General features: G+C 43.7%; 202 protein-coding genes and 2 tRNA genes (2 of these 204 running past the window's edge). 103 read left to right on the top strand and 101 right to left on the bottom strand.

Annotated features, from left to right (window positions below; all coding sequences use genetic code 11):
• The 5 genes from rodA to DK188_RS11235 all read right to left on the bottom strand — a co-directional run.
• On the bottom strand, window positions 1-1116 hold the 5' portion of the coding sequence (rodA, locus tag DK188_RS11255; RefSeq protein ID WP_111670910.1) for a rod shape-determining protein RodA. Its footprint begins 159 nt before the window's first position; 1116 of the gene's 1275 nt are visible here — the first part of the coding sequence; the start codon lies at window positions 1114-1116; the stop codon falls past the left edge of the window.
• Entirely contained in the window at window positions 1116-2918 is a 1803-nt protein-coding gene (gene mrdA, locus DK188_RS11250; RefSeq protein WP_111670909.1) for a penicillin-binding protein 2, read from the bottom strand. Before mrdA ends, rodA begins: the two co-directional genes overlap by 1 nt.
• A 229-nt stretch (window positions 2919-3147) precedes the next feature.
• Window positions 3148-3669, bottom strand: a complete 522-nt coding sequence (locus tag DK188_RS11245; protein ID WP_111670908.1) for a rod shape-determining protein MreD — start codon at window positions 3667-3669, stop codon at window positions 3148-3150.
• A complete protein-coding gene (gene mreC / locus DK188_RS11240) occupies window positions 3659-4498 on the bottom strand; it encodes a rod shape-determining protein MreC (RefSeq protein WP_111670907.1) in 840 nt (279 codons plus the stop codon). The genes DK188_RS11245 and mreC overlap by 11 nt, the downstream gene beginning before the upstream one ends.
• A gap of 7 nt (window positions 4499-4505) precedes the next feature.
• Entirely contained in the window at window positions 4506-5534 is a 1029-nt protein-coding gene (locus DK188_RS11235) for a rod shape-determining protein (RefSeq protein WP_092731786.1), read from the bottom strand.
• A 320-nt stretch (window positions 5535-5854) separates the two neighbouring features.
• On the opposite strand from DK188_RS11235, the gene DK188_RS11230 reads away from it, so the two are divergent.
• The 8 genes from DK188_RS11230 to DK188_RS11190 all read left to right on the top strand — a co-directional run bounded on the left by DK188_RS11230 (window position 5855) and on the right by DK188_RS11190 (window position 16515).
• Window positions 5855-6328 carry a ribosome maturation factor RimP gene (locus DK188_RS11230; protein WP_111670972.1) on the top strand — a complete coding sequence of 158 codons (474 nt, stop codon included), beginning with the start codon at window positions 5855-5857 and terminating at the stop codon, window positions 6326-6328.
• Window positions 6329-6333: 5 nt separating this feature from the next.
• A complete protein-coding gene (gene nusA, locus DK188_RS11225) occupies window positions 6334-7578 on the top strand; it encodes a transcription termination factor NusA (RefSeq protein WP_111670906.1) in 1245 nt (414 codons plus the stop codon).
• A gap of 60 nt (window positions 7579-7638) precedes the next feature.
• A complete protein-coding gene (infB, locus tag DK188_RS11220; RefSeq protein ID WP_111670905.1) occupies window positions 7639-10545 on the top strand; it encodes a translation initiation factor IF-2 in 2907 nt (968 codons plus the stop codon).
• A gap of 382 nt (window positions 10546-10927) precedes the next feature.
• A complete protein-coding gene (locus DK188_RS11210) occupies window positions 10928-11473 on the top strand; it encodes a hypothetical protein (protein WP_198673004.1) in 546 nt (181 codons plus the stop codon).
• Between the two features lie 141 nt (window positions 11474-11614).
• Complete coding sequence (locus DK188_RS11205; RefSeq protein ID WP_111670904.1) at window positions 11615-12550, top strand: transporter; 936 nt, start codon at window positions 11615-11617, stop codon at window positions 12548-12550.
• A gap of 13 nt (window positions 12551-12563) precedes the next feature.
• Window positions 12564-14102: a phosphatase PAP2 family protein gene (locus DK188_RS11200; RefSeq protein WP_111670903.1), complete on the top strand. Its 1539-nt coding sequence runs from the start codon at window positions 12564-12566 to the stop codon at window positions 14100-14102.
• Between the two features lie 23 nt (window positions 14103-14125).
• The gene (locus DK188_RS11195) at window positions 14126-15235 is read left to right on the top strand and encodes a transporter (RefSeq protein ID WP_111670902.1); all 1110 of its coding nucleotides are present in this window, start codon (window positions 14126-14128) and stop codon (window positions 15233-15235) included.
• Between the two features lie 134 nt (window positions 15236-15369).
• Window positions 15370-16515, top strand: a complete 1146-nt coding sequence (locus DK188_RS11190) for a DUF3179 domain-containing (seleno)protein (RefSeq protein ID WP_111670901.1) — start codon at window positions 15370-15372, stop codon at window positions 16513-16515.
• 13 nt (window positions 16516-16528) lie between these two features.
• On the opposite strand, the gene DK188_RS11185 is transcribed toward DK188_RS11190, so the two are convergent.
• Complete coding sequence (locus DK188_RS11185) at window positions 16529-18160, bottom strand: carbon starvation CstA family protein (RefSeq protein WP_111670900.1); 1632 nt, start codon at window positions 18158-18160, stop codon at window positions 16529-16531.
• Between the two features lie 163 nt (window positions 18161-18323).
• Between DK188_RS11185 and DK188_RS11180 the strand changes: the two genes are divergently transcribed.
• The 8 genes from DK188_RS11180 to DK188_RS21805 all read left to right on the top strand — a co-directional run bounded on the left by DK188_RS11180 (window position 18324) and on the right by DK188_RS21805 (window position 26457).
• A complete protein-coding gene (locus tag DK188_RS11180; RefSeq protein WP_111670899.1) occupies window positions 18324-18881 on the top strand; it encodes a protein N-terminal glutamine amidohydrolase in 558 nt (185 codons plus the stop codon).
• A gap of 199 nt (window positions 18882-19080) precedes the next feature.
• Window positions 19081-19923 carry an acetyl-CoA carboxylase, carboxyltransferase subunit beta gene (gene accD, locus DK188_RS11175; RefSeq protein WP_111670898.1) on the top strand — a complete coding sequence of 281 codons (843 nt, stop codon included), beginning with the start codon at window positions 19081-19083 and terminating at the stop codon, window positions 19921-19923.
• A 134-nt stretch (window positions 19924-20057) separates the two neighbouring features.
• Entirely contained in the window at window positions 20058-21359 is a 1302-nt protein-coding gene (nqrF, locus tag DK188_RS11170) for an NADH:ubiquinone reductase (Na(+)-transporting) subunit F (RefSeq protein WP_111670897.1), read from the top strand.
• Between the two features lie 192 nt (window positions 21360-21551).
• On the top strand, window positions 21552-22703 hold the full coding sequence (locus DK188_RS11165) for a formimidoylglutamase (RefSeq protein WP_111670896.1): 1152 nt from the start codon (window positions 21552-21554) through the stop codon (window positions 22701-22703).
• On the top strand, window positions 22703-22930 hold the full coding sequence (locus tag DK188_RS11160; protein WP_111670895.1) for a cytochrome b5 domain-containing protein: 228 nt from the start codon (window positions 22703-22705) through the stop codon (window positions 22928-22930). Before DK188_RS11165 ends, DK188_RS11160 begins: the two co-directional genes overlap by 1 nt.
• A 1-nt stretch (window position 22931) precedes the next feature.
• Window positions 22932-23774, top strand: a complete 843-nt coding sequence (locus DK188_RS21470; protein WP_157963221.1) for an N-acetylglucosamine kinase — start codon at window positions 22932-22934, stop codon at window positions 23772-23774.
• Between the two features lie 103 nt (window positions 23775-23877).
• Entirely contained in the window at window positions 23878-24696 is an 819-nt protein-coding gene (murQ, locus tag DK188_RS11150) for an N-acetylmuramic acid 6-phosphate etherase (protein ID WP_111670894.1), read from the top strand.
• A gap of 120 nt (window positions 24697-24816) precedes the next feature.
• Window positions 24817-26457 (top strand): pseudouridine synthase, encoded by a 1641-nt coding sequence (locus tag DK188_RS21805; protein ID WP_111670893.1) that lies wholly within the window; start codon window positions 24817-24819, stop codon window positions 26455-26457.
• A gap of 33 nt (window positions 26458-26490) precedes the next feature.
• Here DK188_RS21805 and trxA read toward each other — a convergent pair whose 3' ends face one another.
• From trxA to DK188_RS11095, 10 genes are all read right to left on the bottom strand, one after another.
• Window positions 26491-26796, bottom strand: a complete 306-nt coding sequence (gene trxA / locus DK188_RS11140; RefSeq protein WP_111670892.1) for a thioredoxin — start codon at window positions 26794-26796, stop codon at window positions 26491-26493.
• Window positions 26797-26932: 136 nt separating this feature from the next.
• The gene (locus DK188_RS11135) at window positions 26933-27490 is read right to left on the bottom strand and encodes an OmpH family outer membrane protein (protein WP_111670891.1); all 558 of its coding nucleotides are present in this window, start codon (window positions 27488-27490) and stop codon (window positions 26933-26935) included.
• A gap of 194 nt (window positions 27491-27684) precedes the next feature.
• Window positions 27685-28215 (bottom strand): OmpH family outer membrane protein, encoded by a 531-nt coding sequence (locus tag DK188_RS11130; protein ID WP_111670890.1) that lies wholly within the window; start codon window positions 28213-28215, stop codon window positions 27685-27687.
• Between the two features lie 90 nt (window positions 28216-28305).
• Window positions 28306-31002 (bottom strand): BamA/OMP85 family outer membrane protein, encoded by a 2697-nt coding sequence (locus DK188_RS11125; protein ID WP_111670889.1) that lies wholly within the window; start codon window positions 31000-31002, stop codon window positions 28306-28308.
• 117 nt (window positions 31003-31119) lie between these two features.
• Entirely contained in the window at window positions 31120-31857 is a 738-nt protein-coding gene (locus tag DK188_RS11120) for an isoprenyl transferase (protein WP_111670888.1), read from the bottom strand.
• An 81-nt stretch (window positions 31858-31938) separates the two neighbouring features.
• On the bottom strand, window positions 31939-32700 hold the full coding sequence (gene porG / locus DK188_RS11115) for a type IX secretion system protein PorG (protein ID WP_111670887.1): 762 nt from the start codon (window positions 32698-32700) through the stop codon (window positions 31939-31941).
• 90 nt (window positions 32701-32790) lie between these two features.
• Window positions 32791-33666: an NAD kinase gene (locus DK188_RS11110; RefSeq protein ID WP_111670886.1), complete on the bottom strand. Its 876-nt coding sequence runs from the start codon at window positions 33664-33666 to the stop codon at window positions 32791-32793.
• A 136-nt stretch (window positions 33667-33802) separates the two neighbouring features.
• Window positions 33803-34468 carry a CBS domain-containing protein gene (locus DK188_RS11105; protein WP_111670885.1) on the bottom strand — a complete coding sequence of 222 codons (666 nt, stop codon included), beginning with the start codon at window positions 34466-34468 and terminating at the stop codon, window positions 33803-33805.
• 81 nt (window positions 34469-34549) lie between these two features.
• Window positions 34550-35749: a chromate efflux transporter gene (gene chrA, locus DK188_RS11100; protein ID WP_111670884.1), complete on the bottom strand. Its 1200-nt coding sequence runs from the start codon at window positions 35747-35749 to the stop codon at window positions 34550-34552.
• A 1-nt stretch (window position 35750) separates the two neighbouring features.
• Window positions 35751-36728, bottom strand: coding sequence for an isopenicillin N synthase family dioxygenase (locus DK188_RS11095; RefSeq protein ID WP_111670883.1), 978 nt, complete (start codon window positions 36726-36728; stop codon window positions 35751-35753).
• 76 nt (window positions 36729-36804) lie between these two features.
• Here DK188_RS11095 and DK188_RS11090 point away from each other — a divergent pair, with 76 nt between their 5' ends.
• The 3 genes from DK188_RS11090 to DK188_RS11080 are packed head-to-tail and all read left to right on the top strand — an operon-like array spanning window position 36805 to window position 39352.
• On the top strand, window positions 36805-37572 hold the full coding sequence (locus DK188_RS11090) for a hypothetical protein (protein WP_111670882.1): 768 nt from the start codon (window positions 36805-36807) through the stop codon (window positions 37570-37572).
• Between the two features lie 36 nt (window positions 37573-37608).
• Window positions 37609-38880: a serine--tRNA ligase gene (gene serS / locus DK188_RS11085; protein ID WP_111670881.1), complete on the top strand. Its 1272-nt coding sequence runs from the start codon at window positions 37609-37611 to the stop codon at window positions 38878-38880.
• Window positions 38881-38935: 55 nt separating this feature from the next.
• On the top strand, window positions 38936-39352 hold the full coding sequence (locus DK188_RS11080) for a nuclear transport factor 2 family protein (RefSeq protein ID WP_111670880.1): 417 nt from the start codon (window positions 38936-38938) through the stop codon (window positions 39350-39352).
• An 8-nt stretch (window positions 39353-39360) separates the two neighbouring features.
• Here DK188_RS11080 and DK188_RS11075 read toward each other — a convergent pair whose 3' ends face one another.
• The 8 genes from DK188_RS11075 to DK188_RS11040 form a co-directional block, all read right to left on the bottom strand.
• The gene (locus tag DK188_RS11075; RefSeq protein ID WP_111670879.1) at window positions 39361-40245 is read right to left on the bottom strand and encodes a bestrophin family protein; all 885 of its coding nucleotides are present in this window, start codon (window positions 40243-40245) and stop codon (window positions 39361-39363) included.
• Window positions 40246-40329: 84 nt separating this feature from the next.
• Window positions 40330-40938 (bottom strand): dephospho-CoA kinase, encoded by a 609-nt coding sequence (gene coaE / locus DK188_RS11070; RefSeq protein ID WP_111670878.1) that lies wholly within the window; start codon window positions 40936-40938, stop codon window positions 40330-40332.
• The gene (locus tag DK188_RS11065; RefSeq protein ID WP_111670877.1) at window positions 40931-41896 is read right to left on the bottom strand and encodes a YbbR-like domain-containing protein; all 966 of its coding nucleotides are present in this window, start codon (window positions 41894-41896) and stop codon (window positions 40931-40933) included. Before DK188_RS11065 ends, coaE begins: the two co-directional genes overlap by 8 nt.
• 8 nt (window positions 41897-41904) lie before the next feature.
• On the bottom strand, window positions 41905-42222 hold the full coding sequence (yajC, locus tag DK188_RS11060; RefSeq protein WP_111670876.1) for a preprotein translocase subunit YajC: 318 nt from the start codon (window positions 42220-42222) through the stop codon (window positions 41905-41907).
• Window positions 42223-42225: 3 nt separating this feature from the next.
• Window positions 42226-42762, bottom strand: a complete 537-nt coding sequence (locus DK188_RS11055; protein WP_111670875.1) for a DUF1573 domain-containing protein — start codon at window positions 42760-42762, stop codon at window positions 42226-42228.
• Window positions 42763-42767: 5 nt separating this feature from the next.
• Complete coding sequence (locus DK188_RS11050; protein ID WP_111670874.1) at window positions 42768-43070, bottom strand: YtxH domain-containing protein; 303 nt, start codon at window positions 43068-43070, stop codon at window positions 42768-42770.
• A 7-nt stretch (window positions 43071-43077) separates the two neighbouring features.
• Window positions 43078-44262 carry a transcription antitermination factor NusB gene (gene nusB / locus DK188_RS11045; protein ID WP_111670873.1) on the bottom strand — a complete coding sequence of 395 codons (1185 nt, stop codon included), beginning with the start codon at window positions 44260-44262 and terminating at the stop codon, window positions 43078-43080.
• A gap of 119 nt (window positions 44263-44381) precedes the next feature.
• Window positions 44382-45482, bottom strand: coding sequence for a Glu/Leu/Phe/Val dehydrogenase dimerization domain-containing protein (locus DK188_RS11040; protein ID WP_111670872.1), 1101 nt, complete (start codon window positions 45480-45482; stop codon window positions 44382-44384).
• 147 nt (window positions 45483-45629) lie between these two features.
• Between DK188_RS11040 and DK188_RS11035 the strand changes: the two genes are divergently transcribed.
• Entirely contained in the window at window positions 45630-47420 is a 1791-nt protein-coding gene (locus tag DK188_RS11035; protein ID WP_111670871.1) for an ABC transporter ATP-binding protein, read from the top strand.
• Window positions 47421-47489: 69 nt separating this feature from the next.
• On the top strand, window positions 47490-47807 hold the full coding sequence (locus DK188_RS11030) for a hypothetical protein (protein ID WP_111670870.1): 318 nt from the start codon (window positions 47490-47492) through the stop codon (window positions 47805-47807).
• A gap of 68 nt (window positions 47808-47875) precedes the next feature.
• Here the strand turns inward: DK188_RS11030 and DK188_RS11025 are convergent, their stop codons facing one another.
• From DK188_RS11025 to hemW, 7 genes are all read right to left on the bottom strand, one after another.
• Complete coding sequence (locus DK188_RS11025; protein WP_111670869.1) at window positions 47876-49240, bottom strand: peptidylprolyl isomerase; 1365 nt, start codon at window positions 49238-49240, stop codon at window positions 47876-47878.
• A 43-nt stretch (window positions 49241-49283) separates the two neighbouring features.
• Window positions 49284-51278 (bottom strand): peptidylprolyl isomerase, encoded by a 1995-nt coding sequence (locus tag DK188_RS11020; RefSeq protein WP_111670868.1) that lies wholly within the window; start codon window positions 51276-51278, stop codon window positions 49284-49286.
• A 90-nt stretch (window positions 51279-51368) separates the two neighbouring features.
• Window positions 51369-51782 (bottom strand): ATP-binding protein, encoded by a 414-nt coding sequence (locus tag DK188_RS11015; RefSeq protein WP_111670867.1) that lies wholly within the window; start codon window positions 51780-51782, stop codon window positions 51369-51371.
• A gap of 4 nt (window positions 51783-51786) precedes the next feature.
• Window positions 51787-52119: an STAS domain-containing protein gene (locus DK188_RS11010; RefSeq protein WP_111670866.1), complete on the bottom strand. Its 333-nt coding sequence runs from the start codon at window positions 52117-52119 to the stop codon at window positions 51787-51789.
• Window positions 52120-52158: 39 nt separating this feature from the next.
• A complete protein-coding gene (locus DK188_RS11005; protein ID WP_111670865.1) occupies window positions 52159-54219 on the bottom strand; it encodes a GAF domain-containing SpoIIE family protein phosphatase in 2061 nt (686 codons plus the stop codon).
• Window positions 54220-54315: 96 nt separating this feature from the next.
• A complete protein-coding gene (locus DK188_RS11000; protein WP_111670864.1) occupies window positions 54316-54627 on the bottom strand; it encodes a DUF721 domain-containing protein in 312 nt (103 codons plus the stop codon).
• Window positions 54628-54702: 75 nt separating this feature from the next.
• A complete protein-coding gene (gene hemW, locus DK188_RS10995; protein WP_232825716.1) occupies window positions 54703-55803 on the bottom strand; it encodes a radical SAM family heme chaperone HemW in 1101 nt (366 codons plus the stop codon).
• Window positions 55804-56025: 222 nt separating this feature from the next.
• Between hemW and DK188_RS10990 the strand changes: the two genes are divergently transcribed.
• The 8 genes from DK188_RS10990 to porN all read left to right on the top strand — a co-directional run bounded on the left by DK188_RS10990 (window position 56026) and on the right by porN (window position 65129).
• Window positions 56026-57570, top strand: a complete 1545-nt coding sequence (locus DK188_RS10990) for a POTRA domain-containing protein (RefSeq protein WP_157963220.1) — start codon at window positions 56026-56028, stop codon at window positions 57568-57570.
• Between the two features lie 13 nt (window positions 57571-57583).
• Complete coding sequence (locus tag DK188_RS10985; RefSeq protein WP_111670861.1) at window positions 57584-58696, top strand: DUF4271 domain-containing protein; 1113 nt, start codon at window positions 57584-57586, stop codon at window positions 58694-58696.
• A 33-nt stretch (window positions 58697-58729) separates the two neighbouring features.
• Window positions 58730-59503, top strand: coding sequence for a uroporphyrinogen-III synthase (locus DK188_RS10980; protein WP_111670860.1), 774 nt, complete (start codon window positions 58730-58732; stop codon window positions 59501-59503).
• 74 nt (window positions 59504-59577) lie between these two features.
• On the top strand, window positions 59578-60558 hold the full coding sequence (locus DK188_RS10975) for a PorP/SprF family type IX secretion system membrane protein (protein ID WP_111670859.1): 981 nt from the start codon (window positions 59578-59580) through the stop codon (window positions 60556-60558).
• A 166-nt stretch (window positions 60559-60724) separates the two neighbouring features.
• The gene (gene porK / locus DK188_RS10970) at window positions 60725-61819 is read left to right on the top strand and encodes a T9SS ring complex lipoprotein PorK/GldK (protein WP_111670858.1); all 1095 of its coding nucleotides are present in this window, start codon (window positions 60725-60727) and stop codon (window positions 61817-61819) included.
• A gap of 45 nt (window positions 61820-61864) precedes the next feature.
• On the top strand, window positions 61865-62647 hold the full coding sequence (gene porL, locus DK188_RS10965; protein WP_111670857.1) for a type IX secretion system motor protein PorL/GldL: 783 nt from the start codon (window positions 61865-61867) through the stop codon (window positions 62645-62647).
• A 40-nt stretch (window positions 62648-62687) separates the two neighbouring features.
• Complete coding sequence (gene porM, locus DK188_RS10960) at window positions 62688-64286, top strand: type IX secretion system motor protein PorM/GldM (protein ID WP_111670856.1); 1599 nt, start codon at window positions 62688-62690, stop codon at window positions 64284-64286.
• A gap of 27 nt (window positions 64287-64313) precedes the next feature.
• The gene (porN, locus tag DK188_RS10955; RefSeq protein WP_111670855.1) at window positions 64314-65129 is read left to right on the top strand and encodes a type IX secretion system ring subunit PorN/GldN; all 816 of its coding nucleotides are present in this window, start codon (window positions 64314-64316) and stop codon (window positions 65127-65129) included.
• Between the two features lie 14 nt (window positions 65130-65143).
• Here the strand turns inward: porN and uvrC are convergent, their stop codons facing one another.
• The 3 genes from uvrC to porW form a co-directional block, all read right to left on the bottom strand.
• Complete coding sequence (gene uvrC / locus DK188_RS10950) at window positions 65144-66949, bottom strand: excinuclease ABC subunit UvrC (RefSeq protein ID WP_111670854.1); 1806 nt, start codon at window positions 66947-66949, stop codon at window positions 65144-65146.
• Window positions 66950-67026: 77 nt separating this feature from the next.
• Window positions 67027-69330 (bottom strand): penicillin-binding protein 1A, encoded by a 2304-nt coding sequence (locus tag DK188_RS10945; RefSeq protein WP_111670853.1) that lies wholly within the window; start codon window positions 69328-69330, stop codon window positions 67027-67029.
• Window positions 69331-69337: 7 nt separating this feature from the next.
• Window positions 69338-71959: a type IX secretion system periplasmic lipoprotein PorW/SprE gene (porW, locus tag DK188_RS10940; protein WP_111670852.1), complete on the bottom strand. Its 2622-nt coding sequence runs from the start codon at window positions 71957-71959 to the stop codon at window positions 69338-69340.
• A 243-nt stretch (window positions 71960-72202) separates the two neighbouring features.
• Between porW and DK188_RS10935 the strand changes: the two genes are divergently transcribed.
• From DK188_RS10935 to DK188_RS10895, 8 genes are all read left to right on the top strand, one after another.
• Window positions 72203-72436, top strand: coding sequence for an AtpZ/AtpI family protein (locus DK188_RS10935; RefSeq protein WP_111670851.1), 234 nt, complete (start codon window positions 72203-72205; stop codon window positions 72434-72436).
• 456 nt (window positions 72437-72892) lie between these two features.
• Window positions 72893-73936 (top strand): F0F1 ATP synthase subunit A, encoded by a 1044-nt coding sequence (gene atpB / locus DK188_RS10925; RefSeq protein ID WP_111670849.1) that lies wholly within the window; start codon window positions 72893-72895, stop codon window positions 73934-73936.
• A 54-nt stretch (window positions 73937-73990) separates the two neighbouring features.
• Window positions 73991-74251: an ATP synthase F0 subunit C gene (atpE, locus tag DK188_RS10920; protein ID WP_111670848.1), complete on the top strand. Its 261-nt coding sequence runs from the start codon at window positions 73991-73993 to the stop codon at window positions 74249-74251.
• Between the two features lie 74 nt (window positions 74252-74325).
• Complete coding sequence (atpF, locus tag DK188_RS10915) at window positions 74326-74820, top strand: F0F1 ATP synthase subunit B (RefSeq protein ID WP_111670847.1); 495 nt, start codon at window positions 74326-74328, stop codon at window positions 74818-74820.
• A 6-nt stretch (window positions 74821-74826) separates the two neighbouring features.
• Window positions 74827-75390, top strand: a complete 564-nt coding sequence (gene atpH / locus DK188_RS10910) for an ATP synthase F1 subunit delta (RefSeq protein WP_111670846.1) — start codon at window positions 74827-74829, stop codon at window positions 75388-75390.
• Window positions 75391-75413: 23 nt separating this feature from the next.
• Window positions 75414-76991, top strand: coding sequence for a F0F1 ATP synthase subunit alpha (gene atpA, locus DK188_RS10905; protein WP_111670845.1), 1578 nt, complete (start codon window positions 75414-75416; stop codon window positions 76989-76991).
• A 56-nt stretch (window positions 76992-77047) separates the two neighbouring features.
• Window positions 77048-77917, top strand: a complete 870-nt coding sequence (gene atpG, locus DK188_RS10900; RefSeq protein WP_111670844.1) for an ATP synthase F1 subunit gamma — start codon at window positions 77048-77050, stop codon at window positions 77915-77917.
• Window positions 77918-78586: 669 nt separating this feature from the next.
• Window positions 78587-79750, top strand: coding sequence for a baeRF3 domain-containing protein (locus DK188_RS10895; protein ID WP_157963219.1), 1164 nt, complete (start codon window positions 78587-78589; stop codon window positions 79748-79750).
• Between the two features lie 193 nt (window positions 79751-79943).
• On the opposite strand, the gene DK188_RS10890 is transcribed toward DK188_RS10895, so the two are convergent.
• The gene (locus DK188_RS10890; RefSeq protein ID WP_111670967.1) at window positions 79944-80579 is read right to left on the bottom strand and encodes a GDSL-type esterase/lipase family protein; all 636 of its coding nucleotides are present in this window, start codon (window positions 80577-80579) and stop codon (window positions 79944-79946) included.
• Window positions 80580-80728: 149 nt separating this feature from the next.
• Between DK188_RS10890 and DK188_RS10885 the strand changes: the two genes are divergently transcribed.
• Entirely contained in the window at window positions 80729-81565 is an 837-nt protein-coding gene (locus tag DK188_RS10885) for a hypothetical protein (protein WP_111670843.1), read from the top strand.
• 205 nt (window positions 81566-81770) lie between these two features.
• On the opposite strand, the gene DK188_RS10880 is transcribed toward DK188_RS10885, so the two are convergent.
• Window positions 81771-83129, bottom strand: coding sequence for an acyl-CoA dehydrogenase family protein (locus DK188_RS10880; RefSeq protein WP_111670842.1), 1359 nt, complete (start codon window positions 83127-83129; stop codon window positions 81771-81773).
• A 174-nt stretch (window positions 83130-83303) separates the two neighbouring features.
• On the opposite strand from DK188_RS10880, the gene DK188_RS10875 reads away from it, so the two are divergent.
• Window positions 83304-83897: a class I SAM-dependent methyltransferase gene (locus DK188_RS10875; protein ID WP_111670841.1), complete on the top strand. Its 594-nt coding sequence runs from the start codon at window positions 83304-83306 to the stop codon at window positions 83895-83897.
• A 55-nt stretch (window positions 83898-83952) separates the two neighbouring features.
• Here DK188_RS10875 and DK188_RS10870 read toward each other — a convergent pair whose 3' ends face one another.
• The 3 genes from DK188_RS10870 to DK188_RS10860 all read right to left on the bottom strand — a co-directional run bounded on the left by DK188_RS10870 (window position 83953) and on the right by DK188_RS10860 (window position 87146).
• Entirely contained in the window at window positions 83953-84219 is a 267-nt protein-coding gene (locus DK188_RS10870) for a DUF983 domain-containing protein (RefSeq protein WP_232825715.1), read from the bottom strand.
• Window positions 84220-84421: 202 nt separating this feature from the next.
• On the bottom strand, window positions 84422-85750 hold the full coding sequence (locus DK188_RS10865) for a neutral/alkaline non-lysosomal ceramidase N-terminal domain-containing protein (RefSeq protein ID WP_111670839.1): 1329 nt from the start codon (window positions 85748-85750) through the stop codon (window positions 84422-84424).
• 232 nt (window positions 85751-85982) lie between these two features.
• The gene (locus DK188_RS10860; RefSeq protein ID WP_111670838.1) at window positions 85983-87146 is read right to left on the bottom strand and encodes an AIR synthase related protein; all 1164 of its coding nucleotides are present in this window, start codon (window positions 87144-87146) and stop codon (window positions 85983-85985) included.
• A gap of 186 nt (window positions 87147-87332) precedes the next feature.
• Between DK188_RS10860 and DK188_RS10855 the strand changes: the two genes are divergently transcribed.
• Window positions 87333-87536, top strand: a complete 204-nt coding sequence (locus tag DK188_RS10855) for a type II toxin-antitoxin system VapB family antitoxin (protein WP_111670966.1) — start codon at window positions 87333-87335, stop codon at window positions 87534-87536.
• Window positions 87523-87915, top strand: a complete 393-nt coding sequence (gene vapC, locus DK188_RS10850) for a type II toxin-antitoxin system VapC family toxin (protein ID WP_111670837.1) — start codon at window positions 87523-87525, stop codon at window positions 87913-87915. The genes DK188_RS10855 and vapC overlap by 14 nt, the downstream gene beginning before the upstream one ends.
• Before the next feature lie 155 nt (window positions 87916-88070).
• Here vapC and DK188_RS10845 read toward each other — a convergent pair whose 3' ends face one another.
• On the bottom strand, window positions 88071-89405 hold the full coding sequence (locus DK188_RS10845; RefSeq protein WP_111670836.1) for a M24 family metallopeptidase: 1335 nt from the start codon (window positions 89403-89405) through the stop codon (window positions 88071-88073).
• A 260-nt stretch (window positions 89406-89665) separates the two neighbouring features.
• Here DK188_RS10845 and bshA point away from each other — a divergent pair, with 260 nt between their 5' ends.
• The 10 genes from bshA to DK188_RS10795 all read left to right on the top strand — a co-directional run bounded on the left by bshA (window position 89666) and on the right by DK188_RS10795 (window position 99972).
• Entirely contained in the window at window positions 89666-90802 is a 1137-nt protein-coding gene (gene bshA, locus DK188_RS10840) for an N-acetyl-alpha-D-glucosaminyl L-malate synthase BshA (RefSeq protein WP_111670835.1), read from the top strand.
• A 119-nt stretch (window positions 90803-90921) separates the two neighbouring features.
• On the top strand, window positions 90922-91548 hold the full coding sequence (locus DK188_RS10835; RefSeq protein WP_111670834.1) for a sterol desaturase family protein: 627 nt from the start codon (window positions 90922-90924) through the stop codon (window positions 91546-91548).
• A gap of 270 nt (window positions 91549-91818) precedes the next feature.
• Window positions 91819-92640, top strand: coding sequence for a Rossmann-fold NAD(P)-binding domain-containing protein (locus DK188_RS10830; RefSeq protein ID WP_111670833.1), 822 nt, complete (start codon window positions 91819-91821; stop codon window positions 92638-92640).
• 262 nt (window positions 92641-92902) lie between these two features.
• Window positions 92903-94789, top strand: a complete 1887-nt coding sequence (gene htpG, locus DK188_RS10825) for a molecular chaperone HtpG (protein ID WP_111670832.1) — start codon at window positions 92903-92905, stop codon at window positions 94787-94789.
• Between the two features lie 438 nt (window positions 94790-95227).
• A complete protein-coding gene (locus DK188_RS10820; RefSeq protein ID WP_157963218.1) occupies window positions 95228-95446 on the top strand; it encodes a hypothetical protein in 219 nt (72 codons plus the stop codon).
• A 64-nt stretch (window positions 95447-95510) separates the two neighbouring features.
• A complete protein-coding gene (locus DK188_RS10815) occupies window positions 95511-96596 on the top strand; it encodes a hypothetical protein (protein ID WP_111670830.1) in 1086 nt (361 codons plus the stop codon).
• Complete coding sequence (locus tag DK188_RS10810) at window positions 96593-97357, top strand: hypothetical protein (RefSeq protein WP_111670829.1); 765 nt, start codon at window positions 96593-96595, stop codon at window positions 97355-97357. The genes DK188_RS10815 and DK188_RS10810 overlap by 4 nt, the downstream gene beginning before the upstream one ends.
• Before the next feature lie 93 nt (window positions 97358-97450).
• Entirely contained in the window at window positions 97451-98506 is a 1056-nt protein-coding gene (locus DK188_RS10805; protein WP_111670828.1) for a BF3164 family lipoprotein, read from the top strand.
• A 181-nt stretch (window positions 98507-98687) separates the two neighbouring features.
• Entirely contained in the window at window positions 98688-99128 is a 441-nt protein-coding gene (locus tag DK188_RS10800; RefSeq protein WP_111670827.1) for a hypothetical protein, read from the top strand.
• Between the two features lie 19 nt (window positions 99129-99147).
• On the top strand, window positions 99148-99972 hold the full coding sequence (locus DK188_RS10795; RefSeq protein ID WP_111670826.1) for a Cof-type HAD-IIB family hydrolase: 825 nt from the start codon (window positions 99148-99150) through the stop codon (window positions 99970-99972).
• Window positions 99973-100011: 39 nt separating this feature from the next.
• Here DK188_RS10795 and DK188_RS10790 read toward each other — a convergent pair whose 3' ends face one another.
• Both DK188_RS10790 and DK188_RS10785 read right to left on the bottom strand, forming a co-directional pair.
• Window positions 100012-100689, bottom strand: coding sequence for a DUF2461 domain-containing protein (locus DK188_RS10790; RefSeq protein WP_111670825.1), 678 nt, complete (start codon window positions 100687-100689; stop codon window positions 100012-100014).
• Between the two features lie 63 nt (window positions 100690-100752).
• Window positions 100753-102048, bottom strand: a complete 1296-nt coding sequence (locus DK188_RS10785) for a UDP-N-acetylmuramoyl-tripeptide--D-alanyl-D-alanine ligase (protein WP_111670824.1) — start codon at window positions 102046-102048, stop codon at window positions 100753-100755.
• 93 nt (window positions 102049-102141) lie between these two features.
• Between DK188_RS10785 and DK188_RS10780 the strand changes: the two genes are divergently transcribed.
• Window positions 102142-104226, top strand: a complete 2085-nt coding sequence (locus DK188_RS10780; RefSeq protein ID WP_111670823.1) for a T9SS type A sorting domain-containing protein — start codon at window positions 102142-102144, stop codon at window positions 104224-104226.
• Between the two features lie 195 nt (window positions 104227-104421).
• Window positions 104422-106137, top strand: coding sequence for an amidohydrolase (locus tag DK188_RS10775; RefSeq protein WP_111670822.1), 1716 nt, complete (start codon window positions 104422-104424; stop codon window positions 106135-106137).
• A gap of 199 nt (window positions 106138-106336) precedes the next feature.
• Here the strand turns inward: DK188_RS10775 and DK188_RS10770 are convergent, their stop codons facing one another.
• Complete coding sequence (locus DK188_RS10770) at window positions 106337-107395, bottom strand: TolB-like translocation protein (protein ID WP_111670821.1); 1059 nt, start codon at window positions 107393-107395, stop codon at window positions 106337-106339.
• Between the two features lie 142 nt (window positions 107396-107537).
• Here DK188_RS10770 and DK188_RS10765 point away from each other — a divergent pair, with 142 nt between their 5' ends.
• On the top strand, window positions 107538-110459 hold the full coding sequence (locus tag DK188_RS10765) for a S9 family peptidase (protein WP_111670820.1): 2922 nt from the start codon (window positions 107538-107540) through the stop codon (window positions 110457-110459).
• 70 nt (window positions 110460-110529) lie between these two features.
• On the opposite strand, the gene DK188_RS10760 is transcribed toward DK188_RS10765, so the two are convergent.
• Complete coding sequence (locus DK188_RS10760) at window positions 110530-110868, bottom strand: hypothetical protein (RefSeq protein ID WP_111670819.1); 339 nt, start codon at window positions 110866-110868, stop codon at window positions 110530-110532.
• Window positions 110869-111827: 959 nt separating this feature from the next.
• On the opposite strand from DK188_RS10760, the gene DK188_RS10755 reads away from it, so the two are divergent.
• The 4 genes from DK188_RS10755 (at window position 111828) to DK188_RS10740 (ending at window position 116747) form a co-directional block, all read left to right on the top strand.
• Window positions 111828-112394: an NfeD family protein gene (locus tag DK188_RS10755; protein WP_111670818.1), complete on the top strand. Its 567-nt coding sequence runs from the start codon at window positions 111828-111830 to the stop codon at window positions 112392-112394.
• A gap of 13 nt (window positions 112395-112407) precedes the next feature.
• On the top strand, window positions 112408-113916 hold the full coding sequence (locus DK188_RS10750; protein ID WP_111670817.1) for a flotillin family protein: 1509 nt from the start codon (window positions 112408-112410) through the stop codon (window positions 113914-113916).
• Between the two features lie 306 nt (window positions 113917-114222).
• A complete protein-coding gene (locus DK188_RS10745) occupies window positions 114223-115737 on the top strand; it encodes a Gfo/Idh/MocA family protein (protein WP_111670816.1) in 1515 nt (504 codons plus the stop codon).
• 68 nt (window positions 115738-115805) lie between these two features.
• Entirely contained in the window at window positions 115806-116747 is a 942-nt protein-coding gene (locus DK188_RS10740) for a sugar phosphate isomerase/epimerase family protein (protein ID WP_111670815.1), read from the top strand.
• A gap of 92 nt (window positions 116748-116839) precedes the next feature.
• Here DK188_RS10740 and metK read toward each other — a convergent pair whose 3' ends face one another.
• Window positions 116840-118093, bottom strand: coding sequence for a methionine adenosyltransferase (metK, locus tag DK188_RS10735; RefSeq protein WP_111670814.1), 1254 nt, complete (start codon window positions 118091-118093; stop codon window positions 116840-116842).
• A 231-nt stretch (window positions 118094-118324) separates the two neighbouring features.
• On the opposite strand from metK, the gene DK188_RS10730 reads away from it, so the two are divergent.
• On the top strand, window positions 118325-118963 hold the full coding sequence (locus tag DK188_RS10730) for a hypothetical protein (RefSeq protein ID WP_111670813.1): 639 nt from the start codon (window positions 118325-118327) through the stop codon (window positions 118961-118963).
• Between the two features lie 105 nt (window positions 118964-119068).
• Here DK188_RS10730 and DK188_RS10725 read toward each other — a convergent pair whose 3' ends face one another.
• From DK188_RS10725 to DK188_RS10675, 11 genes are all read right to left on the bottom strand, one after another.
• On the bottom strand, window positions 119069-119650 hold the full coding sequence (locus DK188_RS10725) for a precorrin-2 dehydrogenase/sirohydrochlorin ferrochelatase family protein (protein WP_111670812.1): 582 nt from the start codon (window positions 119648-119650) through the stop codon (window positions 119069-119071).
• A 186-nt stretch (window positions 119651-119836) separates the two neighbouring features.
• Window positions 119837-120610, bottom strand: a complete 774-nt coding sequence (gene cobA, locus DK188_RS10720; protein ID WP_111670811.1) for a uroporphyrinogen-III C-methyltransferase — start codon at window positions 120608-120610, stop codon at window positions 119837-119839.
• Window positions 120607-122706, bottom strand: a complete 2100-nt coding sequence (locus DK188_RS10715) for a HEPN domain-containing protein (RefSeq protein ID WP_111670810.1) — start codon at window positions 122704-122706, stop codon at window positions 120607-120609. The genes cobA and DK188_RS10715 overlap by 4 nt, the downstream gene beginning before the upstream one ends.
• Window positions 122707-122932: 226 nt before the next feature.
• Complete coding sequence (locus tag DK188_RS10710; RefSeq protein WP_111670809.1) at window positions 122933-124192, bottom strand: sulfate adenylyltransferase subunit 1; 1260 nt, start codon at window positions 124190-124192, stop codon at window positions 122933-122935.
• Window positions 124193-124372: 180 nt separating this feature from the next.
• Window positions 124373-125272, bottom strand: coding sequence for a sulfate adenylyltransferase subunit CysD (gene cysD, locus DK188_RS10705; RefSeq protein WP_111670808.1), 900 nt, complete (start codon window positions 125270-125272; stop codon window positions 124373-124375).
• A gap of 183 nt (window positions 125273-125455) precedes the next feature.
• Window positions 125456-126160 (bottom strand): phosphoadenylyl-sulfate reductase, encoded by a 705-nt coding sequence (locus tag DK188_RS10700; protein ID WP_111670807.1) that lies wholly within the window; start codon window positions 126158-126160, stop codon window positions 125456-125458.
• The gene (locus DK188_RS10695; protein ID WP_111670806.1) at window positions 126129-126407 is read right to left on the bottom strand and encodes a DUF2061 domain-containing protein; all 279 of its coding nucleotides are present in this window, start codon (window positions 126405-126407) and stop codon (window positions 126129-126131) included. The genes DK188_RS10700 and DK188_RS10695 overlap by 32 nt, the downstream gene beginning before the upstream one ends.
• Window positions 126408-126482: 75 nt before the next feature.
• Window positions 126483-126899, bottom strand: a complete 417-nt coding sequence (locus tag DK188_RS10690) for an RrF2 family transcriptional regulator (protein WP_111670805.1) — start codon at window positions 126897-126899, stop codon at window positions 126483-126485.
• Between the two features lie 87 nt (window positions 126900-126986).
• Window positions 126987-127060: transfer RNA gene (locus DK188_RS10685), tRNA-Ala, on the bottom strand.
• Between the two features lie 49 nt (window positions 127061-127109).
• Window positions 127110-127718 (bottom strand): recombination mediator RecR, encoded by a 609-nt coding sequence (recR, locus tag DK188_RS10680; protein WP_111670804.1) that lies wholly within the window; start codon window positions 127716-127718, stop codon window positions 127110-127112.
• Window positions 127719-127728: 10 nt separating this feature from the next.
• Complete coding sequence (locus tag DK188_RS10675) at window positions 127729-128022, bottom strand: ATP-dependent Clp protease adaptor ClpS (RefSeq protein ID WP_111670803.1); 294 nt, start codon at window positions 128020-128022, stop codon at window positions 127729-127731.
• A gap of 52 nt (window positions 128023-128074) precedes the next feature.
• Here DK188_RS10675 and DK188_RS10670 point away from each other — a divergent pair, with 52 nt between their 5' ends.
• Window positions 128075-129520: a sodium:solute symporter gene (locus tag DK188_RS10670; protein WP_111670802.1), complete on the top strand. Its 1446-nt coding sequence runs from the start codon at window positions 128075-128077 to the stop codon at window positions 129518-129520.
• Here the strand turns inward: DK188_RS10670 and DK188_RS10665 are convergent.
• Together DK188_RS10665 and DK188_RS10660 are read right to left on the bottom strand one after the other, a co-directional pair.
• Complete coding sequence (locus DK188_RS10665; RefSeq protein WP_111670801.1) at window positions 129517-129855, bottom strand: MGMT family protein; 339 nt, start codon at window positions 129853-129855, stop codon at window positions 129517-129519. The two genes, DK188_RS10670 and DK188_RS10665, sit on opposite strands and share 4 nt — an antisense overlap.
• Window positions 129836-130729, bottom strand: a complete 894-nt coding sequence (locus DK188_RS10660) for a mechanosensitive ion channel family protein (protein WP_111670800.1) — start codon at window positions 130727-130729, stop codon at window positions 129836-129838. The genes DK188_RS10665 and DK188_RS10660 overlap by 20 nt, the downstream gene beginning before the upstream one ends.
• 59 nt (window positions 130730-130788) lie before the next feature.
• Here DK188_RS10660 and DK188_RS10655 point away from each other — a divergent pair, with 59 nt between their 5' ends.
• From DK188_RS10655 to DK188_RS10645, 3 genes are read left to right on the top strand one after another with little or no spacing between them, the layout of a single operon-like run.
• Complete coding sequence (locus DK188_RS10655; protein ID WP_111670799.1) at window positions 130789-131466, top strand: SDR family NAD(P)-dependent oxidoreductase; 678 nt, start codon at window positions 130789-130791, stop codon at window positions 131464-131466.
• Between the two features lie 11 nt (window positions 131467-131477).
• Window positions 131478-131939 carry a nuclear transport factor 2 family protein gene (locus DK188_RS10650; protein ID WP_111670798.1) on the top strand — a complete coding sequence of 154 codons (462 nt, stop codon included), beginning with the start codon at window positions 131478-131480 and terminating at the stop codon, window positions 131937-131939.
• Between the two features lie 5 nt (window positions 131940-131944).
• The gene (locus tag DK188_RS10645; RefSeq protein ID WP_111670797.1) at window positions 131945-132400 is read left to right on the top strand and encodes a GreA/GreB family elongation factor; all 456 of its coding nucleotides are present in this window, start codon (window positions 131945-131947) and stop codon (window positions 132398-132400) included.
• Between the two features lie 7 nt (window positions 132401-132407).
• On the opposite strand, the gene DK188_RS10640 is transcribed toward DK188_RS10645, so the two are convergent.
• Window positions 132408-132830: an META domain-containing protein gene (locus tag DK188_RS10640; RefSeq protein ID WP_111670796.1), complete on the bottom strand. Its 423-nt coding sequence runs from the start codon at window positions 132828-132830 to the stop codon at window positions 132408-132410.
• 664 nt (window positions 132831-133494) lie between these two features.
• Between DK188_RS10640 and thrA the strand changes: the two genes are divergently transcribed.
• From thrA to thrC, 3 genes are read left to right on the top strand one after another with little or no spacing between them, the layout of a single operon-like run.
• Window positions 133495-135945 (top strand): bifunctional aspartate kinase/homoserine dehydrogenase I, encoded by a 2451-nt coding sequence (gene thrA / locus DK188_RS10635; RefSeq protein WP_111670795.1) that lies wholly within the window; start codon window positions 133495-133497, stop codon window positions 135943-135945.
• Window positions 135945-136880 (top strand): homoserine kinase, encoded by a 936-nt coding sequence (locus DK188_RS10630; RefSeq protein ID WP_111670794.1) that lies wholly within the window; start codon window positions 135945-135947, stop codon window positions 136878-136880. The genes thrA and DK188_RS10630 overlap by 1 nt, the downstream gene beginning before the upstream one ends.
• Window positions 136881-136884: 4 nt before the next feature.
• Complete coding sequence (gene thrC / locus DK188_RS10625; RefSeq protein WP_111670793.1) at window positions 136885-138183, top strand: threonine synthase; 1299 nt, start codon at window positions 136885-136887, stop codon at window positions 138181-138183.
• Here the strand turns inward: thrC and DK188_RS10620 are convergent.
• A complete protein-coding gene (locus DK188_RS10620; RefSeq protein ID WP_111670792.1) occupies window positions 138155-139129 on the bottom strand; it encodes a Fic family protein in 975 nt (324 codons plus the stop codon). The two genes, thrC and DK188_RS10620, sit on opposite strands and share 29 nt — an antisense overlap.
• Window positions 139130-139253: 124 nt before the next feature.
• On the opposite strand from DK188_RS10620, the gene DK188_RS10615 reads away from it, so the two are divergent.
• Window positions 139254-140330: a glycoside hydrolase family 43 protein gene (locus tag DK188_RS10615; protein WP_111670791.1), complete on the top strand. Its 1077-nt coding sequence runs from the start codon at window positions 139254-139256 to the stop codon at window positions 140328-140330.
• 21 nt (window positions 140331-140351) lie between these two features.
• On the opposite strand, the gene DK188_RS10610 is transcribed toward DK188_RS10615, so the two are convergent.
• Window positions 140352-141326, bottom strand: coding sequence for a polyprenyl synthetase family protein (locus tag DK188_RS10610; protein ID WP_111670790.1), 975 nt, complete (start codon window positions 141324-141326; stop codon window positions 140352-140354).
• A gap of 159 nt (window positions 141327-141485) precedes the next feature.
• Between DK188_RS10610 and DK188_RS10605 the strand changes: the two genes are divergently transcribed.
• The 3 genes from DK188_RS10605 to DK188_RS10595 all read left to right on the top strand — a co-directional run bounded on the left by DK188_RS10605 (window position 141486) and on the right by DK188_RS10595 (window position 144779).
• A complete protein-coding gene (locus tag DK188_RS10605; protein ID WP_111670789.1) occupies window positions 141486-141965 on the top strand; it encodes a DUF4199 domain-containing protein in 480 nt (159 codons plus the stop codon).
• A gap of 80 nt (window positions 141966-142045) precedes the next feature.
• On the top strand, window positions 142046-143743 hold the full coding sequence (locus DK188_RS10600) for a 1-acyl-sn-glycerol-3-phosphate acyltransferase (protein ID WP_111670788.1): 1698 nt from the start codon (window positions 142046-142048) through the stop codon (window positions 143741-143743).
• The gene (locus DK188_RS10595) at window positions 143721-144779 is read left to right on the top strand and encodes an NAD(P)H-dependent glycerol-3-phosphate dehydrogenase (RefSeq protein WP_111670787.1); all 1059 of its coding nucleotides are present in this window, start codon (window positions 143721-143723) and stop codon (window positions 144777-144779) included. The genes DK188_RS10600 and DK188_RS10595 overlap by 23 nt, the downstream gene beginning before the upstream one ends.
• 239 nt (window positions 144780-145018) lie before the next feature.
• Here the strand turns inward: DK188_RS10595 and DK188_RS10590 are convergent, their stop codons facing one another.
• The 3 genes from DK188_RS10590 to fbp form a co-directional block, all read right to left on the bottom strand.
• Complete coding sequence (locus DK188_RS10590; RefSeq protein ID WP_111670786.1) at window positions 145019-146185, bottom strand: PQQ-dependent sugar dehydrogenase; 1167 nt, start codon at window positions 146183-146185, stop codon at window positions 145019-145021.
• Window positions 146186-146359: 174 nt separating this feature from the next.
• The gene (locus DK188_RS10585; RefSeq protein WP_111670965.1) at window positions 146360-147520 is read right to left on the bottom strand and encodes a PQQ-dependent sugar dehydrogenase; all 1161 of its coding nucleotides are present in this window, start codon (window positions 147518-147520) and stop codon (window positions 146360-146362) included.
• Between the two features lie 62 nt (window positions 147521-147582).
• Window positions 147583-148629 (bottom strand): class 1 fructose-bisphosphatase, encoded by a 1047-nt coding sequence (fbp, locus tag DK188_RS10580; protein ID WP_111670785.1) that lies wholly within the window; start codon window positions 148627-148629, stop codon window positions 147583-147585.
• A gap of 68 nt (window positions 148630-148697) precedes the next feature.
• On the opposite strand from fbp, the gene DK188_RS10575 reads away from it, so the two are divergent.
• On the top strand, window positions 148698-149954 hold the full coding sequence (locus tag DK188_RS10575; RefSeq protein ID WP_317046869.1) for an aspartate kinase: 1257 nt from the start codon (window positions 148698-148700) through the stop codon (window positions 149952-149954).
• A gap of 89 nt (window positions 149955-150043) precedes the next feature.
• Complete coding sequence (locus DK188_RS10570) at window positions 150044-151147, top strand: Gfo/Idh/MocA family protein (protein ID WP_111670783.1); 1104 nt, start codon at window positions 150044-150046, stop codon at window positions 151145-151147.
• A 55-nt stretch (window positions 151148-151202) separates the two neighbouring features.
• On the opposite strand, the gene DK188_RS10565 is transcribed toward DK188_RS10570, so the two are convergent.
• Genes DK188_RS10565 through DK188_RS10555 form a run of 3 tightly spaced genes read right to left on the bottom strand, consistent with a single transcriptional unit; the run spans window position 151203 to window position 153059 of the window.
• Window positions 151203-151709, bottom strand: a complete 507-nt coding sequence (locus DK188_RS10565) for a GNAT family N-acetyltransferase (RefSeq protein WP_198673003.1) — start codon at window positions 151707-151709, stop codon at window positions 151203-151205.
• A complete protein-coding gene (locus tag DK188_RS10560) occupies window positions 151709-152581 on the bottom strand; it encodes a fructosamine kinase family protein (RefSeq protein WP_111670782.1) in 873 nt (290 codons plus the stop codon). Before DK188_RS10560 ends, DK188_RS10565 begins: the two co-directional genes overlap by 1 nt.
• Window positions 152574-153059 (bottom strand): low molecular weight protein-tyrosine-phosphatase, encoded by a 486-nt coding sequence (locus DK188_RS10555; RefSeq protein WP_111670963.1) that lies wholly within the window; start codon window positions 153057-153059, stop codon window positions 152574-152576. Before DK188_RS10555 ends, DK188_RS10560 begins: the two co-directional genes overlap by 8 nt.
• Window positions 153060-153244: 185 nt before the next feature.
• Between DK188_RS10555 and DK188_RS10550 the strand changes: the two genes are divergently transcribed.
• The 4 genes from DK188_RS10550 (at window position 153245) to panB (ending at window position 156870) form a co-directional block, all read left to right on the top strand.
• The gene (locus DK188_RS10550; RefSeq protein ID WP_111670781.1) at window positions 153245-154492 is read left to right on the top strand and encodes a 3-deoxy-D-manno-octulosonic acid transferase; all 1248 of its coding nucleotides are present in this window, start codon (window positions 153245-153247) and stop codon (window positions 154490-154492) included.
• A gap of 84 nt (window positions 154493-154576) precedes the next feature.
• Window positions 154577-155500 carry a ribosome small subunit-dependent GTPase A gene (gene rsgA, locus DK188_RS10545; RefSeq protein WP_111670780.1) on the top strand — a complete coding sequence of 308 codons (924 nt, stop codon included), beginning with the start codon at window positions 154577-154579 and terminating at the stop codon, window positions 155498-155500.
• Between the two features lie 54 nt (window positions 155501-155554).
• Window positions 155555-156046, top strand: a complete 492-nt coding sequence (locus DK188_RS10540; RefSeq protein WP_111670779.1) for a phosphoribosyltransferase family protein — start codon at window positions 155555-155557, stop codon at window positions 156044-156046.
• Between the two features lie 2 nt (window positions 156047-156048).
• Window positions 156049-156870, top strand: coding sequence for a 3-methyl-2-oxobutanoate hydroxymethyltransferase (panB, locus tag DK188_RS10535; RefSeq protein ID WP_111670778.1), 822 nt, complete (start codon window positions 156049-156051; stop codon window positions 156868-156870).
• A gap of 63 nt (window positions 156871-156933) precedes the next feature.
• Here the strand turns inward: panB and DK188_RS10530 are convergent, their stop codons facing one another.
• A complete protein-coding gene (locus tag DK188_RS10530) occupies window positions 156934-157380 on the bottom strand; it encodes a DUF6252 family protein (protein ID WP_111670777.1) in 447 nt (148 codons plus the stop codon).
• 183 nt (window positions 157381-157563) lie between these two features.
• Between DK188_RS10530 and DK188_RS10525 the strand changes: the two genes are divergently transcribed.
• Complete coding sequence (locus tag DK188_RS10525) at window positions 157564-159573, top strand: tetratricopeptide repeat-containing sensor histidine kinase (RefSeq protein ID WP_111670776.1); 2010 nt, start codon at window positions 157564-157566, stop codon at window positions 159571-159573.
• Between the two features lie 21 nt (window positions 159574-159594).
• A complete protein-coding gene (locus tag DK188_RS10520; protein WP_111670775.1) occupies window positions 159595-160227 on the top strand; it encodes a response regulator in 633 nt (210 codons plus the stop codon).
• A gap of 44 nt (window positions 160228-160271) precedes the next feature.
• Here the strand turns inward: DK188_RS10520 and DK188_RS10515 are convergent, their stop codons facing one another.
• On the bottom strand, window positions 160272-161357 hold the full coding sequence (locus tag DK188_RS10515) for a hypothetical protein (protein ID WP_111670774.1): 1086 nt from the start codon (window positions 161355-161357) through the stop codon (window positions 160272-160274).
• A gap of 191 nt (window positions 161358-161548) precedes the next feature.
• Here DK188_RS10515 and DK188_RS10510 point away from each other — a divergent pair, with 191 nt between their 5' ends.
• On the top strand, window positions 161549-163444 hold the full coding sequence (locus DK188_RS10510) for an outer membrane protein assembly factor BamB family protein (protein WP_111670773.1): 1896 nt from the start codon (window positions 161549-161551) through the stop codon (window positions 163442-163444).
• Between the two features lie 70 nt (window positions 163445-163514).
• On the opposite strand, the gene DK188_RS10505 is transcribed toward DK188_RS10510, so the two are convergent.
• The 5 genes from DK188_RS10505 to DK188_RS10485 form a co-directional block, all read right to left on the bottom strand.
• Window positions 163515-164720, bottom strand: a complete 1206-nt coding sequence (locus DK188_RS10505) for a glycoside hydrolase family 57 protein (protein ID WP_111670772.1) — start codon at window positions 164718-164720, stop codon at window positions 163515-163517.
• Window positions 164717-166006: a glycosyltransferase family 4 protein gene (locus DK188_RS10500; protein ID WP_111670771.1), complete on the bottom strand. Its 1290-nt coding sequence runs from the start codon at window positions 166004-166006 to the stop codon at window positions 164717-164719. The genes DK188_RS10505 and DK188_RS10500 overlap by 4 nt, the downstream gene beginning before the upstream one ends.
• A 12-nt stretch (window positions 166007-166018) precedes the next feature.
• Window positions 166019-167935 (bottom strand): amylo-alpha-1,6-glucosidase, encoded by a 1917-nt coding sequence (locus tag DK188_RS10495; RefSeq protein ID WP_111670770.1) that lies wholly within the window; start codon window positions 167933-167935, stop codon window positions 166019-166021.
• 344 nt (window positions 167936-168279) lie between these two features.
• Window positions 168280-168355 (bottom strand) — tRNA-His (locus tag DK188_RS10490).
• Window positions 168356-168433: 78 nt separating this feature from the next.
• Window positions 168434-169777 (bottom strand): dihydroorotase, encoded by a 1344-nt coding sequence (locus tag DK188_RS10485; RefSeq protein ID WP_111670769.1) that lies wholly within the window; start codon window positions 169775-169777, stop codon window positions 168434-168436.
• A 134-nt stretch (window positions 169778-169911) separates the two neighbouring features.
• Here DK188_RS10485 and DK188_RS10480 point away from each other — a divergent pair, with 134 nt between their 5' ends.
• Complete coding sequence (locus tag DK188_RS10480; protein ID WP_111670768.1) at window positions 169912-171273, top strand: DEAD/DEAH box helicase; 1362 nt, start codon at window positions 169912-169914, stop codon at window positions 171271-171273.
• A 23-nt stretch (window positions 171274-171296) separates the two neighbouring features.
• Window positions 171297-172445 (top strand): alpha/beta fold hydrolase, encoded by a 1149-nt coding sequence (locus DK188_RS10475; protein ID WP_111670767.1) that lies wholly within the window; start codon window positions 171297-171299, stop codon window positions 172443-172445.
• Window positions 172446-172483: 38 nt separating this feature from the next.
• Here the strand turns inward: DK188_RS10475 and DK188_RS10470 are convergent, their stop codons facing one another.
• Window positions 172484-173980, bottom strand: a complete 1497-nt coding sequence (locus DK188_RS10470) for a M28 family peptidase (protein ID WP_111670766.1) — start codon at window positions 173978-173980, stop codon at window positions 172484-172486.
• A gap of 190 nt (window positions 173981-174170) precedes the next feature.
• Between DK188_RS10470 and gcvP the strand changes: the two genes are divergently transcribed.
• Window positions 174171-177065 carry an aminomethyl-transferring glycine dehydrogenase gene (gene gcvP / locus DK188_RS10465; RefSeq protein WP_111670765.1) on the top strand — a complete coding sequence of 965 codons (2895 nt, stop codon included), beginning with the start codon at window positions 174171-174173 and terminating at the stop codon, window positions 177063-177065.
• Window positions 177066-177115: 50 nt separating this feature from the next.
• Here gcvP and DK188_RS10460 read toward each other — a convergent pair whose 3' ends face one another.
• The 3 genes from DK188_RS10460 to DK188_RS10450 form a co-directional block, all read right to left on the bottom strand.
• Complete coding sequence (locus DK188_RS10460) at window positions 177116-177427, bottom strand: DUF3566 domain-containing protein (protein ID WP_111670764.1); 312 nt, start codon at window positions 177425-177427, stop codon at window positions 177116-177118.
• A gap of 85 nt (window positions 177428-177512) precedes the next feature.
• On the bottom strand, window positions 177513-178391 hold the full coding sequence (gene lipA, locus DK188_RS10455; protein WP_111670763.1) for a lipoyl synthase: 879 nt from the start codon (window positions 178389-178391) through the stop codon (window positions 177513-177515).
• 55 nt (window positions 178392-178446) lie between these two features.
• The gene (locus DK188_RS10450) at window positions 178447-179175 is read right to left on the bottom strand and encodes a hypothetical protein (protein WP_111670762.1); all 729 of its coding nucleotides are present in this window, start codon (window positions 179173-179175) and stop codon (window positions 178447-178449) included.
• A 272-nt stretch (window positions 179176-179447) separates the two neighbouring features.
• On the opposite strand from DK188_RS10450, the gene sdaAA reads away from it, so the two are divergent.
• A complete protein-coding gene (gene sdaAA / locus DK188_RS10445; protein ID WP_111670761.1) occupies window positions 179448-180356 on the top strand; it encodes an L-serine ammonia-lyase, iron-sulfur-dependent, subunit alpha in 909 nt (302 codons plus the stop codon).
• Here sdaAA and DK188_RS10440 read toward each other — a convergent pair.
• From DK188_RS10440 to DK188_RS10425, 4 genes are all read right to left on the bottom strand, one after another.
• The gene (locus DK188_RS10440) at window positions 180345-180803 is read right to left on the bottom strand and encodes a hypothetical protein (protein WP_111670760.1); all 459 of its coding nucleotides are present in this window, start codon (window positions 180801-180803) and stop codon (window positions 180345-180347) included. The two genes, sdaAA and DK188_RS10440, sit on opposite strands and share 12 nt — an antisense overlap.
• A gap of 165 nt (window positions 180804-180968) precedes the next feature.
• Window positions 180969-181610 carry a uracil phosphoribosyltransferase gene (gene upp / locus DK188_RS10435; RefSeq protein ID WP_111670759.1) on the bottom strand — a complete coding sequence of 214 codons (642 nt, stop codon included), beginning with the start codon at window positions 181608-181610 and terminating at the stop codon, window positions 180969-180971.
• Window positions 181611-181658: 48 nt separating this feature from the next.
• The gene (locus DK188_RS10430) at window positions 181659-182954 is read right to left on the bottom strand and encodes an OmpA family protein (RefSeq protein WP_111670758.1); all 1296 of its coding nucleotides are present in this window, start codon (window positions 182952-182954) and stop codon (window positions 181659-181661) included.
• 108 nt (window positions 182955-183062) lie between these two features.
• Entirely contained in the window at window positions 183063-184352 is a 1290-nt protein-coding gene (locus tag DK188_RS10425; RefSeq protein WP_111670757.1) for an OmpA family protein, read from the bottom strand.
• Between the two features lie 177 nt (window positions 184353-184529).
• Here DK188_RS10425 and DK188_RS10420 point away from each other — a divergent pair, with 177 nt between their 5' ends.
• The 9 genes from DK188_RS10420 (at window position 184530) to DK188_RS10380 (ending at window position 192559) form a co-directional block, all read left to right on the top strand.
• Window positions 184530-185438: a zinc-binding metallopeptidase family protein gene (locus tag DK188_RS10420; protein ID WP_111670962.1), complete on the top strand. Its 909-nt coding sequence runs from the start codon at window positions 184530-184532 to the stop codon at window positions 185436-185438.
• Between the two features lie 6 nt (window positions 185439-185444).
• Window positions 185445-185984: a hypoxanthine phosphoribosyltransferase gene (gene hpt, locus DK188_RS10415; RefSeq protein ID WP_111670756.1), complete on the top strand. Its 540-nt coding sequence runs from the start codon at window positions 185445-185447 to the stop codon at window positions 185982-185984.
• A gap of 15 nt (window positions 185985-185999) precedes the next feature.
• Window positions 186000-186572, top strand: a complete 573-nt coding sequence (locus tag DK188_RS10410) for an adenylate kinase (RefSeq protein ID WP_111670755.1) — start codon at window positions 186000-186002, stop codon at window positions 186570-186572.
• A 76-nt stretch (window positions 186573-186648) separates the two neighbouring features.
• Window positions 186649-187641 carry a GTPase ObgE gene (obgE, locus tag DK188_RS10405; protein WP_111670754.1) on the top strand — a complete coding sequence of 331 codons (993 nt, stop codon included), beginning with the start codon at window positions 186649-186651 and terminating at the stop codon, window positions 187639-187641.
• Between the two features lie 77 nt (window positions 187642-187718).
• A complete protein-coding gene (locus tag DK188_RS10400) occupies window positions 187719-188276 on the top strand; it encodes a nucleotide exchange factor GrpE (protein ID WP_111670753.1) in 558 nt (185 codons plus the stop codon).
• 6 nt (window positions 188277-188282) lie between these two features.
• Window positions 188283-189389 carry a molecular chaperone DnaJ gene (gene dnaJ / locus DK188_RS10395; protein WP_111670752.1) on the top strand — a complete coding sequence of 369 codons (1107 nt, stop codon included), beginning with the start codon at window positions 188283-188285 and terminating at the stop codon, window positions 189387-189389.
• Between the two features lie 79 nt (window positions 189390-189468).
• Window positions 189469-190353 (top strand): hypothetical protein, encoded by an 885-nt coding sequence (locus tag DK188_RS10390; RefSeq protein WP_232825712.1) that lies wholly within the window; start codon window positions 189469-189471, stop codon window positions 190351-190353.
• A gap of 9 nt (window positions 190354-190362) precedes the next feature.
• Entirely contained in the window at window positions 190363-191256 is an 894-nt protein-coding gene (locus DK188_RS10385) for an ABC transporter ATP-binding protein (RefSeq protein WP_111670751.1), read from the top strand.
• Window positions 191249-192559, top strand: a complete 1311-nt coding sequence (locus DK188_RS10380; RefSeq protein ID WP_111670750.1) for an ABC transporter permease — start codon at window positions 191249-191251, stop codon at window positions 192557-192559. The genes DK188_RS10385 and DK188_RS10380 overlap by 8 nt, the downstream gene beginning before the upstream one ends.
• 61 nt (window positions 192560-192620) lie before the next feature.
• Here the strand turns inward: DK188_RS10380 and DK188_RS10375 are convergent, their stop codons facing one another.
• Window positions 192621-193091 (bottom strand): Dps family protein, encoded by a 471-nt coding sequence (locus tag DK188_RS10375; protein ID WP_111670749.1) that lies wholly within the window; start codon window positions 193089-193091, stop codon window positions 192621-192623.
• Between the two features lie 306 nt (window positions 193092-193397).
• Between DK188_RS10375 and DK188_RS10370 the strand changes: the two genes are divergently transcribed.
• From DK188_RS10370 to DK188_RS10360, 3 genes are all read left to right on the top strand, one after another.
• Window positions 193398-194633: a sensor histidine kinase gene (locus DK188_RS10370; RefSeq protein ID WP_111670748.1), complete on the top strand. Its 1236-nt coding sequence runs from the start codon at window positions 193398-193400 to the stop codon at window positions 194631-194633.
• Window positions 194634-194806: 173 nt separating this feature from the next.
• Complete coding sequence (locus DK188_RS10365) at window positions 194807-196387, top strand: peptide chain release factor 3 (RefSeq protein ID WP_111670747.1); 1581 nt, start codon at window positions 194807-194809, stop codon at window positions 196385-196387.
• Between the two features lie 147 nt (window positions 196388-196534).
• Window positions 196535-197695: an ATP-binding protein gene (locus DK188_RS10360; RefSeq protein ID WP_232825711.1), complete on the top strand. Its 1161-nt coding sequence runs from the start codon at window positions 196535-196537 to the stop codon at window positions 197693-197695.
• Window positions 197696-197995: 300 nt separating this feature from the next.
• Here the strand turns inward: DK188_RS10360 and DK188_RS10355 are convergent, their stop codons facing one another.
• Entirely contained in the window at window positions 197996-200458 is a 2463-nt protein-coding gene (locus DK188_RS10355; RefSeq protein ID WP_111670746.1) for a TonB-dependent receptor plug domain-containing protein, read from the bottom strand.
• A gap of 285 nt (window positions 200459-200743) precedes the next feature.
• Between DK188_RS10355 and DK188_RS10350 the strand changes: the two genes are divergently transcribed.
• From DK188_RS10350 to DK188_RS10335, 4 genes are all read left to right on the top strand, one after another.
• Window positions 200744-202450, top strand: a complete 1707-nt coding sequence (locus DK188_RS10350) for a GMC oxidoreductase (protein ID WP_111670745.1) — start codon at window positions 200744-200746, stop codon at window positions 202448-202450.
• A gap of 3 nt (window positions 202451-202453) precedes the next feature.
• Window positions 202454-203047, top strand: coding sequence for a gluconate 2-dehydrogenase subunit 3 family protein (locus DK188_RS10345; protein ID WP_111670744.1), 594 nt, complete (start codon window positions 202454-202456; stop codon window positions 203045-203047).
• A 272-nt stretch (window positions 203048-203319) separates the two neighbouring features.
• Window positions 203320-203514: a CsbD family protein gene (locus DK188_RS10340; protein ID WP_111670743.1), complete on the top strand. Its 195-nt coding sequence runs from the start codon at window positions 203320-203322 to the stop codon at window positions 203512-203514.
• A gap of 41 nt (window positions 203515-203555) precedes the next feature.
• On the top strand, window positions 203556-203990 hold the full coding sequence (locus DK188_RS10335; RefSeq protein ID WP_111670742.1) for a sll1863 family stress response protein: 435 nt from the start codon (window positions 203556-203558) through the stop codon (window positions 203988-203990).
• Window positions 203991-204051: 61 nt separating this feature from the next.
• Here DK188_RS10335 and DK188_RS10330 read toward each other — a convergent pair whose 3' ends face one another.
• The 11 genes from DK188_RS10330 to DK188_RS10280 form a co-directional block, all read right to left on the bottom strand.
• Window positions 204052-204951 (bottom strand): Nif3-like dinuclear metal center hexameric protein, encoded by a 900-nt coding sequence (locus tag DK188_RS10330; RefSeq protein WP_232825710.1) that lies wholly within the window; start codon window positions 204949-204951, stop codon window positions 204052-204054.
• A gap of 128 nt (window positions 204952-205079) precedes the next feature.
• Window positions 205080-205739: a hypothetical protein gene (locus tag DK188_RS10325; protein WP_111670741.1), complete on the bottom strand. Its 660-nt coding sequence runs from the start codon at window positions 205737-205739 to the stop codon at window positions 205080-205082.
• A gap of 21 nt (window positions 205740-205760) precedes the next feature.
• The gene (locus DK188_RS10320; RefSeq protein WP_111670740.1) at window positions 205761-206564 is read right to left on the bottom strand and encodes an SDR family NAD(P)-dependent oxidoreductase; all 804 of its coding nucleotides are present in this window, start codon (window positions 206562-206564) and stop codon (window positions 205761-205763) included.
• A complete protein-coding gene (locus tag DK188_RS10315; RefSeq protein WP_111670739.1) occupies window positions 206545-207225 on the bottom strand; it encodes an acetoacetate decarboxylase family protein in 681 nt (226 codons plus the stop codon). Before DK188_RS10315 ends, DK188_RS10320 begins: the two co-directional genes overlap by 20 nt.
• The gene (locus DK188_RS10310) at window positions 207218-207979 is read right to left on the bottom strand and encodes an SDR family NAD(P)-dependent oxidoreductase (RefSeq protein ID WP_111670738.1); all 762 of its coding nucleotides are present in this window, start codon (window positions 207977-207979) and stop codon (window positions 207218-207220) included. Before DK188_RS10310 ends, DK188_RS10315 begins: the two co-directional genes overlap by 8 nt.
• A gap of 60 nt (window positions 207980-208039) precedes the next feature.
• Window positions 208040-209758 carry an IlvD/Edd family dehydratase gene (locus DK188_RS10305; protein WP_111670737.1) on the bottom strand — a complete coding sequence of 573 codons (1719 nt, stop codon included), beginning with the start codon at window positions 209756-209758 and terminating at the stop codon, window positions 208040-208042.
• A gap of 126 nt (window positions 209759-209884) precedes the next feature.
• Window positions 209885-210859 (bottom strand): glycosyltransferase family 61 protein, encoded by a 975-nt coding sequence (locus DK188_RS10300; protein WP_111670736.1) that lies wholly within the window; start codon window positions 210857-210859, stop codon window positions 209885-209887.
• A gap of 52 nt (window positions 210860-210911) precedes the next feature.
• Window positions 210912-212219, bottom strand: coding sequence for a UDP-N-acetylglucosamine 1-carboxyvinyltransferase (gene murA / locus DK188_RS10295; RefSeq protein WP_111670735.1), 1308 nt, complete (start codon window positions 212217-212219; stop codon window positions 210912-210914).
• Entirely contained in the window at window positions 212219-212881 is a 663-nt protein-coding gene (locus DK188_RS10290; protein WP_111670958.1) for a DUF4290 domain-containing protein, read from the bottom strand. Before DK188_RS10290 ends, murA begins: the two co-directional genes overlap by 1 nt.
• A 65-nt stretch (window positions 212882-212946) precedes the next feature.
• A complete protein-coding gene (locus DK188_RS10285) occupies window positions 212947-215205 on the bottom strand; it encodes an ATP-dependent helicase (RefSeq protein WP_111670734.1) in 2259 nt (752 codons plus the stop codon).
• 181 nt (window positions 215206-215386) lie between these two features.
• Complete coding sequence (locus DK188_RS10280) at window positions 215387-216226, bottom strand: lysophospholipid acyltransferase family protein (protein ID WP_111670733.1); 840 nt, start codon at window positions 216224-216226, stop codon at window positions 215387-215389.
• A 129-nt stretch (window positions 216227-216355) separates the two neighbouring features.
• Here DK188_RS10280 and DK188_RS10275 point away from each other — a divergent pair, with 129 nt between their 5' ends.
• The 4 genes from DK188_RS10275 to nadD are packed head-to-tail and all read left to right on the top strand — an operon-like array spanning window position 216356 to window position 218382.
• A complete protein-coding gene (locus DK188_RS10275) occupies window positions 216356-216955 on the top strand; it encodes a sigma-70 family RNA polymerase sigma factor (protein WP_111670732.1) in 600 nt (199 codons plus the stop codon).
• Window positions 216956-216965: 10 nt separating this feature from the next.
• Window positions 216966-217238, top strand: coding sequence for a mycothiol system anti-sigma-R factor (locus DK188_RS10270; RefSeq protein ID WP_111670731.1), 273 nt, complete (start codon window positions 216966-216968; stop codon window positions 217236-217238).
• Window positions 217235-217813 (top strand): guanylate kinase, encoded by a 579-nt coding sequence (gene gmk, locus DK188_RS10265; RefSeq protein ID WP_111670730.1) that lies wholly within the window; start codon window positions 217235-217237, stop codon window positions 217811-217813. Before DK188_RS10270 ends, gmk begins: the two co-directional genes overlap by 4 nt.
• 2 nt (window positions 217814-217815) lie before the next feature.
• Complete coding sequence (gene nadD / locus DK188_RS10260; RefSeq protein WP_111670729.1) at window positions 217816-218382, top strand: nicotinate (nicotinamide) nucleotide adenylyltransferase; 567 nt, start codon at window positions 217816-217818, stop codon at window positions 218380-218382.
• Between the two features lie 302 nt (window positions 218383-218684).
• On the opposite strand, the gene DK188_RS10255 is transcribed toward nadD, so the two are convergent.
• The 6 genes from DK188_RS10255 to DK188_RS10230 all read right to left on the bottom strand — a co-directional run.
• Window positions 218685-220040: a vanadium-dependent haloperoxidase gene (locus tag DK188_RS10255; RefSeq protein WP_111670728.1), complete on the bottom strand. Its 1356-nt coding sequence runs from the start codon at window positions 220038-220040 to the stop codon at window positions 218685-218687.
• Between the two features lie 127 nt (window positions 220041-220167).
• Window positions 220168-223434 (bottom strand): VCBS repeat-containing protein, encoded by a 3267-nt coding sequence (locus DK188_RS10250; RefSeq protein ID WP_111670727.1) that lies wholly within the window; start codon window positions 223432-223434, stop codon window positions 220168-220170.
• Window positions 223434-226733, bottom strand: a complete 3300-nt coding sequence (locus tag DK188_RS10245) for a VCBS repeat-containing protein (RefSeq protein WP_111670726.1) — start codon at window positions 226731-226733, stop codon at window positions 223434-223436. Before DK188_RS10245 ends, DK188_RS10250 begins: the two co-directional genes overlap by 1 nt.
• Window positions 226730-227314: a hypothetical protein gene (locus DK188_RS10240; protein ID WP_111670725.1), complete on the bottom strand. Its 585-nt coding sequence runs from the start codon at window positions 227312-227314 to the stop codon at window positions 226730-226732. Before DK188_RS10240 ends, DK188_RS10245 begins: the two co-directional genes overlap by 4 nt.
• Window positions 227280-230570 carry a VCBS repeat-containing protein gene (locus DK188_RS10235; protein ID WP_111670724.1) on the bottom strand — a complete coding sequence of 1097 codons (3291 nt, stop codon included), beginning with the start codon at window positions 230568-230570 and terminating at the stop codon, window positions 227280-227282. The genes DK188_RS10240 and DK188_RS10235 overlap by 35 nt, the downstream gene beginning before the upstream one ends.
• A 64-nt stretch (window positions 230571-230634) precedes the next feature.
• On the bottom strand, window positions 230635-230686 hold the end of the coding sequence (locus tag DK188_RS10230; protein WP_111670723.1) for a RagB/SusD family nutrient uptake outer membrane protein. It continues 1439 nt past the right edge of the window; only the last 52 of its 1491 coding nucleotides appear in the window; its start codon lies beyond the right edge, outside the window; the stop codon is at window positions 230635-230637.

The raw sequence follows: 230686 nt of genomic DNA, 5'->3' as shown, positions 1-230686 counted from the left end.
CATGAAGTGGAATAACAAAATAGATACTACACAATACCCGTAGATCCTGGTAAATCGCGTTTTCTGCCGCTCTGCCATTATGACCAGTCGGTACAAAAGACCGGTAAAAAGACTGATCACGACCAAACTTCCAATCCAGCCAAATTCCTCACCCAAAGTACAGAAGATAAAATCGGTATGCTGCTCCGGCACAAAGTCAAACTTGGTCTGGGTACCTTCCAGATAGCCCTTACCGAGCAATCCTCCTGATCCGATGGCAATCTTGGACTGTGTGACATTCCACCCTACCCCGAGCGGATCCAAGTTGGGATTAAAGAGGACCATGATCCGGTTTTGCTGGTGGGGCGGGAGCTTGGCCACGACAAAGTCAAGTGAGTATATAAATGCAATCACACCCAGTCCAATTAGAGAAAAGGCAAGGATTCGCTGCCATGTTCTTTTCCCCAAGAAAATAAGAATCAATACTACTACCACGACGGCTCCAGCTAAATAGAGGTTGTTTTCTACACCCAAGGCCAAAAGCGTGATGGCAATAAATCCAAAACCAAAAATAAAATAATAGGAGGGAAGCCCTTCCCGATAAAACATCAGCAGCATCGCAAAATACACCATAGCGGTACCCGTATCCGGCTGGAGGATGATCAATGCTACAGGTAGCAATAGCACTCCAAAGGCAATCAGCTGATATTTCTTTTTGGAAAGGTCAAAAGTCGGACGCTCCATTACCTTGGCCAATGCAAGTGCCGTGGCAAATTTGGCAAACTCCCCTGGCTGTATTCGAAAACTTCCAAAACCGATTGATAGGGTCTGGCCATTTACTTCTTTGCCGACAAAGGGAGTCAAAACCAATAAGACCAGAAAAACAATGTAAATGACCAGAGATAGGTTCTCAAAAAACCGCGAATCCGCAACCATGATCACCGTAATCAGTACGATGGCTGTGCCGATCCACAGGAGTTGTATTCCAGAATTGATGGATAAATCAAAGATGCTTTTCTCCACTTGGCTGTCATACACTGCAGCATAGATATTGAACCAGCCAATGATGACCAGTGCAAAATATATCGATACGGTGATCCAGTCTACCCGATTGATCTGTATGTCTGCTTCCCGCATCAGTAAATAAAGTTTCCGGCTAAAACATAATCCTGGAGGGCTGGACGAGAGATGTCTCCTCTGAGGTATTTCTCAATCATCAAGGAAGCTGTACTCGCAGCAGCTCTTCCACCCCAACCCGCATTTTCTACATAGACTGCAATGGCAATTTTAGGATTGTCTTTTGGAGCAAAAGCAATGAATACCGAATGATCCTCGCCATGTGGGTTTTGGGCTGTTCCAGTTTTCCCAGCGATGACCAGATCCTTCATCACGGCACGGTTTGCTGTACCATAAAGAGCCTCCGCCATTGCATCCTGGATCAGATCAAAATGCTTGGCATCGATGCCCACATCATTTTTGATCTGGTACTTGCCGGGAATCAAAGTCGGATCTCCATCCACTTCTTTGATCAGGTGAGGCGTATAGTAATACCCCTTATTTGCAAAAATAGCGGCGAGATTTGCCATTTGTAGCGGTGTGACTAGCATTTCACCCTGTCCGATGGATAGGGAATAGATCGTTGAATATTTCCAGCGTCCTTCCCCATATACTCGGTCATAATACCTGCTTGAAGGAATATCACCACCTTTTTCACCAATCATATCCAATCCAAGCGAACCCCCAAGTCCAAATTTCAATACTTTTTCTCTCCAGGAATTTAATCCGATTTCGGTGTCTTTAAAGGTATTACTTGATACCTCCTGATTAATGATCTGTCGGAATGCCTGATGGTAATACGGGTTGCAAGAGTTACGAATTGCTCCAAATAGATTGACAGGATTCGGGTGATTGTGACAGGCGACCAGGGATTTATTGCAGGCAAAAGTCGTCTCCGGAAACAGGATCCCTTCCTGCAGGGCGATCAGACTCTGAACGATCTTGAAGATCGATCCAGGAGGATATGTTGCCATGATCGGTCTGTTAAAGAGCGGCTTGCTCGGGTCATTATTTAATACCCGGTAGTTTTTCGAAAAGTCAGCACCGGTCAATACGTTCGGATCATAAAATGGGGCAGAGATCATTGCCAGTATTTCTCCGCTTCCGGGTTCAATAGCCACTACTGAGCCCGTTTTTCCCGCCATCAGCATTTCACCATACATTTGCAAATCCATGTCGATGGTGGAGGTTATGTTTTTTCCTGCTATTGAGGCGGTATCGTACTCTCCGTCCTTAAATGGTCCCTTGTCGATACCCCGTACGTTGACCATTTTGTATTTGACGCCTTTTCTACCCCGTAGCTCATTTTCATAATAGCGTTCCATTCCGCTAAGGCCTACGTAATCACCCTGGGAATAATATTTTAAGGTATCCCGTTCCAATTGGCCTGCGTTGATCTCACCGATATATCCCAGCGCATGGCCTGCGGTGGAGTTGGGGTAGGATCGCACAGATCGTGTCATGATGAAGAGACCGGGATAGTCCACTAGGAAGTCCTGAATCCGTGCAAAATCCTTGGTGGAGATTTGCTTGATCAAGGTAGAAGGTTTCACTGAGGAATAGTTTCGCGCAGCGGTGTAAGATTCGATCAGTTGCTCTTTGGAAATTTTGAACAGCTCACAAAAGCGGGTCGTATCACCGACTTTGAATTCTTTCGGGACGACCATCACATCAAAAATCGGATTGTTGAAAACCAAAAGTTTACCATTGCGGTCGTACACTAATCCCCGATACGGGTGATCCACGATCCGCTGAATGGCGTTGCTCTCTGCCCGCTTCATAAAGCTATCGTCCACCACCTGAATCATGAAAAGCCGAATGAGCAGAACTATGCTCACCAAGAAAATGAAGATGAGAATGACGATCGGTCTTTGGTCTTTCATTGTTGTTTAATGTTCCTCCTTGGCCATGAAGCCTGTCCTTTCCAACTCGGTAATTTTTGGAGCATGAATAGAACGATGTTTATTCCTGAATCAGATGAGCCCGAAATACTCGGTTTCGTCTCCTTAATTTGTTTTCTTTAGTATTCAGCTGGATTTTCCTGAATTTAGCTCCGGAAAATTTTCTCTTTAATCATCCAATTCTATTCGGATAATTTTCGGGAGCATTTCATTAGATTCCGCGCCTCCGCTTGAAGAATAGCAGCTGTACAAGTATAGCCAAAAGGCAAGTCAAAATCGAGGAAAAAAAGCTTTTGTTTAGTACACCCAAGAAGCCGCTTGTTCCCCATTGATCAGCTGAAAAAAAGACCAGACAATAAATGAAAATCAAGGGAAAGGAATAGGTGATAAACCAAACCAAACCCATTTCATTTAGCGAAGGTTCCTCTGCATCCACATAGCCACCTGTAGGGCTGATGGCTCTAAGCCATAGCGACCGGACAAAGGCGAGTAAAGTAGCAGCAGCTGTGTGCATTCCAATTGTTTCGTAGAAAATGTCAACCATAAAACCCAGACCAAATGCAATGAAAAGCAAGGGTGTGGTTTTCATGGAGATGGGCAGAATCAAAATTCCCAACAGGTAGATAAACACAAAGGCAATACCAAAAAGTGCCAGATTTTTCAAAAACAAAATCTGAACTACTCCCAAAAATAGGATCAACAGGACGTAAGAAAACAATTTTCTAATATTCATTGCTTATCTCAGATTGGCGATAGAGCGAGTCCAGTTCGTTGAAGCGTGTGTTTTCCACGAGATAGACATAATTGACCTTATTGAAATCAGTACTTAGCTTCACAGTGAGATCGAGATAGTTTGGATCCTTTTCATCGGGAGAGATCTTCGAAATGACACCGATCAATATGCCCTCTGGAAAAACTGAATTGGATCCGGAGGTGATGACTGTATCTCCTTCTTGAACCTTGACGTGACGTGGGACAAAAAGCAATTTTGCTTCGGTACTATTCTGTCCATCCCACTGCACTGTGGCAAAGTCATTGGTCGATTTGATTTTTGATGAGGTCAGTTGCCCGGTATTTAACAGTGAGAATGCCACGGCATAGTTTTCAGAAACTGCTTTTACTCTTCCTACCACGCCCTCGGGATTGAATATTCCCATTCCGGGTTTGATGCCGTCTTTAGATCCTTTGTTAATTGTAAGGTAGTTTTGGGAAAATCTCAGCGAACTACCGATCACCCGTGCACCTCTGAATTGGTAGGTGCTTGCAAATGTCGAATCCAACTGAAAGGTGATGCTGTCTGGCTTGGCCTGAAGGAAACTCAACTGCTGGAGAATCGCAGCATTTTCGGCAGTGAGTGCTTCATTTGCCTCAGCCAATGAGAAAAACTGAACTATATCTGCCTGTTGCTTGAGCACCGATCCCACCAGCGCGTTGGAACTATTGAAAAAAGCCCCACCCTGTGGAGAATTGTTGGAGACAATCATCCAGACTGCCATCACTTCAAGAAAAACGAATAAAATAAATGCCCTTATTCGGTAAAGGAACTGTAGGATGCGTAGCATTCAGCGTTTAAGTCATCAGGACGGTTCGGAAGTTTTGAATGTTTTTCAGGGCAGTGCCTGTACCTCTTACCACTGCTCTCAGCGGATCTTCGGCGATATGAATCGGAAGTTTGGTTTTTTGGTGAAGTCTCTTGTCAAGCCCTTTCAATAGCGCACCACCACCTGTGAGGTGGATTCCATTGTCATAGATATCGGCAGACAGTTCCGGTGGAGCAATCTCCAAGGCCTTAAGTACTGCTTCTTCAATTTTCGAAACTGATTTATCCAAAGCAAATGCAATCTCAGAATAGGACACTTTAATCACCTTTGGAATACCAGTCATCAGGTCTCTTCCTCTGATTTCGTAATCGTCTGGCGCGTCGTCTAGCTCAGTCAGAGCTGATCCGATAGCTATTTTTACTTTTTCTGCAGACCGCTCTCCGATCAGCAAGTTGTGCTGTCGGCGCATGTAGTCCAAAATGTCCTTGGTAAAGGTATCCCCTGCCACGCGGATAGACTGATCGGCCACGATACCGGATAGAGCTATCAATGCAATCTCAGTCGTACCTCCTCCGATATCGACAATCATAGATCCCATTGGTTTCTCGATGTCGATACCGATACCTATCGCTGCGGCTATCGGTTCATAGATCATGTAAACTTCCTTGGCACCGGCATGCTCAGCGGAGTCACGGACGGCTCGCTTCTCCACCTCGGTAATACCCGATGGAATACAGATTACCATGCGGTGGGATTGGGGAAACAAGCCTTTTTTCTGACCGGGGATCATTTTGATCAACCCTCGGATCATCTGCTCAGCTGCATAGAAGTCTGCAATCACTCCGTCTTTCAGTGGACGGATGGTTTTGATGTTCTCATGTGTTTTTTCATGCATGTTCATCGCCTCACGGCCGACGGCTAGCACACGGTTATTGGTCTTGTCGATGGCGATGATAGAGGGCTCATCGACGACAATTTTATCCTTATGAATGATCAGGGTATTTGCAGTACCCAAATCAATGGCTATATCACTAGAGAAAAAATCAAATAATCCCATTTTAATACTGATTGATTGGCTTCGAGTTGGAGTTTGGAGTTTAAGGTAGTGCCTAGGCACCGATTTTAAACGTGGGTCGGCAAAATTATTATCTTAAATCGACAAAACTCAGATAAAGCCCATTTTTTTGTTTGGTTAGCTTAAATGAATTATTTCATATCAGGTTCTGTAGTTTTTTAAGTTTTCCTCCTAGAAAATATTCTTTGTAATCTGGATTAGAGGCTCCTGCTTTGCAATTCGAAATTCTTTATATTACTTTTGCACCGTATTCGAAAGTTTCTGGAGGGGACAACAAGTCCCCTCTTTCATTATTCAATCACATGGCCGAACTTAGAAAAGTGATCACAGAGCTTGTAGCGAAGCATCTTCCGGATGAATCGCACTTTGTGGTGGACATCAAACTGGAGGAAATAGCAGGAAAAACCAAGGTTTTGATCCTTCTTGATGCAGATCAAGGGGTCACGATCGATGCCTGTGCCAGGCTAAGCCGGAAAGTTTCTGGAGAATTGGAAGAAAATGAAATGATCGAAGAAGCCTATGTGCTGGAAGTTTCTTCTCCCGGGGTGGATTTTCCACTCAGTAGTCTGAGACAGTATCAAAAAAACATCGGCCGGGAGCTCAAATTGACGCTCACGTCTGGAACAGATTTGATTGGAAAACTACTTGAACTCGATGAGGAGAAAGCAAAGCTGTTGGTAAAGAAAAAGGAAAAAGGTAAAAAAGCAACCGAAGAAGAGGTGCTTGTTCCTTTTGCGGAAATTAAGAAATCTATCGTACAAGTATCATTTAAATAACTCAAATGGATGCCAAAATCTTAATAGAATCTTTCGCAGAGTTTGCGAGATCTAAAAATGTGGATCGACCTACCATGATCCGTATTCTGGAAGATGTGTTCAGAGCCATGATCCGTAAAAAGTTTGAAACTGACGAAAACTTTGACGTCACGATCAATGCTGACAAAGGAGATCTTGAGATTTTCCGTATTCGGGAAATCGTAGACGACAACTCCGAAGATATTTGGGATTTTGACAAGATTAGTTTCACTGAAGCCCGGAAGATCGAGCCTGATTTTGAAATCGGAGAAGAAGTGTACGAAAAGATCGAATTGGAAGAGTTTGGCAGGAGAGCAGTCCAAATGGCCCGTCAGACATTGATCCAGCGAATCAAAGACTTAGAGAAAGATATTCTGTACAACAAGTACGAAGAGCAAGTCGGTGAGATAGTATCTGCCGAGGTATATCAAATCTTGGGACGTGAGATTTTGTTGATCGATGGAGATGGCAATGAATTGATCCTACCGAAAGGGGAACAAATCCCGAAAGACCGATTCAGAAAAGGAGATACCGTCAAAGCAATCGTACATCGGGTAGACATGAACAATGGCAATCCAAAGATTATCCTTTCAAGAACCTCTCCGGTATTCTTGGAGCGATTGTTTGAAAATGAAGTTCCGGAAGTATACGATGGCTTGATCACCATTGTAAAAATCGTCCGAGAGCCTGGAGAAAGAGCCAAAGTCGCTGTGGAATCTTACGACGACCGAATCGATCCTGTAGGCGCTTGTGTAGGAATGAAAGGATCCCGAATTCACGCAGTTGTGCGGGAATTGCAAAATGAGAACATTGATGTAATCAATTACACTGAAAATCTTGATCTCTACGTCACCCGAGCACTCAGCCCTGCCAAGGTATCCTCCATCACAGTGGATCAGGACAGGAAGCGAATTTCAGTGTTTCTTAAACCAGATCAAGTATCCCTTGCCATAGGAAAAGGCGGTTTCAATATCAAATTGGCAAGCCGATTGGTAGGATATGAGATCGATGTATTCCGTGAACTCAACGAATACGACGACGAAGACGTGGATTTGAGCGAATTCGTTGATGAGATCGACGGTTGGATTATAGATGAGTTGAAAAAGACCGGACTGGATACAGCAAAGAGCGTTTTGGCTTTGACCAAAGAGGATTTGACCAGACGGACAGAATTGGAGGAAGAGACAATCGATGAGATTTTCAGAATCCTCAGACAAGAATTTGAACAATAACACGGGGATTTCCCCAGATTACCTAATATTATATAGAATTTCGAAAAGCGGTTTTTGCTTATGTCAGAAGAGAAAATGATGCGTTTAGGCCAAATAGCTAGAAAACTCAACGTGGGTACGGCAACCATCGTGGAGTCAATGGCTAAAAAGGGCTTTGAGGTGGAGAACAATCCCAATTCCAAAATATCCATGGAACAAGTGGCTATGTTGGAGAAGGAGTTCAAATCCTCTGCCCTTGATAAAGAGGAAGCTTCCCACTTATCAATAGGAAAGCGTCACGAGCCTATTTCGCTCGAACCTGAAACACCAAAGCAGGAAAAAGCCCCCGAGCCAAGCCCTGCACCGGTTCATAAGGAAGAACCAAAACCTGCCGAAAGTACCCCTGTTCCTCCTGTTGCAGCAGCTCCAGCTCCACAGCCTGAGCCTGAAAAAGTAGCTCCTGAAGCTCCCAAGCTGGAAGGAATTAAAATTTTGGGAAAAATTGACCTGGACAAAAAACCAGCGTCTACACCTCAGCCAGCACCTGCACCCCGAGGTGAAAGACCCCAGGAGCAGCGCAAACCTAATCCGTATCAGCAGCAAAACCAGCCGCAGAATCGGCCAGACCAGCGTCCGGGACAACACCCTAAAGGCAATCAGCAGCAAAACAGACCTAATCCGCAAGGACCAAAACCTGTACAGCAAGCACCAAAGCCTGTCGCTCCTGCACCTCCTGTAGAAGCACCCAAAGCTCCTGTTGTTCAGCCTAAGGAAGAAGAAGCACCGGAACAATTGATCTCCGCAAAAGCCGATTCGCTCAAGGGATTGACAGTACTTGGCAAAATCGAATTGCCAGTAGACCGACCTAAGAAAAAAGGTGGACCTGTGGCATCTTCGGATGAAAGAAACCGGGATAAGAAACGACCTAGGAAACGAATCGATAAACCAGGAGCTCCTGGACAAGGAGGAGGTCAGGCCGGTGGGCCTAGACCTGCTCAAGACCAGCGTGGAGCGCCAAGACCTGCTAACCAAAGACCTGGCGGTGGCAACGCCCAACGCGGTGGATCTCCTCAACAACGGGTTCAAAAAGCAGAACCTACTCCTAAGGAAATTCAGGATCAGATCAAGCAGACGCTTGCCAGACTTCAGGGTACAAAACCTGGTTCCGGTAAATCAAAATCCAGAAGAGACAAGCGGGCCGATAGAGACCGAGAAGTCGAAGTAGAAGGAGAAGAAGCAAAAATCCTCAAAGTAACCGAGTTTATCTCAGCAAACGATTTGGCTTCGCTATTGGATGTGTCTGTCAATCAGATCATTTCCACCTGTATGTCATTGGGGATGTTTGTTTCGATCAATCAACGACTGGATGCAGAAGCGATTACGATTATCGCGGATGAGTTTGGCTATGATGTAGAATTCACCAAGTCTATCGAAGACGAAATGGTGGAAGAAACTCCGGACGAGGCAGAAGATTTGATAGAACGTGCACCGATTGTCACTATTATGGGTCACGTCGATCACGGTAAAACCTCCCTCTTGGATTATATCCGAATGGCCAAAGTCACTTCAGAAGAGGCCGGTGGGATTACCCAACATATCGGAGCGTATGATGTAATGACTCAGACAGGTCATAAAATTGCATTCCTTGATACTCCGGGTCACGAGGCCTTCACGGCGATGCGTGCCCGAGGTGCCAAAATCACTGACTTGGCCATCATTGTGATTGCAGCGGATGACAGCATCATGCCGCAGACCAAAGAAGCAATCAATCACGCCCAAATGGGAGGCGTTCCTATGATTTTTGCCATCAATAAAGTGGATAAGCCTAATGCAAATCCTGCAAAAATCAAAGAAGAACTTGCCAATCTAAACTTGCTAGTAGAAGAATGGGGAGGAAAATACCAATCTCAGGACATCTCTGCCAAAACGGGCTTCGGGATTGATGAGCTGTTGGAAAAAGTCCTGCTTGAGGCGGAAATCCTTGAGCTTAAAGCCAACCCAAATAAAAACGCTGTAGGTACGGTGGTAGAAGCTTCCTTGGATAAAGGACGTGGCTATGTCGCTACCATCATGGTACAGGCAGGTACATTGAGAATCGGAGATATCATGCTTGCCGGCCAACACTATGGCCGTGTGAAAGCGATGTTTGACCATAAAGGCAAAAAGCTTAAAGAGGCTGGACCTTCTACTCCAGTTCAGGTATTAGGCCTTAGTGGTGCACCTCAAGCAGGTGATACAATCAAAGTGTACGACACTGAGCGTGAAGCCAGAGAAATCGCCAACTCCAGAGAGCAGATTCAACGGGAGCAAAGCTTACGAACCAAGAAGCATATCACACTTGATGAAATCGGTCGTCGATTGGCAATCGGTAGCTTCAAGGAGCTCAACATCATCATCAAAGGTGACGTGGATGGATCGGTGGAAGCACTATCTGATTCCTTGCTGAAACTGTCTAAGGATGAAGTGAAAGTATCCATCATCCACAAGGGTGTGGGTCAAATATCCGAATCAGACGTATTGCTCGCCTCAGCTTCTGATGCAATCATCATCGGATTCCAGGTAAGACCTTCTTCCAATGCTAAGAAACTTGCCGAGCAGGAAGAAATCGAAATCCGACACTACTCCATCATCTACGATGCGATCAATCAGATCAAGGATGCAATCGAAGGAATGCTTGAGCCGGAATTCGAAGAAGTCATCACCGGTAATATCATCGTCCGGGAAGTCTTCAAAATTACGAAAGTCGGAACTGTCGCAGGTTCGTATGTGACTGACGGTTTTATCACCAGAAAGAACAAGATCCGCGTCATCAGAGGCGGTATTGTAATCCACGAAGGTGAGATCGATCAACTGAAGCGATTCAAAGATGATGTAGCTGAAGTGAAAGCAGGTTACGAATGTGGTATCTCTATCAAAAACTTCAACAACATCGAAATCGATGATACAATTGAAGGCTATGAAATGAAAGAGATCAAGCGCAAAAAGTAATTCTTAAGAATTTATAAGTAAAAAAGGAACGACATCAGTCGTTCCTTTTTATTTTTAAGCCATGCTGGCTGCTATTCAAGTTTTATTGCTGGGGGTTGCGCTTCTCTCATTTCTGAGTTTGGTCTTAGGATTGATCCGACCTGTATGGGTTTTGTGGTTTTTGGATCGGTTTAACAGGATAAAAGTGCTTCGGATTTATGGATTATTATTTTTTATTAGCTTTTTGGCGTGGTTTTTACTGAAGAATTTCATGCGTCTTTGAAATAAAATTTTATTGATTATAAAAAAGACAACCTTTTGTTTTGGCTTTGATAATTTTATGGAAGAAACTTCCTTTTTTCAGATTTTTAAATCAACTTTCAGGTCATTAGCAATAAACCACTTGAGAAAAGCCGTAGCCATAGCACTTTTGATTTGCTTTGCCATGTACCATTTTGGCTACTATGCGTTCTATTATTCCTACCAGTATACATTGGAAAGCAGCTGGAAAGATAAGATCTATGGAGACCAGCTTGGCAGCCTTGAAGAGCGGCTTTTGGAAATTCCACTCGCTGCGCCCTACATGTCCAATCAGGAGGAATTTCAGGCTACCAATACCCGATTTGAAAAGGATGGAAAGTATTTCCGTGCCATTAAACAACGGTATCAGAACGATACACTTCAAGTAGTATATGTTCCGGATACTGCACGTAAGGTGCTGGAATCTACAGTGAAAAGCTGGATATCTTTCCTGACGGAGGATGAACTGCCAGGAGATCAGAACGGTAAGATCCAGCTGAAGCTTTTTGCAAAAGATTACCTCGAGCCAGAAATATATCAGATTGAATTATTCGCTAATACCAGCGTAGACGATAAGATTGGGTTTATTTTTTCAGCTTACATGAGTCCGTATTTCACGCTAGACTCACCGCCTCCTCAGGTATCCTAATTTCTTTTTTTGCTGAGATATACGTACCCGGGACAATAGTTTCGATAGGGGTATGTGTACTCACTGCTCAGACCATTAATCCATTTGAATGGGATTTATGAATTTGAGCTATTCCCTTAATTCACTATCAATTTTATTCTTATGAACTTAAATACAAAGTTCCGGATCGGGCTATTTATGCTCTTTTTGGGACTTCCAATTCGCTCGTGGGCTCAATCTCCAATGGATGAACTCATGATGCCCACAAAGGAAATTTGTTTCCTGGGCAATTTTGAATACGGTCAATTTGATGAGTACTGGGAAGGGACTAACCTCCGAACCAATGCTACTATTGAAACGGTTCAGCGTAGAACTGCCATGCTGATGGCAGCCTATGGGATAACAAAAAAGCTAAATGTCTACTTGGGCTTACCCTACGTTTCCTCCAATTCCACCCGGCCAAACGGGGGGAAATTTGCCGGGACCTCAGGGATCCAGGATCTTTCCATTGGATTGAAATATGAACTTATCAAAAGACAATCCGATACGGGCGAATTTTCCGCCTTTGCTTCCCTAAATTTTTCAACCCCTGCTTCCAATTACCTTTCAGACTACCAGCCCTATTCTTTAGGCCTTGGCGCTCCTCAATTGGCATGGCGAGGAATCCTCAACTACAAATGGAAAAATGGAATTTATGTCAGAGGGGTTGGTGCATACATCTGGAAAGGATACACAGAAGCAGAGCGGGAATACTACTACAATGATGGAAGCTATTTTACACCGTGGATGGATGTGCCCAGTTCATGGAATCTCGATCTGATTCTTGGAAAATGGTTTTTTGAAAATAAACTCAGGGTAGAACTTGGCTACGGCTCACAATATTCCACCTCAGGGGATGATATCCGATTGTACAATGCTCCCCAACCCACCAATCAGGTAAATATGGGAAGAGCTAGCGCCTTTGCCCATTACTATTTTCAGAATATCAAAGGATTGGGGGTTTTGGCTTCATTCAATCAGATTGTTTCTGGTAAAAATGCTCCAAAGATGACCAGTTTCGGTCTGGGTGTAACCTATCAATTCAAGCTTTTCAACTGAAAAATACTTTCCGATGAATAAACGATTACTATATATAGCATCAGCCTTCCTTTTAAGTTTGGCTTCTTGCAACAAAGACCTTCAAACAGAACTGGCCTTCGACAATTATGAATTTGCCTCTTTAGATGAGAATGGTGGAAATTGGCAACCGATCTTGATTCCTGCGGGAGCCGCAATAGAGATTCCTGTTCCTACAGAAACAAGTTCTGCTGAATATCAAGCTGAACTGGCAGAAGTAAAAACTGCCATTCAAAATATGACCTCCTCCCAGCGGAAAAATCTGGAGAAATGGACCAATAATCCGGTGGTAAGGTGGAATGAAATCGCCCTAGAATTAATTGCGAAGTACAATTTGATTCCTGGTCCAAATCCGGACGGAAGCTACACACTCCCAAATCCGGCTAATCCTGAGGGACCTCCTGCTTTTCCCTTTGCACATCCCCCCTATGCTAGTAGGGCTTTAGCCTATTTGTCAGTGGCACAGTTTGACGGATTGGTTGCAGCTTGGCATCACAAATTTCAACATAACCGACCTGCTGCTTTTTTGGTGGACGCTAGTATTCCAAATGCCTATCCGATTCAAGACCTTCCCGCGTACCCATCGGATGGAGCAGTGATTGCCAGCAGTTCCAGAAGGATTCTCACCGCAATGTTTCCGCTGGAAGCAGATTATTTGGAGCAAAAAGAAAAAGAGCATTTGGAGAGCTTGTTCCTTTCCGGTGAATTTGTAAAAAGTGACTTGGATGCAGGGGCACAAATCGGTGTCGAAATCGCTACGCTAGCCCTGTCGAGAGCTGCAAATGACGGGATGAAAAATGCACAAACTTCCAAGGCAGTGTCTGATTCGATTGCCAATGCTGCATTTGAACGATTTGGCTGGAAATGGGTAAATCTGGAGTCCCCACAACGACCTGTCGGATTGACCCCCTTGTTTGGGAAAGTGAAACTATGGAATGTCCCTAATGTAGAAGCTACTCGTCCGATAGCACCTCCAACTCCTGGCTCGGCGGAATATGATGCAGATGTCAAACTATTGCAAGACTATGCGAAAAACAGAACCGTAGAGCGAAGACGGATTGCCAATTTCTGGCAGGACGGACTGGGCACCTACACTCCTCCGGGACATTGGAATGACTTTGCCAATCGCTTTATAATCAAATACAAATTAAATACCCTGAGATCCGCCAGAACTCTAGCCTACATGAATATGGCCATCATGGACGGAGGAATCAGTTGCTGGGATGCCAAATACTATTACCATTATCCTAGACCCATTCAATTGATAGAGGGTTTTGAGACTATCGCGGGTACCCCAAATTTTCCCGCCTATACCTCGGGCCATTCGGTGTTTTCTGCAGCTGGAGCTGAGGTGTTGGCTTATGTATTTCCTCAGGAGGCTGAATTGGTAAGGGAATGGGCAGAAGAAGCGGCGATCTCCAGAGTTTATGGGGGAATCCATTGGAGTTTTGATGCCATTATTGGCACCCAACAGGGCAGAAATGTAGCCCAATACACAATCAATCGCGCTAAAGCGGATGGTTCTGACAATTAATAAATTATCAAGAACGCGAAATCATGAAAAAATTCATATCCCTACTTACCCTTTTATTAGTGACAGCAAGTCTGGATAATGACTCGCTTGCACAAGGTTGTGTGGCAATTAGGCAATTTTCTGGAATCGGAAATTCAGTCGGACAAGGCAATCTTCTACAAAAAGGAGAATGGAATATCAGCGCCAATTACCGACAGTTCAAGTCCTTTAGACATTTTCGGGGCTCACATGAAGAGCCTGAACGATTAGAAAATGAAACTGAGGTAATCAACTGGTCCTATGGATTGGATTTAAACATTTCCTATTCCTTCTCGGATCGTTTGTATGGATTAATCTCCTTGCCGTTTGCCTACAATGAGCGCTCATCACTGTACGAACATGGCAGGACAGAAAGACACATCACCTATTCGGGTGGTTTTTCGGATATGAGAATCGGTGCCGGATATTGGCTATTATCTGGAGAGAAGGCACAAAAAGGCAATTTGGCTTTTGGCCTGGGAGTAAAATTACCGACCGGTGACTATGCTGCTACCAGCACTTTCTATAATGTCGGGCCAAACGGGGAGCCCGAAGTTCGACCTGTGGATCAGTCTATCCAGTTGGGAGATGGCGGGGTAGGACTGGTGCTCGATGCCCAAGGCATCCGAAGTGTCGGAAAGAGTACCTTTCTGTATTACAGTGGGTTCTATATGTTTAATCCTAAGAATACCAACGGGACTGAAACCAACCGAAGTCGTGAAAATGAAGCCATCATGAGTGTAGCGGACCAGTTTGGTTTTAGAGCCGGGGTGTTTCAAAATATCCCGAAAATTCACGGGCTTGGCGTTTTGTTAGGAGGGAGAGCAGAGGGAGTGCCTGTCCGGGATATTATTGGGAATAGTGAAGGATTTCGTAGGCCTGGGTATGTCATTTCAATAGAGCCGGGAGTCAGTTACATGATTGGTTCAATGACTGCCACAGTTAATGTGCCGGTGCCTTTATATCGAAACAGAACCCAAAGTCTGACAGATATTGAAAATACAACCCCAGACAGGGAAGTTCATGGCGACGCTGCTTTTGCAGATTACTTGATCAATGTTTCATTGGCTTGGAGAATTCCCAAAAAAGCTCCAGCAGTCTTTAATTCTCTTTGATCCCAACAAGCCCAATGGCAATGCTGCCACTGGGCTTGTTTTTTTATCTACAAGGTGTCGTCAGACTAGTCTTTCAAAACACTGATTTACCAGAAGATATATCCAGTATTTACTCTAAATGAGATAATTCGACCATGAAAGTCCTCTTCTACTTGGGTTTGGTTCTTTTAGTCCTCTTCGAATTTCTGAAGGTTTATTTCATTATGCCTATGCCGGGAAGCCAGCAATGGAATTCCATCGACTTCGCCTACTTCCTGCACGAATTCCGATGGGTTTTTCGGATTGTTTCATTACTGATGATTGTTGTTAGTTTGGCGCCAGCATTTTCTACTTCAAATAAATGGCTTCCAGCTTTAGGTATGATTACAGCAGTGGCCATAGCAGGAGTCTTTAATTTCAAACTGGCTGCTGATGCAATGTTTCAGGAACCTAAAGCGCTCAGTTTTCTTTCCAGGGACACCTTTGAGGAGAGTGACAGTACTTTGGTAGTCGCCATCGAAAATGGGGGAGAAGCCAAGGCCTACCCAATTCGCTATATTGTCTATCACCATCAAGTACGGGATTCCTTGGGTGGAGATCCAGTGATGGTGACCTATTGCTCAGTTTGCAGGACTGGCCGGGTATTCTCTCCGGTTGTGGATGGGAAAGTCAATGCATTCAGACTGGTGGGTATGGATCATTTTAATGCCATGTTTGAGGATTCAGAAACTGGCAGTTGGTGGCAACAGGCTACCGGAGAAGCAATTACCGGAGATGTAAAGGGTAAAAAACTAGCAGAAATTGAGTCCATCCAATTGACTGCTGGAGCTTTTTTTAAAGCCTATCCCGAGGGAAAAATCATGGCTCCGGATCCCCATTTTCTTTCGAAATATGATTCATTGGGGAAATTTGAAAAAGGAAAAAGCGAAAGCCAGCTTACTGGGACAGATCCCTTCTCGTGGAAGAATAAGTCGTGGGTAGTAGGAGTGGACTTGGCTGGCGGAGCGAAAGCCTACGATTGGAACAAGCTAAAAGAACAAGGGTCCATTCGAGATCAAGTTGCAGATCAGGAGATTGTAATTCTATTAAATCAGGATACCCAAAGCTTTGTGGTGTTTGAAATCCCGTCGGACACCAAGTCGTATCGTTGGACAGGAGACACCCTCTATCTGGATGCATCCCCCTATACTTTCACCGGAAAATCACTGGACCCATCCCAGACCGATCTTAAGCGTCTCAAAGCCTATCAGGAATTCTGGCACAGTTGGAGAACATTCCGGCCAGAAACCGACAGCCTTTAATAGACCAATCAACTTAGGCTTTTACAGGCGCATTGGCCTCATTTTTCAGACTTTGAAAGGCTAAGAAAATCAACGAAATCGCCAACACAAAAAGCAGGGCTGCAATGACTGCGAGCACATAACCTTTTTCATGAAAATTCTTCCAAGCAAACAGGCCCAACGATGCCAGTGTCACTGTAAACATGAAAAACATCGGAATCATCACGAAAGTGGCGGGTATTTTCTTACGAATCAGCCATACAGCAATCGTCAACAAGGCTAATGCTGCCAGAAGCTGATTGGCTGATCCGAAGATCGGCCAAAGTGTACTGAATTCACCGGAAGCCAAAAGCAGAATCGAAAGGACAACCACTACGCCTGTAGATAAGTATCGATTCGTGGCAAGGACTTTGGCCGCAGGCTGTGGCATATCCTCAAAATATTCCTGCAAAGTAAATCTGGCAAGTCGGGTACATGTATCCAAAGTAGTCAAAGCAAATGCGGAAACGGTTAAGGCCACAAAGCCGATAGCAAATGATTCAGAAATGCCAAGTGTGGAAATCATTCCTCCAATACCATTAGAAAAAAGTGCCACGGGTCCTTCGGTTCCCAGCCTTCCAGCGTATTCCTCCCGAGTAAGCACAGCTACTGCACCTACGGAGATAATGGCCAAAAATGATTCGATCAGCATACCCCCAAACCCCACCACTTTGGCATCACTGACTTTATCCAGTTGCTTCGAGGTAGTGCCTGATGCCACAAGCGAATGAAATCCGGAAATGGCGCCGCAGGCGATAGTGACAAACAAAACAGGAAACATATAGCCCAGATTTTCACTAGAGGTCTGGATCTGAGAACTCATCTCTATTTGGGGATTGGCAATGAAAACCCCCACCACTGCCGCGATCATCATTCCATAGAGCAGGTAGCTATTCAGGTAATCACGGGGCTGAAGCAGCAAGCTGACAGGTGTGACAGAGGCCAGAAATGCATAACCCAATAACGCCAGGATCCAAAAATTGTAATCCATGACAAATGGAAGCTGAGTACCTAAATAGACGAAATAGTACATCAAAACTACACCTACGATTGTGAGCAGGACAAAGGCAAGTTTGCTCGAACCTACCAATCTGTTGACAAAGCCAAATGCCACCGCTAATAGGATAAATAGAATGGAGGCAGATGCTACACCTGGATTAGCAATGAAGGTTTTAGCGATGATATCTGAAAATACCCCGATGACGAGAATCAATGTGGAAAAGCTGAAAATCACAAAAAGTTGCTTTCCTTTTGGTCCAATTTGATTTCGGATGATGACTCCGATTGATTTTCCATCAGTTCTCAAAGAGGCAGCCATACTGCCCAAATCATGCACTGCACCAAAAAAGATTCCCCCGACTAAAATCCAGATCACCGCTGGGATCCACCCGAAAGTCACCGCAATGATTGGCCCCACAATGGGACCAGCACCAGCAATGGAAGCAAAGTGATGTCCAAGTACTACTATTGGTTTGCTGGGTTCATAGTCGACACCATCACGCAGTAAATGGGAAGGGGCTTTTTTGGAGTCGTCCAGACCAAATTTTTTATATACAAAGTTTCCGTAAAATCGGTAGGCAGCAAAAAGTACAAGAGCGGATATCAGGAGCAGAAGAGCAAGACTCATAGGTTACAGGGCAAATGGTGGGCTGAAAGTAATCAGAAATTGAAATTCGGAATCTTTTCAATAAAAAGTACAGCAGTTCACGGATTTTTAAGCTAAGCAGAAAAACTAAATAAATGGAATTCAATCTATTTGATAGCGAAGCGTGCTACTTTTGCAGGGACCAATGGAAATAAAAGAATTCAAATATTCCGCCAATTTTTGCGAAGAAAATATCTGGCACTTGTGCAAAAATCCGGCTTTGGCTGATTTTTCTAAAAAAGTGCTTATTGTATCGAATAGCCGGAGTTATTGCCCTTTTAGATTTCAGAAATCGATCAATAATTACGAGACTGTCTGGTGGAATTACCATGTGATTTTATTGGCCTCAAAATCCGGATCAACTTTGGTTTATGATTTTGATTCTACCTTGCCTGTCCCCGTCTCGGGCTTGGAATACATGCGTCTGACCTTTGGTGAAACTTTAAATTTTTCTGAGGATCTATTGCCTTGCTTCAAGGCTTTGGATGCCAGCGATTACTTGAATTCCTTCGTTTCAGACAGAAGTCACATGAGAGATAAGGATGGAAATTGGCTTTCTCCTCCCCCTCACTGGCCAAGCATCGGTCAAAATGGAGATCTTCCATTACCGGCATTAATGGATTTTTCTCAATCCAGCAGAGAGCGAATTTACAGCCTCGAGGAAATGATTGCCTTGGTAACCTTGCTCAGTACTCGAGATTGATTTTATAGCTGAAAATCAACTAATTGGCTTTAATTAGAGTCTAACTTTTCCTGCTTTGACACCCTAGTTTGGGGATCAAATTGTACGTATGTTTTAAAAAGTAATAATTGAACAGAGACCGGGTAAGGTTTTATTTAATGGATAATCGGCCTAAATTTGCGTCCTTTGACTTGTCAAAAACTTGATTTAACAATTCTCTATGGCTTGGTTTAAAAGAACTGACAAAGGCATCAAAACCTCTACTGCAGAAAAGAAAGATGCTCCCGATGGACTTTGGTTTAAAACACCAAATGGAAATATCATTCACACTAGGGAGCTGAAAAACAATGCTTTCGTCTGTCCTGATGATGATTTTCATGTGAAAATCGGATCCAAGGAATATTTTGAGATCCTTTTTGACGGGAATAAATTCACTGAACTGGATGCTAAAATGACCTCCGGAGATCCTTTGAATTTTACCGATACCAAACCTTACTCTTCCAGAATAGACGCTACAATCAAAAAAACCGAACTCAATGACGCAGTTCGTACCGCCCATGGCAAAATGAATGGCCTAGAGATCGTCGTCGCTTGTATGGATTTCAATTTCATAGGTGGATCTATGGGTTCGGTGGTCGGAGAGAAGATAGCCAGAGCAATCGATCACTCGCTGAAACACAAAGTACCTTTTCTGATGATTTCCAAATCAGGAGGTGCCAGAATGATGGAAGCCGGATTTTCCCTGATGCAGATGGCAAAAACATCTGCCAAACTCGCGCTCTTGGATCAGGCCGCCATTCCTTATATTTCCCTTATGACCGATCCTACTACAGGAGGTGTGACTGCTTCCTATGCCATGTTGGGTGATTTTAATATCGCCGAACCTGAGGCTTTGATCGGATTCGCTGGGCCAAGAGTGATTAGAGAGACTATCGGTAAGGATCTTCCCAAAGGTTTCCAAAGCTCAGAGTTTGTGTTGGAACACGGATTTCTTGATTTCATCATCGATAGACGGCAGTTGAAAACACGATTGACCACTTTGCTAAACCTCCTGAACAATTAATCAGTTATCACAACAAAATACCTCTGGAATCAAGCCAAATTTGAATGCCTAGTTGGCCTGTTTTCTGGATTAATAAATATATTTGTGCACCCAATAGGGGTTCAATCCATACGAATAAGTAAAACCAAGATTTCATGGGTTCTGTAATTATTACTTCCATTGTAGCATTTACGATAATTATTTTGCTACTGGTATTTATCCTCCTGTTTGCTCAGTCTAAGCTGGTGAATTCTGGAGATGTGAAGATTGTCATCAATGGAGATGAGAGTAATCCAATTGTAGCCTCAGCGGGCACAAGTTTACTTTCGACATTAGGCGGTCAGAAGATTTTTCTTCCTTCAGCCTGCGGTGGCGGAGGTACATGCGCCATGTGTAAGTGTGTGGTAGAAGATGGTGGAGGTGATGTTTTGCCTACAGAGGTTGGACACTTAAGCCGTGCCGAACAGCAAGGTAACGTCAGACTTGCATGCCAAGTGAAGGTGAAGCAGGACATGAAAATCCGAGTTCCTGAAGAAATTTTTGGAATTAAAAAGTGGGATTGCGAGGTAGTTTCCAACTACAACGTTTCTACTTTTATCAAAGAATTCAAGGTGAAATTGCCAGAAGGTGAAACACTTCATTTCGAATCCGGAGGATACATTCAGGTAGACGTTCCTGCAATCACAGTCAACTTCAAGGATATGGACATCACTCCGCATCCTGAGCTGGGTCACCCTGCAGACGTTTATAAAAGCGATTGGGACAAGTTTGGACTTTGGAGCTTGGTCATGAAAAATGACGAGCCGCTATTCAGAGCATATTCCATGGCTAACCACCCTGCAGAAGGAAACATCGTCATGTTGACTATCCGTATAGCTACTCCACCTTGGGATCGTGCAAATAACCGCTGGATGGATGTAAATCCTGGAGTCTGCTCCTCATACGTGTTTGGAAGAAAGCCAGGTGATGTCGTAACGATTTCTGGGCCTTATGGTGAATTCCACATTAATCCTACCGAGAGAGAGATGATCTACATCGGTGGTGGTGCAGGCATGGCTCCCTTGAGATCCCATATTTTCCACTTGTTCCACACGGAGAAGACACATCGCAAAGTTTCCTATTGGTATGGTGGTCGTTCTAAGAAAGAGTTGTTCTACGTACCTCACTTCAGAGATATTGAAAAGGACTTCCCTAACTTTAAGTTTTACATCGGTTTATCTGAACCTCTTCCAGAAGATAATTGGAATGTGAAGAAGTCTTTGGATGACGAAGGTGATGGTTACGTTGGATTTATCCATCAGGTATTGTTTGATAATTATCTGAAGAATCACCCTGAGCCAGATGAAATTGAATACTACCTCTGCGGACCTCCATTGATGAATGCTGCAGTACTGAAGCTTCTTGATGATTTGGGTATACCAAAAGAAAATATCCGATTTGATGATTTCGGAGGTTAATAGTTAAAAAAGATCCCGCTTCGGCGGGATTTTTTAGTTTAGTGCCTTTTTTGATTATTTTTAAGTTCAATTCCGGCCCCATGAATTGGATCTATACTCAAGCATCACAAACGGGGATGACTAGAGGCCTAGCGAGAGTCTACCTGTTTGGCGACGGGGAAATGAGGTCCACCAAATGCAAAATAAAAATCCATGAATATTCATTCCCTTTTTGAACCTGTAGCAGACTTTCTACTAGAAAAAAAATATCCTGATAACTCATTTTTCCATCAAATACATGTCCATGGTGAGAATTTCCCAGACCTAAAAGGAATTCAGATTGCACTCGTAGGAATCAAGGAAACTCGTGGCGCCAAGCAATCCGAAAGTATCGAAAGAGGAAGTTCAGAGATCCGGGAAAAGCTATATTCATTGAAGAAGAGTCTTGTGCCCTATCGGATTGCTGACTTGGGAGACTTGATATCCGGTGCGACATTGAATGATACGTACCAGCATATCCGGCAGGTAGGCGATGCGCTGATGAAGCAGCAGATTTTGCCGGTGTTCTTTGGTGGATCCCACGATCTGGACTACGGTCAGTATTTGTCTTATCAAAAAATGAAAAAACTGGTCAGTTTGGTCACTATTGATGCCAAGGTGGACATGGAGGAATCAGGGCCAGAGGATGACCGACATACCCAAGAGATTGTTCTCCACCAGCCGAATTTCCTTTTCTCGTATACTCATCTCGCCTATCAGAGTTTTTTGGTGGATCCTACATTGATCAATGTCATGGAGAAACTTTACTTTGACCATGTAAGACTGGGACAGGTTCGCGATAATTTTAAGGAAATAGAGCCGCTGATCCGTGACGCGGACTTGTTGAGTTTTGATCTTTGTGCCATACAGTCTGCGGATGCACCCGGTGCTGTGGATGCCCAGCCTTTTGGCTTGACGGCAGAGGAGGCTTGTCAGATTTTTTGGTTTGCCGGCATGAATGAGAAGCTGAGTTCGATCGGACTTTATGGCTATGATCCGTATTATGATGATGCCAATAACAAATCTGCAAAAGTAGCCGCAGTGATGATCTGGTATTTCATCGAAGGATTTTACTCTAGAAAGGACAGCCTTTCCTTCAAGAGCGCGGATTACATTAAATACACTGTATCTCTGGACACCAAGCCAAATACACTTGTTTTCTACAAGAGTAAAAGAAGTGGCAAGTGGTGGATGGAAATCCCCCAAAATGAGACAGAACGATTTGACCGGGTGAGCACGGTTCCATGCAGCTATTCCGATTATCAGCTCGCGCAAAAAGGCGAGATTCCCGAACGTTGGATCAATGCCCAGATCAAATTGTATTGATGAAGACTTATACCAGGCAACAACTTGCTTTGAGAAATGGGCAGGACAAGCCTGAAATTTGGGTGGCGTATAAAGGGTTGATTTACGATGTGAGCAGTTCAAGACTTTGGAAAAAAGGGATGCACTATGAGCATTGGGCAGGGCAGGATTTGACCAATGAACTGGCCGATGCTCCTCACACCGAAAAAGTATTTGAAAAGTTTCAGGCCATTGGCCAACTTACCTAATATGATATTAATTGCAGATAGTGGTTCCAGTAAGACGGACTGGAGAGTAATTCACAAAGATGGGAAGATCAGTCAGCATCGCGGCGTAGGTTTCAATCCCTATTACATGACTTCTGAAGAGATGGCGATTCAGATGCGCCATGATTTTCTAATCAATTTGGAATCCGAGATAGAGGAAATTTACTTTTATGGTGCGGGCTGTTCTGCGCCGGATCGTAAGGCGGAGGTATCATCCGCCTTAGGTACAATTTTTCATCAGGCTTCGATTCACGTCGATCATGATCTAGCTGCAGCTGCTCATGCTACCTGTGGCCATCATGCAGGTATCGCTTGTATTCTTGGTACTGGGTCCAACAGTTGCGATTACGATGGCAAAGACATCATAGCCACCCGGCCTGCTGCAGGCTACATCTTAGGGGATGAGGGAGGTGGATGCTACGTGGGTAGGCAATTTCTGGTAGATTTTATCCATGACGAAATGCCAGAACACATCCGCAAAGCGGCCATTGATCGCTTCCACATCACTCAGAACATCATCCAGGATCATGTTTATAGGCAACCCTTTCCCAGTCGATATATGGCGAGCTTTTGTCGATTTATCACTGAAAACAAGGCGGATCCCTATTGCTATGGGCTTTACTACAAATCCTTCATGGATTTTTTTAAGAAGCATATTTTCAAATATTCCGACTATCAAAACAAGCCAGCAAATTTTGTTGGGTCTATCGCCTACTACAACAGTGATATCCTAAGAAAAGCTGCTGCGGACGTTGGAATTCAGGTCAATATTATCATCGAGAGTCCGATTGCAGGGTTGACATTGTACCATCAAGAATTACTTTAAACCTTAAATTGAGCTGGAAAAAGGTCTGAAACTAACCCGAATACCAGCCAAGCCTGATTTTGTAAGCCAATAAACAGGAGGCTTTTTAAAAAAAAAGATACCTATGAAAACCACCGAAAGCAGTTCCAATTATGAAAATCTGGATCAAATGGACAGCATCGAGCTTCTTCAGCATATCAATGCCGAAGACCACAAAGTAGCTCCTGCTGTCAAAGCAAAAATTGAAGTGATTGCTGCATTGGTTGACCAGATAGTCCCTCGAATGAGAGAGGGAGGGCGATTGTTTTACATTGGTGCTGGGACAAGCGGAAGGCTGGGGATTCTGGATGCATCCGAATGTCCACCTACCTACGGAGTGCCTCATGATTGGGTGATCGGTTTGATAGCCGGTGGCGATGCTGCCATCCGAAAGGCCGTAGAAAATGCGGAGGATGATCCGGAGATGGCCTGGAAAGACATTCAGGAATATGGGTTCTCGGCGCTAGATACAGTGATCGGAATCGCAGCCTCTGGCTCCACCCCCTATGTCATCGGAGGTGTAAAGACTGCCCGGCAAAAAGGATTACTTACCGCCTGCATCACCTGCAATGCTGATTCGCTTTTGGCGAGGGAGGTGGAATATCCTATTGAGGTGATCGTTGGACCTGAGTTTGTCACTGGAAGTACACGCATGAAATCAGGCACTGCTCAGAAGTTGGTGCTCAATATGATCTCTACCGCTGTGATGATCCGGCTGGGCAGAGTGAAAGGAAATAAAATGGTCGATATGCAGCTGTCCAATGCCAAACTCGTAGATCGGGGAACAAAGATGATAATGGAAGCAACAGGCTTGGACTATCAGTCTGCGAATGATTTATTGATTTCTGAGGGTTCTGTCCGAAATGCAACAGAATTTTATTACAAAAACAAGGGTCAATTGTAGTGAATAGTTGGAAAGGATGCTGATTATAAATGCTTTTAGCGTATCTTTGCAGCCCAAATAAGCGTTTGAAATCCAGCTGCTTATTCTTCACCACAAACTACAGCAGTGATGCTGCATACTATGAAAAAAAACAATTCAAGAAAGCCGTTTTTTAACGACGACCGCAACGATTCTTCCAAATCATCCGGAAAATCTGATTTTTCAGCAGGCGGATCCCGCTTTGACAAAGGAGAAGGAAAATTCTCTTCCAAAGGCAAATCTTTTGGAAAAAAGGATGATTCCTTTGGCAAATCTTCCTTTGGTAAAAAAGACGATTCATTTAGCAAACCCTCGTATAGTAAGCGTGATGACTCTAAGTCTACCTACGGTAAAAAGGACGATTCCTACGGAAAGAAATCTTTTGGCAGTAAGCCAGATTACAGGTCAGATTCAAAGCCATCGTATGGCGACAAGCCAAAGGGAAGGTTCTTTAATTCTGATGAAAAGGGCAATGAGAAATCAGGGTTTGGAAAATCCAGCTCTGGAGATTTTGACCGAAAGCCATATTCAGAGAAGCGATTTGACAAAGGCGAGGGCTTCAAAAAGAAATTTGACAAAAGAGAAGGATCAGATTTCCCCAAGAAGTCTTTTGGAGACAAGCCGGACAATTTCAAAAAACCAGGATTTGGACCAAAGAAGTTTGAAAAGCGCGAAGGTTCGGACATACCAAAGAAAACATACGGAGACAAGCTAGACCGCTATCCAAAGCGGGATTCTGAAGAGCGAAAATTTGGGAATGAATCAGCTCCACGAGTGGAGAAGCCCTTCTTCAAAAAAGATTTTTCCGAGGACCAGACTCCAAAGGAACACACTGAGCGTCTAGTCTACAAGGGTAGAGGACGGGATCAAAAACCTGTGTTTGCTCCCGAGCAACCTAAGTTTAACGAAGAGAAGCCAGCTGAAAAGCGGGGTTTTGGAAAAAATAGACCCAATCGTCAGCCTCTGGATATCGAGCGACCTGATTATAACTTTGATGCACTTCCTGCGCGAAAGGTAAAAGGTAAAGAAGATTCCGACTCGCTCAGGCTTAACAAATACATTTCAAATTCGGGTATCTGTGGAAGAAGAGAAGCGGATGATTTGATAGCTAGAGGACTGATCACTGTAAATGGGCAAGTGATTACCGAGATGGGATATAAAGTCAAAAAATCTGACCGCGTGATCTATCAGGGTAAGAAAATCAATCCTGAGAAGCCTGTCTATGTCCTTTTGAATAAGCCTAAAGATTTCATCACAACCACCGATGATCCCATGGAGCGTAAGACGGTGATGAATCTGGTAGGTAATGCCTGTGAGGAGCGAATCTTCCCAGTAGGTAGACTGGATCGGAATACGACTGGACTCCTACTTTTTACCAATGATGGTGAATTGACCGCTAAGCTATCTCACCCATCCAATGAGGTCAAAAAGATCTATCAAGTGACTATCGATAAGCCATTGACTCATAACCATGAGATCGAAATCCGTGAAGGATTGACTTTGGAAGATGGTGATGTGAAAGTTGATGATATGCAAGTATTATCGCTAGACAGAACGATAATCGGTCTGGAAATCCACGTCGGTAGAAATCGGATCGTAAGAAGACTATTTGCACACTTAGGATATGAAGTCACTGCGCTGGATCGTGTGATGTATGCTGGATTGGATAAAAAAGACCTAAAGCGAGGACACTATCGGTTTCTTACTGAGCAGGAAGTGATTCGACTCAAGTACTTTACCTAATAAACTTAAAAAGGCTCCAAATTGGAGCCTTTTTTATGTGAATGCTTTCAACTGTTGCAATAATTCTCTTTTGGTAATCATCCCGCCTTTTCTCCAGAGAATTTTTCCTCGCTTGAATAAAATGTAATGCGGAATAGATCGGACGGCAAACTGCTGGGAAAGCTGGGGATGCTTGTCCACATTGAGCTTGAGCAGTTTGATCTTTCCATCCAGTTCAGCCAAAACCTCCTCCAAAACCGGATTCATGGTTTGGCAAGGTCCGCACCAGTCTGCGTAGAAATCAACCAAAACCGCATCCTGACTTTTGGAAATGATATCTTTTGGGTTCTTCTTGGGCATGGTTAAAATGATAATGGTGAAAAGTTAAAGGATAAGAAAGAAAATAAAGAACTAACCATGAATTCAATACCCTTCTACGAAGAAAAGGCTGCCCTTGTAGAAAGGCAGCCTTTAAAATTCGATAAAATTTCTGGAATTAGTTTCCGCTAGGAGCAGCTCCTGCAGGTCGAGTTGGCATGGTTAAGCCAAGCTTAGCGACTACCAATTCAGTGAATTTGTCTTCTTCTTTGGTGTAAAGCAAAACTGGGGATTGTCCAGCTGTCTCTGCGAAGATGTGCGTGTAGTTATTTTCAGCAGCTACGGCATTGATCGCATTGATCACTTTGGTCTGAACTGGCTCAAGCAATTCACCCAATTTACGCTGATAGGAAACCTGTGCATCCTGCTCATATTTCTGAAGATCATTTTGAAGTTTTGTCAATTCTGCTTCTTTGGCAGCTCTAGCTTCTTCAGTCATAGTCGGAGCAGCTTGCTGGTAGGCCTGTACCTGTCTCTGGAAGTCTGCAGCCTTGGTTTGGATGTTGGTTTGCAGTTGAGTCTGGTAATCTTGAATATCAGCTCCGATTTGCTCCATTTCTGGCATCAGATCCATGATAAACTCGACGCTCGTGTAGCCGATTTTCACTTCTTGGGCTTGAGCTGTAAATCCTAGGAATAGCAATGCCACTGCGGATAGGATAACTTTTACTTTCATATTCATAAAATTTGTTTTTGAATGGTACTTTGGAATCTTGCAGTATCTAGATATTTCGAAGAGTGATATTCGGAGACCTGCTCGATTTCATCTGTTTATTAGTTGTTTTTTTGTGGTCAGATGAAATGCCCTAACTATTCATGCCCTTTTTGAGAAGGCTTTATCATGAGCATTTCATCATTTGTTGTTTGTATTTAATTGTTGTCTTCAATTCCCAATTCTTCCAGGACAAACTCAGAGTAGTCATGTCTTGGATCTGTATAGATGATGGCTGATGGACCAGCTGCCTTGTCAAATAAGAAACCTAGATTATTTCTTCTTGACACCCGCTCAATAGCTTCGTAGATCTTGGACTGTAAGGGTTGGAGCAGTTCTGCCTGCTTTTGATAATACATTCCGTCGATACCAAAGATGCGGCTGTTGAATTCCTGCGAAGCTTTTTGCTTTGCCTTGATTTCATTCAGCCGTTGCTGGTACATCTCTTCTGTCAATAAAACCTCCTCGGCCTTTAGCTGAGTAGTAAGTTCTTTAATTTCTTGATCCAATCTTTGTGCCTCTTTCTTCCAATCATTTCCCAATTGGTCCAGCTGCTCTTGGATTACTTTATAGTCCGGATGCTTGTTCAGTATGTATTCTGAATCAATATATCCGATCTTTTGAGCTGTTAATGAGCCACCTTGGATCAGAAAGAGCAGCAAAAGTACAATTTTCAGCGATTTATTCATGTCTCGGTTCAGATTTCACTTGGCTTAATTCGGGAAAAACTAGGCATTAATTTTTGCATAAATTAACTAAACGAACATCTGAATTCAAGATTATCTGAATTGCTGACCAATTGTAAAGTGGAATTGTGGTCCGCTTCGCTGCAATGACCCTGGGATCGGATCAAATCCATATCCCCAATCCACTCCCAATAGACCAAAGGCAGGCATGAAGATACGAGCTCCGAATCCAGCCGACTTCTTGAGGTCATAGGGATTGAAATCCTTGTACGAGCCCCAATTGTTTCCTGCCTCGGCAAATGCCAAAAGGAAGATTGTAGCAGAAGGATTAGGGGAAACCAAGAATCGCACTTCCGTAACAAATTTATTGTACACGACTCCTCCGTAAGGATCAGGATTGTCAGAACCTCTTGTCTCTCTACCTGGTGTGATCGATTGATTTTCGTACCCTCTTAGGCCTATGATTTCTTGCCCAAGGGCAAAGTTATTGAAGGTCATCCCATCACCACCCATTACGAAACGCTCAAGTGGAATAATCCCGATCTTATTTCCATAGGAACCTAAAAAGCCCATGTGCGCTCGAGCACTTGCTACCCATTTGCTAGACCCGAGAATTGGGGTATAGAAAGAAGCATCGAACATCCACTTGTGGTATTCCAGCCACTGGTATTTATCCTGGTCATCAGATTCTGAAGAAATGTCTTTGTTCAATGATGCATAAGGTGGAGTGAATTCTGCGGATAGCATGATATTCGATCCCAGTCTTGGATAGATGGTATTGTCTACGTTGTTTCTGGCGACGGTAGTATTCCAGGTGATACTTTTTGAGTTCCCAGTTGGATAACTCAGACCGAATGAAGTACCGAATTCATCGAATTCATAGTTTTGGAACTGCAGGGAATTACTGATGCTGAAGTAATCATCAGGCCAAGTCACTCGCTTGGCCAAGCCAAGTGTGACACCCGTGATTTTGAAGAAGCCCAATTCATTTCCCAGATTATTCTGATTGAAGAAGTCTACCTGACGCTGTACGGAATGGTTGAAAGAGAAACTCAATGCATTTGGCTTTCTTCCCCCAAACCAAGGCTCAGTTAGTGAGATTGAATAATTCTGGAAAGTTCTTCCGTTAGCCTGAACCCGCAGGGATAGCTTCTGACCATCACCTACAGGGAGTGGATCCCATTTACTAAAGTCACCAATATTTTTGACTGAGAAATTATTGAATACCAGACCGACAGTACCTACGAAACCGTAGAAACCTCCCCAACCTCCGGATAGCTCAATTTGGTCATTTGGCCGCTCTTCGAGTTCGAAGGTAATGTCTACTGTAGCAGCTTCAAAGTTGGGTCTGAGATCCGGGTTGATCTTCTCTGGATCAAAATAGCCCAAAGTGGAAAGTTCTCGAATGGTACGTACCAAGGCACTTCTGTTGAACTTTTGACCCGGGAGAATTCGGATTTCCCGCATCACCACATGGTCAGAGGTCCTTTCGTTGCCTTTGATATTGACACTGTTTACCGTGACTTGAGGGCCTTCGAATATCCGCATCTCCAGATCGATAGAATCCCCAACCACGTTTACTTCTACAGGATCGATGGAGAAAAACAAATAGCCATTATCCTGGTAAAGAGAACTGACATCATCTCCTTTTTGTGGATCGTAGTTGAGTCTCTTGTCCAGTTTTTCTTTGTCATAGACGTCACCTTTTTGAATCCCGAGCTTAGCCATTAGCACTGTGCTTGGATGGATGTAATTGCCTGTAAAGGTGATGTTTCTGTAGAAATATTTTCTACCCTCTTCTACTTCGATGTCGATATTGATTTTGTCGTCAGAGAAATTGTAGACCGAATCATTCTGAATTTTCGCATCACGAAAGCCTCGACTGTTGTAGAAGTTGATCACATTGTCTTTGTCGTTTCTGTATTCTTTGGGGATATACTTCGATCCGTTGAAAAAATTGAGTTTGAAATTTTTGTTGATGTAGCTCTTCGCATCCTCCTGAGAAGCAGAGTCCGTGTGGAGCAGTGAATTTTTTATGCTAGCCGCATCTGCCTCGGTGATTCGAGTATAGACATCCCTGAAAATGGCCACCCGAGCGTGCTCCTTGGTTTTTTTCATTTTCCCTTTCAATGCGCCATCAGAGATTTCATCGTTGCCGTAAAATTTGATTTCATTGATCTGGACTTTGGAATTGATGTTGATATCAAATCTCAGCTTGACACTGTTAGGAAGCGTGGTGTCCCGGTCTTGGTAGATTTTGACGTCGGTATTGAGATAGCCTTTGTCCAAGTAATATTTTTCAATATTTCTTTTGGCAGTGTTGAGTACATCGTCACGAACTACCCGGCCGCGGATGTTGACTTTGTCTCGGAGTTCGCTTTCTTGAGTTTTGTTGATTCCATTGAACTCTACATTTGAGAACCTCGGACGCTCGGTCAGGTCAAGTAAGAGATAGATATCTTCGCCTTCAATCTTGGTGACAAGGATTTTCACGTCTCCGATGATTCCCTGTCTCCATAGTTTTTTCAATGCATTGGAAATGGATTCACCTGGGACCTCTATGCGGTCATCTACTTTCAGTCCGGATAGGGAAATTATCGCAATTTCATCGAGCGTGGTCAATCCCATTGCTTTGATTTCAGCAATTCTGTATTTCTGGGGCTTGGCGTAATTCAACTCCAGAATATCAATAGGTTTGGTGGATGCATACCGGCTTTGGCCCAGACGGATCTGGGAAAATGCCGAACCCGACACTATCAATAACAGCAGAATCAATAAACTTCTTTTCATAGTATTAAAATTTGACCTATTAGGCCATACCTGCTCGCCGGCAGGCAGGTGGAATCTCACATGGCTTCTATCGATCCTTTTAGGGTCATATCAGTCCTGCTCGATTTCATTTATTACTTAAGATTTAACTTGCTCACCGGTTTTCCCGAATCTTCTTTCTCGCTTCTGATAATCTTCCACAGCGGCATAGAGGTGCTCCATTCTGAAATCAGGCCACAGTACCGGCGTAAAGTAAAGCTCAGTATAGGCGAGTTGCCAGAGAAGAAAATTACTGATCCGATACTCCCCACTGGTACGAATCATGAGTTCCGGGTCGGGGATGCCGGCCGTTTCCAAATGATCTGCAACAGTTTGTTGGGTAATTTCCTCGGGGTTTAATTCTCCTTTGGAGACTTTTTGAACAATGCGTTTGGTAGCTTGAGTCAATTCCCATTGGCCGCTGTAGCTGAGTGCTAAAATCACCGTGAGTCCGGTGTTGTTTTCTGTCAGTTTTTTGGCCTCCTGCAACTTTTCAAAAGCAGACTTAGGAAGACTCGACACATCTCCGATAGTGATCAGCCGGATGTTATTTTTCATCATCAGCGAGATTTCGTCGATGATCGTTTTGACCAATAATTCCATCAGCGCACGGACTTCGTCTTGAGGGCGAGACCAGTTTTCAGTAGAAAATGAAAATAGGGTAAGGTATTTCACCCCCAGATTATCAGCTCCTTCTATTGCATCCTTCACTGCCTGAATGGCATGTCGATGTCCAAAGATTCTCATGGCGCCTTTTTTCTTGGCCCAACGGCCATTGCCGTCCATGATTATTGCGAGATGTTTAGGGATATTGGTTAGGTCTAGTTTTTCCTTCATTCCAATGGATCGGGTACCTACATTTTTGGAGGTACAAAAATGCTATTTCTTTTCCAATAATCAGCCCTAGCCTTCAATTAATTAATAGGCATAGCACTTGACATCGGCAATTGTATAGCTTATTGTCAATCCTAGGAAATAGTACCAATCCTTCGTATTCGGATTACCAAAGTTGATCCCATAAGGAGGAATTTGTCCTGTATTAGGATCGGCCGGCGGCTGGTACCTTGGAATGGCCGGTTGATTACTGTCGATTTTATCCAGTAGGTCAGTCAAGGTAGGTCTGAATCCCAATTCTGCGGCCAGGGTCCAACGATCATTTAATCGATACTTTGCTCCTCCACCAAATGGAATGATGACTGAACTCAAGTTGTACCTTTCGGATGGCAAATACTTGTAGGTATTTCCCTTCATGATAAAATGGGAATAGCCCAGGCCAAAGAATGCGTAGGGCGACCACCTGAACTCTGAATCATTTCTCAAAAAATCCAAGAAATTGAATTCCATTACGGCACTGCCTTCGATGACTCCTCCACGAAATCTGCCATCTCTTACCCGAGCTACAGGATCCAAAGGATTCAAGCTATCTTCTGCCTGCAGTACAGAGGAGCTAATCGCAACTCTCAAACTCCACACATTGTCAAAATTTCTCTTGCCAAACAACGTGCCTTGAAGTCCAATTTGACGGGGATCAATTTTACGGATTATGTCCCCAGTGTAGGTTGCTACTCCGAGTCCACCACCTATTTCGTATTTCTGGGCCTTGGCCGGCGTAAAATTAGCTGCCAAGACTAGTGAAAATACTAGTAAGTAATTGATAATCTGAAAATTGATCTTTTTCAAGACGGTGCAAGTTATGAAGTACCAAACGTTTAAAAAACGCCCTTTCGTATTTAACGGGTTAATTAATGTTAAGCTCAAAGTAAAGCTTTTTCAGTTTCTCATATCAAAGCCCCAGTTCAGTTTTTGTCTGAGTGTATCAAAGAAATGATAGTGTGGCAATTTGACCAATTTTGCTGAAAACAACTCTTTTTTTACACTGAGTTTTACTTCTGAGGAAATGGAAGTAGATCTGGAATCTAGTGAAATCAGGAATTTTTCGGAACGACCCTCAATCTCAAAGCTCACCTCACAGTCATCTGAAATGATGATCGGCCTGACGTTTAGATTATGGGGGCTGACCGGAGTAATAACAAAACTTTTTGCGCCGGGTGTGATCAACGGGCCTCCACAGCTGAGGGAATATCCTGTAGAGCCTGTGGGAGTGGATACTATCAATCCGTCTGCCCAGTAAGAATTCAGATATTTTCCATCGATATAGGTATGTACCGTGATCATCGAAGAAGTGTCACGCTTGTGAATTGTAAATTCATTCAGCGCAAAATTAAATCCGTTGAAAAGCTTACGGCTCGATTCCAATGAAATCATGGATCTGGACTCGATCTGGAAATTACCATTGACAAGATGCCGAATGGCTTCGGCGATTCGGTCCGTAGCCACAGTGGCGAGAAAACCCAACCTTCCGGTGTTGAGTCCTAAAATGGGAATCTCCAAACTTCCCACCAGACAAACCGCGTCAAGCAATGTACCATCACCGCCGATGGAAATCAAAAAATCAACAGCTTCCAGCTCTTCCTGATTTTCAATTAGCCAATAGCTGAGTTTTTTGTTACCTGACATTTTTAAGGCTCGATCCAGCGGTTCGGTCACCAGGATTTCGATCTGATGACGGCCGAGCTCGAGGAAGAGTTCTTCGATGTCAGGAAGGGATTCGGCTTTCAATGAAAGGCCGTGCAAGGCGATTTTCATTTGGTTTTAGGTTGATTTTCAATGGTTCGATAGCCTATCCAAAACCTTTCTGACCGGAAACCTGGTTTATTCAGTTGGAATGGCCCACCCAATGATTCCAAAATGCGGTTTGCTGCTCTCATGGGCAATTTATGCCTCAAATATCCAAAAATCTAAGCAAGTTACCGATTCGGTCTTCTTCCCCACTGATTCCTGTTTCTTCCTGATAATGGTCGATGACACGATACCCGAATCGCTCGAGGGTAGCTTTTACATGTCGCAATTCGGTTTTGTCCAGTTTGAGGGTAAGCTTGATTTTGCTGTCATCCAAAGGATCATTGGTGATGAAGGAACTCAAGATTTTTGTGTTTTCTGACTCTACGAGTCTAGAGATTTCCGAGAGGTGGTAATCTGTCATAAACAGGGAAAGGATCAACACACTTCCCTGAGACTTGATCGAAAGACTGTCTGCAAAAGCCGAAATGGCATCCTCCATGGTCACTACTCCGAGATAGGTATTTTCCCTGTCCAGTACCGCTACCAAGTTGGATTGGTGCTCAGAGGCCACCCGTAGCACATCATAAATGTGCTTGTTGGAATAGACCCAGCAAGCTCCTGCTTCCAGTTCTATAGAGCCAATCAATTGATCGGCATCATTCCGATCAAAAATCACTTCGTCACTGATGAATCCCAGGAATTTTCCCTGATCGGAGACAGGCAAGGAATCGATACGAATCTCCTCCATCCAAGCCAACGCCATCCCAGCCCGATCGCTTAGTTTGAGCGGTGGAATAAGGTTATTGATAAATTCGTAGGCTTGCATAGGAGAAAGTTAGGAAATGAATTCACAACACAAAACGCTTTCCAGGCTATTCTTGTTCGTTTTGCTTCTTTTCTCAGAAAATCAGACTATAAAATGATTGGCCAGAATACCCAAGACAATACCACCAAGTATGATCAAAGGAGAGGAAACTTTGGTAAACTGGAGAAGTCCATACGTCCCTAGAATGAAAATGATGTGCAGGATATTAGCCTCCAGCGGTTCAAAAAGAAGATAAGCCGCTGCGATCAGCATTCCGCAGGAGACAGCATTGATTCCTTCCAATGCGGCTCGGACCGGACGGTAGAGTTTCAATTGATCCCAAAATCGAATCACAAAGAAAATCAGAAAAATACCCGGCAGGAATATACCCGCGGCCGCTATCAATCCTCCCATCAGGAATCCCATCAAGCCAAATTCCCGCATAGAAAGTGCCCCCACGTAGGAGGAGATAGAAAAGGTGGGACCGGGAATACCCTGCGAAATGGCATATCCAGTAAGGAACTCTTCCGAACTTAAGAAATGCTTGAAATCCACAAACTCAGTGTAGAGGTACGGCACCAAAACCTGTCCACCGCCAAAAATCAGACTCCCGTTACGATAGAAATTCTCAAAAAGTAGAATGGGTTGATACTTGGTAATAGCGCCAGCTACCGCTGCCAAAATCAAAACGCCTCCCCAAAGGTAAAAATTGGACCATTTGATGGTCAGGGATTTGTCCTCCTCTACTTTGGGTTGTTTTTTATATTTAATCGATGTGCTCAATCCTCCCAATACAAGCATAATTGGGAAGATATAAGGTGAACTGTAAAAGAAAGAGACAAAAGCAGAGATAAGCATCAGGATCATCGCATCTGTGCTTTTGATCATCTTACTGATGGTCTTTTGCGCAGCAAAAATGATAAATCCAATCGCCATGGGTTGGATAAAGCGGGCAAATCCCAGTGCTCCGGGAGTATTTTCCTGAAGGAAACTGATCAAAACTGCCGTGGCTGTCATAAGGATAGTGGCTGGGAGTATCCAAACCAACAGTGCCAAATAAGCCAGATTGGGGCCGCCCACCCTAAATCCAATCGCGGAAATCAATTGGGTGGAGGAGGGGCCCGGAAGAATATTGCAGAGTGCATTCAACTCCCAGAGCTCCTCCTCTGAAATATAGGCTCGGTTCTTCACCATCCGCTCCAGAAGCATCGCAAGGAAGGCTTGAGGACCACCAAATGCTGTCACAGAAAGCGCAAAGATGTCTTTGAGGAATACGTAGTATCGGACTTGGCGGACCGACATCTTACTTTTTCAGTCCTAATTCCCGAAGTCTTTCATCCAAAAATTCTCCTGCCGTAGCGTCAGTAAACTGCTTAGGATTATTTTCATCGATGCAGCTTTCTAGGCAGGTGAGATCCATTTCAGACCGCGGGTGCATAAAGAAAGGAATAGAAAATCGGCTTGTGTTCATCAACTCACGGGGAGGGTTGACCACTCGGTGGATGGTGGATTTAAGCTTTTTATTAGTCAATCGCTCCAACATGTCACCCACATTTACGACCAATTGATCAGGTAATGCAGTAATGGGAATCCATTTTCCATCCTTGCGCAAGACTTGTAGTCCGTCTGCACTAGCGCCCATCAGCAGGGTAATCAAATTGATGTCGCCATGCTCAGCCGCTCGTACGGCGTCTGCTGGCACTGCGTCCGGATCTTCGATTGGGAAGTAATGGATTTGTCTGAGAATCGAGTTTCCATATGCTACCTTATCTTCGAAATAGTCCTCGGGTAGTTCTAAATTCAATGCGATGGCTTTAAGCATAGCTTTTCCGGCATTTTCCAGCGTTTGAAATGCCTCTACGGCATCTTTCTGAAATCCAGCTATTTCTTCTGGCCATAAGTTTTCCGGATATTCACTTTTCACCGGATCGCTGTCAGGGATATGACTCAATTCCTGACCTACGTGATAAAATTCCTTTAAATCGCCGGTATTTCGACCTTTCGCATGCTCTTTTCCTTTGCCGGTATAGCCACGCTGGTATCCGATTTCGGGTTTTTCATATTTTTTCTTTACCTCATCAGGTAAAGCAAAAAAAGATTTGATCGAGCCGTAGAGTCTGTCCTGGAGATCCTTGGAGAGTCCATGGTTTTTGATCGCTACAAAACCTATATTTTGATATGCCTCACCCAGTTTTTTAACAAAGGCTGATTTTTGTTCCGCAGAACCGGAAGTAAAATCCGCAAGGTCTAAACTTGGAATTTCATCGAATAGGATGTCCATTTGTTTTATTGATTAGTTGGTGTGCCAATATAATTCTTCAAAATTAAATATCTTTAGACTCAATCCGGATTGCTGTATGAAGAAAATCCTATCCTTAAGCCTTTTAATCTGTATCCTATCTTGGTCCTGCTCGGAAAGCAAACGAAAGATTAATGAGACCGTGGTGGATTCGACCCAAGATTCACTTGCTGCATCCCCCATGCCCAAGGTCACATTTTATCAATATGAGGATTCTTCGGCTTTTCCTGATGCTATATTGGAATTGTATACTCCATTAGGTAACCAGGTTTTTCGACCTGGAAAAGTTCCTTTTGAGTTTAACATCAAAAACTTTCCCTTCATGGAGGAGGTGAGCCAAAACCCAAGGTTGTTTTTAATTCTCAATGGTGGGGATCCTGTAGGCTTCTTTTCTCCTATTTTTCAGCGTGAATTAACCGAGGGCACCTATCGGGTGGTGGCCTACTTAGTCGATGATGAAGGTTATGCGCTCAAAAGTTTTGGGAATTATGTCGACCGGGATTTTATGGTTGGGGAGTCTAGGGCATTTCCCTATTCAGCGGAGCCGTATTTGGCACTTCATCTACCGCGAAATGAGGAAACTGTCCCTGTTGGAGAGGAATTGATTATTGATTTTTTGGTTTTGGGAGGAGACATGAAGCTGGATGGTCTCAAAGTTCAGATCAAGGTGAATGATTTTGCTTATGAAATCGATCACATGGCTCCTATTCGTGTTGCGAATCTGCCGGTGGGAGATTACCGAGTAAGCGTGAAACTCTCTCGTGCGGATGGAAAAGAACTGGAAGGACCTTTCTCTGCTGTATCCAAGACAGTCTATGTCCGATAAGTCCTTATCTTTGGGCATCAATTCACTGAATTATTCATGCTTTTAGTTAATCAAATCCGGGAAGACTATGCCGGAGTGCTAGCCGGTCTGCAAAAACGAAATTTTCACAATGCACCGTCCATTTTGGACCAAGTCATCGCACTGGATGATTTGAGAAAATCCACCCAATCGCAGCGGGATCAGATTCAGGCCGAAGCCAATACCATTTCCAAGCAGATTGGAGTTCTGATGAAAGAGGGGAGAGCTGAGGAAGCAGTGGCTATCCGTGAGCGCACCTCACAGATCAAGGAGCAGATCAAAGATCTGGAATCCCAATACAGTCAGGCAGAAGAAGACTTGAAGGCCTTGTTGTATACGATTCCAAATGTCCCACACAGCTCTGTTCCCAAAGGCAAGTCAGCAGAGGATAATGAGGTGGTTTTGGAAAATGGCGCTATTCCCGAGCTTTTCGAAGGGAAGCTTCCTCACTGGGAGTTGATCAAGAAATATGATATCATCGACTTTGACCTAGGGGTAAAAATCGCTGGGGCTGGATTTCCAGTGTACAAAGGAAAAGGAGCTAGACTTCAGCGTGCGCTGATCAACTTTTTTCTCGACGAAGCTTTGGCTGCAGGCTACACCGAAATCCAGCCACCGATATTAGTCAACGAGGACTCAGGATACGGTACGGGTCAGCTTCCAGATAAGGAGGGGCAAATGTACTTTGCGACAGCAGACCAACTGTACCTGATCCCCACCGCGGAGGTGCCGATTACCAACCTCTATCGGGATGTAATTCTTTCTGAGGAGGATCTTCCGATTCGAAATGTGGGCTATACCCCATGTTTTAGAAGAGAGGCAGGGAGTTGGGGAGCGCATGTGAGAGGGTTGAATCGCCTACACCAGTTTGACAAAGTGGAAGTGGTGCAGATCACCCATCCCGAGAAATCCTACGAAACCCTAGAGAGCATGAGCAGCTATGTGCAGGGACTGCTACAAAAGCTGGAGTTGCCTTATCGTGTCCTCAGATTGTGTGGGGGTGATATGGGATTCACCTCAGCGCTGACTTACGATATGGAAGTCTACTCTGCAGCTCAGGAACGCTGGCTGGAAGTGAGTTCGGTATCAAACTTTGAAACGTATCAAGCCAATCGTCTTAAACTCCGATTCAAAGGGGAAGATAAAAAAACGCAACTTGCCCATTCGTTGAATGGCAGTGCACTTGCGCTTCCGAGAATCGTGGCTGCGATTTTAGAAAATAATCAAACTCCGGATGGAATCCGCATGCCGAAAGTGCTGCATTCCTACTTGGGCTTTGATTCCATATGATGGTGCAAAATTAACCGTTGGCGATTGCCAGCGGTTTTTTTATTTCTGAGGAAGGATGAAAGTAGGATTTATAGTAGTTTTTATTTTGGTCTCTAGTGTCAGTTTTGCGCAGCAGATTGAAATAGATGCGATCACCAAAACGGTCCATTTATACTTTGATGGGATGATCCAGCGTGATCGAAGGATGCTGGAGGAGGCCTTTCATCCGGAAGCCCGATTGATTGGATATCGGGGCGAAAACTTTACAATAACTCCGTTTGAAGCTTGGGCAAATGGTACTGCCTCTGGAGCTCCCCGTAATCCTGCCGACTATCAAAATTCGATCAAATCAATCCGGGTAGAAGGGTATACTGCCCTAGTAGAGACTGAGCTGTTTTGGCCTGGAATTTATTATTATGACTTTTTGACTTTGATAAAGGTGGAGGAGAAGTGGAAAATCGTCCACAAAACCTGGTACGAGAAACTCAGGTGATGAGTGGATCAGTCTAAGATTTCCCCAACATGCCGGTCGATATTTTCGGCAATTTTTTCCATCGGAAGATCATTGGCATCATCCCCAAACGGCTCCTCGATTTCCTCCGCTATAAGTTCCAAACTGGCCAAGACATAAAAGATAAAGGCAACCAGCGGAGCTGCAAAATATCCAACAGTAAAAGCGTAGCCCAAAGGAAGAGTCAGGGTATACACCAAAATGAATTTCTTGATAAAAGAGCTATAACTATACGGGATTGGGGTGTTTTTGATCCGTTCGCAGGCCCCACAGATGTTGGTGAAAGAGGATACTTCACCGTTGAGTATGATCAATTGATCCCCAGTAATTTCGCCTGATTTATAAAGTTGATTGATCCGTGCAAACATGAATCTGGCGATCTGATTTGGGACATGCTTTTCAATATCCACTTCGGTAAAGAGTTCACGCTCGTCATCATCCTGAAGGCTATATTCGGTCACCTTGGACTGAAGGTGGGCTTTGAGGGAATAGGCGTAAATGGGGATGGTTTTTCTGAAAAATCTCCGGGTAGCTTCATCGTCTGCATCCACCATGCCAGCGATCTTCAAAGCCAGATTCCTGCTGTTATTTACCAGTTCTCCCCAAAGCTTTCTTCCTTCCCACCAGCGATCATAGGCTGTGTTGGTTCTGAAGACCAAAAGCAATGAAATCACAAAACTGAGTAGGCCATGCATTTGAGGCAAATTTCTGATCCAGCTGTCTTCATCGATTTTGAAGATATGGAGCTCAAGGTAAATCACACCCAAAGAAAATAACAGGACAAAGCCAATGATCGGCGCTAGTTTGAACAGAGTGTCAGATTTTGAAACTGAAAAAATTACCTTTGCCCAGTCCTTGGTATTGTAAACCTTCATTGATAGGAAATCTTGCTGTCAATCATTTGTTGAAACTACCGCTAGGAAGTGAAAAAGACAATTGGTCTACCCTTTAAAATACGATCAGATTGATCCAAGGCTTAGCCTTTTATGGATTTCCAAAATTTGAGGGATCAGGAGCTTGTTTTCAGAGTTTTTAATGACAAAATCTGCCATTTCATTTTTCTTTTCATCAGGAAGTTGCTGGTCGATGATGTGATTCAGCTGCTGTATGTCCCGATGCGGATCACGCATTAGGACCCTTGCCATTCTGATTTTTAGCGGGGAGCTGACAGTGATGATTTTGTCCAACTCCTGATTGGCACCGGTTTCGAAAAGTAAAGCTGCCTCCTTAAGGATATATGGAGCAGTCTGACTATCAGCCCAGGATTGGAAATCCTTTCCGACCGCCGGATGAACCATGGCATTGATTTTTTTGACCTTTTCAGGGTCAGCAAATACTTCTCGAGCCAGAAAAGCGCGATTCAATTTCCCATCTGACTGGAAGGTTTCCGGACCAAAAGTTGCCGAAAGATCAGCTCGCAGGCTCGGATCATGAGCCATCAGCCACTTTGCCCGGTCATCAGCTGAATATACCGGGACGCCCAAAATTTCAAATAGTTGGCACACGGTAGATTTTCCTGATCCAATACCGCCAGTGATTCCCACCTTGAGGGGGCGAGTATTACTCATATTTCAACTTGACAAAAAGTGGGTCGACCTTGATTTCTTTGATATAGCTTGGGTTGGGCCTTACTTCGATCGTGATGGTACTGTCTTCGCGGTTTCTTTTCCGATAATCCAAGATAGCATCAAACTCGATATCCTTCAATTCGGTCACTTTGCTTCCATCAACAAGGTAGGTGATCATTGGCGTGATCTCTTCATTTTCGAGAGTAACGTCCCGGGGAAAGTTGTTTTTTTTTACTTTCAATCGCTTATTTCCTTCTAAAAATTGAATGATGGAAAAGTTGACCTCTACAGATTCTTCTTCTAGGGTTACAAACTCCGAAAGCGCTTTGTCAATACTTATTGGGACTGATTTTTGAAAATTTTGGGAGATTCTGTTCTCGTTGATCGAGACCGGGAATTTACCCTGAAAAATGTCCAAGACAGAGGTGGGGCCCTTTACCGTCACCTGCTCAGGTGAAAATCTGATCGGTCCCTCGATCTCAATATTTTTTGCCAAACTAAAGCTTGTACTGTCTATGACCAGATTCAGTTTTCGTTGTTCGATTTTATCGATATGGAATATAATTGAATCCTCCAGTGTCCCGATGAGGTTGGTAGGGGTAATAAAGTCCCCTAGTGGCCTTTTGAGATCTGCGGTGAGGAGGTAATTTCGGGTGGAGGGCTCTTCGAGATTGATGATGTAGGGCGGTTCGTTGAGCTGAAAATATTTTCTCAGCAAGTCCCATCCATTCCCGGAGATTTGGATCGGAACAGTTTCCGGCAAGGGCTGAACGGCCATGTAATTATCCTGATCATAATCCCATGCGATAGGATAATCCACAATAGTGGTGTAATTGTCCTTATTGAGGGCATTTAAAATCCAAAAAGTGGTAGCCGCTGCTATACAGAGGACTACCACTTTGAGATTTGAGAGTTTTTTGGAAGAAATCCTTCCTGAGGATTTTTTGATTCCTGGCAAAGCTCAGATTATTTTGTTGGGGCTGACTTTTTAGAAAAGTCAAGTGAAATGGCTGATTTTTCTACTTTAACCTTGAGTCCTCGGTCTAGTTCGAGCTGAACGGTATCTCCGTCCACACTGTACACTTTCCCATGAAGGCCACCAATTGTTACGACATCGTCGCCTTTTTTGATTTCTTCAATGAATTTCTTGGTGTCTTTTTGCTTTTTCTGCTGCGGTCTGATCATGAAGAAGTACATGATCAAGATGATAGAGCCGAAAAGAAAAACTTGGCCAAGAATACCTCCACCGCCAGCAGCGGCTTGAGCTAATACAGTAAGGATCATAAATTATCGCTTCAAAGGACCAGCTGGAGCTGATGCACCTGCCAATTTAGGAGTAACTGAACCCTTCAGTCTTAGACGAGTCACAGTTGGGTTAGTATTCGCTTGGATAGTAACGGTTGGAGCCTGAGCACCGGATTTTGCGGCAGAGTTGAATACGACTTTCACAAATCCTTCTTCTCCTGGATTCACCGGAGTTTTAGTCCAGTCAGGGCTAGTACAACCGCACGAAGCAGTGATGTTAGAAATGACCAGAGGAGCTTGACCATTGTTGGTGAAGTTGAAGACATGCTCCACTACCTGACCTTCATTGATGTTTCCAAAGTCATACTCCATTTCGGCAAATTGAAACTGACCTAATGTGCTAGGATCAGCAGATGTGGTGGTTTGCGCATTTACTGGAGTTACTGCTGTGTTTTTGTTTTCCAATTGGGCGATTTTGTCTTCCAATGCTTGGATTTTTGCAGCTTGGTCGTCCTTTTGCTCGCAGGAGCTGGCCAAAACCAACACCAAAGCGAAAACGCTTAATAGTTTGATTTTCATAATTGTTAGTTATTACCTTGGTTAATTTGATCGATTAATTTATTGACGTCATTGAGCAGGTTTTCTGCTTTGTTTTTTGCTTCTGAGATCACTCGTTTACCTTCCGTCTTGGCTTCATTGAGGTGAAGTTCTTTGCCTTCCACCAGATCTCCAATGAGTTCTTCCAATTCTTTCTTGTACTTGGAAAGTTTGAAAGAAAGTTTGTCACGGGTATTGGCCCCTGTATCTGGAGCGAATAGAATGCCCAAAGCAGCGCCTACTCCGGCGCCGATTGCAAATGCGAATAATGTACTGCTGCTCTTGCTCATGTTTTCCTTATTTATTGTCTAAAAGTCCCCGTCCACTCTTACGGATTTGGCCGCTGTCGGTTAGTTCTTTTGCCAAAACATCCAATAACCCGTTTACAAACTGCTTACTTTTCGGCGTGCTGTAAGTTTTGGAGATGTCAATGTACTCATTGATACTTACTTTCACCGGGATGCTTGGGAAATTTTTCATCTCCGCAATGGCCATCGATATGATGATTTTGTCCGTGAATGCCAATCGCTCAATGTCCCAATTTTTGGTTTTTTGAGCTATCAGTGCTTTGCTGGAATCAATGTTTTCGATCGTGAAGTTAAATATATTTTGAAAAAACTCCTTATCCTCATCCCAGTTGATCGCGATCTCAGGGAGTTGTTCGGCCTCCAACGCATCTGCGCTTGAAGCGTTTTTCAGCACCTTTGAAGCCAAGCTTCGAACCACAGATTTGTTTTCAGTCCAGTTCAGATCCTTTTCAGAAAACAGATTGAGGATCACTTCATTTTTGAAAATCACCTTTTTAAGTAAATCATCAGCGGCTTCGTAATCCTGGTCCAAAGTCGGATTTGCAAGCTGAAGGTAGGCTTGGTAAGTTTCCGAAGGTTTGATATAATCCCTAAACCACTCCTTTAGCTCCAATTCCAAGTCCTCAAGATTGACATTGTTCCGGGCAATTGCTGCCCGGTAAGTTGGTGATTCACGGATGATTTTCAGTACCTGATTATTCGCTAGATTGAGTTCGTTAGAGAATGCAATGGGATTTTCGCCAGCGAGTTTTTTCTTTTTCTCTACCTCTTTTTCTACGTGCTTTGCAAAAGCCTGCAAAAGTTCAATGGCCAGGAGGTACAGTTGGGGGATCCGTTCCGCCGATGTGACCATGTTTTTAAGCATAAACTGCCGGTCTTTTTCGTTGGCTGCATGGAATTGTTTGATCGCTTCCAACACCACCTGTTTGATTTTAGGTTTGGCGTCAGAGGCTTTGAGTAGGCTGGTGCTTTCTAGATTCTGGTCAAAAAGTTTGACAGCTTCTTCCGCATCTTTGGTCAATGCAGGTTTATCCTGCACTTCCATACTGTTGAGATCAGGCAAAAAAGACTCCCGGATGAAGTCTCTGGCAATATTGAGGTTAGATCCTTTGCATTGTTCGAAGGCATATAGGTTCTGAAATGCCTTGACTCTGAGGATTCTTCTGTTTAGCATAAGGGTTGTAAAAGAGTGGCAAATATAGGGAATTTGGGCCGGGTATCCCCATCAGAAATCGGACAAAAAAAACCACCGAAAGGTAGTTTTCGGTGGTTTTGGGGAATCTTCTGGTTTGGTTAGAATGGAAGTTTTACCCTTCCGATTGACTCAATTCGCGCTTTAGCTACTTCAATAGCGGCTTGCTGTGCTGGAATTTGCTCTTTTTCAGATTTATTCAAGATGCCTAAGCAGGTATCGTAGATTTTTTCTGTTTGGGCAAATACTGTCTCTTTTCTGTAGTCTTTGTAGTATTCAGCACCCACGTTGATGACGCCTCCGGCATTGATCAGGAAGTCCGGAGCGTAGATAATACCCTTTTCCATGAGAATCTTCCCGTGTTTCTCCTCATCCTGTAGTTGATTGTTTGCTCCTCCTGCGATCACGGCACATTTTAGTCGATCGATGGTTTGATCATTGATGGTAGCGCCAAGTGCGCATGGGGCATAGATGTCCATCGGCAGATCGTAGATTACATTCGGGTCGACGATTGTAGCGCCAGATGATTTTGCGATTTCTTTTAATTTATCTTCGAAAATGTCGGTAATCATGATCTCAGCACCTTCTTTCACGAGGTATTCGATCAGGTATTTCCCTACTTGACCGACTCCTTGTACGGCTATTCTCTTTCCTTTTAGAGAATCGGATCCGAATGCTTTTTTTGCAGCTGCCTTCATTCCCATGTAAACTCCAAAACCTGTGACAGGAGATGGATCACCTGCTCCACCTTTGATCTGGGGAAGACCAGTGACATGTCGTGTTTCCATGGCGATGTACTCCATATCGGAGGTTTTCATATTTACATCTTCAGCGGTCACATAACGACCGCCCAAGCTTTCGACGAATCGTCCGAATCTTCTAAGAAATGCTTCGTTTTTTAGTTTTGGATCTCCGATCAAAACTGCTTTTCCCCCTCCCAGATTGAGTCCTGCCAGTGCATTTTTGAAGGTCATGCCTCGGGACAGTCTCAACACATCAGTGATCGCTTCAGCCTCGGAAGCATATGGCCACATTCGAGTTCCGCCCAGAGCTGGACCCAAAACAGTATTGTGGATACCAATGAGAGCTTTAAGACCAGTGGCCTGGTCATGGCAGACCACGAGCTGCTCGTGATCCATTGTGCTGATCTGTCCAAAAATAGATCCCTCTTGCACAGTTTCGGTAGCATTAATCTCCAACATCTGAACTTAGCTTTTTAGATTATGTTATATTTGGGTTGTTGCCTTTAGAAAAAAGGCTGGTACAAAATTAAATACTTTTATCAGCCTGCAAAGGAAATGCTTCCGAAGTTTCTATAAGTTTATCCTCGATTTAAAAGTTTTTATTTGGTGAAGTCGCTCTGGAGAATCAATAAGTATTTATATAAGTACAAGGGTTTGTTGCTATTGGGAATAGTATTTACTGTGATATCCAATGTCTTCGTAATCATTCCCGCCCAACTAGTCAGGATAGCCATAGATTATGTGGTGGAGAGTTTTTCACTTTATCGCCCTCTAATGAAAGGGGATATGGGTGAAATTGCCAGGGAAAATTTCCTCGACGTCGTGCTGATTTTTGGAATTCTGATCCTGGTGATGGCGCTATTGAGAGGTTTTTTCCTTTTTCTGGTTCGGCAGACCATTATCATTATGTCTAGGCGGATAGAGTACGATATGAAAAATGAAATCTTTGATCACTACCAAAATCTTCCGCTAAGCTTTTATAGAAAAAACAGTACGGGAGATCTGATGGCCAGAATCACAGAGGACGTCAGTAGAGTCAGAATGTATCTGGGCCCGGCAATTATGTATGGGGTAAGTTTGCTGACGCTATTCCCGATGGTAATTTTCTACATGATCTCCGTCAATGCCGAGTTGACGCTTTATTCACTGCTTCCCCTTCCGATCTTATCTATCAGCATCTATTTTGTCAACAATCTGATCAATGAGCGGTCTGAGAAAATTCAAAGAAGCTTATCTGAGTTGAGTACGTATGTTCAGGAGGCTTTTTCGGGAATCCGGGTATTGAAGGCCTTCGTGCGTGAAGAAGATTCGGCACGGGAATTTGCCATCAAAAGCGAGGAATACAAAACCAAGTCGATCAATCTCACGCGAGTCAATGCCTTGTTTTTTCCTTTAATCATGGCATTAGTTGGGATTTCGACCATCATTACGGTCTATGTGGGAGGTATCCAAGTGATCAATGGAGAAATAGGATATGGTGTGATTGCTGAGTTTATTCTATATGTAAACATTCTGACTTGGCCTGTTACTTCATTAGGCTGGGTGACGAGTATTGTACAGCGTGCTGCTGCGTCCCAGACGCGGATCAACGAATTTTTGGATGTGAAAAATGATATCGTAAGCCTTAAGAACCTAGAGACTGAAATAGAAGGAATAATCAAAGTCGAAAACCTGTCATTCCACTATCCGGAATCCGGGATCCGGGCTTTGGATCATATTTCTTTTGAAATAAAAGCAGGTCAGACTCTCGGAATCATTGGTACCACCGGATCAGGCAAGTCGACAATAGCCAACTTGCTGATGCGGATGTATGATCCTACGACAGGTAAAATATCCGTAGATGGGCAGGATATCAGGGACTACAATATTTCCTCTTTGCGCCGACAAATTGGATTTGTACCACAGGACGTGTTTTTGTTTTCAGATACCATAGCGAATAATATTGCCTTTGGGATAGACCATTTGGATCAAGCGATCATCGAAAAGGCAGCAAAAGATGCCGATGTCTATCAAAACATTGTTGACTTTCCCAAAGGTTTTGAGACCATGCTCGGTGAGCGTGGGATTACTTTATCCGGAGGTCAAAAGCAGCGTGTTTCTATAGCACGGGCTATAGCCAAGGAGCCAAAAATCCTCATTTTGGACGATTGTCTTTCGGCGGTGGATACCAAAACTGAAAACTCCATCTTGACAGCACTACGCAAAATCATGGAAAATCGTACCTCTGTGATTATTTCCCATCGTGTTTCTTCGGCCAAGCTGGCCGACCACATCATCGTGCTCGATGAGGGTAAGATCATAGAGCGAGGGGATCACGATTCACTGATGAATCAAAAGGGCGTCTATGCCGAGCTCTACGAAAAACAGACCCAATCCGGAGAGCCTGTAGAAGATTGATTTTCATAGAATCCTGCTGATTTTCAATATTTAAGACTACCTTATGCGTCTTAAAAATCACTTTTGGCTATGGAAAAGAAAAAATCGACTACTGAGGAAATAGAGGAGGTACTCCAGGAGATTGGAAACAAAATAGAAGATCTCATCCAGAAAGGGGCTGAAGCTGGCGCCGATGTCAAGGATGAAATCGAGCAAAAAATTAAAGACCTAAAAGACAACAAAACCTCTCTGGAAGAAGAGCTTCGCAAAGGTAAGGAAATGCTCGAGCGAGAATTTAAGGAAAGAAAAGAGGATCTGGAGCCAAAAATCCAAGAATCAAAAGGTCTTCTCAAGGATGGATTCAAGCAAATTTTTTTAGGTATAAAGGCCCTTTTTGGCAAGAAGTAACAAAAAAATGCCCCCAAAAAGTTAGACACTTATTGGGGGCATTATTTTTTCCAATTTAAAGCATTCTGCTAATTTCCTGATAAGGCGTTGCAGCGATCATAGGCTGGGTCGATGTCGATGAACACATCCTCTTTGGCAGTGACAAACCATTTCTCAAGGATTTCATCTTCCTTGCGCCGAAGAGTCGCAGCTTTCATTTTTTCATAATCGTCATTCAGGTTGGCCCGGTGAGCGGGATATTTAGCCTGATAGTACAGGATTCTCACTTTTATCCCCTCTCTTGGATCTTCAAACCGGATAGGTTTCGTGATATTTCCCACCTCCATGGTATCAATCGTGAAGTATAATACCGGATCTTCCAGTGTTCTCAGCGAAAGCCTTTTGGATCCTGATGAAGGGTCGGTGAAGAAACCACCATTGTCAGATGTGGCCCTGTCATCTGAATATTCTTTTGCAGCCTTTGCAAAATCAATTCTTCCTGCTTCGATTTCTTTTTTAAGGCTATCAAGGTAACGTTCCGTTTTTGCGATGTCTTCTTCACTCGGCGTAGGTATACGCAAGATATGTCGTGTATTGTAGCTAGTGCCTTTAATTTCCAATAATTGAATCATGTGGAATCCGAATTGTGTCTCGACAGGATCACTGATTTCCCCAGGTCGAAGACCCAATGCTGTAGCCTCATATTCTGGGGCAAGTTCCCCTCTTCGGAAGAACCCCAAATCTCCGCCCTGGGATCCCGATCCAGGATCTTCAGAATACCGCTTGGCCAAATCGGCAAAATCTGCCTTACCATCCAGAATATCTTGTTTGAATTGAGACAACTGGGCGATCAATTGTGCCCGTACCTCCGGGCTTACTTCAGGTTTTTTCACAATTTGACCTACCGAAGCTTCAGAAGTAAAGAGCGGCAGCGAATCTTTGGGAATACTATTGAAAAAGCTCCGAACATCAGCCGGAGATACCGTGAGGCCTTCTGTGATCTTAGATCGCATTTTTGACACAATCAACTGTTCACGGATCACATCCTCGATTTCGCCTTTGAGTTGCTCGGCAGTTTTTCCATAGACTTGCACCAATACGCTTTCATCCCCGCCAAACTGCTGCATTACAGCATTGAATCGGTTATCTACCTGGAGCATCACCTCGGGTTCGGTCACCAGCACTGAGTCAATTTCAGCTTTTGCCACCATTAGCTTATTGATCATCAGGCTTTCAAAAACTTCACAGCGGGTAGGAGCAGTGATTCCCTGTTGTGCCTGTGCAAGCGCTTCAATGTAAGTCTGCTGTACCTCTGATTCCAGAATGATGTTGTTGTCTACTTTGGCAACAATTTTATCCAATACCTGTCCTGTCGGAGGGGCTTCCTGGGCGAAAGATTGGCTGATCGCCAGTACTCCGAAAAGTGATAAGATAAGTTGGTTCCGAAATTTCATAAGTGTAAGTGAGCTTTAATTTCCCAAACTGGAAATTTTTTAATTATTGATTCAACGCCAAGAAAGCTTCCTCTTTTACTTGAGGGTCGACCTTGATGGGATATTTGCTTTTTAATGACTGCGTGAGTGTAGTGTCCAAATGTTCCTGATAATCGCGGATTACCAGTCCTCTTGATTCTTCGAATTTGCGGGATTCTGCAGGAAATTTTTGCCCAAGAAGGACTAAATACGTGCTATTGTCTACTCTGACTTCCTGGTAGGTTTGGTCCAGATTTACTTGCGAGAGGACCTGATGATCAGCATATTCGAAAGTCCCTGCCTCAGTCTGATAGGCCAGTGGTGCATTTGCTTGATAGTTGGAATTGAATTCGCTGATCAAGGCTTGATTGTAGCCATTTCCACTGAGAGCTTTGCGGGCATTATCAAGTTGAGATTGATCCAAGACTTTGACTATAAAAGCTTCCACGCGCTTTTTCCATTGATATCTTTCAATGTTTTTTCTGTAGAATTCTACCTGACCAAGGGAATCCGTGATTCCTTTTTGCCAAACTTCCTGATTCATCAGGGAGAAAAGAAGGATGCCATCCCGATACTCTTTGAGAAGCATCTGATATTCCCTGTTGTTAGACTCCAGATCGTTTTCTTCTGTTATTGCCAATGTTTTGGCCACAAAACGATCATACCATTTATCAAAAGTTCCCCCTTTGGCCTTTGGACTAATTTCTTCCTCTTTCATAAAAGAATTTAGATCTGAAGCGGTGTAGGTCTTTCCCTGAAGAGTAAATAGCGGGGCATTTTGAAGAGAAGCAGTGACCAAAACGGATTCAAATGTGGATTTAGTCGTCGCATTAAGCTCCGATGCAAGGCGGCTTACCGATGCGTCATTCTCAACAAAGCCATATCGGGCTTTTTGAATGGCAACCACCTGAGATTGAATCATTTGGGAGCGAGAATCTCTTAAAATTCTGGAACGAATTTCTTCCTCCATTTCTTCAAAAGATGCTACAGGTTTTTTTTCCTCAAGTCTTAAAATATGGTAACCATATTGCGTTTTGAGTGGGGGAGACACCTCACCGATTTCCGTGAGTGTAAATGCTGCCAATTCAAATTCGGGTATCATATTTCCCACCCCAAACCAAGGCAACAACCCACCTCTCTGGCTGGTCGCTGGATCTTCGGAGTAGGTTTTTACGATATCTTCCCAAATGGTACTCTCTTTTTGTATTTCGGCGTAGATGTCGGAGATTTTCCTTCTGGCGTTTTCTTCCTGAGTGGCGTCTTCTGGGTCAAATCGCACCAAGATATGTGACACCCGTACCTGCCCCGGATTGGGCTGGCGGTCTTTGACCTGAATGATATGGTATCCAAAGTTGGAGAGTACCGGATCGGATAGCTGTCCTACCTGAAGTGAATATGCGGCGTCCTCAAATGGCTGAACCATCTGTAGTCCTGTGAAGTAGCCTAGGTCACCTTTGTTTATTTTGGCAGATGGATCATCTGAGTACTGTGCGGCCAATTCGTTGATATTTCCGCCATTTTCGATTTCTCCACGCACTTTCAGCGCCATTTTCAAGACGATCATGCTGTCTTCGGTACTTGCATTTGGGGGAAATTGAAATAGAATATGACTGGCTCTCACCACTTCCTGCATTCGGGAATAAGCTTTGCGAAGCTCACCTTCCTCGAGGGAATTTTTGATCAAATAAGGATGAATCAGTGTTTCTTTGAATGATTGAAATTCATTTTTGAATTCCTCAGAATTATCCAATCCCAATTTTTCAGCTTCTCTAACTTTGAGTTTGTAATTGATAAACAAGTCTAGGTTCTCTTCAAATTCCTCCCGACTTACTCCTGAAGATTGATTATTTGAAGTATTGCCTTTGGATAAAAGGTAGACCAGTTCGTCTTTTTCCACGGGTTTGCCGTCGATTGTCAAAAGAATCTGACTCGAATTCTGTGCTTTGGCGACCGGAGTGAGGCAAACCAAAGAAACTAAAAGGAGGGAAAGTATATTTGCCGAAATGGTTCGGTGATTCATGGAAAGGAGGATGTCCGAATTAATATGCAATGTTACAAATTTATCAGGAATTCAGCTTGAAAGCCTTAATGAGTTGGCATTTAACCAAAATTAGGAACGAAACCACTTGATCAGTCGGCAAGTGTTGGTGCCGTTTTCGGATTCAAATTCGATTTCGTCCATTATTTTCTTTACCAAAATGATGCCTAAGCCTCCTTTTCGTTTTTCGACCATGACTTTTTTCAAATCAGGGGCTTCATAGTTTAAAATATTAAAGGCTTCTCCTTGGTCAGAAATTTCAAAAATCAATTTTTGAGCGGAATCTTTGATTTCGAGCCGAATATAATCTTGTGGATTGCAGTCATGGGAATGAATAATTAAGTTGGCGCAGACTTCTTCCACGGCAAGTGTCACTTGGTGTTTTTCGATTTCGCTTAGACTCACCCCTACCATCGATCGCTGAAGGAAGGTTCTCAGTTCAGAAAGTGCCGAAGTTTGGCAAGCTATGTTTAGCCGGTGTTTCATTTTTTTACTTTGCTGCAGCAGACGCTCTGTCCTGGTAGATTGGAATCAGCTGGTCCAAACCCAAGATTTTAAACACTTCGTATACTTTTGGCGACAGTCCACAAATTTTCATGGTAATTCCTTTGTCGTTAAAATCTTCCAAATAGGACATAAATACACCCAAACCTGCAGAGGAGATATAATCCAACTGTGTACCATCCACGATGATGGATTGGGCGCCTCCTTCGACGAGATCTTGGATGGCCTCATCCAGGATCACAGAATTGCTTGCGTCGACTTCTCCAAACAGGCTGAGGATTTCACTTTGATTTTCAGTAGATTTTTCCAGACGAAGCATGGCTTACGGTTTCTTTATAGGGTATGTTACTATTTTTTTTTAGTTGAATTTCACTACCATCATGGAGTAGTCATCATCTATCATACGATCACCACCCACAAAAAGGTGGAGGGAATCAATAAGTTGGTTTTGAATTTCAGCTGGGCTTTTGTCATGGTGAATTTCGACCAAGCTCCTGATGCGTTCAAAGCCAAATTGCTGACCCTTTTGGTTTTTGGCTTCCACGATTCCATCAGTGATTAAGACCAGAAGGTCTCCAGTCTCAAAGCTGAATGTTTTCTCCTGAACGTGATTTTCATACTGCTTGTTTCTTAAAATGCCCAAACCCAGTCCGTCAAAAAGCATAAACTCGGATTTTGATGTTCCAGCTTGGTAGAAAAGGGTCGGGATATGTCCCGCACGTGAATGGCAGATTTTCTTTTCGGCGATATTGATCAGGAAAATGGAAGCGGTGATGAAATGATTTTTGCCTAGGCATTTGCTCAGCGCAGAATTAGCCTTGATCATGAATTGAGCGGGGCTGAGGTTGAGCTGAATCAGGCTTTGAAATATCCCCTTCATCTGGGACATATGAAAGGCAGCGGAGGTTCCTTTGCCCGAGACATCCCCGATGATGAGAACATAGCGGTTTTCATCCAGCTGATAGGTGTCATAGTAGTCCCCACCGACCTCGTCGGCAGCTTTGGAGAAGGCACAGATGCTGAATGAATCCGGATGGTCCAGTTTAGTAGGCAACAGTGCCTTCTGGACACGCTGGGCAATTTTTAGCTCTTCCTGATAGCGTTCGTTTTGGATGGCTTGATTGAGTAGCCGGTGGTTTTCTACGGCTATGCATGCTTGCCTGACGAATGTAGTCACGATATTCACCATCTCTTTATTGAACCCATCCCTTACTTCCTTACACAAGACCATCCTTCCGATCGCAGTTTTGTTAATCACCAAAGGAACCAGCATGATTGATTCAAACCGGGCATGGCTCAGTCTGAGTGTGAGCGATTGCAGCGTCTCCGGTTGGTCTGAGGAGGCCCAGTCTGTAGCAGCCTTTTGATTTTTGATCAATTCTGAGAGCTCTTCCTTTGCGGCTTCATCCAGAAATCGGAGTTGATTTGTACCGATTTTTTGTTCTTCGGAATTGATTTCAATCCAAGCAGCATCAGAATAAGAGGCACTCATGCAGCTGTCCAGCAAAATGTCCAAAACCTGCTCTTCATTTTCTCCTGGCTGGATGGACTGACTTAGCCGCTGGAAATTGATCGCCTCCGTTAGCTTTTGCTCAAAAACTGATGAGGTGGGGAGGTTGAATAGCGTAACCAAAAAACTGAAAATGGCATAAATAAAAATAAAGCCGAATAGAGCCATCAGGAAAAGGTTATCCGTCAGATTTACCTGATAGGTCTCCGCCTCCGAATAGGCCATAAACCTGCGGAATAAATACCCCAGGCAAATCAGGATTAGAAACAGAAAGAGTAGGGATTTCCATTTTTCCTTGAAGGTCAGGTAGGGGATCCATTTCAAATTGCCCGAAAGCACGGCAGAAATCACCAGCAGGATCACCATCCCGAAGAAAAAGCTGTAATCGAAATTGTTTTTGTTGAAAAAAACAAAAAACATCGCCACCAACATGGCAAACTCAAAGGCTTGCCATTGTTTTACCACTTGTTTGCTTTTCTGATAAAGGATCAGATGCTTCCATAGCAGCGCAGAAGAAATCAGGAAAATCGTGGTAAGCGCAAAATTGACATGGTAGAAAAAATTCTTGAGAAAAGGCTCCGAACCAAGCTTGCTGTCTCCTAAGGAAAAGTAGAACAACTCGATCAGGATAGCGACACCCGTAGCAAAAATTCCCGTAGACGCTCCTCGCCAGAGGAGATTCAAAAAGTCACTCTGGATGTTTTTGCCGATCGAATAGCTGTAAAATCCATACAGGGTAAAGAAAAACAGAATCTCAAGAATCCAGGTAATTTCATCAGAGATTCCCGAATCGATTTCATTGACCATTCCAAAGAGTCGGACCAAATCCACAAACAGCAAAGCCAACCATACCAAGATGGCGAGTAACAGGCTGAGTTTGCCGATATGAATGGAAGGTAGTTTGACCATCGGAATGCTATCGCAATAATACTGAAACTGATGTAATCCTCTTGGGATTGGGATAATTCGGTGGCAGATGCCTAGTTAAAAATTGTCAAAATGAAATCAAATACAAATCAATTCCGTCACCACGCCACTGCCTACTTTTTCCTCGATTAATGCCAAAACTTTGGTTCGATGAAGCATCAGTTCTTTTTTGACAGGTCCGGAAGAAAGTTTCACAAAAAGCTTTTTTTCGCGGATAAATACCGAGGTAGTCCGATCCGAAATCGTCTTCCCCACTATTTCGCCCCAAGAGCTGATCAATTGCTTTTCTTTGAATTTATCCTCCAGACGATATGCTTTGAGTAATTCGTTAAAGGCAGCCTCCAGTGGGGCAGCTTCTTTTTTTCTTCCGGAATTGAATTCGTATTTCATTTGTGATTTAGCTGTTTTCCAAGGTTCCGCCTATAACCTGATGCAGGATCCATGAATGAGTTTGATTCAAAAGAGTCAAATGAACAATTCGGCAGCGATACTATCAGCGAGTAGCATTCCCGATTTGCTCAAAGATAGGGTTTTGCCATCCCATATCAGCCAACCCCGGCCGGCTAATTTCTCCACTTCGTTTTCCTTGCTTTGCAAAAGATCAACCCCAAAGTCTACGCGGATCTCCTCAGGTGATATTCCCCAAATCGTCCGCAGTCCAGTCAAAATTCGGTCATTGATCTGATCGCTTAGTGATAAAAATTCAGCTTCAAAAGGAATCTGGTCTGCCCCAATTGCCCTAAGAAAGCGGGAATTGGACGCTGGGTTCTGGCCACGGTTTTTTCCATCATAGGAATGGGCGCTGGGACCAAGACCCAGATAAGGGACTCCCTTCCAGTAGTTGGTGTTATGAAGGGCAAATTGCCCGGGTTTGCCAAAATTCGATATCTCGTATTGGACATATCCGGCTTTTTCAGACCTGGCTTGCAGCCATTCAAATTGCTCTGCCACAAATTCATCCTCCGCGGGAAAGAATTTTCCCTTTTCGGTCCATTTACCCAAGGCAGTTTTTGGCTCCACAGTCAGTGAATAGGCAGAAATATGTCCAGGTTCCTGCCGAATCGCCTCTTCCAGATCATTTTTCCAAATCGTATGGTCCTGATGTGGAAAACCGTAGATCAGGTCAATTGAAAACTTTTCGAATCCCGCAGCCCTTCCTCTTGAAATCGCCTCCAATGCCTCAGCAGATGTGTGAGCTCTGTTATAGAACTTAAGGACACTTTCCTGAAAACTCTGGATCCCCAAGCTCAATCGGTCAATTCCTAAAGACTTCCAATTTTCTAAGCTTTCGGCAGAAAGGTCGTCCGGATTGGCCTCAAGCGTAACTTCTTTCCAGTCTGATCCAAAATTTTCCCTAATTTTTCTCAAGAGAAAATCCAGCTGTTTACTTGTCAGCAAGGAGGGTGTGCCACCACCAAAATAGATAGTTTCGACTGGCTGATTTTCCAGAAATTTGCTTCGTAGCTCCAGCTCCCTGCCGATGGATTGGACCATTTCATCTACGTGGGACAAATTTGTGGTAAAATGGAAGTCACAGTAATGGCATGCCTGCCTGCAAAAGGGGATGTGAATGTAGATGCCTGCCAAGTGAATTCAATTAACTTGCGAATATAATCAATCCTGTATAGCACGTTGAAGTCGCTTTTGTTGACGCTGGTTTGTTGGCTCCTATTTGGGCAAGTTCTTTGTCTGGGACAGGCCGTATATCGCGTGCAATGGAGACTTTCTCCTAATTCTGAAAAAGGAATAATTCAACACTATTCAGACACTACGAGGGTTACACAACTGTTGGATTCACTTTCCGCAATTTTTCATTCACAAGGGTATTTGGAGGGATTTTTTCAAGAACGTGAATTAGTCGATACCACTGTTTTTTTGTGGGAGTTTGGAAGGCTATTCGCTTGGGAGGAGGTAAATTCAGATAGCCTTCCTGAGGAATTAATTAAAGCTTTGGGAAAGCCTGGTCTCGGGTATTCGGAACCCTACCTGTGGATGAATAAAGCCTTGACTTATGCCGAAAACCGTGGGTTCCCTTTTGCAAGCCTGAACCTGGACAGTCTTTCATTTAACGATAGCTTGATTTCCGGTGTAATTGTTTTCGATAGCGGACCAAGGATCACCTGGGACAGCATAGGAATCGTTGGTAACAGCAAAACTAAAGTCCAATACCTTCAGCAACTTTCAGGGTTGGTCCCCGGAGAATTTTTCTCCCAGCTTGACTTGGAAAAAGCCGCTCAATCCCTCCGCAGATCTCCTTATTTCACGTTGGCGGGAAGTCCCGAATTGCTGTTTCAAACTCGGCAGGCCAAACCAGTTTTTGCACTTCAAGATCGACGGGTCAATGTTTTTGATGGAGTCATTGGACTATTGCCTAATGAAAATGAACCTGGCAGAGTGTTGGTCACCGGAGAGGTCGATTTACGCCTTTTTCATCTGGGGGGTAAGGGTAGAGATTTTTCTTTGAACTGGCAGCGTCTTAATATTCAGTCCCAATCGCTTGACATCAGAGCCAAGGAATCATTTGTTTTCCGTTCACCTCTGGATATATCCATTGGGTTTTCTTTATTGAAGCAGGACTCAAGTTTTGTAAATCGCACGGTAGAACTTGACTTTGGCTACAGGGTCTCCGACCCGGGATATCTGAATTTTTTTACCAAAAGACAGGCGGGTGATCTGATCTCAACCGATGGACTTTCTCCTTCGGGTGAGTTGCCGGCATCTATCGATTACCGGTGGAATCAATACGGATTGGGGATCGATTGGGATAGGCTGGATTCTCCGATAAACCCAAGAAGAGGGGTGAGGCTTCAGGGGACTTTTTCGCTGGGCAACAAGCGAATTCTTCAGAATACTGGACTTCCTGAAGCCTTGTACGCAGATTTAGAAGAATCAACTCCGCAATACCAGGGATGGTTTTCGGGAGAAAAGCATTTTTTAATTCGTCCCGGATGGGGAATGTGGATTCGTGGAGTCGGTGGATTTATTGAAAATCAGAACCTGTTTTTTAATGAACTATACCGATTTGGGGGACTAAAGAGTATCCGAGGATTCAATGAGAAAAATTTCTTTGCAAAGAGTTTTGGGTATATGAATTTTGAACAACGCTTGTATTTTGATCAAAACTCATATTTGCTCCTTTTTGGGGATGCTGGTATTCTGGAAAATCCCTATTCCAATCGAGAAATTGACTATCCATTTTCATTTGGCACTGGGATCAATTTGGACACTGACGGAGGATTATTCAGTTTTGTATTTGCGTTGGGCAAATCCTCCACGCAGCCTTTGTCATTTTCTTATTCCAGAATTCATTTTGGATATCTGGCCAGATTTTAGTGTAAAAAAATTCATGTCTAAACTACCTTTTCTTTTCCTATTTGTGTGGATTCTGGCGACACCTAAGCTGGAAGCTCAGGTATTGGAAAATTACGAAGGGAAGTGGCAGTCTGCGAGGGAGGAATCTTGGTTTGGGACAAATAATCAGGTAGAACTCGAACTTGACTTGATTTCCTTCCCCCGGGCCTTGGTCCAAATCCACTTACCTTCCCAATCCACCGTATTTATTGATGAAAAACTCTGGCAATTGACGCTGACGGATACCTTGATCTATCAGAGTGTGGCTGAATTAAGATCTGAATTTGGAAAGGACAGTGTGACCTTCACCGTCGTCAATCCCAATCTGGGATCGGGCTATCCTGTGGTCAAAAAAGTACTAGGAAGAAATGAACCAAATGATGCTATCCCACCTGCTGGGGAATTGGCTACGAATGAGCGATTTGTTTCTCAACCTGTGAAGGATTTTTATGTGACTGCATTTCTTTTGACTTTGTTTTTTCTTTCTTTGTACAAACTGGCCTACCCATACTTGCTGGCGGTAATGGTACAGCCCCTGGCGGTGATCAGCGCTGAGGATTTTTCTGAAAGTGGGAATTTGCAGAAATTCTTCTCCTTTGATATTCTTTTCTATCTCCTGATTGTAGGAATGATGATCTCCGAACTGGCGGTGTTGAGTTTGGTAGTATTCAAAAAAGACTGGCTGGAAACTTGGATAGGTATCGATTACTCTTCACTTACATTGACTTGGTTTCTGGGAGTATTAGGGATTCTATTTTTGATGATTTTGAAGTTTATCGGTATTCGATTGATTGCTTATTTATTTGATTTAGGCAAAGCTGAATTTTCCCACTTCTTCTATTTATTGCGTTTGATTGTTTTTGGCTGTTCGATTTTGTTGTTGATCGGCGGATATTTTGTTGTCAACGACTACATGGGACTTGAATCTGCCTTTACGATTTTGATCCCTGGATTCTTTTGGGGCTATATTTTCGGAATGCTGGGTTTGTTCCTGATAATGATGAATAGACTTGATTTTAAGAAATACCATTTATTTACCTACCTTTGCATCGCAGAATTGATACCTTTTCTTATCCTGACAAAATGGATTTTGTATTTGGGTCAGTAAAGGAAATTAACCTAAAATTAAGGAATAACTAGCATGAGTGCAGCTCCCAAAGATCGCTTTAAGCCAGTAAAGAGTATTCTTGTTTCCCAGCCTAAACCGACCGATGTAAATTCTCCTTATCTACAGCTTTCGGAGAAGTATAAAATCAAAATCGATTTTAGGCAGTTTATCAAAGTGGAGCCTGTGCCACCAAAAGAATTCAGAAAGCAGAAAATCGATATTTTAAAACATACGGCTATCATTTTCACCAGTCGAAATGCAATTGATCATTTTTTTTCGATTTGTAAAGACTTCAAAATAGAAATGCCAGCAGAGATGAAGTACTTCTGTATTTCAGATCAGACCGCACATTACCTTCAAAAATATATTGTCATTCGGAAGCGAAAACTATTTGTAGGCCAGAAGACAGCAGAGGATCTTTTTGATTATTTCAAAAAGCATAAAAATGAAAAGTATCTTTTCCCTTGTTCAGATATCCGAAAAGATGATATTCCCGGATATATGGAAAAGCATGGGATAGCTTTCACTGAGGCTATTATTTATCATACTGTTGCTGCGGATTTGTCTGATTTGGCAGATGTGAAATATGATGTTTTAGCGTTTTTCAGTCCGTCAGGGATAAAATCCCTAAAACAAAATTTCCCTGATTTCGTCCAAGGCAATACAAGAATTGCGGCTTTTGGCCCGACCACAGCACAAGCCGTGAGGGATTTGGGTTTGACTTTAGATATCGAAGCACCTATGCCCAATGCCCCAAGTATGACAGGTGCATTGGAGCTTTATATCAAAAAGGCCAATAATTTGTAAATCTAATAATCAATTTCTGTGGTTTTTCAGTTTAAATTCATACACTAGTTTAAAATTGGATAGACCATAGTCAAATGATTGCTAAAACCCGATTAGATAACTTTTTGAAGCTGGGATTTTCATTAATTCTGTTTTTTGTGGTAAGCATAGTGCAGGGCCAGCAGGATGCACAGTTTACACAATACATGTACAATGGGATGTTTTACAATCCTGCATTTGCAGGGAAAGACGGGGGATACCGTTTTTCGGCACTCCATAGATCCCAATGGTTAAATTACACCACCTCATCCGGTCAAGGAGGAGCTCCTGTCACCCAACTGATCACAGCAGAGGGTAGATTGGATTCGAAAAGTATTGGGTACGGACTTTCGATAGTCAATGATCAGATAGGGCCATCCGGTAACTTGGAAGTAAACCTTAAAGGCAGCTATCACAAAAAAATAAATCGCGCCACCCTAAGTTTTGGAGGGTATTTAGGCATATTCTCGAGCTCTTTGGATTATGGTGAGATAGTAGTAGTAAATCCAGAGCCAGGTTTGCCTCAGTCTGGTAAAGAAGGTCAAATAGCTTTGGACTTTGGTGCGGGGATTTTGTATGACAGAGGGAATTATTACCTAGGTCTCAGTTCAAAACATCTTGGCCAGCCTTCGTTTGATTTTGGTGATGGTGCCTACGCAAATCAGTTAGAGAATCATTCCTATTTTTTGTTTGGCTATCGAATTCGACCTATTGGCCAATTACGAATTGAACCAAGTCTACTTATCAAAAGTGTCTCATTTAATAATTTTTCCTACGATGTAAGCGTTATGGCAACACACCAGAATAAAATTAACGGTGGGATTGCTTATCGAGGAGAAGAATCGGTTTCTTTGATTCTGGGATATAGTTTATTGAGGGATAATTCGCTGAAACTGGGATATGCCTTTGATTTGATTGTCGGCGGACTTGAAGCCAAGTCCCCCACCAGTCATGAATTAATGCTAAGATATCTGCTGCCTACATCCAGTAGAGAAATAGAGCGCGTAATTCAAAGAACTCCCAGGTTCAGGTTTTGAGCCCAAATAAATGAGCAAAATCTTTGATTTTGACTTATTACGGTTGGATTATTAAAAGGTTTATTATTGGCAGGTTATTTGCATTATTGCGCTTTATTCGCCTAAATTTCGAATCCTAAAAGGATTACCCGAGTAGAAAAATTTGATGATTTCAAAAACGTCATTTATGTATAAAAAAATGAAACTCCGATTAGTGCCTGTTACTTTGGGCCTAGCTATTGCAACTCTCTTACCGGGTTGCGGGCTTTTTAATAAGAAAGGATCTGCGAGTGATAAGGCAAACAGAAGAGGTGAAGTAACCGGAGTGCCAAAAAGGGCAAGTTGGCAGCAGAACCTTCCATTTGATATGGTTCCTGTCAAGGCCGGTACGTTTTGGATGGGTCAATCTGACGAAGACATCGCGTACACGCAGTCTGCGATGAATAAGCAAATTACGATTTCTGAATTTTTCATGGACAAATACGAAGTGTCCAATAACAAATACAGACAATTTTTGGAAGCTGTAAAAAATGGAGAACTGGCTACAGGAACTCCGACTACCTTAAAAGAACCTCCTACATTCAATTATGATGAATTAAGACCTGATACGACCGTGTGGTCTACCAGCTTTTCTTATCACTACGGAGATCCGTTAATGGAATTCTACTTTGATCATCCTGCATTCGATGACTATCCTGTAGTCGGGATTACTTGGGATCAGGCGCAGCAATATTGTGAGTGGAGAACCTATCACTTGAGAGCTAATGATGAACCTGAATTTGATGCTCCTTCATTCCGACTTCCTTCAGAAGCTGAATGGGAATATGCAGCCAAAGGGGGCAAAGATGTTGCAAAATATCCTTGGGGAGGTCCGTATCTTAAGAATAAAAGAGGCTGTTTAATGGCTAACTTCAAACCAGGCAGGGGTAATTACATTGACGATGGTTTTGCCTATACTGCACCGGTAGACGTGTTCGCGCCAAATGGATTTGGACTTTATAACATGTCGGGCAACGTGGCAGAGTGGGTCATGGATGCTTACAAGGCTACATCCAGAGTAGACACATGGGATTTGGACCCAGTTTACAATGATCCAAATGAGCCAAGAAAGATTGTAAGAGGTGGTAGCTGGAAAGATATCGCACATTATTTAGAGACCTCTACCAGAACATATGAGTACCAGGATGTAGCACAGGCCCACATCGGATTCAGAACTGCCATGACTTTCATGGGTAGATCAGGATCTATGGACGTGAAATCTTCCAAACGAGCAAAACGATAAAAATCACAAACCAGAAAAAACCTTAACCTTAATTAATAATTTTCAATGGCTAGCAACAGTAACTCCTTTAAAGCTAAATTCTACAGCAACGTAATGCCAAAAATCTATGGTATTGGTGCGGCTGTGGTCATCCTCGGTGCGATGTTTAAAATCCTCGATTGGCAGTTTGCCAATATTATGATCGGGGTGGGTCTTACTACCGAGGCTATCATATTTTTTCTTTCTTCATTCGAGCCTAGACAAGAAGAAATGGATTGGAGTAAAATTTATCCTGAATTGGCAGACAGTGCACCAAAAAAATCAAAAGGTGATGATGTTTCCGCAAAATTAGATGATATGCTTTCCAAAGCTAAAATCGGTCCTGAATTGATCGAAAGCCTCGGCAAGGGCATGCAAAATCTTGCAACATCTGCAGAGAAAATGGGTAACCTTTCCGATGCTGCTGTCGCTACAAATGAATATGCCACTAATGTGAAGTCAGCTGCCAAAACATTGGTAGATATGAATGCTTCCTATAGTAAAACTGCTGCAGCACTGACCGAGATGTCCGCTGCATCTCAAGATGCGAAAGCATACCACACTCAGGTGGTGAATGTGACCAAAAATCTTACTGCCTTAAACTCAGTATATGAGATGGAATTGCAGGATGCGAACAGCCATGTGAAGACGCTCAATAAGTTCTACAGTAATATGACTGCTGCTATGCAAGGTTTGACTGAGGCAGGAAAAGAGACTGAAGCATTTAAAAACGAACTTGCAAAATTGAATCAAAACGTTAGCTCACTTAACAAAATCTATGGTGGAATGCTTTCTGCTATGAAGGGTTAATCATTTCCAAACATCTAAAAAATAATAGAAATCTAAACAGATGGCAGGAGCTAAAGAGACACCTAGACAGCGGATGATCGGGATGATGTACTTGGTATTGACGGCCTTATTGGCCCTCCAAGTAAGTAATCAGATCCTTCAGAAGTTCGTCCTCATCAATGATGGGATGGAGCGGACGTCAAGAAATTTTATTGCAAAAAATCAAAATACTGTAAGCTCTATCAAGTTGACAGTAGAAGAGCAGGGTAACAATCCAAGAGATGTTCCAAAAGTTGCTGCTTCAGAACAAGTAAGGACTGCAACCTCAGAAATCTACACCTACCTAGAGCAGCTCAAACAAGAACTAATTGAGACTTCAAATGCTAAAAATGATGAGGGCAACTTTGTCAATTCTGCATTGAAAAACACCGAAATCACTGGCAACATGTTTGCCAATTCGGGTAAAGGTGAGGAATTGCAAGCAAAACTTAACGCATATCCCTCTCAAGTGTCAAGTATCTTAAGTGAAGTGGGTATCCAAGGAGTGACTTTCAAGCCAATAGCCCTAGATGCTAAAGACATAGAGATATTTGCCAATGATCGGGATGTGAGAGGAAAGAGCTTTGTTAACCTAAACTTTGTGAAGTCTCCTGTAGGAGCTGTTATGGCGCTACTATCTCAGTTTCAAAATGAAGTTTTGAATATAGAAAGTGAAGCACTTACTGAGCTATCCAACACTATCGGATCATTCTATTTCAAGGCAGATATTTTGGAAGGTAAAATTGCGGCAGAATCTAATATAGTTGCCGCTGGAACAGTATTCAAAGGTGACATGTTCATTGCCTCAGCTTCTTCATCAGCAGCTCCTACTATGACGCTTGATGGAAGAACTGTACCTGTAGAAAATGGGTTTGGTAAAGTAGAGTTTCCTGTTAGACCTGCCGGAAGCTACGACGATAGAGGTTTATCGAAGCAGACTTTGAAAGGGGAAATTGTTACCAATGTTGGAGGTGAAGACCAAGTAATTCCAGTCTCTTACGATTATTATATAGCCCAACCAGTTATTAAAGTTTCCTCAGAGGTAGTTCAGCAGCTTTACGCAGATTGCGCGAATGAATTGTTGATTGAAGTTCCGGCCTTGGGGAATACATACTCTCCTGAATTTAATGTGGCTAATGGTCAATCTATAAAAGGTAGTAAGCCAGGTCAGCTGACTGTAATTCCAGGTGCTTCTGGTAAAGTTACTATCGGTGTCAGCAGTGGTGGAAATAAAATTGGTGACGTGGCGTTTGATATTAAACCAGTTCCTTTGCCTACAATCAAAGCTCTCGGTGCGAATGGCTCGGAATTGGATGGTTCAGTAGCACATGCAATCAATGTGTTTAGCGGAATGAAAGTAGCAGCTGTAGCTGAGCCAACTTTTGCCAGAACTATGGCGAAAGATTCCAACTTTGAAGTAACTGGAGGGGAATTGACTTTGCTTAGAAGTGAGGTTCCAAGAGGTTCTGTTCCAATAGGTGGAAGTATGAGAACTCTCCTTGAGAGTGCAAGACCTGGAGATGATATCGTAATCCGGGTAACTCAAGTAACACGAACTAACTTCAGAGGAAATAAAATTAACTCTGAATTAAGACAGATTATCCGATTGGCAGTGAAGTAATCGGAAGTCGAAGTAAATAAGAAAAATATGAAAAGATTTGTGCAACACATCTTCTTGGCAGTTTTGGTCGTCATTGGTTTGCTACCAGCAAGTACCAATGCCCAAGTGGCTACAAGCGTAAACCCATCGGGATTTGGTGATCGCCAGTTCTCTATGGATACCATTTATTCGGCCAAGCGGATTCGGGATGATGATAAAATGTATCAAATCTCAGTTTGGAGAAGAATCGACCTTAGAGAGAAATACAATCTTTCACTTTACGGCTCGGGAGATAACAAAGCAAATGGTATAATTAGCCATATCTACAAAGCTGTTGTTGATGAAAATGCTCTCGAAGTTTTCGGTGATGCAGATTTCACACAGCCGCTCTCTATTGCTGAGTTTCAGGACAACTTCTGGATTTCTGCAAATGGCGATTCCATCTTTACCAAGCAGTTGTATTATTTGGATTTCAAAGAAGACTTTGTTTTCGACAGACATCACTCTGATTTGGTTTTTGATATTAAATACATTGAATTGGTGATGCCTTCTCCAACGAATGCAAATGCAGGTCAGAAAACGGTCGCATTCATCCGTTACAAGGATTTTGTCAATTATTTCAAGAATCATCCTACTGCACGTTGGATCAATTTCCAGAACATCTCAAAAAGCTTGACTTATGACGAAGCTTTTGAATCTAGATTGTTTAGGTCAGTAGTGAGGAGGTTTACCAATCCAGATGAAGCGTTAATAGCAGATTTGGTTGATTCGGATCATGCCAATCCTGAGATGCAGGCTTATCTGAATTCTTTGGAATTTGAGTACAAATTATTAGAATTTGAAAACTCCCTCTGGGAGTGGTAAAATAAAAAAGGGGCTTATGCCCCTTTATTTTTTTCCATCCAATCTAGAAGGGCCTTTGCCCTACTTGCGCCGATTACGGCCTTTAACTCTTCCTCGCTGGCCGATTTAATATTTTTTACAGACTTAAAATGCTTCAAGAGTTTATCTGCTGTGTTTTCGCCAATGCCTGAAATTCCCGTAAGTTGGGTTCCGAAGGCATTTTTGCTTCGGACATTTCTGTGAAAAGTAATGGCAAACCTATGGGCTTCATCTCGGATCCGTTGAAGTAATTTTAAACTTTCAGACTTTTTGTCAATATGAATAGGATAAGAGTCTCCAGGGAAATAAATTTCTTCCAAACGTTTTGCTATGCCGATGATTGGCATCTTTCCATAGACTCCCAATTCCTGAAGTGCTTCGACGGCGGAGGACAGCTGTCCCTTACCCCCATCGATGACAATGAGTTTTGGCAGCGGTTTTTCTTCTTCGATTAGCCTTTTGTATCGCCTTCCTACGATTTCCTTCATGCTTGCGAAATCATTTGGGCCTTCGACTGTCTTGATATGGTAATGACGGTATTCTTTTACTGCAGGCTTTCCTCCCAAGAAGCAGACCATACTTGCTACAGGATTGGTTCCTTGAATATTTGAATTGTCGAAGCATTCGATATGATCCGGAATATCCGGTAGACTCAGGTCTTGTTGCAATTGACGGATAACCCGATCTTTTTTGTCTTGATTTAACCCTTGAAGCAAGGCTTTCTCTTTCTTGTAGTACAGCGCATTTTTGAGCGATAATTCGATCAGTTTTCGCTTGTCTCCAATTTTTGGAACTGTTAGGTTAAGCCCTTCGATTGGGTTTTCCGGTTCAATATTAACTAGAATTTCCTCCGCATCACTTTGAAATTGGTCTTGAAGCCTTACAAGGGCTGTGAGTAACAGTTCCTCACTGCTTTCATCCAGCTTTTTCTTAAGCTCAACATTTTTGGAAGTGATCATCGCTCCATTGATCACACGCATGTAGTTCACGTAAGCGAACTTCTCATCGGAAACCAGAGTACAGACATCGAGGTTTTGGATACTTGGGCTCGTGATCAATGATTTTGCCTGGTATTTTTCCAAAAGGTCTAATTTGATCTTCATTTTCTGGGCTTTTTCAAACTCCAGATTTTCTGCGAAGGCCTGCATCTCCTGTCTGAAATAGGTCTTTGGAACTCCCAGGTTTCCTTTGAGAATATGCTTCGCCTGCTCTAGATCCTTTAGGTATTGAGCTTCCCGCTGTAGTCCTACACAAGGACCCTGACAGTTGCCAATGTGGTATTCAAGGCAGACTTTGTATTTCCCTTCGTCAATTTTGTAGGGCGATAGGTCAAGGTTGCAAGTCCGAATGGTAAACAGGTCTCTGATCAAGTCCAGGACATTATTCATAGCTTTCACGCTGGCAAAAGGGCCAAAATAGGTGCCCCGCTTTGGGATGAGCTTTCTAGTCTGGAAAATCCTCGGGAAGTTTTCTTTGGTGATCAATAGATAGGGATAGGTCTTGTCGTCTCGCAGCAAAATATTGTAGCGGGGCTGAATCTTTTTGATCAGATTGTTTTCCAGAAGTAAGGCATCCAATTCGCTGTCTACCAGGGTGATTTCAATTCTTCGGATTTCCTTGACCATTCTTCGGGTCTTTAGGTTTACTCCTGTGTTTTTATTGAAATAGCTACTGACACGCTTTTTGAGACTCTTGGCTTTGCCTACATAGATCAGTTCATTTTCCTCATTGAAATACTTGTATACCCCCGGATGATCTGGGAGCTGTAGGTGTTCTTCGGGTAGAAAAGAGGAGGACTGCATGGGTTAAAATTAAAAAAAAACAGCCCTGAATTCAGGCTGTTTTTCGTTTGTAAAGGGTTTTTAATTCCTAATGTAAATCAAAAGTCGTTCTTTTTGGCATCGTAGTCAAAATCTGCAAATCGCTGACTATCCTGTTCATACTTGTCACAATCGATCTCTATGCTCAAAGGTCGATCGGGTCTCGGAAATGGACCTTTGGTGTAGCCAAGTGACTGGTCTGCGTAAACTTTCTCCATAAATTTCACCCAAATCGGTCTTGCAGTACGGCCACCTTGTCCGGCAGTCCAACTTCTAAAGTGAATTGCTCGGTCATCCCCTCCAACCCATGTGCCGGATACGAGATCTTTGCTTACCCCCATATACCAGCCATCTGAGGCATTCTGAGTAGTTCCTGTCTTTCCACCCAGTTCATTTCCTTCGCGGAGTGAATAAGGGACACCTTGGCTCGTTCCTCCTCGTTCTTCAAATCCTCCTCGGAGCATGTATAGCATCAGATAGGCATGTTCTTCGCTCATCGCAGGTTTCTTTCTGGGAGTGAATTGCTGAATCACATTGCCGTTTTTGTCTTCGATGCGATCGATGTAATACGGTGTGGTATGCTCTCCTTTATTGACAAAAGTTCCAAATGCTCCAACCATCTCGAATACAGAGACATCATTAACTCCCAGTGCTAAGGAAGGTACTTCTTCCAAGTCACTGGTCACTCCCAACCTCCGGGCAGTCTCCAAGACAATCCTAGGACTGAGCTTTTTCATCATGTAAGCTGTCACAGAATTGACCGATTCAGCCATGGCTTGCCGGATTGTCATTTTTTCATAGCTGAACTTGCCGTCTGCATTGGAAGGACTCCAAGCTGGCTGACCCGGGATATAGACTTCGACAGGTTGATCGACTACGGAATAGCAAGGGCTGTAGCCATTTTCTATTGCCGCTGCGTAGACAAAAGGCTTGAAGGTGGATCCGGGTTGACGCTTTCCTTGCTTCACATGGTCAAACTTGAAGTATTTATGGTCGATGCCTCCCACCCAAGCTTTGATATGTCCGGTCATCGGATCCATACTCATAAATCCGGTCTGAAGGAATTTTTTGTAGTAGCGCATGGAATCCATAGTGCTCATGAGCGTATCTATTTCACCTTTCCAAGAGAATACGCGCATTTTCTTTTTCTCATTTAGCTTGAGATTAATAGAGTCGGTATCATCTCCATAGCGAACTTTGAGTAAACGGTAAGCTTCCGTTCTTTTTACTGCTGTTTCGATGAAATTAGGAATGACCTGCATACTTTCGTCGATCCAAGGATCTCGTTTCCCCATCTCATTGAAAAACTTTTGTTGCAACTCAGACATATGCTCCGATACTGCTTCCTCGGCATAGCGTTGCATTCGACTATCCAGCGTGACATAAATTCGTAATCCATCACCAAATAGGTCATAAGCTGATCCATCTGACTTTAGATTTTCCTTAGTCCATTTAATGAGGTCTGCTTTTACGATCTCTCGGAAATAAGTAGCAAGGCCGTGATTCTGATTTCTTACTCGATAATCTAGCTCAATCGGCAATTGGGATATGGAGTCAAATTCAGATTGACCCAGCGAACCGTTTTTGACCATTTGAGCCAAAACCGTGTTGCGCCGTCTCAGGGAATTATCAGGATTGAATACAGGGCTGTAATAGGTGGGAGCTTTGAATAGTCCTACCAAAACAGCCGATTCTTGAACGGCAAGCTCTGAAGGTAGTTTGTTGAAAAATGTACCTGCTGCCGTTTTGATCCCATATGCATTGGATCCAAACTCTGAAGTATTCAGATACAAAGTCAAGATTTCATCTTTGGTGTAGGCCTTTTCCAGTTGGGTGGCTACGATCCATTCCTTCGTTTTAATAATTAGCATCCGAAGTCCCGGAACAGAACTTAAAAGGCCCTGCGAAGCATCAGTTCGGGTTTTGAATAGGTTTTTTGCAGTCTGTTGGCTAAGCGTTGATCCTCCACCTGCATCTTGACCGAGAAGGATGGATTTCACGAATACCCGAATCATGGCCGTCATATCTATGCCGGAATGATCCTCAAATCGAACATCTTCGGTTGCGATAAGGGCCTGAACCAAATTTGGAGACAGCTCTTCGTATTTCACAGGGCTGCGATTTTCTCTGGCGTAAGTTCCTAAGAGAAAGCCATCAGCAGAATAAAGCTCGGATGCAAGTTCACTCTCAGGATTTTCGAGAGCCTTGAAATCTGGCAGCGAACCAAATAGTCCCAAAAAGTTGACACTGACCATCCATACGAAAAGGATAAAGAAGATCACCCCACCGATAAATGCGATCCAGAGGTATTTAATTGTTTTACTGGCCCAAACAGGAATAGATGGCTTGGTAGTCTTTGACATAGGATTTTTACTGATAAAGGGATCGGAAGAAGATTAAATACTCCTCCGTGTTTTTGGTTTTATTCAAGGTCTGAAAGTTCTCAATCGAAATAAAGAAGGCGTTGGCTTGGGCGTTTTCCGGCAATCCTTCTGATTTAAACTCTTCAGAAAATTTTAGGTAGTATTCTTTTGCTTTTTCAGCATTGGAAAACGGACTTATGATGTAGATCGCGTTTTCCTGATTCATGTTCATATTTCCAGTTCGAAGTCTTGCATTTGGGAAGTTTTTGGCATGAAAGTTTTCCAGATCTCCCAACAGGTTTTTGGCTTCCTCTGACTCACTTTTGGATAAAGAGATGACAAAGATATGGGTTTGAGATTCATTCACTTTGTAAGGTGAGTCTGCGGGTACCTCATTACCTACATTTTGAGCAGCTTCTGCAGATGTGAGTTGGGTCGAATCCACAGCAACACTATCCTTGGGAGTCAGAGCGGCAAGTTCCTCGCTACTCAGAAGTGGTCGGAGCATATTTCTTGCCAAACTGACCAAAGCTTCGTCTTTCGTATTTTCGATATAGGATTCAAGCCTTCCTTTGAATCGTTCTTTACTTTCCAGCTTGCCTGTGACCATGATATCCAGTAGCAGTAACTTTTCTGTATTACGAGTTAAGGGATATTCTTCGAGAGTTGATTTGATCACTTGTCTGGCCTGTTGATATTGCCCGGCGTAGTAGGAGTTGTATGCTTGCTCGTATCCTTTGGATGATTCAAGGGCAGCGAGATTACCCGAGGCTGCATCGGGATTATTGACCGAATAGGTGTATTGGGAATCCGGAAACTCCCGATTGAGGCGGCCGACATATTGCTCGAAGTTTCCTTTGGAATCTTTCTGTGCTAAATAAAGAAGGTAATATGCCTCAGGCTTTCGGATAGTATTTGGGAAAGTTCTGATCAGTGTTTCCAAATTGTCAATGCTTGACTCCAATTCCTCAAAATCAAAATACAAGAGCTTTCCCAATTCAAAGTAGGATTCATCCAATTCTGAGTTTAGCCGTTCCAGTTGCTCAGGAGTGTTTGGGATTTTTGCCAAAAGGCTTTCCATCGATGGTAACCCCGCTAAAATCGGGTTTTCTCCGGTAGCCGAAGAATCTTTAAGTCCAGTCACTTCCTGGGGCTGGGTGTTTGTCTGGAAAATCGCCGATCTTCTTCTCCAATTATCTTGAAGGGGGCGAGTACCCCAGACTCTGTTGAATTCAATGGCTCCTTGCTGCATGGCGACTCCATTGTCAAAATAGAAGCTTGCTCCGGGATCTTTACCGCTGAAGGCCAGCAGATTGTTAAATATGCTTGAGTTTTTAGGTACCTCTTTGGCTCGGGCTTCGGCCATGAGTCTTTCTTCCTCTGCCTTGATAAAATTCTGTGCAACTGCCTCTTGCTCAGATGGACTTAAGCCTGCCAAGATCGTCAGGCTGTCATTGAGCTGAATCCGCTCTACATGAAATACGTATTGATCAAGAATTGTCTTTTGCGATTGAATTTGGATCGCAACAGGGTCATTTTCTTTGATAAATGTAAGTGCGCTGTCCAAATAGTACTTGGTAGCCCGAAAATCCTTGAATTCTTCAAGGTTGATCTCAGCAAGTTTTTGATAAATATATCCTTTCAATCGAGGGTTACTGCCAGGTTCTTTGGCTGCCTGATGCAGTAAGTCAATGGTGAGAGGAATATCCCCCTGCTTTTCTTCAAAAAGTGCCCGTTCATAGATCACTACATCTTTGAGATCTTTGTTTTTAGGATCCTCATACAAGTCCTCGTAATAGTTACGAACCTTCCTTAGATCTTTTGAAGCGTTGAGCTCCGCTACTTGTTGGGCATAAAGAGTGGCAAAAAAACTTCGCTCATAGGGAGGATTTCCATCGAGGGATTTTTTGTAGTAATCATAAGCCAAGGCATCAAGCCCCTCTCGCTGATAGCGCTGAGCGAGGATAAAATTGATTCGAGATTCTTCTTTTTTATCAGGAGCTAGATCTACTGCTCTGTCCAAAGCACCGATCACGCCGTTTCGGTCTGCCCGAGTTTCATAGTAATACGCCAGGGTTTTAAACAGTTCGAATCGGTTTTGGTCACTTATTTCGGTCTCCTTGGAGAGGTAATCTATAGTGAAGTTGGCATTTTCATATTCCAATCGATCCACATAGAGTCGGAGTAGGCTGATCAGCGCCTGATGGCGAAGGTCTTTGTCTTTGCTGTTGCTGTTGATGAATTTGAAGGCATTGAGTGCATCATCTTGTTGGGCTTGGAGATAATCGATCTTGCCCAAGAGGTAATAGCTGTCATCCACCCATTTGGAGATTCGGTGCCAATCGATCGCTTTGGAAGATAGTTCCCGTGCAGAATCCAATTTCTCTTTATTCTGCTGTATGGTAGCGGAATCTATGGGGATGTAGACTGGTAGAATTTGTGTATAATCTTCCTTATACCCCTTCAAGACCTGATTTTCAACATCCTTTATTTTGACATCGGCTAGATAGTAGGCGTTGAAATGAGAGGTCAAATTATGAAAAGCCCTATTGGTAAAGGTGTTGCGCTCAGAGGAACAGGCTCCGATAAAAATAATAATGACTAAAGCCAGTCCGGAAAATCTTCTCATTTCAGCAGTAATTATCTTCTCTAGTAAGGTTCAATCCCGCAAATCTGTGGGCATGAGCAATCTTGTAAGGTAAAGTATCCTTCCTAAGGAGTTCCAAAGGTCAGGTACGATTTCTGATTTATCCAATGGAAGTACCAAAATAGACTATTTAGCTCACTTACCGAACGAAGACAGCGCTCAAATCGTACCAGAACTTTTAATAGACACCCATTTTCTGAAAATTTTAGATACTTTCACTTTATTATGGAAGAGGATCAAGACCAAAAGAAAAGTAAAGAAAGTAGTACTCCAGTTTATGTGAAGTACATGGGGCTCGCTTTTCAGCTTTTTGCAGTCATTGGTGGAGGAACTTGGTTGGGCTGGTGGGTTCAGCAGCAGAGTGAGATGAAGTTTCCCTTGTGGATATTGCTCTTTTGTTTTGCTTCTATAGGTTTAGCTTTTTATCAACTGTTCCAAAGCATTCGGCAGGACAAGTAGTCAACTTTGCGTTTTTTGGGGTACTTTTGTGCCTGATCTGTTAAGTTTTTCCCATGGTTTTGTTAAAAAATTTCCATTTCCGGTTTCTTTCGTTCAGTGTATTGATTGCCGCTTTGATTTGGATTTTCCAGAGTTTTCTGCCACACATCATTGTAAATTCCGTTTGGGCAGTTTTTTTATTTGTGCTGATTCTCTCGTATTTAGTCAGTTTTACCTCAATTTGGCTCTATAAAAAATCACCTGAGAATTTTCTGCAAATCAAGCTTTTGGGCATGGTAATCCGAATTTTGGCAGCACTTGCCTTCATTACTACGTGGGTAATTGGCGGGGAAGAGAATATTATTCTGTTTATTTCTAATTTCTTTGTTCTTTTTTTGTTTTACCTCGTTTTTGATATCTACACCTTTATTTCTAACTTGCGCCCGATTTCGAAGTAGCCCTCAAAAATAAGAGTTGATGACGCGCAAATTTCTGGTTTTAAGTCTTTTATTTTCAGTGTATTTGCTGAATTATTCTCCTGCTGTTTTTGCTGCGGGTGGGGAGACAGAGGAAGGTAAGGAAGATCCTACTGGGTTTATCATGCACCACATTAAGGATTCCCATGAGTGGCATTTTTTTAATATCGGCCACACCCATGTGACTTTACCTCTTCCTGTGATCACTTATGCATCTGACAGGGGACTGGAGTTTTACATGTCGAGTGATTTCCAAAATCACGAAACACATCTTTTCGGTAAGGAAAATGCGCATAACGGAATCTATATTGACGACCATGAGCATTTGGGTCGTGTGGATGGTGGTTCTATTTTGGATTTTTCCATTACCAAAAATGTGGCCATGATGATCCTGGTCATTGCTTTGGTTCTTTGGCTTACATTGTCTGCTGCTGGTCACTACAAAAAGCATGGCATAGCGGCACCGAAAGGGGCGGCTTCTTTTGTCGAGCCTATCGTTTTGTTTGTGAGAGATGAGATTGCTGAAAAATCGATTGGCCCGAAATACAAAAAGTTTGTTCCTTACCTCCTGACTCTATTCTTCTTCATCTGGATAGGCAACCTACTAGGGCTGATGCCCGGAGCAGCAAACTTGACCGGAAACATAGCTGTTACCTCCACTTTGGCGATTCTTACTTTTATTTTGGTGAATGTCAATGGGAATAAGGACTACTGGAAGCACGTGTTTGCCACGCCTGGAGTACCGGTAGCATTGTTGCCGATCATTGTGGTGGTGGAGTTCATCGGACTATTCACCAAGCCTTTTGCCTTGATGGTCCGATTATTTGTCGCCATTACAGCGGGTCACATTGTGATTCTGGCTTTCATTGCACTGATCTTCATCTTTGAGTCGTATACTATCGGTGTGGTATCCACGCTGATGGTGACCTTTATTAATTTAATCGAGTTGCTCGTCGCTACGATCCAAGCCTATGTCTTTACCCTATTTACAGCGATGTATATTGGTGGTGCAGTGGCAGAACATCACCACGACGATCACCATTAATCCCGAGTACCTTTACTGAGTAATTTCTTTGTTCAATTTATAAATAAAACGTTTATGTTAACTTCTATCTTGTTGTCTGCTGGATTGGCTCTTATGGGTGCTGGTATCGGTGCAGGAATTGTTGCGATTGGCGCAGGTCTTGGTATCGGTCGTATCGGTGGCCAGGCAATGGAATCTATCGCCCGTCAGCCTGAGGCTGCTGGAAAGATCCAAACTGCCATGTTGATCATCGCAGCTTTGATTGAGGTGGTTTCCCTGTTTGCAGTAGTAGTTTGTCTACTTATTGCATTGAATGCAGGTGGCTTAACCTTCTAAGAACAATAGAAACGGGATTGGCGCTAGGCCAATCCCTTCTTATTGAACAACATTGAAATTATTAAATCATACTCATGGATCTGATCATACCTAGTTCCGGGCTTATCTTTTGGCAGCTTTTAGGCTTCCTTGCACTGTTATTCATTCTGATAAAGTTTGCATGGAAACCTATGTTGGCAGCACTTGAAGAACGTGAGTCCGGCATCGAGAACGCGCTCAAAGCGGCTGAACTTGCCAGAAATGAAATGGCAAATCTTAAATCTGAAAATGAGAAATTGCTTCAGGAAGCGAGATTGGAGCGGGACAATATCCTTAAAAAGGCTCAAGAAGCATCTGTCAAAATGATAGAGGAAGCTAAAAATGAAGCAGCCAAAGTAGCAGCGGAGCAAATTGAAAATGCAAAAGCGGTTATCGAAACAGAAAAGAAGGCTGCCTTGGCAGAAGTCAAAAACCAAGTTGCCATCCTGACTATCGAAGTCACTGAGAAGTTATTGAGAAAGAATTTGGCTGACGAAAAAGCTCAAAGAGCCCTCGTGGACGAATTTGTCAAAGAAGTACAGCTTAATTAATCCCTCATGTCAAACCATAGAGTTGCATACGCCTATGCCAAGTCTCTGATGGAATTAGCCATCGAAAGAGGCCAGTTGGAAGCGGTGTATCAAGACCTTTTACATTTGGCTGATCTAGCCAAATCAAACAGGGATTTGGAACTTGCAATGAGAAATCCCATCGTGAATGCGGATAAGAAGCTGAAGATCCTCAAGGCTCTTTTTGAGAAAAGAGGAACAACAGACGCAACTTTGGCATTCTTCGAGATTCTCTGCCGAAAGAATCGAATTGATCTGATTCTTGAGATTGCACGTGAGTATCAGACACAATACCGACTACACAATTCCATTCAAGTGGCCGAAGTGACCACCACCTTTCCATTGAATGATGCCCTTCGCGCTGAATTTACCAAGATTGTATTGGAGATATCAGGAATGAAGACCGTGAAGCTTGTCGAAAAAATCAATCCGGATCTGATCGGTGGATTTATCCTGAGGGTAAATGACCGTCAGCTGGATGAGTCACTAAGCAGCAAACTGAGAGAATTGAAAGCCGAGTTTGCTGTAAACCATTACGAAAGTAAAATCTAAAAAAAGCATTAATAGACGATAACATGGCAGATGTAAGACCTGATGAAGTTTCGGCAATCCTGAGAGAACAACTCGCAGGTGTCAGAACTGCAGCCGAACTTGAAGAAGTAGGAACAGTCCTCCAAGTAGGTGATGGGGTAGCCCGTATCTACGGACTTTCCAAAGCTCAATCCGGAGAATTGCTTGAGTTTGACAACGGAATGAAAGCAATGGTTCTAAACCTTGAAGAGGATAACGTAGGTGCTGTATTGTTTGGTGATTCTAAAGAAATCAAAGAAGGCGATACCGTAAAGAGAACCAAAAAGATCGCTTCGATCAAAGTAGGCGAAGGCATGCTGGGTCGAGTAGTAGATACCTTGGGAAATCCAATCGATGGTAAAGGCCCAATTTCTGGCGATCTGTATGAGATGCCTCTTGAGCGAAAAGCTCCTGGTGTAATCTACCGTCAGCCAGTTAACGAACCACTTCAGACAGGGATCAAATCTATTGATGCGATGATTCCAATTGGACGTGGCCAGCGGGAATTGGTAATCGGTGACCGTCAGACCGGTAAGACTGCCGTTGTTATTGATGCGATCATTAATCAAAAAGAATTTTACGAAAAAGGAGAGCCTGTATTCTGTATTTATGTTGCTATCGGTCAGAAAGCATCCACAGTAGCAGGTATCGTTGCTGCATTGGAAAAAGGCGGAGCGCTTCCATATACAGTCATTGTCTCTGCAGCAGCATCTGATCCTGCACCGATGCAGTTCTTTGCTCCATTTGCTGGTGCAGCTATCGGTGAATTTTTCAGAGATACCGGTCGTCCTGCATTGGTTGTTTATGATGATCTTTCGAAGCAGGCTGTTGCCTACCGTGAGGTTTCTCTTCTTTTGAGAAGACCTCCAGGACGTGAAGCATACCCAGGTGATGTATTCTACCTTCACTCTAGATTGCTTGAAAGAGCTGCAAAAATCAATAAGTCTGATGCTATCGCAAGTCAGATGAATGACCTTCCCGATTCCCTTAAACCATTGGTTAAAGGTGGTGGATCACTCACAGCACTTCCAATCATCGAAACTCAGGCGGGTGACGTTTCAGCCTATATTCCGACTAACGTGATTTCCATTACAGATGGTCAGATTTTCTTGGAAACTAACCTCTTCAACTCTGGTATTCGTCCTGCGATCAACGTAGGTATCTCAGTATCCCGAGTAGGTGGTAACGCGCAGATCAAATCCATGAAAAAAGTAGCTGGTACTTTGAAGTTGGATCAAGCACAGTTCCGTGAATTGGAGGCCTTTTCCAAATTCGGATCTGACTTGGATGCCACTACCAAGCGTACTATCGAAAGAGGTCGTCGCAATCAGGAAATCCTTAAGCAGCCTCAGTATGCACCAGTATCGGTAGCACATCAGGTAGCGATCATTTATGCCTCTACCAGGGGTTTGATGGACAGTGTTCCTGTGGAGAAAGCAAGAGCATTCGAAAAAGAATTCTACATGTTGCTTGACTCAACTTACCCTGAGGCTTTGCAATTGATCCTCAAAGGTGATGTGGATGGTGCAGGAAAGATTCTTGCTACCGCGGCGGCTGAATTGGCACCGAAATACGCTAAATAATTGAAAATACCCGGCAGGGGGCTACCTTGCCGGATAGATATAAGTACAACTCACTGATGGCTAATCTTAAGGAAGTAAAGCAGCGAATCACCTCGGTAATCTCAACACAGCAGATCACCAAGGCCATGAAAATGGTGTCCGCCGCCAAGCTGAGAAGAGCACAGGACAGAATCATCCAGATGCGTCCATTCTCTCAGAAGTTGACCGCTATTCTGAACAATGTCTCTGCGGCATCCGAAGGCGCTACAGATTTGATTTATGCGCAGAAGCGTGAGGTGAAGAAAGTGCTGCTAATCCCAATCACTTCTGATAAAGGACTTTGCGGAGCTTTCAATTCCAACGTGATGAAAGCCACCAATCTCGCGATTCGGGAGCAGTTTGTTGGAGCAGACATTACCATAATGCCTGTAGGAAAGAAATCTTTGGAGTATTTCAAAAAGACGAACTACCCTAAAATCGAAAATTTCTCCACCCTTTTCATGGATATGTCTTCGGATAACATCCGTGCTGCAGCCAACTACGCGATGAATGCATTTGCTGTTGGAGAGTTTGATCAGGTATTTTTGATCTTCAACGAATTCAAAAACGTAGCTACCCAAATAGTTAGAACAGAACAATTTCTACCTATGGAAGCGGTAGCCACTGAGGAAGTAAAAGTGGATACGGATTATATTTTGGAACCTTCCCGAGAGTTTATCATTGAGGAGTTGGTGCCAAAAGCCTTACGGACTCAATTCCTAAAAGCGATCCTTGAAAGCAATGCTTCAGAGCATGGCGCCCGAATGACAGCAATGGACAAGGCAACAGAAAATGCCGGTGACTTGCTGAAAGAACTGAAATTGATGTACAACAGAACCCGTCAGGCGGCCATTACCAACGAAATCCTTGAGATCGTTGCCGGTGCCAATGCACTTGGCGGAAAGTAATCACGCAATAGATCCCAAAATAAAACCACAGCTCGAAAGGGTTGTGGTTTTTTTTTAGGCTGAAATGGGATTTCACGGCAGTTAATCACACGAAAACTAACAGATTTCAACCAATTCATCTCAATCTGTTTAGATCATAGAATGGTCGATTAGCAAAGTGGCAATAGGTAAATAAAAAGTAGCGGTGTCCTTTTTTTAAACGCTGGCAGTGCTTCACGAAAACATCTCCTAACAGCTTTCAAAAAAATATCTCAAAGATTCACTTTGAAATCTGAAAGGTGAAGAACTTTTCGTCATAATACTCCTTTTATCCAACTCAAGATTTGATCTTCACAACTTTGGCTTCTGCCAGCCGTTGATCTTAGTGTAGTCATGTTTGGGCACACGGCCCAAAACTTCTTGACTTATTCCTTCGAGTTTTGACACTCATTTCTTGAATTGATTGGAAGGGAATTGACTTCCCCAGATTTTTCTGATTTATTTCCACCCTTTTTAAATCAGCTTTCCTTTCGTATTTGTCAGTTTTCTTTCCGTTTTGCGCTTAGATCAATTTTCTGAGCTTAGGTAGCCTTTCAGCCACCCTGAGAAATCCCAAATCTGTATTACATCCACAGGTGAGATCTGTTTTCAGACCTCGATTTGTTCCATCTTTTACCTTTTATGAAACTTATGCAAACCAACAAAAACACCCATTCCTTGGATAAAGCCTTGCTTCAGGAACTTTTGGCAATCAGTAATTCCCCTTGTCTTTCGCTCTACATGCCCACTCATCGGACCCATCCGGAGAATCGTCAGGATTCGGTTCGATTTAAAAATTTGGTGAAGGAACTGGAAGATTCATTGATGCGAAAGTATTCCAATGACGAAACACAGGCTTATCTGGCACCTCTTATCGAGCTTACGGCTGAGCAGGACTTTTGGAACCATTCCGGTGCAGGTCTGGCGATTTTCAGGGCTCCGGGATTTACCAAGGCGGTGAAACTGGCTGAAGCTCCTCCAGAAATAGCGATGGTTGCTGACAGCTTCCATACCAAACCGATTCAGTATTATTTGCAATCTACTGAGCGATTTCATGTATTGGCTCTAAACCGGCACGACATCAAACTTTTTGAAGGCAATCGTCATTCACTCGTGGAGATCGACCTACATGCTGAAGTTCCAGCCACTATGACTGATGCACTTGGAGAGGAAAAGACCAATGAGCACTTGACTGTGGCTTCTTACGGAGGGGCAGGTACGTCTATGCATCATGGTCACGGAAGTAAGGCAGATGAAGTAGATGTCGATTCAGAACGGTATTTCAGGGAAGTTGCTGAGGCTATTGCCGCGTATTATTCCAAGCCTTCAGGTTTACCGCTTTTACTTGCTGCTTTGCCGGAGTATCACCATCTTTTTCATAAAGTGAATAAGAAACCCTTGCTAGTAGAAGAGGGGATCAAAATAAATCCCAACACCTTGTCCACAGATAAGATGGCTGAGATGGCTTGGGAAATCATGGAACCGGAGTTTTTGCGAAAGCAAAATGAACTCATCAGCACCTATCATCAGTCAAAAGCAAATGGCCTCGGAAGTGAGGATATCAAAGAGGTGGCGGTAGCTTTGGTAGAAGGAAGAGTGGATACGCTACTGATAGAGGCTGATCGAATTATTGCTAGCCGTATTACAAATCTGGTGACCGGAAATATGCAAAATAAGGATATTGAAAATCCGAAAGTGGATGATTTGCTCGATGATATGAGTGAATTGGCGATGCGGATGGGAGGAACAGTTACCGTCCTTGACAAAGAACAAATGCCATCCGAATCAGGAGTAGCAGCAGTATTTAGGTATTGATTTTTGAATCTTAAGTATATAAAAAATGGCCTCAGATTAGCTGAGGCCGTTTTTGTTTGATAGAGTAAGGTTTATTTCAATCAATGATAAGAGTACCTACCCTTCTTGGGGATCTGATTAGCAGGTTCGAGTGAGGACACGCTCTGAGGCACCCGATCAGTTAGACAAGTAACCGATTACACAATTCAACAAGTTAAAGTCTAATCCTTCTGGCCACTACTTCAGCCATGATCTTCAGCCCTTCGTTATTCGGGTGAACTCCATCAGGCAATAGTTCTGATTTGTCCATCAGCGGCGTATAGAGGTCAATCATCTCAGCTCCTGACTTTTGAATGACTTCATAAAGCATGAGTCGTTGTTCATTGTCCATGACGTCTGGGGTGATGCTGAAATTTTCTCGGGTCACGGGAACCGGAATGACGACATAGACTTTACCATCAGCTGGCATGTGCCCACGAAACTCAGCTATTAGATCTAGGTAATCTTTAACAAAATCAGCTTTGTGTGCCCAGTTTTGTGGTTTGGAATCGTTAGTCCCTAGTTTGATCACCACCACATCCGGGGCAAAATCTTTGACCTCCTGAAACTGGGGCTCGTTCCAATACGGGTAATCGCCTTTTTTGAGCAGCGTACGTCCACTGACTCCGAAGTTTTTCACTTCATAAGCATCACCAAGCATAGCACCTACCTGAAGCGGGTAGCTGTTGGGATTGTCCCGGCCTGGGCCCTGTGTAATAGAGTTTCCGACAAAAGCGATTTTGATGGGACTTTGAGCAAATGAAAGGGCTGATAAAAGCATTGCTGCGAATAGGAAGGATAGGTTTTTCATGATTTTTGGGTTCATTTTTAAAGTTGAATATACTTTTTATCGTTTAGAAAAATTGAAAAATTCCACAAGTGCCACCCATTGATAAGGACAGCCAAATCAAAGTGATCACAGACTTACAAGATTCCCAATTTTAGGCTTTATTTTCGGCCATGGCATTTCTTCAGTCGATGTATCGTACATTTTCCAGACTTTCCTTGGATGTAGTGGGAGGGGCCTTGGCTGGCTTACTGTTTTTTTCCAAGCTTTTTCATACTGAGTTGGATCCTTTGGTTTACCAACTTTTGGGCATGGCCGTCTGGTGTATCTACACGCTTGATCATGTTTTGGATTCTCGTCAGCTTACATCTCCAGTTTCTTCTCGTTTTGCTTTTTACCAAAAGTTTGGCGGGATTTTAATGCTGTTTGTAGTCCCCATCGCTCTTTGCGGCCTTTTTCTGGCCTATCGGGTATTGGGATTGGGAGGAGAATTCTATCTCAGTATCGGATTTGGTGCAATTATTTTGTTGACAATGCTTCTCGTGAGAAAAGCTGGAAAAGCAGCAGGTCTGATCAAAGAATTCAGTACGGCTGTATTTTATGTTTTGGGTATAGCATGGATCCCACTCCTTCGACTGGAGGGGATTGATTTGACTTGGCAAAACCTGCTTTTTATTCCTGCTTACATCGGTTTAGCATTTCTCAACCTGTTGATGTTTTCGTTTCTCGACCGTAAAGAAGATGAAACCCATGGATTTGCTTCTGCAGCATTGACTGTGGAGCCAGGTAAGCTCTTGATTTGGATTCGTAGACTAGCCTTCCTGTTGATTTTCCTGAGTTTGGCTGGATTTATCTTTTTGCCTTCATTTTATCGGCCATTTGCTTGTGTTTTACTGCTCATGCTTCTGGTGCATTATTTGACTTTTTTCGCTACAGGGATTTCTATTGAGGCGAAAAGAGGCCGGATGGAAGCGAGTTTTATGTTTCCCGTATTACTTCTTCTTCTTTGACCGACTCTTCTATGGAGGAGTCATCAAGAATCACGAAAGTTTTCCCCCGTGGATACTAGGAAGAAGGTCATTAGTCTCTCCATTTTACTGCGATATTGAAAAATACCTAGCCAAATAGCTCGCATAAGCTATATTGCTCTGGGATTCTTCGTTTTGAATAGACTTTTTCGTTTCTCCTTGATCGTTTTGACTTTGATTTCTGAGATTACACAAAAGCACTGTGGCCTGTAATCGCCCTTCCCACAATCAGGGAATTGATTTCCTTCGTGCCTTCGTAGGAATACACTGCTTCTGCATCTGCCACGAAGCGGGCAATGTTATGCTCCAGCAAAATTCCATTTCCCCCAAAAAGCTCCCGCGCATGATCCACAATGGAACGCATTCGAAGTGTACAGAATACCTTGGCCAAGGAAGCATGCTCATCCAACAATTCTCCCTGATCCTGCATTTCGGATAATCTGAAAACCATAGTCTGCATAGCAGTCAGATCGCCAAGCATGGTCACCAGCAGATCCTGAACCAACTGAAATGACGCAATCGGTCGTCCAAATTGGATTCGTTCGTTGGTGTACGCCAATGCCAATTCATAGGCACCGCGGGCACAGCCTACTGCTTGCCAGGCCACACCTGCTCGGGTCATACGCAGGACCTTGGCAGTATCGCGAAATGAATTGGCTTCCTGCAGCCTGTCAGACTCAGGTACCTCGCATTCAGTGAGTGTGATAAGTGCATTTTGGACAATACGGAGCGCCATTTTATCTTCCATTTTTTCTGCCAAAAATCCAGGATTCTCTTTTCTGACGATAAAGCCTTTCACTTGATTATCGTCCAAGTCTCTCGCCCAAATGATCGTGATATCTGAAAAAGTAGCGTTTCCGATCCATTTCTTTTGCCCATTGATTTTCCAGATTTCTCCCTCCCGTTTGCAGGTAGTGGTCAGTCCACCCGCCGCCCCAGAACCTACTTCGGGTTCGGTTAGACCAAAAGCTCCAATTTTTTCCAGTTTCTGCATTTTTGGCAGCCATTCCTGTTTTTGCTCCTCCGATCCACAGAGATAAATGGAACCCATCGCCAGCCCGCTTTGGACTCCGAAAAAGGTAGAAATCGAAGTGTCCACACGAGCCATTTCCATAGCGATGAAGCCTTCCAAAAGGGCAGAATTTCCTGGACAGCCATAGCCATGGTAGGTCAGTCCGGCAATGTTGAGTTCGGCCATTTTAGGAATGATCTGCATGGGGAATTCTGCCCGATTCCAGTAATGATTCGCGATGGGTTTGATCTCCCGATTCATAAATTCCCTGACTTTAAGCTGGATTTCGCGCTCCTCGGGCGCGAGGGTTTTGCCTAATTCATAAAAATCACCATTGATTGCTGGAATTTCTTTGGGTTTGCTTCCACCTTTCAGCATTCCCATCATTTTGGAAAGATCGGATTCACTCATTTGAGAGACGAGTCCCACCATTTTTGGCAAATCTACTTTTTCAGCCAGTTTGGCGATTTGGTCTAAGTCCACACTTTGGAGAAGATGACGGAATCCTGAGATTTTTTTGAATAGGTTTTTCATTCAATGGGTTATTTTGGGAAACTTTAGATGTAAGATACAAGATGCAAGACAGTTCAACTGAGCATTAATTGCCCTAATTGAAAATTGATCATTGAGAATTGAATTTCACTTCTACTTCTTGTCTCTTGCTTCTCATGTCTTGATACTTACGTCTTACTACTAGTTACTTTACTCATGTCAGACGATTATGGTTTTCTAGCGCCTATTTATCAGCTGATTTCTCGGTCTGTTTTTGGCCGTGACTTAATCTACGCAAACCAAGCCTTCCTAGAGGGGATTGCTGGGAAAAAAATATTGATTATTGGAGGTGGAGATGGGGTCGCTTACCGGGAATTTAGAGAGAATGTACAAGGAGAGTATTGGGATTTGTCAGCCAAGATGACTCAAATAGCGAGGCAAAATCTTGCTGGCTCAAGCTTAAGTGTTCAGTCAGGGGCTTGGCCAGGAACTGGGAAGTTTGACCGAATCTACCTACCGTTTGTGCTGGATACACTGGCTGATGATGAAATTAGCCTTCTGCTTTCAAAAATTAAAGACGCCCTTTTACCTAAAGGTGAGGTGGTTGTTTCTGACTTTTTTGAACCCGTTGGCTTAAAGCAAAGGTTTTCTCAGATAGCAATGATCAGATTCTTTCGGATTTCAACAAACCACAGGAGAAAGGATTTGCCTAGGATTCCTCAGTTATTGGTCAAGGCTGGTTTTATTCTAAGGCAAGAAAAAATTTGGCGCAAAGGATGGATTAAGTCGCAGCTTTATGGGATTTCCTGAAGCGCTGATACCATAGGGCTTATTTTTAATTCTTCCTAGAATTGAAATTCGAGGATTAGGGAACACTTTTTTGAAATCGGACAAAAATAGCAATCCAAATTGCTCGACTTATTCTATAGGTTAAAGGAAGGAAAAGTATCACAGTTATCCCCAAAAGCGAAAGCAGAACCGTTAAACTATAGTCCTTGACAAAAATCGAGAGTAGGACCCAAACACCGATGAATAGTGCCGTATTTATTCCATAGCTGACAAACATGGCGCCGAAGTAAAAACCGGGTTCTGGATCAAAGCTTTGACCACAGCGTTCACAGTTTTTGTGCATTCTGTGGAATCGCATAGGATGAAATAGATTTCCCTTTTCAAACATATGTCCTTTTCTGCATTTGGGGCATTTGCAGGTTAGAATGCTGGTAAGAAGGCTAGGGGAATTATTCATTTTTTTAGCTTTTGACAAAATAGGGCATAATTGCGGGTAGTCTTTAGGACTGAATTCACTTTCTTCGGGACAAAACTTCCCTTTTGAATCAGTTCGCCTTTTCGATGCTTCGTTTGATCATTTTGTCGAAGTATGTTCCGTTTCCCGGTCCGTACCAGTTCGTTTCCCTGACTTCATGATAGTGCTCATCGTAGAGTTGGTCTGGAGTGATGTAACCGATATATCCTCCGTTGAAAGTTGTCACAATCAGATTGAGGCCTTTTTCTTTGGCCAGTTTATCCCATTCTTCAAAGAATACTCCTGATATTTCACCACTTGAACTGATCAGTAATAAGTTTCCTACTTGGGTAAAATCAAAATGGGGATTGGTATCTCCCAATAAGTAATCAAAAAGCCAAGGTCGGATCCGTAAGTTGTCAGAAATCCGCAAATGTGGCTCGCGGAGACCGATTTCCAAGCGTGAGTGGGCGATTCTAGGATTTTTTAGCGTAGCATATTGAGTCATTCGCAGCCAAATCGCAGAGTCCAAGCTTGAGGCATACTCCTGAATTTTTTCAGGGGTATTTCCTGGGGCAAGCGGTCGATGACTGCCAACTGTCCCCGCTGCATACATCGCAAATTCATATTCACGGGCTTCCAAAGCTCGGGTAAGGTACTTGGGGTAGTCGCCCGATAGTCCCATGAACTTTGAGCTCAAACATGTGGCATGGGCCGAATACGTGAAAAGAGAGGCTTTTTCTCCTGAGTTTTTGGTGAAAATCAACTGGCGCACAAAGGGGTCATAAGGACCGTCTTTGACAAATCGATTTGCCACATAGTTTCCGGCGTCAACTTTGCGAAAGCTGAGGGAAACGGTGTCTTGGGAAGATAAAGCTTCCTGAAGAGCAGATATGCTCTTCCCTACCATGAAATCCACAAAAGCCTGATCATAGCCACCAAATGCCAGTTTGCCCATTGCTCCGGGCATGTAGCCTCCCATTCCGGAGTGAGTATGTGTCGCTGTGAAAATCAATTGATCCGGTGCGAACCCGGAATTTGCCACGCCAGCCTCGATGGCTTTAGCCAGTGCAGGATGGACGATCAACAGTTCATAATTCAGCCAAGCTACTGTGGTTTTGCCATTGGTTAGCGTGATGGCTTTGACATAGCTGCTATCCTGGACAAACTCATAAGGCCCTCGAGGTGCGTATCCTACCAAGGGCGCGGGTTCATCAGGTGTAACATTGGCTTTTCCCCATCCCGCTGCCCAATAATCACCCTCAGAACCTTGCCAGGGAGTATTTTCAAGCTGCTCGAAAGTTTGATGATAAAAATCCTGTGCTTCGATAGGCGATCGGTCTACTGTAGTGATCGTGGCAATTCCTATCAGAAGAATTATTCCTAGAATCCAAGCAAGAATTTTGAAAAAGCGAGACAAAGGATTTACGATTTACGAGTTTTGATTTATGATTTGAGAGGCCTGAGTTTAATATCAACATTAAAAAGTACGGATACTAGTCAGATACTTGAGTCTTTACAACAAAGTATTAAGTTTGAATATCAGGTCACTATTAACTTTTTAATATTAACCATTAACTATTAATATCGAATATCGAATGCTAAATTTTGAATATCGAAGATTGAAAAACTATTAACTCTTAACCCAATAACTAATATTCAAAAGCCCCATACTGACTCTGAATCGTGACTTTTTTGGTTTCATGTGGCTCGACACGGCCGATGATTTTTGCTTCTACACCATAGGATTCAGCGATGTCGATGATCTCTTCGGCATAGCGCTCGTCCAGGTAGATTTCCATCCGGTGGCCCATATTGAAGACTTTATACATTTCTTTCCAATCTGTTCCACTTTCGGCCTGAATAGCTTGGAACAAAGGAGGCGTTTCGAATAAGTTGTCTTTGATCACATGCACTTTGTCTACAAAATGCAGGACTTTAGTTTGAGCCCCACCGCTGCAGTGAACCAAGCCGTGAACATGCGGACGCATGTAGTTGAGTACATCCACCATAATTGGCGCATAGGTCCGTGTTGGGGATAGCACCAGTTTGCCCATATTAACAGGAGCTCCTGGAGCAGGATCGGTTAGGTTATATTTTCCCGAGTAGATCAAGTCATCGGGAACAGCAGGATCGAAGCTTTCAGGATATTTGGTTTTCAAAAGTTTATTGAAAATGTCATGACGTGCTGAGGTCAGACCATTGCTTCCCATTCCTCCGTTGTATTCAGTTTCATAGTTGGCTTGACCATAGGATGAAAGTCCGACGATTACATCACCAGCCTGAATCTTGTCATTGGATATGACTTCGTCCCGACGCATTCGGCAAGTCACTGTACTATCTACAATGATCGTTCGGACCAAATCCCCCACATCGGCAGTTTCTCCTCCGGTAAGGACCACATTTACCCCGTTGTCACGCAGCATTTGCAGGACTTCTTCCGTTCCCTGAATGATCGCTGAGATTACTTCTCCGGGAATGAGATTCTTGTTTCTCCCGATTGTGGAGGAAACAAGAATATTGTTGATTGCACCAACGCAAAGTAGATCGTCGGTATTCATGATGATTGCATCCTGTGCGATTCCCTTCCAGACACTGAGATCGCCTGTTTCTTTCCAATAGAGGTAAGCCAAGGAAGACTTTGTGCCTGCACCGTCAGCGTGCATGATGTTGCAGTATTCAGGATCATTGCCCAGTGTATCTTCGACGATTTTACAAAAAGCTTGAGGAAAAAGGCCTTTATCTAACTTGGAAATGGCGTTGTGAACGTCTTCTTTGGATGCGGAAACTCCGCGCTGCATGTAGCGCTCGTTCATAGCGAGGGAAAGTTTTGGTTAGCGCAAAGGTAGCCATTTGAAAAATTGAAAGATTGAAAAAATTGAAAATTGTAAGGTTTGTCGATAGCTCCGAAAAGAGACACTTTTTTAGCAAATCCACAATCAAGCTTTTGAATCAGAGAACCTTTAAAGAGTCAAATGTGTATATTTATAAAAATTGTACACATGAGAACAAATATTGACATTGACGACGACTTGATCAAAGAAGCGATGAGGCTTACCGGGATCAAAACCAAAAAGGCTGTGGTGGAGGCTGCTTTGGCACAGATGGTGTCTTTAAAGAAGCAAGAGAGGTTAAAAGATTTGAGAGGAAAGCTTAAGTGGGAAGGAAACTTGGACGAAATGCGAGAAGGCCGTGATTTTGGTTGATAGTTCAGTTTGGATTGATTATTTCAATGGAGTGGAAACCAAGCAGACAGATTTTGTTTTCCATGGAATTGGAGCGTCAATTTTTGCTATAGGCGACTTAATCTATGGAGAAGTGATGCAGGGCTTTAAAGCAGATAAGGATTTTGAGATAGGTCAAGATTTTTTCGAAGACATTCCCTTTTTATTATTAACCAATAAAGAACTGGCTCTGAAATCCGCTCAGAATTATCGGTTTTTGCGAAAAAAAGGCATCACAATCCGTAAAACCATTGACTCCTACATTGCTACTTACTGCATTGAGAAAAACATAGCTTTGCTTCATTCGGACAAGGATTTCGAACCCTTTGTGGAGCACTTGGGGCTGAAATCAATTTTTTAGTGGTTAAATGGAGTTTGCCAAAGATCTATTTAAAGAGATGATTGAAGTTCTTTTTATCTCGTAAATCGTATTCTTGTGCTGAGCGAAGTCGAAGTATCGTAGCTGTTAAATAAAAAAAAGGCCAGTTTCCCAGCCTTTTTCCCTCTCTGTTTTTCTTATTTTTTTCCTATCAAAATCAAGTCTTCTTGTGGCGTTATCAGATATTCTGCACCGGTATCTGTCACTACAGCCATTTCTTCTACGGAGATGGTCTTTTCGGTTCCATCAGGCTGTTTCCAGCAGTGAAACCCGTCAAAAGCAAAAGTCATCCCTTTCTTCAAAAGCTTCTGAGCTGCGGGTCTAGGGGTTGGAAGTCTGGCTCCGCCGAGATTTGGTCCCACATCGTGCGCGACATATCCAACAGGGTGACCAGTGCTCCAGGGTACATACAGCGAACCGTTTTCATCCATCAAGTCGCGCTGTGCCCGGTCTACATCTTCGCCTTTTACCCCAGGTTTCATTGCGGCCAGAGCGATTCGGCTGCCTGCCTTCCCATTTTCCCAATATTGCTGAATATCCGCAGGTGCAGTGGTTTCTCCATCCTTTAGCACATAGGCAAACCGCTGAATGTCGCTGACCCAAATTCCATATAGTTTCACCCCAAAATCCGTCTGAATCACATCTCCAGGCATGATGACTTTATCGGTGGCATGAGAATGGCCGCGGTCAGGACCTGAGTTTACATTTGGGTTTTGGTCGGGATGCCAAGCGTCTGTGATTCCATACTCGGCCATTTTTGCTTTGAGAAATTTAGCGACATCCGCATCGGTGGTTTTTCCGGGCTCCACCATGGCATAAGCTTCTAATTGAAAGTCAGCGGCAAGTTGCGCGGCTTTTTTTAGAATTTCCACTTCTTCAGGAAGCTTGATGGATAGCCATTCATAGACCAGTTCGTCAGAGGAGATCAGTTTGGAGGCGTCATTTCCCATCAAGTTGGCTAAATCCAAGTACTGGCTATGTGTCAATCCATCTGCCATTTCATTGCTTTCGGAGGAGTTGATTGCGATTTTGGAAAAACCGTTTGCTTTGATGAATGCAACAGCTTTTGCCACAGCAGATTCACCTCTCGGGACTCGTTCAACTTTCTCATGAATATCCAAGTCGTCCAAGGCGGTAGCTTCGCCTTCAGGTGAAAATACTAGGGAATGAAAGCCGTCCGCCGCGTTGTAAAATAGGAAAGCAGCTGTTCCGCTGGCATTCTCCCCACCCACATGAGTAGCAATCGGATCATTGTAATTTTCCCTGCAGATGACTAGCCAAGCATCGACTCCGGCATTTTTGAGCGCTTCTGGCAGGAGTTGGTTGATTCGTTTTTTTCGGATCTCAGGCCAGGGGTTTTCACCCCAAAGTGCGGCTGGATTTATAGTTTCTGTGGACTCTATGGTAGTTTGTGCAGGCTCACATGCCCAAATCAATCCCAAAATAGAAAGTAATATCAGTGGTTTTTTCATGTAGGTGTTTATAGTTATTCAATTTTCGGCAAGAATTTCGGAGGATTAATTGTGTGTTTTTAGAACCGTTTTTTAAAATCTGTTTTGTACCATGCATTGAATTTACGGTCAAAATAATCAGGATTTCATTCGTACAAAACCCAACTGTCAATTAGGTGATCATTAACATTTGAAAAAAAGACCATAAAAAAAATTTATTTTGAACAAAAGAAGGTCGATGTCGTGTTAAAAATCAAAATCCACTAGCTTCTACTGCTAAAATGAAAATTGGAATTGTTTGTTATCCCACCTTTGGTGGGAGTGGGGTCGTAGCCACTGAACTGGGTAAAGGGCTCGCAAAAGTGGGTCATGAAGTTCACTTTATCACGTATAAACAGCCCATGCGGCTTGATTTTTTCAGTGAAAATTTGTTTTACCACGAGGTGGATATCAAGAGTTATCCCTTGTTTGAGCATGCGCCGTATGAGTTGGCGCTGGCAAGCAAGATGGTAAGCGTGGTAAAGTACGAAAACCTAGACCTGCTGCATGTGCACTATGCGATCCCCCATGCCTCAGCAGCCTACATGGCCAAACAGATTCTGAAAACCGAAGGTATCCAAATTCCCGTAGTGACTACCTTGCATGGGACAGACATTACCTTGGTAGGCAAAGATCCAAGTTATGAGCCTGTGGTCACCTTTTCGATCAATCAATCAGACGGAGTCACATCGGTCTCTGAAGATCTGAAGAGAGAGACTTATGAGCATTTTGATGTCAAAAGAGAGATTGAAGTCATTCCCAACTTTATCGATCTGGATCGATTTAAGCGGCAACGAAAGGATCATTTTAAACTGGCCATCTGTCCAAACGGAGAAAAACTGATGGTGCACACGTCCAATTTCCGCAAAGTGAAGCGGGTGGAGGATGTGATTCATGTGTTCTATAATGTAAGAAAAGAGATTCCTGCAAAACTTCTTTTAGTTGGAGACGGCCCAGAGCGAGATCGGATGGAGCGACTTTGCCGTACTTTAGGCACCTGCGATGACATTCGATTCCTTGGTAAGCTCGATGCAGTGGAAGAGGTACTTTCTGTGGCTGATTTGTTTTTGATGCCTTCAGAAAAGGAGAGTTTTGGTCTCGCCGCTTTGGAAGCAATGGCATGTGAGGTGCCAGTCTTAAGCTCTAATGCTGGAGGAATCCCGGAATTGAATGTGGATGGAGTGACAGGTTTTTGCTGTAATGTCGGTGATGTTGAAGATATGACTGAAAAGGCAAAGTTTATCCTAGCGGATGAAAACCTTGCAGGATTTAAGGAGAGAGCATTGGCGCGAGCAAAGGAGTTTGATATTGATCAGATTCTGCCAAAATATGTGTCCTATTATGAAAAAACGATTGCTGCTACACTCAGTGCAGTTTAAAAAAATGATGTAAATCATTTTCAAAAATAATTACACCAAGTCCAAAAACCTTACCTTTACGGCGTAGTTAAGCCCTTGAACGGTATAGATTCATTTGCTTCTTTAATACAGTATTACCTATGAAAAAGATTGGAAGATTGGAAAAACCCGACAATTTCGGTTCTGCCAAGATGTTTTCTAATCCAATTTTGGAAAAAATATCCAGAACCCATATTCTAGTGCCGATCACGCTGTTTATGGTGATTTCGTCGGTTTCATTTTACAATGCGGTGACGTCCACGGAGATTGGCCTTGCAGTTGGTTTATTAGTGTTACTCGTTGGTATTTTCGCGTTTACCTTTGTTGAATACATGATGCACAAGCATTTTTTCCACATGGAGCCAAATACGCCCATCAAGGATAAATTGCAGTATTCAGTTCACGGAGTGCACCACGATTACCCCAAAGATAAAGACAGGTTGGCCATGCCTCCCTTTGTGAGTGCAGCGTATGCTGCGATCTTTTATTTGGTATTCAATCTGATCATGGGTGATTACGCACTGTATTTCCTTCCGGGATTTTTGATTGGATATACTGCTTACCTGGGAGTGCATTACATCGTACATGCGTATAATCCGCCTAAGAATTTTCTTAAGGTGCTTTGGGTGAATCATGCCATCCATCATTACAAGGATCCCGATACTTCATTTGGTGTGAGTTCACCACTTTGGGATTATATCCTCGGGACCATGCCCAAAAAAGATTAACACAAGCCTCCTACGGGAGGTTTTTTGTTTCCTTTGGGCCACGAACCTGCCTGCGGTAGGCAGGGACTCAAAGGCACTAAGAATTATAGAAAAGGATTTTGAATGGAATCCTTCAAAATTCAATAGTCAATTTTCGACATTCGAGATTGAAATTTTAATATCGATTACCGAACACAGAATATCGAACTCCGAACACCAAACTTCGAACACAGAACAACTCAATAACCAATAACCTGCTTTGGGCATTCGCGCCATAGTGGCAATCAAAGTATGAAAACAGTATCCATCATCGGTCTTGGCTGGATAGGAGAGCCACTCGGAATCCACCTTCAAGAAAAAGGTTTACAGGTATTTGGTTCTACTACCTCTGAGGAAAAAAGAAAGCAATTGACCTCAAAAGGCCTAGAAGTCGTCCGCTTTTCCTTAAACCCTCATCCGGAAGGAATTGGCTTTCACTCACTTTTTCAATCCGAAATCTTGGTGGTCAATATTCCTCCTCGTACTAGAAGTGGCAATGGGGAGTTTCACCTCGAGCAAATCAAATACCTACGTGGGCTTCTGGATAATTCCAGTGTGAAGCAGGTGATTTTTGTCTCCAGTACCGGAGTGTATCCTGAAGTACCCTCACCTGAAATGTATTCCGAGGACTTTCCGCTTTCTGTGGAAAATGTCGGAAATGATACCATTTTTCGTGCTGAGCAGCTGATGGCAACAGACAGAAATTACGGGTTGACGATCGTGAGATTTGGGGGATTGCTTGGAGATGACCGGATTCCTGGAAAGTATTTTTCCGGAAAGGAAAATGTTGCTGGACATACCCAGGTCAACTTTATCCACCGAAGGGATGCGGTCCGACTTTTGGATTGGGTGATCGAGCAGGAGCTCTGGAACGATACCTTCAATGGCGTGGCGCCGATTCACCCACTTAGAAGGGAAATTTATGAAAAAAACGCAGCCGAACTTGGGATTGCTCCTCCTGGCAGCTACCAAAACGAACCTGAAGGAAATGACCGATTGATTGATTCAGGCAAAATAATGAATACAGGATTTGAATTTGAGTTTCCGGATCCGTTGGGATTTAGATACGGTTGAAATACAAGTGAAATAAGGCTCACTGCGGTCGCGAAATATTGGTCTGACTAGCTGGTCTAAAATTGAATCTTTCTGCGCTGGCATGTCCTAGTATTTCGCCTGATGAAGGATGGCTTATTTCTATTTTGCGTAGCTTATTTCCTTTTTATTTCGCGCAGCGTATCTCACTTTTTCTGTCATCTTGTCACTTTTTTCCACTTGGAACAGGCATTGATAACACCCTCTTGTCAAATTTTGTGTTTTACTAAACCGATTTATACCCATGCAGGAAAAAGGCACGATCTCGATCCATACCGAGAACATTTTCCCGATTATCAAGAAATTCCTCTATTCCGACCATGAGATTTTCCTTCGGGAACTCGTCTCCAACGCAGTAGACGCCACCCAGAAAATCAAACGACTAGCGACATTAGGTCAGTACACCGGCGAACTAGGTGATGTGACTGTCGAAGTGGCTTTTGATGAGAAAAAGAAAACCATCACCATCTCCGACAAAGGTCTCGGGATGACTGCCGAAGAGATCAAAAAATACATCAATCAAATTGCTTTCTCCGGTGCAACTGAATTTGTAGAGAAATTCAAGGATGCCAAAGACGCCAATGAGATCATCGGTAAGTTTGGTCTGGGTTTCTACTCTGCATTCATGGTGGCCAAAAATGTGGAAATCCACACGCTTTCATATCAAGATGGAGCCGAACCAGCCATCTGGACTTGTGATGGCAGTACCGAATTTGAAATTAAAAAAGGTAAAAAGAAAACCCGCGGTACCGATATCATTCTTCATATCAACGAGGATTCTGAAGAATTCCTCGACAAATGGAAGCTGCAGGGAATCCTGGACAAATACTGCAAGTTCCTCCCTGTGCCAATCAAGTTTGGCACAAAATCCGAATCAGTAGAAGACGGAGTCGATGACAAAGGCGATAAAAAGTGGAAGTCTATCGAGGTAGACAACATCATCAACACCACTTCTCCGATCTGGACCAAGTCACCAAGCGATCTGAAAGACGAGGATTATTTGGCATTCTACAAGAGCCTGTATCCAATGGGCGAGGATCCGCTGTTTTGGATTCACCTGAATGTGGATTATCCGTTCAACCTGACCGGAGTGCTGTATTTCCCGAAGGTTAAAAACGAATTCGAGCTGCAGCGCAACAAAATCAAGCTTTTCAGCCGCCAGGTATTTATCACCGATGAGGTGAAGGACATCGTTCCTGAATTTCTGATGCTACTTCATGGGGTGATCGACTCTCCGGACATTCCGCTCAACGTATCCCGAAGCTTCCTGCAGGCCGATGGTAACGTGAAGAAGATCAACAACTACATCACCAAAAAAGTAGCCGACAAACTTTCCGAACTCTTCAAAAAAGACCGCAAGGCTTACGAAGAAAAGTGGAATGATATAGGTCTCTTTGTGAAGTACGGCATGATCTCCGAGGATAAATTCTATGAAAAAGGCAAGGAATTTACCCTGCTGAAAAATACAAAGAATGAGTATTATACCCTGGATGAATACCGTGAGAAGGTAAAAGCAATCCAAACGGACAAAAACGAGCAGACGATTTTCTTGTACGCGACTGACCTGAATAAGCAGGATGGCTTTATTCAGTCGGTGGAGAAAAAGGACTTTGATGTCTTGGTATTGGATTCACCGATCGACAGCCACTTTATCCAGCACTTGGAGACCAAGTTGGAGAAGACGCAATTGAAGCGTGTGGATGCTGATGTAGTCGAGAAACTGATTCAAACTGATTCAGCCTATGCTAATCTGCTGACCGAAGAGCAAAGCAAATCGGTGAAAGAACTCTTCGAAAAGGCCATCAACAACAAAAACTACACCGTGGAGGTGGAGGGTTTGAGTCCGGAAGAGATGCCAGTAACCATCACGATGGAAGAATGGATGCGTCGGATGAAGGATATGGCACAGACCGGCGGTGGCCCGATGAGCTTCTACGGCAGCTTACCTGACAGCTACAAAGTCGCCATCAACGGCAACCATCCTCTGGTAGATAAAGTACTGAAAGCTGAGTCTAAAGAAGAGAAAGAGCGACTGGCTAAGCAGGCCTTTGATTTGGCATTGCTTTCACAAGGGCTACTGACGGGCAAAGACCTGACTGCCTTTGTGAAAAGAAGTGTGGAGATGATTTAATAGTCTTATGTCACCCTGAGCGGAGTCGAAGGGTCCTCGAACCGTCAGACTCACGTCTGCCGGGTGCTCGGACTGACACACTTTCTGCTTTCCAAAATTTATCCGTTAGTGGTAGCAAAGTTGAAAAGTTATAATCAAAGGTTCACTCAATCCCCGGCTACTTGTCGGGGATTTTTTGTGGGTATTTCTAGCAAAAATCTAATTTTTGAAACTATAATTTAACTTTTAAACAACTCACTGTATACCAACAAGTTGAAAATTGAATTCAACTAGGAATTTAAAAATAATTTCATTGAAAATCAACTAGTTACGATTTCATGAAAAATAAATTTCAGTTGAAGTCTTGACTTTTTGAAACTGGGGGGGGGATATTTAGTTCAAGTTCATCGCGCGGCGAGCTTTTTAATCAATTTGTTAAATTTTAAAAACTTTGAAAACATGAAAAAACTTATTTTCCCCTTTTTATTCCTTTGCTTTGTCGGTATCTCAGAAAACTCAACTAGTCAAGTTATTGATGATAAGGGTGAATGGAAATTTAAAGATACCATTGTGTTAAACGGTGAAATTTATGCAGTAGAGAAGTGCGAAAAAACAATATTTGGTTCTTGCACAATAGGTACGTACCAATCAGTTCCTGCACCGGTAATAGCTCCATAATTGGAGATTAATTCTAACCAAATATCACCTGTCCTCAGAGGGCAGGTGTTTCTAAATGATTTATATGAGTAAATATTTTCTATTTGTCCTGTTTCTTATAGTTGGATGCGAAGGAAAAAGAACAAACAATTATAAAGTAGTATTGAAAAACAAGTTCAATACTTCAATTCCAATTGAATTTTCTACACAGTTTTCCACCACTTTTAAGTGGGATAATTCAGCCTTAGTGACAAATGTATCTAACAAAATATTGGTTTTAAATGAAAATGATTTTTCCCGTGATTCTATCATTGAATTTCCAGAATATGAGGTGAATGATATAGGCACTATTTCATTAAATCCATTTAAAAATTCGATTATAGGGCATTCGGAAAAAAGAAATGGATTTATAGAATTCGCTGATGGAAAGACAACATTCTATCCTCTTAATCTTTCTGATTATTATATAGTTGATAATCGAAAATCAAGCGGACATTTTATTTCTCCTTCAAAAATGATCGTTTCTCTAACAAAAGGAGACCTTTCATACTTTCAAAAGGAAATGATAGATGAAAAGTTAACAACATTTGCGGTTTATGATTTTAATCAAATGAAAGTAACTGATTTCTTTGGAACTTATCCTAAAGAAATTTTGGACGCTAGAGGAAATTATCCGAAAGAGTTTCAAGTCCCGTTTAATCTGATATATGAAGATAAATTAATTATTGGGTATCCATTGAGCGATGAATTGATTTCATACAATCTTAATAATTTTAAGGATTTTCAATCAAAAAAAGTTGAAAGTAATATTTTTAAATTGCCAGCACCTTTTTCTGATCGTGAAGATCGATATGAGGTTTTTAAATTGTTTTATTATTCTAACAAATACGGGCCGATTTCATATCATAAGGATTTAGATATTTTTTCTAGAATTGTAATTCATGAATTATCTGTTAATTCAAAGGATGCTTGTGATAGAAAATATTCTGTAATTTTATTTGATAAGAACCTTGAAAAGCTTGAAGAAATTGAAGTAAGTGATATTTATAATTCGGATTGGGCATTTGCACTGTCAACACCCACAGGATTTCTGTTGTCTGGAATATGCGAAAATTATCTTGGAGAAGATTTTTTCATTTATAATGCTTATGTTGACTTAATTGAGATATGAATTTTAAATTAATTTTCGGCTTAACAATCCTTTTTTTTGAAGGTATTTTGTTTCAACCAATACAAAAAGATAAAGAAAATTTTAAATTTGATATCAATGGTAATCTTGAATTGGTTTCTGTTATTACCACTTCTCACTCCAATCCTGCAAGAGTTCCGCTAGAAATTGCTATTCGATTAAAATCCAATGGTTTGGTTTTGGATGAAATGATTTTTGATTATTCTATTTCATCTATTTGGAGAATTACTCAATCAGAATTTTTAGTTTTATTGGGACCTGAAAATCTTGTCAAGATAAAAGTTGTAGATAAGAAAATTTTTAAATTGACTGAAAATCTGATTTCTCCATTTGATAAGCCTTCCTTTGGTACAAATATTTCTAAAAACCTCATTTTCAAAATAGATGATTTAACGCTTTTCTACGATTCATATAATCGAACATCGTATAAGCTTTATTTAAAAGGCGGTAAAAGAAATAGGGAAATTTTAGTAGGAATGAAATATCCAGGCTTCCTAGATCCTCAGCATTTTATTTATCCTCCACATAGAACAATATTATATAGGAATGGGAACATCTATATTTTGGATGAAGTTAAATTGATAGTTTATATATTGGACACAAATTTAGTTAACATCAATGAGGTGAAACTTCAAGGGGGGGTTGAATACCAATGGGATATATTTAGTTTTAATTTATCGCTTTTTAGGCGTGATTTAAATGGGGATATTAAGAAAATTGAATTAAGTAAATTTTTAAACTAATAGATCCTTTTGTTAATTGAATATCATCTATTTAGGTTAGTCGTTCTTTTGGCTTCCTAACTAGGCTATTTCTTGCAAGCATCATTTAAACTCATGAAAATTTCTTCATTTTTTGCGCTATTTCCTTTGATTTTGACTTTTTCCTGTGGCCAGATAGAGTCTTCTAGGAAGGATCCCATACTTGAATTTACTGCGACTGAAGCTTTAAATTCATCGCCTCTACAAGCTTCCGACTCACTTAAAAGAGTAGAGGACATGATTCTTTTCCATGAAGTTTTAGTGGTGCTTGACTTAGAAAAGGATTACCTATACAAGGTTATTGATGTTCCTTCCGACAGATTCTTGAAAAAATTTGGCAAACGAGGAGAAGGTCCTAATGAATTTTCAACCTTGACCAACATTAATCATACCTCAGGAAATTCAAACCTGATTGGAATTAATGAAAGCAAGAAACAAGTTTATAAGGAATACCTACTTGACAGTATTATTTTTTCTATAGAAGATCCCAGTCCCTATTCTGTCGTTGAGGGATTTGATAATTCGCATCTTTCTGTTGCAAAAATTGACTCTGGGAAATTTATCGGGTATGGGTTTTACAAACAGCCCTACACTCAAATTGAAGGTAAACAGATTGTCTCGGATTTTGGAAACTTTCCTTTTTACGAGGAATTCAGCCATGTGTCTATGCAGACCTTAGTCATGGCTTATCAACCTAGATTCTATAAAAACCCAAAAGAGCCACTCTTATTAAGTTCGTCACCATTTTCATTAAACATGGAATTGATCCGGTTGAATAATCTAGGAAAGGCTGAAATTTATCGATCGCTTCATTATTGGCCCACGGAATTTGAAGATGAATCCTCAGGAGGATCTGCCAGCGCCACGATAAAAAAAGAAAACCGATTCGGAAACCTTAGTACCACAGTATCCGGTAGATTCATCTATGTACTCTATCAAGATAAGCCGTGGGAATACGAGTTCCCACAAAAAAGCAATCGGATTCTGGTCTATGATTGGGAAGGAAATGCAGTAAAAATTCTAAATCTGGACAGAGAACTCAACTACATTGCTGTCCATGAAGATGATCAATACATCATTGGATATGTGGATGACGGAAAGGCCAATCTATTTAAGTTTGATTTGAAGTGATTTTTTTTTGTTTCCCACTTTAGAACCTCTGATTATTCGAGTAGGAGTACATTTTCCAATGATGGCTCAAAATACCGATTCAATTACTTCGCCCAGAATAAAGCAACTCACTTTTCTGACTATCGATTAGGGCTCTTGCCATTTTTTCATGAATTTGTAGCTGTATTTTCTACCTTAACTCATGAGGAAATTTAAGTTAGTTCTTATTTCGATCTGTCTTGCGGTTTTGAGCTCCTGCTCCTGTGAGCCGGAAGATCTTGCCAAACTTGCCATGAGTGGGATGGAAAACCTCATGGGAGCGGGGTTTATGCCTTCCGATGAAATCAGGGCCATGGGCAACTTTCAATCCATGAGTGTAAATCTCAGTCAGTCCACTCTGGAAGACTCGACTGAATCGACCATTTTTTTGAAACTGGAAAACGGAGACCCCCTCATTTTGGGCAATCAGCCTGAAATTTTGGCCAGAAAATGCGCCGAAATCTATCTGGGTGATTTTGAAAAGTCTGACAATTACCAAATCATTACTGTCCAGTTTATCCAGACCGATCCTGCCAATCCGGAAAACATAGCCATGCAGGAATACACGTTTGAAGTTGCGGATTTTATTCCCCCTTCCAACTGAAACTACCCAGTCTTATTCCATGCATATCAAAGCCATCTGTTCCGATATTGACGGGACGCTCCTCAATTCAGACCGTGATTTGTCTGCGAGGCTGAAATCGATCATCAGCCAGATCTCTCATGAAGTTCCGGTGATTTTGGCCAGTTCCAGAATGCCGGATGCCATGCGACATTTACTCCTTGACTTGGGAAGACCAGCGCAACCACTGATTGCTTACAATGGGGGATTTGTTTTGGATAGTGCCGGAAATGTGCTTGACTCGGTCGAGATTCCCCTGCCTCTGGTGGCAAAAATCATCGAAATGACCCGTAAAACAGAGATTCATGTCAGTCTCTACCAGGGAGAAAACTGGTACGAGTCCAAGGATGATTATTGGGCCAAGCGGGAAATCCAAAATACCAAAGTGAATCCGACTTGGATGGCTTCGGAAGCTGTCTTGGACCTTTGGGCAAAAGACCATAAAGGCGCACACAAAGTCATGGTCATGGGCGACTCGAACGAGATCAGTTGGCTTTTTGGTGAACTGCATCTAGCGCATGCCAGCGAACTCCACCTCTACCGATCCAAAGACACGTATATCGAAATCGCTCCTCGTAAGATATCCAAGGCAACCGGCCTTAAGCTGCTCCTGCAGCATGCTTATGATTTTGGAATGGAAGAAGTGATTGCTTTCGGAGACAACTACAACGACATCGATCTCCTCCAAAGCGTAGGCTGGGGAGTCGCTGTCGCTAATGCCCGGCCAGAAGTCAAAGCCGTGGCTAAAGAAATCACCTTGCACCACAAAGAAGACGGAGTGGCAGCGACGTTGGAGAGAATTAGTGATTTGAAATTTAAGATTTGAGATTTTCCAAACCCGAAATCAGAACTTCGAAATCCAAATTTATAATATTCCCGATCCATCCTCTACCTCTTCGATCGCCTGTCTGAGAAAGTCATTGAAAGGCTTCATCCTGCGAAAGCCATCCAGCGCAAACGTCACGAATGCTCCGGATTCCACGGCTTTGTCCGATACCGGATGAGATACGGTAAAGCTTTTCAGTTTGAGGTACTCGATGTAAGGATGGTCCGCTTCGTAGTCCCGGGGACTGGTTTTAAGTTTGTCACCTTCGATTCCCTTGAAAAGTTTTTTGAATTCCGGGTTATTCTCGATTTGAGCGAGTTCGGCACCACTATAGTCGATTTCTTTTCGGATTTTCTTCAGCGTATCAGCCTCTGGCATCCAGATTCCTCCTGCTAGAAATGAGTTCCCTGGCTGAACCTGTAAGTAATATCCAGGGCCTGCAGACTTTTTCCCCCCGGGAGAAAAATAAGCTCCGAAATTTGTTTTGTAGGGATCTTTATTTGCCGAAAAGCGCACATCCCGGTTTTGTCTAAAGATGCAGTCTTTCGGCTTGAATGCCGAAAGTTCGGGCTCCACCTCACTCAGTTCCTTCAGCAAAACCGCCACATCTTCCAGAAATCGATCCTTGGTTTCCAGGTACCATTTCTTATTGGCATCCATCCAGTCTTTGTGGTTGTTTTGAGCTAAGGCTGAGAGAAAATCGAGGTAGGGGCGCATGGTTGAAATTTAAAATTGAGAATTAGGAATGATGAATATTAACCCGCCGGATAATTACATGTTTCAAATAAAATCCACCAATCCCTCGAGCTTCATTCCACGGCTGCCTTTGATCAGGATCAGGTAATCTTCCAATTGACTGTCCTGAAGCCAGTTTCTGAACGAAAATGGATCAGGAAAATAGAGTGCCTTTGGTGCTTTTTCCAGCGCAGACACGATCAGCTTCCCGGTGAAGCACACCTTGTCAATCGGATATTCGCTCACGATTTCTCCCAGCCTACGGTGCTCAGCCTCCGCATGCTCCCCTAGCTCAAACATATCGCCGAGAATGATCATTTTGTGCGTTTTTCCAGTCATTTGCCCAAAAGTCCGGATGGCCACTTCCATACTTGACGGGTTGGCATTGTATGCATCTAGAATGATCAGGTTGCTGCGCTTTTCGATCAGCTGGGAGCGCATGTTTTCAGGTTTGTAATTCACAATTCCAGCTACGGCCTTCTCAATTTCCACTCCGAAAAACTTCCCGATCGTCAGTGCATTGGCAATATTTCCAAAATTATAGGCTCCAATCAAAGACGTAAGATGCTCGCCATCCATACCGCCGACCGAAAATTTCACAAAAGGATCGGCTCCAAGGAAACTCACCTCGCAGAAATCGCCTTTGGCCGGATAAAGAATCGGATTCTCAAATCGCTTGGCCATATTGGACAAAATCGGGTCCTGAGAATTAATAAACACGGTTCCCTTATTCTCGCGTAAGTGCTGGAACAGTTCCGTTTTGGTTTTTAGCACCCCTTCAGGTCCACCCATTCCTTCAAGATGCGCTTTGCCGATGTTGGTGATAAAGCCATGAGTCGGTTCGGCGATGTCACAAAGCTCTTTGATGTCACCCTGCTTATTGGCTCCCATTTCAATGATGGCGATTTCATGCTCCGGTTTGATTCGAAGCAAAGTCAGCGGGACTCCGATATGGTTGTTCAGGTTTCCGATGGTGGCCAGCGTAGTGAATTTTTGTTTCAAAACCGCATGCAAAAGCTCCTTGGAAGTCGTTTTTCCATTGGATCCCGTCAGCCCGATGATCGGAATCTGAAGCTGATGCCGATGATGATTTGCCAACTTTTGGAGGGTAGTCAAGACGTCCTCGCAGATGAAATACCGCTGATCATCTTCGATGAAAAATTTGGGATCATCGATGACCACGACCGAAGCGCCCATTTCCAAAGCCTTAGCCGCAAACTCATTTGCATTGAAATTAGGCCCTTTTAGGGCAAAAAAGACATTTCCAGCATCGATTTTACGGGTGTCGGTACTGATTCCTGTGCTTTTCAGATACAGGTCATAGAGAATGGAAAGATGCATCTTTAGAAATAATTATTTGACAAAATAACGGAATCGTTCACATCTTTGAGGAAGCTCTTTCGTTTTATTTTAGAGTTTAGATATACGCTCTTCATGCAAAAAACGCTGCTTTTACTTTTCTTCTTCATCAGCTTCACCGCTTTTTCGCAGACGATTTTTGAATTTGATCAAGAAAAATCAATCCTAGTCAACGGCGATGCGATTCCGAATCCTTTTTCTCAAGGCATTAACTCGGCACAGATTCAGACCATGGACCTGACAAACGATGGGGTAGAGGATTGGGTGATTTGGGATATCAATTCCCGTCAACTTCAGGTTTTTGAGAAAAATGGACAAAACTTCAGCCTGAGACCTGAGCTCAGCTACCTATTTCCGGCAGATATCAGTGGATTTTTGGTTTTGGCGGATTTTGACCAGGATGGGAAAAAAGACCTCTTCACCTCGACTCCTTTGGGGATTCGTGCCTACCGCAACACTTCCCAAGGGACTCAGATTTCCTGGACTTTGGCACAAAACTTCCTCCGGCTCGACGGCGCCAATAATATTCCGGCCAATAATCTAGACACGCCGCTACTTCAAGACATTGATGGTGACGGAGATTTGGATTTGGTGATTTTCAATTTTGCTCAGGGGGATTACCTGGAGTTTTACCGCAATACCTCTGTAGAGCGTAAAGGAACTCCGGATATCGATGGCTTCGCTTTTCCGCTGCGGCATTGGGGGAATTTTGAGTTTTGCGCCTGCGGTGAATTCAGTTGGGGACAAACCTGCGATGGCAGGCCCCTGGATACTGGGGCCAGAATCGGTGAAAATTCCCGAATCCAGCATGCGGGCGGACATAGTATTTTGTATCAAGATTTCTCAGGAGATGGTATTCCAGATTTGCTTTTGGGAAGAGACGAATGCAGTACGCTTTATTTTTTGCCCAATTTAGGGACAGCTGCCGAACCGCTTTTTAGCTCGTTTTCCCTCGAATTGCCCGAATTCGGAATGCTACCGGCATTCCAGCGATTTCATGTTGGGCAGTTTATTGAAGATGATTTGGTCATCAGTCTCAATACCAATGAAGCTGCCGCAAACTATGGGATTGATTTTGCCAACTCGGTAGTCAAGCTGGAGAAAAATACCGGAGAGATCAACCCGATTCTTCAAGATCAGCTTTTTGATTTGGGAGAAAATGTCAGGCCTTTCTTCTCAGGAAATCGCTTTTCCGGTCGATTGGAGCTGACTGCAAATGTCACTGAAGATGGGAAAGTGGCAGCTGAGGCTTTTCGGCTCTCCTTTGACGGGGACTCTTTTGTGTTGGAGCAGGAGGATTGGCTCGAGCTCCGAGACGAAAATCTCTTGGATCTGCAGCTTTTGGAATTCAATGACAGCAGAAATTCTTACCAACAACTGATCGTGGCGACAAAAGTCGAAAATGGGATTCCACGTCAGATTTTGGCTGAGCTTTTCGAGACTACGATCAGGGAAATCAACTTCAGCGGACTCACTTTACGGGTAGGGGATCAGTTGACCTTTTTTGTGTATCAGGGAAAAGACTACCTGCTGGTGGCTGCGCAAAATGGAAGTCTTGACCTGCATGAGGTCAACCTTGAAACCCGGTCCGTGGCCGCCTCGGTGGAGGATTTTCTGGGATTTGCCGACAATCCGGCCAATAGAAATCTAAGTGTCGCGGTAGTCAACAAAGCCAATCCGGATCTCTATGCAGTGGATCAACAGGGGAAAATTGTCCGAATTGCGAATTTCATGTTTGCGGATGCCCGAGAGGAGGTTTTGATCCGCATCGGCAACCAAGATCTTCCAACACGCTTGGGAAGAAATACTTGGATTACCGTGCTGCCTTCGACTTTTGACGATCAAGTGGACTTGATTCTTGGCAGCCGTGGAGGAGGAATCACCTATCTCAGTTCGATCAAATCGAGTACTCCAAATGAAGGCGAATTCTTGGTAAATGTCTATCCCAATCCGACGATTGGCTCCTTTAAAATCATCACCAATGTCAATGCAAGCGGAAGGTTGGTTTCACCTTTGGGACAGATCCTTCGGGATGGAATCTTAATTCCTGCCAATCGTGAGGTAGAGATCCAAGGACAAGTGCTTCAGCCCGGTGTTTACTTTTTGCAACTGGAAACTGAAGATCGGAAAGTGGTAGTGAAGAAGGTGCTGGTTAGGTGATTCTATCCCAAAGATTTTCTCAGATTTATTGCACAGACCTTCACAATCCATTTAAGGTTTGACAAAAATCATTTTTAAAATCTGTGTTCATCTGTGATTTTTATCTGTGGAAATCTGTGAGAGCTTCCCTTTCAAAAAATCCCATTTGCCCACCTCCCTCAAAACATCTAGCTTAGAAACAGAATTATAAATCCAATGAAGAATATCTCCCTAATCATTTTCGCAGCGCTTTTCGCATGGGCATGTAAATCCGGCCCAGAAAATCCTGCCGACCAAGTCTTTATCAATGGCATCGTCTACACAGTCGACGAAGCCAATCCCAAAGCCCAAGCCGTGGCAGTCAAAGACGGATTGATCCTCGCCGTAGGCACTTCGGCAGAAATTCAAGCCTATGTAACCGAATCCACCGAAGTGATCGACCTGCAGGGTAAAACCATGACTCCCGGTCTGATCGAATCTCACGCACACCTGATGGGAATCGGTTACAACAAGTTGGAAATCGACCTAATGTACGTCAAAACCTACGACGAGCTCATCGAGAAAGTCGCCGAAGCTGCCGCAAAGGCAAAGCCCGGAGACTGGATCACCGGACGGGGTTGGCATCAGGACAAATGGCTGCAAATGCCCGACAAAACTGTCAAAGGCTTCCAAACTCACGATGCTCTCACCGCCGTGACTCCCAATAATCCTGTCTACCTCGCCCACGCCTCAGGTCATGCTTCTTTTGTGAATAAAAAGGCCATGGAACTCGCCGGAATCACCCCTTTGCGCAGCGAAAAACCCACGCAGGAAGTCGAGGGAGGCGAAGTGCTCCGCGACGAACTCGGTAACCCTACCGGGGTCTTGGTCGAGCGGGCATCCACTTTAGTGAGCAAATTGATCCCTGAAGAGACTCCAGAGCGTGCAGAAGAAGCATTAACCTTGGCTTTGAAGGAACTTGCCGAAAAAGGAATTACAAGTTTCCATGATGCGGGTTCGGGTCAGGACGTGATCGACTTGGTGCAAAAGTTTAAAAACGAAGGCAAACTCACCTCCCGCATGTACATCATGCTTACCGGCCGTCAGCCTGAATTATTGGATGCATGGTATCAAAGAGGGCCAATGATTGATTCGGTCGACCATTTTCTTACGGTCCGGTCTATCAAGCTGAACTGCGACGGCGCTTTGGGTCCTTGGGGAGCTTGGTTGCTGGAAGATTATTCCGACAAGCCCGGTCATCGTGGACATGAGACTTTGCCGATGTCAGTGGTGACAGAAGTCTCTGAAAGAGCCATTCCACTCGGTTTCCAAGTTTGTGCACATGCCATCGGCGATAGAGCGAATCAGGAGATTTTGGACAGATTTGAAGCAGCTTTGGCCAAAAATCCTGAAGCTAAAGATCATCGATTCCGTATCGAGCATGCTCAGCATTTGCATCCAGATGATATTCCGAGATTTGGTCAATTGGGGGTAATTGCAGCCATGCAGGCCATTCACTTGAGTTCGGACCGACCTTGGGCGATAGATCGCTTGGGCGAAAAGCGCATCATCGACGGTGCGTACGTGTGGCAGACGCTGATGCAAACTGGCGCTGTGGTGACCAATGGAACTGACGCTCCAGTTGAGCCTGTTGATCCGATTCCTTCATTCTTCGCTTCCGTGTCTCGCAAAACCCTTCAGGGACTTCCCGAAGGAGGCTATGAAGCCGAGCAAAAAATGACACGTGAGCAAGCACTTAAATCCTATACGTTGGATGGTGCATTTGCTGAGTTTGAGGAAGATTTCAAGGGTTCCATAGAAGTAGGAAAAGCCGCTGACTTCACCGTCTTTGACAAAGATATCATGGAAATCCCTGAAAATGATATTCTTAATGCAAAGGTGGAGATGACTGTGGTGGGGGGGAAAGTAGTGTTCAGTAAGCAGTCACAGTAGCCAGTATTTTCAGTCTGAGCTGAGTCGAAGGCAGCCTGATCCTTCGATTCCTGTCATCCTGAGCGAAGTCGAAGGATCAAGAGTGGATGGCAGTTCCCGTCAAAATACGCAGTCCTGGAAATTAGAAATCTAAAGTTAAAAATCTGAAAAAGTTAGAGACCTGTCAGTCAGCCGAGGCGTACTGACAGGTCTTTTGTTATTAAAACTTATCAACCCCCACAAAATACAGATCAAATCCTCCCAAGCCTCCGGGTCGATTGGAGGAGAAGAGTAAAATGGAATTTTCATAATAGGGTGCGGGATCTAGGATTGGTCGAAACTCATCGAATTCGGTATTAATCTCAGGGCCCATATTTTTTGGCATTGACCAGTTCTGTCCATCAAAATCCGAATAATACAAATCAAATCCTCCAAAACCTCCGGGGCGATCGGAGGCAAAGACCATCCTAGATTTACTAATGAAGGGGGCCTGATCCTGAAACTCCGTGTTGATTCCCAACTTTTTCCCTTGCTTCAAGCCTTCACTTTGAAGGAAATTCATTACTTCCTGATTTTCTGGTAAATCGATTTCATAAATATTAAAACTTCCTTCATGATCGGAAGCTAGAAGCAATTTCTCTGCTCTATTTCTACTCCCAAGATTATTGACTTTTTCAAAAGCTTTACCATACAAGCAAGGATACATTTCATTGCCGGATTCAGATAAGATTCTAAATGAACTCTCACCTGGAAAAATCTCCTGAGGGGTGCTAACTGAATAAGGAATCTGAAATTTTTTAGCATAAACAGTAAAAAAACCTTGATCATCCCTGCTAAACAGCAAATAGCTTCCACTTTCTGGGGTGCCAAATGAATAAGGCCCTCTTTCGTTGAAAGAGGTGTGGGTGGATTGTGCGAGATTTTTCGCCATTTGAACGCCCGCACTTGAGCTCGAAACCTCTTGCATTGAAAGCGTTCCTTCCTGCTGATCCCAAGCAAAGGATACAGTTATTCCAATCAAATCATATTGTAGAGAACCCGGCAAACTGTTTCTGTCAGAAGAAAAAATTACGTCCATTTCATGAAAAAGAATCTGAATGTCCATGTTGTAATCATTGAAAGGCGTATTTAAGCTTTCCATTGCTGTCACCTCGGAAGGAAAATAGGCTTTTCTGTGCTTTGGGGCATTAAACCAATGGCAACCCCCTAAGGAAAAAATGCCAAAGACAATCAGAAAAAATACTGCAAATCGATTAATTTTTGCCTTTAAAGTATTCATAGAAATATAGATAGATTTAGTCAAGAAACGAAAATCTAACCCTAAAATGCTACACTATTGCAAAAAATTTCCCACTTAGCCACAATTCTCCCTATGTCACCAAAAAAATCCCCTATTTTCCCTTTCCAATAAACTTTACCCCATGAGAAAATACCTACTCCTAGTTTGGCTACTCTGCCTGTCTGCAACTTTTGCGCTAGCGCAGGAGACCAAACCCATGTCCTGGAAGGACGTCGCCACCTGGAAATACATGCCCAACAGCGCCTTCAAACTTTCCCCTGACGGACAGTGGATGGCTTATGCCCTGATTGGAATCGAAGCAGACGGCGAACTCATCCTTCAGAAAGTGTCTGATCCGGAGAGCAAAAAAACCTTTCCAATCGGCAATACGACCTTTCCAAATTTCGAATTCAGTGAAAACAGTCAATGGTTTGCTTTCAAAGAATATCCCAAATTCAAAGAGAAAGAGTCCAACGAAAAGTCTAAAGGCAAGCCGCTCAAAGATAAACTTCACCTGATTAAACTTGGAACGGATGACAAAAAGACCTTCGAGGGTGTGGGTGGCTTTAGCTTCAACAATGACGCGTCTTCGCACTTGTTGATCAACCTTCCCAAAGAAGGAAATGGCGAAGCCAAAGGCTCAGATGTCCTGATCTACCACCTCAGCTCAGGCAAATCCCAAAACCTCGGAAATGTCCGTGAGCACTCAGCGAATAAGGCCGGAACCCACTTAGCCTATTCCGTGGATGCTGCTAACTCACAAGGAAATGGTTTGTATTTGTTGACACTTTCAACGAATTCCATTCAAGTCCTCGACTCGGATGAGGCTGGCTACCAAAGCCTCAACTGGACCGAAAAAGGTGATGCCTTTGCAGCCTTGAAGATGAAAAAGGACAAAAAATACAAGCAGGATCGCGGCATCTTGCTTGGGGTGAAAAACCTCTCCAATCCTCAGGTGACGCTTTACGAACCTGCAAAAGATTCGACAGGATTTGATCAGAAATACACGATCAGTCAAAACCGACGTCCGATGTGGTCCGAGGACCTGACCAGACTTTTCTACGGCGTTCATCCTTTGGTTTTGGCCGAAAAGGAAACCCCGAAAAAAGAGGAAAACAAAGACTCCTTAGCCGCTGCTGAGTCGGTCAAAATCGCCAAAATCATGGCGGATACCACCATCAAGTCAATTGCTGATCTGCAAAAAGCCATCTCAAAACTTGATTCGGGCAAAGTCACTCCGAAAAAATCCAACGATGCCAAAAAGCCGGAAATGACCATCTGGCACTGGCAGGATGATCGACTGCAATCCCGTCAGCAAGTGATGGAAAACATGGACAAAAACTACAGCTTCTGGGCCATGTACGATGTCGCTGCCAAAAAGCATATTACACTACAGGACAGCAGCATGCGGGATTTGAATATCCTCCCTTACCAGCATTTTGCTCTTGGATCAGATCGGCAAAAGTACGAGTTGGACATCAACTTAAATGGTCAAAACTATCAGGATTACTTCTTGGTGGATCTGAAGACAGGTGCGAAAACTCCACTTTTTGAGAACTTCTACATGCCTTCTTTTGCCTCGATGCCGCGTCCATCAACGGATGGGAAGAAGCTGCTTTATGGCAAAGACGGACATTTCTATATCTACGATATCTTGGCTAAAACCCACACCAATATCACCGAGAAACTTCCGGTATCTGTAGTCGATATAGAAGACGATCATAACGTCATCAAGCCACTCTACAATCCGCTCGGATGGAGTAGTGACAGCCGATACATCCTTTTACGTGACGGTTGGGATATCTGGCAGGTGCCAATGTCAGCCAAAGAAACAGCCATCAACCTCACCCAAAACGGGAAAAAGGACAAAATCCGCTACCAATACCGATTCTCCCTGGATCCTGAGGAAAAAGGAATCGACTTGAGCAAAACTGTTTATGTCCGTACCTATGGCGAAAACACCAAAAAAAGCGGTATCGCAAGCCTTTCTCCTGCAAAGGCTGGTTTGGCGGCAGGGCCGAAAGTCCTGATCTGGGAAGATGCGTCCATAGGTGGATTATCTAAAGCTGAAAAGTCAGGTGTCTTCACCTACACCAAAGAGAAATTCAACGAACCAACTCAGGTCTATCTGACAGATGCGACTTTGGCAGGTGGAAAGAAAGTCACCGAAAATGCGCCTGATGCCGGGAAATACGCTTGGTCAAAAGGTGTAAAACTGGTGGATTATGTGACGACCAAAGGCGATTCGCTTCAGGCTGCGCTCTTCCTTCCGGCTGGATATGTGGAAGGCCAGAAGTATCCTACCGTGGTTTACTATTACGAAAAACTTTCCCAAACCCTGCACAACTGGTCCAATCCTGGCTACAGTGGCACAGGCTGGAGCCCAAGCATGTACACCAGCAATGGTTATGCGGTTTTGATCCCGGATATCGTGTACAAAATGGATGACCCGGGAATGTCGGCTGTCTGGGCGGTACTTCCAGCAGTCGACGCAGCCATCAAAACCGGTGTCATCGACGAAAGTAAAATGGGACTTCATGGTCACAGTTGGGGTGGATACCAAACATCCTTCTTGATCACCCAGACCACACGATTCAAAGCTGCGGCGGCTGGTGCACCCTTGACAAACATGATCTCGATGTATGATCTGATTTATTGGAATTCAGGTGGAGGAAATATGTCCATCTTCGAGGCTTCGCAGGGAAGATTTTTGGGAGGACCTTGGGAAAACTGGGATGCTTACGAGCGAAACAGCCCGATCTATCATGTGAAAAATGTGCAGACTCCGCTATTGATGCTTCACAATGACAAGGACGGCGCAGTCGACTTTACCCAAGGGGTGGAGTATTACAATGCACTCAGAAGACTGAAAAAGCCGGTGATCATGGTTCAGTATCTGGGAGAAAATCACGGCCTTGGCAAACTCGAAAACCGAAAGGATTATGCTGTACGGATGATGGAATTCTTTGATCATCATCTGAAAGGCCTTCCCGCGCCGGAATGGATGAGCAAAGGTGTTCCTAGATTGAAGCTAGGGGAGCACTTGGAGGAAAGGGCCTTTTAGAAAGAGAGAATGCTGAAATTAGAAGTTTGAAAAATCCCCCGCTTCACATAGATCGGGGGATTTTTTTGTTTTAGATTATTCCAGCCTCCTCTAGCTCATTTTTTAGTCTATTGTACAAATCTAATTTAACATCATCAGGCATTTTAGCCTTAATAGATACTGTCATCTCAGGCAGCTGAATTGACTTTTCGAGAGACAAACCAATTTGAATAGGTATTAGTCCATCATTTTTGCTGTAGTGAAATTTATACTTTTCTTCTCCCGAATAGCCTGCAATTTGAATTTCGGAATTAAGGATTTCACCAGAATCAGAATAAGCACAGCTCAGGATAAATTGAATAGTTCCACTTTTTGGAATTCCGGCCTGAATAAAATTCTTCTCATTTATATTAAATTCAATTATTTCCATTTTTTAAGAATGTATTTATTACAAGGCAAGGATTAAAAATCAAGCTTTTGGAGCTAGTCCAATCTGCAAATCGGTTCTATTTCTTTTTAGATCAGACCAGCTTCCTCGAGTTCTTTTTTAAGGTTTTGATATCTTCTTAATTTGTCGTCAAGGATCAATTTTTCCAAGGGGTAGTGCTCAACGGTAATGGGCTTAGAGGAATTATCCAATTCAATCACTTTAATTTTGATTTCTTCACCTAGTTGGAGATTCCTAAATTACCATTCATGTATATCCGCAATTGCACCAGCACTAAAGTGAAAGCAGAATAAGATTTATGAAGTCGAAATTTTTACAAAATCTCAAATAGCCTTCTTAATTAGCTCCGAAGGAGCCAAACCATTCATGCCTGTCCACCATGGTGGAACCCTGTACGGAGTGCAGGGCAGTCATTGATAATTTCCTTCCTTTGAGCCCTGAAAGGGTGAAACTTCAACGTGCCACCCTTTCAGGGCTCCTTTTCTAATATCTTGACTTTGCCCCCGGCTACACCGGGGGTTCCGCCTCGGCGGACAGGTATGAATTGTTACGATCCTTCGGATCTTAGGCTACCAAACATTGACCTTTATATCTCCTAATTAAATTTGCCTAGTGGCATCTTTGCGGATAATCATATTACCATTTATAATTTTCCTGTTTTTCAAAATTCAATCCTGTGGCGCTGAGTTGAATTTCATCTCTTTCCACATTTTTCAACCTGGTAAAAATGATCGATACAACTCCTTCCTCTAAAGCCACCGTTATTTTTTCTTTTTTACTTTTTATGTTAAATCCGATCATCGGTTTTTCAAATTTGGTTAAGAATAATTCTCCGGATTCTAATTTTTTAGTATTCTACAAATTTTATAATTCCATTGCTATTCTTAAAAATTAAAGATATAATTATACACAGAAATATCACCCTTTAATTAGCAAACAAAATGGAATTTTTAGCAGAAATGGAGCCCTCGCTCAGAGCACTTTGGTACATCGCATTGCCTGTTTCCTTTATTTTCCTGCTTCAGACTATCCTGACTTTCATCGGATCAGACTCTACAGAAGGACTCAATGCAGACTTTGACGGAAACCTAGAAGGAACTGAAGCTCCGATGCAGGTTTTTACCCTGCGAAACTTGATCAATTTCCTTCTCGGGTTTAGCTGGACAGGAATCACATTTTACGATTCCATCGATAGTTACATTTTATTGATTATCCTTTCCACCTTGGTCGGTTTAGGATTTGTGTGGATTTTCTTTTTCATCATCAAGCAAATCCAAAAACTCGCAGAGGACAATACCTTCCAACTGGAGCATGCCCTTCAGAAAACCGGAACAGTGTACCTTTCCATTCCAGAACACAAGCAAGGCGTGGGTAAAATCGCGATCAGCGTGAAAGGCTCCCAAAAAGAACTCAGCGCAGTATCTCTTGGTGACCGGATCGAAACAGGCTCCGCCATCAAAGTCATCGGTGTCGAAGGCAGCAATCTTTTAATCGTAGAAAAAATCTAAATCAACCCTTTTTATGGATCCTTTAATTTTAATTCTGGCGGGAGCTTTTGTCGTTTTCGTCACGATCATCGCTTTGGTTTCCCGCTACAAGCGATGTCCTTCTGACAAAATCCTCGTCGTCTATGGTAAGACAGGCGGAACATCAGCTAAATGTATCCACGGAGGTGGTGCGTTCATTTGGCCAGTCATTCAAGACTATGCTTATTTGGACCTCAAGCCGATTTCCATTGAGGCCAATCTGACCAACGCGCTTTCCCGTCAAAATATCCGAGTGGACGTGCCTTGTCGATTTACCATCGCCATTTCTACCGAGTCTGACACGATGAATACTGCAGCGGAACGACTTCTTGGACTTGCCCATGAGCAAATTCAGGAATTGGCTAAGGACATTCTTTTCGGCCAGCTTCGATTGGTGATTGCCACGATGACCATCGAGGAGATCAACTCCGATCGGGATAAGTTCTTGGAAAACATCTCCAAAAACGTCGATTCCGAACTCAAGAAGATCGGTCTTAAACTGATCAACGTCAACGTCACAGACATCAAAGACGAGTCCGGCTACATCGAAGCATTGGGTAAAGAGGCTGCCGCAAAAGCAATCAACGAAGCCAAAATCTCTGTAGCTGAGCAGGAAAAAATCGGGGAAACCGGCAAGGCCTTAGCCGATCGAGAGAAAGACGTCCAAATCGCCGACACGCAGCGGGATCGCGATGTAAAGATTGCGATTACCCTGAAAGACCGCGAGGTAAGCATCGCAGAAGCGCAAAAGGATGAAAGTATCGGTAAAGCTGAAGCCCAACGAGACACCCGGGTCAAAACATCCGAAGCCAATGCCATCGCGATCAAAGGTGAAAACGAAGCCAAAATCTCTATTGCCCAATCCGATGCATTACGGAGAGAAAAAGAAGCGGAAGCCTTAAGAATTGCCCTCGCTTCCGAGAAAGTTCAGCAAGCAAAAGCCCTGGAGGAAGCTTACCTCGCAGAGCAAAAAGCGGAAACGGCACGAGCCGAACGGGAGCGATCAACCCAAAACGCAAACATCGTCGTGCCAGCAGAAATCGCCAAACAGCGCGCGATCATCGAAGCCCAAGCGGAAGCTGAGCGAATCCGTGAACAGGCAAAAGGTGAAGCTGATGCAATCTATGCCAAAATGGAAGCTGAAGCGAAGGGTCTGTTTGAGATCCTGACAAAACAGGCTGAAGGCTATCGTGATGTAGTCGCAGCGGCAGGTGGAGATCCGACCAAAGCCTTCCAGCTCTTGCTGATTGAAAAACTTCCTGAGTTGGTGAAGACTCAGGTAGAAGCTGTCAAGAATATCAAAATTGATAAAATTACAGTTTGGGATTCTGGACAGGGCGAAAACGGCAATAACTCAACGGCCAATTTTGTGTCCGGAATGATGAAAACTGTACCTCCATTGAATGACTTGTTCAATATGGCCGGACTGAATCTTCCGACTTATTTGAAAGGAGAGAATGAGAAAGATGAGACTCCCCAAAAATCTGAAAAAGAGAAAGAATAACATCCAAATCCCCGAACGTAATTCGGGGATTTTTTTTGCCAAATACTAGGATAGGCAATGGCTTACCTTGTCATGTTGAAAAAAAGCTTGGATAGTCAATTGGGGCAATTTCACCTTTTTAAAAAGGGAACTTGGGAGATATTTCACTAAATATTTGATTTCGCTTTCTTTCATCCAACATGCCAAATGGCCTAATATTCATCTTTTTACTTATTAAAATTTTTGAGAAAAGGCCTTTGGAAAAATTTTCTTTTGATTTATTTATTCAATTCGTAAATTATTGACTTTCAATACGATTAGCTATTCATGGATCAATCACCCAAAATCAACCGGAGAGAATTTCTAGGTTCTGCAGCCACAATTGCTGCTTCCATTACCATTGTCCCATCGCATGTCATCGCCGGTACGGGACACATTCCACCTTCTGATCAGCTTACAGTTGCCAATATCGGTTGCGGAACTCAGGGCCTCAGAGAAATGGGAAGCCTACTCCAAAATCCAAAAGTCCGGGTAGTGGCAGTCTGCGATTCCAATAAATTCTCCACCGACTACATCGATTGGTCTGCCAATGGAATCCGGGATTCTATCCGAGAAGTATTGGGTGACCCGACATGGTGGGAGGGAAAACCCGGGATTCCAGGTGGCAGAGATATCGGGCAAGAATATGTTGAAAAGTATTACGCCAAAAACAAACCTTCCGGCAAATACAAAGGCTGCGTGAGTTACGAAGATTATCGGGAGCTTTTTGCAAAGGAAAAGGGAATCGATGCAATCAAAATCATGACTCCGGATCATACACATGCTTCGATTGCTTTGGCAGCGATGAACCAAAAGATGCATGTGGTGACCCACAAGCCCATTTCCAATCGGCTTTTGGAAGGAAGAAAAGTCATTGAAAAAGCCAAAGAAACCGGAATGGTCACCCATCTGCTCGCTTGGTCGGATCGACCGGAATATCGACAAATCAAAGCCTGGATGGACGAAGGCCTGATCGGTGAACTTCTGGAAATCCACAATTGGTCCTATCGTCCTGTCTGGCAACAGTGGACCAAGCGCCCCTCAGAAGCACAGCCGATTCCACCTGGATTCAACTGGGACCTGTGGCTTGGGCCTGTGCCTGACATGCCCTATCACAAAAATTACACACACAACGTCTTCCGAGGCTGGTATGAGTTTGGTGGAGGTTCAGTGGCGGATATGGGGCATTACAGTTTGTTTCCACTTTTTGAATCACTGGGCATCACTCGATCACCGATCTCTGCAAGAGCTTTCGGCACCACTTCTCGAGAAGAAATCAATCAAGTATATCAGTGGGTGAAAAATGACGTCGCATTTCCTGCCAGCTGCACGATCAAATGGAAATTTCCTGAACAAGAAAACCTACCTGCGTTTGAGCTTTTCTGGTACGATGGAGGGATGAAGCCTTTTGCCTGCGAGGAATTGGAAATAGATGGAAAAGACACGCCGGATGAGGGTTTGTTGATCGTCGGAACCAAAGGAAAAATCCTTGGGGGATTCCGTGGAGAAAATCCGGTTCTTTTACCGGAAAGTAAAATGGCGATTCGGCCCGAATCCGAAAAAATCAATTCCAGAGCAGTGGATCGCAATACCGATCAATGGGTAGATGCAATGCTGGAGGGAAAGCAGACACCTGGAAGTTTCATCCGGGCACAAACGATCACTGATACAATCAACCTTGGGGCAGTCGCCCTTCGGGCAAACAAGCGGATAGATTTTGACTCAAACCTGCTAAAAATCATAAATGATGTCTCAGCAAATCAATACCTTACCAGAGATTATCGTTCGGGATGGGAGATCTAAAAAGGATGCCTTATAAAGTGAAAATCTGAAAGAAAACCAATAACCAAAAACCAATAACCTTTTAAACGATGAGCAATAGAAGAGAATTTCTTAAAACTGCCAGCCTAGCTTCAGCAGCCTTGGGACTAGGCTTGCCACACATGTCTTTTTCCATGAAAAAAGAGGATTTATTCAAAATTTCCCTAGCAGAATGGTCTTTGAATCGGCCACTTTTTGCGGGGAAGATGAATCATTTAGACTTTGCTATCGAAGCCAAAAAGCATGGAATAGATGCCGTGGAGTACGTCAATCAGTTTTTCAAAGACAAAGCAACTGATAAAGCCTACCTTCAGGAAATGAAGACCCGCGCGGATGGAGAAGGGGTCAAATCCGTTTTGATCATGATCGATGGGGAAGGTCAACTTGGCGCTGCAAAGCCCGAAGACCGACAGCAAACGGTTGAAAATCACAAAAAGTGGGTGGAAGCTGCTAAGTTTTTGGGCTGTCACGCCATTCGGGTGAATGCCTATACCGCTGTGCCTTACAGCACCGATGCCAAACTTGAAAAAGAGGCAATTGATGTCTGCAGTTCGACCCTTCGTAGAATCTGTGAATTTGCCAATGATTTTGACATAAATGTGATCGTGGAAAATCATGGAGGCTACTCCAGCAACGCAAAATGGCTAGCTGAAATGATTAAAGAAACTTCGCATCCCCGTGCCGGAACATTACCCGATTTTGGAAATTTTCAAATGCACAAAGAAGGCGAAAAGATTTTTAGCTATGATTCCTACCGTGGAGTGGATGAATTGATGCCCAAGGCAAAAGGAGTGAGTCTAAAGCCAAAAGTATGGGATGATTTTGGAAAAGAACATCTGCTGGACTATGAGCGAATGATGAAAATTGTTGCCGCTCACAAGTTTAACGGCTACGTAGGTATTGAGCATGGCGAAAAAGACCGGGAGTGGGAAAGTATCGAAGAGATTCGTGTGAATCTTGACACGATTCGAAGAACCCTTTCAAATGCGTAATTTGAAAGTTTGAAATTAAATCCTTCCCAAAAAATTAGCCCCCAAGAAGTTTTGAAGCTTTTTGGGGGCTTTGCATGTGTAAACTTTGGATTTTAAATTCCGAAAGCTGCTTTTACCTGATCCACGAAATCAAGCTTTTCCCAGGTGAAAAGCTCCACTTCTTTCACGATGGGCTCTCTGTAAGGTGAAGTAAAAGTCTTCTTCACTACTTCATTTTTTCTGCCCATGTGACCGTAGGCCGCTGTTTCTTCATAGATCGGATTGCGCAACTTCAATCGCTGCTCGATCGCGTAGGGACGCATGTCGAAGATGGCTTCTACCTTTCTGGCGATTTCTCCATCACTCAATCCAACTTTTGCTGTACCGTAAGTATTGATGTAAATACCCATCGGCTTAGCTACACCGATCGCATAGGAAACCTGCACCAGAATTTCGTCCGCTACACCTGCTGCTACCATGTTTTTGGCAATGTGACGGGTAGCATATGCTGCAGAGCGATCGACTTTGGATGGATCCTTTCCGGAGAAAGCTCCCCCACCGTGTGCGCCTTTTCCACCGTAGGTGTCCACGATGATCTTTCTGCCTGTCAAGCCGGTATCACCATGTGGTCCACCGATTACAAATTTGCCGGTTGGGTTGATGTGGTAGGTGATTTCCTCAGTGAAAAGCTTCTGAATTTCAGGTTTCAGCTGCGCTTTTACTCTCGGAATCAGAATATTGATGATGTCAGATTTGATTTTTGCCAGCATGGCTTCTTCTTCGTCGAAGTCATCATGCTGCGTAGATACCACGATGGCATCGATACGTTGCGGAACATTGTCATCGCTGTATTCGATGGTCACCTGAGACTTGGAATCGGGTCTGAGGTAAGTGATGTCTTTGTTTTCTCTGCGAAGCGCAGCCAATTCTCTTAGGATCATATGGGACAGATCCAAGGCCAGCGGCATGTAGTTTTCGGTTTCGTTGGTGGCGTAGCCAAACATCATTCCCTGATCGCCAGCTCCCTGTTCCTCAGGGTTTTTGCGCTCTACGCCTTGGTTGATATCAGCTGACTGCTCGTGAATCGCAGAAAGAACCCCGCAGGAATTTCCCTCAAACATGTATTCACTCTTGGTGTAACCGATTCGGTTGATGACATCACGGGCGATTTTCTGTACATCCAAATAGACTTCGGATTTCACCTCTCCAGCCAAGAAAACCTGTCCGGTAGTTACTAGAGTTTCACAGGCTACTTTGGAATTGGGGTCGAAGGCCAAAAAGTTATCGATCAGCGCATCGGAGATTTGGTCAGAGATTTTGTCAGGATGACCCTCAGACACTGACTCTGAGGTGAATAAATATGCCATAAACTTAAATAATTGATTCGTTTTTCAATGGTGCACAAAAATACTGGAACTGGCTGAAATAAAAAATTAATGGGGGATCATGGGTGGATATTGGGAGCTCTAATTCCCCATTCTCTAGTATATGGACAACTGATTAATTTTTATTTAAAATTTGATTTACTAGAGACTAGATCTAAAAAATCAAAAAGGAAACGTTAATTTGAAAATACATTATTAAATCAAATAAGCGAGATGAAACTAGATTCGACCCAAAAAACCTTGTTAGGTATTTTTTTGAGTTTTTTAATTGCAGCCTGCTCTACTGGAATAGAAGAGCCTGAGCAAATACAGCCCTTACCCGAAGTAGTGAATAAAGGATGTAACCCAAAGGATCCTTGTTGCTTTGATTTAAGTGGAAGGCCTGGTGAGTATGATTTATTAGACAAGTGGGAATTTGTAGGTTTTCAAAAATCTAAAGAAGGATATATAGATCACTTAACTTGCTTGGCACGAATTGCTGAGTTTGCTTTAGGCGGCGAAGATTTTGACAATATTTTTCAGATCACCCTTCAGCTTTCTGATAAATCCTCCGATCATGGTTTATGCGATGATTTTCCAGATTTTGAATTTCGATCATTTAATCATGAAATTTTAGGTTGCTATGAATCTAACTCGGAAGGCTTGCTAAAATTCAATTTTACAGAAGAGAACATTACTTTTTTCGCTAGCCCAGCTACCACAACTCTTCCCATGCAGGAATTTGAAACGGGAATCAAAAAAGCTTTATCCGCAGTGGAATCCTATGAAATAGACGAAAATAAACTTTACCTTAAGGTTAAAGATAAAAGCGAAAAAATGCTTTTTTTGGCAATGGAGGATTCATTAAATTAAAAGCAACTCAACAGAGAAAATACTGCTTATAGAGAAGCAGCATAACTATTTCAAAACCTTCGAGGTTTTAAAAATCTCAAAGGTTGGCCTTTCAGACTTCTGATTTTAGCTTTCTACCTTCTTCACAAGCCCCTCCGTAATCTCATTCATCGCCTTGACCTTGTACTCAAAGTCTCCCTTGAGCGTAGCGCGGTAGGCATTTAGGTTTTCGAGCAGATCATCGATCTCCTCAGGCAGTACTTCTTCTAACAATTGGCGTAGCCGCTTAGCTGTGGTTGGAGATTTTCCATTAGTAGAAATGGCAATTTTCAGGTTGCCTTTGGTGACAATTCCACCTAGGTAGAAATCGCAGAGTTCAGGCGTATCCGCAATATTGACTAAGAGAAAGCGCTCTTTCGCCTCATCACGGATTTGTCGATTGACAGCCTTGTTGTCCGTCGCTCCAATGACAAGGTGCTTACCGCCAAGATACTTTTCATGGTATAGGTCTTCGATCAAAGTGACCGTTTCCGCTTGCTCAGCAATCTCCAAAAACTCAGGTCTGAATTCTCTCGAAACAACTGTCACCTGAGCTTCAGGGCTTGATTTGAGAAGAAATTCCAACTTCTCTGTAGCCACAAAACCTCCACCAACCAACAGGACGTTGAGTTCGTGAACTTTTAGGAATATGGGATAGAGGTGGTTCATTTTTTAGAGATTTAAGAATATAAGGATAGAAATTCGGTTGAAATACATTCGAAATAAATTCGACTTCGTCGAGCGAAATATTTTGGTGGAGGATGTATCTCGTGAAGAATAGCCGAACCTATTTCAACGAACGAAGTGAGTTATATTTCGCAAAGCGTTTTTCACCGAGCACCACGAGGTATATTTCTACCGTATTTCCATTTTCACAACTTCCCGGTACACTTCCGCTAGTCTCATACTTTCCTTCACGACTTCTCCGACAATGATGATCGCTGGAGCTTCGGCTTGGGCTTCTTTAGCTTTTTGCTCGATATCAGATATGTAGCCTGCTACGATTTTTTCCTCATTGGTTGTACCGCTTTGGATGATGGCGATCGGCAAATCTGATTTTCCAAATTGCTGATAGGTCCGGACGATTTCAGCTAGCTTTTTGGTGCCCATCAAAATGACAACAGTCGCTGTGGATTGAGCGGCCAATGCCAAATCCCGTGACAATTCTCCCGAGGAAGTAGTCCCCGTCACCACCCAAAAACTTTCCGAAACCCCACGTTTGGTCACCGGGATTCCCGCCGACGCCGGAACTGCAATAGCGGAGGTAATTCCTGGTATTAAAGCTGTGGCGATGCCAAAAGCTTCGATGTACTCAATTTCCTCCGCACCGCGGCCAAAGACGAATGGATCTCCGCCTTTGAGTCGTACGACATGTCCATGCTTTTTTGCCAAGCTGACGCAAAGTTGGTTGGTGTCTTCCTGAGGGGTGGAGTGCTTTCCTACCCGCTTGCCGACAAAGATTTTCAAGGCAGTATCCGGCGCATGTTTCAACAAAACCGGATCAATCAGTGCATCATAGAGCACCACATCGGCCGTATTCAGCGCCAAGATGCCTTTCAAAGTCATCAATTCCGGATCTCCAGGACCTGCACCGACTAGTGTTACTTTTGGATTAACAGATGCTCTCATGCTTCTACTTCCTCCTCCCGATAGGTCTTTAGCAGGTTATAGATTTCCATGGCTTGTTTTGCGTAAGCTTTAGCAAAATTCTCAGTGGGTTCGTTCAGATTGATTTGATAGACTTTTTCTGCAAAAGTACCTTCTAGATTAATCTTGCCTGACTCAATGAATTTCTCATCAAAAAGCGAAATGATGTTTGCGTAGCTGTTTGTGCTCACATCCTCACTTAGCAAAAGTGCTTTGGCAGCATTGATCAGACCAGCATAATGATGGTAGATGCTGTCAGACCAACGTCCTTGTTCAAGCGCTTCCTGTCCCTGATCAAGTTTCTCCAATGCTTCCAAAAGCAAAGTCGCTACCAAATCAATCACTACACCTGCGCATTCTCCCACACCTACAGCTACCTCATAGGCTTCATTATGACCCCAATCGACAGAATCGGATTGAGTAACTGTTGATGCATCACTTAGCTCTTTCAGCAAATCATAGAAATACATCTGACCCTGCTTATCATAATAGCTCAGGAAGTCAATTCCTCCGGCATTTTTCTCAAAATCATCCAGCAAAACCCGCAATGCCTGAGGTCCACGACGGCTTGGAACCTTGGTGACTTTATCTGCAAATCTTCCATTTCCATCACCGAGATTTCCTCCTCCAAGCAAAACCTGAAGTGCAGGAATGACTGTTTTTCCGGATTTCATGGACATCCCCTGAAATCCGATGTGCGCCATGTTGTGCTGTCCGCAGGCATTCATGCAGCCGGAGATCTTGATCACCAAATCTCTGTTTTGGAGGTATTGCGGGTATTCTTCGAGAATGACTTTCTCAAGTTCCACTGCGATACCGGTAGAACTTGCAATGCCTAGGTTGCAGGTATCGGTACCCGGGCACGCAGTGATGTCTCCAAGGGTATTGTACCCCCGCTGTCCTAGCCCGATTTTCTGTAGTTCTTGGTAGAAAAATGGAACCAAATCCTCCCGAACATCACGAATCAGAAAGTTTTGGCGAAGGGTAAAGCGGACTTCATTGTTCGCATAGTTTTCCACCAAATCTGCCAAAGCTCTGGCCTGATCGATGTAAAAGTCTCCAAGTGGAACTTTAACCCCAATTGCGACGTACCCAGCCTGCTTTTGCGGTAGGACATTGGTCAATTTCCATAGCTCAAAATCCAGCCCGGGTTCCTTTTCAAGTACTGGAGATTCCGGACTTGGGAGAGTTCTTTGCTGCCCGTAATTTTCAGCGTCTATGGGAAAGCTTGAGAAGGGTAACGCTTTTTTTTCTTTTTCTACCAAATCCAAAAAGGCCTCCAATCCTAAGTCCTTGACCAAAAACTTCATTCTGGCTTTATTTCTTCTGGCACGTTCTCCATGTCTGTCAAAAATCCGCAGGACAGCTTCAGTAAATGGGATAATTTGATCAGTTTCGATAAACTCGGAAATCAAATCCGCATGACGGGGCTGCGAGCCCAAGCCACCACCAAGCATCACCTTAAAGCCACGAGTTTCCTTGCCATCCACATGTTTCACTTTGGGAATAAAACCCAGGTCATGAAGATAGCTCAGGGCAATGTCCTCATCAGAAGAAGAAAAGGACATTTTAAACTTACGACCCATCTCCTGGCAAACCGGATTTCTCAAAAAGTATCGGAACGTCGCATCAGCATAAGGTGTCACATCAAATGGCTCCTTAGGATCAATACCTGCCAACTCTGAGGCAGTGACGTTGCGGACAGTATTGCCGCAAGCTTCCCGCAAGGTGACATCGTCACGTTCCAATTCCGCCCAAAGTTGCGGAGTGCGATCCAGGCTCACGTAGTGAATCTGAATATCTTGACGCGTGGTGATGTGAAGCCTTCCAGTGGAATATTCCTCCGAAACTTTACAGATTCGTCGCAACTGAGCCGAATTCACTCGTCCATAGGGAAGCTTGATCCGAATCATCTGCACGCCCTGCTGCCGCTGTCCATAGACACCGCGGGCCAATCGGAGGCTTCGAAATTTTTCTTCATCAATCTTTCCCTCACGGAAAAGGGCAATTTTGCGCTCCAATTCAAGAATGTCACGTTCTACAATCGGGTTTTCCAGTTCAGTTCGAAAGCTTTGCATGGTAGTAATAGGTTTTCCCTATAGGGATAGTGCTTTTAAATGTTGAAAGTTGAAAAGTTGGAAGTTTGTATGGTTTACACCATCATCCGTATCGCTCCTGTTCAACTTTTTTACTTCTTAATTTGACATTCAGAATTCGGTAACAATTCGCCAGATATCGAATGTCGAACATCGGAAAATAAATGGCGAAGTCTGATGCCTTCCTTCTTGAGTCTTATTTTTACTTCTACTCAATAAACCCCACCGAAACCGTATCAAAACTTCCCTCATCAATCAGAATAAAGCTTCCGTTTGATTTATTGTCATGATAGGAGTCAAAATGTATGGGCTTACTCAGTCGGAAGTGAACCTTTCCGATATCGTTTAGCTTCAGCTCTTCTGCCTCTTGCGTGCCAGAAAAGTCGGTATGGATTCTGCTTTCGATCTGATCGACTTTAGCCAAAACGCGGTTGATTCCATGTTGAAGAATGTATTTTCCCCCAACTTTTAGTGCCTTACTGTTTACTTGGCAGATGGTGGCTGAAAGAAATTTTTCGCTTCGGGGTGCAGCTCCTTTTTTCGCAATCATATCACCACGACTACAGTCCACTTCAGTATCCAAAGTAATAGCAATCGATGAACCCGGAGCGGCTTCCTCCAATTCCTGATCGAAGAAATGAATGCTTTTGATCGTGGATTCATTGCCTGAAGGAAGCACGGTCACCGCATCTCCAACCTTCAAGTTTCCACCATAAAGTTTTCCGGAAAATCCTCTGAAATCATGAAAAGCTTCTGTCTTAGGCCGGATGACATACTGTACAGGGAATCTAGCCACGGTGCTTTCCTGCAAGTCTTCCGGTTCGAGGATTTCCAAATGATCCAGAAGTGTATTGCCTAGATACCATGGCATATGGTCTGACTTTCTGGCGATGTTCTCTCCCTTCAAAGCAGAAACCGGAATAAAGGTAATCTGCTCTTGGGCGAAGTCACTTTTTCCTACCAAGACATCAAAGTCGGCTTTTATTTTCAGGTAGACATCTTCATCATACCCTACTAGATCCATCTTGTTGATAGCTACTACGACATGAGAAATCCGAAGTAGGTTACTGATGAAAAAGTGTCGGTAAGTCTGCTCGATGACTCCTTTTCTGGCATCGATGAGTATGATGGCCACATTGGAGGTGGAAGCACCAGTGACCATGTTTCGGGTGTATTCGACATGCCCGGGGGTATCCGCTACAATAAAATTGGTCTTGGCGGTATTGAAATAAATGTGTGCCACGTCAATCGTGATTCCCTGCTCACGCTCCGCGACTAAACCATCTGTAGCCAAAGAGAAGTCAAGGTAATCGTAGCCTCGCTGCTTGCTGCTTTTCTCGATAGCTTCGATTTTGTCAGTAGTCAGCGATTGGGTGTCATACAGCAAGCGCCCGATTAGGGTGCTTTTGCCATCATCGACAGAGCCTGCTGTGGCGATTTTTATAAGTTTTCTGCCTTGTATGTCCATGTTTAATTTTTTATACACAATTGAAATACCGTGGAAATAAGTTGAAATAGGCCTGACTACGTTCGGAGAAATATTAGCCATCGGTTCAAGGATGGTATTTCGTCCCGCTTGTGGGACCTATTTCAAGTGTATTTCCTAATTATCAAGATTGTTTCGGTCGTTCCTCCCTCGCAATGACGCCTAGAAGTAGCCAACCTTTTTCCTCGTCTCCATTGCGGCTTCAGAGCGCTTATCGTCAATTCTTGCGCCTCTCTCAGAGATGGTGGATTGCCGAATCTCCCCGACTACATCATCCAAAGTCACTGCTTCTGAAAGTACCGCCGCGGTACAGGTCATATCACCTACGGTTCTGAAGCGGACCATTTTTTCCTCAACCAGTTCATGGGGCTCTCTGTAAACATGCTCATTGGCTGTCCAGATCATTCCGTCACGGAAGAAAACTTCCCGCTTATGCGCAAAGTAGATAGAAGGGATTTCGATTTTCTCTGTCCGGATGTATTCCCATACATCAAGCTCAGTCCAATTAGAAATCGGGAACACGCGGACGTTTTGGCCAACATGGATTTTGCCATTGAGCATGTCAAAAAGCTCTGGCCGTTGATTTTTTTCATCCCACTGCCCAAAGTCATCCCGAACAGAAAATACGCGTTCTTTGGCTCTGGCTTTCTCCTCATCTCTTCTTGCTCCGCCGATGCAAGCGTCAAATTTGAACTCTTCGATGGCGTCGAGCAAGGTGGTAGTCTGAAGGGTATTTCGACTGGCATACCGACCGCGCTCTTCCCGGACTTTCCCTTGATCAATGGAATCTTGCACGTTTCTCACGATCAATTCCAATCCTAATTCCGCAACCAACTTGTCCCGAAATTCAATGGTCTCAGGGAAATTATGCCCAGTGTCTACATGAAGTAGTGGGAAAGGAATTTTGGCTGGATAAAAAGCCTTTTGAGCCAGTCTAACCAATGTGATGGAATCTTTTCCTCCCGAAAAAAGCAAAACCGGACGCTCAAACTGCGCCGCCACCTCCCTGAGGATGTGGATCGATTCTGCTTCTTTGGGATTAGGTATAAATAGGTTTGACATATGAATTACGGTTTTTGAATATCGATTTACGAGCCTATCCTAAGCATCTAAACCTTATTTCAATTAGTTACTGTCTTTTTATGATTCTGGAATTTTGAAATCTTTCAATCTTCCAATTTTTCAATAATGAACACTGAATTTCGAATAATGAATGCCGAAGATTAATCCAACATCCCACATCGGTCATCGGGCATGAAGCCCACACTCTTTCTTCGAATCCTCCCACCACCAGCGGCCTGCTCTGGCATCTTCACCGGGGAGAATAGCTCGGGTGCATGGAGCACAGCCGATACTGATGAACCCTTGGTCATGCAATGAATTATAGGGTATTTTATTCTCGTTGATATAAGCTATCATCTGATCATAGGTCCAGTCCATCAATGGATTGTATTTTATGATCTCATTTGAAGCGTCCCATTCGATACGCTTCATATCGCTTCTATTGGCGCTTTGCTCTGCACGAAGTCCTGTGATCCAGATTTCATTGCCGGCTAAAGCTCTTTTGAGCGGTTCAACTTTCCGTACAAAACAGCAGGATTTTCGATTTTCAACTGATTCGTAAAAGCCATTAATCCCGATTTGACTGACTAGGGACTCGACTGAGCTAGTGGTAGGATAATATACTTGGATCCGGGTTCTATACTTGGCTTCAGTTCGACTCAATAGATCCAAGGTCTCTGGAAAAAGTCGTCCAGTATCCAGAGAAAATATCTGAATAGGGAGTTTATGACTAGCAATTAATTGAGTAATAACTTGATCCTCTTGGCCCAAAGAAGTAGAAAAAACCACTTTTCCCGGGAAAAGTTCCGCAATCAACCTGAGCCCCTCAGCAGCTGAAAGACTTTGAAATCGTGCCTCAAGATCTGATATATTCTGGTTCCGGTCCATCCACTTTTGTTTTAGTTGCATTTTCCCAAACTCGCTCATGGAGGTAGTATAGTAGGATTTTGGAAACTACCTCGACAGAACCAATAGATACTGCCATGATCAATTCGCCGGTGACGATGTAGGAGATAATGATGGTATCGATAGTTCCGACAATTCTCCAAGAAATGGATTTCATCAAACTCTTGATATTGCTATCCTTGCCAGGCTTGGATGCAAATAGTTTTTTCAAAGGTTGGTCCAGAATCATAGGTTCTTTTTACGGAGTAGAGAAGCAAAAGTATATAAACCCTATTTATTTTATAGGGTTTATTGTAAAAAAAATTTATTCTCCGTCTAAAATGTCTTGTAAAGATTTGTTTTCCAATATTTTAAGAGTCTCGTCACGTACTTGGGCCATCACCTTATTGATCCCGCATTGTGCTTCATTTTTGCATTCGGAGCAGGGTTCATAATAATTCAAGCTGACGCAAGGAAGCAAGGCAATAGGTCCGTCTAGAAGTCGGATGACCCGGGAAAGTGGAATATCTTTGGGTTCTTTGATCAGGTAATAGCCTCCGCCTTTACCTTTTTTGCTTCCGAGATAGCCGGCCTTTCGGAGCTCGAGGAGGATGTTTTCGAGAAACTTATGTGAAATTCCATGCTCTTCGGCGATGTCCTGAATCAAAACAGTTTTATTTTCCCGATGCTTGCCAAGATAAGTCAGGGCATGAAGGGCATACTTGGTCTTTTTGGATAGCATAACCAAAAATACTGGATTTTAACAAATAGCCTAGTACGGGAGTGGGGAATGAAATAAAAAAGGCAAGCTAAAAAAAGCTTGCCATTGTGGAGGATAACGGATTCGAACCGATGACCTCTACACTGCCAGTGTAGCGCTCTAGCCAACTGAGCTAATCCCCCGAATCGGAGTGCAAATATAGAACGCGATTTGTCCTTCGCAAATAAATCTTTATTCTTGGCCGTAATTAATCCGGGTAAGAATACTTCGGCCCAGCGTAACTTCATCAGTGAACTCCAGCTCTCCGCCTACAGGAATCCCACGAGCGATTGAACTTACCTTCACTCCCGTGTCTTTTAATCGCTTGCTAAGGTAAAATGACGTTGTATCTCCTTCCATCGTGGCTGAAAGTGCCAGGATAATTTCTGAGACTTGATTTTCGACTACCCTTCGGAGCAAAGATTCAATTTTCAATTCCTCAGGTCCAATGCCCTGAATGGGAGATATTACTCCTCCAAGTACGTGGTAGAGCCCTTGATATTGATTGGTGTTTTCGATAGCGAGTACATCCCGTATATCTTCGACCACGCAGATAATGGTTTGATCCCGTCGGTGGCTTTTGCAGACGCTGCAAGTCGTGTCATCTGAAATATTATGACAAACTTGACAGTATTGAATCTCCTCCCTCATCTTGGTAATGGCCAATGCTAAGGCCTCGGTCACCACTTCATTTTGTTTGAGCAGGTGGAGAGCCAGGCGAAGTGCCGTCTTTTTTCCAATACCCGGTAGTCGTGAGATTTCCGTTACTGCGTCTTCGATTAGTTTGGAGGGGAAGTTCAAGTAATCCTGATTAAAGTATGGTGGCCTGAATTCCTGAGTCCAAAATTGCTTCACACATAGGCTTGAGTTCTTCCATAGAGCCTTTTTTCACTGCACATTTGCCTTTGTAATGAATCACTAGGGTACATTGCTCAGCCTGCTCATGCGAATGTTTACACACTTTCATCAGGATATTAATCACGTGTTCAAACGTATTGACATCATCGTTAAAGACCACCAGGTCCAATTCCTCTTGGTCCAGCAGATCTTCCAGGAGAATTTCCGACTCCTCGATGTAGGGAAGGGTAGTGCTTGAATGGTTCATTTTGCAAAATTAAGAATAATAGACAACTTAGCGCGATACCTGACGGCCCATTATGAATCCCCAAATTGTCTTAGTAGTCATTTCAGCTTATTTTCTTTTACTTTTTTTGATTTCTTGGTATACCTCACGACAAGTCACCGCTGACACATTTTTTACCGGAGATCGGCAATCGCCATGGTTTTTGGTGGCATTTGGGATGATTGGAGCTTCCTTATCAGGAGTTACTTTCATATCGGTGCCGGGTGAAGTAGGTAACAGTAACTTCTTTTACTTCCAGGTTGTTTTGGGCTATACTCTGGGCTATTTTACGATTGCAAAAGTACTTCTCCCACTTTATTACCGCCTGAATCTGGTTTCCATCTATTCCTATTTGGAAGACCGATTTGGGTTTTGGTCCTACAAGACTGGAGCCTTTTTCTTCATTCTCTCGCGTGCTTTAGGTTCATCTCTGCGGCTATACCTTGTGGCCAGTGTGTTACAGTTGATTCTATTCGATTCGCTTGGAGTTCCATTTTGGGTCTCGGTTTTGATTACGGTAGGATTGATTTGGCTATACACCCATCGTGGAGGTATCAAAACGGTCGTCTGGACTGATACGCTACAGACCTTTTTCATGCTGGCAGCGGTGGTGATTACAATTTTCTTTATTGGAAATGAGCTCGGAATCAAAAGTCTCGGGGATTACATTTCCTCTGTAGCCGAGGATAGTCGCTCGGAGATTTTCAACTGGGACTGGAAAGCCGGGACTAATTTCTTCAAGCAGTTCATTTCAGGAGCATTCATCACCATCGTCATGACTGGTCTCGATCAGGATATGATGCAGAAAAACCTGACTTGCAAAAATATCGGTGACGCCCAAAAAAACATGTTTTGGTTTACCCTGATTTTAGTAATCGTAAACTTACTTTTCCTTTCGCTAGGTGTTTTGTTGTATTTATATGCAGAAAGTAAAGGCATTCAACTTCCAGCTAAATCCGATGAGCTATTTCCTTTACTCGCTACGCAGCACTTTTCAGCTTTCATAGGAATTGTATTTGTGCTCGGGATTACTGCCGCAGCCTACTCAAGTGCGGATTCGACGTTGACGGCATTGACTACGTCTTTTTGCATAGATTTCCTTCAAATCGAGCGGAAATATGCCCCTGAAAAAAGAGTAGAAATCCGTAAAAAAGTCCATCTGATTTTCACAGGGCTGATGTTTTTGATGATTTTGGGTTTCTATTGGCTCAATGACCAAAGTGTGATCAATTCCGTGTTTATCATCGCCGGATACACGTATGGTCCGCTGTTGGGACTCTATTCATTTGGACTTTTTACCCAAATGAAGGTTAAGGACCGTTTCGTTCCTTACATTGCCGTTGCTGCCCCTATCCTTACATTTATAATTAGCCAAAACTCAGAAAAATGGCTTTGGGGATACAAATTCGGCTTTGAAGCCCTGATCCTAAATGGTGCACTGATGTTTTTGGGACTTTATTTGCTGCGCCAAAAAGACTAAATCCCAAGCTCTTTCTCTGGGTTCCAAAAAACAGTTTCAAAATTCTGAACTTGGTCGTTTTTCACTTGGACTCCATCCTCCTCTAGCAGTTCCTGCATCCGATTCGGATTTTCAAAATGGTGTTTGCCAGTCAGGAGACCTTGGCGGTTGACCACCCGCTGAGCAGGGACATCAGCCATGGAGTGTGCGGCATTCATCGCATAGCCGACCATCCGGGCGCCGCTTTTTAAACCCAAATAGTGCGCTATTGCTCCATAAGTAGTCACTCGACCTCTTGGCACCTCCCTTACGACCTGATAGACCAGATCGAAGTAGTTAACTTTGTCGTTGCTCATAGTTCCATTGAAATAAGGCCTGATTTATATCCTTTTTAATGCGTATTTCGGTTGGCTTTTCCCCAGCTTTGATTGGGAATTGGAATCGGACGAGTAAAGTTTCTGCCTTTCTTTCCATGATATTCAGCTGAGCACCTTCTACGATTGCGGTTTCTGGATAGTGGTTAAGCTTTTCGATCAGCAGCTTTTCTAGGTTGTCCAGGTGGATTTCGTTTTTTGAGGGGATCTCAAGGTCGAAAATCACCTGATAGGTGTTGTTTTTTGAGAAATTGACCACATCCTGAGTCAACGCCATTGTATTGGGGATAAGGATGATTTCTCCAGAATCATTTTTCAATACCAAGTTGATCAGCGTAATATCACGGATGAATCCGATGTGGCGGCCAATTTGGATTTTATCTCCGATTTCCAATTGATCAGAAAACATCATGATCAGACCATTGACGATATTAGTTATGTACTCCTTGGTCAATAAAGCAATCGCCGCAGCAACAATGGTAATACTGGTCAAAAACTCCAGCGGTTTGATCCCAAAAGCTAGCATGAAACTGATCAGCATGGCAAAACTGTTCAGTAGACCTTCGATTCGATCAATTCCCAACACGAAGTTTGGCTGAACTTTTGTCTCTTCGCGTCTTCGGAGATAAATCCTTACCGTGATAAACCTGCCCAGAGAAAAGATCAGGTTTGCGCTGATCAAAAAAATAAGTGCCCGAATGATTTGGTTGAAAATTTCAAATTTTTCGAGAAAAGGTCTAAAAAATGTATCTCCCGCATAAATGATTTCAAAAATGATCAGCAGGATGAGTTTAATTACAAAGTTTCTTTTTCGGATATTCTCTTTGTTTCGGATACTGCTTTTGAGCTGATTCATATTTCAATCGAAAAATAAACCCTAATTTTAGCGATTATCGAAACAAAAACAGAGAAGACATGAGCAGAAATATAATTGTTACCGGTGCAGCGGGAGGTCTTGGAAGGGCTGTTGTAGATAAGTTCAAGCGAGAAGGCTATCATGTGATAGCGCTGCTGCGGCCCAACCACGACGAACCTGTGGAAGAAGCAGATGATAATTACGAAGTAGATGTCACGGATGAGGCAGCTGTTTTGGAATTCGTCAGAGAGTTTCACATGCAATACAATGACCTCGATGCCTTAGCCATGCTGGTAGGGGGATTTTCCATGGGGGACATGGAGTCCACCACCGAGAAGGACATTCAGGCGATGTTTCACCTGAATTTTTTCAGTGCATATCATTTGGTGCGTGGGTTTTTGCCAGTGATGAAAAAGCAACAAAAAGGCACGTTCTTATTCGTAGGCGCTAGACCTGCTTTGGAGTTGGCCAGTGCTAAGGACACGATTGCGTATTCGATCAGTAAAAAGCTGGTGCTGACACTTGCAGAAATTTTGGCAGAAGAGGTGAAAGACACACAGATTCGCAGTCATGTGTTCGTGCCTAGTATCATCGATACTGAGCCCAACCGTGAATCCATGCCTGATTCAGATTTCTCGCTCTGGGTAAGTCCCAAGGAGATCGCCGAAGCCATGCATTATGCAGTGAATAACTCAGCCTTGCGCAATATGACATTTAAACTTTACGGAGGGGTGTAATTCCAAATACAATGAAAAGTAAAATTCTATTTGCAGGCCTTTTGGGTCTGCTTTTCTGTTTCCCGGCTTTTTCCCAAACTGAAGAAGCACAAGTCGAAGCGGTGATCAAAAGCTTATTTGACGGTATGCGGGCAAAAGATGCGGAAAAAGTAGCCGCTGCGTTTTCCAAAGATGCGATGATGCAGACCGTAATCTCCAAGCCCGATGGCAGTGAGGTCGGAAGCAATGCCGTGGCAGATTTTGTATCGCGAATCGCTTCCACACCTGCAGAAACCCAGCTGGATGAAAGAATCCTCGAATACCAAATCAAAATCGACGGGACAATGGCCTCGGCCTGGACGCCCTACCAGTTTTATGTCAATGACAAATTCAGCCATTGTGGTGTGAACTCCTTCCAACTCGTAAAAATGGCTGATGGCTGGAAAATAGTATACATCATTGATACCAGAAGAAAAGAACCCTGCGAAAGCTAAAATTTATGAATGAATTCAAATCAAAAGTCTATCAGACTGCACTTGCCCAACTGAAGGAAAAAGAAACGCTCCTCAATGTGGAGCGCAAAAATATCATTGAAAGTATTCTCGAAGAAGAAAAAAACAGTGCCGGTGACAAATACGAAACCAGCAGAGAGACGATCACTCAGGACCTGAATACGCTAGAAAAACAGATCAAGCAGAGCAAACTCGATCTGGATGAATTGTACCGATTGCAGTCGATTAAAGATACACCATCCTCTGTTCAGGAAGGGGCCTTGCTCAAACTTGGTGCGGACTGGTTTCTGATGGCAGTAAGTATTGGTCAGGTGAAAGTAGAAAATACCAAAGTTTTTTTGATGAGTAAAAACTCTCCTCTTGGAGAACTTTTGATCGGGAAGAAAAAGAATGATCAGGTGAATTTTCGTGGTAAAATGCACCTGATCGAAGAGTTGATTTGATAAAGATTCAGTCCTTTTTGGGAACAAAGCTCATCAGTTCTGTGGCTCCGTCCAGAAGGGTGAGCTTTTCCTTTGCTACTGTAAAATTCTTGACTCGATTGAGGGCAGAAATAAACTCCTCCTCTCCACCTCCGGGGCAGGCTTTTCTTGTCATAGCCCCTGGATCAAGTTTGATATCAGTACCTTCCAAGGAAAATCCTCCTGAGAAATTATTGCAGCCGGCAAAACCCGCCAATCTTCCTCCTTCCAGAAAATCAAGCGTAGGTACTCCTGCTGTAAATTTACTCGGATCGATTTCACCGCCCATCAATGAGGAGAGCGCCCAGCTTTTTCCCGTCAAAAGGCTGAGTGGATTCAAGCCCGCGGAGCTGCTGCATCCGCCCAAAATGAGGACCAATAGTCCCAATACTGCAATACGATGTAGTTTCATAGGATTATAATTTGGTTTTTAAAGGCCATTTGGAATGCACAGGATAATCATCCTTCTTTGCTATACTGTAAATACGGGATCTTGGGCATTTCAGAGGTTGAAATTTTAACGTGGTACAAAAGTTAAGAAATTACCGCTCAATCCCATTTTTTGCCGATCGTGAAAATTCAACGCTTTGACAAGTTCAATTATCAAAAGGTTAAAAATTCGTGAATATTGGTGTGAAAATTCTAGAAAAACCCAAGATCTCTATCACTTTGTTTGGTCAATCCGTTTTTTCGCTGTAAGATTGCCCAGTCAATTTTCCAGTCATGGTATTTGCAGCAAAATCTTTTTCATTCCTTTCAGCATTTCCAGAAATTGGAGAAAGACTTGCTGTACTTTTTATTTTTGCCACTGGAATGACCACCACGACTACGGGGTGACCCGTCGTATACTCTGATTACTCGCCCCTCAGGCCTAATTTGGCCAATCATTTAATTCCTTACGAAATCAAGCCCTATGGATATGCCATGCCAAGCTTTGAACTCTCAGGTGCCATGTCCAAATGACTTTTAATAACTAGTACTATTATGAAATCGAGCATGATCAAAATCGTAACACACTGGGATGATTTTAATACCTGCCAGATTCCATGTAGCCTTTAAAAAACAACTCAGTAACCATGAAAATCATCAAGTTTGGAGGTTCATCCGTAGCGAACCCCGAAAACATCCGAAAAGTATTTGCCATCCTTCAGGACAAGCTCAAACACCATGAGATTGCCGTTGTTTTTTCAGCTTTTGGTGGGGTGACGGAGAATCTCCTGACCATTGCCAGGTTGTCCCGCGAGGGAGATCAGGCGTATCGGGATCTTTTACAAACTTTGGAAGAAAAACATCTGGATATCGTACGGCAGTTGATTGCGGTGCAAAACCAATCCACGGTCATGACTTATGTCAAGGTTCGATTCAAAGAACTCGAGGATCTTTTTCATGGGATATATCTGATCAAAGAAAATTCTGCCCGAACACTGGACTATGTAGCGAGCTTTGGAGAGCGACTTTCGGCATTCATTCTATCGGAAGCCATGGCCGGCAAAGGCATCAAGACGCAATTTGTAGATGCGCGTGATGTCATCCGTACCAATGATCGTTTTGGCCAAGCCCGAGTCGATTATGAGGTGACCAATGCTCAAATCAAGGAATATTTCACCAAACATGACGGAGTCAAAGTCATCACTGGTTTCATCGCCTCCACCGCCAAAGGAGAGACAACCACCCTCGGCAGATCAGGTTCGGATTACACAGCAGCCATTTTTGCGGCAGCCTTGGATGCTCAGGACCTTGAGATCTGGACTGATGTATCCGGTGTTTTGACCTCTGATCCCAAGTTGGTTTATACAGCATTTACCATTCCGCAGCTGAGTTACAATGAAGCGATGGAGCTTTCGCACTTTGGTGCCAAAGTGATTTTTCCTGCTACGATGCAGCCCGCAATGCGGAAAAATATTCCGATCTACATCAAGAATACCTTTGAACCCGAAAACGCCGGGACACTCATCAACGGTGAGGTTAGCCACGGAGCTTTGATCAAAGGGATCAGTTCCATGTCCAATATTTCGATTGTGACCGTGCAAGGTGCAGGTCTGATGGAAGGTGGTGCGACAGTCAGCCGGGTATTCAAAGCTCTGGCGGAAGCCAAAGTCAATATTTTGCTGATTTCCCAGGCTTCTTCGGAGCATAGTCTCTGCTTAGCAATCAAAACCCATGAAGCATATCTGGGCAAAGAAGCGGTTGAAAAAGAGTTTTTCTATGAGATCAAATCTGGCGAAATGGATGAAGTCTCTCTGCTTCACGGTCTGGCTACTGTAGCTGTGGTGGGTGAAAATATGAAACAAAATCCAGGAGCTTCGGGACGCATGTTCCGAGCTTTGGGAAGAAATAATATTAACGTGGCAGCGATTGCGCAGGGGAGTTCGGAATTGAATATTTCGGCCGTCATACCACAGCCAGATTTGCAAAAGGCGCTGAACGCACTCCATGAGGCATTTTTCCTATCGGAAAATAAAGTCCTTCACGTCTTTCTGGTCGGCACGGGACTGATAGGTCAGGCACTCATCAAAATGATCAAATCCCAGCAGAATAAGCTGCTTCGAGCAAATGAATTGGATATCCAGATCCACGGTTTGGCCAATAGCCGATTTATGGCATTCAATGAAGATGGTTTTGATCTGAAAAACCCGCATCAATTAAGTGAGTCTGATCAAAAAATGGATCTGGACAAATTCATCCAGACCATGGAAGAGATGAATTTCTCCAACTCAGTATTTGTGGATTGCACCGCAAGTCTGGAAGTGGCGGATACCTATTCACGAGTTTTGGAAGCGAAAGTCGGAATCGTAACTCCAAATAAAAAGGCCAATTCCGGCTCAATGGAACAGTATCGTGCTTTGAAACGAATAGCCAAGCGTCGTGGGGTGAATTTTCTTTACGAAACAAATGTCGCAGCCGGCCTTCCAGTGATCAATACACTTCAGGATTTGATGCTTTCCGGTGATCGGGTGATCCGGATCGAAGCAGTGCTCAGTGGCTCGATGAACTTTATTTTCTCCGAACTGGAAAATGGAGCGCCGTTTTCAGAGGTGGTAAAAATCGCCAAAGAAAAAGGCTACACCGAACCCGATCCACGCGATGATCTCAGCGGAATGGATGTGGCTAGAAAAATACTGATTCTCGGCCGAGAAGCTGAGCAGGAATTAGAATTTGATGACATCACCATCCAAAGCATGGTTCCAGAGGATTGTCAGGAGACAGCTTCAGTAGATGAGTTTTTCGAAAAACTCAAAGGTCACGATGCCGAATTTGCCATGCTTTTGGCTGATGCCAAAGCCAAAGGAGAAAGACTCCGATTTATGGCGACGCTCGAAGATGGCAAAGCCAAAGTCGGCCTGAAGTCCCTACCGGAGTCGCACCCTTTTTCAAGTTTGAAGGGAAGTGACAACATGATCCTGCTGACTACTGAGCGCTACCATGACCGTCCGATGATCATCAGAGGACCAGGGGCAGGAGCAGATGTGACAGCCGCGGGTGTATTTGCAGACGTGATTCGAATCGGTAACTATACTCGGGAATAATGAATTCTGTCAAAGCTTTTGCACCGGCTACTGTAGCCAACGTCTCCTGTGGGTTCGATATTCTAGGCTTTGCCATCGATGCTATGGGAGATGAGGTGGAAATCCGGCTTCGGGAAGGCAAAGGGCTGAAAGTCGTCGCTATCGAAGGGGACGAAGGCAGATTGCCTTATGAAGTGGAGAAAAATACCTGTGCCGTTGCTATTCAAGCGATGCTTGATGAGATGGGACAGGAGGTTGGAATGGATATTTTCCTGAAAAAAGGCCTGCCTTTAGGCTCGGGAATGGGGTCTAGTGCGGCTAGTGCAGTAGCTGCTTTGGTCGCTGCCAACCATTTGCTTGGAGAGCCATTTGAAAAGAAAAACCTGCTTCCCTTTGCGATAGCTGCAGAAAAAGCTGCTTGTGGCGCAGGGCATGCTGATAATGTCGCGCCGAGTTTGCTTGGAGGATTTGTCCTGATTCGGGATTATCATCCATTGGACGTGATCAAACTACACGTGCCCGATGGCTTGCATTGCACCTTGCTTCATCCGCACTTTGAATTGAAAACATCCGATTCAAGATCTGTTTTGAGAGACAATGTTTCCTTGAAGCATTCCACGATCCAATCCGGAAATGTGGCAGGTTTGATTGCAGGCCTGTTTCAGGAGGATTTCGAATTGATCGGAAGATCGCTTCGGGATGTGATTGCCGAGCCGTACCGAGCCACCTTGATTCCCGGATTTTACGAAGTGAAAGAAGCTGTCAAAGCAGCCGGTGCATTGGGAATGGGAATCTCCGGTTCGGGACCCACGCTTTTCACCCTTTCAAAAGGCGCAGAAGCCTCTGAATCTATCATCAAAGCTGCGCAGGAAGTCTACGATTCCATTGGTCTTGGAGTCGATGCCTACCACTCAGCGATCAACACCCGAGGTGCCTACGTCCTCGAAGAAAAGTAAGACTATGCAGTATTTCAGCACTAACAATCCTAATCATAAAGTTTCACTTGCCGAAGCTGTCATCAAAGGCCTCGCGCCTGACAATGGCTTGTACATGCCTGAGCGGATTCCCGTTTTGCCCGAAGAATTGGTTCAAACGTTACCAGAAATGAGCTTTCAGGAAATCGGCTATGCGGTGATTTCGGCTTTGTTTTCGGAGGATTTGAGCGAAAGCCAGATCAAGGAACTGGTTGATCATACGCTGACTTTTGATGCTCCGCTGGTGCAGGTGGAGGACGAGGTATACAGCTTGGAATTGTTTCATGGACCGACTTTGGCGTTCAAAGACTTTGGTGCACGGTTTTGTTCCAAGCTGATGAGCATGCTGGTGGAGAAATCCAGTAAAACGCTAAGGGTATTGGTCGCAACTTCGGGAGATACCGGAAGTGCGGTAGCCAATGGATTTTTGGGAGTAGATGGGGTGGAGGTAATTATTCTTTTCCCGAAAGGAAAAGTGAGCCCACTTCAGGAAAAGCAGTTTACAACTCTTGGGCAAAATATCACAGCCTTGGAAGTGGACGGGGTTTTTGACGACTGTCAGACCCTGGTGAAGCAGGCTTTTTTGGATAGGGACTTGAATGAAAAATTGCTTTTGACCTCGGCCAATTCCATCAATATCGCCCGCTGGATTCCGCAGTGTCTGTACTATTTCTATGCATTTTCCAGACTTCCAAAAGACGGGAAAAAGGTTGTTTTCGCCGTTCCAAGTGGGAATTTCGGGAATTTGGGAGCAGGAATTTTGGCGGAGCGAATGGGCTTGCCGATTGATCAGTTTGTGGCCGCCACCAATGTTAACAAGGTGGTGCCGGATTACCTGAATGGTGCAGCTTTTCAGGCTCAGCCTTCGATTCCTACCGTTTCCAACTCCATGGATGTGGGGAATCCGAGCAACTTTCCGAGGTTAATTTCACTGTTTGACGGAGACGAAAACCTGTTCAAAGAAAAGGTGAAGGGCTATTTTTACAATGATGGAGACACCGTCCAAGTGATTCAATTGGTTCAAGATAAAGGCTACACGCTAGATCCACATGGTGCTGTTGGGTATTTGGGATTGAAGGATTTTTTGGCCGAAAATTCGGATTATGTCGGAGTATTCCTGGAAACAGCCCATCCGGGCAAATTCAGGGATGTGGTAGAAGAAGCTTTGGGAGAAAAATTGGTGTTACCCGAGCGATTGGCTGCTTTTCTGGAAGGTGAGAAAAAGGTGATTCCGATGGAAAAAACCTTTGGGGAGTTTAAGGGGTTTTTGGAGGGGTTGGTTTGATAGAATACCTCGTCTGATTCCCAACTCCCTCAACTTTAATAATTCCATTTTCCACCGCCTTTTTCAAATCCCGACTGGCCGTTGCAGTCGAGATGCTTTTAAAAACCTCCATGTATTCCTTACGCGTAAACTGATTTTTGCCCAAAGATAAAAAGTAGGTTATCCGATCTTTGGAACTCATCGGTTTACCGTGAATTTTTAAGAGATTGCTTAAAGCTAGATCGATGATTTGAAGCATGTATTCAATAAATACTGTCGATTTGCCTGATTTATCGCTTTCGGCAAGAGCTTGAAAGTAATCGTTTTGTGTTTTGCTGATGAGCGTTTCGAAAGGCAGGGATTCAAAAACAGGGTACTTTTCCTTTAAAATAACAGTTTGCCAAAGTCGGCCCATCCGACCATTTCCGTCTAGAAAAGGATGGATAAATTCCAACTCGTAATGGAAAACGCAGCTTTTAATCAAATCGAGTTCATTGTCTTCATTCAGATACTGGAATAGATCTTTGATCAAGCCCTGAACATTTTCAGCAGGTGGTGCAAGATGTGCCACTTGAGATCCTTTCACCACCCCAACACCCCGAGTTCTGTACTTTCCGGGATTATCCATTAATCCAGTCATCAAGGTTTTATGTGCGGACAGGAATGTCTTTTCAGAATTCATTTTTAGGGCATTGATATTCTCATATACGGCAATGGCATTTCTTACCTCAAGAATTTCTTTTTCGGGTCCGATCACATGTTTGTTCTCTAGTATGGCTGTGATTTGTTCTTCGCTCAGCGTATTTCCTTCAATTTGAAGCGAAGATTGGATGGTTTTAATTTGATTTTGTTTTCGGAGTTGAGGAGAAGGTTTGCTTAGAAAAAGTGCATTTGCCTCGCCTATCTTCTCTGAAATGGAGCTGACCCATTTTAGAATTTCAGGGGTGATATCATAGGGAGGCTTCATTGATAGTATCATTTGATACTATCAAAGGTAAGATCTATAGGATAAATTAGGAATAAATTTCTTCGGAGGATTTACTAAACCATCCCACTTCACTATTTTCGGTCATTCCCAAACCTAATTAACCATGAAATCATTCGTTGTTCCATTCTTAGTCCTAGGTCTTGCCTTTTCCTGCTCCCAACCAAAAGAAGAAGTAAAGACCGAAGCCGAACCTGAAGCTTCCAAATTTAACCATAAGCCTTTGGTAGAAACTATCTACACGGCTGATCCTTCTGCACATGTTTTTGAGGGCAAGATCTACATCTATCCTTCACACGACATCGAAACAGAAGTAGCGGAAGATGATATGGGTTCGCATTTTGACATGAAGGATTACCATGTTTTTTCCATGGAAAAGCCAGGTGGTGCTGTGACCGATCATGGAGTGGCGCTGAAGTTGGAAGATGTGGCATGGGCCGGCCGTCAGCTTTGGGCACCTGATGCTGCTGCCAAGGACGGGAAGTACTATCTGTATTTTCCTGCCAAAGACAAGAATGATATTTTCAAGATTGGGGTCGCTGTTTCAGATCGTCCAGAGGGGCCATTTACGGCAGAGCCAGAGCCGATCGCAGGTACATTTAGCATGGATCCGGCGGTGTTTCAGGAGGGTAATGAGTATTTCCTGCTCTTTGGAGGAATCTGGGGTGGCCAACTTCAGTGGTATGAGGATCAAAAGCTAATCGAAGGAAGAAAAGGTCCAACTGACGGTATTCCCACTGCTGACCAAAAAGCGTTGATGCCATTCATTGCAAAGTTGGGTGCTTCGATGACTGAATTAGACGAAAAGCCAAAAGAGATCCTGATTTTGGATGAAAATGGTGAGCCGATCAAAGCAGGCGATAACAACCGACGGTTTTTTGAAGCGGCCTGGATGCACAAGTACAATGGAAAGTACTATTTGTCTTACTCCACTGGCGACACTCATTTCATCGCTTATGCAACTGGGGATAGTCCATATGGACCGTTTACCTACCAAGGAAATGTCTTGGACCCGGTTGAAGGCTGGACCAATCACCATTCGATCGTAGAGTTTGAAGGGAAATGGTATCTCTTCTACCACGACACGGAATTATCCGGAAAAACGCCGCTCCGTAACATCAAAATGACCGAGCTGAAGTATCTGCCTGATGGGAAAATTGAAACTGTAAAATCTCTTAAATAAGATAAAGGCGGGTTTCCAGATTTATTTCCTTCGCTCTATCGAATAGCTCACCAAATTGCGTAGTGAAGTTTTGTAATCAGAATCTGGGAATCCGTTTAAAATATCGAGTGCCTCTTGATAGAAGCCATTCATTTTTTCTTTGGCGTAATGTAGACCTCCGCTTTTCTTTACAAAGTCTATGACTTCATTCACCGCTTTTTTGTCATCTGATCGATTTCGAATCAGATAAATAATCTTCTTTTTGGAAAGCCAATCCGAGTTTCTAAGGGCATAGATCAGCGGCAGGGTCATCTTCTTTTCCTTGATATCGATACCTACAGGCTTGCCAATTTCGTCTTCACCAAAGTCGAATAGATCGTCCTTGATCTGGAAAGCCATGCCGACTTTTTCTCCGAAAAGGCGCATCCGCTCCACATTCTCCTCATTTTTTTCCACACTGGCCGAGCCCACTGCGCAGCAGGAAGCAATCAGGCTGGCGGTTTTTTTCCGGATAATATCGTAGTAGACCTCTTCGTCGACATCCAGTTTTCGAGCTTTGTAGCTCTGAAGGAGTTCACCCTCCGACATTTCTTTCACTGCATTCGATACTATTCGCAACAAGTGAAAATCACCGTATTCCACACTTAATAAAAGGCCTCGGGAAAGGAGATAATCACCTACTAAAACAGCAATCTTATTTTTCCAAAGGGCATTGATTGAAAAAAAACCACGGCGATAATTGGAGTCATCTACCACATCATCGTGAACCAATGATGCCGTGTGAAGCAACTCAATTAATGCAGCTCCTCGGTGGGTCGATTCATTGATTGTACCACATACGCCCGCGGTCAGAAAGACAAACATCGGGCGCATCTGCTTACCCTTACGCTTGACAATGTAGTTGGTGATGTGGTCTAGGAGTTTGACCTTACTTTTCATAAAGTCCCTAAACTTATGCTCAAACTCCGCCATTTCTGGCTCGATGGGGACTTGTATTTGTTTGAGGTCTGGTTTCATCTGTGATTAGGTGGCGTAAAAATACTATCCTTTCGCTCATGGGCAAGGGACTTCGCTCTTTACACTGGTTCTAACATGGAGAATTTCATAATCGTTTTGGTATTTTCTGTATTTTGTACCAAATGCATCTCTCTTGAAACAAAAAGCCTTTGCAGCATTATGAAAGATCGAAAAATAGAAATCAAATGGGGAATCCTCTTTGTATTAATGGGATTGATTTGGATGGTTTTTGAGAAAGCCATGGGGTGGCATGATGTCCACATCGATAAGCAAGCGACCTACACCAATTTTATCGCCCCAATCGCAATTGCTATTTATGTATTCGCACTTTTGGACAAAAAGCGAAATTTCTATGGAGGAAAAATGTCGTATAAACAGGGCTTTATTTCAGGATTGGTTGTGACGCTGGTCGTGGTGATTTTGAGTCCTCTGAGTCAATACATTACCAGCACTTACATCACTCCTGAGTATTTTCAGAATGTCATAGCCTATTCTGTCTCTTCCGGTCAAATGGAGCAGCAGGCCGCTGAAGAATATTTTAACCTCAAAAGCTACATCTTTCAGTCAGTCGTCGGTGCGGCAATTATGGGGATATTGACTTCAGCCTTGGTAGCTATTTTTGTACGCTCTAAGGCCTGAATTAAAAGGCTCTCCAAGGAAATCCGTTTAGAAATCGCATTTTAGCTATCTTTGGGCTTTTTAAAAAACCACATTCACCTTTGGACGAGAAATACATAAAGCATCGGTACGAACCCATCATTCCCAGTAAGGATGAATGGCCGGTGGTGAAATTGGCCCGAGAACGAAAGGAATTTGTAAAGAAGGTTGCAGATCTTGCCCAAGCGAGAGTGCTGGGACTGACCGGGAAAAATCCTGATATCCTGAAGGAAGAGTTGGAGACGACACTTTACCGAGAAAAATTACGAATTAAGCAAAACCCTTGGGCTGTTGATCCAGACGATGAGAATCAATTTTGGAATGAGGTCAAATCCGCTCTGCTTGCTGTAAATACAGACTTAAACCTCGATAAGACCAATCGCTTCAAGGCCTATCAGGACATTCTCTACAGGATCACGGCACGCTATTCAGAAGAAATAGCGTCCAATTTCAAGGCCTCTCATTATAAATTTACCAGGAGGGTGGTCACCTATGGCTTCTCACGCTTGCTCAATGCGGCCCGAGTCAAGGGGATCAAGTCCATTTTCAGCAATCAGTATACGCTTCAAGACAAAATCCAAATCACAGGTCAGACTGATCAGATTCGGGATTTGGCCACCAAAGGGACGATCGTGATGGTGCCGACGCACTTTTCCAATTTGGACAGTATCCTCATCGGCTGGATTATATCTGTGTTGGGAATGCCTCCATTCATCTATGGTGCAGGATTGAATCTTTTTAATATTTCCATTTTCGCCTATTTTATGAATGCCCTAGGGGCATATAAGGTGGATCGCAGAAAGAAAAACCTGATGTATCTGGAGACGCTGAAAACCTACTCCAAAGAAGCGATTCAGTTTGGGTGTCACAGTTTGTTTTTCCCAGGAGGAACCCGATCTCGAAGCGGGATGATCGAATCCAAGCTTAAATTGGGGCTTTTGAGCACAGCGATAGAGGCACAACGAGCCAATTTTCAGCAGGGATTCAATGACAATTCGGGGAAAATCTTCATTGTCCCCGTGACAATTAATTACCATTTCGTTTTGGAGGCCCCAAGTTTGATCCGGGATCATTTGAGCATCACGGGCCAGGAGCGCTACTACAAGGAAAACGATGAGTTTTCTACCTCATACAAGATTTTTAAGTTTTTGCTGAAATTCTTCACCAAGGGGTCTGATATATCCGTGTCGGTGGGTCGCGCTATGGATGTCCTTGGCAACTATGTCGATCAGGACGGAAATAGTCTGGACAAGCGGGGAAGGAAGATCGATACTCGGGATTACTTTATTTCCGAAGGAAAAATCACCCTGGATCAACAGCGGGAAGAGGAATATACCCACATGCTAGGAAAGCGGATCGTGGAAGAATTTCACAAAATAAACCGGGTTTTCAGTTCCCATTTGGTAGCATTTGTGGGATTTGAATTGATCAGATCCAAGAACAACAAGCTGGATATATTTGACCTTATCAGATTGCCAGAGGAGGAGATTTTGATTCCTTATGAAGAATTCAAATCAGCCTGTCAACTGGTGATGGATCGCATTTTGGAATTGAAATCACAGGGTATGATCGATATCGCTCCGCATATGAAAAAGGATATGGACGAGGTCATTGCACATGGGATTGACAATGTGGGCATGTACCATGCCAAACGGCCGATTATCCGCGACAAATCCGGGAGCATCGCTACCGAGGATATGAGTTTGCTTTATTTTTATCACAATAGACTACATGGATATGGCCTTGAAAAACTCTTCTAAATCCAAAAAAATCGGAGTGGTTGGAGTTGGAAGTTTCGGAACTGCCATTGCCAATATGCTCGCCGAAAAGAACGAGGTAATGGTCTATGCCCGAAAGGAAGAAGTCGTGGAAGAAATCAACTCCGCGCATCAAACTTCCGGTAGGGAAATCCATCCCTCCATTCGGGCGACTTTTGATCCCGAAGAACTCTGTAAGTCCTGTAATATTCTTTTTTTCATGATTCCCTCGGGAGCTTTTCTTGAAGTGGTCAGGAATTTTGGCCCTTTTCTGTATCCTTATCACCTGATCATTCACGGGACTAAAGGTCTGGCGCTGAATCTAAATCCCAAGGAAAGTCTGGAAACGGTCCAAAAACTGAAGCGAAGCCAAATCCTTACCATGAGTGAGGTGATCCTTCAGGAAACAGTTGCGGTGAGAGTTGGCTGTCTGGCAGGCCCCAATATCTCTAAGGAACTCAGTGTTGGCCATCCCGCAGCTACGGTAATCGCGAGTAAGTACAATGAAGTCATTCTGGAGGGTCAACGATTGCTCAGATCAGAGAAATTTCAAGTGTATGGCAATTCGGATATCATTGGCGTAGAGCTCAGCGGAGTACTCAAAAATATCATTGCAATTGCTTCTGGAGCCTTGGCGGGTTTGGGTTTGGGAGAAAATGCCAAAGGTCTCTTAATCTCCCGAGGCATGGTGGAGATGGTTCACCTCAGCAAAGCGCTTGGTGGCAGCGTGCAGTCGGTGATGGGTTTGGCTGGAATAGGTGACTTGGTTACCACCTGCAATTCAGTGGATTCACGGAATTTCACGGTTGGTTTCAGATTGGCAAAGGGAGAGTCCTTAGACCAGATTTTGGCCACCATGGATGAAGTTGCGGAAGGTGTAAATACCATTCGTGTGATGGATGCTTTTATAAAAACTGCAGGAATCAGAGCTCCAATTACAGAAAATCTTCATCGGGTGCTCTTTGAAGATCTGGCAATCGAGGATGCTCTACAATTCCTGATGAAATATCCCTTCAGTGTGGATGTGGATTTTGTGTAAGTAATAGCCATAAATTACACTTCTCCAAATACGTTATCTTACAAAGGCAGAGCGTAATCGAATTCGAGAAGAAGAATTTCTTGCTTTAAAACAGGAGGATCGTTAAATGGCTTTTCTGGAATAAAGTAGAACGGTGGATCGACTTTTTCCTTCTCAGACAACATTTGAAGAAAGGTCTAGGGGGAATACTATTTTAGTGAGGAGAAAAAAAGAGGGCTTTGATTAGCCCTCTTTTTCATTTATGCAGCAGGTAAAAGCTTGATTAATAATCCCGTGCCTTCTGTGATAGCGTAGATGTATCCATCGGGACTTTGGGACACTTGTCGTACCCGACCGATACCTTGCAACAGTTTTTCTTCGCCAGTCGCTCGAGTTCCGTCCATTTCCACTCTGGCAATATGTGTTGCTGCCAATGCAGCTACAAGAATATTCCCCTTCCAGGCAGGATATTTATCGGAAGTTACCATGGTCATCCCACAGGTCGCAATAGAGGGCACCCAATATTTCACTGGCTGCTCCATGCCTTCTTTTTCAGTGATTTCAGTGATCGGAGTCCCGTTATAGTTGATGCCATAGGTGATGACAGGCCAGCCATAGTTATTGCCTTTTTCGATCAGGTTAAGCTCATCACCACCTCTTGGGCCATGCTCAACAGACCAGATTCGGTTATTAGCCTCATCATAGATCATTCCCTGAGGATTGCGATTTCCATAGGTCCAAATAGAGGGAACAGCATTAGCCGTATTTACAAAGGGATTGTCTGTAGGTATTCTCCCGTCATCGTGGATTCGATGGACTTTGCCGTGCGAATTGCCTAGGTTTTGGGCATTATTTTGACTGCCTCGCTCTCCGTTGGTGAAATAAAGAAAATTGTCCTTGTCAAAAACAATCCTGCTGCCATAATGCGTTCCTCCATTCCAAGCAGGAGTAGTGACGATGAGGTCTTCAAAGGAGGTTACTGCATTACCATTGAGTTTAAATCGTGCAATTGTAGTCGCACCACCTCCCGGCACAGGTTTGGCATAGGAAATGTAAATCCAGCCATTTTGAGCATAGTTCGGGTGAACTGTGATGTCCAAAAGTCCTGCTTGCCCGTTGGCATAGACTGCAGGCAATCCTTGGACTTTCTGTCCTGTGAATTCATCTTTGTCAAAAATCAGGACCTCTCCTTTTCGTTCCGTAATCAACATCCTTCCGTCACCGAGCCAAGTCATTCCCCAGGGATTTTGTAGGGAAGAGTACAGCGTGTCCACTTTGATGGACATCTTTTCTGTTTCAGTGGAGAAGGGAAGTTCTGTCAGTGGAGTTTCGGGTGTAACATCCTCTTCTTTTGGGGTGCAGGATTTTCCGGTGACAGATATTCCTAGAAAAATCAATACAGGTACTAATCTTTTGATCAGGTTCATTCTCAGTCTAGTTGATATACATGTATTCCAAACGCCAAGACAGTTGCACTTGTTTCTTGACCATTTCGAACCTTCCTATTTTGGCTCAAATCAACTACTTAAGTTTTGTAGATTTAAGGACAAAAAAAGACCTTCCTGTTTCCAAGAAGGCCTTTCTTTTTGTTTTTAGGCTACTTAATTTACCGGCAGGATCTTTATTAGTAATCCAGTCAACTCTGTAATGGCATAAATGTAGCCGTCAGGACTTTCGGCGACTTGACGTACGCGGCCAATGCCTGGAAGTAATTTTTCCTCGGCGATGTGTTTGTTGTCTTTCAATACAACTCTAGCGATGTGTTGCTTTGCCAAAGCCGCAACCAGGATGTTTCCTTTCCAGCCAGGATATTTATCAGAGGTTACAACTGTGATTCCACAGGTCGCAATAGACGGTACCCAATAGTGGATAGGCTGTTCCATTCCAGGTTTTTCTGAAGTTTCAGCCAAAATAGTACCGTTGTAATTGATGCCGTAAGTGATCACTGGCCAGCCATAATTTTTTCCCTTTTCGATAATATTTAGTTCGTCCCCACCCTTAGGTCCATGTTCTGCTTCCCAAAGTGTATTGGTAGCTTTGTCGAAATACAGACCCTGTGGGTTTCTGTTTCCATAAGACCAGATCGAAGCCACAGCACCTACTGAATCCACAAAAGGGTTGTCACTAGGGATCGTACCGTCATCGTTGATTCGGTGGATTTTTCCATGTGCATTGGTAAGGTCCTGGGCATTCATGGGAATGTTTCCTTTGTCACCATTTGAGAAGTACAAGTGGCCTTCGTTGTCAAACACGATTCTGCTTCCAAAATGTCGGCCACCTTCCCAAGATGGGCCAGCAATGATCAGTTCTTCTTGATCTACAGCAGTATTGCCATCCAGCTTGAATCGCATGATGGTGGTGGCTGCGGTGCTATCCTCGAAGTGCTTTGCGTAAGCGATATAGATCCATCCATTCTCCGCATGCTTGGGATGTGCAGCCACGTCCAGAAGTCCTGCCTGGTTTACATTATGAACAGGCGGAAGTCCCTGAATCTTCTCTCCGGTGTATTTGTCATCTTTGAAAATGAGGATTTCACCTTTACGTTCGGTCACCAGCATTCTTCCATCAGAAAGCCAAGTCATTCCCCAAGGATTCTCAAATTCATTATAAAGCGTATCTACTTTGATCGTCAGCCTTTCTGTTTCGATGGCGAAAGTCTCTTCAGCAGATTCCACAGAAGCTTCTTTTGGTTCACAAGAAGACCAAAGTGTGGCAGAACCTAGGGCAATTGCCAGAGTTAAATAAAGTTTGTTTGAATTCATAGTTTCGGAATTTTCAGCTTCCAAGTTAATGGTAAAGATTCAAATTCAGAATTAAATCTTGTTTAGCGGCTAATAATATGGATTTCTGACAAAGCTTGCTGGATGGATTTTTCAGCCTCATCCACCATCAGCTTGGATCCGATGATCAGTGGAGTTCGCTGGTGTAGGTCCTCGGGTTGGATATCTAATATTCTGAGGGTACCATCACTGGCTTTTCCTCCAGCTTGCTCAATGATAAATGCGAGAGCATTGGCTTCATAGAGCAGGCGGAGCTTTCCACTTGGATTCTGTACAGTCGAGGGATAGAGGTAAACTCCACCCTTGAGCAGGTTTCTGTGAAAATCAGCAACCAAACTGCCGATGTATCGGGACTGATACTTTTTCACCTTGCACTCCCTCACAAATTCCTGGATACCGGGTTGCCATTCCAATTCCAATCCCTCATTGATAGAATAGATGTTCCCGGTTTCCGGGGCTTTGATATCCGGGTGAGAAAGGAAAAATTCTCCAAGACTCGCTTCGTAAGTGAATCCGCTTACCCCACAACCTGTCGTGTACACCAGCATCGTAGAAGAGCCGTACAGTACATAGCCGGCTGCTACTTGTTGATTTCCGGCCTGCATGATGTCTTCGCTGGTGATCGGACTTCCTACAGGTGTCTTTCTGCGGTAGATGGAGAAAATGGTCCCAATGCTGATATTCACATCGATATTTGAGCTGCCATCCAGCGGATCAATGGCGACGACATATTTTCCGGATTTGTTTTGCAGGTCGATCACTTCATCTTCTTCTTCTGAAACGATGGCACAAACTTCGCCGCCCTTGCTCAGCGCCCGCATAAATCGGATGTTTGCAATCACGTCGAGCTTTTGCTGCTCCTCGCCTTGAATATTGGTCTGTCCAAAGGCTCCTGCGATGTTGGACAGTCCCGCGCGGTTGGTTTCACGATTGACTATCTTCGCAGCCAAGGCGATATCGCGGAGGAGTTGGGAGAGTTCGCCGGAGGCAAAAGGGAAATCGCCTTGCTTGAGTTTGATGTAGCGATCCAGTGTGATGCCGACCGAATATGCCAAAGCACTTTGGTCAGCTTGATAGGGGGAGATTTTCATTATTGGAAAAATACAATTATTGGGTTTATACTCCTGAAAATTAGGAATAATTTCTTATGGCAAAAACGATGATTTACAAATTTGGAGGAGCGTCTGTCAAAGATGCTGATTCCGTAAAGAACTTAGCTGAAATTCTCCGTAATCGATTGCGAAAAAATTTGATAATTGTAGTCTCAGCAATGGGAAAAACGACCAATGGCCTGGAGTCCATTTTGGCCAAGAAACTACAATCGGAAGATTTTTCTGAGAATAGTGCAAATTTGAAAACCTACCATGAGGCAATTTGCAGGGACCTATTTCCTCCAGATCATTCTGTCTTTGCGAAGCTGGACAATCTTTTCCATCAACTGGAAAATGACCTCCAAAAGAAACTTACCCCTGAAAACTACGATGAATTCTATGATCAGATCGTGAGTTTCGGTGAAGTGATTTCCTCCCGGATAGTGGCAGAATACCTGTGTTCTCAGGAATTGATCGTGCTTTGGCAGGATGCGAGAGCCGTGATCCATACCGATTCTGATTTTCGCTTCGCAAAAATCGACTGGACCAAAACTAGAAAATCCTGTCAGAGCGAATGGAAACCCCTTCTTGAGAATTTTCCGATATTGACCCAAGGGTTTATCGGTTCAGATCCCAAAGGTAAAACGACCACGCTGGGTCGGGAGGGTTCTGATTTCACAGCTGCAATCCTCGCTACTAGTTTGGACGCTGGTGCAGTGACGATCTGGAAAGATGTCCCAGGAGTACTCAATGCCGATCCCAAGCTTTTCCAAAACACCAAGAAGTTTGATGAATTGGGCTATGCAGAAGCGGCAGAAATGACCTATTTCGGTGCATCTGTGATTCATCCCAAAACCATCAAGCCCCTGGCTAATGCGGGGATTCCACTTTATGTCAAATCTTTCCTGGATCCAGAGGCTGCAGGTACCAAGATTCATGAACAGGCCTCCGCACATCAGGTTCCGACGATTGTGTTGAAAAAAGATCAGGTCTTGGTCAGTTTCAAAGTAACGGATTTCACCTTCATTGAGGAGAAACATATCCATCGTGTATATGAACAGCTACAGACCCTGAAGCTCAGAGTAAATATGCTGCAACTCTCAGCCATCAGTATATCCATTGTGATCGATACACAACTTTTTAAGCTCGAAAGGCTGATGGCAAATCTCCGGGAAGAGTTTGAAATCCGATACAATGATGGACTGGAATTGCTCACTATCCTACATCCAATAGTCGCAGATATCCCGGTATTGTTACAGGGATTTGAGGTACTATTGGAGCAGGCTTCCCGCAATACCTTTCAAGTGGTGAGAAGAAAAAGTTAACCAGATTTTGAGGAGGTGAGGCAATCCCTGAAGATTCATACCGAGATTTCTTTAACTTCAAGGAGTCAAACCTTAAACCTCGCAAACCCATGAGAACCAGAAGAATTTTTATCAAAAGAGCCGGACTGTCAACTTTAGCACTGAGTTTGCCTTTCTCCGATACCCTATCTGCTATGAATTTTAAAAAGGAAGATAAAGTACTACGTGTAGCCATCATGGGACTGGGAAGCTATGGAAACCGTGTGGCTGAGGCCATGGTCAACTGTAAACGGGCAAAACTCGTCGGGGTGATCAGTGGAACTCCATCCAAAATCGAGGATTGGAAAAAGAAATACAGCATTCCGGACAAAAACTGCTACAACTACGAGAATTTTGATCAAATCAAGGATAATCCCGACATCGATGCAGTCTATGTCATTACCCCTAATTCCCTGCATAAACCGTATTCCATACGGGTGGCAAAAGCCGGGAAACATGTGATCTGTGAGAAGCCTATGGCCCTCAATGCTGCTGAAGGAAGAGAAATGGTGGCTGCATGCAAGGCTGCTGGAGTACATTTGCTCGTGGGTTATCGGATGCATTTTGAAGCAAAAACCATGGAAGTTGTTCGGCGACAGCGAGCAGGTGAATTTGGCGAAACCTTGTTTTTTCAGGGATTGAGCGGGTTTAGAATAGGTGATCCCACTCAGTGGCGGTTGAATTATGAACTTGCCGGTGGAGGATCCATGATGGATATTGGGATCTATTCGATCAATGGTGCACGATATATGTTGGGAGAAGAACCTCTCTGGGTTACAGCTCAGGAAATGAAGACTGATCCAGTCAAATTCAAAGAAAATGTGGATGAGACCATTACTTTTCAGATGGGATTTCCATCAGGAGCAGTTGCGTCCTGTCTCTCCACTTATTCACTCAATAATCTGGACAAATTTTTCCTAAACGGTACCAAAGGATTTGCTGAAATGCAGCCTTCGACTGGTTACGGCCCGATCAAAGCATGGACAAATAAAGGCCCAATCGATGCCGAACATATTACCCACCAGACCACTCAGATGGACGAAATGGCTGCCATTATTTTGGATGGGAAAAAGCCAATGATTCCTGTGGACGGAGAGGAAGGACTTCGGGATTTGGTGATCGTAGATGCGATCTATCAGGCTGTGAAAACTGGCGAAAAAGAAATGATCGCATAGTCTTTTGAGGTCAGGCTGAGCGGAGTCGAAGCATCATTTAAATTGGCAGTTTAGACTAGTTTTCAGATTTCAAAATCAACTGCATAAAAACGAGATTCAACCACTTTCCGAATTTATAGCCAACTTCCGAAAATCGGGCCACTTCCCTGAATCCGAGTCGCTCATGGAATTGATAGCTTCCCGCATTTTCTGAATCCATCCCGGCTATCATAACATGGTAACCGTCTTTCTCTACAATATCAATGAGTTGCCGCATCATGGCAGTGCCCATTCCTTTGGATTGGGCTTTTTTATTCAGGTAGATAGAGTGCTCAATTGTTTTGTCATATCCGGGCTTTGCCCGAAATCTTCCGAATGTCGCATATCCAACTACCTCATTGTCCACTTCGCCGACTAGAATGGGATAGCCGTCTTTGGTTTTTTCTTCAAAAAGTTTCTCCACTTCGTCCAATTTCTTTGGCTCATAGTCGTAATTGTGCGAGGTGTGGAGGATGAAGTCATTAATGATTTCCATGACCGCTTGAGCATCCTCGTGGCGATAGGATCTAATTAGAAATGACATTATTGGAAGCGTTTGATGATTTTTTCTATGCCGGGGAGGTAGGCTGTCCCAAAAAGATTCAGGTGCACGAGCAATGGGTAGAGATTGTAGATTCCAATTCTGCTTTCGAAGTCAGGCTCCAAAGGAGTCACAGACTCGTAGGCATCATAAAATCTGGAGTCAAAGCCTCCGAACAGCCTTGAAAAGGCCAGATCCATTTCCCGATGTCCGTAGTATACAGCAGGATCGATCAGGCAGGGCTTCCCATCCTGATTACAGATCACATTCCCGGACCAGAGGTCACCATGGAGCAGGGAAGGTTTTTCTTTCGGGAAAATAGACTCTATTTTTGAATAGATCGTCTGAAATTTTTTAAGAAAATCCAGCGGGATCAGCTTAGAGAAATAGGCCAATCCCAGCATAGGTTCGAGCCGTTGCTCAATGAAAAAATCAGACCAATGGTCATTTTGAAGATTTTTCTGATGCAGGGAGGCGATGTAGTTATCGGAATCCAGACCGAAGCTTTTTCCATGAGCCAAATGAAGGTGTGCCAAACCTAGCCCCAAATCTTCCCAGTAATCCAATTGTTGTCTGGAGGAGGCGATGAATTCGGAGAGTAGGTAGTTGTAATCGTCGATCCTGCCAAAACCAATGGTCTGTGGGACCTGCAGAAACGTTGACCTAGCGAGCAATTGCAATCCTTCGGATTCTTTGGCCAGAATATCCCGCTCATGATCAAAATTCAGTTTGAGAAAGAAAGAGCCCTCGCTGGTGATTAATTTTATTCCCTGATTGTGATTCCCTGCTGCAATGAAAACTGCAGATTTAAGCTGGGCCAAAGGACCCAAAGTTTCAAAAATTACCTGTTGGTAGAGTTCATGCTGATCATGCATAGATCTGATGCACTTCTTTGACTTTGACCAAAAAATGGTCAATTGCTTGGTCTAGAATGTGGTAAATTTCTTCAAATCCCTCCTCATTTCCATAGTACGGATCCGGTACAGGAAGGCCTTCCTCACCCGCCACAAAATCACGCATCAGGAAAATCTCTTTGTCTGGGAAATTATACCGAACCTTCAGATTGTTTAAGTTTCGCAGGTTATTGTCATCCATGGCTATGATGTAGTCAAAATCCCGAAAATCAGTTCGGTTTACCTGTCGACCTCTGTGGGCCATTTTTAGGCCATTGTTTTGGGCACATTTGATGGTGCGCTCGTCAGGAAGCTCCCCGATGTGAAAATCGGAAGTCCCTGCACTATCGGATTTGAATTGATGGTCCAGGCCCAAATCCTTGATTTTATGGTTAAAAATAGCCTCTGCCAAAGGCGAGCGGCAGATATTACCTAAGCAGACGAATAGAACTTTAATCATGCTGATCAATCAACTTTTTTGTATTACTGGATTTTGTAAAAAATGATAGTCTTGAAATTACCCATTTTTGGGAGTAATTCCATAAGCGGAAATTCAATTTTCTTCATTTTTTTATTTTGGACTCTCGAGAGTTCTTCTTTTTCAGAATAAATGAGGTTTTGTATTTGATTGGCTACTTTTGACAGATGAATTTGCTGTACCGCTTGATTATATTTTTGATGACGGGTGTTTTGAACATCCTGAGCCATTTTTCTGGCAAGTTGAGGCAATTTTTGTCAGGAAGAAAGTCGCTGTTCGAAAGGCTTGAAAATTTTAAATCCCACAACTCCGGTCCTCTGGTCTGGTTTCATGTGGCATCGCTGGGGGAATATGAGCAAGCACGACCGGTCATCGCCGCCCTCAAGGCCAGCAGGCCGAAACTAACTGTGGTGGTGAGTTTTTTTAGTCCATCAGGTTACGATCATGTGGCAAAAAAGTCTCAACCCAACGTGGATTTTTTTACCTATTTGCCACTGGATAGGAAAAGTTATGCAGCGCGTTTTGTCGGTATTTTGACCCCTGAGTTTGTGTTTTTTGTCAAATATGATCTTTGGCTCCATCATATTCAAGCGCTTAAAAAAAGGGGAATTCCGGTGTTTTTGATTTCAGCAAGTCTTAGGGAGGATCAACCCTATTTCGGAGTACTTGGCTCCTTTTTCAGGCAAAATCTTTTTGCCATGGATTGGATCTTTACCCAGAATGAAAAAAGCCTAAATCTTTTGGCATCGATGGGCTATACGGATGCTAGTCTTGCCGGCGATACACGATTTGACCGAGTCGCAGCCACAGCTGCTGCACCTAGCGTATTACCCGATATCGCAAGTTGGGTAGGGGGAAAGCCAGCCGTAGTGGTAGGTTCGGCTTGGGATGAAGACATGCAGCTGCTGATTCCCCTGATCAATTCTCGGCCCGATTACTGCTGGATTATTGCTCCCCATGATTTAAGTCCAGAGCCGATGGATCGGTGGGCTTCGCAAATCCGATTAGAATCCAGGCGTTTTTCTCACTGGAAATCGCCAGAAGCCACTGCTGTATTGTTTATTGATAACATAGGGATGCTCTCTTCTTTATATCAGTTTGCCAAGGTGGCTTATGTAGGTGGGGCATTTGGCAAAGGACTTCATAATATTTTGGAGCCCATGGGTTTTGGAGTTCCAGTCCTATTTGGCAAGGTGAAAAAGGATTCGAAATTTCCTGAAGCTGCGCAAAGCCAAATCGAAGGCTGTGGTTTTTCAGTTGAGGATGAGAAGGCTTTGTTTCAACAATTTCTTAAGTTGGAAAATCCGGAAAATTATCAAAATGCGGTAGAAGCCACCAAAAAATGGGTAAAATCGAATCTTGGCGCAGCAGATCGAATCATTGAAAAAGTGAGTCAAATGAGTCTAAACACATGAAATGCCCATGAGAATGGCTTCTCACACAGGGGAACGATTATTCAGGGCATTCCATCTGACCAAAAAAAATCAAAATATAATCAGATGAAAGGTAGAGTCATCAAATCGACAGGAAGCTGGTATATCGTCCAGACGGACGGGGAAGTATTCTCTGCGCGGCTGAAGGGGAAATTCAAGCAAGACGACCTTAAGCTGACTAATCCGATAGCAGTAGGAGATTGGGTGGAAATGGAGCGAGAAGAAAACCAAGCCACCGCTGTTATTTCGAGGATTTTGCCGAGGGAAAACTACGTAATCCGAAAGTCAACGCGAAAGCAGCACTTTTCTCATATCATAGCCAGCAATCTGGATCAGGCGATCTTGGTAATTACGATGAAAAAGCCGAGGACTTCGCTAGGATTCATCGATCGGTTTTTGGTCAGCACAGAGAGTTTTCGGATTCCGGCAATCCTTGTGGTGAATAAGATGGATCAATTGGAAGGAGAGGATGAGGCAGAATGGCTCCAGGATATCCATGAGATTTATGAGCCGCTGGGTTATCCGGTTTTGGAAATTTCTGCTTTGACTGAAAAAGGCTTGAAGGATAAGTTTTTGCCTTTGATTCAGGGAAAATCAAGTTTGATCTCTGGGCATTCTGGAGTGGGTAAGTCCACGCTTTTGAATGCGTTGGTCCCGGGTGCCAAGCAGGATACAAAGGAAATATCAGGCTTCAGTGCCAAAGGTGTTCATACCACGACATTTGCGGAGCTTTTTCTTCTCCCGGAAGGTGGGGATTTGATAGATACTCCCGGCATCAAGGAATTTGGGATCTTGGACGTGGAGGACAATGAACTTTCGCATTATTTTCCCGAAATGAGAGCATACCTCGGTCAGTGTAAATACAATAACTGCACACATATCAATGAACCGGGCTGTGTGGTGCTGAAGAAGCTCGAGGAGGGGTACATCCATCCCTATCGCTACCAGAGCTACATGAATATTCTCCATGAGGAGGACAGTCACCGCTGATCGGTTTTGAATCCAACCCAATTTGGCCTAATTTTCATTTTTCAAAATCATCCTATGAGCGAAGTACTCAACCACAAGCAGGTCGGGCAGAAAATCACCCGCATGGCTTTCGAAATCTATGAGCGAAATGTGAATTCTGCAGGAGTAGTTTTTGCAGGAATTACCGGAATGGGGATGAGTATGGCCAAGCTTTTGGCAGAAGAACTCAGGCAAATTTCACCGCTTCAGGTAGAGGTTGTCGAAGTTTTGCTTGACAAAAACTCCGTTTCCAGATCAGAAGTCGAGCTTTCTCAAGAAATCCAATTGACCGACAAGACGATCATCTTGGTGGATGATGTCTTAAATACCGGTAGGACCTTGGTCTATGCGATGAAGCCTTTTTTGGATCAGGAGATCCTCAAAATGGAAATCGCAGTGCTTGTCAATCGCAGCCATGGACTTTTTCCACTTCGCCCGGATTATACCGGTTACGAACTCTCCACCACACTCAATGAGCACATCCGCGTGGATGTCTCTGGCAATCATCATTCAGTCCAGCTCCATTAATCATGTCTGTACATTCCTCAGCGAATATCAAGAGAATCACCACGCATACCCTGCAGGAAATGAAGCATCGGGGTGAAAAAATCTCCATGCTCACTGCCTACGACTATTCGATGGCTAAAATCCTGGACGATGCAGGCATAGATATCATTCTGGTGGGAGATTCTGCCTCCAATGTGATGGCAGGTCATGAGACTACACTTCCGATCACCCTTGATCAGATGATCTACCACGCTTCTGCGGTGGTGAGAGCTGTCAAGCGAGCGTTTGTTGTAGTGGATATTCCTTTTGGAAATTATCAGGGAAATAGCTCAGAAGCGCTTCGATCTGCGATTCGCATCATGAAGGAATCCGGAGCTCATTCGGTCAAAGTCGAAGGTGGATCAGAGATCAAAGAATCTGTATTAAGGATATTAAGTGCTGGCGTCCCAGTGATGGGGCATTTGGGATTGACACCACAGTCGATCTATAAGTTTGGCACTTATACTGTTCGAGCAAAAGAAGATGCGGAAGCCAAAAAGCTGATGGAGGATGCAAAAACCCTGGAAGAATGCGGCTGTTTTGCCTTGGTCCTGGAGAAAATCCCAGCTGCACTTGCCAAAAAAGTAGCTGAAACGGTCAGCATTCCGGTGATCGGAATCGGTGCAGGAGGGGATGTCGATGGACAGGTGCTGGTGATGCACGACATGCTTGGAATCACTCAGGAATTCAAGCCTCGGTTTTTGAGGCAATATGCAGATCTCCAATCGGTCATGCTGGATGCTTTCAAAAGGTATATCTCCGATGTCAAAGCCAAAGACTTCCCGAATGAATCGGAGAGTTATTGAGAAATAAAAATCAAAAAAGCCTCTGAAACGTAAGTTTCAGAGGCTTTTTTGATTTGGAGTCATTTACTTCATGATATTGATATCGGTAAATTTTCCGTTGGCGATGACAACCTCGGGTCCTGTTCCTACTAGCGGACTGGCTCTGAAGCTGAATGTACCGGACACTTTGTTGCCTTCAAGCTTGGTGATGGTGACAGTTCCAGAAGTTGCACTATTCACAGTCTGAGCAGCGTCAGTGTATAGCGCTCTTCCTTCCAGATCGTAAGTTCCTGTGGCTTCACGATCCAGTGTGATAGCTATATTCGATCGATCAGTAGCTCCTGCTCCAATAGCAAAAACAGTCACGCCTGCTAAAGAAGTTACTCGGCTGTTGCCGGAAGCTTTCCAGTCTGCTCCGTTGATGGTTGCCTCTACATTCAGAGAACCTGAAGGGATTTGATCCTCGTCATCGCTACAAGAGGTGAACGAAAACACGGCTAAAAAGAAGAAGAGTAAAAGTGAGTTTTTCATGCGATTCTATTTGTTTTATGGTATCGAAGGTCACCAAATCGGATTAAACTCCACATCCCAAGTTCAGGGTAATTTATTTACGTGTTTTATGGTATTTTTTTCGTTTTTAAAAGACTACTTTCAAAGGATTTCACTTTTTTAGAATTTATTTTAGTCTGTTGAATTAATCGCGTAACGAATTTTATGAGTTTGGATTTTTGGAGAAAAGCTAGCCTGCCGACAGGATGTTATGTGTTGATTTCTGTGTTTTTTTTGGTCTCAGGTGAATTAGCTGGACGGCAAGTCCAAAAAATGGATAGTTTGGAGCAAGTCTATTCCTCCCAGGCAAATGATTCGATTCGGGTAGCAGCGGCCAAAGAGTTAACCTTTTTCTATATTTTCAATAACCCGACCCGCGCAAAAGAGCTGCTGCGCGAGTCATTGAGCTTGGCTGAAAAAGCAGGGAAAAATAAAAGCTACTATGAGTTGTATCAGAATCTCGGTATTTACTATGATGTGAATCAGCAGACGGATAGCTCCTATTTGATTTTTCAGGAAATCTTGGAAGCCAGTAAAGCTCAAAATTGGTCCAGGCTGGAAGAGCGGTCTTTGAATAACCTGGGGATGAACAGTCTGAACAGATCAAAATATGAAGATGCCATTCGGTATTTCAATGATGCGCTCACGCTAAGCAGACAAAATCCCGAGTCCAAGGAATCCGATTGGGTGAACAGCCTCAGCAATCTCGGTCTGGCTAATCAAGAACTGGAGCTCTATGACCAAGCAATCAAATATCATCTTGAGGCATTGGAAATCCGAAAACGGATGGGGAACAAAGGAGGGATGGCCATTTCCAGCGCCAATTTGGGGATCTGTTATAAGCTGAAGGGAAATGAGGACGAAGCCATAGCCTACTATAAGCAAGCCATCACTTATGCTAAAGATGCTGGAAATCTCACCCTCTACCATCGTGTACATGATAATCTGGGTAGCCTATACAATGGACTTGGTCAATATCAAGATGCGATTACTAATCTGAATATTGCCCTTGACACCAGTGATGGGTATAAGATTGATCCCAAAATGGAGCTTAGCATCTTGAGCAATCTTGCAGCTGCACATATTGCGCTGCGTAATAGGGGTGAGGCATTGGACTTTGCAAACCGTGGGCTGAAAGTACTGGAAGCTCAACCTGAGTTGGTCAATTATTCTCCAACTTTGAAAAAATCCCTAGCCAAAATTTACTTCAGCATGGGCGATATCAGTCTCGGATCAAAATACCTGGAAGAGTATGAGGCGGTCAATCGTGAAATATTCAAGGAGGAAAACGCAGAACTGCTCAGTGACCTTCAAGTAAAGTATGAGGTCGAAAAAAAAGAAAGTCAACTAGCCCTTCAGCAGGCGGAATTGACTGAAAAAAATGCAGTCCTCCAGCGGAATTACTTTGCATTTGCGGCGCTGGGGCTATTTTTGGTATTGTTGGTGGCGATTTTCATTTTCTACCAAAATAGAAACAAGCGAAATCAAGAGCTCCTCATCAAAGACCGAGAGATCAGAGTGAAGGAAGCTTACATCCAAGCATCCATGGAATCGCAGGAACAAGAGCGCAGGCGAATGGCCCAAGACCTGCACGATGGATTTGGGCAATATATTTCTGCTCTCCGCCTGTATGTCTCACAGCTGAAAAGTGAAAAGACCAAGCCCGAGCTCAAAGCGGAACTCGTCGGGCGAACGGACGATGTGCTGGATGAGATGTCAAAGGAAATCAGCAATGTCGTCTATGATCTGATGCCGGCTACCTTGATCCGGCATGGGTTAATGACAGCCTTAGAAGATCTCGCTGCGCGAATATCGATTAGCCAAAAGGCAAAGCTGGACATCGAATCCAGAGGAATTTCCAAGCGATTGGACGAACTGGTGGAAATCAATCTCTTCAGGATATGCCAGGAATGGATCAACAATGTGCTGAAATATTCAGGAGCAAAGCAGATTTTGATTGATTTATCCTTTGAGGAAGGTATGGTCAGGCTGAATATTTTTGATGACGGGAGAGGTTTTGATCCCAATGTATTCCTGACAAGTAAAGGAAATGGATGGCGAAATCTCCATACCCGGGCAGATTTGCTGCAGGCAAAAGTAAAGTTGAATTCAAAACCAGAAGTTCAAGGGACTGAGCTTTCGGTAAGTTTTGCCTATTTTTCAGGAACGAATTAACGCCTCTCCAAACCTAAGCCTATGAAAATCCTTTTAGCCGATGACCATCATATTCTGTTGGATGGACTGAGGTTTATGCTTCGTCAAGAATTGGATCTTGAGGAAGTATTTATAGCCAAAACAGTAGAAGAGGCACTTTTGGTGGTGAAAAGTCGTCCGATTGATTTGGTCATTTCAGACATTTCGATCCCGGAGATAGGAGGAATTGCTTTTGCCAAACTTCTCAAAACAGATTTCCCCCAAACCCGAATCATTTTTTTGAGCATGCACGAAGAGCCACATCTGGTCAAAGATGCATTGGCCACAGGTGTGGAGGGTTATGTGTTGAAGAAAAATTCCCACTTGGATCTTCTTCTGGCCATCGAAGAAGTGATGAAAGGTGGATTGTTTTTCAGTCCGGAGATCAACAGGATTTTGATCAATCGACTTCGATTTCCAGAAGATGAAAAGGTGCTTACAGAGCGAGAACGAGAGGTCTTGAACCTTATTTTTGATGACATGACCAATAAGGAGATCGGTGAAAAGCTCTTTATCTCGGAACGTACTGTGGAGACTCACCGAAAGAATATTTATCAAAAAACTAAAACTACGACCATTGTTGGGCTGCTTAAGTTTGCTCTCGAAAATAACCTGATTGCGGGTATTGGGCATTAAAAAAGCCGGGCAAGTCCCGGCTTAGTTTTGGTGTTTTTTGAATTTTAGTTTTTCACCAAATTTGTGAAATTGGAAACCCCGGATTCAATCAACTCGCGCATGGATCCTGAGGCGCTTCCGATGTATTTTTCACGATCTGCATCCGCAAAGTGAGAAGCGATGGTAGTCTCTCCACCTGACACCATGACTAGTTGAGTGTAGCCTGTTTTATAGGCTGTGGTAGCTTCAGCTGTGGTGACTTCTTTGATTTTGGATTCTTTGAACACTCCGTCGAAATAGACGTCTTTTTTCAATTCGGTCGTAGAATCAAATAGTGGGGCACTCATCATGTGGCCTGAAATAATTCGAACTCGGGATGCTATAATTTGACCTGTCCCTGCGGTCGCAAAACTTTTTGCAAATGAGGTAAGAGAATTACTTTGATCATTTTCTGTTGCATTGATAAATGATTGCAACCTAAAACCAAGGTCTGCTTTAACAGAGGATTGATTGGTGAAATTGGAGGAATTTGCATCTAAATTGACAAATGGGAATACAAAGGTCACCTCAGCAACAAAAGCATCTCCAAGATCCTTTGATAGTTTTGAACTGGTGTCTGTAAAAGTCGCCTTTTCACGACCGGAATTTGTCACTCCTTTTACATAATAGTCATATCCGTTTGGTGTCACCATGACATATCCAGGAGCCTGAGCATCAGAGGATGCTCCTCCTGATTTTTTGGTCCACCCAGAATAATACTCGGTCTTTCCAGCTTCTTCAGCAGATATGATTTCATACCCTTCTGCAGTCAATTTTGCTACAAAATCTGCATAGGCATCATCGATCAATTTTTGAAAGTCAGGCACATCAACACCCTGGATTTGGACACCCATGGAGGTTTTTGTTCCAGAGATAAACGTGGTGCGGTTGGCTCGTTCATTTTTGCTGGCAGAAGTGCTTGCGCTTGCTTCTTCAAATACTTCGAACAACGCTCGAAAAGTTTGGATGTAAACACGCTTTGGGGCCTTTTTCCCCTGTCCGCTTCGGTGAAATTTAGTCACTTTGACGTCCTTTTCAGGAATGAACTCTCCAAGAGGAGTCGAATAGACGGCTCCCAGGAAAAGAATGGAAAATAGCATTATAGTCTTCATAAAGTAATGTTTGGAGTGAGCTAAGGAAATTTCACTTCAAATCTAATTCACCTATTCCAAGCAGGTAATACCCTCTTTTACCCAAAAAATATCCGTACTGGCACGGAATGACTCGAATTAGCTAAATACGACAAATGGCGTATTTCCAAGCAGTTGGGTAGCAGGTAGCTTTGATCAAAATTCTACATGTCATGAAAAAACTTACCTCAACCACCCCAAAATTGTTCCTAACCCTGCTGGTAGCATGGGCTATTGGAATGGAATCTTTTGCACAGGAGCCAGCTTGGAAACTTAGTCTGGAAAAAGAAATCGAATGGACCCTTCATACCCACAATAAGATTTTGCTGGTGGGTACATCGGACTGGGGACTTCATGGAGTAGACGCCAACTCTGGCAAGCTGCTCTGGTCTAACGAAGACCTATACAATTCTGCCAAAGCTCTGAAAGGCCCGGATGGCAAAAAAGTGGGATATACTTCCGATTTGATCCGCGTGCTTCAAGATCCAGCCGATGACTTGGTGTCTGATTATGCTATTGTCAAATACACCGATAATATCATGGTCAAAAACTTCGTCGTGATCAATATTCGTACAGGTGAATTGGTCATGAATCCCAAAATGGCTGGTATGCCGGTGATGAAAGTGATTGGTCCCGAGGTAGCCACCTTCAACTATGACGGATCGGACTACATTCCCGAGTTGAAGAGTGTGGTGATTACTGCCAGCTGGGAAGATTTGGCAAAAGCCGGAAAACCCTTCATGCAGATGACTAAATTTATCGATTTGGAAACTGGAAAAATTGCTTGGGAAAATGATCAGATTTCCTCAAAGTTTCTTCCGGTAGTCTCTGATGACAATAACCTGATTTTCATAGGAGAAAAAACTGCAGCAAAGATTGACGCCAAAACAGGACAGCCGATTTGGTCATTTGATGTAGCAGACAAAAAGAACAATTTTGAGGCTTTTGATGCCAACATTCATCTGACAGAAGGCTATTTCTATCAGAAAAAAGGTAACTCAGGAGTGGTTACTGCTGTAGACTTGACATCGGGAAAGACGCTTTGGGAAAAGCCTCTTTCGACCAAAGATGCCCCAGTTCTGACTGCTGAGAATTTTGGAGTCATTGTCGCTGATGAGAAAAACTTCACCCTAATGGAGGCTGAGACCGGCAATACCAAGTGGACTGCCAAAAAACTGTCAGGAATAGTGGTAGATCTGGGAAAAGATAATGGTATAGCAGTCGGAGAAAGAGACAAATATCTCACGGTGTTGGACAAAAATTCCGGGGCAGAGAAATGGTCTCAAAAAATCAAAGGAATCCGAATAGATCAGCTCACCGGTGCTGGTATCATGTATACCGATGAGGAAGGAAGCGTGGGTTTGTTTGGATTTGATGGGAATCCAGTATGGGGTGGCAAGGACATGATCAAAGGTCCTGGTGTACTGCGAGCTAAGCCTTCCCTAGATCAGGAAGTGTTCTATGCAGATGGAAAAGTTTACCACGTAAATTTGGCCACAGGACAGAAAAAAGTGCTTTTGGACAAAGTGGAATTTGAAGAAAAGGAAACGCCTGATAATCTGGAATTCACAGGGACCAACTTTGTCCTTTCTTCATCACAGAATATGCTCGGATTTGATCAGAATGGAACTATCCTATATCAAGATCACTGGGCCTCGCCAAAAATCAGTCTTGCGGGTAGAATAGCCTTGCGTACCGCCCAAGTGGCGATGGTTGCTATGGCATCTGCTGCAGCTTATCAGCAAGGTGCGACTCAAGGCTCTGCCTTTGCTCCCTCTTCTATCAGTAAGCAATATGGATATCAGCGCGAGTTTTTCGAAGATATGAACAGTGCCTTTGGCCAAGTAGCAAACCAGCGATTTAAAGCGTCTTCCTCAAAGGGAATCTACAGTTTCATCCTCACAGATGTAGGAGAGGGCGTTGGTTTGGTCAAAGTGGACAAAATCAGCGGTAAGGAAACCGGAAAAATTGTCCTGAATGATAAGGAGCCAGTATATGATTCCGATCCTGAAAATGGAATGATCTTCTATAAACCTACCAAAAAGGAGGTATACGGATACCTTTTCTGATCCTTGGAACATTTTTAAACAAAAAATCCCGATCTGTCGGGATTTTTTGTTTTAATAAAATTTACTCAATTCAAGCTTTAAGCTCCTCCGCTTTTTGTCTGACTCTAAGGATGAAGTCACTCAGAGCATTCATGTAATTGATAAAGGCGTCGTATGGCGTGTCGTAAGGGCTAAAGTACTCGTGAACCGATCCATCGGAGAAGAACTTGGTACACATGTAGTAAAAGTGATCCGAAGTCTGCAGGTATCCCCAGTCTCGCTGGATTTCCGGATCATCGATTTCCTTCACCAGCTTTTCCATCTCGTATAAGCGGTCAAACGCTTCATCCTGCATGTCGTTTCCCAACCACGCTGTCAAATCCCGCTCTTCATCTGCCCATGAAATGGGAACAGGTACGTGGATTTTGCTGACTGCTTCTACTCCGGCTGCTACTTCCGATGGAGTCGAAAAGGTGAAGCTAGAATGATCAAGGACTGCCTTTGGCAAATGTCTCATGAATTCGAAGATTCCAGTCTCTGCCCATTGATGCTCACCAAAGGTTTCATAATCCATAAATAGGTTCACGACTTGTTCCTCTTTTGGAATCGCATTGATCCATGTGATGAACTTATCAGTCGTCAGGGGATAATCTGCCCAAGTTTTGTTGCTGAATCGAAATGCGATGTCGTCTGATAGTAGAAAATTCTTCAAGAGCACCTTCAACTTTGGTTCTCCTGCATTCGAATAGACATAATTGGGGCTTTTCCAACCCAAAATATGTTTCGCGCCTTCTGTCAAAACAGCCGCATATCCTAATTCTGCAACCATGGTCCCGATTTGATCGGAATAGATCAACTCAGTATTTCGAAAAACTTTTGGAGTATATCCGTTGAATAGATCCTTGATCTTTTCTTGATGCTTTTTGACCAGGCGGGTAAATTCTTCCTTGCTTTTGAGCGCAGCCAAAGAGTGGGTATACGTTTCGTTTAGCAGTTCGACATGCCCAGTAGCTACAAGCTTTTGAAAACTTTCCAGAACATCTGGGGCATAGGCCTCCATTTGATCGAGAAAAGTTCCTGAGAGTGAAAATGCGACCTTGAATTTGCCATTATACTTGTGAATCAATTCCAAAAGTAGTGCATTCATGGGTAGGTAGCATTTCTGGGCTACTTTGCGGATGACGTTCCGGTTGAGGAAATCGTCCCAATAGTGATGATCTTCCCCGATATCAAAAAAACGGTACGGTTTCAATCTAAATGGCTGATGCACCTGAAAGTAAAAGCAGATGGTTCTCATGATCGTTCGGCTAAAGTTTTTTCGTAAACAGTTACTAATTTGGCAGCCACATGCTCCCATTTCAATTTTTTCAATTCTTCACTTCCGAGTTCCTTAAACATTTTGGAAATGCCCTCATAGTGAAGCAGCGCAAAAATGGCATCTGCCATAGCATCTACATCCCAGAAGTCGACTTTGATGGCGTTTAACAGCACTTCTGCCACCCCAGACTGTTTGGAGATAATCACAGGCGTATTATGCCTTACGGCTTCCAGAGGCGCTATCCCGAAAGGTTCGGATACCGAGGGCATCACATAGACATCAGAGATCGCATACATGTGATCGACATCGTCTCCTTTCAGAAATCCCGTAAAATGAAATTTGGTGCCCATTCGCAATTCGGCCACACGGTCGATCATTCTATTGAGAAGATCTCCTGATCCAGCCATTACAAACCGGACATTGGGATCCCTGTCGATGACTTTTTTTGCCGCTTCTACGAAGTATTCAGGACCTTTTTGGAAGGTGATTCGTCCTAGGAAAGTGACGATTTTTTCAGGCACCTTCTTTTCGTACTCAGATTTGATGATACTTGCATCAAGCACAGCATTGTGAAGTACGGTGACTTTGCTGGCAGGGACACCGTATTTTCTTACAATGATGTTTTTGGTGAGCTGACTGACCGCCACGATGTGGTCTGCCGCGTGCATTCCAGCCCGCTCAATATCATATACCGGCTTATTGACTGATTCCCCAGATCGGTCGTATTCGGTAGCATGTACATGGACGACGAGAGGCTTTCCACTGATTTCTTTGGCGGCTATTCCGGCGGGGAAGGCTAGCCAATCGTGGGCGTGGATGATGTCAAAATCACTTTTGTCCCGAGCGATCTGGGCAGCTACTAGTGCATAGCGAGAGACTTCCTCCATGAGGTTTTTGCCATACTTGCCGCTGAATTCAAATTTGTTTGAGAAAATACTCTCATCCACGTCAGTTCTGTCGTGGATGGTATAGTCTGTAAATTTCTTAAACTGCTCAGGACCCAAATAGGGAACTAAAAAGCTGCTCACCTCTAGGTAGGTGAGGTTTTTCCAGAGTTTCTTAAATCGTTTTTCCCGGTAGTCGATTCGGACATCGCTTCCATTGACAAAATCAGCTAAAGGTTCTTCATCTCCCCACAGTTTGGGAACCACAAAGATGACCTCCTGATTATGGTGATTCATACCCTTGACCAAACCGTAGCAGGCAGTACCTAATCCCCCAGAAATATGAGGTGGGAATTCCCACCCGAACATTAAAACTCTCATAAAAAAGTCAGTTTATATCTTTTTGACCAAGTCCATCATTCTGAGCAATTCAGCAACACTCCAAGCTTGAGAAACGGAGCCTTTAGGGCGATGAGGAGGATCTCCGTCGTAAATTTCCGCTACTGTTCCGACTCCATACTGGGTCATGACTCCGTCAAATCCCTTGATGATTTTCTGGACAAAGTTCTTGGCGGCCTTACCATGTAGTTTCAGATATCCCTCCACAAAATGGCCTAAAGGCCAAACCCAAACGGTACCATTGTGATAGGCATTGTCTCTGCTGATTTGATTGCCGAAATAATAACCCTTATATCCTGGATCATCGGGTGAAAGTGATCTTAGCCCCCGGGTAGTCAGCAGTTTTGATTTTACGATTTCGAGAATCTTATCGTTTTTCTCCTCGCTGAGCATGGTGTAAGGGAGTGAGGTAGCAAATAGCATATTGGGTCGGATGGACCAGTCTTTTTCTTCACCATCAATCACATCGGCGAGGTAGCCATAGTCCCAAGACCAAAACTCCCGATCAAACGAATCTCTCACTTGGGCTGCTAAAACAGCAAACTCTTCTTCCCCACTCAACTCATGGAAAAACGAAAGGGCATTGTACCAGAGCGCCTGAATCTCCACAGGACATCCGATCCGAGGTGTCACAGGCCCGTCCGGAGTGATAGCATCCATCCATGTCAAGGCAACATTAGATTGACCTCCCCAGATGAGTCCATTTTCCATCATGTGGATATTGTATTCTGTGCCTTTTTTGTATCCCTCGATGATGCCCCTGAGCTTGCCAAGGTAGCGATCCTGAATGGTCTTTTTGTCGCCAGTATAAACAATATACTGCTGAAGGGTCCAGAAAAACCAAAGTGGTGCGTCCATGGAGGTCATGTTGGTGAAATCTCCGCTTCCGATATTTGGGAAAAGCGGGCCTTTCAGATCCCTTGCCATGGTGTCCATGATTTTCAGAAAAGTCCCGGTGTCTCCACTGGATAAGGTAAGTCCGGGAGCTGCGACAAATGTATCTCGACCCCACCACCCAAACCATGGGTATCCGGCAATAATCCGGGTATCTCCATCCCGGTCTCTGATGAATTGACCCGCGGAATTTTTGAGGCAATTTTCAAAGTTATTTCTCGGAATTCTCCTTGCGATTTCTTTTTGAAAGGCATTTTGTCTGGTTTTCGGATCTGCTTCTGTCAATCCCGCAGAAAAAATGACAGATTCACCTTTGGTGATTTCAAATTCAAAATACCCTGGGACAAATAAATCTTCCTGATAATCATATCCTCGCTCTCGCTCTTGGATGTATTCGACATTATTGTACCAATTAGGCTTGGATACAAATTCATTTTTCTTGGAAAGCTGAAGGAAAAGTGGATCGTATTCCTGATAAAGTTGGAAACGAACGCCGTTTGGAGCTTTTAGGAAGTCTTTATTAGCAACTTCATTCTCTTTGGAAAGGCTATGGTAACCACGGAACGCAAGAAAAGGCTGGATTTGGATTTTGGTCGGCGAATGAGCCTCCAAGAGTGTATAGCGGATCATCACACGATCCCGATTGGTGTCCAGGATCAATTCTTTTTGCAGCACCACTCCTCCTACACGGTAGGTAAGTTTGGGTATGGGCTCCGAGTCAAAATCTTCCAAATACTTATGTCCTCTGGGGGAATAGTTGCCGGGAAATTTGCTGATGCCCAAGTGAAAACTTGCACCACGCTGAATCACAGTCTCGTGGACCGTGGATAGCATGACGTGGTTTTGTGAATCTATCTGAGGCTGGGGTACCACGAGTAGGCCATGGTACTTACGGGTGTTACATCCAATGATTGTAGTACTCGTATAGGTGCCGGAACGATTCGTCCTAATTATCTCTCGATCGAGTGAATAATTCAGGTTGATTAATTGGGTTTTATCGAAGTGGATATAACTCATAAGAGTAGAATAGTAAACATTTAAAAATAGAGTTTTGAACTGATAAGAAAAATTATGAGCAAAAAATAAAAGGTTATGTTTCCATAACCTTTATTAATCTGAGACGAAATGTTTTATGAATGGATGATTTCGCGCTGGACTTCTTCGAAATTTTTTAGTGATTCCTCAAATTTCACGAAATAATTGTGGACCAAGCGGATATTTATGGGTTTGACCACGGGAAATTTTGGAGAGCTTTTGAACAATGTAAACATCTGAGTGTGGTTTAGTTTGGAAAAGGTTTGTCAAATGTTGTGCCAACTCGCACCCTTATATACAGCAAAACCCCTCTAAAAGAGGGGCTTGGGTGAAAGACCGGGTTCGAACCGGCGACCTCTGGATCCACAAACCAGCGCTCTAACCAGCTGAGCTACAATCACCATTTAATGTCATTTGAATGTGGAATTCTCAAATGGTCTGCAAAAGTAATAATTCTGTGTACTTAGCGCAAGGCAGCACTTAATTATTTCTTAAAAAAGTGATTCGATCCCCTTTCTTTTCCTCGTGAAAGGTTCCTTCCTCGTATGCCAAGTGTCCAGAAACGATCGTGTGCGTGACTTTTGACCGGAAAGTATGTCCTTCAAATGGTGACCATCCACATTTAGAAAGAATATTCTCTTTGCTGACTGTCCAGGGGGAATTTAGATCCACCAATACCAAATCCGCAAAATACCCTTCCCTGATGAAGCCTCTTTCCTCGATCTGAAAAAGCGTAGCAACACTATGCGACATCTTCTGAACGATTTTTTCAAGGGAGATTTTTCCTTGGTGGTAAAAATCCAGCATGGCTACCAAGCTATGCTGGTTTAACGGTCCTCCTGAAGGTGCTTTGGTATAGGTTTGGGCTTTTTCTTCCAAGGTGTGTGGCGCATGATCTGTAGCGATCACATCGATTCGATCATCGAGCACTGCCTGGAAGATTTGGTCACGATCGTTGGAGGTCTTGACTGCGGGATTCCACTTGATGTAATTGCCTTTGGTTTCATAATCCTCCTCAGCAAACCACATATGATGGATGCATGCCTCAGAGGTGATTTTCTTTTGCTCAAGTGGTATCGAGTTGTCAAAAAGTTCCAATTCCTTGGCGGTGCTGATGTGGAGGATGTGAAGTCTGGTACCATATTTTTTGGCCATAGCCACTGCTCGACTTGATGCGTTGTAACAAGCCTCTTCGGATCTGATCTTCGGGTGAAATTTCACAGGGATATCCTCGCCGTAGATCGCCTTAAACTCCTCGAGATTGGCTTTGATGATGTGGTCATTTTCAGAATGGATCGCCAACAGTCCTTTGTAATTCTTGAAAATCCCTTCCAGTGATTCGATGTTATCCACTACCATGTTGCCGGTGGAAGAGCCCTGAAATACCTTCAGTCCACAGACATTGCGCAAGTCTAGTTTGAGGATTTCATCCAGATTATCATTAGTCCCTCCAAAAAAGAAAGAATAATTAGCGAGGGAAACTTCTTTAGCTCGGGCGTATTTTTCTTCCAAAAGAGGAATTGTAACAGCCTGAGGTATTGTATTGGGCATTTCCATATACGAAGTCGTGCCACCGGCCACGCCAGCTTTTGCCTCTGTGTAGATTTCAGCCTTGTGAGTCAATCCCGGCTCGCGAAAATGAACCTGATCATCAATTAATCCCGGCAGAAGGTATTTTCCTTGACCATTAATATGAATCTCGACAGCTTCAGCACTCAGGTCAGTTCCGATTTTGGCGATTTTGCCATCTTTGACCAAAACATCCCCAAGGCTAATCCGGCCTTCATTGACTATATTTGCATTGGTGATCAGGATACTTTTCATGTATTTATAATTTGATTTTGAATTGTCACATGGAATGCCCTGAATAATCATCACCCTGTGTGAGATTTATTTCCATGGGCATTTCATCATTTCTTTCATTTTCGATTACCGAATTCTCTCCAAAAATAAGAAACATGAGTGATCAGGCCCTAGGTTTTGATGCTTTTAAGCTAAATAAACAATTGCTCGAGGCAGTGACCGCTGCGGGCTACACCCAACCTACTCCAATTCAGGAAAAAGCCATTCCTCTCGCACTTGCAGGGCATGATGTGCTTGGAATAGCGCAGACAGGAACCGGTAAAACTGCCGCCTATGTCCTCCCGCTGCTGATGAAAGTCAAATATGCACAAGGTGCCCATCCTCGGGGAATCATCCTCGCACCGACCCGTGAGCTGGTAATGCAGATCGAAGAGGTGGCAAAGCAGCTGGCGCAAAATACCGACTTAAGAATCGTCAGTCTTTATGGAGGATTGGGTCCAAAAACTCAAATCGAAAATATTACCGCCGGTGTAGATATCATCATTTCCACACCTGGAAGATTTATGGATCTGTACCGCAAGGGCACCATTTACACCAAAGACATCAAGACGATGGTTTTGGATGAGGCCGACAAAATCATGGACATGGGCTTTATGCCTCAGATCCGGTCTATTTTGGAGGTAATTCCTTCCAAGAGACAGAATTTGCTTTTCTCTGCAACTTTCAGTGCGCGGGTGGAAAACTTAGCTTCAGAGTTTCTTGAATTTCCTGAGCGAGTAGAGGTGACTCCATCCGCAACAACTGCCGAAACCATCGGCCAAGTCAAATATCACGTCCCAAATATCAAAACCAAGATCAATCTCTTGGCTCATTTGCTGGAAAATGAAGAAATCAACAGGGCGATAATTTTTACCCGAAGTCGAAAAAATGCAGAGTCTGTTTTTAGTTTTCTGGACAGAAAGCACATGGGGGAAATTCGTGTCATTCACGCCAACAAGGGACAAAACACCCGAATCAACTCTATGGAGGATTTCAAAGGTGGTGAAGTCAGAATCCTGGTGGCAACAGACGTGGCTTCCAGAGGGTTGGATGTGACGATGGTTTCTCACGTGATCAACTTTGATGTGCCGCTGATTTATGAAGATTACGTGCACCGAATTGGGCGAACTGGACGAGCAGAACAAGAAGGCAAAGCGATCACTTTTGTGAACCCGGCTGAAATCTATCACTTTGATCGGATCGAGGATATCATTCGTATGCGGGTGGACCTATTGCCAATCCCGGGAGTCGTTGATGTTCCTGATACGCCTTTTGAAGAAAAGCAAGGGTACGAGCGTGAATTGGATCGACTAAAACAACGTGATAATCCGGATTACAAAGGCGCTTTCCATGAGAAAAAAGCTCCACCAAAAGTCAATATCGGTAAAGGGGAGAAGGTTCGGGCCAAAAAGCATGTGAAGAAACCCAACCGAAATCAGATGAAAACGAAGAATCAGAAGAATAAGGGGAAATCTTAATCTTTTTATAAAATCAAGCCGAAATGAATTTAGCTTCGATTAGTCTGGTTTTCGGATTTTTTTTCAATCCCATAGCAGAAACTATTCAAGTTCCGCTCGATCATGGAGATCCTCAAAGCAGGAAGATTACAGTCACCTATCATTATGAAAATGAATTTGATCCTAGAAGAGAGACGGTTTTCACTGTGGATGACCCGATCGATTATGCCCTTCAGGGATTTGATTTAAGTGAGTCTATCAAAGCAGAATTCAACTGGGTTCGAATTTCAGGAAGACATTTTTCCAAAGACCTTGAAAAATTTATTCATGAAAATGCAAACCAGGATTGGGAGAAAATATATCGCTGGCTTAATCAAAACCAGGTTTCCCAAGACATAGAGTTGATTCGAAAGAAGATCCTTTGTGAAAGGAAAGTTATGCTAATTGGTTATTCCTCCTCTACCGGAATTTTGCTTCATTATTTGTCTACTTATTCTCAAAGCGTCGACAAACTGATTTGCATCAATCCATTTCTAATGGATATTCAGACGAACCTTAGTTTTTGGAATTTTTCAAACAATTTTCAAAATCAACCCACCGTTTTAACTGATGCCGAATTCTTTGGATTTGCTTATAGATCTTCCGTGGATTATTTCAATTCTGACCCATCCTTGAGAGATAGTTTGATTGATTCATCGATGAAAGATTTTAAAGAAAACCATTCAAATTCGATGGAAATAAAGTTTCCAACATCTTTTGCTGTTCGTGCCTTCGAGCATACCATAGAACTCATGGCTGATGGGAATTCCGATTTTCCTGTTGCAAATTTTTTAAAAGAGAAAAGTGAACCGTTTTGGACAACGTACTTGGAGAAAAGGTTCCCTTTGATAGGGACAAACTATGATGTGGGATTGAGCTTTGGAGGTCAAGTGATAATTCTTGGAAGTGCTTATGACCTCTTGATCAATCCAAAAGTTGTTGATGTACTTGCTGAGTTTTTTCCGAGGAGTACTTTGGTGTTATTTAGAGACGGACATTCTTTGGAAAAGACCAAAAAAGCAGAAGAATTCTCTGTTTTGCTTTTAGCGTTTTTGAAAGATGATTTTCAAATGAAGGTGAATGCATATCAAAGCCTGACAGAATTAAACCTCCTTTTTCTTGGCAAAGATTACAACAATATCCGTGTAGACTAGGAACAAAAAAAGGTCCCGAGCAATCGGGACCTTTCTATTTATCTCTCAGTTCTGGTATTCGAGCCATCCACTGGAGTTCGTTGCTCTCTGTTGGCAAGATCCCAAGCCGTGTGGAAGATTAGCTGCGCTCTTTTGGTCATGAGCGGAAATTCGATTTTGTCCACCGTATCCGTCACTTGGTGATAATCGTCATGCACTCCGTTGAAGAAAAAGATCACTGGAATGTTGTGCTTGGCGAAGTTGTAGTGATCCGATCTGTAATAGAATCTGTTTGGATCGTCTTCCGCATCATAGCGGTAATCAAGGATCAGATTGGTATAGGTGATATTGTTGTATTCGTTGATTTTCTTCAAGTGAGAAGAAAGCATCTCCGAACCGATCACATAGACATAGTCTTTATTTTCTTCTTTTTGGTACTCGTAATCGATACGACCCACCATGTCAATGTTGATGTTGTTTACCGTGTTTGCCAATGGGAAAACAGGATGATCACCATAGTATTCCGAGCCCAAAAGTCCTTTTTCTTCGCCGGTTACATTCAAGAAAAGAATGCTTCTTCTTGGCTTCATGCCGTCTTTGGCAGCTAATGCAAAAGCCTCGGCAATTTCCATGACAGATACAGTACCGGATCCGTCATCATCCGCGCCGTTGAACACTTCACCGGTAGAGCTTACGCCCACGTGGTCGTAGTGTGAGGAGATCACGAGTACTTCCTCTTTTTTATCTGTACCTTCCAAATAGCCCATCACGTTTACAGCATCGACAGGTGTTTTGGTTTTTACCACTTGGTAAGTTGCTTTTTGTGAAGCGATAGTCTCAGGAGTGGCCTTGGCTGCTTCCTTTAAGGTCTCAACAGGAGTGTTGAATAGCTGGGCCATCTTGTCAGAGCTGACCATGAAGATAGGCCGCTGAACTGTTTCTTTATCAAAACCTATTCTACCTCTTCCAGCCAAAGACTTGTAGCGATTTGCGATTCGGTCAAAGTTTGCTTGGCCTTCCATCGAGACAATGACGATTCCCGCAGCGCCTGCATCCATCACTTTAATGACCAGGTCATTACTTCGTACCCCCACTGCCCATAGACCAACAAGCTTGCCTTTCACGTCAACTTTCGCCAGATTTTCGTCTGTGACCAAGCCAAGGAAAACCAATTCAGACTTAGCCGCCTTATCCATATTTCCATCTCCGGTAAAGACGAAATCCTCGTTTTCGACAAGTTTGGATTTGCCTATTTGCAAAGTAACCTTACTGAAATTTGTGCTGACCAAGGGAACCGTCTGAAAATAGCTTCCATCTACGGGTCCAGCGAGACCTATGCTTTTATAAAAATCTGCCAAATACTTCGCTGCAAGTTTCCCAGTTTCAGAACCTGTGTCACGCCCTTGCATTTCGTCGGAAGCCAAGTAGGTTAGGTGCTTTGTGAGGTCTTGTACACTGATGGTATTCGCATATTTTACCTGAGCTGGAGTTTGTGCCAAAGTAGGGAAAGTCATCCCTAGAGCCATCACTCCGCTTAAAATCAATCCTTTATTCATAGAGTATTCAATTTAGGCTGCTAAACTAGCCAAATTTTTGACCCGTGAAAAAACCGTTTGTCAAGAACCGAAGTTTAGTGGTAAATTATTCTCGTGCAGTAAAGTCTTTTCCTCTCAGAAATAGTACCTTTGCGCTCGTAAAAACAGGATGGTTTTACACCCAAATACATCACAATCCTAAGCGTTCTTTATGCAGATCAATCTTTCTAATGCTGTCAAATTTGAGAGCAGACACAATGGCCCGACAGAGGCGGAAATCGCGGAAATGTTGGAGAAAATCGGTGCCACATCTCTGGAGGAATTAATCAACCAAACTGTTCCTGAGTCTATCCAGTTGGAACGTCCTTTGGATCTACCGAAAGCCAAACTCGAATCTGAGTTTCTGGCTGATTTCAAGGTTTTGGCATCCAAAAATAAAGTTTTTAAATCCTTCATTGGCCTTGGCTACTACGATACCATCGTGCCTGGAGTCATTTTGAGGAATGTGTTGGAAAATCCCGGTTGGTACACTGCTTACACCCCTTATCAAGCAGAAATTGCCCAAGGAAGACTTGAAGCATTGATCAATTTCCAGACCGTAGTGATGGAATTGACCGGCATGGAGCTGGCTAACGCCTCACTTCTGGATGAAGGAACAGCTGCTGCTGAAGCCATGACTATGCTTCATGCAGTGAAGCCTAGAGAGAAGAAGAATGCGAATAAGTACTTTGTAGATGAGAAAGTATTTCCTCAGACCAAAGCGCTTTTGGTCACCAGAGCAGAGCCAATTGGAATTGAATTAGTATTTGGTCCGATTTCAGCCCTGGATTTGACAGATCCTGAATTGTATGGTGTAATGTTCCAGTATCCAAATGGAGACGGAGCTGTTTCTGATTATTCCGCAATTGTAGCTGCCGCAAAGGAAAATAAGGTCTTGACAGCATTTGCTTCGGATCTTTTGGCATTGACGCTTCTGACATCTCCTGGAGAAATGGGAGCAGACGTAGTCGTAGGTTCAGCCCAGCGATTTGGGGTGCCGATGGGCTATGGCGGACCGCATGCAGGTTTTTTTGCCACCAAAGAAGAATTCAAAAGACAGATACCAGGAAGAATCATCGGTGTATCCATAGACCGAGCTGGCAACAAAGCCTACAGAATGGCGCTCCAGACCCGTGAGCAGCACATCAAACGTGAAAAGGCAACTTCAAATATCTGTACTGCTCAGGTATTGCTAAGTGTAATGGCTAGCTTCTATGCAGTGTATCACGGACCAAATGGCCTAAAAAATATTGCTTTAAGAGCACATGGTTTGGCAAAGCTGACCGCAACGGCTCTGAAAGAAATGGGGTTAAATGTAGCAGATCAAGCTTTCTTCGATACCATTCAGATCAAAATGAATGAAGTTTCCAGAGAACGTGTAAGGGGATTGGCATTGGGAGCAAACATGAACTTCCGATACGAAACTGACTCAATATTCATCTCTTTTGACGAAACCAAGAGTCTGGAAGATGTCAAAACCATCGTAGGTATTTTTGCTACTGAAGAAGGCAAGCACACGCTTGATCTGGATCTGCTGGTGGCAAATCTTCAGCTCGATCTTCCTGAATCATTGGTGAGAAAATCTGATTTTCTCACGCATCCGGTATTCAATAGTTACCACAGCGAGCATGAAATGCTTCGGTATATCAAGCGATTGGAAAATAAGGATCTTTCTTTGGTCCATTCCATGATTTCGTTGGGTTCGTGTACCATGAAGCTGAATGCAACTGCGGAAATGATTCCGGTCACCTGGCCTGAATTTGGTCAGTTGCACCCTTTCGCACCGATGGATCAGACATTGGGTTACCAAGAACTTTTCACCAATCTAAGAACTTGGTTGACTGAGATTACAGGTTTTGCGGATACTTCTTTGCAGCCTAATTCGGGTGCGCAGGGTGAATATGCAGGTCTGATGGTCATCCGGGCGTATCACATGAATCGGGGCGAAGGCCATAGAAATGTTGCGTTGATTCCTACATCTGCACATGGAACTAACCCCGCATCTGCTGTGATGGCTGGAATGAAGGTAGTTTTGGTAAAATGTGACGAAAAAGGAAATATTGATATAGAGGATCTCAAAGTAAGGGCTTCTGAGCATAAGGATGATCTATCCTGTCTGATGGTTACCTATCCATCTACCCATGGAGTATTTGAAGAAGCTATTCAGGAAATTTGCGCCGTAATTCATCAGTATGGTGGACAAGTCTATATGGATGGTGCTAATATGAATGCTCAGGTTGGATTGACATCTCCAGGTAGGATTGGAGCGGACGTGTGTCACTTGAACCTACACAAGACTTTCTGCATTCCTCATGGTGGAGGTGGACCGGGTATGGGACCAATATGTGTTGCAAGTCATTTGGCTCCATTCCTTCCGGGGAATCCTTTGGTGAAAACTGGTGGCGAACATGCAGTGTCTTCTATTTCATCCGCTCCTTATGGCAGCGCAAGTATCTTGCCGATATCTTATGCCTACATCTCGATGATGGGCGGAGATGGCCTGACCAATGCGACCAAAATGGCGATTTTAAATGCCAATTACATTAAAGAAAGATTGGCTGGACATTATCCTATTCTTTATACAGGTTCCAAAGGCCGTGCTGCCCACGAGATGATCGTAGATTGTCGAGCATTCAAAGAAGTGGGAGTTGAGGTAGAAGATATTGCGAAGCGATTGATGGACTATGGCTACCATGCGCCTACGGTATCATTCCCTGTCGCAGGTACTCTGATGATAGAACCTACTGAATCAGAGACAAAAGTAGAATTGGATAAGTTTTGCGATGCCTTGCTTTCCATTCGCGAGGAAATAAGAGAAATCGAAGAAGGAAAGGCTGATCGTGTGGAAAACGTTTTGAAAAATGCGCCACATACTGCAGCTATGGTTCTTACAGGAGAGTGGACCATGCCTTATTCCAGAGAGAAAGCAGTTTTTCCAATTGCCTATGTGAAAGAAGGCAAGTTCTGGCCAACGGTAAGAAGAATCGATTCTGCTTACGGCGACAGAAACTTAGTTTGCAGCTGTATTCCTGTTGAGGAATATGCGTCTGAGACAGAATTGGCGTAACGAATAAGGAATATCTTGAAAAGAAGGGGCTGCAACTGCAGTCCCTTTTTTTATTCAGTTGGAAGTGAAGTCGGTTCAGAAAGCTCAATTTCCAGACCGCCGAATTTCCTCGCTACAAAATTGTACACCCAAGCACCTAAAGCTCCTATCACAAAACCAATAACACCGTACACTATCGGAATTAAGATCAGCATAAATATCCCTAACCCAGCGCCTATCATTGGAATTTCCTCATTTGTAAATGATGCTATGAAACTAAATATCAGGGAATAAAATACTCCTATAACTATCCCTAAAAATCCCAAGGTTAGGCCATATACTTTGGCTGCTGATCCTACTCCGATCTTTTTGATTACTTGCATGAAGATGATTTTTAAAAGTTTGATTTTAAAAAAGTAGGCAAAAAAAAAGCACGTCGCAAAACGTGCTTAAATAAGTTTCTTTCTTTTAGACATTTACATGTCGCTCGGCATGGTAAGAAGATCTGACCAATGGTCCTGATTCTACATATTTTAACCCTCTTTTCAAGCCCTCTTCACGATAATGGGCAAATAGATCCGGATGGATGAATTCGGCTACTTCGATGTGCATTTTGGTAGGTTGAAGGTATTGTCCAAGAGTCAAGATGTCACAGCCATTTGCCGCTAAGTCATCCATAGCCTGATAGACTTCTTCTTTAGTCTCACCTAAGCCAAGCATAATCCCGGTTTTGGTGCGTTTTCCGAATTCTTTTGTCAGCTTAATTTGCTCCAGAGAACGTTCATATTTTGCTTGTGGCCTTACTCTTCTGTACAGACTACCTACAGTTTCCATATTGTGGGAAACAACTTCTTGTCCTCCACTAATCATACGATAAAGCGCATCCCAATTAGATTTCACATCCGGGATTAGGGTTTCGATAGTAGTCGCCGGAGAAAGTTCCTTGGTTTGTACCACCGTTTGATACCATATCTCAGCACCTCTGTCTTTTAATTCGTCGCGGTTTACAGAAGTGATGACAGCATGTTTCACTCCCATGAGTTGAATCGCCTCAGCAACTCTTCTGGGTTCGTCGCTGTCATATTCTGGGGGTCTGCCAGTGGCTACAGCGCAGAAAGAGCAGGAGCGGGTACACACATTTCCCAAAATCATGAAAGTCGCAGTACCAGCACCCCAGCATTCCCCCATATTTGGGCAATTGCCGCTTTCACAGATGGTATGCAATTTATGTTCGTCAACGAGTTTTCTGACTTTGGCGTATTCTTTTCCGACTGGTAGCTTCACTCTCAGCCAATCTGGCTTTTTTCGGCGTGTTGCTTCTTCGGATATTACAGGTAATTCAATCATTACTTTCGGATTTGTTGCAAAGGTAATTCAGGAGTGTTCAAAAACCCAACAGGGCTTATTTTCGAAATCCGTAATAGAAAGTGAAATAAGCAGACTGAAAGAGCTGGTTATTCTCTGTGGTAGGAATCAAAGGAATCTCTTTATTGTATCCTTCCAACATATAGCCTACTTCTAATCCCGTGGCACTGCTTCTGAATACCCCAAACTCAAACATCAGAGCAGCCTTTAAAGTTGCACCGAATGCAATTTCTGATTGTCCGATCCCTTGAAACAGTGCGCCTGTACCCAGAATGTTGAATCGACTTTGGTGAACTTCGGGATCATATTGTTCCGTGACAGTTTGGACGCGGCTTACAGCATATTCAATATAATAGGGGGCGATTAATCCAATGGTCGGGCCTACGGCAGCCAGTGCGCTTACCTGAACACCCTGATTAGGAGCCTTCTTAAAAAGTATAATTTCTCGACCATAATGTGGCCTTATGGCGTAGAGGTAATTAGACTTTCCGAAAATATAGCTGTTTCCCAGTACCGTATTGTATCGGGCTTCTTTTGGGTTTTTAACGTTAGAAAGTTCAATTCCCCAAAAAGAAAACTGTGAGTCATCAATTCGTGTCCCCGATTTGAATACAAATCCACCGATCAGGCCTCCATTTGTATTTTTGTTGATACCGAAAAGAATCTCCTTATCGTACTCATAATTTCCCACATCTTCTCGTTGGGAAAAAGAGTCAAAGTAGATAAAGATAAAAAGGAGAGGTAAAATTAGTTTCAGCTTGCTCATTCGAAAGTGTCGAAAATGTCGCTCATTTATTACGTATAAGTATTTAACTCTAATTTAAAAGTAAGAGTTTATGTGGAGTATAAAAAGTTGAGTTTTTGGGAAACTGGCTTTAAATAAAAGTAACTTCAACTAGTATTTAGGGTAACTATACGAGTCTTTGCAAGATCTCAAAAAAATAATTTGGCTTGTTCCATTTCCTTTCCTTTTAAATTTCTTCTCATTTTCTCAACTTTTCCCAAATCCATTTATTTACAGAAGTAAACCCAAACGATATGTGCTATTTATTTGAAAGTTTCAAAGGCTGGAAAGAGTATTGCCAGACGAATAATGTCAATTTGATCCAGTCGGTCATCGACTATGAAGTGGAACAGAAAAACTCCTCAAAAGAAAAAATCTTGTCGGGACTTCAGAATGCCTATTCGGTAATGAAAGATGCAGTGAAAACTGGCTTGGAAGAAGATATGACCTCCAGATCTGGAATGATAGATAATGGGGCGAAAAAAGTTTATAATTCTCCACTTGCAGTCCTTTCACCCGAATTTCAAAAACTCATCTCGCGGGCCTTAGCAGCTAAGGAGGTCAACTCATGTATGGGACGAGTAGTTGCTGCACCTACTGCCGGAGCTTCGGGGATTTTGCCAGGCACACTGGTTACGTTACAAGAAATCCACAATTTGCCGGATTCCAAAATTTTGGAAGGATTGCTCGTCGGGGCGGGAATCGCATTGATTATCGAAGAGAAGGCAAGTTTAGCGGGAGCTGTTGGGGGTTGTCAGGCTGAGACAGGCTCTGCGGCGGCGATGGCTTCCGGTGCAATTGTCTATTGTTTGGGTGGATCAATGGATCAAGTTTTCAATGCCGTGGCCATTACAATCCAATGTATGCTTGGCTTGGTATGTGATCCGGTAGCAGGTCTAGTGGAAGTACCCTGTGTGGTTCGAAACGCGAGCGCTGCGGCTATTGCCTTCAGCTCTGCCCAGATTGCTCTTGCTAATGTCAATGCGGTGATCCCAGTTGATGAATGTATAGAAGCTATGGGCGAGATCGGAGCTTCTATGGAAAGTCGATACAAAGAAACTGCAATGGGTGGTTTGGCTGCGACTCTCACAGGCCAGCAGATTTCGAATCGAGTCTTGATCCAAGATATTGAAATTCTACCGGACGATAATCTACCCGAGTAATCGCTCAAAGAAAGGGATGCGGAGAATCTGCTCTATACTCAAGCTGAAAACGACGGCCCAAAAAATAGCACTCCAAAACATATGTAAGAATATCTTTCGCTTTTTTGATCCAAAGGATACCAAAATCAAAGTGCCTCCAATAGGTGTCAAAAATAAGGGAGTGGCAAATGCTATCCCGATTTCCCCATATTTCTTCCAGAGGCTTACTATTGAGCGGGATCTTTTACTAAAAACAGTGCTTTTTTTCTTGAAACGAAGTTGGAGCGTTTTCTTTAGAGATTTTCCTAAAAATGTAAAAATAAAAACGCTGCTCATCATTCCAGATACGGTCACCAAGATGATTTCCCAAAATCCATATCCTGCAGCAGAGCCCAATACCGGTCCTGCTATAAATTTGAATAGGCAGAGGATATAGATACCAAAAAATGTGATAAGTGATTCATTCATAGAAATGGAATAGTAGCTGCAAAAATAGCACCTTACAGGTACTTTTTCCGATAAAGTTCGGTTCTACATGAAATCAACGGAAATGGAATTCTCATTCTCTTTTAAAGCTACGGTTAAAAAAGCATGAGCTGTTTATTGCCTGAATTGGTGTGAGTTGAGATGTGGTTAGATTTTTTCACCAAAAGCTAAATCTCCAGCATCACCCAAACCCGGAACTATGTAAAATTGACTATTCAACGCCTGGTCTACAGCGCCAATCCACAATTTGAATGGGATTGTAAGATTTTGCTCTAAGTACCTGATCCCCTCAGGTGATGCGATGACAGAGGCTATATGAATAAATTCAGGTTGTCCGTGAGACAGGATACTTTCAATTGTCCTGATGAAAGACTTGCCAGTTGCAAGCATGGGGTCTGCCAAAATCAACGTTTTCCCTTCCACACTTGGGCTAGCATGATACCCAAGATTTATTTTTACTTCACCTTGACCTTCTTCTCTAAACGCACCTATAAATCCACTTTCCGCTTTGTCAAAAAAATTCAAAAATCCTTGGTAGAATGGCAAGGAAGCTCTGAGTACAGAAAAAATTACGGGATTTACGGCAGGGGATTGATACACCGTTTTGGCCAGAGGAGTTTGAATTTCTTGTGTTTTATAAGGAAAAGATTTCGAAATTTCGTAGGCTAGAATTTCTCCGATTCGTTCCAGATTTTTTCGAAATCTCAACCGGTCATTTTGAACCGTTATATCTCGTAATTCTGCTATAAATTGATTTGCTATGGAATTACTTTCTTCTAGAATAAACATGCGTAAGTATATAAAAAAAGCCTGATTGTCTAAAATCAGGCTTTCATGTTATTTGATTTCAAAGCTTGTTCTTCTTGCCATTTGCCGGGCATTATCAGAAGACTTATCTACAGAAGTATCTTCCCCATATCCTTTATAGGAAAGGCGAGCCTTATCAATTCCAGCCGCAATCAACAGATCAAATACTGATTTGGCCCGTCTTTCTGAGAGGCTGATATTATAATCTTCAGGACCCAATTCATCAGCAAATCCTTTAATTTCAAGAGAAACACCTGGATTCCTTTTCATGAAATTAGCAATATATTGAGCAGCACTTACTGAATAGCTCAACGGTTTATCACTGTCAAAACCATAATAAAGATTGACGTATCCGTCATTGATAGCTTTTCTTAAGTAATCAACCTCAGTTGTTTTTTCAGCTGAAGGAGGACAACCTTTTGTGGCAGAAGGTCCTGGTTGAAAAGGGCATTGGTCCAAATGATCTGCAGTTCCATCTCCATCAGAATCCAACGTGACTCCGAATGAATTAACCCGTGCTCCTGCTGGGGTACTTGGTTCCTTATCCAAGTAATCGGGAATTCCGTCTGAGTCAGAATCATTAAGCATATCTTTTACTTCACCCACAGCTTCAGCTAACTCGGATTTGGTGAGATATTTATCGGGTTTAAGGTACCAATCCGCATGCTTTTCTGCCTTACCAATATAAAAATTGAGTCCTAATGTTCCAGTCCACCAAGTTCCAGTCGCGTGGACAAAAGGATTTGTGGGTGGATCTGGCTGGACTTTGTCATTGTATGCATTGCCATCAAGAGTATACGTTTGTCTGCCATTTACATACACAGATATATCACCAGATAGGGCAATTCTATCCGTGATACGATATAGGGCAGTCATCCCAGAAGTGATGATGTAGTAATAATCCGGTTCATTGGAATAGAGTGCTGATTCGTCATAGATTAATCTACCACCTCCCGCTCCCAAATGCCCTAACAACCCTAATTTATTTGTAAATGATTCGAAATTGAGCATTCTGCCAAAGTTCCCAACACCTTCAGCAGTAACTGCAACATATTTGGAGTTGAATTCCGGACTTTCCCCTTTTGCTTCTCTGAAAGTTCCAAAACCCAAATTTCCTTTGAATCCGATATACTCATTGATCATATGTCGAGCTCCTATGTCGAAGTGGCCTACATTAAGTGTGGGAGAAAAGTAATCTGGTGTCAAAGGTCCCATAGACTTGTTGAAACCTCCATTCAATTCTACCGCCCATTTATTAAATTCCTTCTGGGCATAAGCGTTTACACCACTCGTGATGAGTAGTGCCAAGCAAATTAATTTTTTCATTTAAGGTGATTAGGGTGAAAATCGCAGCAAGTTATATTTTTTGATTTAATAAAAACGAAAAAAAAAGGCCTGAATTACTTCAGGCCTTTGAATTCTGTAAATCTTAAATTATTTGACTTCAAAGCTTGCTCTTCTTGCCATCTGGCGAGCATCAGCTGAAGACTTGTCTACTGAAGTATCTTCTCCGTATCCTTTGTAAGAAAGTCTTGATGCATCCACACCTGAAGCTATCAATAAGTCATAAACTGCTTTCGCTCTTGCTTCAGACAATTTGATGTTGTAATCCTCAGGACCTAGTTCATCAGCATAACCTTTTACTTCCACACTTACGCCTGGATTTTTCTTAAGGAAGTTAGATACATAGTTTGCAGCGCTTACTGAGTATCCAAGTGGTTTTGAGCTATCGAATGCGTAATAAACATTTACATATCCATCATTGATCGCTTTTTTCAAGTAATCAACTTCAGCAACTGCTTCAACTGCAGCAGGGCAACCGTTTGTGGAAGCTGGACCTGGCTGGAATGGACACTTATCCATGTGATCAGGAGTACCATCGCCATCCGAATCCAAAGTCATACCTGCTGAGTTCACTCGAGCTCCCACTGGGGTACTTGGTTCTTTATCCAAATAATCAGGAACACCATCACCGTCAGAATCTTTCAACATGTCTTTGATACCGTTGATTTGGGTAGCAAGTTCTTCTTTGGTGGCATATTTATCAGCTGCAATGAACCAGTCAGCATGCTGTTCTGCTTTACCAAGATAGAAGTTCAATCCAAGCGTTCCAGACCACCAAGTTCCATTAGCTCCGTAGAAACCGTTGCTGATATCTGGGTAAATGAATTCTGCTCCATCCCAAGTAACAGTCTGACGGCCGTTGAGGACAGTAGAAATATCGCCTACAAGAGCAATTCTTTCGCTAAGTTTAACTTGAGGGGTGATTCCGAAAATAAATGTGTAAACATTGTCGTCGAAATCATTGAATTGATTTTCTTCTGGATTGACCATACCAATACCAGCACCACCATGTAGTAATAGACCGAATTTTCTTGTGAAAGATTCGAAATTCATTATTCTACCGATGTTAGCAACACCTTGCATATTCAATCTGAAATATTTGGTGTTGAATGGAAGGCTTTGAGAATCATTACCTTGAGCTTCACGCACAGATCCAAAGCCGTAATCCAGTTTCAAACCGAATTTTTCATTGAACATGTACCTTGCGCCAAATTCAATGTGTCCTAGGTTTAGGGTAGGAGATAAGTAGGCTCGGTTGAGTGGAGCCATTGGCTTGTTAAAGCCACCTCCAACTTCAAGCGAGAACTTGTTGAACTCCTGGGCATTAACAGATAATGCTAAAGCGCCAGCCATAATTGTTGAGAGTATGATTTTTTTCATGAGAAAAAATTTTTTGTTCAGTTATTAATTAAGTGATTGATAGATGCGAGAACAAATTTATAAACTTTTAATTTACTGCAAATCTAGATGATTTATTTAAATCGCAATCTAGGATTTAAAATTTATAAGAACTTTTCTATGCTTATTTCAAACGAATCTAACACATTCAATGCCAAAATGAAACTTTTATTCGAATTGTTGACTAAACGAAGTGTTTCAGGAGATGAGTCCGAGCTCACATTATTTATACTAAATCATATAAAAGAACGAAGTCAAGGTTGGAAGGTTCAACCTGAATTGTTCGCTGGTGAAAAATTTCATGATTGCATCCTTTTGAAATTTGGGGATCCAAAAACAGCGGTTTTTGCACATTTGGATACTGTAGGGTTTATGACACGGTACCAAAATCAACTAATTTCCGTGGGAGGACCTGAAATTATTTCCGGTACACGGTTGGTGGGTAAAGACTCCAAAGGAGAAATAGAGTGTAAATTATTTGGTGATGATGATTCCTGTTTTCATGATTTTCCGCGGGGAATTGAGCCTGGTACACGGTTATCTTTTCAACAAAATATCAGGTTGGATGAGCAATATATTCAGGCAGCTTATTTAGACAATCGCTTAGGGATATATAATGCATTGGAATTATGCGAAACCCTTGAAAATGGGTGGGTTGTGTTTTCAACCTATGAAGAACATGGTGGGGGAAGTATGCCTTTTTTGTTAAAATTCATACAAGAAAACTCCCCGATTCGATATGCGCTAATCTCTGATATCACATGGATCACTGAAGGAATTCACCATCACAACGGGGTGGTAATTTCTATCAGAGACAAATTCATTCCCAGGAAAACTTTCCTTGATAAAATTATCCGATTGGCTGAAAAGAGCGGGCTTCCATTCCAACTCGAAGTCGAAGCATACGGAGGAAGTGATGGTAGAGAGGTCCAGTTTTCACCCTATGCTATTGATTGGTGCTTCATTGGTGCAGCAGAGGACCATGTGCATACGCCTGACGAGAAAGTGTCCCTGATAGATCTGGATGTCATGGTGAAAATGTATCAATTCCTATTAAAAGAACTTTGAGTCAAAATGGAAAAAATAAAAATCAAAGACCTTCATTTCGAACTGTTTGTCTCTCGAGAACGCATAAATGAACGGATAAAGGGGCTCGCCAAAGAAATTATGGCCAATTCTCAAGGCGAGGAATTAATTATTCTTGGGATTCTGAACGGATCATTTGTCTTCATGGCAGACTTGGTACGCGAAATAGATCTAGCAGTACATTGCGAATTCATCAAAATTTCATCCTATCAGGGGACAGGAACTACAGGTAAAGTAAGATCCGTTCTGGGGCTTAGCATCGATTTGACCGGAAAAAATGTTCTTATTGTAGAGGACATCGTTGATACCGGTATTAGCATGAATTACTTGCTTTCTGAGCTTTCAGCACATAAACCTCGGATACTTTCAGTGGCAACTCTGCTCTTTAAGAAAGACGCTTTCCGCTTTAATTATAAATTAGATTATGTGGGTTTTGAAATTCCAGATAAATTTGTCGTTGGCTATGGCCTGGATTACGATGGATTGGGCCGAAATCTGCCCGATCTTTACCAACTCAGTAAAACTTAAAAAACGACTTCTGGAATGCTGAATATTGTGCTATTTGGTCCTCCGGGTGCGGGTAAAGGCACCCAAAGTGAAAAATTGATCACAAAATATGGACTGACTCATCTTTCAACTGGTGACCTTTTCAGAAAACATCTTGGAGAAGGAACCGACCTCGGAAAACTCGCCAAAAAATACATGGATGAAGGGCATTTGGTACCGGATGAAGTGGTGATCCAAATGGTTGAAGATAAAATCAGCAATTCTGAAAACTCCAGTGGATTCATATTTGATGGATTTCCAAGGACTACCGCTCAGGCGGAAGCACTTGATAAAATGCTCGCCAATCATGGCATGGCGATTTCGGGGATGATCGCTTTGGATGTTCCTTTCCAGATTCTCAAAGAACGGATCATCGAGCGGGGCAAAACTTCCAATCGAGTGGACGATCAAAATGAAGAAAAAATCAACACAAGAATAAAAGTCTATCTCGATGAAACCTTGCCGGTGGCCAAGTATTATGAAAAACAAGGCAAATTCAAGGAAATCAATGGGGTAGGAGAGATCAATGACATCTTTAATGAGATATCGGAGACTATTGATAGGTATTGATTCATCGCAAATTCTTAATTTTGCATCACAAAGACTTGGCTAAGCTTTCGGGCTTAGCCTTTTTCATTCTTAGATAATGGCAGATTCTAATTTTATAGATTACGTAAAATTCTGTTCTCGATCCGGAGCCGGGGGAGCAGGTTCTGTTCACTTCCGACGTGAGAAACACGTTCCCAAAGGTGGACCTGATGGCGGTGACGGCGGCCGAGGCGGCCACATTATCCTTCGAGGAAATGCCCAGCACTGGACGTTGCTACACCTTAAATATAAAAAGCATGTGATCGCAGACTCCGGTAAAGGAGGGGAGGGCGGAAAGCGCACAGGAGCAGATGGGAAAGATATAATTCTTGAAGTTCCACTTGGGACTGTAGCTAAGGATGCAGAAACCGGCGAAAAGCGATTTGAAATTACTGAAGATGGGCAGCAAGTTATTTTAACAGCAGGAGGTCGAGGCGGCTTGGGCAATGATCATTTCAAAACAGCTACCAATCAAGCGCCTCATTTTGCGCAGCCAGGAGAACCTGGTATTGAGGAGTGGATTGTCCTTGAGCTCAAGCTTCTCGCTGATGTAGGCTTGGTGGGTTTTCCAAATGCAGGCAAGTCTACTCTCCTATCTTCTATTTCTGCAGCCAGGCCGGAAATCGGTGACTACCCTTTTACCACCTTGGTGCCCAATCTAGGCGTGGTTAGTTATCGGGATGAAAAGTCATTTGTCATGGCAGATATTCCGGGAATAATCGAAGGTGCTGCGGAAGGAAAAGGACTCGGTATTCGATTTCTGAGACATATCGAGCGGAATTCTATTTTGCTTTTCATGATTCCTGCAGATTCTCCAAGTATCGAGGCACAATACCGCATTCTCCTAGGAGAATTGGAGAAGTATAATCCCGAGCTGCTCGATAAGAAGCGGATATTGGCTATTTCCAAAGCAGATATGTTGGATTTTGACCTGATGAAAGAAATGGAAGCTGAAGTACCAAAAGAACTTCCCTACCTTTTCATATCCTCCGTCAGTCAGTTCAACTTGGATAAGTTGAAGGACTTGATCTGGCAGGCAATTCATTCCTGATCTGTGTCACTTTGTCAGAAAAACGGATCTGGCAAAGACATTGATATTTCCAACCCACCCAACTATTGGCTATTTCTATGAAAAATAAAGAACAACTAGATCAAGAAGTAAATCAGCAATCCGAAGAGCAGATTGTAGAAGAAACTCCAGAATTAGAGTCTGAAGTTAATTTCGACGCTGAAATCGAATCGTCAAAACTTGAAGCAGAAATTGCTGATCTGAAAGATAAATACCTAAGGTTGTATTCTGATTTTGAAAATTTCAGGAAACGTACTGCCAAAGAGCGGATTGATTTGATTAAAACAGCTTCGGAAGATGTTTTAAAAGAGCTAATCCCCGTCGTTGACGATTTTGAAAGGGCAACAAAAGCCTCTGAAAATGAAAGTGATACGGATAAAATAAAAGAGGGAAATCAACTCATCTTTCATAAACTTGTAAGAATCCTAGAATCGAAAGGATTGAAAGTAATGGAAGACCTCATTGGCAAACCGTTCAATCCTGATACGCAAGAAGCCATCACACAAATTCCAGCACCCTCTGAGGAATTGAAAGGAAGGGTGATTGATGTTGTCGAAAAAGGATACACTTTGGGAGAAAAGGTGGTACGGTATGCCAAAGTAGTAACAGGAGCTTAATAAATTATGGCAAAAAGAGACTATTACGAAGTACTTGGAGTTTCCAAATCTGCAAGTGCCGACGAGATAAAGAAAGCTTACCGCAAGCTTGCGATTCAGTTTCATCCGGATAAAAATCCCGATAATCCAGAAGCCGAGGATAAGTTCAAGGAAGCAGCTGAAGCGTATGAGGTACTGAGCAATCCTGAAAAGAAAGCGCGCTATGACCAGTTTGGCCATCAAGGATTAGGTGGCAGTGGCGGCTATGGTGGAGCTGGAATGAATATGGAAGATATTTTCTCCCAGTTCGGCGACATCTTTGGTGGGGGTGGATTTGGATCATTTTTCGGTGGAGGAGGCGGAGGCCGACGCACCAAAAAAGGTACAAATCTCCGTGTGAAACTTAAGTTAAATCTTCAGGAAATTGCTAACGGAGTCGAAAAGAAAATCAAAGTCAAAAGACACGTAGTAGCAGCAGGAGTATCATTTAAGTCTTGTGGTACTTGCCAAGGCTCTGGCCAAGTCAAGAAAGTAGTCAATACCATGCTGGGTCAGATGGTCTCAGCCAGTACCTGTGCAGTCTGTGGGGGAAGCGGCCAGATCGTCGATAAAAAGCCGGCAGAAGCTGATGCCCGAGGATTGATCGTAAAAGAGGAAGTAATCTCCATCAATATTCCCGGAGGTGTGGGCGAAGGCATGCAGCTTAGCATGTCCGGCAAAGGAAATGAAATCCCAGGAGGTATTCCGGGTGATCTTCTTATTGTCATCGAAGAGTCCGAAGACAATCTGCTTCAGCGCGAAGGAAACAATGTGATCTATGATCTACATGTATCATTCATCGATGCAGCTTTAGGTGCATCTTTGGAGGTGCCAACCATAGATGGGAAAGTCAAAATCAAAATAGAACCCGGCACCCAAAGTGGAAAAATGCTTCGACTCAAGGGTAAAGGGATCAAAGATATCAATGGCTATCATAGAGGAGATCAACTGATTATGGTCAATGTCTGGACACCTACAGAACTGTCAAGAGAGGAAAGAAATACATTGGAGGCATTGAGAAATTCGGAGAATTTCAAGCCCGACCCTGGTAAGCAAGACAAATCTTTCTTCGATAAAATGAAAGAGTTTTTCTAAAAAACATAAAGCTGGAAGCGATTCCGGCTTTTTTTATATTTTTAAAAACCTTTTCAACCGACCGGCGTAACCTATCCGTATGCTTAAAAAACTGTGTCTGCTTCTTATTTGGATCATGGTAAAGACCATCCCCGGTCAAGCACAATTTGTAAAAGAATACAAAGTTACCGAGCGAAAGGGTTTCGAGGTTGTATATTTGAATTTTTCATCTTACAAGAGCCTCACACAGCTCAAGCGAGTCATTAGTCCTGATCCAGTCTACATTCATGGGCACTTGTTGAAGTCGAATATTCTACCCGATTTCAGCCACACTATTCATGATAATTTTTTGGATGTCAAGCTAGTACACAAAAATGTGGAGTCTGATAATTTGGGGAAGAGCATTACTTCTAAGTTTTTTTCAGACAATACCAACTTTGATCATTCTTGGGATGTCGGATTGAGTTCTAACTATCTCTATGATCTGGATTTTAATCTGGGAGTAGGAAAAGCTGATTTTGACCTATCTCAGGTTCCTATTTCGCAATTGAAAATAAAAAGCGCCAGTGCAGATGTGAAAATCCACTACGGTACTAAAGTGCCAAATCAAGTCGAAATGGACACCTTGTTGGTAACATTGAATATGGGTACCGTGGCTGTGGAGAATACTAATTTTACCAACTCAAGAATTGTGATCATTGAGGTCAGTTACGGGAAAATTGATCTAAATTATAGTGATGGATTAGCCAGCTCAAGTCAGGTTATTGCAGCTGTAAGTGGTGGAAGTATTCATCTGAAACTTCCTCCTGACTCCAACCCGGTAAAAATCCGGATGAAAAAGAACCCGATGTGTAGAACAGTTTTTCCAAAATATCTCAAATCGATCGATAAGGAAACCTACGTCACTAGAGGATACAAACCGTCTGACCCAAAGCTTCTCGAATTGATTTTAGATGTAGGAGTAGGTTCAGTCACAGTCGAATAATCTTTTCCAATGCTTCAGATTTCAGGTCTAAATAAGTCATACGAAAGACATCAGGCGCTCACAGATGTCGATCTTTTTGTGCCAAAGGGAGTGGTTTTTGGACTTCTGGGCCCAAATGGAGCAGGGAAAACTACCCTGATCCGAATCGTTAATCAAATAATCGAACAAGACAGCGGGACGGTGGAGCTTGATGGGAGTACCCTTTCCCCCGAAGATATCCGAAAGATCGGGTACCTGCCTGAAGAGCGAGGCCTTTACAAAAAAATGAAAGTATGGGATCAGTTGATCTATTTTTCCAGACTTAAAGGACTTAGTGAAAGCGAGGCCAAAGTTCAGATCAAAGGATGGCTGGATAAGTTGGAAATCGGAGGCTGGAAAGACAAGAAAATAGAAGATCTATCTAAGGGTATGGCTCAGAAGGTACAGTTTATTTCTACCGTTGTCCACCGCCCGTCGCTGTTGATCTTAGACGAACCCTTTTCAGGTTTTGATCCTGTGAATGCAGAGCTCATCAAAAATGAGATTCTAGAATTAAAGGAAAAAGGGACCACCGTGATCCTGAGTACGCATCGTATGGAATCTGTGGAGCTTCTCTGTGATCATGTGGCGATGATAAACAAATCCCGAAAAATCCTCGATGGTACCATTAGCGCAGTCAAGCGAAGCTTTCGTCCTGAAGTATTCCAGATAGCCCTCAATCAACTCAAAAAAGACCTGCCTCAGGAATGGACACCCAAATTGACTGATGAGAATTGGGTGTTTACATTACCTCTGTCCGGAAAAACTCCAAATGAACTCCTTATAGAATTGATGGAGTATGGAGAGGTGGTCGTTTTTAAGGAACAGGTACCAAGTATCGAAGAGATTTTTATTCACCAAGTACAAACAGCTGCAGATGAATAAAATACTATTAGTCATCCAACGGGAATATTTAGCCCGGGTCAAAAAGAAATCCTTTCTGATTGCTACGCTACTTACCCCCTTGATTTTTCCAGCGATCATGGGCGTATTTGTATGGATCGCACTGGAAGAAAAAGAAAATCAATCCCTCAGAATCATTGAAGTGATCGATGAGACGGATCTGTTTTTTATGGAAAGTTCGGAACAATATGCCTTTTCTTCCTCAGATGGCGATATAGACGCGGCCAAGAAAATGGTTCTGGAAGGTGAGCGATACGGATTTCTCTACATCCCCAAAATGGACATTTCGCAGCCAGGAGGTATTCAGTATTTTGGATTGGAAAATCCAAGTATAAACTTGGTCAGCTACCTAGAAGGAGCCTTAAAGAGAAAAATCGAAGATCAACGGCTATACGAACAGGGTATTGATCCTAAAGTTTTAAAGGAAATACGGACGGATGTATCTATCCAGTCGATTACTTTGGGAGAAGAAGGAGAAGAAAAAATCAATAATGCCACGGTGAATTATGCCTTGGGATTTCTGTCAGGCATCCTGATTTACATCTTTATTTTTGTCTATGGCAATCAGATCATGCAAGGGGTGATTGAGGAAAAGTCTACCCGGATCGTCGAAATCCTTGTATCTTCTCTTAAACCTTTTCAACTCATGATGGGCAAAATCGTGGGAATCGGCGCAGTAGGACTTACCCAGTTTTTAATATGGGTGATGCTGATCGGCACGCTTTCTTCGGTGGTGATGGGAGTTTTGGGAATGCAGATGCCACAGCAGCAAGCCATGGAAATGGCCAGTCCCGAATTTGCTCAGGCGAGTCCTGATTCCAGTGAATTGGCAAGCATGCTGGAGGTGATCAGTGGGATAGATTTTGTGGCGCTGGTTGGTAGTTTTATCATTTATTTCCTAGGAGGATATTTACTTTATGGAGCTTTGTTTGCCGCGATAGGATCTGCAGTGGATTCTCCATCTGATGCGCAGCAGTTCATGCTCCCTGTCACGATTCCCTTGATAGTGGCTTACATGGGGCTCTTTGTTTTTGTCCTACAAGACCCGACCAGTTCTACCTCGTTTTGGCTATCCATTATACCGCTTACCTCTCCTATTGCCATGATGGGTAGAATCAGCTATGGCGTACCTTTTTGGGAGCTGGCGCTTTCGATGGGATTGTTGATCGGTGGTTTTCTGTCCACTACCTGGCTAGCTGGCAAAATATACAGGATCGGTATTCTGATGCATGGCACAAAGCCTTCCTATAAAACGCTCTGGAAATGGATTAAAAGTAGCCAGTAAAACAAAAATCCCGGCCAAATCTTCGATCTGACCGGGATTTTTGTTTACAGGTAGTGGCGACTTAACGCAAGTAGGCAGAAAGCATCCAGACCACTTTTTCTTTTTCAGTGATGTAATCACTCATCAGAGAGACCGTTCCTTCATCCCCATGTTCATTAGCAGCTTCAAGGGATTTTCGTTCAAGGGTTAACAGGTCATTCAGATTTTCACGTATGATCTCCACCATCTTTTTTGCATCTGCTACATCTTTCGCCTCTTTGATTCCAGAGTTTTCGATGTATTCCGCATAAGAGGAATAGGGTCTTGCGCCCAGTGTCAAAATCCGTTCTGCAACGCTGTCTACGTTGACATTTGCCACTGTATAGAGTTCCTCAAATTTGGCGTGAAGTTCAAAGAAATTTGGGCCTGATACATTCCAATGGAAATTCCTCAGATTTTGGTAATAAATCTGATAGTTGGCTAGGAGTTCATTGAGCATTTTCACGAGTGTTTTGGATTCTTTGATTTCTAATCCGATGTCGTTTGTTTTCATGTTTTTTAATTTTATTGGTTAATGGTATCGTCCAAAATAATTATCCTCTTGATTTAGGATTTGGTTAAGGACATGCTTCTAAAACCTGATTGTGACAACTTATATGGGATCATCAGCGGATGAATTAAATCCAATGTTTTTAGCTTTGATTCATACTTGATCTCATATAAATCGCTAATTTTTCAAGCTTGATCTAGTATACTTAACGCAATAAGCTCTGGAAAAGGTCACTGATAAAATCTATTACTCACTTATACTTTCAATGAGGCTCGGGAGTTAATATTCCTGAAAGCACTATTCTCCTAAATGAAAAACAGATTTCAAGACCTTACGTCCATAGACTTTTACAAAAACAAGAAACAAGTCAAGTGGCTGGTCTTTTTCGTATCGGTATTGATTGGTTCAGGATCGATTTGGTATACCAATCTGCTAGTGGATGAACTGAGAGAGCGGGAAAATCGCCAAATCCAGCTCCTCTCCTCTGCTTTGGATTACGCTGCCACTACCTCCGAAAATCTCACCTTCATCAATCAGGAGATAATTCAGCAGAATTATTCGATCCCGATCATCATGGTGGATGCGCAGGGCGATCCTATAGAATTCCGGAACATCAAGTTTAAAAGCAACCCAGATCGGCAGGATTCGCTCAAGACCCTTTCGAAGGAACTTTTGGAGATGCAGGAAGAATACGAACCGATCTACTTGCAAGAAGCAGAGATCCGGGTATTTTATCGAAATTCTGAGCTCCTGACCAATCTCAAGTATTATCCTTATGTCCAGTTAGCGGTCATTTTGGTATTTGGGTTACTGGCATTTGCACTTTTCAACCAAAGCAAAATCTCCGAGCAAAACAGAGTATGGGCTGGTCTGACCAAAGAAACAGCGCATCAATTGGGAACGCCGATTGCCTCTCTGATGGCCTGGATAGATTACCTGCGAAACTCCCCCGTATGGGAGGAAAACAAGGAGATTATCCAGGAAATGGATAAGGACGTGGTCAAGCTCCGGATGGTCACCGAGCGATTTAGCAGCATAGGAAGCAAGCCCGTCATCCGTGCTGAGAATCTCTATGCAGTCATCGAGGAGACAATTACTTACCTCCGACCCCGTATCTCCACCAAAATAGACATGCAGATCCACTCCGATACCAAGGACCTAGATGCCATGATGAATAAGCCACTATTCGAATGGGTGATCGAAAACATCTGCAAAAACGCTGTGGATGCCATGAAAGGGAAGGGTTCTATCACCATCGATATTCTGCAGGACAGTGACAAATATGTGATCGTGGATATTACAGACACCGGCAAAGGCATAGACCGCAGAAACTTCCGAAAAGTATTTAATCCGGGTTTTTCTACCCGACAGCGAGGTTGGGGGCTTGGACTTACCCTCGCCAAGCGGATTGTAGAGGGCTATCATGGGGGGAGGATTTTTGTGAAAAATTCTGAGGTTGGAAAGGGTACAACCTTCCGAATTATGCTTTTGGGAAATCTAGAGGATGCTTCTCAGTTTATTACAGAGGGGATTTTGGAATACTAAAGAATTTACGATTTACGATTTTTGATTTACGAACATTTTGAAAAACCTCTCCCATTAATTCCAAAGGTTCAGGCATAAGAATTAAGGATTGAAGTTCGTAAACACGTCGTCAATCGTAAATCTGAATTCGTAAATCCATTTTCCTTACCTTTGCCCCCTGAAATTCAAACCTCATGACGCTGAAAGAAGAGATCCAGAAGAGACGAACCTTTGCCATTATTGCCCACCCCGATGCTGGGAAGACTACCCTCACTGAGAAATTACTACTTTTTGGAGGTGCAATTCAGACTGCAGGAGCAGTCAAATCAAACAAAATTGATACGGCGACCAAGTCGGATTGGATGGCAATCGAGAAGCAGCGTGGGATCTCTGTCGCCACTTCCGTGATGGGATTTGAATACAAAGACATCAAAATCAACCTGCTCGACACCCCAGGTCACCAGGATTTTGCAGAGGATACGTATCGTACCCTGACTGCTGTCGATTCGGTCATCATGGTGATTGACTGCGTCAAAGGGGTGGAAATCCAGACCGAAAAACTGATGGAAGTCTGTCGGATGCGAAATACGCCAGTGATCTGCTTCATCAATAAATTGGACCGGGAAGGTCGGGATCCTTATGAGCTGCTGGAAGAAGTGGAGCAAAAGCTGAACATCCAGTGTCATCCCTTATCCTGGCCAATCGGTATGGGCAAAAGCTTCAAAGGCGTGTACAATCTTTTTGATCACAATTTGAACCTGTTCACACCTTCGCAGCGAAAGCTGAGCGATGTCCGACAGAAATTTGAAGATGTGAATGACCCTGAATTGGAGAAATTAATCGGACCCAACTTCGCCAGCAAGCTTCGCGAGGATGTGGAATTGATCGAAGGCGTATATCCTGAGTTTGACACAAATGCCTACCTGAGTGGCAAAGTTGCTCCTGTTTTCTTCGGTTCGGCGGTGAATAACTTTGGCATCAATGAGATGCTGGACACCTTTATTAAAATCGCTCCAGCGCCAAAAAGCAGAAAAACAGATATACGTGAAGTGACACCTGATGAGTCAAAATTCTCCGGCTTCGTTTTCAAAATCCACGCAAACATGGATCCGAATCACCGGAACCGGATTGCTTTTTTGCGGATTTGCTCAGGCAAGTTTGAGCGAAATAAGCCGTACAATCACGTCCGCGGACCGAAGCCATTGCGATTTTCCAACGTGACTCAGTTTATGGCACAAGACAAGGAAATCATCGACGAGGCATTCCCGGGAGACATTGTTGGGCTTTACGATACTGGAAATCTAAAAATCGGAGACACACTTACCGATGGAGAAAACATGGTTTTCACTGGCATTCCGAGCTTTTCGCCGGAAATTTTCCGTGAAGTGGTGAACAAAGATGCGATGAAAACCAAGCAACTGGAAAAAGGATTGAAGCAACTCATGGAAGAAGGTGTGGCGCAGCTTTTTACCTTTGACATTGGCTCAAGAAAAGTAGTCGGAACAGTCGGTCAGCTTCAGTTTGAAGTCATCCAGTTTCGTCTCAAAAACGAATACAACGCCACGGTGGAGTTTCAGCCGATGAATCTCTACAAAGCCTGCTGGATCAGCAGCAAGGACAAAAAGCAATTGGATGAATTTGTACGATCCAAGAATCGCTACATCGCCCGGGACAAAGACGACAAACTGGTCTTTATGGCCGAGTCAAAATCCTGGCTGCAAATGGTGCAGGACAATTATCCGGATATTGAGTTTCACTTTACTTCGGAGTTTTAAGGTTTTTTTATGCTGTCCCGCTTCGATTGTTATGGAAGCGAGACTTTTTCTTGCCACAAAGCTCTTTCGGAAATGGAGTTTTAAATAAATACATTGTTAAAAACTGGAAAAATCCGGAATCTGATTCCATATTTTTCCATATTTTTGATGATGATCACTCGAAAGGCATCAGAAAAACTTCAAGAATTGGCTACTTATTTCAAAGTAGTTGCTGTAGTAGGTCCCCGCCAATCTGGCAAAACAACACTTGTCCGTTCCATTTTCCCTGATAAACCCTATGTGTCACTTGAAGATCCCGATCGACGGAGGTTTGCCTTGGAGGATGCAAGAGGATTTTTAAGTGAATTTCCGGAGGGAGCTATCTTGGATGAAGTGCAGCGCACACCCGAACTGTTTTCTTATTTGCAAGGTGTAGTGGATTCAAGTTCTCAATCGGGGCAATTTATCATTACCGGATCAAATAATTTCCTTTTACAGCAGTCCATTACTCAAAGTCTGGCAGGAAGAGTGGGGTATTTGCAGTTGCTTCCTTTTTCTTTGACCGAACTCTATTTAGAACAAGCAGGCTCTCCTTCAGAAAATGACCTAATGCAGAAAGGTGGCTATCCACCGCTCTTTGAGCCTGGTATTCCTACAGATTTATGGTTTCCAAATTATCTTCGGACTTATATTGAGCGGGATGTAAGGCAAATCAAAAATATTACTGATTTAATTGTTTTTGAGCGCTTTATCCGCCTACTGGCAGGAAGGGTGGGACAAGAATTGAATATGACCTCGCTTGGTGCCGAAGTTGGGGTAGATACCAAGACCATTCAATCTTGGATCGGTATTTTGGAAAGTAGTTTTTTGATTTATCTTTTAAGGCCGCATTTCCAAAATTTCAATAAAATTATCGTTAAACGGCCTAAAATTTATTTTTTAGATACTGGGTTGGTAAGTTTTCTTTTAGGAATTAGTACCGTTGAGCAGTTGGATTTTCATCCTTTAAGAGGGTCAATATTTGAAAATTTGGTGGTTTCCGAAATGATCAAAAAAAGAACGAATTTAGCCAAAGAAATCAATCTATTTTTCTGGAGAGACAAGACCGGACATGAAGTTGATGTGCTGATCGATGAGGGATTAAACTTAATTCCCGTTGAAATTAAATCTGGGAAAACCATCAACTCCGATTATTTCAAAAACCTGAGATTTTGGATGAATCTGAGTCAGCGCAAAAAAGGAGTTTTGCTGTATTCTGGCAATCAGTCTCAAACGCGAAGTGATGGGATAGAAGTCAGGAATTGGAAGGAGTTTTTATTCAGATCATAGAGTTTCGGGTCTTTATGGCCGAGTCAAAATCCTGGCTGCAAAAGGTGCAGGACAATTATCCGGAAATTGAGTTTCACTTTACTTCGGAGTTTTAGGGTCATCAACCCTCCAAGGAATTCAAACTCATGTAGGGTTTTATTTATGCTGTCCTACTTCTCCAGATGGTGGACAAATTTCTTACGAAAGAGCTTCTGTCGGCAATGTAGCGAAGACTGAAATAATAATTCGAAACAGGAAAATATGGAATTGGATTCCATTTTTGGTCAAAAACCTTTTCATAGAACCTCTCTTCACCTCTAATCACTTCTCGATTTTATAGCTAAATCTTGAAGCCCCAGGATTCCCCAGATTGCTAATTCCTTCGATTACTCCATGGATTTCAGTTTCTACCTCATGGTTATAAAACTTAATCGAAGCTTTACCGCTTGAGTCAGTTTGGATGTCAGGTGCCCAAAAGAGTGTCACCCGCCGGTCAGGTCTAGGCTGTGGTGGCTCCTTAGCTTCATACTTTGGAGAATAGAATTCCTTTTCTATTTGATATCCCTTTGGTACTAGAGGGTGATCCAATCGATTTGGGGCCATGGACTGCACTTTTCCTCTTTTGGTGTAGAAGCCCAATACGCCATTTGCCCCCCGTGAACCAAAAATTGCGGTATCTGGTCCTTTCCATACCGATACACTTTCAATCTCTATAACAGGAATTGAACTTAAGCCTTCGATCGGAATCGGAATATCGTCCACCATGATCAAGGGCTCCACACTGCTGTTGATCGAGCTTACCCCTTGAATCAGAATGCTCCAGGTATCGCCACTTCCCCATACTTGTACCCCTGCGACTCTCCCTTTGACTAAGTCCAGTGGATGTTGAAGGTTTTCTAACCCTGTATTGTCAGCCACTGTGATTTTTGTCGATCCACCTCCATAAATCTTTGGACCTGAGTATTGATCTATGATTTTTGTTCCGGTTACTTCGACCCCTTCTAGTGAAAAGAGGTCTTCGTCAAAATCAAACGCTCTGCTTATATTTTTTCTCTCCACGCTTTTAGTTAGAAAATCCTTTTCAGCTGCAGTTGGAGTTGAAAAGAAGGGTAATATGGGATACTTAAGCGCGGGAGAGTTGAGCGGGTTTTCAACAGAAATAGAAGTAGCAGTTTTCCCGTTTTTGGACTTCCCCTGCAGCATGACTTCATCTGAATCAAAATAGATGAGGTCTTGGAATGAGAATTTGCCTTCTGAATCGCTGAGAGCAGTCCTGGAATCGGAAACGGGAAAAAGGGATAAATAGGAAGCCGTCCCGCCGGCAATGGGTTTGTTGGTTTTTGGATCAGTAAGTTGACCAGTGATCGTAAGGCCCTTTTCGATGCGGTAAACGGGTTTTGGGATTTCTCCACTCAAAGCCTTTTTGATTGTGAATTTTCGCCAACCTTGGGTGAGTAGCAAGTAATCGAGTGCAACTTCCCGGTCCGGATTTTCAGGATTGAAATAGTATCCAGGGTTTTCAATTTGTCCTCGTAGCTCAGACGAAAGTAGAAGGTTGGATTGAATGGTTTCTTGGTCCTCTTCAAAAGACACTTGGCTCTTATCAAAAACACTCATGGAGAAGTTAGCTGCGACCGGCTTGCCATTCTTGTCTTTTGCGGTGATATCAATTCTAACTGGTTCTCTGGGTCCATAGTTGGATTTGTCAGGGACTGCAGAAAGTAAGAGTTGATTCTGATGATCTATGAAGACCAAGCGCTCAGCCAAAGGAACCCCGTTTTCATCTAAAGCAGTGATTTGGGCGATTCCTGTGAGAAATTCTTTCTTGGGAATTCGTACAAATACCACTCGATTTGCCAAGTCGGCCCGACTCGATGCACAGACTAATCCTCGAGTCTGTGCCAAAAGGTTGATTTTTGAGATTTGAGAGTTCTCATTCGATTGGATTTTCACTACAATATCTTCAGACTGGCAGGAGTTGCTCACCGACATGACGAGGCCGGATTCCTGGGCTGGGGGCAGTTCCAACTCCATTCCCGAGCCTTCCAAGTCTTCTAAGTGGGCTAGATAGGTTTTTCCTTTTTCGGGTAAAAGAGGAAAAACTCCCATTCCAAGCGAATTACTTTCAAACTCAGCAATGACTCGTTCTCCTTCCAGAATTTTTCCCTTTACTACTTTCCCAAGTCCATCTTCACCAATGGCCTTAAAGGCTACTTTACTGAGAATTCCCTGGACTAAATTTCCCCCTTCGGGAAAAAACCGAATGTCCAAATTTTCTTTTGCAAACTCAGTTTCTGGAATGTCCGAGGGTTCGGAGATGACTTGGCTGTTCCAAATTTTTAAGGGTCGGTGAAAAAAATATTCTTCACCGGAATTTCGCATCCAATTGGTGTAGGCTCGAAGTAAATAATTGCCTGACCGGACTGAATCTGAAAGCTCAAGCTGACCAGAGGCAAAACCATTGGGAGTGAAAAGCTTTTGTTGCTGGATTAGTTCGCCCTCTGAGCCGATCAACTCTAAATAGATGGTGGTACTCAGCGAAGAGGGGATGTGAAAAGGCCCGACTGTGAGGTAGGCTTTCAGCCAAATCGTTTCACCCGCAGAATAAGTTTCTCTATCGGTGTGTAAATAGACTTTCTCCTGCGGTTGCTCGGAAATGTAGCGCTGAAATTCTGCAATGATCTCTTCCAAAGGATCTTTAGCACTTGAAAATGAGAGAAACAGGCAAAAAATTGACAGAAACAGTACTTTTAAGAATAGGGTAATCCCGTTCAGTCTATCCATTTTGCCTATTCCTTTCCCCAACTTTATAAAATCTTTATTCTGAACTCTAACAAATAAATTTTTTGTACGATGATAGGAACTCAGTATTTCTACAAATAATACGTAAATAAACGTATTTCAACTTTTAATATTATCCAAGTTCAACTGCTTTAAAAAGATTATTTCCACTTTTTTAAGGCTCTTGGAAAATAGTCGAAACTCGTTTGATTAAATATTTCTGATATTTTGAAACAAACGATTCAGGAAAATTTTGGCTATACTTGACCCTCTAATAAACCTATTGTAATGGCCAATTTTAATATTGACGCGGATAAATCCCTGACCTATGATGCCATCGTTATTGGTTCAGGAATCAGCGGAGGCTGGGCCGCAAAGGAACTTTGCGAAGCCGGACTTAAAACCCTTGTACTTGAAAGAGGACGAATCGTCGAGCATGTCGTCGATTATCCTACGATGACGCTGGATCCTTGGGAGACCGAGCTTCGGGGAGGACTCACGCCTGAGCAGAAAGCCAGACATCCCAAAGGTGGTAGATCCGGTTTTATCGGGGAAATGAATGAGCACTTTCATGCAAATGATGTTGAAAATCCATACACCGAAGTCAAGCCGTTTCTGTGGGTTCGAGCGCACCAAATGGGCGGTCGGTCGCTACTTTGGGGCAAGCAATGCTACCGTTGGTCGGACTTGGACTTTGAAGCAAATGCAAAAGATGGCCATGGAGTGGATTGGCCAATTCGATACAAAGACCTGGAATCTTGGTATACCCACGTGGAAAAGTTTGCCGGTATCAGCGGAGAAGCACTCGGTCTTCCACAGCTTCCTGACAGTCATTTTTTACCACCGATGGAGCTCAATTGTGTGGAGAAGCACGTAAAGGAGCGAATCGAGAAGGAATTTTCCGGAAGGAATATGATCATTGGCCGGGTGGCTCACCTGACCGAACCGCTTAATGGCAGAGGGAAATGTCAGTTCCGAAACCGTTGTGACCGAGGTTGTCCTTATGGAGCCTATTTCAGTAGCAATGCGGTGACTTTGCCTGCGGCAAATGCGACCGGGAATCTCACTATTCGACCATTTTCCATCGTTCAATCCATTGTCTACGATGAGCAAAAGGGTAAAGCGTCTGGTGTCAGAATCATCGATTCTGAGACGGGAGAGGAGATTGTCTACAAAGCAAAAATCGTTTTTGTCAACGCTTCCACGCTGAGCACTACGCAGATTTTGCTCAATTCCACTTCCAGCCGTTTTCCAAATGGACTGGGGAATGACTCGGGTGAATTGGGGCACAACCTCATGGATCATACCTACCGGGTCGGTGCCATGGGTGCAGTGGAAGGTTTTGATGACCAATACTACAAGGGAAGAAGGCCAAACGGCATCTACATCCCACGCTATGTCAATCTGGATGAAAAGACCAAATCGGATAAGTTCGTCCGTGGATTTGGATTCCAGGGAGGTGGAGGTCGTGCAGGCTGGGGAGCAGGCGCCAATCAGGAAGGCTTTGGCGGGGACTTTAAAGATGGGCTGATGAAGCCTGGACCTTGGGAGTTTTTCATCACAGGTTTTGCAGAGTGCCTTCCATATCATGAAAACAAGGTGTACCTCAACGAAGAAGTCTTGGACAAGTGGGGGCAGCCTACGCTTTCAATCGATGCCGAATGGGGTAAAAATGAGCTTGCCATGAACGAGCAGATCCGTATCGACGCCAAAGAAATGTTGGAGCGAGTAGGAGTGAAGAACGTCATGGACTTTGATAACAAGCACGAAATGGGCTATGGGATCCACGAGATGGGCACCGCCCGAATGGGACGGGACCCCAAGACATCTGTGCTGAATGCAACCAATCAGGTACATGATTGTAAAAATGTCTTTGTAACCGATGGGGCCTGTATGACTTCCTCATCTTGTGTGAATCCCTCCTTGACCTACATGGCGCTGACCGCAAGAGCCGCCAATCATGCCGTATCCGAACTGAAAAAATTAAACCTCTAAGCCATGAATAGACGAGACGCACTTCGAAAAACCGCCTTGTTTGCCGGGTCTGCTGTAGCCGCACCGAGCATGCTGAGTCTTTTGCAGGCCTGTGCCAAGCAGGACAGACTGACTTGGACGCCACAGTTTCTGGGAGAGGACCAAGCCAGATTCATTACCGCTTTCGTAGATTTTTTACTTCCCAAAACAGATACACCCGGAGGCCTGGATGTGAAAGCGGATATTTTTATCGATTCTATCTATGCGAAAACTTACGACGAAGCGGGCCAAAAGAATGTGGTAGCCGAGATTGATAAGTTTAACGCGGATTGCAAAGCGAGCTATGGGAAAGTTTTTGCCGAACTCAGTCCAGCGGATAAGACGGCATGCTTTCAAGCCCATGAGGCAAATTCTCCCAAGTTCCCCAAGAATGTATGGGGAACGTCTGTTGGCCCCCGAGAACCTGTAGGTTTCTACCGTGGACTAAAATCTACCGTGCTTTGGGCCTATTTTACTTCTGAGCAAATTGGAAAAAACGTCTTGAGTTATGACCCGATCCCGGGAGAGTACAACGGCTGTATCCCCGTATCCGAAGTGGGGAATACTTGGAGTTTGTAAAAAGGACAAAAAATAACGTGTAATCGAAAGCAGGAAACTGGGCATGCTGTCCGGATTTCCTGTTTTTTTTGGATTGGCCGGATGAAATACCAGGCCACAAGGGGGTAAATTATGCACAAACCTGTGGGATAATTACACACTTTGGAAAGATTCCACACGGTGATAGCCAGGAAAATACCGCCAAATAGCCCTTTTTGGCGAGTAAATGGCCTGTGGCACCCGGTTTGGGTTAAAGGAATTACAATTTATTGTTTCACTTAACCAATCAGAAAATGAAAACCGACACTAAACTTCAAATCAAAGGAAACTGGAACGAACTGAAAGGAAAGCTTAAGCAAAAATACGCTGACCTGACTGAGGATGATCTTCTTTATGAAGAAGGTAAAGAGGAAGAACTTCTCGGACGCCTTCAGAAAAAACTCGGTGGATCTATTGATACCGTGAAAGATGAAATCAACCGTCTTTAATCCGTTGAAATAATCTTTTCAAAATTTTAAACCAACATACTATGAAACTTAAAACAATCGCAATGGCAAGCTTCTTTGCCACTGGACTCATGACCATGTCATGCAGTGAAAACAACAAAGTGGAAGATCAGAATGAGGAAATGGTAGAAGTGCAGTCAGATTTTGACAGAGAACGCGCTGAACTCCGTACCGAACTTCAGGAGCTTGAGCTAGAAATCGATAAGAAACTCATCGATCTAGAAGCCAAAAAAGAAAAAGCAGACGCAGAAATGAAAGCTGAAATCGAAGAAATGGAATCTGAATTGAAAGATGAAAAAACTGATGTCGAAAAGGCGCTTAATGATATTGAAAATGCGACTGAAAATACTTGGGCTGATATCAAGACTGGTGTGAACAATACCACTCGGGATATCGAACAGGAATGGCAGAAATTCAAAATGAACGTTGATGAGACCTTTGATAAGGACAATTCTTAAATCTAAACGTTTTGAATACTGTCGGAAGTGGGTTGATCGTAACGGTCAACCCACTTTTTTTTTAAAATATTTGAAGTGAATTTCCAGAGGGAATATGATGCACTGGTAAGTCCGGCATGTGTTTATTGAGCCAGTTTTTCACAAACTCAGACCCTCCCTCTTCACTGGCGGAATGGCCAATCTCGACCATGGAAAGCTTTATTCCGATTTCATTTGCTGCCCTTACATATTCAGGAGTTTCCCATTCATTGGACTCTCCACAGACCAAAACATCCGGCTGATGCTCCATGATCTGGGTGATCTGAAGTCTTCCACCTACAGCGCCGGGTAGGAGTAGGACTTTGGTACAGGATTGGTTCAAATCTCCCACGTAGCGCATGGCTGGAACCTGAAGTTTATTTTTAATGTGGTTGATCAATCCGCGAAGATCCGTTTTTGGGATCATCAAAATTCGGCTTCCGGGTGTATAGTAGTCGTTCCAGCCCAAATCTCCCACCACACCCACTCGGACACCATCATCTTGCATCCGGTGGACATAGTCATGATTTCGCCATATGGTGATGTTGTGTTTGGCCATCAGATCATATTTTGCTCTGAAGACCGGATCATTCTGGAGATAATCTGTCTCGTCCTGACCGGAGAAAAAAGTAGGTTCGTGGGGGATGATCAAATTTGCTTTTAAATCGATGGCTTTCCGAATGATCTCCATGGTGGTAAACATAGTAGTAACAACACCCGAAACTACCGTTTCTCGTGAACCGATTTTGATGGTGTCAACGGTTTGAGCAAATGGACCATTTGGAACCTGCGAAATGAATGTGTCCATGATTTCTCCCACGGTCCACGATTTTTTTTGACCGATAGAAAAAGCATCCATCGGGTCTAGAATCATTCCTGCACCGATTAGGGCACTGGATTTAAGAAGGAAGTCGCGTCTGGAAGTTTGGGTCAGTTTTGTCATTTGGTGAGGAGAATGATTTTTACAAAAGAATAAAAAAAAAGTGTCTGGAGGAATGAAATGAAAACTGCCGTAAATGGCACAATTACGGCAGTATTGTTATGACGATCAGCTTAATCTTAATTCCGATTTCAATCTACTTTTATATCGGTAAACCAGATGAACCGATTGCCATCAGCTCCCATGTGGTCTTTCGTCAAGGTAATTGGGCCGAACTTTTCAGAATTCTCCCAAGTCCAGGTGCGTCCTTCTGTACCGTTTCCTCTTCTGAAAGTCCACTCTAGGATCATGTTGTTTTCATCCAAATAGAGGTCGTATGCATCGCCAGGCGTATAACCCATCTCTGGAGAGGTAGGCTCACCTGATTTGTAAAGGATGGTCAGCTTGGTTGAATTGGTTTGGGAAATCGGTGAGGGAACATTTTCCACTGTCTCATAGGTGTATCCGGTATCCCAAGCCAGTTGGAATGGCATCATGAACCAATACTTATCATTGATGAAGGCGCCGTCTTGCTTGGGCAGTGAATCTGCTGTCAAGCTGTAGGTGAATGTGGTATCTGGACCAGAATAATAGACTGTACTGTCTTTGATATTCCATTTCCAATCCCGGGACAGCACGTTGACAGAGTCACGCTGTACATTCCATGTGTAAGCGATGGAGTTGATTTGGTCAAAGTTTTCAATGCCGTAGGCTTTCGCCACTTTCATAGGAAGGGTATCTGGCATTTCGGTTTTTTGCTCGCAAGCGCTGATCAACCAGAGGAAAGTGAGCAGGAATAAGTAGTTTTTCATGAGTAGGTGGTTAGAAAGGTGTCAAACTTGTGAGGAATCTTTTTGTTTTGCTATCCAAGATCGGAATTTCTTTGATTCAATAGCCTGAGAAATAGGACGAATGACATAAAGAAAATTATTGAGGTGAAGCATGACACGAAACAGAAGTGAAGGAAATATCTTCTTTTTACCTGCTGCGACTCCTGATAGCATCTTTTTGGCTACAATTTGGGGTTGCTGAATTGGGAAAGCCTTGGGAATTTCTTGGCCCGCTGTCTCAAAAAAAGCCGTGGAGGTAGCGATCGGAAAGACTAAGGTGAGCCAATCTCCGGTATTTTCTGCCCAAATAGTCCGCGCCCACTGCAAGACAGCGGCCTTGGTTCCTCCATAAATGCTATAGCCCGGAATTGCCCAAAACGCAATGGCCGAACACGTGATAACATGGCGGATGTGAGTTTTGGGAAATGATTTCCGTAATTCCATGCCAAGCTGGATAGGGCTGAAGACATTGAGTTGAAAAAGGGCGTCCATCTGTTTCCAGTCCTGAAGGTCTGCTGCTTGGTATTCTGCTTTTCCGGCATTTGCAAAGCAAAAATCAGCTCCCTGCCAATTGTTTTTCACCCAATCCAGAATCAATCCATTCCCCTCTTTTTTACTTAAATCCGAAAGTAAAAATCCTTCTAAATCCGGGAACTCGGCCTGTAATCTTTCAAGACTTTTAGCTGAATTATCCGCTGCCAAAATCCGCTTAGTGAGGGGATAGAGCTGACGGACCAACTCTTTTCCAATTCCTGAGGCGGCTCCTGTTATGATGACTCTGGAATTTTCAAAAGATTTCGTCACCATAGTGGGGCTCAGGGAATTTGATATTGAATGGGTTGACCTTCACAGCGAGCAAAGGCTTAATCTGTGTGATATCAGGGAAAAAGTCTGGGTCCAAGGTTATTTTTTTGACATTTGCCAGCTTACCCCATCCAAATCCTCGGGGTTTGGTGTAGTATTTTACTTTATTCCAAGTCTGGCAGAGATGTATGGGTAGCAAAGCTGTCGAGAGAGGAAAGGGCAGTCCGCCAAAAGTAATCTCCGTAGACAATACCACCTTATCTCCGGATTTGATCTCGATGAGGTCTTTTCCATTTTCCTTTTTCCAGGAAAATGGCAGCAATTCCTTGGGTATTCCCCAGTTATTTCGTCCGTTTTGGGTGCTGGCTTCACTGTCCACGTATATTTTGGTGATCGCCTGCTTTTTGCTTTTCCTGAATTTTCCGGGGATAATCAACAGTTCATGGTAGGGGCCGACAGGTGACTTTTCATAATTGACCAGCATGACATAGCCAAGCCCACCTCTGAATTTCCCTTGCAGATGCTTAGGCAGAAGGGCTGACTTTTCTACCCAGTCTTTTTTGAATTTGAAAATCAAAATTATCCCTTCACCACTCAGATTCCACGGCGGAGGAGATTTCAACACCAAGTGCAGGTCTTTGACAATATTGTGGTTTTCAGGCATAAGGTGATGGGCTGATAGCTGTCCAACCGCCATCTACTACCAAGGTCTGTCCGGTGATATGCCGGGCTGCATCCGAGAGTAGAAATGCCGCTGCTTCTGCAATGTCTGTAGGCGACGCAGGTCGGCCCAGTGGGGTAAGTTTGGACCAAGTGGTGACATAGTCCGGGTCGGAAGTGGTCCGCTCAGTCAGTGTGGCTCCAGGCGCGATGGTGTTGATTCGGATGCCAAATGGGGCAAGCTCGAGGACCAGATTTTTTGCCAGCATTTCGATAGCGGCCTTGCTCATGGCATAGGCGGCTAGGTTTTCGTGACTTTGGTGTGCAGTGACAGAGGAGGTCAGAAGAATGGAACCGCCACTTTCCTGATCTTTCATTACCCGAGCAGCGGCTTGGGTTAGGAAAAAAGTTCCGGCCTGATTTACCCGCATCACCTCTGCAAAATCCTGACGTGAATAGTCCAAGAAGCCTCCAAAAAGTGTTATGCCAGCATTGGCAACTACTTGATCGATTTTGCCAAAATGATCTAAAGCCAAACGCACCATTTCATCAATTACTTCCTCCGATGAGGAATCGCCTGAGCATCCCAGTACCATGCCTTTACGCATACGGGAGAGTGAGGAAACAGCATCCTCTGTCAGACTGACTTCTAGGTCATTGAGAATGACATTCGAGCCGGAATCCAGTAGTTTTCTCGCGATTTCCAGTCCGATTCCCTGACCAGCTCCGGTAATTATGGCTACTTTTTCGGGTTTCATGATCGTGTATTGATAACCCTCCAAGTGTTTAGAAAACTTGGAGGGTGTATAATCTCTTAATTAATGCGAATCTCGCTTGACCTCCAATCCTGAACTGCCCTGAAGAAAATCAAAGTCCACACCTTCGTGTGCCTGATTAACTTTGTCCAGAAATAGGTTAACATAACCGCGCTCATAAGGAAGCTGAGTCGGGACAAAGTCGATTTTCCTTCTCACAAACTCTTCATCAGAAATAAGGAGATTGAGCGTTCGATTCGGTACGTCGAGTGAGATCATGTCTCCATTTTGGACAAAAGCCAAGGGACCACCGATGGCGGATTCCGGAGATACGTGAAGGACTACCGTTCCAAATCCGGTCCCGCTCATTCGACCATCAGATATGCGGACCATGTCTTTGATTCCCTTTTCAATCAATTTTTTTGGCAATCCCATATTTCCTACTTCCGGCATGCCAGGATAGCCTTTTGGACCGACATTTTTCATGACCATGACACAGGTCTCGTCGATGTCCAGATCCGGATCGTCCACTTTGGCTTTGTAATCGTCGATGTTTTCGAAAACGACCGCTCTACCCGTGTGGACGAGTAGGTTAGGTGTGGCAGCAGAGGGTTTCAGTACAGCTCCATTCGGGCAGAGATTACCCTTGAGGACAGCAATACCCGAGTCAGGTTTGATGGGATTTTCCAGCGTGCCGATCAGGTTGCGATCCCAGCATTCGGCTTTTGAAATGTTCTCTCCGATAGTTTTCCCGTTGACCGTAATTGCGTCAGTGTGGAGGTGTTTTTGGATTTCACGCATTACAGCTGGCATCCCCCCTGCATAGAATAAGTCTTCGACCCAATGCTCCCCTGAGGGTTGCACATTAGCAATTAATGGGATTTTGGCAGAGAAATGATCAAAATCTGTCAGGTCGAGTTCGACTCCGATTCGCTTGGCTATGGCTGTCAGGTGAAGGATAAAATTGGTAGATCCGCCAATGGCTGCATTGACCATGATGGAATTTTCGAAGGCTTTTCTGGTCAAAATCTTATCCATGGTCAGGTCTTCCCTGACCATTTCTACGATTCGCATGCCAGCCAGATGTGCAAGGACTTTCCGTCTTGAGTCTGCAGCAGGGATGGTGGCATTATCTGGCAAAGCGAGACCCAGCGCTTCCACCATGGCTGCCATCGTAGAGGCTGTACCCATTGGCGCACAATGTCCGATTGATCGGGACATGGAAGATTCCACTTCGATCATGTCTTCTTGGGTGAGTTTGCCTACTTTGAAATCTTCAGCAAATCTCCAGATGTCGGATGTTCCGATTTTTTTTCCTCTAAATCTTCCGATCAGCATCGGGCCTCCTGAAAGGACCAAAGTGGGTAAGTTTACCGAAGCGGCGCCCATTACCAGGGAGGGTGTGGTTTTATCGCAGCCACACATGAGGATGACGCCATCCATTGGATTGGCGCGGATGCTTTCTTCCACATCCATGGAAGCGAGATTACGGAAAAGCATCGCTGTAGGTTTGATCGAGCATTCACCGAGTGACATCACGGGGAATTCTAGGGGAAATCCACCTGCTTCCCAAATGCCCCGCTTAAGTGCTTCTGCCAAATCCTTAAAGTGGGCATTACATGGAGTCAGCTCTGACCAGGTATTGCAGATGCCAATTACGGGCTTTTCGCCATTAAAAAGGTGGTGTGGAAGTCCCTGGTTTTTCATCCAGGATCGGTAAATGATACCGTCTTTTCCGGTGCGGCCGTACCATTCTTGGCTACGGAGTTTTTTCTTGGTCATAGGTTAAATCGGGATGAGCAAATTTGGCCAAGAAGATACCAAAAAAATGGAGAAAAGGGCAAAAGGCAAGAGCTAATTGCGAAAAGTAGTTAACCTGAAGAAGGTTCTAAAAAGGGTTTGATCTCCTTATTCTATTTGATCCAGAGTCGAATACAATGCCTGAATATTGATGGTAAAGTCAGTCATGATCGTATCCTGATAGTCGCCTTTATTTAAAGTATAATAATACTCAAGCTCCAGCGCCGAGGCCAAATTGAAATAACACTGGTTTTCGGAATCTCCAATGTTTCTAATTTCCAGTACTTTGGCGCCTTTTGGCAAAAAGAGCATATTGGTCAGAGCAGCACCGTGCAGGCATACCAGAAGTTTGGTCTGAGCCATTAACTCGATTTGCTGTTTGACGCTAAGCTGTTCGGCACAGACTATATCAAAGCCCCTTTTTCGCAGGATCAGTTCCACTTCGAGTTCGTTGTGTGCTTTGCGTTTGGAAGCTAGTTTCCGGCTGATATAGACTTTCTTCCAAGGAGATTTTTTTGGAATGGAGGCGAGTTTTTCCCGTGTTTTTTGGGCTAAAGCAGGGATGAAGTTTGGAAACTCGGCAGTTCTGGCGGTCAGGATCAGTGTGTCGACTTTCAGGTTTTCCCGGGATTTAAAAAATTCAACCTTGGTATTCAGCAGCTCTAATGTTTGCGTAACGTAATCCAAGCTTCGGTAGGATTCGGGAAGTATGACAGGTGAATTTGAGTCACGATCCAATCCTTCCCAAATTCTCGGAAGGCAGTCAGTCATCCAGTGAAAATAATTGGCACTCCACTCATCAATCACCCAAATTCCTTTGGGGACTTTTCTCCACGCTTTGGTACAGCATAGAGCTACCCGCTTGGCATATTGCAAAGGACCCAAGTCTGATACATGGGAATGGGAGGAATAAAATTTGAGTTCTCCGGGAGAGAAAATGGTGTCTTGAAGTATCCAGACATGCTTCAGGTGAACAGGAAAGAGCCGCTCAAAGGTCACAGTAAGCGATGGCTCGAAGAGTTCGTAATCCTTCGGGTCAAGATTTACTGGTAACGTTCGATCAATGGTGACTTCCTGACGCAAATCTTCAATGGGTTAATGAAAAAAGGAAGGGGAGGTGTACTCTCCCCGATGATTAAGGAATTCTCTCAATTTTTGCGCCAAGCGCATTGAGCCGCTCATCAATATTCTGATAACCCCGGTCGATTTGTTCTATATTGTCAATGACCGAAGTGCCTGTAGCTGACATAGCTGCGATCAAAAGTGCTACCCCGGCTCGGATATCCGGTGAGGTCATCCGAATGCCACGTAGCGGATATTTCCTATCCAGCCCAATCACAGTCGCACGATGGGGATCACAGAGAATAATCTGTGCGCCCATGTCGATCAGTTTGTCTACGAAAAACAAGCGTGATTCAAACATTTTCTGGTGAACCAATACGGTTCCTTTTGCCTGCGTCGCAGTCACCAAAATAATTGAAAGCAAATCCGGTGTAAAGCCTGGCCAAATCTGGTCAGCTACGGTCAGGATCGAACCGTCGATGAAGGTTTCGATCTCATAATGTTTCTGCGCAGGGATGAATATGTCATCTCCTCGAAACTCCAAATGAATGCCCATTCGCTTGAATGTCTCTGGAATGATCCCCAAGCGGTGAATTTGACAATCTTTGATCGTGATTTCAGATTGGGTCATGGCTGCCATTCCGATAAACGAACCAATCTCGATCATGTCAGGAAGCATGGTATGGTCGGTTCCGCCGAGAGCCTTTACTCCTTCGATATGCAGCAGATTTGACCCTACACCTGTGATTTTGGCGCCCATACGGTTGAGCATGTCGCAGAGTTGCTGAAGGTATGGCTCACAAGCAGCATTGTAGATGGTGGTTTTGCCTTCGGCTAAAGCTGCCGCCATCACGATGTTTGCAGTACCTGTCACCGAAGCCTCATCCAGAAGCATGTATGTGCCTTTCAGTTTTTTTCCATCAATATGGAAAATCTCATTTTTCGAATCGTAGTGGAATTCTGCGCCCAGTTTTTGAAAGCCAAAAAAATGGGTGTCCATTCTTCGACGTCCGATTTTATCCCCTCCGGGTTTGGAGAGTTTTCCTTTTCCGAATCTTCCCAAAAGTGGCCCCAGAATCATGACCGATCCTCGAAGTGCCGAGGCTTTGGATAGAAAATCTTCGGTCTCCAAATAGTCAAGATTCACGGCATCCGCCTGAAATGAATAGGATTCTGGCCCTAGTTTTTGGACTTTCACGCCCATATCCGCGAGCAGCTCGATGAGTTTATTGACGTCTCGGATATTTGGGATCTTGTTGATGGTGACTTTATCGGGAGTCAGAAGTACGGCGCAAAGAATCTGAAGCGCCTCGTTTTTTGCTCCTTGAGGAATGATTTCACCTTTCAGTTTGGTGCCACCGGTTACTCGAAATGATGCCATTAATTTCTACGCTTTTTATTGTTGTGGCCGTTGTTTCTCGATTTCTTGGGATGATTAAACTTCTTCTTTTGAGGTTCTGCCTCGATGTGCTGGATTTTGAAGTCTCGTCGGGTGTTGGATTCGAAAAGTGCATTTTCACGTACTTTCTCTAAGTCAATATGAAGCTTCCCTTTCGAGAGTGTTTTGATATCGTCCAGAATGATGCCGTCATCAAAATTGTCTCTGTTCCAGGTGGAGTGAAATGAGCGCATCAACTGACCGATGTAAATGACAGCAGATTCCTGATCCTCGTCGTTCTCGATTTCAATGGCTTGTTCGATGAGTTTTTCAATGTTTCGCCCGTAGTGCTTGAATTTGATCTCGCCCTTTGGATAGCCTATGGGTTGGGGTTTTTTGCCGAGCAGTTCCTTTTCAGGCATAGGGAATGGTCCGTCTACATCCAGCTTGAAGTCAGACATGATGTAGATGTCATCCCAGAGCTTCTGGTCATTCTCCTGTCTCCAGGTAGGATTGAGCTGTTTGATGATTTCAATGACGGTGTAGGCACTTTGGGTGCGCTTTTCACGGTCTTCTATCGCGGTGACATGATCTACCAGGCGTTGAATGTTTTTGCCGTATTCTTTCAAAATAAGATGTTGTTTTTCAGGTTCGGTGTGCTCCATATTGCTTCCCGTTTTTGCCATACAAAAGGTAACAAAAAATCACCAAAGGACAGGGAAGCAGGTGATTAGTCTATGATTCTGAGCTTGGCAAAGCTAAGCAATAATGTTTTCTCCCCAAAATGCTCAAATTGAATGGTTGCCTTTTTGTTAAGGCCTTCAGTTTCAATTTTTTGAACTTTGCCAAAACCAAATTTTGGGTGCTCTACCAGCTGCTCAGGTTTCAAGCCATTGGTGTTGGAGGGCTTGAAATCTGGAGAAGGCGTATGGATTTTCAGCTGGGATGGTGCACGGGATTCGGGTTGTTTTTTGATACCAATAAATCCACCGGTCCCCGGCAATCCTTCTTTCCGCAATGCTCTAGGCATATCCTTGGATGACATCCGCTTGTTGACTTTGATCATCCTTGGATCTACTTCTTCCAAGAATCGGCTAGGTTCACAATTGAGCAATCGTCCAAATCTGTAACGTGACAGCGCATAGGTTAAGTATAATTTATCCATGGCCCGGGTAGTAGCCACGTAGAACAGCCGCCGCTCCTCCTCCAGATCTTCACGACTCTGCATCATCATCTGGGAAGGGAAGAGATCCTCTTCCATACCCACTACAAAGACCTGCTTAAACTCGAGACCCTTGCTGGAGTGGATCGTCATCAGCGTGATGGCATCGGTTTTATCCTTGTCCTGATCATTGTCCGTGAGCAGCGCGATCTCCTGCAGAAATGAACCGAGGCTTTTGTCCTCATTCTCGGGATTGTCCACGTATTCTTTGATCGCATTGAGCAATTCCTGAACGTTTTCATAGCGGTTGAGCCCTTCGATGGTTTTGTCTTCGTAGAGCTCACGCAGCAGGCCGCTTTGCTTTGCAATGGTACTCGCTGCCTCAAAGGCGTCTTTTCGCTCAACTTCGATCTGGAAAGCTTTGATCATGGTGGCAAAATCATCCACAGAACTTCCAGCCCTGCCGGGTAAGAAACTGTGGGCATTTTTGACTACTTCCCAGAGGGGAATGTCATGGTCGTATGCCGAAACGAGAATCTTTTCCACGGAGGTATCGCCGATTCCACGCTTGGGATAGTTGATGATCCGCTTGAAGGCTTCCTCGTCCACAGGATTCACTGTGAAGCGCATGTACGCCATCAGATCCTTGATTTCCTTTCGCTGGTAAAAAGACAATCCACCCACGATCTTGTAGGTCAGATTCATTTTGCGCAGGGCTTCTTCCATCGATCTGGACTGCGAGTTGGTTCGATAGAGTATTGCAAAGTCGCTGTTGTTGAGCTTCTTATTGTTTTTTTCCTCAAAAATCGTGTTGGCGACGATTCGTCCCTCTTCTCCGTCAGAAGTAGCTTTGATCAATTCGATCAATTCTCCCTCGGGATTGGAGGTCCAGACCAGCTTTTTGAGCTGGGCTTTGTTCTTGTCTATGATGGAGTTTGCTGCCTCGACGATAACCTTGGTAGACCGGTAGTTTTGCTCCAGTTTGACGACAAACAGATCTGGGTAGTCTTTTTCGAAGTTCAGGATATTTTGGATATCCGCTCCGCGAAAAGCATAGATACTCTGGGCGTCATCACCTACCACGCAGATGTTTTGATGGACTGCTGCCAGCTTTTTGGTAATGAGATATTGAGAAATGTTGGTATCCTGAAACTCGTCCACCATTACGTATTTGAAGCGTTGCTGGTATTTGTTCAGCACGTCCAGATGATCTCGGAAAAGCACATTGGTATTGAAGAGCAGATCATCAAAATCCATTGCGCCAGCTTTGAAGAGTCGTTCCTGATAGCGCTGATACAATTCGCCCATTCGGGGCTTCATCGCTGCCTCATCGTCAGCTTTGACATAGGGGTCGTTTTGGTAGGCTTGCCAGGAAATGAGTCGGTTCTTAGCTCCTGAGATTCGAGATAAAACTACACTTGGTTTGTACACTTTGTCATCGAGTCGCATTTCCTTGACGAGGGTGCGGATGAGGGATTTGGAATCGTCTGTATCGTAAATGGTAAAGTTGGAGGGATAACCGATTTTTCCGGATTCGACCCGGAGGATTTTTGCAAAAATGGAGTGAAAAGTCCCCATCCAGGTATTTCTGGCCTCTAATCCTACCAGTGTCTCAATGCGGTGCTTCATCTCAGCAGCGGCCTTGTTGGTAAAGGTCAGGGAGAGAATATTGAATGGGTCAATCCCTTTGGCATAGATCAGGTGAGCGATGCGGTAGGTGAGTACCCGGGTTTTGCCCGAACCTGCACCCGCAATGATCATCACCGGACCGTCGGTATGCTGTACTGCCTGTAACTGTGGGGGATTGAGTTCCTTTAGGTAATCCATTTTTTAGTATCTAGTGGCTAGATTTTAGAATCAAGAGGTATGATCCAAGTCTAGTGTTTTCTTTAAAGTTCGATTTACGAAATTCGAATTACGAGGGTATCGGTAGTGTTGATATAAAGCATAAATCAGGCTTTTGCTATTTTTCACCTCCGAATATCCAAGCCTCCAAACTTCCTAACCCTTACACCTTCCACCGCTTGTGGCTCCACAAATAAAGATCCGGTTGGTTTTTGATGTTTTCTTCTAGCCTGCGGCAAAATTCGTCTGTGATGCTGTGAGCTTGTTGTGAATCGTAAGGAGGCTCAGCGACTTTCGTAAATTCAAAACGGTAATGACCCCGTTTCAATTTGGTCATTTTGCCAAAAAAAACCGGTAATTCCATCTTTTTAGCCATAAATTCTCCTCCTTCGAAGAAAAAGGCCGGCCTATTGAGGAAGTCACGTTGGTAGCGCTTTTCAGAACTTGGAGGACGCTGATCGGCTGCCAAATGGACGATTCTAGGCTGGCTTCTCATGGTAATCATACTTTTACGAAACTCACGCTTCTCGGTCATCACTCCTCCAAAATGGGTCCGAATGGCAAGCATCAATTTATTGAAAAATGAATTGTTGAGCTTCAAATAGACAGTTTCGGCGGTCACTTGGGTATTGGACGCGACACCTAATATGGCCATTTCCCAGTTGAAGACATGTCCAGCCATCATCAGTGCACTTTTTCCTTTTTGAACTTCCCAATCGATGATTTCCTGATTGACCACTTCGAATCGCTGACGGAGCTCCTTTTCGGAAATGGTCAACATTTTGATCGTTTCGGCGAAGAAGGCATCCGTAAAATTCCGGTAGAATTTGTTTCTGATTTTCTTTCGTTCATCTTCAGATTTCTCTGGAAAGGCAAATTTTAGGTTTTCGTCGATTACTTTTTTGCGGTAGCTGATCACAAATCGGGCGATCAGGTAGATCAAATCCGAAAAAAGGTACAATACAGAAAGGGGCAAATAGGACAGCAGCCTAAAGAAAAACATAACAATCGCCGGTTGATGGGGAAGTTTTGCTCCATGTCAGGAGCTAATTCAGCAACAAAATAAATTAATTCGCCCGACTTTCGGTTTAATTTCTGGTTATAAATTGGGCATTCATTACTTTTGAACCTTATGTCTGAAGTACAGCGCAGAAAATATTCTCAGGAAGAGAAAACGGCCATCTTCGATGGGGAATTTATGCCTCACATAGATTCCATGTACAATTTTGCTTTTCGACTCACCTTTGACGAGGACGATGCCAAAGATCTCGTGCAGGATACCTACATGAAAGCTTTTCGGTTTATCAATTCTTTTGAGCAGGGGACGAATGCCAAAGCCTGGCTTTTCAGGATTCTGAAAAACAGCTTTATCAACGAGTATCGGAAGAAAAGCAAGCAGCCTACGAAGGTAGATTATCAGGAGGTTGAAACTTTCTACAACTCGGATGATGTTGACTACCAAAGTACTTCCGATCTCCGGGCAGAATCGGTCAAGGATATGCTCGGAGATGAGATTTCCAATGCGCTCAATGCATTGGCAGTCGACTTCCGAACGGTGATTATCCTGGCGGATCTGGAGGGCTTCACCTACGAAGAAATGGCAAAGATTCTCGATATACCTATCGGGACGGTAAGATCCAGGCTGCATCGCGCCCGGAATCTTTTGAAGGAACAGTTGAAAGGATATGCCCAGTCAATGGGATACAATACGGAAGAAGGAGAGGAAGATTAAACGATTACTCATGGAAATAAACGATCAAGCATCCGGGGAGCGAAAGCTAGAATGTAGCGATGTGAGCAAATGCTTTCAATTGTTGGAGAGCATACTGGATGGAGAAATGGGCGAAACCGGAAAGGAACTGATGAAGGAAAAGTTGGCAAAATGCCAGCCCTGCTTTGAGCACTTTCATCTGGAGCAGGCCATCCGTGAAATGCTCAAGACCAAATGCACCAAACAACCCGTACCGACCGAACTGGCCAATTCGATCCGCCAGATGATTCAGGAAAGCAAATGAGAAAAACCCAAGGCAAGGCTATAATTTTCTCAGCCCCATCTGGATCGGGAAAGACCTCATTGGTGAAGCACCTGATTCAGCATGTTCCGAATCTCGGTTTTTCGATCTCGGCCTGTACCCGGGACAAAAGAGGTCGGCATGAAGTACACGGTAGAGATTATTACTTTTTAAGCATTGATGAATTCAAGAAAAAGATTGACGAAGATGCCTTTGTGGAGTGGGAAGAAGTCTACGAAGGGAATTTTTACGGTACCCTCAAAGAAGAAGTCCAGCGCATCTGGGACAATGGGAAGGCGGTCATTTTTGATGTAGATGTAAAAGGTGGGCTGGCGCTCAAAAAATACTTTGGACCGCAAGCCCTAGCGATCTTTGTCAAAGTCCCATCTCTTGATGTATTGAAAACCCGGCTGAACGACAGAGGAACCGAATCTGAGGAGTCACTTTCCCGAAGACTCTACAAGGCTGAGTTTGAGGCAAAGTTTGAGCCGCAATTTGATGTCAGTATTCTCAACGATGACTTTGATCGATCCTCCAAAGAGGCAGTCACATTGGTGTCGGAGTTTTTAGCAAATTAAAAATGAAGATTGGGCTGTACTTTGGAAGCTTCAATCCGATACACATCGGACACCTGATTATCGCCAATGTACTATACGATCGAACCGACTTAGATGAGGTTTGGTTTGTGGTCAGTCCCCAAAATCCATTTAAAAAGCAGCAATCGCTGATCCATGAGTTTGACCGATTGCGAATGGTCGAGCTTGCGATAGCGGATCATTTTCACTTCCGGGCCAGCGATGTGGAATTTCGGATGCCAAAGCCGAGCTACACGATCGATACCCTCACGTATCTCAGTGACCAATACCCACAGCATCAGTTTTGCTTATTTTTAGGTTCGGATAATCTGACCCACTTCCAAAAGTGGAAAAACCATCAGGCGATTTTGGACAATTACGAGATTTTTGTATACCCACGACCGGGTGAAGCCAAGGGATTTGAACATCCCAAAATCAAAACCATCGAAGCTCCGCTTTTGGATATCTCCGCCACTTTTATTCGCAAGTCCATACAGGAAGGCCACTCGGTGAAGTACTTGCTGCCGGACAAGGTGGAGGAGTATATTTTGGATCGGAAGCTGTATCAATGAATCCTTCGCTCTCAACCTTTTTTATAATGGTCTATTACCATTTAGGAATTTGAGAAAATTAAGTTTTGGAGATCAAATCTCCTGAGCAGTTCAAGGTATTATGAGTTGAATTAATTGTGCAAAATGAAGCGCTGAATATCAGCCCTTAATTTTCTTAACGGTTAAAAAATCTGGAACAAAAAATCCCGAAACTCTCGCCTCGGGATCTCTATTGTTTCTGCCTTTTTAGCCTAAATGCGACAGCTAAATTTCTGCCTTTAGACCTCTGACTTCTTCCTTGTCTAAATTCTTGTGTCTAATATCTAGCGTCTTTCTAACATCGCCACCCGATCCGGCTTGGTAGAGATTTTCTGCCAGATTAGTTCACCGACTTGTCTTCCTTGCTTGACGCCTTCATTAATAGCCGGCATGTAGTGGATCCCCCCATAAAACCGGCTGATGGCTGCTTCTGCCGCTGCATTGGTGAAGCCTTCAAATTCTCGGACCGGAAGGCCATAGGCTACTTCGGTACTGTCAACGATATGGAGCTCATCCCCGAATAGCTGCGTCAACGAATAAGCAGCAGCGGTGGAAGCTACACTATGTCCGGACGTGTGCTCAGGAAAAGGAGGAGTCTGGAGCAAAGGAACCCAGTCTTCATCGATAAATTGATTGATGTAGGTCTCAGGACGGATCAGTTTGCTTCGGTACTTTTCGTCCCAGCAGGCAATAAATGCTTCATTGAGTGAGATTCCAGTCAATGCCAAAGCTTCCACGGTTCCTTTCCAGTCTTTGCCTGCGGCAGCAGATGCAATGGAGGCAATCCCCATCCAATGGCCGCCTGGGGTGATCTTTTTCTCTGCAAACATCACGTGTCCCTTTACATTCATTTTGTAAGGATTACAGTCCCAAAACATGGCTATTGCTGTCTCTTCGGGGCTTGCGTTTTGCTTGGCATCGTAGACTTCCTTGGCTAATCGGTAAAACTCCGAATTGGGCTCTGTGGAATAGGGAGGAGGCGGAGCAATCTTAAACTGTGCCGCCGAATCCAGTACGAAGGTCCTGATTTTGTTCCAATGCGGCTCAATCGCCTCCATGTATGCTGGAGGAGTGGGCTGCCAGGTTCCCGGCTCGTTTACCACGCTGTATTTTGGGAATGAGCGGCTTTCGTGGTAGTTGTCCTTTTTGGCATAAGCGATCACTTTGTCGCCTACTGCTTTTCCATAATTTACCGAGGCTTCAAACACGTCCTCAGGAATGCCTTTCTCTCGCAATTCTGCATAGACTGCATCCCGGTGCTCGTGCATTTTCTCCTCAGAGAAAATCAATGCTGTTCCGACATGGTAGTAAGCTGCCAAGGAGGCAAGAGGTGCATAGACATTGTCAGGTACCGGTAGCTTAATAGGTTCGGATCCGTTCAACTGACCCATTAATGGGGCGTAGTTTTTCGGGTCGCTCGCCGCAGCCACTTCATAGCCTGCCAGCGAAGTATAGGAATAAATCCGTGCGGCCACAGGAGGTGAGAAGATATCATGAATAATGACTTCTGTGATCCGGGTTTGAGCTCGATGGAAATACTGACCATCGCTGATTGCATTGCTGTAGTCTACAGGTTCTTGGCAGGCGGTAAACGCCAAGCTGATACCAAGCACAACAGAGAGTAATTTTAAAGTACGCATAACGTGGGTTTTCATTTTTAAGTTGACGATAGATTGATCCCTTGCGGGTGATTGGGTTTTATCAACTTACATGATTGTTCAAATCTAACTATAAGGCAGTCAATGCCAAATGATTTACCTCAGGTTTTTATCGTATCCAGATCAGCGGGCCATTGTTTTGAGCTCCCAGAATTGAAATTCCCTGATTTGTCATGACCGATTTCAGCTTTCTGATTTCAGCTTTCTGGCTACTGCCTTTAGGAAATAAATTCCAACCCGAATGACTCCATTGGTAGGCCTGAATTCCCAGATTCATTGATTTACCGAGATCGACCCGGAAATCGGATGAATTTCCTCCGAGGTAAACTGTTCCTTTCTCATCCACTTCTATGGCGAAAATGGGACTGAGCTGAGCCTCCGAAGGAAAAGCCTCAAATACAAACCTACCGTCGGTCTGCTGGAAATAGACGCCGGATCTGAACTCATAGGCTGGAAGTTTCCGAGCTTTGCTTATTTCTTCCTTAGGAAAAAGATCCTCCGGTTTGGCGATTTTGGCATAGTCCTGATAGGAAGCATGCAGTCGCTTAACCCCCGGAATCTGCCGAATCAAATCGTCTCTGGTGGCAAAAGGAACCAACTTTTCTCCCATGTAATGAAAAATTATAGGATCTGCCTGTCCATTTCCGTCAAAGTCATGATGATACAGCCAGACAGGTTTCTCTTCAGAAGCCTTCAGTTTGCTGTTTAGTCCCAGATTTCCGGTCAGAATATCCAAAAGCCCATCTCCATTCAAATCTGCGACATTGATGGTATTGATCCAGCCCGCGGAAAACTCCAAACCTTTAGGCTTGATTTCGGTAAGTTTCTTTTCCCCAGAATGGGCAAATACCCGGATGCCCTGCCAGTCACCACTTAAAATTAATTCCGCTCTTCCGTCTCCATTCAGATCCGCCCAAGTGGCAGAATTGATCATGCCGAGTGCCATTTTTGGCCCAAACCAAGCTTCGGTTTCGTCTTTGAACTGTCCTTTTCCCTGATTTATGAGCAAGCTGCTTTTGGGACTGGCCCCGTAGTCGCCAGTTTTGACCGAGGTGCCAACAAAAAGATCCAAGTCCCCGTCTGAATCTACATCCTGAATCGCCAGGGTAGATGTATTTTCACCAAAAGGAGGAAGAGAATTCATCGAAAACCGGAAATTGCCTGAGCCATCTCCAAAGAATATCCGGTCAAAATTGAACAGATTGCCAGATTCGTTTTCATTTCCTGCACTGCCCACATACAAGTCTAGATATCCATCTCCATTGAGGTCTGCAAACTCAGCTAGGACGTCTTCTGCTTTGGCCAACTGAGAAAACATGGGATTTGAGATTTCTTCAAAAGATCCGTCTGCTTTTTGCATGAAAAAAGCCCCAGCTTGAACTTTGGCACCTCCGACATAAAAGTCGTCCAAACCGTCTCCATTTACATCGCCTACAGCTAAAGCAGGACCCATTTTGGAAAAGCTCTTCGGAGCCAAATACTCACGCTTGATGAAATCCACCTCATCTTTTTCCACATGAGTCCAATCAATCGGAATCGAATCATCCACAGAACTATCCGCTGGATTTGATCTCTCGAAAGGCTTTCCTTGACCCTGAGAAAGAACCAAGCTTTGATTTGCTGCTGCTTTCGGGAAGATTTCTGTCTTCCCATTTGCCCAATTCACTTGAATAGAGTCAACGGAACCAGTTTTCCCCAAACCAAAAACCAAAGTAGTGGAGGGACCCGATTGGAAACCGCGGCTTGTGCTCAGCCGCTGAGACCATTTCTGATTTTCGGCGAAAAGAATCACCTGAGCTCCGATTCCGTGTTGATTTTGGCCCTCGGCTTTCAGATCAATTCGAAGGAAGTTATTTCCGGACTTTTCGCTCTGATTCTGATAGACAAATGCCTCCTGATCCAAATTGTTGATTACCAGATCCAGATCGCCGTCATTGTCCAAATCTGCAAAAAGGGAACCATTGGAATAGCTTTCCTGGCCCAAACCCAGACGCTGGGCCTCATTCCTAAAGGTCAAATCGCCTTGATTTCTCCAAGCAAAGTTGGAGATTTTCAGACTTGGTAGCATGTCGATCTGCCTTTTTCGCAGTTCTTCCATGCTGAGATTCGGATCTGCTTCCTGGCTGTATTGGATGAAATCGAGGTCATTGGGCCGCTTCACGATTCCATTGGTCACGTGAATGTCCTGTCGCCCATCATTATCCATGTCAAAGAGTAGTGGCGACCAGCTCCAATCCGATGCGTGGACACCGGCGAAAAGTGCGATTTCGGCAAAGCCTTTTCCCCCCTGATTGAGCTGCAGGTGATTGCGCACATACTGATCCTGATAGCCAAACTGCTCCTTCACCTGATAGACTTCAGCTTTGTCTTCTCCGACGGATTTCATCCAGATTTCGGGGTCTTCGGGTAGCATGTCCGTGGTGAAGATTTCTGGTAAACCGTCTCCATTCAAGTCTGCCGCATCATTTCCCATGCTGTAGCGACTGGTGCTAGAGATTGTTTCATTCAGCGCTTCGCGAAAAGTGCCGTCCTGTTGATTGAGGTAGAGGTAGTCGTTTTCTGTGAAGTCATTGGACACGTATATGTCCAGCCAACCATCCCCATTGAAGTCTTCCACACTTACACCCAGACCAAAACCCAAAATACTGGAGTAAATGCCTGAGGTTTCTGTGACGTCCTCAAAGCCCCTTTTACCTTCAGCAGCCAGATTTTTGAATAGTTTATCGCCACTTGGATCAAACTTCTCACGGGCTCCGGCTCTCGCAAAGACTTCGGGAGACTTGACATTGTGATTGAGCAGGTACATGTCCAGATCGCCGTCCCGGTCATAATCAAAAAACACAGCATGCGTGCTATATCCCTTGAAATCAAGACCATATTCAGCTGCTGCCTCCCGAAACTTCCCTTCCCCGAGGTTTAGGTAGAGTTTATTTTTTCCGTCGATTCTAGGCAGATTTCCCACCTGACAGACATAAAGGTCAAGCAATCCATCCCCATTTACATCGGCCATGGTGACACCGGTGGACCATCCACCATCTCCGCTGACATCAGCAGATTCGGTAATATCCTCAAATTTGAAATTCCCCTTGTTGAGATAGAGCTTGTTGGGAACTTGGTTGCCGGTGAAATAGAGGTCAACCAGTCCATCTCCATCAATATCGCCTGCTGCTACTCCGCCGCCGTTGTAGAAATAGAGGTATTCGATGATGTTGTTTTCGGGAGTAGAGGTAAGCTGATTTTGAAAAGTAATTCCAGTTTGCTCGGGAGAAAGCAACCTGAAGAGGGTAGGACCTTCTGTGGTTTTTTCTTTGACACAGGAAAAAAGCAATAGCCCGAGCCCAAAGGCAACCGTGTATTTCGATCTTAATCCCCTCATCAGAACTTCCAGATTTCAGCTGCTGCGCTGTTTTTCACGACCAAAATCTGATTTCCTTCCAATAGGGAGAAGGCACGAACATCCCCTTCAAGCCTCAATCCATTCTGATAGTTTGGACTGTATAAGAAGGTTCCGTCTCCTTTTCCGATCAATACATCACCGAAACTTGCATCAAATTTGCCGATTTCAGGTTTGATCTGGGATAGATTACCTCCCAAAATAAGATCAAGGATTCCATCCTGATTGAGGTCAAGTACCTGAATAGCAAAAGTCCAAGAGCGCTGTGCGAATCTTGGGAAAGGTTTCCAGTCGAAATTGCCGCCTCCGAGATTCAGTAAAACACCCGATTCGAAGTTGTTCACTTCCTGAAGGATAGACTTGTCTATAATTTCTTTGGGGAAAATGTCAGTCAGACCCTTATTGTTATAGTCGGTGTATCGGATATACTTTTTCTTAATGATAGGCACCTGCCTTTCGAGCTCATGTTTTAGCGTGTAAGGAATCTGAATGTCATTTACTTTTTGGGTGAAAAGATGCTCGATTGATCCATTTTGATCAAAATCATTCAAAAACAAACTCACTGGAGAAGTTGAAGAAGCCTTAAATCGAGAATTTAGTCCATGATTACCCAATACAATATCTGGCAATCCATTTGCGTCAAAGTCTGCGATTTCCACAGTCCGATACCAGCCTTTCAGGTTGGCTAGGTTTGGCATCGCTACTTTTTCCAGAGTTCCACCTTCATTTTTGAAAAGTGTGGGAGCCATCCATTCGCCAACCAGGACAAGGTCATTTTTCCCATCCCCATCGTAATCTACCAGCTTAGAATCTGTCACCATTCCCAGATCCTTCAGGGCTGGGGCGATCGCAGCCGATTGCTCGGAGAAGTTACCCTTGCCATCGTTGATCCAGAGATGACTGCTGGCGGGAGCTCCATAGGTGAAGGGGACAAGCCTACCACCGACAAATAGATCCATGGCTCCATCTTCATTGATATCGATTAAGCTGACTGTGCTACTAGACCCAAATACCGAAGAAAACCCGGCTTTTTGATGCTTGCTGAAGTTTCCCTTCCCATCATTGAGGTACAGTCTATCTGCTAAATCAGGGGATCCGAAGCCTGATTCATTACCGCCTGAAGCAACAAACAAGTCCAAATCACCATCCCCATCTGCATCAAAGAATACTGCATCAGTATCTTCAGATAAGGCATCCTCAAGGAATGTTTCCTGCGGACTTTCTTTGAATTTGCCCGATGGATCAGCCAAATAGAGTTTAGCCGGGTATGTTTTGGCTCCGCCAAAGAAAAGATCGTCCAATCCATCGCCATTCACATCAGCCTTGGCAAATGCCGGCCCCTCCGTAGAAAACATGAAGTAAGTCAATCGGTCGCGGTCAAAATCCACAAAGGCATTTTCTTGATGGACAAATTCCAAATTGGAGTTTTCAGCTTTTGAGAATTGTGGAGTCATTTTGGCCTCAAAGAATGATTCCCCTTCAAGGAGATCACTTGCTTCCTCCCATTTAACTTCTAAGAGTTGATCAGCGTTTTGATCGGTCAGTTCAGATATTTTTCCATCAGGCCAGAGAATTTGGACTTTGTGCACCTGCAGGATCGATCCTAAGCCAAGCGTGATCTTGGGGTCTACAGAAGATTGGAATCCCCTGTTTGGCATCTGCTCTGCATAGAAGATTTTGTCCCCTGCGGTGACCCGGATTTGGGTACCGATACCCTGGGTATTTTGTCCTTTTCCGATGAGTTTGATTTGGAGGGAATGGTTTTCGGGATGGAGCGTTTTGCCCTGATTTTTAAAGATCTGAGCTGGCTTGTTCACATTGTTGACCACCAAATCCAATGTACCGTCATTGTCCAGATCGCCATAGGCTGCTCCATTGGAATGAATCGCCTGACCCAATCCCCAAGCATCTGCCTGGTTTTCAAATTTCAATTCACCCAAGTTATGAAAGGCATAATTCGGAATCGGATTGACGGGAATCGGATCGATCAGCGCTTTGTAATTGACGCCTTCCTGAGAGATGATTTGGCTTTTGGTCTGCTCGTCATCGATAAAATTCAGGTAATCCAAGTCTGTAATGTCCTGATAGATACCATTGGCGACAAAAATGTCCCGTAGTCCATCATTGTCCATGTCAAACATCAGCGCTCCCCAGCTCCAGTCTGTCGCCTCTACATTGGATAATCGACCCATCTCGCTGAAGGTCCCATCACCATTGTTTACATGGAGCATATTCCGGGAAAACTGATAGTGATAGCCATGCGTCTTGTTGAACTGGAATTTGTCCCAATTCTCGAAAGTAGTCACCTGCTTCAGCCGGACTTGGGGTTCGGGAAGCATGTCTGTCACAAATATGTCCAGCAGGCCATCTCCGTTGATATCAGCGATATCCGCTCCCATGGAAGCGGCACTGATTGATCGCATGGAGGTTTCCAGCGCTTCCGTGAAGGTTCCGTCCTGGTTGTTGATATAGAGGTAATCTTTTTCGAAGAAGTCATTCGAGATGAAGATATCCGGCCAAGTGTCTTGATTGACATCGCCGATGGTGATCCCCAGTCCAAAACCGATGATCGAGCCATAGATTCCAGCTTCCTCGGAAACATCAATGAATTTTCCGCCTTCGTTTTTGAAGAGCTTGTCACCTCCGACTGGATCTCGGTTTGGGCGCTCATTCTGCATTTTATTGAAGCTACCGATCGCTTGGTAGGAGTTGTTGAGCAGGTAAACGTCCAAGTCACCGTCTTTGTCATAGTCAAAGAAAACTGCATGGGTGGAAAAACCCTGGTCGGCGAGGCCGTAGCTTTCAGCCTCTTCGGTGAAAGTTCCGTCACCCTGATTGATGAAAAGCTCGTTTTGCTTGTTGTCTCCCGAGATATCCCCGGAATTGCAGACGTAGATATCCAAAAATCCGTCCCCGTTCACATCAGCCATTGCTACACCCGTACTCCAGGCACGCGTACCTGCTACCCCTGCGGTTTCGGTGATATCTTCAAATGAGAAGTTTCCTTTATTCCGATAAAGTTTGTTTGGACCCAGATTGGCGGTAAAATAGAGGTCTACCCAACCGTCATTGTCGATGTCACCGATCGCGACACCCCCACCATTGTAATAATTTCGGTAGGTGAAGACATTGAATTCTTCATCGAAGTTTAAATCATTTCTAAAGTCAACTCCGGAAGTATCTGCTGCTACTTCCTGATAAAGTGTAAGGGTTTTGACCTTTTGATCCTGACAGGAATAAAGTGAAATCAGAAGAAAAAGGCTAAGGATCTGAATTCTCATGAATTGGTGTTTTCTTTTAATTTTTTCTCCACGGGAAGGTCAGAGATCTCCACACGTACTGTTGAAATGTGCTTTTTGAAAATACGGATCCGACGATTCCCGTCCATTTTCACAAATGCGAGCTGTGATTTGTCTTCGTTGCTGACCTCAATGAATCCGGTACCATACCACTCTTCCATTAGCTTGAGTACATCATCCCGCAATTTCTCAGCGGACAACTCTTCATTCCATGGAGCCCAACCTTCATAGGTGAATTCGACTGGCATGAGGTAGATTTTATCCTGTTCAAATTTTGGGTAAAAACGCATTCTAGCCGGATTTCCAGAAGGCATTTCGGCTTTGTATTCTACTGAAAGCTCTGTAGGGCCATTGGACAATTTCCCCTGCTTATTCAGCTCCCAGCAGGTTTCGAAGAAAGCCCTGCGATCCATTCCCAATTCCAGTCCAAAAAACAACTCATTGACTTGCTTTCCGGAGTTGAGTTCCTTTTGCTCCAGCTGCTCGTACTCAGATTGACAGGAGAAAAAGAGCAGAATCAGGACTATACTAGTGACGGATTTCAAATACCAGTGGCGTATCATTATTTCTTAGGACTACTAAATTTGGTTTGTTTTCAAGATTGATTTGGATCAAGTCCCGGATTTCGCCGGATACAAATAATCCACTTTCCTCGGGCAGAAGTGCCTTCCATTGATTTTTGCCAGTTGGCTTCAGAACCCAGGCGTAGCTTCCCATTTGGCTACCGAGTTCGGGTTTGATGCGGCTTTGATTTCCTCCAAACACCAAATAGGATTCTCCGGATCCTGTCTCAACGGAAGTAATCGAATAGACTGGAGCGGATTGGACATCAAAGGGAAGGGGAGTCGATTGAAACTTCCCCTGACCATCATTTATCCAAAGGCTAGTTTCCAGAATCTCAGCCTGCAAAGTTAAGGAATTCGCCCAAATTGCTTCAGGGAAAAGCTCTTCCAAGGATTTGTTTTGGTAGGATTCGTAGGTGAGGAGTTGCTTGCGGAGTATCGGAATCTGCCTGATTAAGGCAGGTTTCAGTACCCATGGAATGGTTCTTTGATTTTCATAACTGGACAGGATGTGATCCAGTGATCCATTTTGGTCGAAGTCATTGATGATCATCCTGAGTTCGGAGCTAGGATTCGTCCGCAGCCTGGAGTTGAGTCCGTGATTTCCCGCCAAAAGATCAGGGTTTCCATCCCCGTTTACGTCTTTGACCAAAAGGGTGTTCCATAGCCCCCGAGTCTTTTCCAAGCCAAATTCAGCTGTCCGTTCAGCTAATTTTCCATGGGAGATGGAAAAAATTCGAATCGGCAGCCATTCCCCGGTGATGATCAGTTCGGTGATTCCATCTCCATCTAAATCAGACAAAGCGCCAGAAGTGAGCATGCCAATTTTCGCTAGCTCAGCATCGAGTTTTGGGGTGATTTCGGAGAAGTTTCCCTTGCCGTCGTTTTCCCAGATCTGGAGTCCACAGGGGATTCCGTAGCCAAAAGGTATGGCACGATTGCCCGTGATCAGGTCCAAATCCCGGTCTCCATCGATATCATGCGAAAGGATAAACGAAGTCGAAGTAGGAGGGAAGGTTTGAGGTGATTTTTGGAAGAATCCAGTGCCATCATTCAAGTACAGTCTATCCGAATAAGTGCCGGAGTTGTCACCAAACTCAATGCTCCCGCTGCCTACAATCAAATCCATCTGTCCATCTCCGTTGGCATCAAAGAAATGTGCCACTACATCCTCAGAAATAGCGTCTTGCTCGAAGAGAGTGGATTGTTGCGATAAGAATTCTCCGGATGCTTGCTGGATCAAAAGTCCGGAGCTTTGACCTTTTCCACCCGGAATGAAAAGATCAGGCAATCCGTCGCCATTTACATCGGCTTTGGCGGCTTTGGGGCCTTCGTTACTGATCATCCAGAATCGGAGCCGGTCTCGGTCAAAGTCTACAAAATCACTTTCTAGGTGACGAAAAGGAAGACTAAGATCCTTTTGTACGAGAAGTGGAATTCCCGGAATTTGAATGGGAGTTTGGGTTAAGCTGACCTGTTCTGGAACAAGTTTGAGCGCCTGATTGCTTGACACCTCATGGATAAGGGTGGATTTGCCATCCGGCCAGAGGATCCGAAGGGAGTCGAGTTTTTCAAGTTTTCCCAGCCCAAAGTGAATACGGGGATCTACCGAGGACATGTATCCTTTGACCGGTTGGTATTCCTGATAGAATGTTTGATTGCCTGCAAAAGCAGTGACTTTGGCTCCAAAAGCTCTGCCTAAGTCCAGACTGAGGTAATTTCCCTTTTGAGTATCTGAGCTGGTATTTTGGTAAATGAAAGTGCGTTCATTCAGGTTGTTGACGACCAAATCCAGATCACCGTCGTTGTCCAGATCTGCATAAGCCGAACCTGTACTAAAGGTAAGCTGATCCATGCCCTGACTTGTAGCTTCGTTTGCAAAGCTCCAGTTTCCAAGGTTTTTGAATAGAAAATTCATCTGGGGATTGGATGGAAAAGCATCGATCATCTTGGTCAAAAGCACCGAATCTGCCCGATAGCGGTTGACTTTGTCCTGGTTGTTGACATAGAAGTCCACAAAATCAAAATCGGTCAGGTCCTTTACTATTCCATTGGCGACAAAGATGTCTTTCATTCCGTCGTTGTCCATGTCAAAGATCAATGCGCCCCAACTCCAGTCAGTGGCATGTACGCCTGCCATTCGGCTGACTTCGGAAAATATTGGAATTTTGCTCCCCGGTCTGAAGCCCAAGTTTCGCTGGAGAGTATTTCTGGTAAATTGATAATGGTATCCGGCTTTGACACTGGATTGATACTTGTCCCATTCTTCAAATGGGGTTTTGGTTTTGACTCGTGAAAGCTCATTTGGGAGCATCTCGGTCACAAAAATATCCGGACGGGCATCATTGTCCAGATCCGCAATGTCTGCCCCCATACTTCCCATGCTGATTTCGGGAAGGATCTCAGGAAGAACCTCGGAAAAAGTACCGTCTTGGTTGTTGAGATAGAGATAGTCTCGCTCGAAGAAGTCATTGGAGACGTACAGGTCGGGCCAATTGTCATCATTCAGGTCAGCGACTGTGACCCCTAATCCATACCCAATCACACTGCCGTAGATTCCTGCCTGTTCTGATACGTCGGAAAATGAGGCTCCGTCATTTCTGAAAAGCTTATTTCCTCCATCGGGATCTCGGATTTCCCGCTGCCCTTCCCGTAGATCATAGACCCCTACAGATCGGCCTGAGTTACTGAGTAGGTACATGTCCAGGTCCCCGTCTTTGTCATAATCAAAGAATACAGCGTGCTGACTGAGACCTTCTGCTGCGATTCCGTAAGCTTTGGATTTTTCAGAAAAAGTAAGGTCTCCGTTGTTGATGAAAAGTTCATTGTGTCGCTTCTCTCCGCCCGGAGGACCGGATTTGCATACGTAGATATCGAGTAAGCCATCGCCATTCACATCAGCCATGCTTACTCCAGTAGACCAATATCCACCGGAATTTAAGCCGGCTGCATCGGTAATGTCTTTGAAATTCAGATTTCCTTGGTTGAGGTATAGTCTGTTTGAAGTTTGATTTCCAGCTAAAAAAATATCTGGTAGGCCGTCATTATTCACGTCTCCTATGGCAACTCCTGCGCCGTTGTAAAAATTCCGAAAGGTATAGGGGTTTACCTTTTCGGTATAGCTGAGGTCATTTCTAAAGCTGATTCCGGATATTTCCTCAGGAACAAGATTGAAAACGGGTTCAGGGATTTGTTTTTCCTGCTGACAGGAAAAAAAGGAAAGAAACAGGAGGAATAGAATGTTTCTTTGCTTCATGGTCTTGGGTAAAAAAAAGGAAGTGTACCGAGGCACACTTCCTTTAAAGTTAACTCAGATTTGATTAATAACCCGGGTTTTGTACCAAACTTGGGTTTGCGTTGATCGCTTGCTGT

The sequence above is a fragment of the Algoriphagus litoralis genome, from assembly GCF_003259255.1.
Lineage (GTDB): Bacteria > Bacteroidota > Bacteroidia > Cytophagales > Cyclobacteriaceae > Algoriphagus > Algoriphagus litoralis.
This window is presented reverse-complemented; position numbering and strand designations above follow the sequence as displayed.

What these genes read in the sequence shown, in the direction of transcription:
- mrdA (WP_111670909.1), bottom strand. Translation starts at nt 2,918, where the DNA reads ATGAAAGACCAAAGACCGATCGTCATTCTCATCTTCATTTTCTTGGTG.
- DK188_RS11245 (WP_111670908.1), bottom strand. Translation starts at nt 3,669, where the DNA reads ATGAATATTAGAAAATTGTTTTCTTACGTCCTGTTGATCCTATTTTTG.
- mreC (WP_111670907.1), bottom strand. Translation starts at nt 4,498, where the DNA reads ATGCTACGCATCCTACAGTTCCTTTACCGAATAAGGGCATTTATTTTA.
- DK188_RS11235 (WP_092731786.1), bottom strand. Translation starts at nt 5,534, where the DNA reads ATGGGATTATTTGATTTTTTCTCTAGTGATATAGCCATTGATTTGGGT.
- DK188_RS11230 (WP_111670972.1), top strand. Translation starts at nt 5,855, where the DNA reads ATGGCCGAACTTAGAAAAGTGATCACAGAGCTTGTAGCGAAGCATCTT.
- nusA (WP_111670906.1), top strand. Translation starts at nt 6,334, where the DNA reads ATGGATGCCAAAATCTTAATAGAATCTTTCGCAGAGTTTGCGAGATCT.
- infB (WP_111670905.1), top strand. Translation starts at nt 7,639, where the DNA reads ATGTCAGAAGAGAAAATGATGCGTTTAGGCCAAATAGCTAGAAAACTC.
- DK188_RS11205 (WP_111670904.1), top strand. Translation starts at nt 11,615, where the DNA reads ATGAACTTAAATACAAAGTTCCGGATCGGGCTATTTATGCTCTTTTTG.
- DK188_RS11200 (WP_111670903.1), top strand. Translation starts at nt 12,564, where the DNA reads ATGAATAAACGATTACTATATATAGCATCAGCCTTCCTTTTAAGTTTG.
- DK188_RS11195 (WP_111670902.1), top strand. Translation starts at nt 14,126, where the DNA reads ATGAAAAAATTCATATCCCTACTTACCCTTTTATTAGTGACAGCAAGT.
- DK188_RS11190 (WP_111670901.1), top strand. Translation starts at nt 15,370, where the DNA reads ATGAAAGTCCTCTTCTACTTGGGTTTGGTTCTTTTAGTCCTCTTCGAA.
- DK188_RS11185 (WP_111670900.1), bottom strand. Translation starts at nt 18,160, where the DNA reads ATGAGTCTTGCTCTTCTGCTCCTGATATCCGCTCTTGTACTTTTTGCT.
- DK188_RS11180 (WP_111670899.1), top strand. Translation starts at nt 18,324, where the DNA reads ATGGAAATAAAAGAATTCAAATATTCCGCCAATTTTTGCGAAGAAAAT.
- accD (WP_111670898.1), top strand. Translation starts at nt 19,081, where the DNA reads ATGGCTTGGTTTAAAAGAACTGACAAAGGCATCAAAACCTCTACTGCA.
- nqrF (WP_111670897.1), top strand. Translation starts at nt 20,058, where the DNA reads ATGGGTTCTGTAATTATTACTTCCATTGTAGCATTTACGATAATTATT.
- DK188_RS11165 (WP_111670896.1), top strand. Translation starts at nt 21,552, where the DNA reads ATGAATATTCATTCCCTTTTTGAACCTGTAGCAGACTTTCTACTAGAA.
- DK188_RS11160 (WP_111670895.1), top strand. Translation starts at nt 22,703, where the DNA reads ATGAAGACTTATACCAGGCAACAACTTGCTTTGAGAAATGGGCAGGAC.
- DK188_RS21470 (WP_157963221.1), top strand. Translation starts at nt 22,932, where the DNA reads ATGATATTAATTGCAGATAGTGGTTCCAGTAAGACGGACTGGAGAGTA.
- murQ (WP_111670894.1), top strand. Translation starts at nt 23,878, where the DNA reads ATGAAAACCACCGAAAGCAGTTCCAATTATGAAAATCTGGATCAAATG.
- DK188_RS21805 (WP_111670893.1), top strand. Translation starts at nt 24,817, where the DNA reads ATGAAAAAAAACAATTCAAGAAAGCCGTTTTTTAACGACGACCGCAAC.
- trxA (WP_111670892.1), bottom strand. Translation starts at nt 26,796, where the DNA reads ATGCCCAAGAAGAACCCAAAAGATATCATTTCCAAAAGTCAGGATGCG.
- DK188_RS11135 (WP_111670891.1), bottom strand. Translation starts at nt 27,490, where the DNA reads ATGAAAGTAAAAGTTATCCTATCCGCAGTGGCATTGCTATTCCTAGGA.
- DK188_RS11130 (WP_111670890.1), bottom strand. Translation starts at nt 28,215, where the DNA reads ATGAATAAATCGCTGAAAATTGTACTTTTGCTGCTCTTTCTGATCCAA.
- DK188_RS11125 (WP_111670889.1), bottom strand. Translation starts at nt 31,002, where the DNA reads ATGAAAAGAAGTTTATTGATTCTGCTGTTATTGATAGTGTCGGGTTCG.
- DK188_RS11120 (WP_111670888.1), bottom strand. Translation starts at nt 31,857, where the DNA reads ATGAAGGAAAAACTAGACCTAACCAATATCCCTAAACATCTCGCAATA.
- DK188_RS11110 (WP_111670886.1), bottom strand. Translation starts at nt 33,666, where the DNA reads ATGAAAATCGCCTTGCACGGCCTTTCATTGAAAGCCGAATCCCTTCCT.
- DK188_RS11105 (WP_111670885.1), bottom strand. Translation starts at nt 34,468, where the DNA reads ATGCAAGCCTACGAATTTATCAATAACCTTATTCCACCGCTCAAACTA.
- chrA (WP_111670884.1), bottom strand. Translation starts at nt 35,749, where the DNA reads ATGTCGGTCCGCCAAGTCCGATACTACGTATTCCTCAAAGACATCTTT.
- DK188_RS11095 (WP_111670883.1), bottom strand. Translation starts at nt 36,728, where the DNA reads ATGGACATCCTATTCGATGAAATTCCAAGTTTAGACCTTGCGGATTTT.
- DK188_RS11090 (WP_111670882.1), top strand. Translation starts at nt 36,805, where the DNA reads ATGAAGAAAATCCTATCCTTAAGCCTTTTAATCTGTATCCTATCTTGG.
- serS (WP_111670881.1), top strand. Translation starts at nt 37,609, where the DNA reads ATGCTTTTAGTTAATCAAATCCGGGAAGACTATGCCGGAGTGCTAGCC.
- DK188_RS11080 (WP_111670880.1), top strand. Translation starts at nt 38,936, where the DNA reads ATGAAAGTAGGATTTATAGTAGTTTTTATTTTGGTCTCTAGTGTCAGT.
- DK188_RS11075 (WP_111670879.1), bottom strand. Translation starts at nt 40,245, where the DNA reads ATGAAGGTTTACAATACCAAGGACTGGGCAAAGGTAATTTTTTCAGTT.
- coaE (WP_111670878.1), bottom strand. Translation starts at nt 40,938, where the DNA reads ATGAGTAATACTCGCCCCCTCAAGGTGGGAATCACTGGCGGTATTGGA.
- yajC (WP_111670876.1), bottom strand. Translation starts at nt 42,222, where the DNA reads ATGATCCTTACTGTATTAGCTCAAGCCGCTGCTGGCGGTGGAGGTATT.
- DK188_RS11055 (WP_111670875.1), bottom strand. Translation starts at nt 42,762, where the DNA reads ATGAAAATCAAACTATTAAGCGTTTTCGCTTTGGTGTTGGTTTTGGCC.
- DK188_RS11050 (WP_111670874.1), bottom strand. Translation starts at nt 43,070, where the DNA reads ATGAGCAAGAGCAGCAGTACATTATTCGCATTTGCAATCGGCGCCGGA.
- nusB (WP_111670873.1), bottom strand. Translation starts at nt 44,262, where the DNA reads ATGCTAAACAGAAGAATCCTCAGAGTCAAGGCATTTCAGAACCTATAT.
- DK188_RS11040 (WP_111670872.1), bottom strand. Translation starts at nt 45,482, where the DNA reads ATGTTGGAGATTAATGCTACCGAAACTGTGCAAGAGGGATCTATTTTT.
- DK188_RS11030 (WP_111670870.1), top strand. Translation starts at nt 47,490, where the DNA reads ATGGAAAAGAAAAAATCGACTACTGAGGAAATAGAGGAGGTACTCCAG.
- DK188_RS11025 (WP_111670869.1), bottom strand. Translation starts at nt 49,240, where the DNA reads ATGAAATTTCGGAACCAACTTATCTTATCACTTTTCGGAGTACTGGCG.
- DK188_RS11020 (WP_111670868.1), bottom strand. Translation starts at nt 51,278, where the DNA reads ATGAATCACCGAACCATTTCGGCAAATATACTTTCCCTCCTTTTAGTT.
- DK188_RS11015 (WP_111670867.1), bottom strand. Translation starts at nt 51,782, where the DNA reads ATGAAACACCGGCTAAACATAGCTTGCCAAACTTCGGCACTTTCTGAA.
- DK188_RS11010 (WP_111670866.1), bottom strand. Translation starts at nt 52,119, where the DNA reads ATGCTTCGTCTGGAAAAATCTACTGAAAATCAAAGTGAAATCCTCAGC.
- DK188_RS11005 (WP_111670865.1), bottom strand. Translation starts at nt 54,219, where the DNA reads ATGGTCAAACTACCTTCCATTCATATCGGCAAACTCAGCCTGTTACTC.
- DK188_RS11000 (WP_111670864.1), bottom strand. Translation starts at nt 54,627, where the DNA reads ATGAAATACGAATTCAATTCCGGAAGAAAAAAAGAAGCTGCCCCACTG.
- DK188_RS10985 (WP_111670861.1), top strand. Translation starts at nt 57,584, where the DNA reads ATGTCTAAACTACCTTTTCTTTTCCTATTTGTGTGGATTCTGGCGACA.
- DK188_RS10980 (WP_111670860.1), top strand. Translation starts at nt 58,730, where the DNA reads ATGAGTGCAGCTCCCAAAGATCGCTTTAAGCCAGTAAAGAGTATTCTT.
- DK188_RS10975 (WP_111670859.1), top strand. Translation starts at nt 59,578, where the DNA reads ATGATTGCTAAAACCCGATTAGATAACTTTTTGAAGCTGGGATTTTCA.
- porK (WP_111670858.1), top strand. Translation starts at nt 60,725, where the DNA reads ATGTATAAAAAAATGAAACTCCGATTAGTGCCTGTTACTTTGGGCCTA.
- porL (WP_111670857.1), top strand. Translation starts at nt 61,865, where the DNA reads ATGGCTAGCAACAGTAACTCCTTTAAAGCTAAATTCTACAGCAACGTA.
- porM (WP_111670856.1), top strand. Translation starts at nt 62,688, where the DNA reads ATGGCAGGAGCTAAAGAGACACCTAGACAGCGGATGATCGGGATGATG.
- porN (WP_111670855.1), top strand. Translation starts at nt 64,314, where the DNA reads ATGAAAAGATTTGTGCAACACATCTTCTTGGCAGTTTTGGTCGTCATT.
- uvrC (WP_111670854.1), bottom strand. Translation starts at nt 66,949, where the DNA reads ATGCAGTCCTCCTCTTTTCTACCCGAAGAACACCTACAGCTCCCAGAT.
- DK188_RS10945 (WP_111670853.1), bottom strand. Translation starts at nt 69,330, where the DNA reads ATGTCAAAGACTACCAAGCCATCTATTCCTGTTTGGGCCAGTAAAACA.
- porW (WP_111670852.1), bottom strand. Translation starts at nt 71,959, where the DNA reads ATGAGAAGATTTTCCGGACTGGCTTTAGTCATTATTATTTTTATCGGA.
- DK188_RS10935 (WP_111670851.1), top strand. Translation starts at nt 72,203, where the DNA reads ATGGAAGAGGATCAAGACCAAAAGAAAAGTAAAGAAAGTAGTACTCCA.
- atpB (WP_111670849.1), top strand. Translation starts at nt 72,893, where the DNA reads ATGACGCGCAAATTTCTGGTTTTAAGTCTTTTATTTTCAGTGTATTTG.
- atpE (WP_111670848.1), top strand. Translation starts at nt 73,991, where the DNA reads ATGTTAACTTCTATCTTGTTGTCTGCTGGATTGGCTCTTATGGGTGCT.
- atpF (WP_111670847.1), top strand. Translation starts at nt 74,326, where the DNA reads ATGGATCTGATCATACCTAGTTCCGGGCTTATCTTTTGGCAGCTTTTA.
- atpH (WP_111670846.1), top strand. Translation starts at nt 74,827, where the DNA reads ATGTCAAACCATAGAGTTGCATACGCCTATGCCAAGTCTCTGATGGAA.
- atpA (WP_111670845.1), top strand. Translation starts at nt 75,414, where the DNA reads ATGGCAGATGTAAGACCTGATGAAGTTTCGGCAATCCTGAGAGAACAA.
- atpG (WP_111670844.1), top strand. Translation starts at nt 77,048, where the DNA reads ATGGCTAATCTTAAGGAAGTAAAGCAGCGAATCACCTCGGTAATCTCA.
- DK188_RS10895 (WP_157963219.1), top strand. Translation starts at nt 78,587, where the DNA reads ATGCAAACCAACAAAAACACCCATTCCTTGGATAAAGCCTTGCTTCAG.
- DK188_RS10890 (WP_111670967.1), bottom strand. Translation starts at nt 80,579, where the DNA reads ATGAAAAACCTATCCTTCCTATTCGCAGCAATGCTTTTATCAGCCCTT.
- DK188_RS10885 (WP_111670843.1), top strand. Translation starts at nt 80,729, where the DNA reads ATGGCATTTCTTCAGTCGATGTATCGTACATTTTCCAGACTTTCCTTG.
- DK188_RS10880 (WP_111670842.1), bottom strand. Translation starts at nt 83,129, where the DNA reads ATGAAAAACCTATTCAAAAAAATCTCAGGATTCCGTCATCTTCTCCAA.
- DK188_RS10875 (WP_111670841.1), top strand. Translation starts at nt 83,304, where the DNA reads ATGTCAGACGATTATGGTTTTCTAGCGCCTATTTATCAGCTGATTTCT.
- DK188_RS10870 (WP_232825715.1), bottom strand. Translation starts at nt 84,219, where the DNA reads ATGCACAAAAACTGTGAACGCTGTGGTCAAAGCTTTGATCCAGAACCC.
- DK188_RS10860 (WP_111670838.1), bottom strand. Translation starts at nt 87,146, where the DNA reads ATGAACGAGCGCTACATGCAGCGCGGAGTTTCCGCATCCAAAGAAGAC.
- DK188_RS10855 (WP_111670966.1), top strand. Translation starts at nt 87,333, where the DNA reads ATGAGAACAAATATTGACATTGACGACGACTTGATCAAAGAAGCGATG.
- DK188_RS10845 (WP_111670836.1), bottom strand. Translation starts at nt 89,405, where the DNA reads ATGAAAAAACCACTGATATTACTTTCTATTTTGGGATTGATTTGGGCA.
- bshA (WP_111670835.1), top strand. Translation starts at nt 89,666, where the DNA reads ATGAAAATTGGAATTGTTTGTTATCCCACCTTTGGTGGGAGTGGGGTC.
- DK188_RS10835 (WP_111670834.1), top strand. Translation starts at nt 90,922, where the DNA reads ATGAAAAAGATTGGAAGATTGGAAAAACCCGACAATTTCGGTTCTGCC.
- DK188_RS10830 (WP_111670833.1), top strand. Translation starts at nt 91,819, where the DNA reads ATGAAAACAGTATCCATCATCGGTCTTGGCTGGATAGGAGAGCCACTC.
- htpG (WP_111670832.1), top strand. Translation starts at nt 92,903, where the DNA reads ATGCAGGAAAAAGGCACGATCTCGATCCATACCGAGAACATTTTCCCG.
- DK188_RS10820 (WP_157963218.1), top strand. Translation starts at nt 95,228, where the DNA reads ATGAAAAAACTTATTTTCCCCTTTTTATTCCTTTGCTTTGTCGGTATC.
- DK188_RS10815 (WP_111670830.1), top strand. Translation starts at nt 95,511, where the DNA reads ATGAGTAAATATTTTCTATTTGTCCTGTTTCTTATAGTTGGATGCGAA.
- DK188_RS10810 (WP_111670829.1), top strand. Translation starts at nt 96,593, where the DNA reads ATGAATTTTAAATTAATTTTCGGCTTAACAATCCTTTTTTTTGAAGGT.
- DK188_RS10805 (WP_111670828.1), top strand. Translation starts at nt 97,451, where the DNA reads ATGAAAATTTCTTCATTTTTTGCGCTATTTCCTTTGATTTTGACTTTT.
- DK188_RS10800 (WP_111670827.1), top strand. Translation starts at nt 98,688, where the DNA reads ATGAGGAAATTTAAGTTAGTTCTTATTTCGATCTGTCTTGCGGTTTTG.
- DK188_RS10795 (WP_111670826.1), top strand. Translation starts at nt 99,148, where the DNA reads ATGCATATCAAAGCCATCTGTTCCGATATTGACGGGACGCTCCTCAAT.
- DK188_RS10790 (WP_111670825.1), bottom strand. Translation starts at nt 100,689, where the DNA reads ATGCGCCCCTACCTCGATTTTCTCTCAGCCTTAGCTCAAAACAACCAC.
- DK188_RS10785 (WP_111670824.1), bottom strand. Translation starts at nt 102,048, where the DNA reads ATGCATCTTTCCATTCTCTATGACCTGTATCTGAAAAGCACAGGAATC.
- DK188_RS10780 (WP_111670823.1), top strand. Translation starts at nt 102,142, where the DNA reads ATGCAAAAAACGCTGCTTTTACTTTTCTTCTTCATCAGCTTCACCGCT.
- DK188_RS10775 (WP_111670822.1), top strand. Translation starts at nt 104,422, where the DNA reads ATGAAGAATATCTCCCTAATCATTTTCGCAGCGCTTTTCGCATGGGCA.
- DK188_RS10770 (WP_111670821.1), bottom strand. Translation starts at nt 107,395, where the DNA reads ATGAATACTTTAAAGGCAAAAATTAATCGATTTGCAGTATTTTTTCTG.
- DK188_RS10765 (WP_111670820.1), top strand. Translation starts at nt 107,538, where the DNA reads ATGAGAAAATACCTACTCCTAGTTTGGCTACTCTGCCTGTCTGCAACT.
- DK188_RS10760 (WP_111670819.1), bottom strand. Translation starts at nt 110,868, where the DNA reads ATGGAAATAATTGAATTTAATATAAATGAGAAGAATTTTATTCAGGCC.
- DK188_RS10755 (WP_111670818.1), top strand. Translation starts at nt 111,828, where the DNA reads ATGGAATTTTTAGCAGAAATGGAGCCCTCGCTCAGAGCACTTTGGTAC.
- DK188_RS10750 (WP_111670817.1), top strand. Translation starts at nt 112,408, where the DNA reads ATGGATCCTTTAATTTTAATTCTGGCGGGAGCTTTTGTCGTTTTCGTC.
- DK188_RS10745 (WP_111670816.1), top strand. Translation starts at nt 114,223, where the DNA reads ATGGATCAATCACCCAAAATCAACCGGAGAGAATTTCTAGGTTCTGCA.
- DK188_RS10740 (WP_111670815.1), top strand. Translation starts at nt 115,806, where the DNA reads ATGAGCAATAGAAGAGAATTTCTTAAAACTGCCAGCCTAGCTTCAGCA.
- metK (WP_111670814.1), bottom strand. Translation starts at nt 118,093, where the DNA reads ATGGCATATTTATTCACCTCAGAGTCAGTGTCTGAGGGTCATCCTGAC.
- DK188_RS10730 (WP_111670813.1), top strand. Translation starts at nt 118,325, where the DNA reads ATGAAACTAGATTCGACCCAAAAAACCTTGTTAGGTATTTTTTTGAGT.
- DK188_RS10725 (WP_111670812.1), bottom strand. Translation starts at nt 119,650, where the DNA reads ATGAACCACCTCTATCCCATATTCCTAAAAGTTCACGAACTCAACGTC.
- cobA (WP_111670811.1), bottom strand. Translation starts at nt 120,610, where the DNA reads ATGAGAGCATCTGTTAATCCAAAAGTAACACTAGTCGGTGCAGGTCCT.
- DK188_RS10715 (WP_111670810.1), bottom strand. Translation starts at nt 122,706, where the DNA reads ATGCAAAGCTTTCGAACTGAACTGGAAAACCCGATTGTAGAACGTGAC.
- DK188_RS10710 (WP_111670809.1), bottom strand. Translation starts at nt 124,192, where the DNA reads ATGGACATACAAGGCAGAAAACTTATAAAAATCGCCACAGCAGGCTCT.
- cysD (WP_111670808.1), bottom strand. Translation starts at nt 125,272, where the DNA reads ATGTCAAACCTATTTATACCTAATCCCAAAGAAGCAGAATCGATCCAC.
- DK188_RS10700 (WP_111670807.1), bottom strand. Translation starts at nt 126,160, where the DNA reads ATGGACCGGAACCAGAATATATCAGATCTTGAGGCACGATTTCAAAGT.
- DK188_RS10695 (WP_111670806.1), bottom strand. Translation starts at nt 126,407, where the DNA reads ATGATTCTGGACCAACCTTTGAAAAAACTATTTGCATCCAAGCCTGGC.
- DK188_RS10690 (WP_111670805.1), bottom strand. Translation starts at nt 126,899, where the DNA reads ATGCTATCCAAAAAGACCAAGTATGCCCTTCATGCCCTGACTTATCTT.
- DK188_RS10675 (WP_111670803.1), bottom strand. Translation starts at nt 128,022, where the DNA reads ATGAACCATTCAAGCACTACCCTTCCCTACATCGAGGAGTCGGAAATT.
- DK188_RS10670 (WP_111670802.1), top strand. Translation starts at nt 128,075, where the DNA reads ATGAATCCCCAAATTGTCTTAGTAGTCATTTCAGCTTATTTTCTTTTA.
- DK188_RS10665 (WP_111670801.1), bottom strand. Translation starts at nt 129,855, where the DNA reads ATGAGCAACGACAAAGTTAACTACTTCGATCTGGTCTATCAGGTCGTA.
- DK188_RS10660 (WP_111670800.1), bottom strand. Translation starts at nt 130,729, where the DNA reads ATGAATCAGCTCAAAAGCAGTATCCGAAACAAAGAGAATATCCGAAAA.
- DK188_RS10655 (WP_111670799.1), top strand. Translation starts at nt 130,789, where the DNA reads ATGAGCAGAAATATAATTGTTACCGGTGCAGCGGGAGGTCTTGGAAGG.
- DK188_RS10650 (WP_111670798.1), top strand. Translation starts at nt 131,478, where the DNA reads ATGAAAAGTAAAATTCTATTTGCAGGCCTTTTGGGTCTGCTTTTCTGT.
- DK188_RS10645 (WP_111670797.1), top strand. Translation starts at nt 131,945, where the DNA reads ATGAATGAATTCAAATCAAAAGTCTATCAGACTGCACTTGCCCAACTG.
- DK188_RS10640 (WP_111670796.1), bottom strand. Translation starts at nt 132,830, where the DNA reads ATGAAACTACATCGTATTGCAGTATTGGGACTATTGGTCCTCATTTTG.
- thrA (WP_111670795.1), top strand. Translation starts at nt 133,495, where the DNA reads ATGAAAATCATCAAGTTTGGAGGTTCATCCGTAGCGAACCCCGAAAAC.
- DK188_RS10630 (WP_111670794.1), top strand. Translation starts at nt 135,945, where the DNA reads ATGAATTCTGTCAAAGCTTTTGCACCGGCTACTGTAGCCAACGTCTCC.
- thrC (WP_111670793.1), top strand. Translation starts at nt 136,885, where the DNA reads ATGCAGTATTTCAGCACTAACAATCCTAATCATAAAGTTTCACTTGCC.
- DK188_RS10620 (WP_111670792.1), bottom strand. Translation starts at nt 139,129, where the DNA reads ATGAAGCCTCCCTATGATATCACCCCTGAAATTCTAAAATGGGTCAGC.
- DK188_RS10615 (WP_111670791.1), top strand. Translation starts at nt 139,254, where the DNA reads ATGAAATCATTCGTTGTTCCATTCTTAGTCCTAGGTCTTGCCTTTTCC.
- DK188_RS10610 (WP_111670790.1), bottom strand. Translation starts at nt 141,326, where the DNA reads ATGAAACCAGACCTCAAACAAATACAAGTCCCCATCGAGCCAGAAATG.
- DK188_RS10605 (WP_111670789.1), top strand. Translation starts at nt 141,486, where the DNA reads ATGAAAGATCGAAAAATAGAAATCAAATGGGGAATCCTCTTTGTATTA.
- DK188_RS10595 (WP_111670787.1), top strand. Translation starts at nt 143,721, where the DNA reads ATGGCCTTGAAAAACTCTTCTAAATCCAAAAAAATCGGAGTGGTTGGA.
- DK188_RS10590 (WP_111670786.1), bottom strand. Translation starts at nt 146,185, where the DNA reads ATGAACCTGATCAAAAGATTAGTACCTGTATTGATTTTTCTAGGAATA.
- DK188_RS10585 (WP_111670965.1), bottom strand. Translation starts at nt 147,520, where the DNA reads ATGAATTCAAACAAACTTTATTTAACTCTGGCAATTGCCCTAGGTTCT.
- fbp (WP_111670785.1), bottom strand. Translation starts at nt 148,629, where the DNA reads ATGAAAATCTCCCCCTATCAAGCTGACCAAAGTGCTTTGGCATATTCG.
- DK188_RS10575 (WP_317046869.1), top strand. Translation starts at nt 148,698, where the DNA reads ATGATTTACAAATTTGGAGGAGCGTCTGTCAAAGATGCTGATTCCGTA.
- DK188_RS10570 (WP_111670783.1), top strand. Translation starts at nt 150,044, where the DNA reads ATGAGAACCAGAAGAATTTTTATCAAAAGAGCCGGACTGTCAACTTTA.
- DK188_RS10565 (WP_198673003.1), bottom strand. Translation starts at nt 151,709, where the DNA reads ATGTCATTTCTAATTAGATCCTATCGCCACGAGGATGCTCAAGCGGTC.
- DK188_RS10560 (WP_111670782.1), bottom strand. Translation starts at nt 152,581, where the DNA reads ATGCATGATCAGCATGAACTCTACCAACAGGTAATTTTTGAAACTTTG.
- DK188_RS10555 (WP_111670963.1), bottom strand. Translation starts at nt 153,059, where the DNA reads ATGATTAAAGTTCTATTCGTCTGCTTAGGTAATATCTGCCGCTCGCCT.
- DK188_RS10550 (WP_111670781.1), top strand. Translation starts at nt 153,245, where the DNA reads ATGAATTTGCTGTACCGCTTGATTATATTTTTGATGACGGGTGTTTTG.
- rsgA (WP_111670780.1), top strand. Translation starts at nt 154,577, where the DNA reads ATGAAAGGTAGAGTCATCAAATCGACAGGAAGCTGGTATATCGTCCAG.
- DK188_RS10540 (WP_111670779.1), top strand. Translation starts at nt 155,555, where the DNA reads ATGAGCGAAGTACTCAACCACAAGCAGGTCGGGCAGAAAATCACCCGC.
- panB (WP_111670778.1), top strand. Translation starts at nt 156,049, where the DNA reads ATGTCTGTACATTCCTCAGCGAATATCAAGAGAATCACCACGCATACC.
- DK188_RS10530 (WP_111670777.1), bottom strand. Translation starts at nt 157,380, where the DNA reads ATGAAAAACTCACTTTTACTCTTCTTCTTTTTAGCCGTGTTTTCGTTC.
- DK188_RS10525 (WP_111670776.1), top strand. Translation starts at nt 157,564, where the DNA reads ATGAGTTTGGATTTTTGGAGAAAAGCTAGCCTGCCGACAGGATGTTAT.
- DK188_RS10520 (WP_111670775.1), top strand. Translation starts at nt 159,595, where the DNA reads ATGAAAATCCTTTTAGCCGATGACCATCATATTCTGTTGGATGGACTG.
- DK188_RS10515 (WP_111670774.1), bottom strand. Translation starts at nt 161,357, where the DNA reads ATGAAGACTATAATGCTATTTTCCATTCTTTTCCTGGGAGCCGTCTAT.
- DK188_RS10510 (WP_111670773.1), top strand. Translation starts at nt 161,549, where the DNA reads ATGAAAAAACTTACCTCAACCACCCCAAAATTGTTCCTAACCCTGCTG.
- DK188_RS10505 (WP_111670772.1), bottom strand. Translation starts at nt 164,720, where the DNA reads ATGAGAACCATCTGCTTTTACTTTCAGGTGCATCAGCCATTTAGATTG.
- DK188_RS10500 (WP_111670771.1), bottom strand. Translation starts at nt 166,006, where the DNA reads ATGAGAGTTTTAATGTTCGGGTGGGAATTCCCACCTCATATTTCTGGG.
- DK188_RS10495 (WP_111670770.1), bottom strand. Translation starts at nt 167,935, where the DNA reads ATGAGTTATATCCACTTCGATAAAACCCAATTAATCAACCTGAATTAT.
- DK188_RS10485 (WP_111670769.1), bottom strand. Translation starts at nt 169,777, where the DNA reads ATGAAAAGTATCCTGATCACCAATGCAAATATAGTCAATGAAGGCCGG.
- DK188_RS10480 (WP_111670768.1), top strand. Translation starts at nt 169,912, where the DNA reads ATGAGTGATCAGGCCCTAGGTTTTGATGCTTTTAAGCTAAATAAACAA.
- DK188_RS10475 (WP_111670767.1), top strand. Translation starts at nt 171,297, where the DNA reads ATGAATTTAGCTTCGATTAGTCTGGTTTTCGGATTTTTTTTCAATCCC.
- DK188_RS10470 (WP_111670766.1), bottom strand. Translation starts at nt 173,980, where the DNA reads ATGAATAAAGGATTGATTTTAAGCGGAGTGATGGCTCTAGGGATGACT.
- gcvP (WP_111670765.1), top strand. Translation starts at nt 174,171, where the DNA reads ATGCAGATCAATCTTTCTAATGCTGTCAAATTTGAGAGCAGACACAAT.
- DK188_RS10460 (WP_111670764.1), bottom strand. Translation starts at nt 177,427, where the DNA reads ATGCAAGTAATCAAAAAGATCGGAGTAGGATCAGCAGCCAAAGTATAT.
- lipA (WP_111670763.1), bottom strand. Translation starts at nt 178,391, where the DNA reads ATGATTGAATTACCTGTAATATCCGAAGAAGCAACACGCCGAAAAAAG.
- DK188_RS10450 (WP_111670762.1), bottom strand. Translation starts at nt 179,175, where the DNA reads ATGAGCAAGCTGAAACTAATTTTACCTCTCCTTTTTATCTTTATCTAC.
- sdaAA (WP_111670761.1), top strand. Translation starts at nt 179,448, where the DNA reads ATGTGCTATTTATTTGAAAGTTTCAAAGGCTGGAAAGAGTATTGCCAG.
- DK188_RS10440 (WP_111670760.1), bottom strand. Translation starts at nt 180,803, where the DNA reads ATGAATGAATCACTTATCACATTTTTTGGTATCTATATCCTCTGCCTA.
- upp (WP_111670759.1), bottom strand. Translation starts at nt 181,610, where the DNA reads ATGTTTATTCTAGAAGAAAGTAATTCCATAGCAAATCAATTTATAGCA.
- DK188_RS10430 (WP_111670758.1), bottom strand. Translation starts at nt 182,954, where the DNA reads ATGAAAAAATTAATTTGCTTGGCACTACTCATCACGAGTGGTGTAAAC.
- DK188_RS10425 (WP_111670757.1), bottom strand. Translation starts at nt 184,352, where the DNA reads ATGAAAAAAATCATACTCTCAACAATTATGGCTGGCGCTTTAGCATTA.
- DK188_RS10420 (WP_111670962.1), top strand. Translation starts at nt 184,530, where the DNA reads ATGAAACTTTTATTCGAATTGTTGACTAAACGAAGTGTTTCAGGAGAT.
- hpt (WP_111670756.1), top strand. Translation starts at nt 185,445, where the DNA reads ATGGAAAAAATAAAAATCAAAGACCTTCATTTCGAACTGTTTGTCTCT.
- DK188_RS10410 (WP_111670755.1), top strand. Translation starts at nt 186,000, where the DNA reads ATGCTGAATATTGTGCTATTTGGTCCTCCGGGTGCGGGTAAAGGCACC.
- obgE (WP_111670754.1), top strand. Translation starts at nt 186,649, where the DNA reads ATGGCAGATTCTAATTTTATAGATTACGTAAAATTCTGTTCTCGATCC.
- DK188_RS10400 (WP_111670753.1), top strand. Translation starts at nt 187,719, where the DNA reads ATGAAAAATAAAGAACAACTAGATCAAGAAGTAAATCAGCAATCCGAA.
- dnaJ (WP_111670752.1), top strand. Translation starts at nt 188,283, where the DNA reads ATGGCAAAAAGAGACTATTACGAAGTACTTGGAGTTTCCAAATCTGCA.
- DK188_RS10390 (WP_232825712.1), top strand. Translation starts at nt 189,469, where the DNA reads ATGCTTAAAAAACTGTGTCTGCTTCTTATTTGGATCATGGTAAAGACC.
- DK188_RS10385 (WP_111670751.1), top strand. Translation starts at nt 190,363, where the DNA reads ATGCTTCAGATTTCAGGTCTAAATAAGTCATACGAAAGACATCAGGCG.
- DK188_RS10380 (WP_111670750.1), top strand. Translation starts at nt 191,249, where the DNA reads ATGAATAAAATACTATTAGTCATCCAACGGGAATATTTAGCCCGGGTC.
- DK188_RS10375 (WP_111670749.1), bottom strand. Translation starts at nt 193,091, where the DNA reads ATGAAAACAAACGACATCGGATTAGAAATCAAAGAATCCAAAACACTC.
- DK188_RS10370 (WP_111670748.1), top strand. Translation starts at nt 193,398, where the DNA reads ATGAAAAACAGATTTCAAGACCTTACGTCCATAGACTTTTACAAAAAC.
- DK188_RS10365 (WP_111670747.1), top strand. Translation starts at nt 194,807, where the DNA reads ATGACGCTGAAAGAAGAGATCCAGAAGAGACGAACCTTTGCCATTATT.
- DK188_RS10360 (WP_232825711.1), top strand. Translation starts at nt 196,535, where the DNA reads ATGATGATCACTCGAAAGGCATCAGAAAAACTTCAAGAATTGGCTACT.
- DK188_RS10355 (WP_111670746.1), bottom strand. Translation starts at nt 200,458, where the DNA reads ATGGATAGACTGAACGGGATTACCCTATTCTTAAAAGTACTGTTTCTG.
- DK188_RS10350 (WP_111670745.1), top strand. Translation starts at nt 200,744, where the DNA reads ATGGCCAATTTTAATATTGACGCGGATAAATCCCTGACCTATGATGCC.
- DK188_RS10345 (WP_111670744.1), top strand. Translation starts at nt 202,454, where the DNA reads ATGAATAGACGAGACGCACTTCGAAAAACCGCCTTGTTTGCCGGGTCT.
- DK188_RS10340 (WP_111670743.1), top strand. Translation starts at nt 203,320, where the DNA reads ATGAAAACCGACACTAAACTTCAAATCAAAGGAAACTGGAACGAACTG.
- DK188_RS10335 (WP_111670742.1), top strand. Translation starts at nt 203,556, where the DNA reads ATGAAACTTAAAACAATCGCAATGGCAAGCTTCTTTGCCACTGGACTC.
- DK188_RS10330 (WP_232825710.1), bottom strand. Translation starts at nt 204,951, where the DNA reads ATGACAAAACTGACCCAAACTTCCAGACGCGACTTCCTTCTTAAATCC.
- DK188_RS10325 (WP_111670741.1), bottom strand. Translation starts at nt 205,739, where the DNA reads ATGAAAAACTACTTATTCCTGCTCACTTTCCTCTGGTTGATCAGCGCT.
- DK188_RS10320 (WP_111670740.1), bottom strand. Translation starts at nt 206,564, where the DNA reads ATGGTGACGAAATCTTTTGAAAATTCCAGAGTCATCATAACAGGAGCC.
- DK188_RS10315 (WP_111670739.1), bottom strand. Translation starts at nt 207,225, where the DNA reads ATGCCTGAAAACCACAATATTGTCAAAGACCTGCACTTGGTGTTGAAA.
- DK188_RS10310 (WP_111670738.1), bottom strand. Translation starts at nt 207,979, where the DNA reads ATGAAACCCGAAAAAGTAGCCATAATTACCGGAGCTGGTCAGGGAATC.
- DK188_RS10305 (WP_111670737.1), bottom strand. Translation starts at nt 209,758, where the DNA reads ATGACCAAGAAAAAACTCCGTAGCCAAGAATGGTACGGCCGCACCGGA.
- murA (WP_111670735.1), bottom strand. Translation starts at nt 212,219, where the DNA reads ATGGCATCATTTCGAGTAACCGGTGGCACCAAACTGAAAGGTGAAATC.
- DK188_RS10290 (WP_111670958.1), bottom strand. Translation starts at nt 212,881, where the DNA reads ATGGAGCACACCGAACCTGAAAAACAACATCTTATTTTGAAAGAATAC.
- DK188_RS10285 (WP_111670734.1), bottom strand. Translation starts at nt 215,205, where the DNA reads ATGGATTACCTAAAGGAACTCAATCCCCCACAGTTACAGGCAGTACAG.
- DK188_RS10280 (WP_111670733.1), bottom strand. Translation starts at nt 216,226, where the DNA reads ATGTTTTTCTTTAGGCTGCTGTCCTATTTGCCCCTTTCTGTATTGTAC.
- DK188_RS10275 (WP_111670732.1), top strand. Translation starts at nt 216,356, where the DNA reads ATGTCTGAAGTACAGCGCAGAAAATATTCTCAGGAAGAGAAAACGGCC.
- DK188_RS10270 (WP_111670731.1), top strand. Translation starts at nt 216,966, where the DNA reads ATGGAAATAAACGATCAAGCATCCGGGGAGCGAAAGCTAGAATGTAGC.
- gmk (WP_111670730.1), top strand. Translation starts at nt 217,235, where the DNA reads ATGAGAAAAACCCAAGGCAAGGCTATAATTTTCTCAGCCCCATCTGGA.
- nadD (WP_111670729.1), top strand. Translation starts at nt 217,816, where the DNA reads ATGAAGATTGGGCTGTACTTTGGAAGCTTCAATCCGATACACATCGGA.
- DK188_RS10255 (WP_111670728.1), bottom strand. Translation starts at nt 220,040, where the DNA reads ATGCGTACTTTAAAATTACTCTCTGTTGTGCTTGGTATCAGCTTGGCG.
- DK188_RS10250 (WP_111670727.1), bottom strand. Translation starts at nt 223,434, where the DNA reads ATGAGGGGATTAAGATCGAAATACACGGTTGCCTTTGGGCTCGGGCTA.
- DK188_RS10245 (WP_111670726.1), bottom strand. Translation starts at nt 226,733, where the DNA reads ATGAGAATTCAGATCCTTAGCCTTTTTCTTCTGATTTCACTTTATTCC.
- DK188_RS10240 (WP_111670725.1), bottom strand. Translation starts at nt 227,314, where the DNA reads ATGATACGCCACTGGTATTTGAAATCCGTCACTAGTATAGTCCTGATT.
- DK188_RS10235 (WP_111670724.1), bottom strand. Translation starts at nt 230,570, where the DNA reads ATGAAGCAAAGAAACATTCTATTCCTCCTGTTTCTTTCCTTTTTTTCC.